Source organism: Pseudarthrobacter sp. CCNWLW217 (assembly GCF_037203985.1).
Lineage (GTDB): Bacteria > Actinomycetota > Actinomycetes > Actinomycetales > Micrococcaceae > Arthrobacter.
This window is the reverse complement of record NZ_JBBCBT010000003.1, coordinates 115,344-343,388: the sequence shown is the minus strand read 5'-3', so window position 1 is coordinate 343,388 and position 228,045 is coordinate 115,344. Positions and strand designations below refer to the sequence as shown.

At 64.4% G+C, this 228,045-nt stretch carries 212 protein-coding genes and 2 pseudogenes (2 of these 214 running past the window's edge); 96 read left to right on the top strand and 118 right to left on the bottom strand.

What is annotated here, in order from left to right; all coding sequences use genetic code 11:
* The 5 genes and pseudogenes from V9L18_RS05925 to V9L18_RS05905 all read right to left on the bottom strand — a co-directional run.
* Window positions 1-66, bottom strand: the 5' portion of a protein-coding gene (locus V9L18_RS05925; RefSeq protein ID WP_337346291.1) for an endonuclease domain-containing protein. The gene continues 369 nt to the left of window position 1, outside the view; only the first 66 of its 435 coding nucleotides appear in the window; the start codon lies at window positions 64-66; its stop codon lies off the left edge, out of view.
* Between the two features lie 315 nt (window positions 67-381).
* Window positions 382-447, bottom strand: a pseudogene (locus tag V9L18_RS05920) (hypothetical protein); the annotation flags it as partial.
* A gap of 502 nt (window positions 448-949) precedes the next feature.
* Window positions 950-2,050, bottom strand: coding sequence for a polyprenyl synthetase family protein (locus V9L18_RS05915; protein WP_337346240.1), 1,101 nt, complete (start codon window positions 2,048-2,050; stop codon window positions 950-952).
* Window positions 2,047-3,378, bottom strand: coding sequence for a geranylgeranyl reductase family protein (locus tag V9L18_RS05910; protein WP_337346239.1), 1,332 nt, complete (start codon window positions 3,376-3,378; stop codon window positions 2,047-2,049). The genes V9L18_RS05915 and V9L18_RS05910 overlap by 4 nt, the downstream gene beginning before the upstream one ends.
* A 4-nt stretch (window positions 3,379-3,382) precedes the next feature.
* The gene (locus tag V9L18_RS05905) at window positions 3,383-4,159 is read right to left on the bottom strand and encodes a demethylmenaquinone methyltransferase (protein ID WP_337346238.1); all 777 of its coding nucleotides are present in this window, start codon (window positions 4,157-4,159) and stop codon (window positions 3,383-3,385) included.
* Between the two features lie 124 nt (window positions 4,160-4,283).
* Here V9L18_RS05905 and V9L18_RS05900 point away from each other — a divergent pair, with 124 nt between their 5' ends.
* The 4 genes from V9L18_RS05900 (at window position 4,284) to V9L18_RS05885 (ending at window position 8,475) form a co-directional block, all read left to right on the top strand.
* Window positions 4,284-5,690, top strand: a complete 1,407-nt coding sequence (locus V9L18_RS05900; protein WP_337346237.1) for an isochorismate synthase — start codon at window positions 4,284-4,286, stop codon at window positions 5,688-5,690.
* Between the two features lie 249 nt (window positions 5,691-5,939).
* Complete coding sequence (locus V9L18_RS05895) at window positions 5,940-6,743, top strand: ABC transporter substrate-binding protein (protein WP_337346236.1); 804 nt, start codon at window positions 5,940-5,942, stop codon at window positions 6,741-6,743.
* Window positions 6,744-6,868: 125 nt separating this feature from the next.
* Complete coding sequence (locus tag V9L18_RS05890) at window positions 6,869-7,660, top strand: amino acid ABC transporter permease (protein ID WP_337346235.1); 792 nt, start codon at window positions 6,869-6,871, stop codon at window positions 7,658-7,660.
* Window positions 7,661-7,671: 11 nt separating this feature from the next.
* Entirely contained in the window at window positions 7,672-8,475 is an 804-nt protein-coding gene (locus V9L18_RS05885; RefSeq protein WP_337346234.1) for an amino acid ABC transporter ATP-binding protein, read from the top strand.
* 40 nt (window positions 8,476-8,515) lie between these two features.
* On the opposite strand, the gene V9L18_RS05880 is transcribed toward V9L18_RS05885, so the two are convergent.
* From V9L18_RS05880 to V9L18_RS05845, 8 genes are all read right to left on the bottom strand, one after another.
* Window positions 8,516-9,514 (bottom strand): hypothetical protein, encoded by a 999-nt coding sequence (locus V9L18_RS05880; RefSeq protein WP_337346233.1) that lies wholly within the window; start codon window positions 9,512-9,514, stop codon window positions 8,516-8,518.
* A 142-nt stretch (window positions 9,515-9,656) separates the two neighbouring features.
* Window positions 9,657-11,345 carry a 2-succinyl-5-enolpyruvyl-6-hydroxy-3-cyclohexene-1-carboxylic-acid synthase gene (menD, locus tag V9L18_RS05875; protein ID WP_337346290.1) on the bottom strand — a complete coding sequence of 563 codons (1,689 nt, stop codon included), beginning with the start codon at window positions 11,343-11,345 and terminating at the stop codon, window positions 9,657-9,659.
* 210 nt (window positions 11,346-11,555) lie between these two features.
* Entirely contained in the window at window positions 11,556-13,625 is a 2,070-nt protein-coding gene (locus V9L18_RS05870) for a PhoX family protein (RefSeq protein WP_337346232.1), read from the bottom strand.
* A gap of 159 nt (window positions 13,626-13,784) precedes the next feature.
* A complete protein-coding gene (locus V9L18_RS05865) occupies window positions 13,785-14,792 on the bottom strand; it encodes an o-succinylbenzoate synthase (RefSeq protein WP_337346231.1) in 1,008 nt (335 codons plus the stop codon).
* 39 nt (window positions 14,793-14,831) lie between these two features.
* The gene (locus V9L18_RS05860) at window positions 14,832-15,848 is read right to left on the bottom strand and encodes a magnesium and cobalt transport protein CorA (RefSeq protein WP_337346230.1); all 1,017 of its coding nucleotides are present in this window, start codon (window positions 15,846-15,848) and stop codon (window positions 14,832-14,834) included.
* Window positions 15,845-16,354 carry a GbsR/MarR family transcriptional regulator gene (locus tag V9L18_RS05855; RefSeq protein WP_337346229.1) on the bottom strand — a complete coding sequence of 170 codons (510 nt, stop codon included), beginning with the start codon at window positions 16,352-16,354 and terminating at the stop codon, window positions 15,845-15,847. The genes V9L18_RS05860 and V9L18_RS05855 overlap by 4 nt, the downstream gene beginning before the upstream one ends.
* Window positions 16,351-17,973, bottom strand: coding sequence for an ABC transporter permease (locus tag V9L18_RS05850; protein ID WP_337346228.1), 1,623 nt, complete (start codon window positions 17,971-17,973; stop codon window positions 16,351-16,353). The genes V9L18_RS05855 and V9L18_RS05850 overlap by 4 nt, the downstream gene beginning before the upstream one ends.
* A gap of 1 nt (window position 17,974) precedes the next feature.
* Window positions 17,975-18,976: an ABC transporter ATP-binding protein gene (locus V9L18_RS05845; RefSeq protein ID WP_337346227.1), complete on the bottom strand. Its 1,002-nt coding sequence runs from the start codon at window positions 18,974-18,976 to the stop codon at window positions 17,975-17,977.
* Between the two features lie 93 nt (window positions 18,977-19,069).
* Between V9L18_RS05845 and V9L18_RS05840 the strand changes: the two genes are divergently transcribed.
* The 3 genes from V9L18_RS05840 to V9L18_RS05830 all read left to right on the top strand — a co-directional run bounded on the left by V9L18_RS05840 (window position 19,070) and on the right by V9L18_RS05830 (window position 21,166).
* Window positions 19,070-19,405, top strand: a complete 336-nt coding sequence (locus tag V9L18_RS05840; protein ID WP_337346226.1) for an ArsR/SmtB family transcription factor — start codon at window positions 19,070-19,072, stop codon at window positions 19,403-19,405.
* A 16-nt stretch (window positions 19,406-19,421) separates the two neighbouring features.
* On the top strand, window positions 19,422-19,928 hold the full coding sequence (locus V9L18_RS05835; RefSeq protein ID WP_337346225.1) for an SRPBCC family protein: 507 nt from the start codon (window positions 19,422-19,424) through the stop codon (window positions 19,926-19,928).
* Between the two features lie 146 nt (window positions 19,929-20,074).
* On the top strand, window positions 20,075-21,166 hold the full coding sequence (locus V9L18_RS05830) for a LacI family DNA-binding transcriptional regulator (protein ID WP_337346224.1): 1,092 nt from the start codon (window positions 20,075-20,077) through the stop codon (window positions 21,164-21,166).
* 29 nt (window positions 21,167-21,195) lie between these two features.
* Here the strand turns inward: V9L18_RS05830 and V9L18_RS05825 are convergent, their stop codons facing one another.
* Genes V9L18_RS05825 through V9L18_RS05810 form a run of 4 tightly spaced genes read right to left on the bottom strand, consistent with a single transcriptional unit; the run spans window position 21,196 to window position 25,944 of the window.
* Complete coding sequence (locus V9L18_RS05825; RefSeq protein ID WP_337346223.1) at window positions 21,196-22,650, bottom strand: glycoside hydrolase family 32 protein; 1,455 nt, start codon at window positions 22,648-22,650, stop codon at window positions 21,196-21,198.
* Between the two features lie 29 nt (window positions 22,651-22,679).
* Entirely contained in the window at window positions 22,680-23,564 is an 885-nt protein-coding gene (locus tag V9L18_RS05820) for a carbohydrate ABC transporter permease (protein WP_337346222.1), read from the bottom strand.
* Between the two features lie 8 nt (window positions 23,565-23,572).
* Entirely contained in the window at window positions 23,573-24,529 is a 957-nt protein-coding gene (locus tag V9L18_RS05815; protein WP_337346221.1) for a carbohydrate ABC transporter permease, read from the bottom strand.
* Window positions 24,526-25,944: an extracellular solute-binding protein gene (locus V9L18_RS05810; RefSeq protein WP_337346220.1), complete on the bottom strand. Its 1,419-nt coding sequence runs from the start codon at window positions 25,942-25,944 to the stop codon at window positions 24,526-24,528. Before V9L18_RS05810 ends, V9L18_RS05815 begins: the two co-directional genes overlap by 4 nt.
* A 232-nt stretch (window positions 25,945-26,176) precedes the next feature.
* Between V9L18_RS05810 and V9L18_RS05805 the strand changes: the two genes are divergently transcribed.
* From V9L18_RS05805 to V9L18_RS05780, 6 genes are all read left to right on the top strand, one after another.
* The gene (locus V9L18_RS05805; protein ID WP_337346219.1) at window positions 26,177-26,719 is read left to right on the top strand and encodes a Chromate resistance protein ChrB; all 543 of its coding nucleotides are present in this window, start codon (window positions 26,177-26,179) and stop codon (window positions 26,717-26,719) included.
* Entirely contained in the window at window positions 26,716-27,903 is a 1,188-nt protein-coding gene (locus V9L18_RS05800; RefSeq protein ID WP_337346218.1) for an MFS transporter, read from the top strand. The genes V9L18_RS05805 and V9L18_RS05800 overlap by 4 nt, the downstream gene beginning before the upstream one ends.
* A 117-nt stretch (window positions 27,904-28,020) precedes the next feature.
* Window positions 28,021-28,929, top strand: coding sequence for a phosphatase PAP2 family protein (locus tag V9L18_RS05795; protein ID WP_337346217.1), 909 nt, complete (start codon window positions 28,021-28,023; stop codon window positions 28,927-28,929).
* A gap of 461 nt (window positions 28,930-29,390) precedes the next feature.
* Window positions 29,391-29,993, top strand: coding sequence for a TasA family protein (locus V9L18_RS05790; RefSeq protein WP_337346216.1), 603 nt, complete (start codon window positions 29,391-29,393; stop codon window positions 29,991-29,993).
* Window positions 29,994-30,077: 84 nt separating this feature from the next.
* Window positions 30,078-30,710, top strand: a complete 633-nt coding sequence (locus tag V9L18_RS05785; RefSeq protein ID WP_337346215.1) for a signal peptidase I — start codon at window positions 30,078-30,080, stop codon at window positions 30,708-30,710.
* 7 nt (window positions 30,711-30,717) lie between these two features.
* On the top strand, window positions 30,718-31,149 hold the full coding sequence (locus V9L18_RS05780; protein WP_337346214.1) for a hypothetical protein: 432 nt from the start codon (window positions 30,718-30,720) through the stop codon (window positions 31,147-31,149).
* 30 nt (window positions 31,150-31,179) lie between these two features.
* Here the strand turns inward: V9L18_RS05780 and V9L18_RS05775 are convergent, their stop codons facing one another.
* The 3 genes from V9L18_RS05775 to V9L18_RS05765 form a co-directional block, all read right to left on the bottom strand.
* Window positions 31,180-31,410, bottom strand: coding sequence for a zinc-ribbon domain-containing protein (locus V9L18_RS05775; RefSeq protein ID WP_337346213.1), 231 nt, complete (start codon window positions 31,408-31,410; stop codon window positions 31,180-31,182).
* A gap of 368 nt (window positions 31,411-31,778) precedes the next feature.
* Window positions 31,779-32,477 carry an esterase/lipase family protein gene (locus V9L18_RS05770; RefSeq protein WP_337346212.1) on the bottom strand — a complete coding sequence of 233 codons (699 nt, stop codon included), beginning with the start codon at window positions 32,475-32,477 and terminating at the stop codon, window positions 31,779-31,781.
* Between the two features lie 35 nt (window positions 32,478-32,512).
* Window positions 32,513-33,730 carry an MFS transporter gene (locus V9L18_RS05765; RefSeq protein ID WP_337346211.1) on the bottom strand — a complete coding sequence of 406 codons (1,218 nt, stop codon included), beginning with the start codon at window positions 33,728-33,730 and terminating at the stop codon, window positions 32,513-32,515.
* 156 nt (window positions 33,731-33,886) lie between these two features.
* Here V9L18_RS05765 and V9L18_RS05760 point away from each other — a divergent pair, with 156 nt between their 5' ends.
* Window positions 33,887-34,240, top strand: coding sequence for a hypothetical protein (locus V9L18_RS05760; protein WP_337346210.1), 354 nt, complete (start codon window positions 33,887-33,889; stop codon window positions 34,238-34,240).
* A gap of 149 nt (window positions 34,241-34,389) precedes the next feature.
* Window positions 34,390-34,713, top strand: coding sequence for a hypothetical protein (locus tag V9L18_RS05755; RefSeq protein ID WP_337346209.1), 324 nt, complete (start codon window positions 34,390-34,392; stop codon window positions 34,711-34,713).
* A 90-nt stretch (window positions 34,714-34,803) separates the two neighbouring features.
* Here V9L18_RS05755 and V9L18_RS05750 read toward each other — a convergent pair whose 3' ends face one another.
* Entirely contained in the window at window positions 34,804-35,022 is a 219-nt protein-coding gene (locus V9L18_RS05750) for a hypothetical protein (protein WP_337346208.1), read from the bottom strand.
* 371 nt (window positions 35,023-35,393) lie between these two features.
* Here V9L18_RS05750 and V9L18_RS05745 point away from each other — a divergent pair, with 371 nt between their 5' ends.
* The gene (locus tag V9L18_RS05745) at window positions 35,394-36,413 is read left to right on the top strand and encodes a LacI family DNA-binding transcriptional regulator (protein WP_337346207.1); all 1,020 of its coding nucleotides are present in this window, start codon (window positions 35,394-35,396) and stop codon (window positions 36,411-36,413) included.
* Here the strand turns inward: V9L18_RS05745 and V9L18_RS05740 are convergent.
* On the bottom strand, window positions 36,410-36,928 hold the full coding sequence (locus V9L18_RS05740; RefSeq protein ID WP_337346206.1) for a hypothetical protein: 519 nt from the start codon (window positions 36,926-36,928) through the stop codon (window positions 36,410-36,412). The two genes, V9L18_RS05745 and V9L18_RS05740, sit on opposite strands and share 4 nt — an antisense overlap.
* A gap of 223 nt (window positions 36,929-37,151) precedes the next feature.
* Between V9L18_RS05740 and V9L18_RS05735 the strand changes: the two genes are divergently transcribed.
* The 7 genes from V9L18_RS05735 (at window position 37,152) to V9L18_RS05705 (ending at window position 44,951) form a co-directional block, all read left to right on the top strand.
* Window positions 37,152-38,156, top strand: a complete 1,005-nt coding sequence (locus V9L18_RS05735; protein WP_337346205.1) for a LacI family DNA-binding transcriptional regulator — start codon at window positions 37,152-37,154, stop codon at window positions 38,154-38,156.
* Window positions 38,157-38,248: 92 nt separating this feature from the next.
* Window positions 38,249-39,553, top strand: a complete 1,305-nt coding sequence (locus V9L18_RS05730; protein WP_337346204.1) for an ABC transporter substrate-binding protein — start codon at window positions 38,249-38,251, stop codon at window positions 39,551-39,553.
* Window positions 39,550-40,506, top strand: coding sequence for a carbohydrate ABC transporter permease (locus V9L18_RS05725; protein ID WP_337346203.1), 957 nt, complete (start codon window positions 39,550-39,552; stop codon window positions 40,504-40,506). The genes V9L18_RS05730 and V9L18_RS05725 overlap by 4 nt, the downstream gene beginning before the upstream one ends.
* Entirely contained in the window at window positions 40,499-41,404 is a 906-nt protein-coding gene (locus V9L18_RS05720) for a carbohydrate ABC transporter permease (protein WP_337346202.1), read from the top strand. The genes V9L18_RS05725 and V9L18_RS05720 overlap by 8 nt, the downstream gene beginning before the upstream one ends.
* A gap of 27 nt (window positions 41,405-41,431) precedes the next feature.
* Window positions 41,432-42,796, top strand: a complete 1,365-nt coding sequence (locus tag V9L18_RS05715; protein ID WP_337346201.1) for a DUF2961 domain-containing protein — start codon at window positions 41,432-41,434, stop codon at window positions 42,794-42,796.
* A 28-nt stretch (window positions 42,797-42,824) separates the two neighbouring features.
* A complete protein-coding gene (locus V9L18_RS05710) occupies window positions 42,825-44,171 on the top strand; it encodes a glycoside hydrolase family 32 protein (RefSeq protein WP_337346200.1) in 1,347 nt (448 codons plus the stop codon).
* 33 nt (window positions 44,172-44,204) lie between these two features.
* Window positions 44,205-44,951, top strand: a complete 747-nt coding sequence (locus V9L18_RS05705) for an SDR family oxidoreductase (RefSeq protein WP_337346199.1) — start codon at window positions 44,205-44,207, stop codon at window positions 44,949-44,951.
* Window positions 44,952-45,201: 250 nt separating this feature from the next.
* On the opposite strand, the gene V9L18_RS05700 is transcribed toward V9L18_RS05705, so the two are convergent.
* Genes V9L18_RS05700 through V9L18_RS05690 form a run of 3 tightly spaced genes read right to left on the bottom strand, consistent with a single transcriptional unit; the run spans window position 45,202 to window position 49,563 of the window.
* Window positions 45,202-46,449 carry a glycosyltransferase gene (locus V9L18_RS05700; protein WP_337346198.1) on the bottom strand — a complete coding sequence of 416 codons (1,248 nt, stop codon included), beginning with the start codon at window positions 46,447-46,449 and terminating at the stop codon, window positions 45,202-45,204.
* Window positions 46,449-47,057: a TetR/AcrR family transcriptional regulator gene (locus tag V9L18_RS05695; RefSeq protein WP_337346197.1), complete on the bottom strand. Its 609-nt coding sequence runs from the start codon at window positions 47,055-47,057 to the stop codon at window positions 46,449-46,451. Before V9L18_RS05695 ends, V9L18_RS05700 begins: the two co-directional genes overlap by 1 nt.
* A gap of 31 nt (window positions 47,058-47,088) precedes the next feature.
* Entirely contained in the window at window positions 47,089-49,563 is a 2,475-nt protein-coding gene (locus V9L18_RS05690; RefSeq protein ID WP_337346196.1) for a sensor domain-containing protein, read from the bottom strand.
* A 483-nt stretch (window positions 49,564-50,046) separates the two neighbouring features.
* Here V9L18_RS05690 and V9L18_RS05685 point away from each other — a divergent pair, with 483 nt between their 5' ends.
* Together V9L18_RS05685 and V9L18_RS05680 are read left to right on the top strand one after the other, a co-directional pair.
* On the top strand, window positions 50,047-50,319 hold the full coding sequence (locus V9L18_RS05685; RefSeq protein ID WP_337346195.1) for a hypothetical protein: 273 nt from the start codon (window positions 50,047-50,049) through the stop codon (window positions 50,317-50,319).
* A 95-nt stretch (window positions 50,320-50,414) separates the two neighbouring features.
* Window positions 50,415-50,876: an Hpt domain-containing protein gene (locus V9L18_RS05680; RefSeq protein ID WP_337346194.1), complete on the top strand. Its 462-nt coding sequence runs from the start codon at window positions 50,415-50,417 to the stop codon at window positions 50,874-50,876.
* A 36-nt stretch (window positions 50,877-50,912) separates the two neighbouring features.
* Here V9L18_RS05680 and V9L18_RS05675 read toward each other — a convergent pair whose 3' ends face one another.
* Window positions 50,913-51,695, bottom strand: a complete 783-nt coding sequence (locus tag V9L18_RS05675) for a response regulator transcription factor (RefSeq protein ID WP_337346193.1) — start codon at window positions 51,693-51,695, stop codon at window positions 50,913-50,915.
* Window positions 51,696-52,164: 469 nt separating this feature from the next.
* Here V9L18_RS05675 and V9L18_RS05670 point away from each other — a divergent pair, with 469 nt between their 5' ends.
* The 3 genes from V9L18_RS05670 (at window position 52,165) to V9L18_RS05660 (ending at window position 53,164) form a co-directional block, all read left to right on the top strand.
* Complete coding sequence (locus tag V9L18_RS05670; RefSeq protein ID WP_337346192.1) at window positions 52,165-52,290, top strand: hypothetical protein; 126 nt, start codon at window positions 52,165-52,167, stop codon at window positions 52,288-52,290.
* The gene (locus tag V9L18_RS05665; protein WP_337346191.1) at window positions 52,283-52,696 is read left to right on the top strand and encodes an Hpt domain-containing protein; all 414 of its coding nucleotides are present in this window, start codon (window positions 52,283-52,285) and stop codon (window positions 52,694-52,696) included. Before V9L18_RS05670 ends, V9L18_RS05665 begins: the two co-directional genes overlap by 8 nt.
* A gap of 156 nt (window positions 52,697-52,852) precedes the next feature.
* Window positions 52,853-53,164, top strand: a complete 312-nt coding sequence (locus V9L18_RS05660) for a hypothetical protein (RefSeq protein WP_337346190.1) — start codon at window positions 52,853-52,855, stop codon at window positions 53,162-53,164.
* 599 nt (window positions 53,165-53,763) lie between these two features.
* Here the strand turns inward: V9L18_RS05660 and V9L18_RS05655 are convergent.
* The 3 genes from V9L18_RS05655 to V9L18_RS05645 form a co-directional block, all read right to left on the bottom strand.
* Window positions 53,764-55,131: a MinD/ParA family ATP-binding protein gene (locus V9L18_RS05655; RefSeq protein ID WP_337346189.1), complete on the bottom strand. Its 1,368-nt coding sequence runs from the start codon at window positions 55,129-55,131 to the stop codon at window positions 53,764-53,766.
* A 214-nt stretch (window positions 55,132-55,345) separates the two neighbouring features.
* Window positions 55,346-55,495, bottom strand: a complete 150-nt coding sequence (locus tag V9L18_RS05650) for a hypothetical protein (protein ID WP_337346188.1) — start codon at window positions 55,493-55,495, stop codon at window positions 55,346-55,348.
* Between the two features lie 110 nt (window positions 55,496-55,605).
* On the bottom strand, window positions 55,606-55,749 hold the full coding sequence (locus tag V9L18_RS05645; protein WP_337346187.1) for a hypothetical protein: 144 nt from the start codon (window positions 55,747-55,749) through the stop codon (window positions 55,606-55,608).
* A gap of 208 nt (window positions 55,750-55,957) precedes the next feature.
* Between V9L18_RS05645 and V9L18_RS05640 the strand changes: the two genes are divergently transcribed.
* Complete coding sequence (locus V9L18_RS05640; RefSeq protein WP_337346186.1) at window positions 55,958-56,572, top strand: hypothetical protein; 615 nt, start codon at window positions 55,958-55,960, stop codon at window positions 56,570-56,572.
* Here the strand turns inward: V9L18_RS05640 and V9L18_RS05635 are convergent.
* Together V9L18_RS05635 and V9L18_RS05630 are read right to left on the bottom strand one after the other, a co-directional pair.
* Window positions 56,569-57,429: a hypothetical protein gene (locus V9L18_RS05635; RefSeq protein ID WP_337346185.1), complete on the bottom strand. Its 861-nt coding sequence runs from the start codon at window positions 57,427-57,429 to the stop codon at window positions 56,569-56,571. The genes V9L18_RS05640 and V9L18_RS05635 overlap by 4 nt on opposite strands.
* Window positions 57,430-57,491: 62 nt before the next feature.
* The gene (locus V9L18_RS05630) at window positions 57,492-58,307 is read right to left on the bottom strand and encodes an MBL fold metallo-hydrolase (protein WP_337346184.1); all 816 of its coding nucleotides are present in this window, start codon (window positions 58,305-58,307) and stop codon (window positions 57,492-57,494) included.
* 168 nt (window positions 58,308-58,475) lie between these two features.
* Here V9L18_RS05630 and V9L18_RS05625 point away from each other — a divergent pair, with 168 nt between their 5' ends.
* From V9L18_RS05625 to V9L18_RS05615, 3 genes are all read left to right on the top strand, one after another.
* Complete coding sequence (locus tag V9L18_RS05625) at window positions 58,476-58,616, top strand: hypothetical protein (RefSeq protein WP_337346183.1); 141 nt, start codon at window positions 58,476-58,478, stop codon at window positions 58,614-58,616.
* A gap of 89 nt (window positions 58,617-58,705) precedes the next feature.
* Window positions 58,706-59,470: a hypothetical protein gene (locus V9L18_RS05620; RefSeq protein ID WP_337346182.1), complete on the top strand. Its 765-nt coding sequence runs from the start codon at window positions 58,706-58,708 to the stop codon at window positions 59,468-59,470.
* Between the two features lie 123 nt (window positions 59,471-59,593).
* Window positions 59,594-60,505 carry a hypothetical protein gene (locus V9L18_RS05615; protein ID WP_337346181.1) on the top strand — a complete coding sequence of 304 codons (912 nt, stop codon included), beginning with the start codon at window positions 59,594-59,596 and terminating at the stop codon, window positions 60,503-60,505.
* Window positions 60,506-60,523: 18 nt separating this feature from the next.
* Here V9L18_RS05615 and V9L18_RS05610 read toward each other — a convergent pair whose 3' ends face one another.
* Genes V9L18_RS05610 through V9L18_RS05590 form a run of 5 tightly spaced genes read right to left on the bottom strand, consistent with a single transcriptional unit; the run spans window position 60,524 to window position 72,931 of the window.
* Window positions 60,524-62,149: a serine/threonine-protein kinase gene (locus V9L18_RS05610; RefSeq protein ID WP_337346180.1), complete on the bottom strand. Its 1,626-nt coding sequence runs from the start codon at window positions 62,147-62,149 to the stop codon at window positions 60,524-60,526.
* Between the two features lies 1 nt (window position 62,150).
* Window positions 62,151-64,565, bottom strand: coding sequence for a transglutaminase-like domain-containing protein (locus tag V9L18_RS05605; RefSeq protein ID WP_337346179.1), 2,415 nt, complete (start codon window positions 64,563-64,565; stop codon window positions 62,151-62,153).
* Window positions 64,562-65,773 carry a DUF58 domain-containing protein gene (locus V9L18_RS05600; RefSeq protein ID WP_337346178.1) on the bottom strand — a complete coding sequence of 404 codons (1,212 nt, stop codon included), beginning with the start codon at window positions 65,771-65,773 and terminating at the stop codon, window positions 64,562-64,564. Before V9L18_RS05600 ends, V9L18_RS05605 begins: the two co-directional genes overlap by 4 nt.
* Window positions 65,774-65,820: 47 nt before the next feature.
* Complete coding sequence (locus tag V9L18_RS05595; protein WP_337346177.1) at window positions 65,821-66,792, bottom strand: AAA family ATPase; 972 nt, start codon at window positions 66,790-66,792, stop codon at window positions 65,821-65,823.
* A 58-nt stretch (window positions 66,793-66,850) separates the two neighbouring features.
* Window positions 66,851-72,931 carry an Ig-like domain-containing protein gene (locus tag V9L18_RS05590; protein ID WP_337346176.1) on the bottom strand — a complete coding sequence of 2,027 codons (6,081 nt, stop codon included), beginning with the start codon at window positions 72,929-72,931 and terminating at the stop codon, window positions 66,851-66,853.
* A gap of 924 nt (window positions 72,932-73,855) precedes the next feature.
* Here V9L18_RS05590 and V9L18_RS05585 point away from each other — a divergent pair.
* Window positions 73,856-75,565: a hypothetical protein gene (locus tag V9L18_RS05585; RefSeq protein WP_337346175.1), complete on the top strand. Its 1,710-nt coding sequence runs from the start codon at window positions 73,856-73,858 to the stop codon at window positions 75,563-75,565.
* A gap of 33 nt (window positions 75,566-75,598) precedes the next feature.
* Here V9L18_RS05585 and V9L18_RS05580 read toward each other — a convergent pair whose 3' ends face one another.
* From V9L18_RS05580 to pdhA, 4 genes are all read right to left on the bottom strand, one after another.
* The gene (locus V9L18_RS05580; RefSeq protein ID WP_337346174.1) at window positions 75,599-75,931 is read right to left on the bottom strand and encodes a DapH/DapD/GlmU-related protein; all 333 of its coding nucleotides are present in this window, start codon (window positions 75,929-75,931) and stop codon (window positions 75,599-75,601) included.
* 257 nt (window positions 75,932-76,188) lie between these two features.
* Complete coding sequence (locus V9L18_RS05575) at window positions 76,189-77,646, bottom strand: dihydrolipoamide acetyltransferase family protein (protein WP_337346173.1); 1,458 nt, start codon at window positions 77,644-77,646, stop codon at window positions 76,189-76,191.
* Between the two features lie 2 nt (window positions 77,647-77,648).
* Window positions 77,649-78,761, bottom strand: coding sequence for an alpha-ketoacid dehydrogenase subunit beta (locus V9L18_RS05570; protein ID WP_337346172.1), 1,113 nt, complete (start codon window positions 78,759-78,761; stop codon window positions 77,649-77,651).
* Window positions 78,758-79,975, bottom strand: coding sequence for a pyruvate dehydrogenase (acetyl-transferring) E1 component subunit alpha (gene pdhA / locus V9L18_RS05565; protein WP_337346171.1), 1,218 nt, complete (start codon window positions 79,973-79,975; stop codon window positions 78,758-78,760). The genes V9L18_RS05570 and pdhA overlap by 4 nt, the downstream gene beginning before the upstream one ends.
* A 160-nt stretch (window positions 79,976-80,135) precedes the next feature.
* Between pdhA and V9L18_RS05560 the strand changes: the two genes are divergently transcribed.
* Complete coding sequence (locus V9L18_RS05560) at window positions 80,136-80,600, top strand: Lrp/AsnC family transcriptional regulator (RefSeq protein WP_337346170.1); 465 nt, start codon at window positions 80,136-80,138, stop codon at window positions 80,598-80,600.
* Window positions 80,601-80,733: 133 nt separating this feature from the next.
* On the opposite strand, the gene V9L18_RS05555 is transcribed toward V9L18_RS05560, so the two are convergent.
* On the bottom strand, window positions 80,734-82,044 hold the full coding sequence (locus V9L18_RS05555; protein WP_337346169.1) for an O-antigen ligase family protein: 1,311 nt from the start codon (window positions 82,042-82,044) through the stop codon (window positions 80,734-80,736).
* Between the two features lie 707 nt (window positions 82,045-82,751).
* Between V9L18_RS05555 and V9L18_RS05550 the strand changes: the two genes are divergently transcribed.
* The 12 genes from V9L18_RS05550 (at window position 82,752) to V9L18_RS05495 (ending at window position 97,864) form a co-directional block, all read left to right on the top strand.
* Window positions 82,752-83,771, top strand: a complete 1,020-nt coding sequence (locus V9L18_RS05550; RefSeq protein ID WP_337346168.1) for a glycosyltransferase — start codon at window positions 82,752-82,754, stop codon at window positions 83,769-83,771.
* 8 nt (window positions 83,772-83,779) lie between these two features.
* Window positions 83,780-84,799 (top strand): glycosyltransferase family 4 protein, encoded by a 1,020-nt coding sequence (locus V9L18_RS05545; protein ID WP_337346289.1) that lies wholly within the window; start codon window positions 83,780-83,782, stop codon window positions 84,797-84,799.
* On the top strand, window positions 84,796-85,851 hold the full coding sequence (locus tag V9L18_RS05540; protein ID WP_337346167.1) for a polysaccharide pyruvyl transferase family protein: 1,056 nt from the start codon (window positions 84,796-84,798) through the stop codon (window positions 85,849-85,851). The genes V9L18_RS05545 and V9L18_RS05540 overlap by 4 nt, the downstream gene beginning before the upstream one ends.
* A gap of 16 nt (window positions 85,852-85,867) precedes the next feature.
* Window positions 85,868-86,749, top strand: coding sequence for a glycosyltransferase family 2 protein (locus tag V9L18_RS05535; protein WP_337346166.1), 882 nt, complete (start codon window positions 85,868-85,870; stop codon window positions 86,747-86,749).
* The gene (locus tag V9L18_RS05530; protein ID WP_337346165.1) at window positions 86,701-88,047 is read left to right on the top strand and encodes a lipopolysaccharide biosynthesis protein; all 1,347 of its coding nucleotides are present in this window, start codon (window positions 86,701-86,703) and stop codon (window positions 88,045-88,047) included. Before V9L18_RS05535 ends, V9L18_RS05530 begins: the two co-directional genes overlap by 49 nt.
* 16 nt (window positions 88,048-88,063) lie before the next feature.
* Window positions 88,064-89,158, top strand: coding sequence for a polysaccharide pyruvyl transferase family protein (locus V9L18_RS05525; RefSeq protein ID WP_337346164.1), 1,095 nt, complete (start codon window positions 88,064-88,066; stop codon window positions 89,156-89,158).
* Window positions 89,155-90,396: a Coenzyme F420 hydrogenase/dehydrogenase, beta subunit C-terminal domain gene (locus V9L18_RS05520; RefSeq protein WP_337346163.1), complete on the top strand. Its 1,242-nt coding sequence runs from the start codon at window positions 89,155-89,157 to the stop codon at window positions 90,394-90,396. The genes V9L18_RS05525 and V9L18_RS05520 overlap by 4 nt, the downstream gene beginning before the upstream one ends.
* 779 nt (window positions 90,397-91,175) lie before the next feature.
* Window positions 91,176-92,801, top strand: a complete 1,626-nt coding sequence (locus V9L18_RS05515; RefSeq protein WP_443197932.1) for a polysaccharide biosynthesis tyrosine autokinase — start codon at window positions 91,176-91,178, stop codon at window positions 92,799-92,801.
* A 146-nt stretch (window positions 92,802-92,947) separates the two neighbouring features.
* On the top strand, window positions 92,948-94,447 hold the full coding sequence (locus V9L18_RS05510) for a sugar transferase (RefSeq protein WP_443197931.1): 1,500 nt from the start codon (window positions 92,948-92,950) through the stop codon (window positions 94,445-94,447).
* 117 nt (window positions 94,448-94,564) lie between these two features.
* Window positions 94,565-96,382 carry a DUF4012 domain-containing protein gene (locus V9L18_RS05505; protein WP_337346162.1) on the top strand — a complete coding sequence of 606 codons (1,818 nt, stop codon included), beginning with the start codon at window positions 94,565-94,567 and terminating at the stop codon, window positions 96,380-96,382.
* Window positions 96,383-96,553: 171 nt separating this feature from the next.
* The gene (locus V9L18_RS05500; protein ID WP_337346161.1) at window positions 96,554-97,141 is read left to right on the top strand and encodes an LPXTG cell wall anchor domain-containing protein; all 588 of its coding nucleotides are present in this window, start codon (window positions 96,554-96,556) and stop codon (window positions 97,139-97,141) included.
* A gap of 324 nt (window positions 97,142-97,465) precedes the next feature.
* Window positions 97,466-97,864 carry a VanZ family protein gene (locus tag V9L18_RS05495; RefSeq protein ID WP_337346160.1) on the top strand — a complete coding sequence of 133 codons (399 nt, stop codon included), beginning with the start codon at window positions 97,466-97,468 and terminating at the stop codon, window positions 97,862-97,864.
* Between the two features lie 19 nt (window positions 97,865-97,883).
* Here V9L18_RS05495 and galU read toward each other — a convergent pair whose 3' ends face one another.
* The 10 genes from galU to V9L18_RS05445 form a co-directional block, all read right to left on the bottom strand.
* Window positions 97,884-98,774: a UTP--glucose-1-phosphate uridylyltransferase GalU gene (gene galU, locus V9L18_RS05490; RefSeq protein WP_337346159.1), complete on the bottom strand. Its 891-nt coding sequence runs from the start codon at window positions 98,772-98,774 to the stop codon at window positions 97,884-97,886.
* Between the two features lie 39 nt (window positions 98,775-98,813).
* Window positions 98,814-99,593 (bottom strand): enoyl-CoA hydratase/isomerase family protein, encoded by a 780-nt coding sequence (locus tag V9L18_RS05485; protein ID WP_337346158.1) that lies wholly within the window; start codon window positions 99,591-99,593, stop codon window positions 98,814-98,816.
* A gap of 98 nt (window positions 99,594-99,691) precedes the next feature.
* Complete coding sequence (gene paaE / locus V9L18_RS05480; RefSeq protein ID WP_337346157.1) at window positions 99,692-100,933, bottom strand: 1,2-phenylacetyl-CoA epoxidase subunit PaaE; 1,242 nt, start codon at window positions 100,931-100,933, stop codon at window positions 99,692-99,694.
* A gap of 9 nt (window positions 100,934-100,942) precedes the next feature.
* The gene (paaD, locus tag V9L18_RS05475; RefSeq protein ID WP_337346286.1) at window positions 100,943-101,485 is read right to left on the bottom strand and encodes a 1,2-phenylacetyl-CoA epoxidase subunit PaaD; all 543 of its coding nucleotides are present in this window, start codon (window positions 101,483-101,485) and stop codon (window positions 100,943-100,945) included.
* A 5-nt stretch (window positions 101,486-101,490) separates the two neighbouring features.
* Window positions 101,491-102,399 (bottom strand): 1,2-phenylacetyl-CoA epoxidase subunit PaaC, encoded by a 909-nt coding sequence (paaC, locus tag V9L18_RS05470; protein ID WP_337346285.1) that lies wholly within the window; start codon window positions 102,397-102,399, stop codon window positions 101,491-101,493.
* 50 nt (window positions 102,400-102,449) lie between these two features.
* Window positions 102,450-102,899, bottom strand: a complete 450-nt coding sequence (gene paaB / locus V9L18_RS05465; protein ID WP_337346156.1) for a 1,2-phenylacetyl-CoA epoxidase subunit PaaB — start codon at window positions 102,897-102,899, stop codon at window positions 102,450-102,452.
* Window positions 102,896-103,939, bottom strand: coding sequence for a 1,2-phenylacetyl-CoA epoxidase subunit PaaA (gene paaA, locus V9L18_RS05460; RefSeq protein WP_337346155.1), 1,044 nt, complete (start codon window positions 103,937-103,939; stop codon window positions 102,896-102,898). Before paaA ends, paaB begins: the two co-directional genes overlap by 4 nt.
* Before the next feature lie 1,126 nt (window positions 103,940-105,065).
* Window positions 105,066-106,046 carry a hypothetical protein gene (locus V9L18_RS05455; protein WP_337346154.1) on the bottom strand — a complete coding sequence of 327 codons (981 nt, stop codon included), beginning with the start codon at window positions 106,044-106,046 and terminating at the stop codon, window positions 105,066-105,068.
* Between the two features lie 188 nt (window positions 106,047-106,234).
* Window positions 106,235-106,672 carry a VOC family protein gene (locus V9L18_RS05450; protein WP_337346153.1) on the bottom strand — a complete coding sequence of 146 codons (438 nt, stop codon included), beginning with the start codon at window positions 106,670-106,672 and terminating at the stop codon, window positions 106,235-106,237.
* Between the two features lie 123 nt (window positions 106,673-106,795).
* Entirely contained in the window at window positions 106,796-107,227 is a 432-nt protein-coding gene (locus V9L18_RS05445) for a DUF309 domain-containing protein (protein WP_337346152.1), read from the bottom strand.
* Window positions 107,228-107,606: 379 nt separating this feature from the next.
* On the opposite strand from V9L18_RS05445, the gene V9L18_RS05440 reads away from it, so the two are divergent.
* The 4 genes from V9L18_RS05440 (at window position 107,607) to V9L18_RS05425 (ending at window position 110,650) form a co-directional block, all read left to right on the top strand.
* Entirely contained in the window at window positions 107,607-108,185 is a 579-nt protein-coding gene (locus tag V9L18_RS05440; RefSeq protein ID WP_337346151.1) for a hypothetical protein, read from the top strand.
* A 104-nt stretch (window positions 108,186-108,289) separates the two neighbouring features.
* Window positions 108,290-109,303 carry a WxL protein peptidoglycan domain-containing protein gene (locus tag V9L18_RS05435; RefSeq protein WP_337346150.1) on the top strand — a complete coding sequence of 338 codons (1,014 nt, stop codon included), beginning with the start codon at window positions 108,290-108,292 and terminating at the stop codon, window positions 109,301-109,303.
* A 170-nt stretch (window positions 109,304-109,473) separates the two neighbouring features.
* Entirely contained in the window at window positions 109,474-109,800 is a 327-nt protein-coding gene (locus V9L18_RS05430) for a hypothetical protein (RefSeq protein WP_337346149.1), read from the top strand.
* A gap of 76 nt (window positions 109,801-109,876) precedes the next feature.
* Complete coding sequence (locus tag V9L18_RS05425) at window positions 109,877-110,650, top strand: GAF and ANTAR domain-containing protein (protein WP_337346148.1); 774 nt, start codon at window positions 109,877-109,879, stop codon at window positions 110,648-110,650.
* Between the two features lie 43 nt (window positions 110,651-110,693).
* Here the strand turns inward: V9L18_RS05425 and V9L18_RS05420 are convergent, their stop codons facing one another.
* The 5 genes from V9L18_RS05420 to V9L18_RS05400 all read right to left on the bottom strand — a co-directional run bounded on the left by V9L18_RS05420 (window position 110,694) and on the right by V9L18_RS05400 (window position 114,006).
* A complete protein-coding gene (locus tag V9L18_RS05420; protein WP_337346147.1) occupies window positions 110,694-111,530 on the bottom strand; it encodes an alpha/beta fold hydrolase in 837 nt (278 codons plus the stop codon).
* Window positions 111,531-111,712: 182 nt separating this feature from the next.
* Window positions 111,713-112,477: an ABC transporter permease gene (locus V9L18_RS05415; protein WP_337346146.1), complete on the bottom strand. Its 765-nt coding sequence runs from the start codon at window positions 112,475-112,477 to the stop codon at window positions 111,713-111,715.
* Entirely contained in the window at window positions 112,474-113,313 is an 840-nt protein-coding gene (locus V9L18_RS05410) for an ABC transporter ATP-binding protein (protein ID WP_337346145.1), read from the bottom strand. The genes V9L18_RS05415 and V9L18_RS05410 overlap by 4 nt, the downstream gene beginning before the upstream one ends.
* Entirely contained in the window at window positions 113,310-113,675 is a 366-nt protein-coding gene (locus V9L18_RS05405) for a DUF1048 domain-containing protein (protein ID WP_337346144.1), read from the bottom strand. The genes V9L18_RS05410 and V9L18_RS05405 overlap by 4 nt, the downstream gene beginning before the upstream one ends.
* 1 nt (window position 113,676) lies before the next feature.
* Window positions 113,677-114,006, bottom strand: coding sequence for a PadR family transcriptional regulator (locus tag V9L18_RS05400; protein ID WP_337346143.1), 330 nt, complete (start codon window positions 114,004-114,006; stop codon window positions 113,677-113,679).
* A 225-nt stretch (window positions 114,007-114,231) separates the two neighbouring features.
* Here V9L18_RS05400 and V9L18_RS05395 point away from each other — a divergent pair, with 225 nt between their 5' ends.
* The 9 genes and pseudogenes from V9L18_RS05395 (at window position 114,232) to efeB (ending at window position 123,392) form a co-directional block, all read left to right on the top strand.
* Complete coding sequence (locus tag V9L18_RS05395) at window positions 114,232-116,214, top strand: amino acid transporter (protein WP_337346142.1); 1,983 nt, start codon at window positions 114,232-114,234, stop codon at window positions 116,212-116,214.
* A gap of 60 nt (window positions 116,215-116,274) precedes the next feature.
* A complete protein-coding gene (locus tag V9L18_RS05390; RefSeq protein WP_443197934.1) occupies window positions 116,275-117,663 on the top strand; it encodes a TrkH family potassium uptake protein in 1,389 nt (462 codons plus the stop codon).
* A gap of 52 nt (window positions 117,664-117,715) precedes the next feature.
* Entirely contained in the window at window positions 117,716-118,450 is a 735-nt protein-coding gene (locus tag V9L18_RS05385) for a GAF and ANTAR domain-containing protein (protein WP_337346140.1), read from the top strand.
* A gap of 9 nt (window positions 118,451-118,459) precedes the next feature.
* Entirely contained in the window at window positions 118,460-118,945 is a 486-nt protein-coding gene (locus tag V9L18_RS05380) for a helix-turn-helix transcriptional regulator (RefSeq protein WP_337346139.1), read from the top strand.
* A gap of 10 nt (window positions 118,946-118,955) precedes the next feature.
* Window positions 118,956-119,357 (top strand): VOC family protein, encoded by a 402-nt coding sequence (locus V9L18_RS05375; protein WP_337346138.1) that lies wholly within the window; start codon window positions 118,956-118,958, stop codon window positions 119,355-119,357.
* A gap of 165 nt (window positions 119,358-119,522) precedes the next feature.
* On the top strand, window positions 119,523-120,296 hold the full coding sequence (locus V9L18_RS05370; protein WP_337346137.1) for an ANTAR domain-containing protein: 774 nt from the start codon (window positions 119,523-119,525) through the stop codon (window positions 120,294-120,296).
* A 122-nt stretch (window positions 120,297-120,418) separates the two neighbouring features.
* Window positions 120,419-120,637, top strand: a pseudogene (locus V9L18_RS05365) (high-affinity Fe2+/Pb2+ permease); the annotation flags it as partial.
* 215 nt (window positions 120,638-120,852) lie between these two features.
* Window positions 120,853-122,013 carry an iron uptake system protein EfeO gene (gene efeO, locus V9L18_RS05360; protein WP_337346135.1) on the top strand — a complete coding sequence of 387 codons (1,161 nt, stop codon included), beginning with the start codon at window positions 120,853-120,855 and terminating at the stop codon, window positions 122,011-122,013.
* A complete protein-coding gene (gene efeB, locus V9L18_RS05355) occupies window positions 122,010-123,392 on the top strand; it encodes an iron uptake transporter deferrochelatase/peroxidase subunit (protein ID WP_337346134.1) in 1,383 nt (460 codons plus the stop codon). Before efeO ends, efeB begins: the two co-directional genes overlap by 4 nt.
* A gap of 266 nt (window positions 123,393-123,658) precedes the next feature.
* On the opposite strand, the gene V9L18_RS05350 is transcribed toward efeB, so the two are convergent.
* The 4 genes from V9L18_RS05350 to V9L18_RS05335 all read right to left on the bottom strand — a co-directional run bounded on the left by V9L18_RS05350 (window position 123,659) and on the right by V9L18_RS05335 (window position 126,650).
* Window positions 123,659-124,126, bottom strand: a complete 468-nt coding sequence (locus tag V9L18_RS05350) for an SRPBCC family protein (protein ID WP_337346133.1) — start codon at window positions 124,124-124,126, stop codon at window positions 123,659-123,661.
* A 77-nt stretch (window positions 124,127-124,203) separates the two neighbouring features.
* Window positions 124,204-125,409, bottom strand: coding sequence for an RNA polymerase sigma factor (locus tag V9L18_RS05345; protein ID WP_337346132.1), 1,206 nt, complete (start codon window positions 125,407-125,409; stop codon window positions 124,204-124,206).
* Window positions 125,410-125,457: 48 nt separating this feature from the next.
* Complete coding sequence (locus tag V9L18_RS05340; RefSeq protein ID WP_337346131.1) at window positions 125,458-125,877, bottom strand: YciI family protein; 420 nt, start codon at window positions 125,875-125,877, stop codon at window positions 125,458-125,460.
* Between the two features lie 101 nt (window positions 125,878-125,978).
* Complete coding sequence (locus V9L18_RS05335) at window positions 125,979-126,650, bottom strand: PAS and ANTAR domain-containing protein (protein ID WP_337346130.1); 672 nt, start codon at window positions 126,648-126,650, stop codon at window positions 125,979-125,981.
* Window positions 126,651-127,042: 392 nt separating this feature from the next.
* Here V9L18_RS05335 and V9L18_RS05330 point away from each other — a divergent pair, with 392 nt between their 5' ends.
* From V9L18_RS05330 to V9L18_RS05300, 7 genes are all read left to right on the top strand, one after another.
* Window positions 127,043-127,351 (top strand): heavy-metal-associated domain-containing protein, encoded by a 309-nt coding sequence (locus V9L18_RS05330; RefSeq protein ID WP_337346129.1) that lies wholly within the window; start codon window positions 127,043-127,045, stop codon window positions 127,349-127,351.
* A gap of 33 nt (window positions 127,352-127,384) precedes the next feature.
* Window positions 127,385-129,466: a heavy metal translocating P-type ATPase gene (locus V9L18_RS05325; protein WP_337346128.1), complete on the top strand. Its 2,082-nt coding sequence runs from the start codon at window positions 127,385-127,387 to the stop codon at window positions 129,464-129,466.
* A 25-nt stretch (window positions 129,467-129,491) separates the two neighbouring features.
* Complete coding sequence (locus V9L18_RS05320; protein ID WP_337346127.1) at window positions 129,492-129,980, top strand: hypothetical protein; 489 nt, start codon at window positions 129,492-129,494, stop codon at window positions 129,978-129,980.
* Between the two features lie 138 nt (window positions 129,981-130,118).
* Complete coding sequence (locus V9L18_RS05315; RefSeq protein WP_337346126.1) at window positions 130,119-130,742, top strand: DUF305 domain-containing protein; 624 nt, start codon at window positions 130,119-130,121, stop codon at window positions 130,740-130,742.
* Window positions 130,743-130,946: 204 nt separating this feature from the next.
* The gene (locus V9L18_RS05310; protein ID WP_337346125.1) at window positions 130,947-131,600 is read left to right on the top strand and encodes an arsenate reductase/protein-tyrosine-phosphatase family protein; all 654 of its coding nucleotides are present in this window, start codon (window positions 130,947-130,949) and stop codon (window positions 131,598-131,600) included.
* Between the two features lie 78 nt (window positions 131,601-131,678).
* Entirely contained in the window at window positions 131,679-132,791 is a 1,113-nt protein-coding gene (locus V9L18_RS05305; protein ID WP_337346124.1) for an LCP family protein, read from the top strand.
* 18 nt (window positions 132,792-132,809) lie between these two features.
* Window positions 132,810-133,940 carry an LCP family protein gene (locus tag V9L18_RS05300; protein ID WP_337346123.1) on the top strand — a complete coding sequence of 377 codons (1,131 nt, stop codon included), beginning with the start codon at window positions 132,810-132,812 and terminating at the stop codon, window positions 133,938-133,940.
* Window positions 133,941-133,946: 6 nt separating this feature from the next.
* On the opposite strand, the gene V9L18_RS05295 is transcribed toward V9L18_RS05300, so the two are convergent.
* Both V9L18_RS05295 and V9L18_RS05290 read right to left on the bottom strand, forming a co-directional pair.
* Window positions 133,947-134,756: an SDR family oxidoreductase gene (locus V9L18_RS05295; protein ID WP_337346122.1), complete on the bottom strand. Its 810-nt coding sequence runs from the start codon at window positions 134,754-134,756 to the stop codon at window positions 133,947-133,949.
* Window positions 134,757-134,773: 17 nt separating this feature from the next.
* Window positions 134,774-135,157 carry a hypothetical protein gene (locus tag V9L18_RS05290; RefSeq protein WP_337346121.1) on the bottom strand — a complete coding sequence of 128 codons (384 nt, stop codon included), beginning with the start codon at window positions 135,155-135,157 and terminating at the stop codon, window positions 134,774-134,776.
* Window positions 135,158-135,354: 197 nt separating this feature from the next.
* On the opposite strand from V9L18_RS05290, the gene V9L18_RS05285 reads away from it, so the two are divergent.
* From V9L18_RS05285 to V9L18_RS05275, 3 genes are all read left to right on the top strand, one after another.
* Window positions 135,355-137,031 (top strand): alkaline phosphatase D family protein, encoded by a 1,677-nt coding sequence (locus V9L18_RS05285; RefSeq protein WP_337346120.1) that lies wholly within the window; start codon window positions 135,355-135,357, stop codon window positions 137,029-137,031.
* 146 nt (window positions 137,032-137,177) lie between these two features.
* Entirely contained in the window at window positions 137,178-137,942 is a 765-nt protein-coding gene (locus V9L18_RS05280) for a histidine phosphatase family protein (RefSeq protein ID WP_337346284.1), read from the top strand.
* Window positions 137,917-138,951, top strand: a complete 1,035-nt coding sequence (locus V9L18_RS05275; protein WP_337346119.1) for an NAD(P)H-hydrate dehydratase — start codon at window positions 137,917-137,919, stop codon at window positions 138,949-138,951. Before V9L18_RS05280 ends, V9L18_RS05275 begins: the two co-directional genes overlap by 26 nt.
* Before the next feature lie 170 nt (window positions 138,952-139,121).
* Here the strand turns inward: V9L18_RS05275 and V9L18_RS05270 are convergent, their stop codons facing one another.
* Entirely contained in the window at window positions 139,122-139,544 is a 423-nt protein-coding gene (locus V9L18_RS05270; protein WP_337346118.1) for an Hsp20/alpha crystallin family protein, read from the bottom strand.
* A gap of 766 nt (window positions 139,545-140,310) precedes the next feature.
* Between V9L18_RS05270 and V9L18_RS05265 the strand changes: the two genes are divergently transcribed.
* Window positions 140,311-142,545, top strand: coding sequence for a S9 family peptidase (locus V9L18_RS05265; RefSeq protein WP_337346117.1), 2,235 nt, complete (start codon window positions 140,311-140,313; stop codon window positions 142,543-142,545).
* A 9-nt stretch (window positions 142,546-142,554) separates the two neighbouring features.
* Here the strand turns inward: V9L18_RS05265 and V9L18_RS05260 are convergent, their stop codons facing one another.
* Window positions 142,555-143,022, bottom strand: coding sequence for an SRPBCC family protein (locus tag V9L18_RS05260; RefSeq protein ID WP_337346116.1), 468 nt, complete (start codon window positions 143,020-143,022; stop codon window positions 142,555-142,557).
* A 211-nt stretch (window positions 143,023-143,233) separates the two neighbouring features.
* On the opposite strand from V9L18_RS05260, the gene V9L18_RS05255 reads away from it, so the two are divergent.
* Complete coding sequence (locus tag V9L18_RS05255) at window positions 143,234-144,433, top strand: NAD(P)/FAD-dependent oxidoreductase (RefSeq protein WP_337346115.1); 1,200 nt, start codon at window positions 143,234-143,236, stop codon at window positions 144,431-144,433.
* A gap of 83 nt (window positions 144,434-144,516) precedes the next feature.
* On the opposite strand, the gene V9L18_RS05250 is transcribed toward V9L18_RS05255, so the two are convergent.
* From V9L18_RS05250 to V9L18_RS05240, 3 genes are all read right to left on the bottom strand, one after another.
* A complete protein-coding gene (locus V9L18_RS05250) occupies window positions 144,517-145,701 on the bottom strand; it encodes a metallophosphoesterase family protein (protein WP_337346114.1) in 1,185 nt (394 codons plus the stop codon).
* A gap of 121 nt (window positions 145,702-145,822) precedes the next feature.
* The gene (locus V9L18_RS05245; protein WP_337346113.1) at window positions 145,823-146,383 is read right to left on the bottom strand and encodes a GNAT family N-acetyltransferase; all 561 of its coding nucleotides are present in this window, start codon (window positions 146,381-146,383) and stop codon (window positions 145,823-145,825) included.
* A 7-nt stretch (window positions 146,384-146,390) separates the two neighbouring features.
* The gene (locus tag V9L18_RS05240; RefSeq protein WP_337346112.1) at window positions 146,391-147,551 is read right to left on the bottom strand and encodes an acetate kinase; all 1,161 of its coding nucleotides are present in this window, start codon (window positions 147,549-147,551) and stop codon (window positions 146,391-146,393) included.
* 147 nt (window positions 147,552-147,698) lie between these two features.
* On the opposite strand from V9L18_RS05240, the gene V9L18_RS05235 reads away from it, so the two are divergent.
* The 3 genes from V9L18_RS05235 to V9L18_RS05225 all read left to right on the top strand — a co-directional run bounded on the left by V9L18_RS05235 (window position 147,699) and on the right by V9L18_RS05225 (window position 149,361).
* Window positions 147,699-148,832 (top strand): GTP-binding protein, encoded by a 1,134-nt coding sequence (locus tag V9L18_RS05235; RefSeq protein ID WP_337346111.1) that lies wholly within the window; start codon window positions 147,699-147,701, stop codon window positions 148,830-148,832.
* A gap of 49 nt (window positions 148,833-148,881) precedes the next feature.
* Window positions 148,882-149,004, top strand: coding sequence for a type B 50S ribosomal protein L36 (gene ykgO, locus V9L18_RS05230; protein WP_133409460.1), 123 nt, complete (start codon window positions 148,882-148,884; stop codon window positions 149,002-149,004).
* Window positions 149,005-149,100: 96 nt separating this feature from the next.
* The gene (locus tag V9L18_RS05225; RefSeq protein WP_337346110.1) at window positions 149,101-149,361 is read left to right on the top strand and encodes a hypothetical protein; all 261 of its coding nucleotides are present in this window, start codon (window positions 149,101-149,103) and stop codon (window positions 149,359-149,361) included.
* A gap of 67 nt (window positions 149,362-149,428) precedes the next feature.
* On the opposite strand, the gene pta is transcribed toward V9L18_RS05225, so the two are convergent.
* The gene (gene pta / locus V9L18_RS05220) at window positions 149,429-151,516 is read right to left on the bottom strand and encodes a phosphate acetyltransferase (RefSeq protein ID WP_337346109.1); all 2,088 of its coding nucleotides are present in this window, start codon (window positions 151,514-151,516) and stop codon (window positions 149,429-149,431) included.
* 252 nt (window positions 151,517-151,768) lie between these two features.
* On the opposite strand from pta, the gene V9L18_RS05215 reads away from it, so the two are divergent.
* The 5 genes from V9L18_RS05215 to V9L18_RS05195 all read left to right on the top strand — a co-directional run bounded on the left by V9L18_RS05215 (window position 151,769) and on the right by V9L18_RS05195 (window position 156,384).
* Complete coding sequence (locus V9L18_RS05215) at window positions 151,769-152,230, top strand: hotdog fold thioesterase (protein WP_337346108.1); 462 nt, start codon at window positions 151,769-151,771, stop codon at window positions 152,228-152,230.
* A gap of 7 nt (window positions 152,231-152,237) precedes the next feature.
* On the top strand, window positions 152,238-153,599 hold the full coding sequence (gene paaK / locus V9L18_RS05210) for a phenylacetate--CoA ligase PaaK (protein ID WP_337346107.1): 1,362 nt from the start codon (window positions 152,238-152,240) through the stop codon (window positions 153,597-153,599).
* Window positions 153,600-153,681: 82 nt separating this feature from the next.
* The gene (locus V9L18_RS05205) at window positions 153,682-154,305 is read left to right on the top strand and encodes a TetR/AcrR family transcriptional regulator (RefSeq protein WP_337346106.1); all 624 of its coding nucleotides are present in this window, start codon (window positions 153,682-153,684) and stop codon (window positions 154,303-154,305) included.
* Window positions 154,306-154,313: 8 nt separating this feature from the next.
* Window positions 154,314-155,198 (top strand): DUF427 domain-containing protein, encoded by an 885-nt coding sequence (locus tag V9L18_RS05200; RefSeq protein ID WP_337346105.1) that lies wholly within the window; start codon window positions 154,314-154,316, stop codon window positions 155,196-155,198.
* A gap of 82 nt (window positions 155,199-155,280) precedes the next feature.
* Window positions 155,281-156,384, top strand: coding sequence for a S1C family serine protease (locus V9L18_RS05195; RefSeq protein WP_337346104.1), 1,104 nt, complete (start codon window positions 155,281-155,283; stop codon window positions 156,382-156,384).
* Between the two features lie 102 nt (window positions 156,385-156,486).
* Here the strand turns inward: V9L18_RS05195 and V9L18_RS05190 are convergent, their stop codons facing one another.
* Together V9L18_RS05190 and paaZ are read right to left on the bottom strand one after the other, a co-directional pair.
* Window positions 156,487-156,894: a VOC family protein gene (locus V9L18_RS05190; RefSeq protein ID WP_337346103.1), complete on the bottom strand. Its 408-nt coding sequence runs from the start codon at window positions 156,892-156,894 to the stop codon at window positions 156,487-156,489.
* Window positions 156,895-157,050: 156 nt separating this feature from the next.
* Window positions 157,051-159,159, bottom strand: coding sequence for a phenylacetic acid degradation bifunctional protein PaaZ (gene paaZ, locus V9L18_RS05185; protein WP_337346102.1), 2,109 nt, complete (start codon window positions 159,157-159,159; stop codon window positions 157,051-157,053).
* Between the two features lie 138 nt (window positions 159,160-159,297).
* Between paaZ and V9L18_RS05180 the strand changes: the two genes are divergently transcribed.
* Window positions 159,298-159,744, top strand: coding sequence for a PaaI family thioesterase (locus V9L18_RS05180; protein ID WP_337346101.1), 447 nt, complete (start codon window positions 159,298-159,300; stop codon window positions 159,742-159,744).
* Window positions 159,745-159,807: 63 nt separating this feature from the next.
* Here the strand turns inward: V9L18_RS05180 and V9L18_RS05175 are convergent, their stop codons facing one another.
* Both V9L18_RS05175 and V9L18_RS05170 read right to left on the bottom strand, forming a co-directional pair.
* Entirely contained in the window at window positions 159,808-161,673 is a 1,866-nt protein-coding gene (locus tag V9L18_RS05175) for a S1 family peptidase (RefSeq protein WP_337346100.1), read from the bottom strand.
* 26 nt (window positions 161,674-161,699) lie between these two features.
* Window positions 161,700-162,419, bottom strand: coding sequence for a tyrosine-protein phosphatase (locus V9L18_RS05170; protein ID WP_337346099.1), 720 nt, complete (start codon window positions 162,417-162,419; stop codon window positions 161,700-161,702).
* Window positions 162,420-162,574: 155 nt separating this feature from the next.
* On the opposite strand from V9L18_RS05170, the gene V9L18_RS05165 reads away from it, so the two are divergent.
* Complete coding sequence (locus tag V9L18_RS05165; RefSeq protein WP_337346098.1) at window positions 162,575-163,477, top strand: SGNH/GDSL hydrolase family protein; 903 nt, start codon at window positions 162,575-162,577, stop codon at window positions 163,475-163,477.
* A 21-nt stretch (window positions 163,478-163,498) separates the two neighbouring features.
* Here V9L18_RS05165 and V9L18_RS05160 read toward each other — a convergent pair whose 3' ends face one another.
* From V9L18_RS05160 to V9L18_RS05135, 6 genes are all read right to left on the bottom strand, one after another.
* Window positions 163,499-164,107 carry a GNAT family N-acetyltransferase gene (locus tag V9L18_RS05160; RefSeq protein ID WP_337346097.1) on the bottom strand — a complete coding sequence of 203 codons (609 nt, stop codon included), beginning with the start codon at window positions 164,105-164,107 and terminating at the stop codon, window positions 163,499-163,501.
* Between the two features lie 36 nt (window positions 164,108-164,143).
* On the bottom strand, window positions 164,144-165,004 hold the full coding sequence (locus V9L18_RS05155) for a 3-hydroxyacyl-CoA dehydrogenase family protein (RefSeq protein WP_337346096.1): 861 nt from the start codon (window positions 165,002-165,004) through the stop codon (window positions 164,144-164,146).
* Window positions 165,005-165,006: 2 nt separating this feature from the next.
* On the bottom strand, window positions 165,007-165,801 hold the full coding sequence (locus V9L18_RS05150; RefSeq protein WP_337346095.1) for an enoyl-CoA hydratase/isomerase family protein: 795 nt from the start codon (window positions 165,799-165,801) through the stop codon (window positions 165,007-165,009).
* Complete coding sequence (locus V9L18_RS05145; RefSeq protein WP_337346094.1) at window positions 165,801-167,030, bottom strand: thiolase family protein; 1,230 nt, start codon at window positions 167,028-167,030, stop codon at window positions 165,801-165,803. Before V9L18_RS05145 ends, V9L18_RS05150 begins: the two co-directional genes overlap by 1 nt.
* Before the next feature lie 133 nt (window positions 167,031-167,163).
* Window positions 167,164-167,826: a pentapeptide repeat-containing protein gene (locus tag V9L18_RS05140; protein ID WP_337346093.1), complete on the bottom strand. Its 663-nt coding sequence runs from the start codon at window positions 167,824-167,826 to the stop codon at window positions 167,164-167,166.
* Window positions 167,826-168,284 carry an SRPBCC family protein gene (locus tag V9L18_RS05135; RefSeq protein ID WP_337346092.1) on the bottom strand — a complete coding sequence of 153 codons (459 nt, stop codon included), beginning with the start codon at window positions 168,282-168,284 and terminating at the stop codon, window positions 167,826-167,828. The genes V9L18_RS05140 and V9L18_RS05135 overlap by 1 nt, the downstream gene beginning before the upstream one ends.
* 133 nt (window positions 168,285-168,417) lie before the next feature.
* Between V9L18_RS05135 and V9L18_RS05130 the strand changes: the two genes are divergently transcribed.
* Window positions 168,418-168,594 carry a CsbD family protein gene (locus tag V9L18_RS05130; protein ID WP_337346091.1) on the top strand — a complete coding sequence of 59 codons (177 nt, stop codon included), beginning with the start codon at window positions 168,418-168,420 and terminating at the stop codon, window positions 168,592-168,594.
* 117 nt (window positions 168,595-168,711) lie between these two features.
* Here the strand turns inward: V9L18_RS05130 and V9L18_RS05125 are convergent, their stop codons facing one another.
* The 9 genes from V9L18_RS05125 to V9L18_RS05085 all read right to left on the bottom strand — a co-directional run bounded on the left by V9L18_RS05125 (window position 168,712) and on the right by V9L18_RS05085 (window position 179,766).
* Window positions 168,712-169,782, bottom strand: a complete 1,071-nt coding sequence (locus V9L18_RS05125; protein ID WP_337346090.1) for a DNA polymerase IV — start codon at window positions 169,780-169,782, stop codon at window positions 168,712-168,714.
* 217 nt (window positions 169,783-169,999) lie between these two features.
* Window positions 170,000-171,460 (bottom strand): amino acid permease, encoded by a 1,461-nt coding sequence (locus V9L18_RS05120; RefSeq protein ID WP_337346089.1) that lies wholly within the window; start codon window positions 171,458-171,460, stop codon window positions 170,000-170,002.
* 186 nt (window positions 171,461-171,646) lie between these two features.
* On the bottom strand, window positions 171,647-171,982 hold the full coding sequence (locus V9L18_RS05115) for a Rieske (2Fe-2S) protein (RefSeq protein WP_337346088.1): 336 nt from the start codon (window positions 171,980-171,982) through the stop codon (window positions 171,647-171,649).
* Window positions 171,979-174,495 carry a nitrite reductase large subunit NirB gene (nirB, locus tag V9L18_RS05110; RefSeq protein ID WP_337346087.1) on the bottom strand — a complete coding sequence of 839 codons (2,517 nt, stop codon included), beginning with the start codon at window positions 174,493-174,495 and terminating at the stop codon, window positions 171,979-171,981. Before nirB ends, V9L18_RS05115 begins: the two co-directional genes overlap by 4 nt.
* A complete protein-coding gene (locus V9L18_RS05105; RefSeq protein WP_337346086.1) occupies window positions 174,495-174,842 on the bottom strand; it encodes a molybdopterin oxidoreductase in 348 nt (115 codons plus the stop codon). Before V9L18_RS05105 ends, nirB begins: the two co-directional genes overlap by 1 nt.
* Window positions 174,843-175,081: 239 nt before the next feature.
* The gene (locus tag V9L18_RS05100) at window positions 175,082-176,761 is read right to left on the bottom strand and encodes an ABC-F family ATP-binding cassette domain-containing protein (protein WP_337346085.1); all 1,680 of its coding nucleotides are present in this window, start codon (window positions 176,759-176,761) and stop codon (window positions 175,082-175,084) included.
* Between the two features lie 267 nt (window positions 176,762-177,028).
* Entirely contained in the window at window positions 177,029-177,904 is an 876-nt protein-coding gene (locus V9L18_RS05095; RefSeq protein ID WP_337346084.1) for a metal ABC transporter permease, read from the bottom strand.
* 3 nt (window positions 177,905-177,907) lie between these two features.
* The gene (locus V9L18_RS05090; RefSeq protein WP_337346083.1) at window positions 177,908-178,756 is read right to left on the bottom strand and encodes a metal ABC transporter ATP-binding protein; all 849 of its coding nucleotides are present in this window, start codon (window positions 178,754-178,756) and stop codon (window positions 177,908-177,910) included.
* Window positions 178,753-179,766: a metal ABC transporter substrate-binding protein gene (locus tag V9L18_RS05085; protein WP_337346082.1), complete on the bottom strand. Its 1,014-nt coding sequence runs from the start codon at window positions 179,764-179,766 to the stop codon at window positions 178,753-178,755. The genes V9L18_RS05090 and V9L18_RS05085 overlap by 4 nt, the downstream gene beginning before the upstream one ends.
* A 151-nt stretch (window positions 179,767-179,917) precedes the next feature.
* Here V9L18_RS05085 and V9L18_RS05080 point away from each other — a divergent pair, with 151 nt between their 5' ends.
* A complete protein-coding gene (locus tag V9L18_RS05080) occupies window positions 179,918-180,679 on the top strand; it encodes a CPBP family intramembrane glutamic endopeptidase (protein ID WP_337346081.1) in 762 nt (253 codons plus the stop codon).
* On the opposite strand, the gene V9L18_RS05075 is transcribed toward V9L18_RS05080, so the two are convergent.
* From V9L18_RS05075 to V9L18_RS05060, 4 genes are read right to left on the bottom strand one after another with little or no spacing between them, the layout of a single operon-like run.
* Complete coding sequence (locus V9L18_RS05075; protein ID WP_337346080.1) at window positions 180,676-182,493, bottom strand: hypothetical protein; 1,818 nt, start codon at window positions 182,491-182,493, stop codon at window positions 180,676-180,678. The two genes, V9L18_RS05080 and V9L18_RS05075, sit on opposite strands and share 4 nt — an antisense overlap.
* 12 nt (window positions 182,494-182,505) lie before the next feature.
* A complete protein-coding gene (locus V9L18_RS05070) occupies window positions 182,506-183,423 on the bottom strand; it encodes a carbohydrate ABC transporter permease (protein ID WP_337346079.1) in 918 nt (305 codons plus the stop codon).
* A gap of 3 nt (window positions 183,424-183,426) precedes the next feature.
* The gene (locus V9L18_RS05065) at window positions 183,427-184,371 is read right to left on the bottom strand and encodes a carbohydrate ABC transporter permease (RefSeq protein WP_337346078.1); all 945 of its coding nucleotides are present in this window, start codon (window positions 184,369-184,371) and stop codon (window positions 183,427-183,429) included.
* 3 nt (window positions 184,372-184,374) lie between these two features.
* Complete coding sequence (locus V9L18_RS05060; protein ID WP_337346077.1) at window positions 184,375-185,649, bottom strand: ABC transporter substrate-binding protein; 1,275 nt, start codon at window positions 185,647-185,649, stop codon at window positions 184,375-184,377.
* Between the two features lie 238 nt (window positions 185,650-185,887).
* Here V9L18_RS05060 and V9L18_RS05055 point away from each other — a divergent pair, with 238 nt between their 5' ends.
* The 4 genes from V9L18_RS05055 to V9L18_RS05040 all read left to right on the top strand — a co-directional run bounded on the left by V9L18_RS05055 (window position 185,888) and on the right by V9L18_RS05040 (window position 189,486).
* Window positions 185,888-186,328, top strand: a complete 441-nt coding sequence (locus V9L18_RS05055; protein WP_337346076.1) for a VOC family protein — start codon at window positions 185,888-185,890, stop codon at window positions 186,326-186,328.
* A 21-nt stretch (window positions 186,329-186,349) separates the two neighbouring features.
* Window positions 186,350-187,303 (top strand): 1,4-dihydroxy-2-naphthoyl-CoA synthase, encoded by a 954-nt coding sequence (locus V9L18_RS05050; protein ID WP_337346075.1) that lies wholly within the window; start codon window positions 186,350-186,352, stop codon window positions 187,301-187,303.
* A 12-nt stretch (window positions 187,304-187,315) separates the two neighbouring features.
* A complete protein-coding gene (locus tag V9L18_RS05045; RefSeq protein WP_337346074.1) occupies window positions 187,316-188,524 on the top strand; it encodes an AMP-binding protein in 1,209 nt (402 codons plus the stop codon).
* A gap of 80 nt (window positions 188,525-188,604) precedes the next feature.
* A complete protein-coding gene (locus tag V9L18_RS05040) occupies window positions 188,605-189,486 on the top strand; it encodes a 1,4-dihydroxy-2-naphthoate polyprenyltransferase (protein WP_337346073.1) in 882 nt (293 codons plus the stop codon).
* On the opposite strand, the gene V9L18_RS05035 is transcribed toward V9L18_RS05040, so the two are convergent.
* Window positions 189,483-189,836 (bottom strand): DUF4229 domain-containing protein, encoded by a 354-nt coding sequence (locus V9L18_RS05035; RefSeq protein WP_337346072.1) that lies wholly within the window; start codon window positions 189,834-189,836, stop codon window positions 189,483-189,485. The two genes, V9L18_RS05040 and V9L18_RS05035, sit on opposite strands and share 4 nt — an antisense overlap.
* 60 nt (window positions 189,837-189,896) lie before the next feature.
* Between V9L18_RS05035 and V9L18_RS05030 the strand changes: the two genes are divergently transcribed.
* Both V9L18_RS05030 and V9L18_RS05025 read left to right on the top strand, forming a co-directional pair.
* Window positions 189,897-190,361, top strand: a complete 465-nt coding sequence (locus tag V9L18_RS05030) for a PLD nuclease N-terminal domain-containing protein (protein ID WP_337346071.1) — start codon at window positions 189,897-189,899, stop codon at window positions 190,359-190,361.
* A 218-nt stretch (window positions 190,362-190,579) separates the two neighbouring features.
* The gene (locus V9L18_RS05025; protein ID WP_337346070.1) at window positions 190,580-191,056 is read left to right on the top strand and encodes a hypothetical protein; all 477 of its coding nucleotides are present in this window, start codon (window positions 190,580-190,582) and stop codon (window positions 191,054-191,056) included.
* Between the two features lie 16 nt (window positions 191,057-191,072).
* On the opposite strand, the gene V9L18_RS05020 is transcribed toward V9L18_RS05025, so the two are convergent.
* The 10 genes from V9L18_RS05020 to V9L18_RS04975 all read right to left on the bottom strand — a co-directional run bounded on the left by V9L18_RS05020 (window position 191,073) and on the right by V9L18_RS04975 (window position 205,479).
* Window positions 191,073-192,551, bottom strand: a complete 1,479-nt coding sequence (locus tag V9L18_RS05020; RefSeq protein ID WP_337346069.1) for a dynamin family protein — start codon at window positions 192,549-192,551, stop codon at window positions 191,073-191,075.
* Window positions 192,551-194,581: a dynamin family protein gene (locus tag V9L18_RS05015; RefSeq protein WP_337346283.1), complete on the bottom strand. Its 2,031-nt coding sequence runs from the start codon at window positions 194,579-194,581 to the stop codon at window positions 192,551-192,553. Before V9L18_RS05015 ends, V9L18_RS05020 begins: the two co-directional genes overlap by 1 nt.
* Before the next feature lie 141 nt (window positions 194,582-194,722).
* A complete protein-coding gene (locus V9L18_RS05010) occupies window positions 194,723-195,889 on the bottom strand; it encodes an IniB N-terminal domain-containing protein (RefSeq protein WP_337346068.1) in 1,167 nt (388 codons plus the stop codon).
* A 164-nt stretch (window positions 195,890-196,053) separates the two neighbouring features.
* Entirely contained in the window at window positions 196,054-198,039 is a 1,986-nt protein-coding gene (locus tag V9L18_RS05005) for a LuxR C-terminal-related transcriptional regulator (RefSeq protein WP_337346067.1), read from the bottom strand.
* Between the two features lie 174 nt (window positions 198,040-198,213).
* Window positions 198,214-200,328, bottom strand: a complete 2,115-nt coding sequence (locus V9L18_RS05000; protein ID WP_337346066.1) for an Hsp70 family protein — start codon at window positions 200,326-200,328, stop codon at window positions 198,214-198,216.
* 156 nt (window positions 200,329-200,484) lie between these two features.
* Window positions 200,485-201,600: a c-type cytochrome biogenesis protein CcsB gene (gene ccsB, locus V9L18_RS04995; protein WP_337346065.1), complete on the bottom strand. Its 1,116-nt coding sequence runs from the start codon at window positions 201,598-201,600 to the stop codon at window positions 200,485-200,487.
* Window positions 201,600-203,369, bottom strand: coding sequence for a cytochrome c biogenesis protein ResB (gene resB, locus V9L18_RS04990; protein WP_337346064.1), 1,770 nt, complete (start codon window positions 203,367-203,369; stop codon window positions 201,600-201,602). The genes ccsB and resB overlap by 1 nt, the downstream gene beginning before the upstream one ends.
* Window positions 203,369-204,124, bottom strand: a complete 756-nt coding sequence (locus tag V9L18_RS04985; protein WP_337346063.1) for a cytochrome c biogenesis CcdA family protein — start codon at window positions 204,122-204,124, stop codon at window positions 203,369-203,371. Before V9L18_RS04985 ends, resB begins: the two co-directional genes overlap by 1 nt.
* A gap of 15 nt (window positions 204,125-204,139) precedes the next feature.
* Entirely contained in the window at window positions 204,140-204,718 is a 579-nt protein-coding gene (locus tag V9L18_RS04980) for a TlpA family protein disulfide reductase (RefSeq protein ID WP_337346282.1), read from the bottom strand.
* A gap of 80 nt (window positions 204,719-204,798) precedes the next feature.
* Complete coding sequence (locus tag V9L18_RS04975; protein ID WP_337346062.1) at window positions 204,799-205,479, bottom strand: histidine phosphatase family protein; 681 nt, start codon at window positions 205,477-205,479, stop codon at window positions 204,799-204,801.
* A 200-nt stretch (window positions 205,480-205,679) separates the two neighbouring features.
* On the opposite strand from V9L18_RS04975, the gene V9L18_RS04970 reads away from it, so the two are divergent.
* From V9L18_RS04970 to V9L18_RS04960, 3 genes are all read left to right on the top strand, one after another.
* Window positions 205,680-206,228, top strand: coding sequence for a YceI family protein (locus V9L18_RS04970; protein WP_337346061.1), 549 nt, complete (start codon window positions 205,680-205,682; stop codon window positions 206,226-206,228).
* Between the two features lie 217 nt (window positions 206,229-206,445).
* Window positions 206,446-207,123: a hypothetical protein gene (locus V9L18_RS04965; RefSeq protein ID WP_337346060.1), complete on the top strand. Its 678-nt coding sequence runs from the start codon at window positions 206,446-206,448 to the stop codon at window positions 207,121-207,123.
* Window positions 207,124-207,354: 231 nt separating this feature from the next.
* Complete coding sequence (locus V9L18_RS04960; RefSeq protein WP_337346059.1) at window positions 207,355-208,200, top strand: Yip1 family protein; 846 nt, start codon at window positions 207,355-207,357, stop codon at window positions 208,198-208,200.
* A gap of 86 nt (window positions 208,201-208,286) precedes the next feature.
* Here V9L18_RS04960 and V9L18_RS04955 read toward each other — a convergent pair whose 3' ends face one another.
* Both V9L18_RS04955 and V9L18_RS04950 read right to left on the bottom strand, forming a co-directional pair.
* Window positions 208,287-209,006, bottom strand: coding sequence for a redox-sensing transcriptional repressor Rex (locus V9L18_RS04955; RefSeq protein ID WP_337346058.1), 720 nt, complete (start codon window positions 209,004-209,006; stop codon window positions 208,287-208,289).
* A gap of 87 nt (window positions 209,007-209,093) precedes the next feature.
* The gene (locus V9L18_RS04950) at window positions 209,094-209,348 is read right to left on the bottom strand and encodes a glutaredoxin family protein (RefSeq protein WP_337346057.1); all 255 of its coding nucleotides are present in this window, start codon (window positions 209,346-209,348) and stop codon (window positions 209,094-209,096) included.
* Between the two features lie 89 nt (window positions 209,349-209,437).
* Between V9L18_RS04950 and V9L18_RS04945 the strand changes: the two genes are divergently transcribed.
* Window positions 209,438-210,256, top strand: coding sequence for an HAD family hydrolase (locus V9L18_RS04945; RefSeq protein WP_337346056.1), 819 nt, complete (start codon window positions 209,438-209,440; stop codon window positions 210,254-210,256).
* Window positions 210,257-210,378: 122 nt separating this feature from the next.
* Here V9L18_RS04945 and V9L18_RS04940 read toward each other — a convergent pair whose 3' ends face one another.
* The 9 genes from V9L18_RS04940 to V9L18_RS04900 all read right to left on the bottom strand — a co-directional run bounded on the left by V9L18_RS04940 (window position 210,379) and on the right by V9L18_RS04900 (window position 221,393).
* Window positions 210,379-210,477 (bottom strand): 30S ribosomal protein bS22, encoded by a 99-nt coding sequence (locus V9L18_RS04940; RefSeq protein ID WP_003792170.1) that lies wholly within the window; start codon window positions 210,475-210,477, stop codon window positions 210,379-210,381.
* A 151-nt stretch (window positions 210,478-210,628) separates the two neighbouring features.
* A complete protein-coding gene (locus tag V9L18_RS04935; protein WP_058931377.1) occupies window positions 210,629-210,841 on the bottom strand; it encodes a helix-turn-helix domain-containing protein in 213 nt (70 codons plus the stop codon).
* A gap of 142 nt (window positions 210,842-210,983) precedes the next feature.
* On the bottom strand, window positions 210,984-212,141 hold the full coding sequence (locus V9L18_RS04930; RefSeq protein ID WP_337346055.1) for a 3-deoxy-7-phosphoheptulonate synthase: 1,158 nt from the start codon (window positions 212,139-212,141) through the stop codon (window positions 210,984-210,986).
* A gap of 308 nt (window positions 212,142-212,449) precedes the next feature.
* On the bottom strand, window positions 212,450-213,469 hold the full coding sequence (locus V9L18_RS04925; protein WP_337346054.1) for an acetylxylan esterase: 1,020 nt from the start codon (window positions 213,467-213,469) through the stop codon (window positions 212,450-212,452).
* Between the two features lie 51 nt (window positions 213,470-213,520).
* Complete coding sequence (locus tag V9L18_RS04920) at window positions 213,521-216,070, bottom strand: glycoside hydrolase family 95 protein (RefSeq protein WP_337346053.1); 2,550 nt, start codon at window positions 216,068-216,070, stop codon at window positions 213,521-213,523.
* A gap of 183 nt (window positions 216,071-216,253) precedes the next feature.
* Window positions 216,254-217,750, bottom strand: a complete 1,497-nt coding sequence (locus V9L18_RS04915; RefSeq protein WP_337346052.1) for a rhamnulokinase — start codon at window positions 217,748-217,750, stop codon at window positions 216,254-216,256.
* The gene (locus tag V9L18_RS04910) at window positions 217,747-219,798 is read right to left on the bottom strand and encodes a bifunctional aldolase/short-chain dehydrogenase (RefSeq protein ID WP_337346051.1); all 2,052 of its coding nucleotides are present in this window, start codon (window positions 219,796-219,798) and stop codon (window positions 217,747-217,749) included. Before V9L18_RS04910 ends, V9L18_RS04915 begins: the two co-directional genes overlap by 4 nt.
* Window positions 219,799-219,800: 2 nt before the next feature.
* Entirely contained in the window at window positions 219,801-220,967 is a 1,167-nt protein-coding gene (gene rhaI, locus V9L18_RS04905) for an L-rhamnose isomerase (protein ID WP_337346050.1), read from the bottom strand.
* A gap of 78 nt (window positions 220,968-221,045) precedes the next feature.
* A complete protein-coding gene (locus V9L18_RS04900; protein ID WP_337346049.1) occupies window positions 221,046-221,393 on the bottom strand; it encodes an L-rhamnose mutarotase in 348 nt (115 codons plus the stop codon).
* 151 nt (window positions 221,394-221,544) lie between these two features.
* Here V9L18_RS04900 and V9L18_RS04895 point away from each other — a divergent pair, with 151 nt between their 5' ends.
* The 3 genes from V9L18_RS04895 to V9L18_RS04885 all read left to right on the top strand — a co-directional run bounded on the left by V9L18_RS04895 (window position 221,545) and on the right by V9L18_RS04885 (window position 224,622).
* A complete protein-coding gene (locus V9L18_RS04895) occupies window positions 221,545-222,570 on the top strand; it encodes a LacI family DNA-binding transcriptional regulator (RefSeq protein WP_337346281.1) in 1,026 nt (341 codons plus the stop codon).
* A gap of 91 nt (window positions 222,571-222,661) precedes the next feature.
* Window positions 222,662-223,117, top strand: coding sequence for an iron chaperone (locus V9L18_RS04890; RefSeq protein WP_443197930.1), 456 nt, complete (start codon window positions 222,662-222,664; stop codon window positions 223,115-223,117).
* Window positions 223,118-223,227: 110 nt separating this feature from the next.
* The gene (locus V9L18_RS04885) at window positions 223,228-224,622 is read left to right on the top strand and encodes an FAD-binding oxidoreductase (protein ID WP_337346048.1); all 1,395 of its coding nucleotides are present in this window, start codon (window positions 223,228-223,230) and stop codon (window positions 224,620-224,622) included.
* 24 nt (window positions 224,623-224,646) lie between these two features.
* Here the strand turns inward: V9L18_RS04885 and V9L18_RS04880 are convergent, their stop codons facing one another.
* The 5 genes from V9L18_RS04880 to trxB form a co-directional block, all read right to left on the bottom strand.
* Window positions 224,647-225,150, bottom strand: a complete 504-nt coding sequence (locus V9L18_RS04880; protein ID WP_337346047.1) for a universal stress protein — start codon at window positions 225,148-225,150, stop codon at window positions 224,647-224,649.
* A gap of 42 nt (window positions 225,151-225,192) precedes the next feature.
* Window positions 225,193-225,627, bottom strand: coding sequence for an arsenate-mycothiol transferase ArsC (locus V9L18_RS04875; RefSeq protein WP_337346046.1), 435 nt, complete (start codon window positions 225,625-225,627; stop codon window positions 225,193-225,195).
* Entirely contained in the window at window positions 225,624-226,283 is a 660-nt protein-coding gene (locus tag V9L18_RS04870) for an arsenate reductase ArsC (protein WP_337346045.1), read from the bottom strand. The genes V9L18_RS04875 and V9L18_RS04870 overlap by 4 nt, the downstream gene beginning before the upstream one ends.
* Window positions 226,284-226,321: 38 nt before the next feature.
* Window positions 226,322-227,704, bottom strand: coding sequence for an FAD-dependent oxidoreductase (locus tag V9L18_RS04865; protein ID WP_337346044.1), 1,383 nt, complete (start codon window positions 227,702-227,704; stop codon window positions 226,322-226,324).
* Between the two features lie 206 nt (window positions 227,705-227,910).
* On the bottom strand, window positions 227,911-228,045 hold the 3' end of the coding sequence (gene trxB / locus V9L18_RS04860) for a thioredoxin-disulfide reductase (RefSeq protein ID WP_337346043.1). It continues 855 nt past the right edge of the window; 135 of the gene's 990 nt are visible here — the last part of the coding sequence; its start codon lies beyond the right edge, outside the window — the gene reads right to left on this strand; the stop codon is at window positions 227,911-227,913.

Genomic DNA, 228,045 nt, shown 5'->3' with positions numbered 1-228,045 from the left:
CCCCTGCAACCTGGCATAAAGGAATTCCAGCTCAATATCGCGCCTGCCCACGGCCGACTGAACCATCACCAGTGATTCCAGTTCGGGGAGGCAGCGGAGGCTATGCAGCAACACATCCGCCAGCCCTGCGACAGGCAGCCACCGATGCCGGGGGTGTTTGGGCCTGCCATGCTCCACAATTCTGGACGTGGCAACTGGATGGCTGCGGCAGAGGTGCAGAACGCAAGTTTCCGTCAGCACCCATAAGTTGTATACCGGTGCCGCAGACACGCACGTCAGCAGGCCTCCGTGAGTGAGAGCATCGCGCAGACTGCTGCCTGCCGGAAGGCTATAGACTCCGCGGCTCGCCCGCACCACCTGGCCTCCGGCTACCGCTCGGTCGAGTGCGGCCCTGCCAAATCCAGCCTTCGTCAATTGCCCGGTTCGCGCAGCGCCTCCCTGCCTCATCAGGAAGTCAATAATGTCCATCAGCCCAGAGTGTCGCTGTGGGCGTGCGGGCGGGAGGGAGCATCACACCTATGTGGACAACACGCCAGCACAATGAGCGGACTCCGCGACCAAGATGCGTAACTATTGACGCCCTTCGCCGCCGCAAACCCCGCCATGACGCGGGCCACGCTCAGCAGAGCGCCCATAAGTGACGCAATCCGGTCAGAAACGCCGGAAAAGCCTGTGACACGCTCAGTAACAAGAGACTTGCATCTTGTGACAAGGCTGTCATAGACTGTTCACGGATCCGCTAAACGCCTCCGGCGGGTCTGATGCGAACGGAGAAATGGCCCCGGTTCGACGCAACGAATGACTCGTATCGTTGCTGAGAATCGGGGCTATTCCGTTTAAGAAGCACCCCCATCCCCCCATCGACTGCTCCATAACTGCCGTTTTGAGGTGTCGAAAGGGCGGTTACGGAGCAATCGATGAAAAGAGAGGACCCGGGCCCCTCAAAGGACTAGCTGGCGCGGTCCACCACAGCCAGGGCGAAATTAGACAGCGACGTCTTAACAACGCCCTCCGGCAAGGGAGCCAGCGCTGCAATGGCTTCATCCGCCCAGCGGCGTGCAACAACCCAGGACTCGGCAGTCACGGGATGCTCGCGCAGCCCGGCAACCGCAGCGGCCAAAGCCTCATCCGACGTCAGGTCGCCGTCAATCAACTTCAAAAGTTCGACGGCGGCGTGGTCGCCATCCTCGGCAGCCTTGCGCAGGAGCAGGACAGGGAGCGTGGGGACACCTTCGCGGAGGTCGGTCCCGGGGGACTTGCCGGACTTGACCTTGATGCCGGTGACGTCGATGACGTCGTCAGCAAGCTGGAAGGCTACGCCCACCTTCTCGCCGTATTCCACCAGGACCGACTCGTACGTGGGGTCAGCGCCGGCGAAGATGGCGCCAAGTTGGCCGGAAGCAGCCACCAATGACCCTGTCTTGTCCGCGATGACCGAGAGGTAATGCTCCACCGGGTCCTCGTCCGGGCGCGGACCAACGGTTTCATGCAGCTGGCCCAGGCACAGCCGCTCGAAGGTACGGGCCTGGATGCCCAGGGCTCGGGAGCCCAGCTCGGACACCAGGATGGACGCACGGGCAAAGATGAGGTCGCCGGTGAGGACGGCCACGGAGTTTCCCCAGACCTCATGGGCAGTGGGGGCGCCGCGGCGGAACGGGGCGGAGTCCATCACGTCGTCGTGGTACAGCGTGGCCAGGTGGGTCAGTTCCACCACTACGGCCGCCTGCACCACGGCAGGCAGGGATGCGTCGCCGAGGTGGGCGCACAGCAGCGTCAGCAGCGGCCTGATGCGCTTGCCGCCGGCTTCCACCAGGTGACGCGACGTTGCGTCAGCCAGGGGGTCCGAGTTGGCAATGGCTTCGCGCAGCTTCTTTTCTACCCGCGCGAGGTTGTTGGTGATGGCGGGGCCCAGTTCGGCGTCCTCCGCGATCGCCGCAAAGCCCGCGGGCAGCTGAAGTCCCGTGGCAATGGCGGTGGTATTGAGGCTGGGTTCGGAGTCCGGCAGGCCGTGCCCGGCATGCGTCCAGCTGTGGTCTGCGGAGTTGGTCACGGGTTAACCCTAACTTTTTGTTGCGGATACCGCTGATTCGAGGCCGACGGTGTATTGGACGTGGCCGGAACCAGCGACTCCAGGACGCGGATGGCCCGGTCCTCGAAGCCCTTGGCGGACGGATCGGTGAGGTTGGCCAGCAGCCGCACCACAAAGCGCATCAGGACTGGAATAGGCATCCCGGTCCGGAGCGCAAGCTTCATGACGGCGGGCTTGCCGATCAGCGCGGCAAATGCGCGGCCAAGCGTGAAGTGCGATCCCCACTGGTCCCGCACATAGTCCGCGTACCGCGAAAGGTGAGCATCGGCGTCGTACGTTCCGCCCGCCGCCAAAGAGCGTGCGGAGGCGTCGATAATGAACTCGGCCGCGAACCGCGCGGACTCCATCGCGTAGGAGATGCCCTCGCCGTTGAACGGGGAGACCATGCCGCCGGCGTCGCCCAGGAGCAGGAGGCCGGGCGAGTAGTGCGGCGTCCGGTTGAAGCCCATGGGGAGGGCCGCGCCACGGATTTCGCCCACTTGGTTTTCCGGGGTGAAGCCCCAGTCGGCGGGCAAGCCGGCGGTCCATTCACGCAGAACCTGCTTATAGTCCAGCTTGCCGAATTCCTTGGAGGAGTTGAGGATACCCAGGCCGACGTTGGAGGTGCCGTCGCCGACGCCGAAGACCCAGCCGTAGCCGGGGAGCAGACTTCCGTCCCGCCCGGGGAGTTCCAGCCAGCCTTCCATCCAGTCGTCGTCGTGGCGAGGGCTCTGGAAGTAGGTGCGGACGGCGACGCCGAGTGGCCGGTCGTCGCGCTTCTGGAGGCCTGCTGACACGGCGGTGCGCGTGGAATTTCCGTCGGCGGCGAGTACGACGTCGGCGCTGAAGTCGAGCGACTGTCCCGTCTTGCGTCCGGACTCGTCCAGGAGCGCTGCGCGGACACCGGTCACGCGGCCGTCCTCCGAGCGCAGGACCTCGGTGACGCTGTGCCGTTCCAGGACCTCGGCGCCGGCCGCCCGGGCGTGACGCGCCAGTTCCTCATCGAAACCAAGGCGCGTGCGGATCAGGCCATACTGCGGAAAGTCGGAAACCTCGGGCCAGGGCAGCTCAATGGTGCGCCCGCCGGCGATCAGGCGAAGGCCCTGGTTGCGGCGCCACCCATCGGCTTCGGGATGCGGCAGGCCGAGTTTCTGGATTTCGCGGACTGCCCGCGGTGTTAGGCCGTCGCCGCAGACCTTCTCCCGAGGGAAGCTGGTCTTTTCCAGGACGGTCACGCTGATGCCGGACTTGGCAAGGTAATACGCGGCGGTAGAGCCAGCCGGCCCCGCGCCGACGATCAGTACTTTCACGCGGTCAGCGGACGATGTTGCGGCGGAGCTTGGCCACGGGGCCCTTATTCGCTGCGATGGCGGCGGCAGCTCCGTCAGGGCCGGTTTCAACCGGTTTGGTGGCACGGTGGACCGCCACGATTCCGCCGGTGAGGTTCCGGTACGTGACCTTTTCCCACCCGGATTCCTGCAGCCACGCGGCCAGGTGGTCCTGGTCCGGCCAGGCGCGGATGGACTCGGCGAGGTAAACGTAGGCGTCCGGATTGGAGGCAACCTTCATGGCGATAGCTGGCAGGGCACGCATGAGGTATTCGGTATACATGGTGCGCCAGAGCGGAACCACCGGCTGGGAGAACTCGGCGATGACCAGCTTGCCGCCCGGCTTGGTCACCCGAAGCATCTCGGCCAGGGCCTTCTTCGGCTCATTGACGTTCCGCAGCCCGAACGAGATGGTGCTGGCGTCAAAGGAGTTATCCGCGAAGGGCAGGTTGGTGGCGTCACCGGCAACAAAATTGATGTCGGGGCGGCGGCGCTTGCCAACTTTGAGCATTCCGAGGGAGAAATCGCACGCGACTACGTCTATGCCTGCATCGGCATATGGCTCGCTTGAGGTACCGGTTCCTGCGGCAAGATCCAGGACTCTCTGGCCCTTCGTGACTTCCATGGCTTCCACCACAACCTTGCGCCAGCGGCGGGTCTGCCCCATGGAGAGGACATCGTTGACGACATCGTATTTAGGTGCGACGTCGTCAAACATCGTGGCTACTTCGTCCGGACGCTTATCCAAGGATGCTCGGTTCACCCAGTCATTGTCTCAAATGTTCTGCGGGCCCCCTAACCACGGCCGGTTTCCGGGGCTGAGTGCGCAATTGCGATACTTAGAAGTACTTAGGGGCCCAAGTACTTTCAAGTACTGTGGACCCATCATGACGAGAACGTTCCGCACTCTGACAGTCCCCCTGGATGAAAAAGCATCTCCCGGGGGGCTGCCTCAGTTTCTGGTCCGGGACGACGTCCTCTGCTGGACCCGCCGCGAAGCCGGACTGGTGGGCTTCGGCGAAATCGCCCGGTTTACCGCCACAGGTCCCGAGCGCTTCCTTGAGGCAGACATCTGGTGGCGCCACCTGGTCCTGGAAGCGGAGATCGCAGACTCCGTGGAACTGCCGGGCACGGGCCCGGTGGCTTTCGGCTCGTTCGCGTTCTCCAAAAAGTCCGCCCACGAGTCCCGGCTGATCGTGCCGGAAATCGTGGTGGGCGTCCGGGACGGCCGCTTCTGGGTCACCCAGTTAACGTTCGACGACGTCGCGCTCACCGAGGCGGGCGCCCTCGCTGCCCTGGAGCGCTGGCTCAGTAGCGGCAACCCTGGCGCCCCCCTCACCTTTACGGACAGCCCGACTCCGGCAACTCCGGCGGCCGGGGACGGCACCTCCCCTGCCGTTCCCGCCAAGGCGGGTCACGCCGTCGTCCGCCCTTTGCCACTGGCTGCCGGTGCGACGCTGCACACGGGGTCGCTGAGTGAAGAGGACTGGATGGCCGCCGTCGCCGCAGGCGTCGAGGAGATCCGGACCGGGGCGCTGGAGAAGCTGGTCCTGGCGCGTGACATCGTGGCCACCGTGCCTACCGGCGTGAACGCAGCCAAGGTGCTGCGCGAACTCGCTGCCCGGTACCGCGAGTGCTGGACGTACGGTGTGGACGGGCTGGTGGGCGCCACCCCGGAGATGCTGATCCAGGTGGAGGGCCGGACTGCCCAAGCCCGGGTGCTGGCCGGAACGCTGGACCGCCGCGACGCGCACGGCGAGGCCGGCATCCCCATGGACTACGCCGAACGCGTGCTGGCCGGATCCGAGAAACAGAGGCACGAACACGAGATCGCGATCCAGTCGCTGACCTCACAGCTGGCGCCGTTCTCCGAGGCCATGAACGCGCACGACGAGCCCTTTATCCTCGAACTGCCCAATGTATGGCACCTGGCGTCGGACGTGAAGGCCGAACTGACCGAGGTGGAAGGCCACGTGCCCACCTGCCTGGCACTCATCAACGCCCTGCACCCAACCGCCGCCGTTTGCGGTACGCCAACACTGGTGGCCGGTGCACTGATCCGCAAGCTCGAACACCTGGACCGAGGCCCGTATGCCGGGCCCGTGGGGTGGCTGGATGCGGCCGGCAACGGCGAGTGGGGCATCGCGCTGCGTGGGGCTGTCATTGAGTCGCCGACCACCGTGCGCCTGTATGCCGGCTGCGGCATAGTGGACGGTTCCCAGCCCGAAGCTGAGCTGGCAGAGACCTGGGCCAAGTTCCGCCCGATGCTGGAGTCGCTGGGCATCAGGAGCTAGGTTCCCTCCCCGCTCCCCAACTAAGTAGCAGCAGATGTCGTTTTGACGCCTCAGAACGACATCTGCTGCTACTTAGTTGGGCGGGGTGTCCGGAATCCGAGACACCTTCCCCTCGTCTAGGCTTGAAATTAGCGGTAACTTAGTTATCCAATAGTGAAACTAAGTTTCCTGTGATGCAAATCTCTTTTTCGGCGCTACACTATGAACCGATTTAGTACGGCATTCCCCCTGCAACAAAAGGTAAGAAATATGCAGCTCAAGTCCCTGGCCACGGCCAAAATGACCGCCAAGGCAGCAGCAATCTTCGCCGCCGGCGCCCTCACCCTCACGGCCTGCGGCGGCGGAGGCTCCACCCCGGCAGCCTCCGATGGCAGCATCCAGCTCGTCAACGCCGGTAAGCTCACCGTCTGCTCGGACGTCCCCTACGAGCCCTTCGAATTCCAGAAGGACGGCAAAATCGTCGGGTTTGACATGGACATCGCCGCTGAGGTGGCCAAGGACCTCAACGCCGAATTGAACGTAGTGGACAGCTCCTTCGAAGCTATCGAGACCGGCACGGCTCTCACACAGTGCGACGTCTCCATCTCCTCCATCTCCATCACGGACACCCGCAAGGCCGTCATGGACTTCTCCACCCCATACCTCGACGACGACCTGGCCCTGGTGGCCAGCGAGGACTCCGGCATCAAGAGCCTGGACGACGCCAAGGGTAAGAAGGTGGGCGTGCAGCAGGCCACCACCGGCGCCGACTACGCCACCGAGAAGGGCCTCGACGCACAGCAGTTCGAGGACACCGGCCTCCTGGTCCAGGCCCTGAAGGCCGGAACCATCGACGCCGCGCTGGGCAACCAGTCCGTCCTGGGCTACGCCATCAAGGACGACTCCTCCTTCAAGGCGGTGGAGAAGTTCGCCACGGGTGAGCAGCTGGGCATCTCCATCAAGAAAGGCAACACTGCCATGGCCGAAAAGGTCAACGCGACGCTCAAGCGCCTGACCGACGACGGCACCCTCGAGAAGTTCGAGACCACCTGGTTCGGCGAAGTCGCCAAGTAGCCAGCGCTTCGGCCCCGTTCAACTGAGGCCAACGCCGCCCTGAGAACCACGCCGCCGGGGCCCCGGACACGCTGAACCGCAGTACGTCCGGGGCCTCAGCCACGCACTACGAATGTGAGCACCCCATGGCAATGACCGCACGTCAACGGGCCAGAGTTAGCCTGTATGTCCAGATTGGCATCTTCATTGTGGCCATGGCCGCACTGGTCCTCGCCACGGACTGGAAGACCACCGGCAACAGCGTCTTCAACTTCGGCAAAATCGGCCCGATGTTCCCGGACATCTTCCTTGTGGGCCTGAAAAACACCCTGATCTACACCTTCCTCGGCTTCGTCGTCGGCCTGTCCGGCGGCCTGCTGCTGGCCCTGATGAAGCTCTCCAGCTTCCCGCTGTACCGCTGGATTGCCACAGGCTACATCGAATTCTTCCGCGGCATCCCGGCCCTGCTGGTGTTCATCGCCTTCGGCTACGGCGTGCCCCTGGCCTTCGGCGTTTCCTGGAATGTGACTATCGTGGTCATGGTTTCGCTGGGTATGGTCGCCTCGGCATATATCGCTGAAACCCTGCGAGCCGGCCTGCAGGCTGTGCCCAAGGGTCAGCTGGAGGCTGCACGCTCGCTGGGCATGCCCCAGTGGCGGGCCATGGTCTCCATCGTCATCCCGCAGGCATTCAAGATCGTCCTGCCGCCGCTGACCAACGAGGTCATCCTGCTGACCAAGGATTCGTCGCTGATCTACGTCCTGGGCCTCACGGCATCGCAGTACGAGCTGACTAAGTTCGGCCGCGACGGCATCTCCAGCCTGGGTGCCGGCCTCACGCCGCTACTGGTCGCAGGTGCCTTCTACCTGGTCATCACCATCCCGCTGAGCCTCCTGGCCCGGAAGTTCGAAAGCCGCTCCGCGCGGACCAAGCGATAGGCAGGGAAGCCATGAACGACGTCGTAAATTCCTCCGCCGGCAACCCCGGCACCGTCAACGCGGCAGGTGTCTCCATCAAAGACCTGCGCAAGTCCTACGGCACCAACGAGGTGCTCAAGGGCATCAGCTTGGAAGTAAAGCCCGGTGAAGTGGTGTGCCTGATCGGCCCGTCCGGCTCGGGCAAGTCCACTCTCCTGCGGTGCGTCAACCTCCTGGAGCAGCCCAACGAGGGCGCCATCCACGTGGGCGGCTTCGAAGCCACGGACCCTGAAGTGGACATCGACAGGATGCGCCGCAAGGTGGGCATGGTGTTCCAGCAGTTCAACCTGTTCCCGCACCTGGATGCCAAGCGGAACTGCACCATCGCCCAGACCAAGGTGCTCAAGCGCTCCCAGGCCGAGGCGGACAAGGTGGCGCAGCACAACCTGGAGCGCGTTGGGCTGGGGCACCTGTCCGACCGTTTCCCGGACCAGCTCTCCGGCGGCCAGCAGCAGCGCGTGGCCATTGCCAGGGCGCTGAGCATGAACCCCGAGCTGATGCTCTTCGACGAGCCCACCTCTGCGCTGGACCCCGAGACCGTTGGCGATGTCCTCTCCGTTATGCGGAACCTGGCCAAGGAAGGCATGACCATGCTGGTGGTGACCCACGAGATGGGCTTCGCCCGCGAAGTGGCCGACCGCGTGGTCTTCATGGACGGCGGCGTCGTGGTGGAGGAGGGCGTGGCCGAACGGGTCATCTCCGCCCCCACCCAGGCCCGCACCAAGGAATTCCTGCGCCGCGTCCTGGATCCAACGCACATCGAGATCGAGGAATAGGCCCGCCTGAACGTAGGACACGGAATCGGCCCGAGGACTCTCATTTTTGGGTGTCCCCGGGCCGATTCTGCGTCCCGGGTCGCTTACCGCGTCCTGATGAGGACCGTGGACGTCGGGGTACGCCTGCGCGGGACAGCATGCCTTCCAGTCCTCCCCTCCACAGGTCATTCCACACCCACCGCACTACATTCCGTCCGGTTGCCCGGATCCGGTCCTCCCGCAGCTTTTCGTCCACCACAACCTGCCCGGGCGTCCGCCCTTTGAGGTACTCCGGCTTGAGGTACTTTTCGATGCCATCGAACTCCCCCACGGTCCTGCTGCCTTCCCAGTAGAAGTCAGTGAAAGCCACACGGCCAACGGAAGTCCGAACCTCATATTGCAGGATGGGTGCCTCGAAGCCAGCCATATGAATGAGCCCGCGGCTATACGATTCGCCCGCAGACCCGGAGCGGAAATCAGCAAACTCCACCGCCGACCTGACACGCCGCTCAGCTGCAGCGGAATATCGCCCGGCCATGGCTGCGAGGAGTTCAGTCTTTGTGAGCGCCGGAAGGCCCCGGGCCGGGTCCGGCCGTAACACGTAATCCAGTGGAACCGCAGCCTCGGCAAACGGAACGGTTGCCGCAATATCAAGCACCGTGGTTTGACGCGAGGTAACGGACAGACCGTCCACGATTTCGGCGTCGAGCATTCCCGGTTCAACTAGATGCCTCCGAATACCCGCGCGGGACCTGCCGCCTCCCCGGAAGAGCGTAAGGGCGTGGATGGGCTGGCCCCGCTGGATAGTGGGAATACCCCAGACTGAGGCGGCGGAATGAAGCGAGAAGGTTACCGGGAGGATGGCAGTTTCAGCTACCGCTTCGATCCGTAGCCGGTAGCGCTGCCATACGGCGAGCCCAGCCCAGGCAGACGCCTCGACGTAGACACCCTGCCGAATCCGCACCAACGAACCTGCCTTTACTGCGGCAGGCAGCGGGCGGGTACTCGCTTCGACCTCGGCCAAGTGTCGCGTCAGGATAAGACGGGGAAGAGGATTCATACCCAAACGGTCGCACCACCGCGAAGGGCCGGGTAAGGCACCGAGCCCCGTATGTGGACAACCCGCCATCGCTGCCGGATGCAGGTTCGGTCCGAAGACACTCGTTAATCCGCGTCCGTGGACCGAAACCGCGTCGCGGAAACTACCCTGCGAGGACTCCCCTGACCGCGGCGGACACAGCCGCCTTGATGCGGGCGTGCAGGGCGCGGAGGCTGTGGCGGTCAGTCCGCACCTCGATGATGCTGCGGCCCTCGATCGGTGGGACGAGCGCCTCGGCGAGTGCCGCCGTCGTGCTTACCGAGCAATGCCCGACGCCGTACGCTGCGGCGAGTGCCGCGAGGTCCACTGTGTGCGGGGTGCCGAAAAGGCGTTCGACGGCGTCCCCGTACGTCCCTGCTTCGCGCACTGAACCGTGCTCCAGCAGGTCGAAGATGGCGCCGCCGGAGTCGTTAAGCACCACGATCCGGAGCGGCGGCTGGGCCTCCCCGGAACCGAGAAGGAGGCCGCCGGCGTCGTGCAGGAAGGTGACGTCGCCCAGCAGTAGGGTGGTTTGCTGCCGGCCGCCGAGGGCTATTCCGGTTGCAGTGGAGATGGTGCCGTCGATCCCGGAGAGGCCGCGGCTGGCGTACACGGTTGCGGCAGGTTCGGCTGCGGGCAGGCCTGCGAGGTCCACGTCGCGGATGCCGTTGGAGGAACCGAGCACCAGCTGACCATGCGACTGCTGCCACACGAGTGCGCCCACGGATGGCCCCGTGGCGGCGGCCTCCCCCGCCAGGACCTGGTCGAGGGCATGCTGCGCGGCCGACCCTGCCAGGAGCCAGGCATCCAGCCAGGACGAAGGCCCACGGCCAGCGAAATCGGCGAGCTCGGCCAGGCTTTCCAGCGGCAGTTCCGTGCGACGCCCGGGCTCGTACCAGGCCACCGGAACCGGCTGGTACAGCGCGGACGGCACCTCCGCCCGGGCCAACAGCGAAGCAACAGGCCGGGACAGCGTCGGCCGGCCGAAGAGCACCACGCGTTCGACCGGCTGCGAAGAATCCGGCCCGAAATGCTCCAACAACAGCCTGTACGGGCCCACAGCGTTCGGGCCAAAACGGGCGTTCGACGACGGCTCCGCCAGCAGCGGCAGGCCGTGGGCGCGCGCGAAGGCTTCTGCGACGGGACCGGCGTCGTGCCCTGCCAGCACCACGGTACGCCGTTCCTCCAGGCCACCGGGGACTGGCGGAAGGTCCATGGTGAGGGGGTCTGTGCCGATGCGGAACTTAGGCCGGGCGGTCGCCGCGGGAAGCTTCTCCCCCGGCGCGGGGACCAGCGGGTCGCGGAACGCTAGGTTGAGCTGGACAGGGCCCGGAGCGAGGTCGGAGAACGCGCCGGTGGCGGCGGAGATCGCGGTCTCGACGGCGCGCAGCGGGCTGGTGCCGGCCTCGATGTCGGCGGCGAAGCGCACGTGCTCGCCGAACAGGTCCAGTTGGATGGTGGTCTGGTTGGCGCCGGTGCCGCGCAGTTCCTCCGGGCGGTCGGCGGACAAGACCACAAGCGGGACGGCGGCGTGGTTGGCCTCCATCACGGCGGGCATCAGGTTCCCGACGGCGGTGCCGGACGTGGTGAGGACGGCTGCCGGGGAGCCGGTGGACAGGGCAAGGCCCAGGGCCGTGAAGCCGGCGGAACGTTCATCGATCCGGACCAGCAGTTCCACTTTCCCCGCCGCCGACGCTTCGGCCAGAGCGTACGCCATGGGAGCTGAGCGGGAACCAGGCGAGACCACCACGTACTCGACGCCGCCGTCAATCAGCGCGCTGACTGCGATCCGCGCCGCCTCAACGGAGCCCAGGGAGGGCGTTTCGGACGGCGTGGAGGCCTCGTCGTCGGATGCTGGATGGAGGGTGGAGTCGTTCGGCGAAGTCACCGGTCCAGTCTGCCACCCCACCGACGCTCTCTCACTTCCTGTCGGTTAAAACCAAACGCTCTCCCACTCGCCGCCCAGCCCGGGACGAAAAGTGAGAGAGCGTCGGCCAAAACCTGCAGGAGCGCAGCGAGGCACTTAGCCGCGGAACACCTGGACCACTGACGGACGCGGGGCCCGCGCCTGGCCGGGTGCCGGCGTCGTGCCTGCCGGGACGTAATCCGGGAAGTACGAGTTCGGGGCTTCGAAAGTGCCGTCTTCGCCCGGGTGCTGGACCGAGACGAAAACGGTGCGCTCGTCGTCGTGGATGATGGGGCCGCAGGTCTCGGCGTCGCGCGGGACGGCGAGGAACTGCTCCACCTTGCCGCGCTCGGCGCCCTCGAGGGTGACCTTGAAGAGTCCGTCCGCCCGGCCGATGCCGGAGGGAGCCCCGTCGGTGGAGATCCAAAGGTTGCCCACGGAGTCGAACGCCAGGTTGTCCGGGCAGGAGATGGGCGAAACCTTGTCCACCGGGAAGCCGGAGAAATAGGTGACGTCACCCTGGGCCGGATCGCCGCAGACCATCAGCAGGTTCCAGGTGAAGGCGGTGGAGGTCTGGTCGCCGGTTTCGGTGATTTCCACAATGTGGCCGTCACGGTTCTGGTTGCGCGGGTTGACCTCGTTGGCGCCCTCGTTCGTACCGGTGCCGCGGTTGGAGTTGTTGGTGCAGGCCACGTAGACCTTGCCCGTGTGCAGGCTCGGCTCCACGTCCTCGGCCCGGTCCATCTTGGTGGGCCCGACCTTGTCGGCGGCCAGGCGGGTGTACACCAGGACCTCTTCCACGGACATGCCCGGCACGGCGGACTTGCCATCCAGCACCAGCGGCAGCCACTCGCCCGTGCCGTCGAAGGCCCCGTCGGAGGGGACTGAGCCGGTGCCGGTGATCTCGGCGGCGGGTGAGTTTCCGGTGAACCTGGCCACGTAGAGGCTGCCGGCGGACAGCAGGGTCATGTTGTGTTTGCGGTCACCCTCGCGGTACGTGTCCTTCGACACGAACTTGTACAGATAGTCGAAGCGCTCGTCATCGCCGGAGTACGCCACCACGTGGCCGGACTTGGCGATGATGACGTTGGCGCCCTCGTGCTTGAAGCGGCCCAGCATCGAGTGCTTCTTCGGCGTGGACGTGGGGTCGAACGGATCAACTTCCACGATCCAGCCGAAGCGGTTGGCCTCGTTCTCGAAGCCAGCGTTGCGGGTGTCGAAGCGGGGATCGTCCAGTTCCCACTGGCGGGCGGTGGGCTTGGACGTGATGCCGTAGCGCTTGTCGCCGGCGGAAGTGCCGTTGCCCACGAAGTAGCCCTGGAAGTTTTCTTCGCCGGACAGGATGGTGCCCCACGGGGTGGTGCCGCCCGCGCAGTTGCCCAGGGTTCCCTTGATAAAGCGGCCTGCGGGGTCTTCCACGGTCTTGACCAGGGCGGAGCCAGCGGCCGGACCGGTCAGTTCGTAGACGGTGCTGTTGAGGTAGCGGCGGTTCAGTTCCGCTCCCTTGACGTAGGTCCACGGCTTGGTCTTGTTCTTGCGCTCCAGCTCCACCACGGACAGGCCGTGCGCGGCTGCCCCCACAGCGCGCACCTGGTCTGCCGGCATGGTGGGCGGGAACATGATGGCGTCGTTGGTGTACTCGTGGTTGGAGAACAGCACCGCGCGGCGGCCCTTGCTGCCGGGAACCTCGAGGATGTCGGTGTAGTCGTTGTTGTAACCGAACTGCTTTTCCTGTGCGGCGGCGGTCTGGTTGTTCAGGTCGAATGCCGGAGCGTCGTTGAAGATCGGGTCGCCCCAGCGGATGACCGGCTGCCACGTGAAGCCTTCCGGCACGGTGACGGCGTCGACGGCGGCATCCACCGAGGGGATGGCCGTGAACTGAAGCTTGGACTTGCCGAAGCCCTCTTTGGCCGCCTTGGACAGGCCGGCAGCGGCTGCGGGCTCAGCGGACGTGACGGCAGAACCGAGGACGACGGCGAGCGCACCGGCGGCGCCGAAGCCCAGGGCGGCGCGGCGGGACATGGTCGCGGAGGCGATGTCGCGGAAGTAGCTGTTGGAACTGGTGTTGCAGACGTCGCCGGCGCAGGCGTTGTCGCACTTCAGAGCGCAAGTGACGGCGCTGCGCTTGCCCTTGGTATGGCCGAGCATCGGCAGCAGGGCGAATTTGCGGGCAGTCGTTTCAGACATGGGGGGCCTTCCAGGGAATCGATGCGGTTTTCCCACCCTGTCAGCCGGTTCCAACGCCCAGCCATCCGTCAGGTGAAGCTCCGGTGAACCGCCGGTGACCTGCAGGGATACCCCCTTCGATTGCTCCGTAAGCGCCGTTGTGGGCGCTGAAAACGGCGCTTACGGAGCAATCGATGCAGCCACGAGCGCGTGGACGCGGCGGAGCCGGGCCAGCCACCAGTCCCGGCGTTCCGCGGGGGCGGCGTACCGCTCCAGCAGCCCGGCGTCAGCGGACACATCGCGGAGGCGGATGGCGCCGTCGTCGGCCACCAGCGGATCCGTCGTGACGTCAGAGGCAAATAGGGACACCGTCCCCAGCCCGCACGCATACGGAAGCTCCGGCAGGGAGGCCGCCAAGGCCAGCCCGGCGCGGATCCCCACGGAGGTATCCAGTGCGGAACTCACGACGGCGGGAAGCCCTGCCTGGGCCACGATGTCCAGCGCGCGCCGCACTCCACCGAGCGGTGCAACCTTCACCACGATCAGATCCGCAGCGCCGGCCCGGGCCACCCGGAGGGGGTCGGATTCCTTGCGCACGCTTTCGTCGGCGGCGATCAGCACGGGGATACCGGCGGCCCGCAAAAGCGATCGAACTTCGGCGAGGCCCTCAATCGTTGGCACTGGCTGCTCGGCATACTCGAGCCCGACGGCGGCGAGCCGGGTCAGTGCCTGCACGGCGGCCGGCACGTCCCACGCGCCATTGGCGTCCACGCGGATGGCCACCCTAGGCAGAAGGGAACGGACGGCATCGAGGCGGGCGGCGTCGTCGTCGAGCGTCTGTCCGCGCTCCGCCACCTTGACCTTGACGGCGTCCACCCGGCCGAACCGGGCCAGCAGTTCCGGGACGCGGTCCGCGGAAATGGCTGGAACCGTGGCGTTCACCGGAATCGTTGACCGAAGGGGCGCCGGGAAGCCGTCCCAGCCGGCCTCGATGGCGGCTGCGAGCCAGCGGGACGCCTCGGCGTCCCCGTATTCGGGGAACGGGCAGAACTCGCCCCACCCGGCCGGACCTCGAAGCAGCAGGGCCTCGCGCTCCATGATGCCGCGGAATTTCACCCGCATGGGCAAGCTGACTACATACGCAGACGCGAGCAGTTCGTCCAAGGAGGGAAGGGCGGCAGGCGGCATGCCTTCACTGTACCGGCGACCGGTGAGCGCCCCCGGCCGCTAGATCCACTTGTTGTGCTTGAACGTGAAGTACAGCCCCAGCCCCATCGCCAGCATCAGGCCCAGCGCGAACGGGTAGCCGAAAACCCAGTCCAGCTCCGGCATTGAGCTGAAGTTCATGCCGTAGATCGTGCCCACCAGCGTCGGCGCGAACAGGATGGCGGCCCAGGACGAGATCCGTTTGACCTGCTCACTCTGCGCGAAGCTGGATTCGGTGAGCTTGCGCATCTCGTCGTTCTGCCGCTGGGCCACGAGGGCGGCGTTGACGGCCAGCGCGTTCTGCAGCAGGGCCCGGAAGGACGCCACCCGCTCGTTGAGCCGCAGCACGTGGTCAAGCACGTCACGGAAGTGGTCCTGCAGCTCGGGTCCCTGCGTCCGTTCCGGTGTCCCGGTCATCAGGACCTGCAGGATCCCCACCAGCGGGCTCGTGGCGCGCTGGAACGTGATGACCTGCCGGGACAGTTCGTAGATCCGGCGGGAGACGTCCGGGTCGGCGCCAAAGAGGTCGTCCTCGATCTCGTCGACGTCGTTTTCCAGGCCCGCGGCCACAGGCTCGTATTCGTCCACTACCTGGTCAAGGATGCCGTACAGGACCGCATCCGGGCCGAGGGCGAGGAACTCCGGCATGGACTCCATCCGCCGTCGGACCCTGGCCAGATCCGGGGATTCGGCGTGCCGGACCGTGATGACATAGTCGGCGCCGACGAACACGTGGATCTCGCCGAAGTCCACCTTCTCCACGTCGTCCAGGTAGCGGGCGGGGCGCAGCACCAGGAAAACGCATTCGCCGTAGTGCTCCAGCTTGGCGCGCTGATGCCCGGCGAGCGCGTCCTCCACGGCTAGGGAGTTGAGGTCGAACTCCTCTGCCACGGAGCGGAGTTCGACGGCGTCCGGCCTGTACATCCCGATCCACGCCATGCCCTCCCGTTGGCGAAGGACGAAGTACGTCTCCTCCAGGCCGTAGGGGTCCGCGGTCCGAACCCCGTCCACATACACCGCGTTGTCGATGATGGTCACGGCAGGCCTCCTTTGAGCATTGAGTCGTCCTGTTCGCGTTCCCAGCCTTCCCGTTCCCGCTCCCATTCGTCCAGGATCGCGGGCATCCTGGCGGCGAGGAAGCGATAGAAGCGGCCCATCTCCGTTACGCGGGACCGGGCAGCGGACCCTTCCGGCAGGGCCTCGGCAGTCGCGTCCGTCAGTGCCGCGAGGCTTTGGTAGATAGGGCTCTTCCGCATGGAGACGATGTACCACTCGTCGTCGTAGAGGGCGTACAGGTCGCGGCGGCTGCCGGGCTGGGAGACCCGGTGGACAAAGCCCACGGTCTGCAGGTACCTGACGGCGCCGGACACCGCTGCAGCGCTCACGCCCAGCCGCTCCGCAAGCTCGGCTGCAGTGAGGCTACCGTCCTCGGACGAGACCAAGGCCATCAGCGCCCGGGCAGGCATCTTAGGGAAGCCGGCCGCAGCGAATCCTGCCGCAGCCTTTTCCGCCGCAGCCTTTGCCTCAGCGGCCTCCTCGCTCATGCCGTCCCCGTTTCCCTCCGCCGCATGCCAATGACGGCCACGACGGCGGCGAGGACAGCGGTGGCCAGCATCCACCACGCCCCGCTCCAGTCCGTCGTCGTACCGTTGGGAACGGGGGTGTGGGTGAACGGTGAGAGGTCCCGAAGGCTCTGGTCCAGGCCGATCATGCCGCCGAAAATGCCCAGCACCACCCCGGCCCCGAGGAGCGCCCAGCCCACGGTGATGGTCGCCGCTGGCCACAGGACGAACACCACCGCAGGAACGGCAAGGTAGAGCAGGGCCGCGGGAAGCTGGGCGACGGCGGTTTCCCACACGGCCCGCGCTTCCACGGAGGTGTCACCGGCACCGGCCAGCGAGGCCCAGGTCCCGAACCCGGCGAGGAACATCACCAGCAACACCGACGCGGTGCCCAGCAACAGGTAGCTGGCCAGCCAGTGCAACCGGCTGATGGGAGCAGCGAGCAGGAGCTCCGCGGTGCCGGCCGCCTCTTCCTGGCGCAGCCGGATGACGGCCTGCAGCCCGCACGCGGCGGCCAGCACTCCCGCAATCGAGAACATTGCGGAAATCAGCAGCTGGGTCAGTGATACACCCTGGGACTGGATCATGGCACGCAGCGCCGCGGTGATGTTGCTGTTGGATAAGTCGGCCGCGGCGATCGCGCTGCCCAGTGAGCCTGCCAGGATTCCCATGGCCAGCCCGCCGATGCCCCAGCCGATGATCGAACCCGCCTGCAGCCGCAGGGCCAGCGCGGTAGGGCTGTTCAGCGAAGGACGTGCGGCCATCCGCCCGGGACGTGCCCCCCAGACGCTCGCGCCACTGTCCCGCCGTCTCAGGAGCAGCCAGGCAACGGCCCCACAGACGGCGGCGAGGGCCAGCGGCAGGAGCAGCGGCCACCATCGGTCACCCGTGAAAGCGAACGTTTGCTGTCCCCACCCGATCGGGGAGAACCAGCTGGCAGTTCCCGCGGTCATCACCGTCCCGTCGGCGCTCGGCTTGCCTGTGGCGTCCCCGATGCCCCGCAGGATGTACGCCAGAACAACCAGAGCCGAGGCGAATCCGTTAGCTCCGCGGGAGGTACCCATCAGCTGGGCCACAAGCAGGCCCACGCCCAGGAACGCCAACCCGACCGCGCCCACGGCGGCGCCCGCCACCATGGCACCGGCGGGATCCAGCCCCGCAGCCATGTAGCCGGTGAACACCGACAGCATCACCAGGACGTTGGCTGACGTGCCGTGCAGGATCGTGGCGACGGCGGGTGTGAGGCGGCCGGCCGGGGTGGCGGCGACCAGTTCGGCGCTGCCGCTTTCCTCGTCAGCCCGGGTGTGGCGAACTGCAAGGAAAGTACTCATCAGGCCGGCCAGCAGGGCAAGGAAGGCGTAGATCTGGAAGAACGTGAAAGCGCCCAGGCTGGCCCCGCGCGCCAGGCCGCGAAGCATCAGGATGGCAGGAGTGGCAATGGCCAGCTGCAGGATTTCGGCGCGGCTGGACTCATCACCGAAAGTCTCCTGGATGGCTGTGGCCGAGAACAGCGCGAGGGCGCCGATGCCCAGCACCCAGATGACCAGCTGCCAGCGGTCCCGCCGCAGGCGCTGGCCCCAGAGGATCCTCAGCTCGCGCACCCTAATCACGGCCCCTCGCGCCCAGCAGGTGCCGCCGACGGGCGTGCTTGGTATGCCCGTTTTCTCTTCCCGCCCCGATGACCTGCACCGACGTGTCACCGTAATGCCGCAGGAACAGCTCCTCCAAGGAAGGCGGCGTGATCGTCAGTCCCTTGACGCCCAAGGCGCCGAGCGCCGGAAGCACCTCCGCAATCCGGTCCGAGTCGGCACCAAACCTGACCCTGCCGCCGTCGGCCGTCAGGTCATGCACGGCGCCCAGCTCCACCAAGGTGCGGGTATTCACGCCATCAGCGGCGAACGAGACATCGGAACGGGTGAGGTGTCGCAGCGAGTCCAGCGTCCCGCCGTCAACCACCCGGCCCGCGCGAATGATGCTCACGCGGTGGCACAGTACCTCCACCTCGGAGAGGATGTGGCTGGAGAGGAGCACAGTGGCACCGCGTTCGACGGCGGCGAGGACCTCGCGGCGGAACACCGCCTCCATGAGCGGGTCAAGGCCGCTCGTGGGCTCGTCGAGGAGGTACAGCTCGGCGTCCGTGGCCAGGGCGGCGATCAGCGCCACCTTCTGCCTGTTGCCCTTGGAATAGGCGCGGCCCTTCTTGCCCGGGTCGAAGTCGAAGGCCTCGCAGAGATCCGCTTTGCGCTGCCGGTAGGCCGTGCCCCTGGAGGCGCCGCCTGAAGTGCCGCCGCGCAGCCGCGAGAGAAGATCGATGGTCTCGCCGCCGGACAGGTTGGGCCAGAGCCGCACATCGCCGGGGACGTAGGCCAGGCGGCGGTGCAGTTCCACGGACTGCGTCCAGGGGTCCAGGCCCAGGACGCTGGCTGTTCCGGACGTGGCCTTCGCCAGGCCCAGCAGGATACGCAGGGTAGTGGACTTGCCGGCGCCGTTGGGTCCGAGGAATCCGTGGATCTCGCCCCGCTGGACCTCAAGGTTGAGTCCGTCAAGGGCCCGGACCCTGCCGAAGTGCTTATGCAAATCAACGGTCTGGATGATGGTTTCCATACTTCGAACATTACTCAGATTCACAATTTTGTGAATGCTGCAAATACCTCCAGATCCTTCCAACGCATATCCATATGGGTATACAATTTCGGTATGGCACGGGCAGCAACAACGGCAGATGCATTCAACGCGGTGGCTGAGCCCCGCCGTCGGGAGATCCTGGACGCCCTCGCCCAGGGCGAGCGTCCCGTTAACGAACTTGTGGACCTGCTTGGCCTGGCCCAGCCGCACGTATCACGGCACCTGCGCGTCCTGCGCGAGGTAGGGGCCGTGGACGTGCGCGACGAAGGCCGGCAACGGGTCTACCGGCTCAATCCGCAGGCCCTGAAGCCCATCCACGACTGGGTTGCCAGCTACCAGCACCTCTGGGAAGAGCGGTTCGACCTCCTGGAGGACGTGCTGGAGGACCTCAAAGACCAAGAAAACTAGGCAAAGGAGCAGGGCAATGGCACAGGCAAGCAGCGGGACCATGGACGTCACCTTCCCCAGCGATGACGAAATCCTCATTACCCGCACGCTCAACGCACCCCGGAATCTGGTCTACAGGGCCTGGACCACCCCCGAACTTGTCAGGAAGTGGTGGCCTGGCCGGCGGGGCGAGATGACGGTGATGGAAATGGACTTCCGGGTGGGCGGCGCCTGGCGTTACGTCATGGTGGCGCACGGCGAATTCGAGGTGGCCTTCCACGGGACGTACCGGGAGATAGTGCCGAACGAACGGATCGTGAACACGGAGGTCATGGAGATGCCTGGCACAGCACGGGACAGCGAAGACGGAGCCGTGGTGAACACGGTCACCTTCGAAGAGGCCGACGGCGGCGCCACCACGGTCAGGATCCGCACCGACGCGGGCAGCAAGGAAGTCCGGGACATGATTGCGCAGTCCGGCATGGAAGGCGGGGTGCGCGAGCAGTTCGAAATCATCGAGGAGCTGGCGGCGTCCCTCACCTGACGCCCTCCGCACCCCAACTAAGTAGCAGCAGATGTCGTTATGGGGTCCCATAACGACATCTGCTGCTACCCAGTTGGGCGGTCCGGGCATCCCTCACACGCGTTAGGTAGACTGCGAGAAACACAGCAGTCCGGAGGGTCCCCACCATGAATCGCAAAGCCACAGCCTTGGACGTCGCCAAACTCGCTGGTGTGTCCCGCAGCGCTGTGTCGCTGGTACTCAACGGCCGCGGCGACGGGAACGTGGCGAAGGAGAGCCAGGACCGGATCCGCGAAGCTGCCGCCGCCCTGAACTACACGCCCAACACCATCGCCGTGAGCCTCCGGAACCGCCGGTCGCGCATCATCGGGATCGTCTCGGACCAGGTGGTCACCAGCCCCTTCGACGGCAACATCATCGCAGGCGCCGACGCCGTGGCCAGAACCCAGGGTTTTGTCACCGTGGTGATGGACACGGAGCTGGACGAGGCCCGCGACGAGGGGGCCGTCGCCACGCTGCTGGACCGCCAGGTGGACGGGCTGATGTATGTCACGGTGGGCTTGCGCCCCCTGCACGTCCCGCCCAACATGCTGAGCGTGCCGTCGGTGCTGGCAAACTGCTTCGATGACCGCCCGGACGCCGGTGTTCCCGCCGTCATTCCCGACGAGGTCCGCGGCGGCCGGGAGGCGGCCAAGCACCTGCTGGAGTTGGGCCACAGGGACATCGCGTTCCTGGCGGGCGACAACCTCACGCCCGCTGCCCCACGCCGCATCCAAGGCCACCGCGCCGCGTTTGAGGCCGCCGGCCTGCCGGTTCCTCCGGGCCGGATCCTCCAGGTGGGCTGGGACATCGACGCCGGTTTCCACGGGGCCATGAAACTCCTGGACGGGGTGGCCGCTGCGGAACGCCCCACCGCGATCGTCTGCGCCAACGACCGGCTGGCCATCGGCGTGGTGCTCGCTGCCAACCGGCTGGGCCTTTCCATCCCGCAGGATCTCTCAGTCATGGGCTACGACGACGAATTCCGCATTGCCTCAACCATGGTCCCGGCGCTCACCACCATGGCCCTGCCGCTGCGTGAGATGGGGGAGGCTGCGATGACCGGGCTGCTCCAGGAGCTTGCAGCTGAGCCCCAGCCCAACGATGGCACCCCAGGCGAGGACGTGAAGCCTGCCTGGCGCCAACCGATCGAGACCCTGGTACCGGGCCGGCTGGTGGTCCGCGAATCCACGGGACCGGTCCCCGACGGCCGGGGCTGACGCCGACCGGCAGGGACCACCAACGGCCCCTACTTTGGCTGTTCCAGCTGCCACACAGTGGCGGCAGCACCCGCCGGCAACTGCAGGACCCACCGTTCGCCGGGCGCCGGGTACGCCCGCAGCGTGGTGGCCACGGCACCGGTCCGGTAAACCTCCACCAGCGACGCGTCCACAAACACCCGTAGCTCCTCCCCTGCGGCCAGTGCACCGCTGAACACCACCTGGCGGGAGGCATCCGTGCCGTCCCCGGCCACCAGGGAAAGTTCGACGACGGCGTCCGCGGCCAGCGCGGCCGGCCCGCCGGAGTGGGCGGTCACCACAGCCTCGGCAAACGGCGGCAGCACAACATTCCCGTCCGCCTGGACAGCCACCTGGGAGCCCCGGTAGGCATCCACTTCCGGTGCCGGTGCCACGGCCAGCGCCCCGTCCACGACCGACAGCAGCCGCGGGTGGGTCAGCACGCCTGCCCAGCCTGCAGCGTCGATCTCACCTTGGCTCCGGCCGCGCCGGCCATCCCGACCCGGTCCTTCGTTGGCCCACCCCCACAGCATCGCCTTCGGTTCGGCAGCAGCACCGGCAGCAGGGCCATCCTGCAACTGCAGGATCTGGGGCGCGTAGAAGTCCCGGCCCAGGTCCGACTTCCCGCCGGACCGCGGGGAAAACACGGGCAGCCCCGTGGCGGGGTCCTCGGCCAGCGAGCCGATCAAGTGGCCCACCCCGTTGGCGTGCTCGTGCTGGTCACCGGCCAGCCACAGGGAGAACATCATCACCCACGCATCCTGGGAAGAATCGTCGCCCCGGGAACTGGCCGGCACGTGCACCAGCTGCGGGCATTCCCAGATCTCGGCCGGAGTGTGGGCAGCAGCGACCGGGTTTTCGGAGGTCAGACAGATGCCCTGGTATTTCCAGTCGGACAGATCCTCCACCGTGTACAGCAGCAGGGCCGCGTGGCCGGAAGCGAGGCCGGCACCCTGCATGGCGTAGCGCTTGCCGTTGAAGCGGAAGATGAACGGGTCCCGGACTGCCGTCACCTGCGGGTCGGCCGGCATGGACGCGGCGACGTGCCCGTCCTGTGTCCAGTGCACCAGGTCCGCGGAACCACGGGAGATGACCACCTGGGAGTGGCCACCGTCGCCGCGCACGCCCGAGTACGCAGCGGTGGGGACACCGCCGTCGTCCGTAACCACACCCGTCCAGCAGCCGTACTCGTCCGGCCCGCCGTCCTGCGGCCTCAAAGCAACCGGGTGTTCGTCCCAGCGCACCAGGTCGGCGGAGCTGACGTGGCCCCACGCGATCCGGTGGTGCCGGGCGGACTCGGGGTTGTACTGGAAAAAGACGTGGTACCGGCCGTTGATGTGGCTGACGCCGTTTGGGTCGTTGATCCAGCCTTGGGCGGGGCGGGGGTGGAATTGCGGGAACGCTGGGTCCGGGTGGGCCGCGGCCAGGCTGGCGAAGTTGGTGGCGGCAAGGTCCGGGGATGACATGGAAGTTAGCCTTTCAGAAGGTGGAGAAGTTACTTGCCGCTGCCGGCGGTGAGACCGTCCTGCAGCGCGCGCTGGCCGAAGATGAAGACCACCAGGGCCGGAATCATGGAAAGGACTACGCCTGCCAGGACCACCGAGATGCTGCCCGTACCCAGGTTTCCCTGGAGTGAGACGAGGCCCAGCGGAAGGGTGAAGTTCCGCTCCGAGATGGTCATGATGAGGGGGCGGAAGAACTCGTTCCAGTGGAAGTTGAAGGCCAGGATGCCCACAATTGCCATGCCCGGGACGGCCAGGGGCGCGTAGACGGAGCGGAAGGTGCGCCACGGTGTGGCGCCGTCGATCGCCGCAGCTTCCGCGAGGTCGGTGGGCAGCCCCAGGAAGTACTGGCGCATCAGGAAGGTGCCGAACGCCGTCGGAATGGCGGGCAGGATCAGGGCCAGGAGGGTGTCCGAGAGGCCCATGCCGCGGATCAGCATAAACACCGGCACGATGGTCACCTGGACCGGCACCATCATGGTGGCCAGCACGATCGAGAACAGAGCCCCCCGGCCGCGGAACTTGAGGTTGGCGAAGGCGTAGCCGGCCATCGCGGCGGTAACCATCTGGCCGACCGCGATGAGTCCGGTGACCAGGGCACTGTTCAGCACCAGGATAAAGATGTCCAACTGCTGGAAGACCTGCGCGTAGGACGTGAAGTCCGGGTTCAGGGGGAAGAACGACGGCGGCAGCTTGAACGATTCCGACGGCGTCCGAAGCGACGTGGACAGGGTCCACAGAACCGGGCCCAGGGTCAGGGATGCCGCGAAGGTCAGCAGGACAACCCGGACGGCCAGGTTCCAGTTCGGCTTGCGGCGTGGCCGGGCGGGATTACCGGGGGCCGTGCGGGCCGGTACCCGCTCTGTAGTGGTAGACATGGCTGGCCTTACTGGTAGAAGACGAATCGTTTGCTGAGCCGGAACTGCGCGGCTGTGATGGCCATGATGATCAGCGTGAGGATCACGCCGATGGCCGAGGCCTGGCCGAATTCCAGACGCTGGAACGCGGACTCGAAGATCACCATCACGGCGGTGCGGGTGGAATCTCCGGGGCCGCCGCGGGTCAGCACGTACGGCTGGTCGAACACCTGGAGCGCGCTGATGATGGCCATGACCGAGGCCAGCAGGGTGGTGGGGCTCAGCAGCGGCAGGGTGACGTAGACGTGCTTGCGCCACCCGGTGGCGCCATCCAGGGACGCCGCCTCGTAGGTTTCGGCGGGAATGGAGGCCAGCCCGCCGATGAACAGCAGGAACGAGAACCCGAAGTTCTGCCACACATAGACCAGGATGACGACGGCGGCGGACCCGCCGGGGGTGGTCAGCCACGGCACCGCGGGGATGCCTGCGAGGGACAGGAACCAGTTGACCACACCGAACTGCTCGTTGAAGAGGTACCGCATGAAGATGGACACCGAGGCGGCGGAGAGGATCAGCGGGAAGAAGAAGGCCGAGCGGAAGACGGTCCGCAGCCACGACGGCATCTTCTCCTGCACCATGACCGCGAGCGCCAGCGCCAGGCCCAGTTGGAGGGCCACGGCCACCACCACAAAGGCGATCGTGTTCAGGAAGGACACCCGGACCGTGGGGTCCTGGACCACTTCGGCGAAGTTGTCGAAGCCCACGAACGTCGGGGCGGAAATGATGTCCCAGCGGAAGAACGCCAGGACCACCGACGCAATGATGGGCACCAGGGTGAACAGGCCCATGCCCACGATGGTGGGGGCAAGGAAGATCCAGGCCAGCCAGCGTTGGCTGTGCCGTCCGGATGCAGCGGCCGCCGCCCCGGGGGAAGCCGGGCTGGCGGCCTGCTTTGGCCGCTCCCGACGAGGGATGGTGGTGCTCATGACTGCCTCCTCAGGGCAATTTCAAGATCGCGCTGCATGGACTCGAGGGCCTGTTTGAGCTGGCGTTCGTCCCCGCTGACGGCCAGCGAGACGTTCTTCATCAGGGCCGTTTCGACGGCGGCCTGCTGGGGCGGTGCCGGAATGGGCCCGGTAGTGGGGAACTTGTCCAGCGTGTCGTAGAAGACCTTCCAGTGGGCCGGGCCCTTGCCCGCGTACAGGGCTTCGTCGACCATGGAACGGCGGGCCGGCGTGGTCGCGGGATTGGGAAAGATCAGCTCCATGGCCTCGCGGGAGGCACTGAACTTGATCCATTCCCAGGCGGCGTCCTTGTCCTTGGCCGTCTTCATGATGGCGTATCCGGCCGTGCCGAACTGGTGCCGCTGGGTCCGCCATTTGGGGAAGAAGGCCACGTCGAAGTCGTTCTCCTTCATGCCTGCCTCGTGCAGGCCCTGGACCCAGTAGCCCCCGGCCGGGGTGGTGCCGATCCGGTTGGACGCGAATAATCCCACCAGGGAACCGCCGCCGCCCTCCTCCGGGCGGACGCCCAGCCCGTCCTTGACCAGGCCCCGCAGGTAGTCGAATGTCTCGAACACGCGTGGGTCATCGGCGTTGGGCTCGAGCCACTGGTAGCCGCCGGAGCGCAGGCTGCGGGAGGGATCGTTGGCGTAGAAGCTGTCCCAAAGCCAGTCACCCCCGGCGGACCGGGTTTCCTTCAGGAAGCTGGTGTCGTTGGCGTAGAGCCAGGGCACCACGCCGCCGAAGAGCCTGTTGGTCCAGTAATAAGGGGTGAAATCTGACGGCCGGGCTTTACGCATGGCGGCGAGGCCGTTGCGGAAGTCCACGTTGGTCCAGTCATCCGCCGGGCGCTGCAGCCCCGCCTGGGCGAAGGCGGCGGTGTTGTAGTACATGTTGGCGGCGTTCCAGTCCATGGGGAGCTGGAACAGGCTGCCCTTGTACATGAAGGCCTCCACGAGGCTCGGGTGTACGTCGGCGAAGAACTCTGTCATATCCGCGGCGTCGCGGCGCAGGTATTCGTCCAGTGGATGGGCCAGCTTGTCGGCGAAGAGCTGCGCGCCTTCGGTGGCGACGTAGACAACGTCCGGCGGTGTGCCGGCGGCCACCATGGTGAGGATCTTGGTAAAGAAGTCTTTCCAGTCCACGGCCTGGATGGCCTGGACTTTGACCCGGATATCCGGGTGGAGGCGGGTGAACGCGTCGATGGCCCGCTGGCGGGCGGCGGCATCGGCGGCGGTTCCCAAGATGGCAATGCTGAGGCTGTTGTCCCCTCGCCCGGGAATGTCGGTTCCGGAAAGCCGTGGCCACGACGCCACGGTTGCTCCCACAATTCCTACTCCCAGGGCGCCAAGGGCGGTCCGGCGTGAGATTTCACGCAGGCCAGTGGTGGCACCGGTCATAACAAATTCCTTCCTAACACGTGTTAGGTAGCTTAGATCCTCGGCCTAACACGTGTCAAGCATCACGTTAAGTGACCTTCCGATGCCCGCCTCCCCAGAACCCCAGCACCCCCACCCAACTAGGTAGCAGCTGATGCTGTTTTGAGCCTCCAAAACAGCATCTGCTGCTACTTAGTTGGGATGGAAGGCAGACCGCACTCCAATTGTTGTAACAGTTGTTACACTCCAAGGTGTGACTTCACTTGAACAGGTTTCCTGGCTCGTAATGCTCGTGCAGGTTCCGTCGGAGCCGTCGCGGCATCGCGTTGCAGTGTGGCGCGAGCTCAGGCGATTCGGCGCAGTCCCCGTCGGCCAGGGCGCTTGGACCGCTCCAGACGTTCCCGCCTGCCGCGAGGGTGCAATGAAGGCCAAGGAGCTGGCTCAGGCGGGCAAAGGCGAACTGCTGCTGCTCACTACCGGACCGGCCGACGACGACGCGGGCCGCCTGCGCCAACTGTTCCATGCCGCGCGTGCGGACGAGTGGGCCGAGTTCACCGCCGACTGCGGCAAGTTCACCGACGAAATCGCCAAGGAGATCGCCAAGCAGAAATTCACGCTTGCCGAGCTCGAAGAGGAAGAGCAGAGCCTGGACCGGCTCCGGCGCTGGTTCCGGGCGATCCGAAGTAAGGACGTATTCGGCAGCCCCGCGGCGGCGAGCGCCGACCAAAGCCTCGCTGCCTGCATTGACGCCCTGGACACCTTCGCCGCCCTCGTTTACGGCGAGGTGCATTCATGACCCCTGCCGGTACCGCCCAGACCCGCGCCACGAGCGCTTCATCCGGCCCTTTGTACGCTGCCGGATTCGTCACTGCGTTCGGCGCGCACAGCATCGCCGCGGGCCTGGGCGCCCAGAGCGACAACATCGGCCTGACGCTGCTCAACCTGGGCATCCTCCTGGCCCTGTACGACATCTCCGAGGTCTTCCTCAAGCCAGTTTTCGGCGCCCTCAGCGACCGGATCGGCGCCAAACCGGTCATCGTCGGCGGGCTCATGGCCTTTGCAGCATTGTCGCTGATCGGCCTCTGGGCGGCAGACCCGCTGATGTTGGCGCTGGCCCGGCTCGGGCAGGGCGCCGCCGCGTCCGCATTCTCCCCAGCGTCGTCGGCGATGGTTGCCCGGATGGCCCGCGGCGGGAAGGCGGGCACGTACTTCGGCAGGTACGGATCGTGGAAGAGCCTTGGCTACATCATCGGGCCGCTGCTGGGTGCCGGCCTGATCTGGGCCGGCGGCTTCGCCCTGCTGTTCGGCACCCTCTCGGCACTCGCGGCAGCCACCGGAGTGTGGGTCCTACTGGCCGTTCCGCACCTGGGACCACTCCCCCGCCAGCGCTACACAGTGCTGGACCTCGCGCGGCAGGTGGGGGAACGGAGGTTCCTCGTCCCCACACTGGTGCTGGCGGCGTCGACGGCGGCACTCGGGGCCGCCGTCGGCTTCCTTCCGGCACTGGCCACCCGACACGGCATGGACGCCGTGGCCGGTACGGCGGCCGTCAGCCTCCTCGCGCTCGGCTCCGTGCTGACCCAGCCGCGGATCGGCAGGATGCGGGACCGGAACGGCATCAGCGACAACAAGGGCACGACGGCGGGACTCCTCCTCATCGCGGCAGGCGTCACACTGTTGGCCGTCGCCCCGGGACCGGTCACCATTTTCATCGCCGCCGCAGCGATCGGAGTGGGCGTCGGCGCGGCCACGCCCCTGGGTTTCGCGCATCTGGCGGACACCACGCCGCCGGAGCGCATGGGCCGCACCATGGGCTCGGCCGAACTCGGGCGGGAACTGGGCGACGCCGGCGGGCCGCTGCTGGTAGGCGGGGTGGCCACCCTCACCGCGCTGCCGTTCGGTCTCGGTGCCCTGGCGCTGCTGATAGCAGTGGCCAGCATCCCCCGGCTCGCCCCGGCGAACGCACCCCCATCCACCTAATGCCCACCCCCCACCCAACTAGGTAGCAGCAGATGTCGTTTTGAGCCTTCATAACGACATCTGCTGCTACCTAGTTGGGTGAAGCGGGCTCCCAGATTTCTGTGACACCCTTAACTGATGACCTTTTCACGACAGGCCCAGGCCCGGACCCAGCTGCGCCCCGCCCCGGGCTCCGGCTTTATGTTCGCTTTCGCCACGTTGGCCTGCATCGTGGGACTGATCGCCACGTACTACTACTTCGTCCAGACCACCACGGGCCAGTTCATCGATGAGTCCGCCCTGGTTGAAGCCGTTGACATCCACGGCCCTGCCGGCAAGGCAGCCACCGAGTTCCTCGATTGGCTCCCCACCATCTCCCTGCTGATGGCCGCCGTCGTCGTCCTGTTTGTCACGGTGATCCGGCGCCGCTGGACGGCCGCGGGGATCGCCATCGCCGCGTGTATCGGCGCGAACGTGGCCACCCAGGTGCTCAAGGACGTGCTGCCGGCCCGCCCGGATAAGGGCGTGGTGACGCTGGAGCTGAATTCGCTGCCGTCCGGGCACACCACGCTGGCGGCGTCCGCGGCCGCTGCAGTGTTCCTGATGGCTTCCCCGCGCTGGCGCCCGATGGCCGGTTTCGTGGGCGGCACGTTTGCGATCGCGTCAGGCGTATCCACGCTGATCAACCAGTGGCACCGGCCTGCCGACGTAGTGGCCGCGTTCCTGCTGGTGGGGGCGTTTATGATCCCGGCCGGCTGGCTGATCGTGCGCCACGACGGGTCCTGGAATGTGTGGGACGGCTTCGGCAGGCATGTGGGTTCAGCCAAGATCTGGCTGGCGCTGCCGGTGCTGATCGGCCTGGTGTCGGCTGCCGTGGCTGTGTACTCGCTGGCGAGGATCGCCCCCGGCCCGGCACAGGAATCCAGCACAACGAATTACTTCTGGGCGGGCATCGCGCTCATTGTGATCGCCGGGTATCTGGCGACCGTGGCCACGACGTCGCTGTTCGCGTATGCCGCACGACGGCGGGACTCACCGGAGCGCTGACGGTCACCCATTCGAGACCTGGACTTGGACGTGCTGGCTAGGCTTCAACGCCCTCGTCCCTCCTAAAGTCCGCTTCGACACGCCCCATCCGTCCGGAGCACTCATCGCAGCGGCCAACGAACTGATGGGGGCAATCCACTGAGTCCCGGTCTTCCCCGGCGGGCACTGTAACGCGCATGGCTCATGTATAGCACCGTCAAACAGGACAAAGCCGCTCCCCTTTGCGCTGATGTGGGAACCCACACCATCGGCTGCTCCTGCAAGCCCGCCGCGAAAGCGTGGAAAGCACAAACGGCACAAGTATTTCTTGAGTCAAGCTTGAGGAATTACCCCGGTGTTCTTTGATCGAGTACGTGAAGAGTGGTTGTTGCCAGCCCGGAAGGGCTAGGCAGAACGGCTGGCCCACTGGGGGGCGGCCGGCCCGCTTGGGGGTGGGCCCTCTTCACGTAAAGGAAAATCTCATGGGTCTCAGCATCAAAACCACGTCAGGCAAGATTCTCGCTTCGGTGGCCCTGGTGGGCACTGCAGCCGCCGTTGCGGGCATGGGGACATACGGTGCATTTACCGGCAGCACCACCACTGTGGACCAGGCCGTCACGGCCGGCACCGTGGTCATCGACCTCACCGATCCCGGCACACTGAGCGTGCCCGTCACGAACCTTCTCCCCGGCGACTCGGTGGAAAAGTTTGCCACCCTGAGCAACACCGGCGACTCCAACCTCAATGCCGTCAAGCTCACCGTCAGCACCGCGACTCCCTCGCTCCTGACCAGCGACGCAACCAACGGCCTGCAGCTCACCATCGCAGCGTGCAGCGTGGCCTGGACCGCCGTGGCAAACGCCGTTGACACCTGCTCCGGAACGGAGACGTCTGTCCTCGCCAGTGGTTCAGTCATCGGCGCGGACAAGGCCCTGAGCGGCCTTTCCTCCCTCACCGCAGCCTCGGCAGACCACTTGAAGATCACCACCTCGCTGCCCACCACTGCGGGCAACTCCTTCCAGGGCGCCAGCAGCACCATCGACTTCACGTTCAACGCCACGCAGCGTACCGGCACCGTCAACTAGCACGGCCACCTGACGGTGCTGTGAACCCGGCACCGTCAGGCAACCTTCCCGAATCACGCAATCCAACCTAGGGGCTGCATAGCGATGAGCACAGTAACCGACCTTGCCTCGGCAAACGGCACAGCAGCAGCTCCTCACTCGTCCCGGCGCCCCCACACCCCCCAACGGGGCGTCGGGGCCTCCAGGGCCAAAGCCATCGCGAGCAGGACCATCAGCATCCTGAGCACTGTGATGGTCGCCGTCGCTATGGCCGCGTTCCTGTTTTTGGCCTTGGGGCCCCGGGTTTTCGGCTACCAGACGTCCACCATGCTCACCGGCTCCATGTCCCCGCTGATCAACCCCGGGGACGTGGTGGTCACTGTTCCCACGCCCATCAGCGAGATCCGCGTGGGAGACATCATCACGTACCACATTCCCGTTGAGGACCACCGGGTGGAGACCCACAGGGTCGCCGAGATCCTTACCAATGCGGACGGTTCGATGGCGGTACGCACCAAGGGGGACGCCAACAGGCGCGCAGACCCTTGGACCGCAACCCTGCAAGGAACAACCGTCGACCAGCACATCCTCACCGTGCCCTACGTGGGCCAAGCCATCCGGTACCTGCGCCAGCCACTTGTCCTCAACACGCTCATGTACGGGGCGCCCGCCGTCCTGCTGATCGGGTTGTTGGGATCGATCTGGCGCAAGGACCCGGAACCCTCCGCCAGTGAGTAGGCCGGCAATGGGTACCGTCGCAAGGGCCGTGGGCGTGGTGACGGCCCTGACCTTGGGCGTGACGCTTGCCCCAGGCTCCGCATTCGCCGCTTTCTCGGGCATGAACCGCGTAGCGACGCCATTCAGCGCTGCGACCCTCCCCGCGCCGGCCGCTCAACATACGACGGTGACGATTGAGTGCGCCATCGTCCTGTCAACCATCACCGTGACTCGCTACGACCGTGTGCTCAACGCCAACTACCACGAGCTGAAAATTTACAGCGGGTCCAGCACGACTCCTGTCTATACCGGCGACCTCAGCAAGCCTGCGCAGCGGAAGTTCTCCTCGGCAATGCTCTTCGCAGGTTCGTGGCGGGTGGAAATCACGGGCCAGTACAAGGTTCCCGGTTCGACGAATGTGTGGACCGGTCCGCCCTACATTAAGTATCTGCAGTGCTAAGGCGTTCGCTCGGCGACTCAGCCTGCTTCCCTACCCCACCAATGCCTTCTTCTCCCGCGAATTGATGCTCGAAACCATGCCGCAGTTCGAGCAGGTGATGCGGTAGGCCTTGGAGGTAGTGAAGACCGGGATGAAGAACAGGGTGAATTTCCGGGCCTCCTCATCGAGGTAGTGCTGGGAAAAGCGTCCGCAGTTCCGGCAGGTGGCTGACCTGCCAGGCAGTGCGCGAAGGACGGTCTTGAGTCCAAAAATCAGCAGCATTGCGCCTTCCAATCGGTGATAGTAAGCATGCTTGTTATTAGCCACTCTACGGGAAGTCAGCGAGAAGACTACTTCGATCCCCGTCGCGGAACAGAACGCCGTAAGGCGGGTACCCCGGCAAACAAAAGTCGAGTACCGGCTACTCGTGCCCGGCCAGGGCAATTCGGCTTGAATGATGCTGGCTGGTACGGAAGGTCGGGCCGACACTACAACGCAGCGGTGTCGGCACCGGCCTTCCGCACCGGTCATGCCCACGTTTCCCGGCGGCGTCTCCGCCGGGTTCATACGGGGGCCGGCGGTGGGATGGCCTCTGAGACCGGGCTGTCCTCCCCCAGCACCGCCGGTCCCACCACCCCCGTGCACCCTCTTCAGGTAGTGGGCGCCCTCAGTTGCTCCACAATGATCCGCGATGTCTCAGGCTCGCCCAGGATCCGGAAATGCCCGGCGCTGGGGAGCTGGATGTTCGTGGCCCCGGGCAGGACGCTGCCCTCGGGGATGTGCGGATCGAACACGCCGTAGATGGAGCTGATCCGGCTGTTCACGGCTTCCTCGCGCGCCATCTGCCGGGTCAGGGCGTTCCGGGGCGAGAAGATCCGCAGGCTGCGGAGCAGCATGTAGCGCGCGTAGCGCGACCCGGAGAACGGCGTGCACACGGTGACCATGCGCCGGACACGCTGCTGGGGGTCCAGGGACAGCATGAGGTATTTGCCGATCAGCCCGCCCTTGCTATGGGCCACGATGGACGCGTCGGTCAGGCCGGCTTCTTCGAGGTGCTGCGCCACCAGCCGCGCGGCGACGGGTACTTCCAGTTTGTTCCGCTGCAGCATGGTCACCACATGGACGGGATGCCCGGCGTCGTGGACGGCGTGGATGACAGGCAGCATAAACTGCCAGTTTTCGTAAACGCCCGGGATGATCACAACGGGACTGAGGTGTCCTTGGTGGAAAGACCCCGGCTGGATGCGCGAGACTATCCCGCGGAGCTGCCACCCTGCGGCGTAGGCGTAGTCCCCGGCCCACCACAGGGCCTTCTGCAGCGGTCCGCTGACACCGGCGTCGTCACCCATCTGTTGAGGATAGCCGCTTTGGGTGCGCTGCCGTGTCAACAGTTCCGGCGGTGCTTGAGGCGGGGAATCACGACGGCGAACACGGCCGCCGCTGCGAAGCCCAGCACGCCGGTGGCTGAGACCCCCGCGCCCAACGTCGCGAGCGCTGTCACCCCGGAGAGGAGCAGTGGACCGCCGGTGGAGCCGGCGTCTGCCATGAACCGCCACAGGCCAAGGAACTGGCCGCGGCCGCGGTCCGGCGAGAAGTCGGCACCGAGGGTCATCACCAGGCCGGAGCTGATTCCGTTGCCGAACCCGATGAGGATCCCGGCCAGCAGCAGGCCGATGAATCCGCCCGCCAGGGGTATCAGCAGCAAAGCCGTTCCCATGATCGCGGTGGACGGGATGGCCACCCATTGCCGGCCGCGGCGGTCCATTAGCTTGCCGGCGGGGTAGAACACCAGCATGTCGATCGCGCCGGAGATACCGTAGATGAGGGACGCTTGCGTGGCATCCATGCCCAGGTGGTCGGCCCAGAGCGGAATGACCACCTGACGGGAGGAACGCAGTGCACTCAGGAGCAGGATGCCCAGGCCCAGGCTGAGGAAGATCCCCGCGTGGGACACAGCAACGCTGCGGAGCGTGGGCTGGGGGCCTTGGTCGGTGCCCGCAGCGGAAGCGGCAACCTCGAGGTCGGGGATGGTGATGGACAGCAGGGCGGCGCCCAGCATGGCCACCACGCCCACCCAGTACGCGCCGCTGAGGCCGGCGAACTGGATGACGGCGGCACCAGCGAAGGGTCCGATGAAGACGCCGATGCGGTTCACCCCGCCCAAGGTGGACAGCGCCCGGGCCCTGTAGTTGAGCGGCACGGCTTCGGTCAGGTATTTCTGCCGGGCCAACCCGAACACACTGGAGGACATGCCCACTACTACCATTGCCGCCGCCAGCAGCCAGATGCCTTCAGGAAGCTGAGGGGCCAGCGCGGCGGCGGCGAGGGCCAGGGCGGCGGCAGCGGCGGCACCAACGATGGACCCGCGTTCGCCGAACTTGAGCGTCACGAGGGACGCGGGCAGGTTGAAGAACCAGGATCCCAGCCCGATCAGCGTGACTATCAGTGCGGCAACTGCCACCGACGCACCCAGGTCACGGGCGGACAGGGCGACTATTGGCATGACCGCGCCGGTGCCGATCCCGAACAGCAGGGTAGGCCCAAAGGCGGGGACGGCGATGCTGCGGAGGCTGAACGGCTGGGGATCATCGGGCGAAGTCATCAGATTTATCCTATGACCCGGGCCGGACAGCCGCTCCGCCGGCCCGGCAATGTAATTCAAAGCACATTTAGGGGGTCACAAGAGGCTCTTTGAGGACTACCGTTTGCCTTGGGGGGACGCTGCTACCCGTTCTCCGCAACCAATAGGGAGGGTTTCATGGGGGACGTATGGCTCCGCACCATCAGCAACAGCCTGGTTCGTGCGGAAAGTGTCACTGAAATAGCATCAACCCGCGGTTCACTGCACGAGGAGCAGGGATTTTCGCTGAAGGTCATCGTGCATGGCAAGGGCCACGTCCTCATCGATGACAGTGACCTTCAGGGCACACTGTCTGAGCGGCTTGAGTATGCGCGGCATTTGGAGGACGCCCTTTTGCTCGCCATCGACGGAGCCCGGATCGCCGTGGCCTCCGTGGTGGTCAGCTTCGAGCCGGAAAGCCAGCGCTGGTCCATGGCGGCCGCGCCCGAACTGGCCGGCGGCCTGGACACCAAGCTGGAGGCATCTTTGTAACAACTTCGGCAAAGTGTTGCCTAGGTCACATGCATTGCCTACGCTTGACGAGGCTGCAACGGCGCAGCCACCCGGGGTTCGACTGCAGCGTCGCAGGAGCCCAGGGTAATGGTTGCAGCGTCGCAGCCTCAAGGGGAAGGCAGTACATCTTGACCGAAAAGCTCAACGTTCTTGTCCGGGTTGACCTCGATCACGCCAAGGCCCAAGTCTTGGCGAAGGGCCACGTCACCGTCCGCAACGTCCAGGCCCTCTATGTCGTGGTGAAACGCGCCAACGCACTGAAGGAAGGCCTCGACCTGGAGCTGGACATGCGGGCTGCCCATGTGGATCCAGAGGCCCTGAAGCAGCTGGAGGCGTGCTCCAAAACGCACCACTTACCGGCAAAAATTGATCCACACCAGTCCCACTGCACACTCAGCGTCCTGCCTCCCAGGCCCGCGGCCCCCCACAGGAGCCAACTGCTCGCTGCCTGAGGCGTTCCAGGATTCAAGAAAGACGACAGGCCCGACACACCGCCACTGCGGAATGCCGGGCCTGTCCCTGTGAACCAGAATCTTCCCGGACTACGGAGTGGGAACTTTGACGTAGTCAGTAGTGAACGACTGGATTCGTGAGTCTTCCGCGGAGTAGATCACCTTGGTTTTGGCAGTGCTCGCGTCAAGCACCACCCGGGCCGGTACGTTGCTGACGATGTTGTTCGAAGCCAGGTAGTTCCGCGTTCCGCCGCGCACCAGCACAATCGTTGGCACCGCGCCGGCAGGCCGGATGTACTGGGTGGCCACCCCGTACGAAAATGCAGAAGTCCCTGAATTCGATGGAGTTGAGGCGGCCAACGGTGACAGGGCTGCCGCTGCGTGCCACGAGGAACGCTTCGTTGTGCCCGTCGGTGTTCTTGACCCGAATATGGCTGGCGCCCGGCAGGGTTTCCACCCAGGCCGAGCCGGCCGGCCATCTAGCAAAGCCCCGTCCTTCCTGGAGCGGCCGCCCAAATCTAAGTAGCAGCAGGTGTCGTTTTGAGCGCTGAAAACGACATCTGCTGCTACCTAGTTGGAGTGGAAGGACGAGGCCTTGCCCTCTCCGCACGGCGCCCGTCTGTAAACTGGCGGAGGTTATGCGAAACGTTCGCGTAAACGATTCCCCGAGGGCGGCGCCGATGACGACGATGGTAAAAGTGGCCAAGCTTGCCGGCGTGTCCATTTCCACCGTTTCCCACGTTCTCAACGGGACCAGGCATGTGAACGATGAGACACGCCAGCGCGTCTTGAAAGCCATCGAAGAAACCTCCTACCGGCAGGACGCCCTGGCCCGCGCCATGCGTCGCTCGAGAACGGACAGCATAGGCCTCATTGTTTCCGACGGCGGGGAACCGGCTTTCGCCGAAATGATCCGGGGCGTGGAACAAACGGCCGCCAGCCAGGGCATCACCTTGCTCCTGGCCAATTCCGCCGAAGACCCACAACGCGAGGCCCGGGCAGTCCAAGCACTCCTCGAGCGCCGGGTGGACGGCCTGATTCTTGCCCGCGCGGCTGGTTCCGGCTCGGAGGCCCTGGCGGAGTTCACCAACCAGGACACCCCGCTGGTGTTGATGGACCGGCTGTCCGCTGACCCCTTTGACCAGGTTGGAGTCGAGAACCGCGCGCCGATCATGGAACTGGTTGAACACCTCGTATCGCAGGGCCATGAGCGCATCCTCCTCATTGCCGGGGATACCAGGGTCGCAACCCTGCGCGAACGGCACGAGGCCTTCCAGGAAGCCATGGCGACGGCGGGAATACAGGAAGCCGATCGGCTGACAGTCATCGCCGGCGAACCTGAAGAAACCGACGCCGGGATTGCAGCAGCGCTGTCACGTGCCAAACCGCCGTCGGCCGTTATCGCCTGCAGCACCGTCCTGGCCGCCGCAGCGCTCCGCCAGATCCAGAAGCGGGGCCTGCGCATGCCGGAGGACATCGCCTTCGCGACGTTTGACGGCTTCGCCTACGCTGACCTGTTCGAGCCGCAGCTCACCACCGTCCGGCAACCGGCCTTCCAGGTGGGCGCCACGGCAGCCGAACTGCTGGCCAAGAGGATCGCGGACAAGTCCGCGGAACCCTCGGTTGTCCGCCTGGCACCCACCATTGAGTACCGCGCTTCCACAGGAGCAGCGCCCTCGGGCGCGGCTCCGGCCTCCTAGGGCGTCTCTTCGGCTGGACGCATCATCGGCTGGACCAGCAGGTTCCGGTGCACCGAGACCCACCCTTCAGCTTCCAGCTCTCCGTGGTCGAATTGGTCAGGAACAAGGATTGCCCATCTGCCTTCGGTGTCGGAAATACTGGTCAGCACGCCCCTGCCGTCGATCAGCCTGTTGCAGGTTGCTTCCCACACGCCGTCGTCCGCAACCGGTTCAGTGATGAGGCAAAAGCTGTTCTCGTCGTAAGTGCTTGGAGCCGCGAAGTAGTTGCTGTTGCTGTAGGTGCCCAGGAAACGGGCACCTTCCATCCGCGCGTCCGTGAGGGAAGCGTAGTCTCCGGCCGGCACGTCCTGATCGGCTGGGGCTGTGTCCAGCATTTGAAGGCTGCCTGGCTGAACGACGAATAGCGCCGCCCAGAGAAAGCCCAAGGCAACACAGGTGCCAACGCCCACGACAGCTGCGAAGGCGATGATCAGTTTCCACATCCCCGTCACGCGGTAAGGCCGGTGATTGTCCATGCGCTGCCCCCTCAGGCTGGTTGGTCTGCCTGTAGGTTACGCCGGGCCGCGCCCGCCCCGGTTGCCCTGCCATTTATGGCTGTCATTCGCGGGTTTTGGCGACCAGGAGTGATAGGGCAACCGCGGGGTGCCAAAAGAATCTTTCCTGTGACCCATTGCACATCGAAACGTTTGTCTCTACTATCGAAACGTTCGCGCAATCGTTTCGCTAGAAGGAGTCGCAGTGGCAACCATCGTCGATGTCGCATCACTTGCAGGCGTTTCGACGTCCACTGTGTCGCACGTCCTCAACGACACCAGGCACGTCGAACCGGAGACCAAGGAGCGCGTCATGAGCGCTGTGAAGGCCACCGGATACCGGCGGGACGTCCTCGCCCGCTCCATGCGCCGCGCCAGGACCGACTCCATCGGCCTGGTGGTCTCGGATGCCGGGGAACCGGCCTTCGCAGACATGGTGCACGGGGTGGAGGAAGCCGCGGCACAACACGGCTTGTCCCTGCTGCTGGCCAACTCGGCGGAAGATCCCGCCCGGGAACGCGCAGCCGTGGAGGCCCTTCTGGACCGCCGCGTGGATGGCCTGATCCTCGCGCGGGCAGCCGGCTCAAGCTCCGTGCTGCTCGAGCGGATCCGGGAGGAGAAGAAGCCCCTGGTCCTCCTTGACCGCCTCGCGGACCTGGACGTGGACCAGGTGGGCGTCAATAACCAGGCCGCCATGGCAGCCCTGGTTGATCACCTCACCACCCGCGGACACGAACGGATCATGCTGGTTTCCGGTGACCTGCGGGTTTCCTCGCTCCGCGAGCGCTATGACGGCTTCCGTGCCGCCATGCGGGAGCGGGGCCTCCAGGTGCCGGCGGCGCTGCTGTGCGAAGGCACGGTGACGGCCGCGGCCACCTTTGACGCTGTGCAGGCGCTGCTCCGCGCTTCCTCCCGGAACGGGGAACGCCCGACGGCGATCCTCGCCTGCAGCACGCTGCTGGCGGCGGGTGCGCTGCGGGCTGTGCAGCATGAAGGGTTGCGCGTGCCGGGAAGCATGGCCTTCGCCACGTTCGACGGCTTCACCTACTCGGACCTGTTCCAACCCCAGATCACCACCGTCCGCCAACCGGCTTTCCAACTGGGCGAGAGCGCCGTGAGCCTGCTCCTGCGGCGCCTCGAAACCCCGGACGCTCCGGCCAAGGTCCTTCGGCTCGACTCCCAGATCGAATTCCGCCGCTCCACAGAATGACCGCACCACACCCCGATAAACACACATTCAATCCGCGTTTCGCATCCCACCAGCGCACCTTCTCCCGGTCGCACCATGCAAAGGAGCATCACATGAGAAAAACAGTCCGCACGTCCCTCGCCACGGTGGCAGCCGTAGCACTTCTGGCCCTCACCGCCTGCGGGAGCGCCCCGGAAACCGCAGCACCGGCGGCCGACGGGCCCTACACAGCCCCGGCCAAGGACATCACCGCCACCATCTCCGTCTCCAACTGGGGCGACCCCGGCGACAAGGCCGTGTACGACGGCGTGGCCGAACGCTTCAAGGAGAAGTACCCGAACGTCACGGTGAACAACAACTTCACCCCCATCACCACGTGGACCGAGTACGTCAACAAGTTGGTCACCCAGGCCGCGGCCGGGCAGGCTCCGGACGTCATCAATATCGCCACCGAGGGTGTGGAACTGGGCCTGGCCAACGAGCTGTTCACGCCCCTGGACGGCTTCCTGGAGAACGACCCCGAAGCCAAGTCCCTGCGCGAAGACATCGATCCGAAACTGCTGGCGGGATTCAGCAAGGACGGCTCCACCTACCTGATGCCGAACACGTTCAACACGATGGTCATCTTCTACAACACCAAGATGTTCAAGGCAGCCGGCATCGAGCGGCCCAGCGACGACTGGACCTGGGACGAGTTCCTGGAAATCTCCAAGAAGCTGACCACTGGGGACGGCGCGGACAAGGTCTACGGGTTCGCCATGCCTTACTACTCCTTCGGCATCACACCGTGGCTGTACTCCAACGGCACGTCGATGATGAGCGATGACCTGGAGAAGGCCCAGCTCACGGACGGGAAGGTCGAGGAGACCGTGGGCTGGGTCCGCGACCTGGTCACCAAGCATGGAGTATCACCGCAACCGAAGGGATCGGACCCCTACCAGCTGTTCCCCGCTGGCAAGGCAGCCATGACCGGTGCCGGACACTTCGTCACCGGCGGCTTCGAAAAGGCCGGCTTCGAAGACTACGACATCCTGCCCTGGCCGAAGGGGACCACCAAGTCCACCGTTTTCGGCGCCGGAGCGTTCGCCGTCTCCAAGGCCTCCAAGAATCAGGAGCTGTCCTGGGAGTTCATCAAGATGTTGACCGACCAGCAGACGCAGAAGAAGTGGGCCGACGCCGGTGCCGCCGTTCCGTCCACCAAGACCGCAGCTTCCTCACCGGAATTCCTGGCCTCCCCGGAGCACGCTGAAGAGTTCTACAACTCCCTGTCCTACGCCAAGCCGGTAGCCGCCCCTGGCGTCTACAACGTGCTGGACCCGGCGTTCATGCGGGCCATGGACGAGATCATGTCCGGCCAGGACATCGGCTCTTCGCTGGAGAAGGCCCAGAAGGATGTTGAGGAGGCGTTGCAGCAGTGACCTTGACTGCCCCCAAAACCGCGCTGCCGCCCGCGCCCGCTACCGGGCGCGGGGGGCGCCCCGGGCACCAAAGCGCCGCCCGGCGTCGGGAAGCCCTCACCGGCTACCTCTTCACCGCCCCCACGGTCATCGGCTTCCTGGTTTTCATCCTTGGCCCGCTGGTTGCCGCCCTCTACCTGAGCCTGACGAAGTACAACATCCTCACTGCCCCCAAGTTTGTGGGGCTGGACAACTACGCCCGCATGTTCCGGGACGAGCGGCTGGCCACGACGTACGGCAACACTGTCCTCTACGTGGGTGCCGCCGTCGTACTGATCAACGGGTTCGCGCTCCTGTTCGCCGTACTGATCAACCAACGCCTCCCCCGCGCCCTGACCTATGTGTTCCGCTCTGCGTACTTCTTTCCGTACCTGGTGGCGCTGGTGTACGTGTCCATCATCTGGCAGGCACTGTTCCAGAAGGACACCGGCATCCTGAACTACTACCTCACGGCCATGGGCGGGGAGCGGATCGACTGGCTCAACAGCTCCGAGTTCTCCAAAGTCTCGGTGATTATCGTGGATACCTGGCGGAACGTGGGGTTCGCCATGCTGATCTTCGTGGCAGCCCTGCAGGAAGTCCCCAAGGACATGGTGGAGGCCGCCCGGATGGACGGCGCCAACGAGTGGCAGGTCTTCCGCCGGATCACGCTGCCAATGATCAGCCAGGCCACGTTCTTCAACATCACCATCACCATCATCGGTGCGTTCCAGATCTACGAATCGATCATCGTCCTCACCAGGGGCGGCCCGGGCGATGCCAGCCGCAGCGTGGTGATGTACATCGCCGAAGTTGCCTTCAATAAGTTCGATATGGGCTACGCCTCAGCCATCGCGGTCACACTGTTCGTCATCATCATGCTGGTGACCATGGTGCAGTTCCGCCTCCGGAAGTCATGGGTGAACAATGAGTAACGCCACAGCCCTCTCGTCCCGGCCAGGTGCCGGAAGCCAAGGTTCCACAAAAGACGTACGACGGCGGCGGCCCCGCCCCGGCGTCGGCAAGACTATTTCGGTGGTGCTGCTGGTCCTGGGCGCCATCGGGATGATCGCACCGTTCCTGTGGATGTTCACCACCTCGCTCCGGGACGCCAGCCAGGCGTACGACCTGCCGCCACAGTGGCTTCCCACCGAATGGGACTGGTCCAACTACGCGGCGGCGGTCAGCGGACCCGTGCCGATCCTGAGGAACATGTTCAACAGCGCGGTCATCGCCATCGCGGTCAGCATCGGCATGATCATCACCGCTCCCATGGCCGGCTACGCGTTTGCCAAGCTGAACTTCCCCGGCCGCAACTCCATCTTCGTGGGCCTGCTGTCCTCGCTGATGGTGCCGGCGCAGGTGACCATCATTCCGCTGTTCCTCCTGATGCGAACGTTCGGCCTGCTGGACAACCCGCTTAGCCTTATCCTGCCCGGCATCACCGGAGCCCTGGGCGTGTTCCTGCTGCGGCAGTTCTTCCTGGGCCTGCCGCAGGAGATCATCGACGCCGCCCGGATGGACGGTGCAACGGCCTGGCAGACCTACCGGCTGATCGCGCTGCCGCTGGCCAAGAACGCCGTCAGCACCCTGGGTGTCATCACGTTCCTGGGCAGCTGGAACGCCTACTTTGCCCCGTCGATCTTCCTCAACAGCACGGACACCGCCACCCTCCCGCTGGGCCTGGTCCTGATGCTGGGCCCGTACGGCGCCGGCAACGTGGCCCAGGTCATGGCAGCTACCACCATCGCCATCGCACCGGCACTCATCGTCTTCCTGATGGCCCAGCGGTGGATCATCGCCAGCCTCACCCAATCAGCCGTCAAGGGCTAACCAACTTCCCGAAAGGTACAAACCACCATGGCTACATCTCCCCGCTCAGGCCTGCTCTCCAGCCTGACCAAGCTCTCCACAGCCCGCACGGCCCGCGCCTCCAGCTGGGACCAGACCGGCCGGAACCGCGACAACTGGATTGTTATGCCCGGCGAGGAACGCGTCCTGGCAGACATCGAGGGCCCCGGCTCCATCACGCACATCTGGATGACCCAGTCCTGCCGCATCCAGCCCGGCCCTGGCCAGATCTCCCCGGAGCTGGTGGGCGTGCCGATGCTGGAAATCCACAACGCCTTGGGCGTCAGCTGGGAAGTGGTGGACCCGGACTACTACCGCAAGATCGTGATCAGGATGTACTGGGACGACCAGGAGACCCCCAGCGTGATCGCGCCCCTGGGTGATTTCTTCGGCCTGCTGAACTCGCTGTCCGGCTCCTATGATTCACTGCCGCTCTCCGTTTCCGCCAAAGAGGGGGAACTGAACACCTTCGGCGGCAGCGCTGCGTTCAACAGCTACTTCGAGATGCCCTTCAACTCCCGGGCCCGCATCACGGTCGAAAACCAGAACGATATCCCCTACCTGCAGTACTTCTACATCGACTACGAGCTCTACACCGAGCCCCTGCCGGAGGACACCGCGTACTTCCACGCCCACTGGCGCCGGCAGAAGCCCAATGCAGGCTGGGGCCCGGACCTGCAGACCAACAGCATCGAGGTGGCCATCCCCAACCTGTCCGGCGAGGACAACTACGTGGTCCTGGAGACTGAGGGCCAGGGCCACTACGTGGGTTGCAACCTGGCTGTGCGCCACTTCCAGGGCTCCTGGTGGGGCGAGGGCGATGACATGATCTTCATCGACGACGACACCTGGCCGCCCAGCCTGCACGGCACCGGCATGGAAGACTACTTCGGCCATGCCTGGGGCATGCAGCACAACGCGTTCCTGATGAACGGCACCATGGTCCACGAGGAAAACGTGCCTGGCTTCCACCACAGCTACCGCTTCCACATGACCGATCCCATCAGGTTCCAGAAGCGCATCAAGGTCACGTTCGAACACGGACACGCCAACCACCTCTCCGATGACTGGTCCTCCACCGCCTACTGGTACCAGAGCCTCCCCTCCCCCGTGCTAGATATCGACGCCGTCGAGGAGCGCCTGCCGCTGCGGCCCCGCGACCAGGTGGAAGAGCGCCCGCTGCCGGAACTGAGCCCGGCCCAGCAGGCCGCACGCGAGGCCTCCGCTGAACGGATGAAGCAGTTCACTGAAACGCGGGACGCAGTCCGGAATGCCCGCCGGGCAGAAATTGACCAGTGGGAGAAGGCCAACGCGGAGCAGGCCCGGGAGGTCCGGCAGCGGTTCCTGGCCGCCAACAGCGTCCCGGTGAATTAACCCACTCCAGCTAAATCAAAGGATCAGCATGAACGCGCAGGAACTCCGCCCGGCTTTCCACTTCACCGCCGCCGAAGGATGGATCAACGATCCCCTCGGCGTTACCTGGAAGGACGGCCAGTACCACCTCTTCTACCAGTACGTCCCCGGCAGCACCACGTGGGCGTCCAACTGCCACTGGGGCCATGCCACCTCCCCGGACATGATCGCCTGGACGGAGCAGGGCGTCGCAGTCGCGCCGGGTGAAGGGGACGACGGCGTTTGGTCGGGTTCCATCGTCACCGGCGCCGGCGGTGCCGCCACCATGTTCTACACCTCGGTCACCGAACCGGACCTCGGCATCGGCACCGTCCGGACCGCCACCCCCGATGACGCTTCCTGGAACTCATGGACCAAGGGCCCGAAACTGATGACTGCACCGGACCTTGGCGTCGTGGCCTACCGGGATCCGTTCGTCTTCCGCGACGGCGGACAGTGGCGAATGTTCGTCGGGGCCGGGCTGGAGGGCGGCACTGCCGCGGCGGTTTCGTACAGTTCCCCGGACTTGTCGCAGTGGACCCTGGACGGTATTGCCGCGCAGCGCTCCGGCACTGAAACGGAACCGGTGTGGACCGGCACCATGTGGGAATGCCCGCAGCTGTTCGAGATCGGCGGTTCCCACGTACTGGTGACCTCCATCTGGGAGGACGATGTGCTGCACTACGTAGCGTACGGAGTGGGCAGCTACTCCGACGGCAGATTCACCGCACGTTCCTGGGGGCAGCTCAGCTACGGCAAGAGCTACTACGCCCCTTCGTTCTTCCGGGACAAGGACGGCGCGCCGTCGCTGATTTTCTGGGTCAGGGGCGTCATCAGCCCGGAGGGGCAGTGGGCCAGCGCCCTGAGCATTCCGCACACACTGACGCTCGACGGCGACACCCTGGTGGCTGCCCCGCATGCCGACCTCGCCGGGTACTCCGGGCCTGGCCACCTGGAGCTGGCGGGCCCTGATGTTTTTGAGGCAATGCTCGACGGCGGCGCGGACCTTGAGTGCTCCGTCACCGCCGGGACAGTCATCAGCCTGGCCACCCCACAGGGGTCGCTGGCCACCCTCCGCCACGACGGGGACGGCATCGAGGTGACGGTGCCAGGGGACGCTGATTTCACTGATGTGTTCTTCCCTGCCGATGAGGGATCCGGGCTGCGGGTCATCATTGACGCCGGCGTGCTGGAGCTTTCCGGCCGCCAGGGAATCATGGCTGTTCCGCTGCCGGTTGTGGACGTTTCGGTGACGCTGACGGTGGCCGGTGCCACCGGGAAACCCCGGCTCCGCACGGTCACAAACCCGGCAACCACTGGAGCAGGGTCACAGCGCTTCCTCTTGAGCGGCTCTTGAGTTCGTCTTGAGCGGTGCGCCATAGAATAAGACATGGAGATTGCCGTTGCTGGGGGAACCGGAATTGTTGGCCGCCATGTGGTCCGCATCGCTAAGGAACGCGGTCATCAGGTCAGGAGCCTGAGTCGGCGCGAGGGTGTGGACCTGGTCAAAGCCGAGGGCGTGGGCTCAGCCTTGAAGGGCGTGGGCACGGTGATCGATGTGTCCGGCCTCCGGTCCATGCATACCAAGAAGTCGGTGGACTTCTTCATGGCCACCACCGAAAGCCTTCAGCAGTATGGCAAGGCCGCAGGCGTCCAGCACCATGTTGTGCTCTCCATCGTGGGGGTGGATAAGGCGCCTGCCGGACTCTATGCGGGGAAGCAGGCACAGGAAGAAGCCGTCCGCCACGGCGACCTGCCCTGGACCATCCTGCGCGCTACCCAGTTCCACGAATTCGTGGAGCAGGTGTTGGACCGGGCGTCACTCGGACCCACGGTCCTTGTGCCCAGGTTCAAGACCCAGCCCATCGCCGCGTCCGAGGTGGCCGAGGCACTGGTGGACGCCGCAGAGGCGGGCCCACAGGGGTTCCTCCCGGACCTGGGCGGACCCAGGCCCGAGCGGCTCCGGGACATGGTGGACAAGTATCTCCGCAAGAGCGGGAAGAAAAGACTGGTCCTGGAGGTCAGCGCCCCCGGGGTCCTGTGGAAAGCCATGCGCAGCGGTGCCCTGCTCCCGGCGGCGGGTGCCGCCGTCGGACGCCAGAGCTTTGACGAGTGGCTGGAGTCCCGGGAATCTTGATGGATTCTTGAGTTTTCCTGCGGCAGGCCTTGATCCAGGCCATGCACAGTAGTTGGCATAAGGCTTCGCGCGCTGAGGCCATGGGTTGCGAAACTGGGTCAGCCACCCATGGTGCGAGGGCCTTTCGTCGGGGAAACCCGACGGGTCTCGAGCCCTTGGCGGTGCCATTACGGTGGCACCGCCAAGCAGGCCCCTCCCGGCAATCAGCAACAGCATGACCCCGCCAAGGATGCAGGGCAGCTGCACGCCGTCAGCTTTCCCGCCGATGCTGTGGAAGGCTGAGCAAGCGGGCTTCGATGGCATCAGCGGCGGCGGGCGCTCCCCCGGCGGCCTTGTACCCGGCCGCAACGCGGTTGGCCCCTTCCTTCATAGCCATTGCGGCCTTCACGGCTCTCTTGAGCCGTGCCGCCGAGAGCCGGCGGGCTGGCAGTCGCGTGCCCGCCCCGCTCACTTCCACCCGACGGGCCACCTCCAGCTGGTCACGGCCGAACGGGACAACGCACACCGGCACGCCATTGGCGAGTGCCTTCTGGGTGGCGCCCATTCCGCCGTGGGTCACCGCCACCGCTGCCCGTCCCAGCACCGCGCTGTGGGGAACGAACTCCTTGACGGTGGCATTTGCCGGGACCTGCAGCCCGTCGGGGATTCCCGCCGGAATAGTGGCGACGACGTGCACCGGCTCATCCCGGAACGCCTCCAGTGCAGTGCGGACCAGGATGCCATCGTCCTGGAACTCGGAGGACGTGGTGACCAGGATAATGGGCCGTTCGATCGCACTGAGCCAGGCCGCCCCGTCCACCGGCGGATCCCAGATGGAGGCCCCCGTCATGAGAACATCCGGGCCCCATTCGGTGGCCGCATATTCGAATGGCCGGGCAGTGGCCACCAGCATCAGCGGGGCTTTCCGGAGAAATTCGTCGGCCGACGCCACGGGCGGAAGCCCCAGGTCGCTGCGCAACGCATTGAGCTTGGGCAGCATCGCCTGCTCCACAGCCCCCAGGACGGCCTTGCGGGCCAGCGCGTCCCGGGCCGTTCCCAGAAATCCACGCATCGGGGGCAGTCCCGGGCCGAACGGCGGGGTACCAGGTGAATCAAGGGCAGGAGTGTAGGGCGAGAACGATGCCCACGGCCCGCCCCAGGCTTCAGCGGCGAAGCCGGCGCCCCAGCTGTTGATGTCAACAATGCAGGCATGGGGCCGCACTTCGGCGATCGCGGCCGACAAGTCCGGGGCGTCATAGCCGCCGCGGGCGGCGAACACCTCCGCAGCGGCCGCCAAAGCGCGTTTCGGGCCGCGGGCCGCGTAATCGTTCATGGGCATGGCTTCGATGCGGGGGTCGATGGCCTCAGCCGCCAGGCCGAGGCTCCGCATGAGATCCGTTTCGCTGCCCAGGGTGCGGACATGCACCCTGTGGCCGCGGTCCCGCAGCTCAAGCAGAAGTGGTGTCATGGGAAACAGGTGTCCGCGGGCGGGCGACGTGTAGGCAAGTATCGTGGACATCAGGGCACATCCTTGGTGAAGGGAACGAGCATCTCCACGAGCGCCCGCTCGGTTTGTTGTCTGCTGAGCCCGCTGTCGCGGCGCAGCAGCTTCCAGGTGTAGACGTCGCAGATGGCCACCAGCTGGGCAAGCCGCCGCCTGCGGGCCGCCGCATGTTGGCCTGCCAAGAACGGTGCAAACACACTTTCGCACCATTCCCGGTGCAACCGCCGGCCGCCGTCGGCCAGCACTTTGAGCGCCGGCAGGCGCCCTTCTTCGGCAAGCATCCGCAGCACGCGCTCACCCATCAGCTCGTAGTGCTCCACCAGGTTGGCCACCGCCCCGCGGACATCGCCGGGCACTACGTGTGACCGGGCCTCCATGACCTGCTCCGACTGGCGTTCGGCAGCCGCGGCGAAGAGCTTGTCCTTGTTGCCGAAGCGGCGGATCACGGTCTGCACTGTCACACCCGAGCGCGCCGCCACTTGCTCCAGCCGGACCTGGTCCGATGGGTGCTCCCAAAAGAGTTCCGTCACGGCGTCGAGAATTGCCTCACCCGTGGCGGCGGCAGCGCGTGCCCTTGCATCCATCCGATAAGGACGGCGGGCCTCGTCGTCGGCCACTTTCATGTTAACTACGTTAACCCTAAATTTGACGCGGTCAAGAGGGTGCCCGAACTGCCGGCTCGTGGTGCGGAGCCGGGCCGGAGCGGCTTTCCAGCCAGGCCGGGATGCCGTCCGGGGGCAGGGGTTGGCTCCACAGGAATCCTTGGGCGTAGCGTACGCCGAGGCGGCGAAGTTCGGTGAGTTGGTCCACGGATTCGACGCCCTCAGCTATCACGTCCAGATGGAGGGTGTCCGCCATCCCGAGTACGAGTTCGATGATGGTCGCTCCGTGTGGCCCCCGTCCCAGTTCTTCGACAAAGGTCCGGTCGATTTTCAGGGTTCGGGCTGAGAGCCATTTAAGGTAACTCAAAGACGAGTACCCTGTGCCGAAGTCGTCGATCGAGAGCCCTACGCCCAAGGTATGGAGTCGCTGCAGCGTCTCCTTGGGCAGGTCAGGCTGATCCATCAGGACCGTCTCGGTGATTTCCAGGTGGACGGCACCTGGGTCTATGCCGGCGGCTTGGATGGCTGCCTCCACGATTTCCGGGAAGTCTGCGGCCACGAACTGGCGACCGGAAATATTCACTGCTGCTGAAATTCCTTTGGCCCGATTCAGCTGACTGCGCCAGCTCTGCACCTGCCGGAGTGCTTCTTGGAGCACCCACGTGCCGATGGGAACAATCAGGCCTGTCTCCTCGGCGATGGGAATGAACGTGTCGGGCGTTATCAGGCCGTGTTCGCGGTGGTGCCAACGTAGCAACGCTTCGAAACCGACCGTGGCCCCGGTGCCCAATTCGACGATGGGCTGGTAGTCCAGGGAGAATTCTCCTCGTTTCAAGGCAAGCCGCAGGTCGGATTCCAGATCCAGCCGCCCGGCAGCCCTTCCGGTCATCCGGACGTCGTACACGGCGGAGGAGTCCCCGCCGGCTGACTTTGCCCGGTACATGGCGGTATCCGCTCCCCGGAGCATCGACTCAGCAGTATCGTCCGGTCCGGCCAAAGCGATGCCGACGCTGACGTTGAGGTAGATCTTCCGTCCGTCCACTTCAAAGGGGCGCCGGGTGGATTGCCTGATCCGTTCGGCCAGCGTCCTGGCTCCGCGCAGCATCAGGTTCTCGCACACAATGATGAATTCATCGCCTCCGAAACGGCCCACTGTGTCACCGCTCCGGAGAAAGGTCTTCAGCCGCTCGCCCAGGAGCATCAGAATGGTGTCGCCGGCTCCATGGCCTATGCCGTCGTTGATCAATTTGAACCGGTCGACGTCAACGAACATCACCACAGCGCGGGAATCCCGGTCCAGCAGGTCCTGAAGGACCTCCGTGATCACATACCTGTTGGGCAAGCCGGTCAGGGCATCGTGGCGGGCCCGCCACTCCAGGATCTGCTCGGCGTTCTTTCGTTCGGTAATGTCCAGAACTGTGTCGAGGAACCGGGAAGGCTTTCCGCCCTCGTTGTCCACGCTTCGGATCCGCGAATGCAACCAGCGTTGCTGACCATCGGCCCTGACAATCCGGTACTCAAAATCCGCGAACTCAACGCCCTCATCCAGGGTCTTCCATACCTGCTGGACCAGGTCCCGGTCTTCCGCGTGCGTTAGCTCGAGCATCAGCTTCCGGGAAACCTCCTGCCCTGCGTCCAGGCCGAAGATCCGGGAGAATTCCTCCGAATGCCAGGTCTCACCCGTCTCCAGCGTGTGCTCCACGCTTCCAACGTGGGCCATCTCCTGAGCCGCCAGGAGCTTCTCCCGTTCCACCGCAGCAGCCGCCCTCAACCGCTGGATTTCAGTGATGTCGCGCGCAATGGCGGACGCGCCCACCTGGTCACCGTCAGGGCCGAAAACAGGCGATACGGTCAACTCGACATCAATCAACGAACCGTCCTTGCACGCCCACCGTGCTTCCAGGCCAGTGACAAATTTCCCACTGCCAATGCTCGCCGCGACCTCAGCATCGAAGCCCGCCGCCTCACTAACGGTCAGAAGCCGATAGTCCTGTCCAACAGCTTCCCGCGCGCTCCAGCCGAGCATCCTCGCCGCCCCAGCGTTCCAGCTGGTAATCGTTCCTGCCAGGTCCGCACTGATAATCGCGTCTCCTGAGGATTCCACCATCGCCGAGAATCTGCGCAGAATGGCCTCACTGTGCTTCCTGTCCGTAATGTCCTTGGAAATCGCCACCACCGCCACCGGTACTGTGTGCCTTCCGCGGATAGGACTGACCGTCGCATGAACCGGGAATTCCGTCCCGGACCGGTGGCGCATCCAGAGTTCCCCCGCCCAGTCGCCACCACTGGCGAGCCTTCGCGTGATCTCACGGCCAGCGCTTTCCCTCTGTGCGTCATCGCCGCCGACAATACCCACATCCGCGATCCGCGCACCCAGCACCTCCGAAGCACTGAGGCCGTATAGCCGCTCTGAAGCCCGGTTCCAGTACGTAACCCGCCACGCGGTGTCCATGCCGATCACCGACTGCCCGATCTCGTCCAGCAGCAGCGACTGCATGACCAGATCATCGTCAAGCTCTTCAGCCATCAGCCCCTCCCCCCTCCACGCCACGGCACGGCATGTAGTGATCTGGATGCTTCATCTTGGTGTACCCCAAGATTGCACGGCCCAAACCTGTGAGAAGACTACAACCGGGAACGCCCGCTGCGACCGTTACTGAGGCGCTGAATCTCGGCCTTTCAGCACCTGTGTCGTGGCCATTTCTGTCCCTCCACGCAGCATTGACCACATTTTCCTTGGATTTTCCTATGGATAGCCTTCGCGAATACCGCCGGGAAACCTGTCGGATCCGCGACCACGCGACGCGGTGCAGCCGCACCAGGAACAACATTTCGCGGGAAGCCGCACTTCGCCGTCGCTCTTGGGTTCTGCCTGACGGTACTGATGGGCGGGAGGGGGCTACGCCCTGGCGCTGTGGAACCAGCGCGCCACCCTGACCATGCAGGTGAAGGCAAGACGTTGCCCTCCCCGACGATTCACTGTGCGGAAGTAGCCAATAAGCCCTCGGTTGTGGTCACCTGGACCCCTCAACGGTCCGGGGTCACCAGCTACGACGTCACTGTCGCCCGGAACGGAAGCACACAGAAGTCAACTACCTACCTGCCCAATGTGACGTCTGAGACGATCACAGCCCCGGGCGGCCTGGCGAACCTCGTCTATTCGTACACGTATGCCGTCACGGTCACCGCAAACTACGGCACCTGGCAAGCCGGACCAGCAGTCCAGAACAGCATCGTTGCCACGAGAGTGGTCCTGGCAGAAGGCGACATCTCCTGTCCGTAGGGGCTTCGCGTGCCTCCGCTCAAGGAAGTCTTTAGGTTTGCGCAGGATCAGCAAAGAAAGTCCTTTTCAAGGGTTCAGTAGCCTAGCCTTAACAGATGTCGAGAATCTTCCCCCGCCCCAACGGCTCACGCCGAAGCCATGCAGGCGCACAGGTTCGTTCCAGAGAAAACTCGGGGACGGTTCTGGGCCTCGACGGGCTGGAACTGCCGGTTTTGGATGCGACAGTCCTCGACGACCTCGAAACAGAACTCGCTCAGACCGACCTCGCCCGCAATTTCGCTGTGGATTACGCCTCGATGTGGGAGCAGCGCCTTGATCGACTCTCTGCCGCAGTGGGATATCAGGACCGGGCAGCGGCTCTTGATGCGGCAATCAGCCTGAAAGTTTCATCCGCGATGGTAGGCGGCCTGCGCCTGGCACGGCTCGCAGAGACACTGGAAGCCGCCATCCGGGCTGGCGTCCTTCATGACAGGGAGCGGGTCATGGCCTCGGTGGCAGAGACCTGCCGTGCAACTGTGGGAGAGCTTCGCTTCCGATACGCGGGAGTCGACGAGTAGGCCTGCGGCGCCCAGTTCCTGCGCCGCCGTGCGTCGTCAATCGGATCGTTTTTGGCTCTCCTTGGCCAAGCAGTAGCCCACACCACGGACCGTCTGCAGCCAGCGTGGACGTACAGGATCGTCCCTGAGCTTACGGCGGAGATTGCCGATGTGGACCTCTACAGCGCGTTCGTCGGATTCGCTTACATAGGTGCCTCCGCCCGAGTATTCGCCGCGGAGGGTCCAAACCAGCTGAGTCCTCGAAAGGACCGCCCCGCCGCCGCGAAGCAACTCGTGCAGAAGGTCGAATTCGCTTCGTGTCAGCTCCAGCCCCACACCACTCACTGCGACGGTCCGCATCCGATAGTCGAGGGCCAACCCGTTGTGCCGAAGGATACTGTCTTGGCGTGGAACTTCAGGCGAAACTGGCTTCGGCCGGGGTGCCGGTGGCAATCCGCCGGTTGGCTGTTGGCGGGGCCTTCGCAGCATCGCCAAGATCCTCGCCCTCATCTCCCGCGGCCTGAAGGGTTTGGTGATGTAGTCATCCGCTCCGGAGTGAAGCGCCGTCAGCAGATCGGGCTCCTCGGTCCGGCCGGTCAGCATCACCACGTAGGTGTCACTGAATCCACGTATGCGCCTCAGAACCTCGAAGCCGTCGATGTCCGGTAACCCCACATCCAGGGTGACAACCTCCGGCGCCTTGTCGCGGACGAGCTCCACACCCTCGCGCCCGCTGCTGGCAACGTGGACGTGAAAACCCGATTGAACAAGCACCCCCTCAAGGAGGTTCCGCATGTCCGTGTCATCTTCAATAACTACGGCTACGCCCAAATCGCTCATAGTTCCCCCTGTGCCGCCTAACTCGCCGCACCCGCCCAGCGCCGGTGCGGAAATCCGGCATAGTTCCAACCTACCCAAGACGAGGGCACTTTAATCAAGTCATTGGCCGCATAGCGGCGGGCCCACCCTATAGGCGAGCCCCACGGCGTCAATCACCAAGGGCGCGGACGTCGCATCCCGCGGCCCCCGGCCGCCGAACGGGGACACCTGACCGAAATTTCTAGTCTTCGGGAACTCTTTCGTGATTCTTGACCGTTACCTACGGCGGTCCTTGATCCCGGCCGGGCATAGTAGTTTTCGTGAGGCCCGGAGCGCTGTATCAACGGGGTAAGACCGGGGTCGGCCCGGTGATGCAAGGGGCTTTCGTCGGGGAAGTACCGACGGTCTCAAGCGCTTGGCGGTGTTATGAAGCCAGCACGGCCAAGCAGACCTCCTGACGTACTTCCGGACGCTTCGCAGGGCAGGAGATATGAGCGCACCAACTGAAACTTCCGCGGCGGCAGAGACCGCCGCCGCGGTCATTCCGTCCCGGCGCCGAGGCACCCCCCGCCGCGGCGCCGGGGCTTCCACCATCCTGGCGGATCTCCTTGCCTGAGTGCGGCCCGGCCCGGCTGGAACGCAAGCGGATCCGGCACCTGGCCGAGGACATTGAGAACCCCACTGCCGCGTTGAACTTCCTCGGAGACTTCCTGTCCATGCTGCCAGGGCGGATCACCCGCATCCTCGACACCCTCGCCGAACGTGATGCCAAGCGCGCCATGGACGCAACCCTCAGCCTGAAAATCACCTCGGCCATGACCGGCGCAGCGGAAGCAGAGTCCTGTTGCCGGCACATCGAGTCCCTGATCCGCTGCGAAAAGTTCGAGGAAGCAGCCGAAACCGCGCAGATCCTCCGCGGCATTGTTACGGCACTGATGGCGGCGGGTCCTGAGCTGCTGCTCGAGGCGCGGTCAGACCTGGATAATCCGGACGTTCAGCCGGTTGGAAGTTCTCGGCAGTAGGTTCCAGATACCCGAAAATCGACAAACGGACAATGACGTAATCTCCGCCTCTTAGTGGACTGTTGCGAATGCCGGCGCTATTGCATGCCGTCAGCCACGAGAGCTTAATGATGCTTGGAGCGGCAGGCCGTCGCTCCTGCTAATAAGGAGAGAACCATGACCCTGACCAGGAAATCACTAGCGATTTCCATTATCGTTTTTGCCGGAACTCTGGGATTCGCGCCCGCAGCGTCAGCAACGATCCACCCCATCGTGGAATCCTTTGACTGCGCCAGCGCCACCGCTTTTGCCAATCATCCACTGGGAGACGTCGCCGAACCGCCCGGTGTGACACCAGGTCACGGCAACCACTCGACGAACAGTGACCTAGCATCGCTCGCTGCCACAACAGAGAACTTCACGGACTTCACGAGCCCGGCCTGGTCTGACTTCAAGCTCAACGGTGTATGCGGGCAGGTTGGACAATAGGCAAACAGAATGCACGGCCCCTTTCTGGGAGGGGCTCGCGCATAGCTCATCGACAGACGCCGGCGCGCTCAGGACGAGCGCCCCTTTTTGTGGAAGGACTTGTTGAGCGTCCCACTAGGCGACCCGGCCTCAGTCGAGGAAGACGGCAGGATCGGCAGTGACGTGCCTGGTGAGGCTGTCAACGCCAGGGCCCCGCCCGGCTTTGACGGTGCAGCGGCTGGTTCCAAGGCCCTTGATCGTTTGATGAAACTGGACGATGACACCGCCGAGCTGCGTTGTTCCTACCTTCTGGCCGCTTGTGGCGTTCGGAGTGCGCGAGTCTCATCACGGCGCCATGCCCGTCACTAGCTTGATTGCGAAGGAAGACTAGTGGCCCCGCCGGAACCGCAGGACGACCGCTGAGAGTGCCATAGCTCCTACGAGGGACCCGAGGATGATTGCAACGCCTGAGAAGTATTCAAGAATGGTCATCGTGGACGCACCTTCCATATGGCTGATGCACTGATGCTATTGCTCGCGGCTCAGGATCTCTGAAGGAATACCGGCGTGTTTGATCAAGATTCAGGAGCCAGCCGGTCGGGCTGGATAGCGAAGACCCTTTACTGGTACCCGTCCACGATCGCGGCAGCGATTTCCTTGTAGGCACGGCGGGTCTCAGGCTTCAGCACATCCAAGGTGACCAGGTCGCCGTCGGCCACACCGCGGTCGTGCGGGACGGCGATCAGCTGGCGGCAGATGCCGGAAAGGTGTTCCTCGATGGCGTCCTTGTCCACGCGGGAAGAAACTTCGTCCTTGTCCGTGATCACCACAATGGCGTTCCTCGCAAGGTCCTCGTAGCCGTGGCTGGCCAGCCAGTGCAGGGTGCTCCGGGCGCGTTTGGCGCCGCTCACCGCATAGCCGGCGGCGATGACCAGGTTATCCGCTGACTGCAGTATCCCGCTCATGGCGTTGTGGGTAACACCCGTGCCGCAATCGGTCAGCGCAACGGAGTAGTAGTTGGAGATGAGCTTGCGGATCTGCAGGTACTCGGCGGCTGTGAGCGAGTCCGAGACCTCCGGGTCCTGCTCACCGGCGATCAGGTGCAGCCGGCCGGCGTGGTGCATGTACCGGGCCAGAGCAGTCAGGGAGTCGACTGTGTCAATGTTCCGGAGCAGGTCGGTGATGGTTCGGGGGCTGGCCTGCTGGTAGATACCCTCCCCCAGCGCGCGTTCCACGAGGTCACCGGAGTCCGGGTTGGCGTCGATGGCGCAAGGCGCGTCGCCACGGAATTCGGCGAGGGTCAGGCCAACACCGACGGTGGTGGAGGTCTTGCCGATACCGCCCTTCAGGCTGAGGATGGCGGTGTTGTAGCTGCCCTGCAGCTGGCGGGAGATGCGCCGGCCCAGCTCGTCTTCCTGACGCTGCTTCGGACCCGGGCCCATGTTCAAGGCTCCGCCGGTCAGGGAGTAGATGGCGCCGCGAAATCCGCCCACCGGGCGGGGCTTCTGCTCTTTGACGAACAGCCCCGGGGAGCTGATGAAGTCCGGCATAGGAGTGTCGGCGATGACGTCTGCAGTGGTGGGGCGGACCCGGCGGAAGGCCGGGGCCGCTTCGGGGGCCGGGGGCAGGGAAGGTTCGACGCCGGGACTCGCCTGGGTAGCGGCGCCGGACTCCGGAACATCCTGCTGGCCGGTCTCGGGCTGAGGCGTCGCAGGCGGCTTGGCGGGGCGGCGCGTGGGTGCCGGAACGTGCGTGATGGGGCTGGCTGCATCTGCCGCGGCTGCCGCCTCAGCCCATGAGGTACGGCGGGCGGCCGGCTGGCCGGCGTCGGCCGGGCTGGAAGGGTTCGGTGTTACGGCTGGCATGGTTCCTGTCCGGGCATCCGTCAGTTTGCCGTCGGCGCGACGGAGGTCACGGCGTCGGCGTGGCTGCGGCTGCCCTGCATCCTGTGCATTGGCGCGTTCGTTCTTATCCGCCGGATCGGGCATGTCTGTCCCCCCAGGACGTTCGGCAAAAAGTTCTGCGGCACTTTACTGTTCGGTTCAAACAGCAAGTCTAGGTGCTGGCACAGAATCCGGGTGTCAGACGCGCGTCAGGGCGGCGGCCACCACGCTGGCGGTGAGGATCAACAGGATGGCAAGGACGGTGTAGCCCTGCCACTTGGGACGGCCTTTGTGGGGGTTGATGTCGACGTACGGCATGCTAGCGGTGACTACCTCGGGGTGCGGTGGGGCGTGCGGTGACCCGGATGGCGCGGCGCTTCATCCGCAGCATCTGGAGCAGGACAAGAAAGGGGATCAACAGCGTGCCCAGCAGCGCACAGAGCGCCAGGGCATAGTCGGCCAGGGCCATACAAACCTCCATTGGTTAGCAGCATTTCCCCATGTCAGATCAGGCAGGACGCTACCTGTATGTGCCCGGCAATACAAATCACATCAGAGCCATCCTCTGAGTCCCTGCAATTAGCGCGTGAGCGCCAGCATCACCACGCCCGCAGTGACCACGGCCAACGCGCCAAACAGAACATAGGAAATCCGCTGGAACCGGCGCCGTCGAAGCTCCCGTTGTGAGTCGCGTGCGTGCTGTGTGCCCCCGAAATTACCCATGCCGCGACGGTACACGCACAATGTTTCCGGCGGATCAAGTCAAGCTGTATGTGACCTGTGCCTTTGAGGTGTGTCCGCCGTAAACTCAACCATCAGTTCACTGCGGTGCGGGTAACCTACGGCGGAGGTTCCGATGAAAAACTCCAGCAGGGAAAACTCAGCCTCTCACGCCCGCATGATCAGGCCTCGGCCGGGTCTACTGTGGGGCATGGTTGCCGGCGGCCTTCTCTGGATAGTCCACGGCTACTTCCGGTTCGTCATGCCCTACGGGCCCGACGCCGTATGGCGGGAGGATCTCAATTACTCACCGATCATCAGCACTGAACTGTTTCTGCTGTACAACGCACCGGGCGTGCTCGCTCTGCTGCTCAGCGCCTGGACAGCACTTTCGTATCTGCGAGGCCTTCCCCGCACGCGCCCCGGCTTCCAACGTGCAGCGCAAATCCTGGCAACGCTGGCAATTCTCTTTGGTCTGGTCGCTGCGATTGGCGTTGCCGTTCTCTTCGTTCCCCCGACGACCGGCGGCATCAGCTTTGGAGTACCGAGCCTCGGTTTGGCCCTGGCCATGGCAGGGCTTGCTGTCGGCAGCGACGGCAACCGCAAGGGACAATCCCGGCTCCTTGTGTTCACAGGGCTTCTCGGGATGTTCACACTGCCCGTGCAGCCGTTGATGTATGCCTTGGCACTGCTGCCCATGGCAGTCGGGACGGCCGTTTTTGCGGTGTTCGGTGCGGGATGGGTTGCGCTTGCATTCATACTCAGCAGCGAACCTCGCGGTCGAGGACGGGAGGCGAATGTGCCTGCGTCTGAGGGAGCCCCCTAGGTAGAAGAAATGTCGCGCTGCGGAACGGGCAAAGCCGCCACCGTTCCCCACAGGACCATGGCCACGCCCCACATGGGACCGTCCATGGCACCGGCCCGGTCAGGAAAGGCGAGCATGGCCGCACCGATATAGGTGGCGGACAGGCTCGTGGCCACCCGCATCAGCGGGCGGCCTGGAGGCCAGAAGGCCATGGCCAGCGCAGTCAGGCACAGGACTATCCCGACGGAACCCTGCACGGGCCAGTGCTCAATGTCCCAGGTCAGATGGCCGGTGTCCTGGCGAAGCCGGGAAACTTCGAACGCATGCGCGGCGTACAGCGTCCAGAGCGGCAGGCCAGTCGCCGCTATCAGCAGATATTGCCGGCTCAGATCCCAGACAAAAGATAGCGGCGCAGCCTCAGGCCGGACCAGCCAGACGAGCAGGGCCGCCACCGCAGCGAGAAGCAAGGCAACTGGCGTCGGCCCCGCGTCCAGCCCGAGCCCTGTTCCGAGGAGCAGGGCTCCTATGGCGATGGAAAGCAACACCAACCCGGGCCAGGGCTGCCCCGGATTCCGGGCGACGCTGACAAATGATCCGCCGACGACGAAGGTGAACAGGCTGCCCCAGCTCGCCTCGAGCGGCACCGACCATTCATACTGCTGGTCCACCCAGCCAGGCAGCGTCATCAGGTCCGCGAGTCCGAACAATCCGAAGAGGGCCACCGGGACCATCACCCAGGCCACGATTCGGGCGGCCCGGAGGCGCGATGGCAAGTGGATTTTGGTCTTTGCTGCTGCAGCGTCGGCCATGAGAACAGCCTCCCTCATCCATGCCCGGCCGTACGGTAACAGGATGCCGGACAGCTCCATGGTGGCCATGAACGCCACCTTGGTCAATGGGAGGAGGCAGCGCGCAGCGAGTCGGCCGCAGCCCCGCGACGCTAGTGCTGCGGGCGGGTCTCCTGCAGGCGCTTGATGAACCAGCGCGACTGTTCCGGCCCGTACGGGAGGACGGGGATGGCCTTGGTGGCGTCAGAGGGGGTATCGCGGATGGACTGGCGAGCCTGGCGGACGGCGGTGGTCATGGTGTTGGCCATCGTCTTGACGAATTGGTCGCTGCAGGGCTGGCCGTGGCCGGGGATCAGGAATTCGTAGCGGTGGCGCAGCGCGGAGATGTGCCGCAGCGAATCGGCCCATTCCTCCGGGAAGGAGTCTTCGAAGGACGGGTGCGCGCCCTGCTCCACGAGGTCCCCCACGTACAGGGTGGTGGGCGTGCCCACCAGGAGGTCGCCGTCGGTGTGGCCGCGGCCCAGGTAGAAGAGGGTGGCGGTCAGCCCGCCGAGGTCCACCAGCACGGGCTGGTCCTTGACGATGGCGTTCGGCACCACCAGTTCGACGTTCTCGCCTTCGCCAGTGGACATCTCAGGTTCCAGCGTGCCAACGAAGCGGCGCTGCAGATCTCCGCGCTCCTCAATTTCAGCGGCGCAGTTTTCGTGCGCCCAGAACTCGGTGGCACCCTCCTCGGCGAACACGGCGTTGCCGAAGAAGTGGTCGTAGTGGGCGTGGGTGTTGACCACGACGAGCGGCAGTTGGGTCTTCTCCCGCACGGCGGCCAGGATCTCGCGCCCTTGCCGCGGGCCGCAGCCGGTGTCGATCACCATGGCCCGCTCGGATCCAACAATCAGGCCGGTGTTCAGCAGCGAACCTTCGGTGACCAGCACATAGTTGTCCGCGCCGACTTCGAGCCATTCTGACATTGTTTCTCCATACCTCCGGCAAGCAGTTACGTTCGTCTTGGCCTCGATTCTACCCACGGGGCCTTGGAGTTTCCGGGACGCGGAACGGGCTTGGGGTGCCGTCGCAGCCACAGTGCTGATCAGCAATGTTTACCGTGCTGAAACCTGATACTGGGTATCATCTCCCTCATGGGGACTAAACAGCATAAGACTTTCTGCGCCGCGTGCGGCAAGACCACCAACCACGTCACCGTCTATCAGAAAGCCGACGACGGCGGCTCTCTGGTTGCCACTGTCCAGTGCTTTGAGCACTCGGATGTACGCCGCTGACCTAACGGAAACGGCTCCTCATCGCGGCAGGCGCCGCGGATACGACATGATGGTGCTTGCACTTTTCGCGTCAAATTGTGGGGGAAGCCGTGAACAACAACGAGCTGCGCGGATGGCCGCAGGAGCCGGACAACCAACAACCTGCTGGCGGCTCGTCGTACCCGCCCGTTTCGAAGAGCATGCCGGCCTGGGGATGGGTCGCCGCCGGTGCGGGTGCAGGGGCGGTCATCGCCGTGGCCGGCATGATGGTATTCAACGGCCTCTCCGGCGGCAGCAAGGAGCCGGACGCCATTCCGGACCCGGGCATCACCGAAACTGCAGGGCCGGAGGAGTCAATGGAGGTGGATTCGAACCGGGCAAACATTTTCATTTTCGAAAACGCCGACTTCACCAGCCCGCCCGTGTGGTCCGTCAAGGAGCCTGAGGGCTGGCGCGTGGATCAGGTCGATGAGGGCACAGTGAATTACAGCAACGCCAAACTGCAGTGCACGTTCACGGTGCATCAGGGCACGGCCACAGGAGGAACCGCCGACGAGGCAGCCACCGAAGCTGCCTTGGCCGCCGAGATCGACACCGTCAAGAAGTCGGTGGGCAAGCCCGTTGAGGTCATGGATCAGACCGGATCCGTTTACGTCGCCCTCCGCGACGGTACCGGGGACATCGAAATGCGCGAGGCAGAGCTCCAGTTCAAGAACGACTACAACGCGGACGTCACCTACCGTATGGCCGTACGTGCCACCAGCAGCAGCAGCGGCCTGTTGGAACTGTCCCTGGCCTGCCCCACAGGGCTGCAAACCGAAGAGATCCTGTGGTGGGACCTGACCGACCGGGTGACAGTAGTCGACGCGCCCTAAACCAGTGCTTTGAGCACCGATCGTGCGCTGCTGACCTGATGGGCAGTGCTCCCCATCGCGGCATGCTCCGCGGACCCGACATGATGGTGCTTGCACTTTTCGCGTCAAGTATTGGGGGAACCAGTGAACAACAACGAGCAGCCCGGGTGGCCACAGCAACCCGACAACCAGCACCCTGAAAACCGTCCCCTACATCCGCCCGTTCCGCCTGCCCCGGCCCACGGAGGGCAGCCGCCATTCCCTCCCTACGCACCGCAGCAGGACCAGCCGCCGTTCGGCGAGGCCGGCCAGCAGTACGGCCAGCCGGCAATGTTCACGCAGCCACCGCCCAAGACCGGTATGCCCGTCTGGGGCTGGATCGCGGGTGGCGTGGGCGCGGTGGCCGTCATCGCCGTGGCCGGCATAATGGTCTTCAACGGCCTGGCCAGCGGCAGCAAACAGCCCGACGCCATCCCGGACCCGAAACCCAGCGTCAGCGAATCGGCAGACCCGGAAAAGTCAGAGGACGCGGCCGCCTCGGACGAAGCCGGCGGCGCTGTTTACCTTTTTGACGACTCCGATTTCACCAGCGCGCCGGTGTGGTCCATCCGGGATCCGGAAGGCTGGACCAGGGAACCGGTGAAAGATGGCGAGGTTAACTACCGCAACGCCAGCCTTCAGTGCACGTTTACCATCTACCAGGCCGTCCTTCCAGGTACCGGTGGGGACGGAGACGAAGCAGCGACGGCCGCGGCCATGGCCTCCGAGATCGGCGGCGTCAAGCAGGCTGTGGGCAAACCCGTCGAGGTCGTGGATGATGCCGGCTCCGTGTACGTCAACCTGCGCGACGGAAGCAAGGAGATTGAACTGCAGGAAGCAGAACTCCGGTTCAAGAACGACAGCAACGCGGATGTGGTCTACCGGATGGCTGTCCGTGCCACCACCAGCAGCGACGGCCTCATGGAACTGGCACTGGCCTGCCCCGGCGCCATGGAGGACGAATGGGCGCTGTGGCAGGACCTGACCGACCGCGTGAGCATGGCGGACGCGGCGTAGCCGAGCTTCAACACACGGTCAGGGAACGCAGGCCTTCGCGGGTTCCGGCGTCGCCTGGCCGTTGCTGCGCCGGATAACCACCTCCAGGCAGGTCTGGGAGTCGGGGCTGGCCGCCACCACTGCCCGGGGCTCCTGTGACGTGGTGTAGTCACCCGTCTGCATGACTGACACTGGCCGCCACATAAACACGTCCCCCTCCACCGGGGCCGGGTTCTCCCAGGTGAACGCCACGTTGGCGCCGTCCCTGCTGCCCGCCAGGTTGGCGGGGGCCGGCACCGCGGAGCCCGGCGCAACCGCGTCCAGCGGTCCGTCCGCCGCAGGCGTCGTCTTGGGCGCACTCGGCGTTCCGGCGCCGTTCACCACCAAGAGCCCGCCCACCGCCGCAGCCACGAGCACTCCTCCGGCCGCCAGCAGCAGCCACCCGGGACGACGCCGGGACTCGGGTTCCGCCGCGGCCTCGGGCTCAGGCGCTGGTTCAGCCGGCCGGAGCTGGGTCTCCTCCATCGGCAGTGGCGTGAACGGGGCCGGGCGTTCCCAGGCTGTCCGCGCCCCCGACACAGAGGATTCGGAGGCGGCGGGCGGTGCCGAAGCCCTGATCACTGTGGCGTCGGGGGCAGGCCTGGGAATAGTGGGCTTTTGCGCCCACGTGGCCACAGAGGCCCGGACGGCGGTGGGCGCATCCGAAGTGTTGGCGCGCGGGTCGATGGACACCACCCCGCGGATCCGGGTCGCGTCCTCGCCGCCGTCGTTGGGGTCCTCGGCGTCATGGCCGTCGTCGAGCACTTCAAAGCTGGTGACCGCGAGGCTCAGCTCCACCTGGACACGCTGCAGCGCCAGCGCAAACGAGTGGGCCGAGGGATAGCGTGAGCCGGGCTGCTTGGCCATGGCCGTAGCGAGGACCTGCTGCAGTGACTGCGGAACGTCGATGCGGCCCAGGCCGGGCAGCGGCATGGACGCGATCCGGGACATCAGCTCCCGCGGCGAATTGTTGCCCCCAGGAATGGCGAAGGGCGAGTGTCCGGCCAGCAGTGTGTAGACGGTGGCGCCGAGGGCCCACACGTCCACCATCACGCCGTTGGCCTCGGAGTTTCGGAGTGATTCCGGCGGCGACCAGGGGATGGACATCCCGCCGTCGTCGTCTCCGGCAGAGTCCGTGGTTCCGGAAATCCCGAAGTCGGTCAGCGCCGGGCGGTTGTAGTCCGTCACCAGGATATTGGCCGGTTTGATGTCCCGGTGCGCAATGCCTGCACGGTGTGCGGTTTCGACGGCGGATGCCACCTGGATGCCGATGGCAAGGGCATCGTCCACGCTGAACCGCTGCCGCCGGAGCCGCGCGTCCAGATTGGGCTTGGAGCAGTATTCCATGGCCAGGTAGGAGTGGCCGGAGGCGGTGACGTTGGCCTCGTAGATGGTCACGATGAACGGGTGCGTGGAAAGCTGCGCCATGAGGTTCGCCTCGGACTCGAAGCGGCGGCGGGCCCCGTCCGTCTTCAGGTCCGAGAGCAGCACCTTGACCGCCACCTTGCGGCGGGGCCTGTCCTGTTCGTAGAGGTAGACGTCTGCGAAGCCGCCCGATCCGAGGGGCTGTACGTACTGGTAACCGTCGATGGCCGGCGGTGCAGCGGTTCCACGTTTTGCGCTCATGTCAGTTCTTCCTCGTGAGTCGGGTCAAGGGGTTCAACCGGATCAGGCCGCCCCACACCGTAGCGGCCAGCGAAGCCGCGGAGCGCCGGGCCAGCGGCAAGACTCCGTCTGCAGCCAGGGAGCGCAGCGAGAACCTGGCGCGCTGTCGCCGCCAGAACCCCACGGAGCCGGTCAACTGGTTCAGCGAGGACTCGACATCCGCCCAGTACGCCCGGATGTCATCGTCGCTGGGGTTCCCGGCCGCGAAGACGGCCTCATCCGCCCGGTGTGCCAGGGCCACGGTGGTGGTGCCGCTGGTAGGGAAAGCCTCCGCGAGGTTGGCGGCGTTCTCCCGCCGGGTGGCGCCTGCCGGGATGGTGGTACCCAGATCGGTGGCGGCGCTCATGACTTCACTCCAGCCACCGCTGAAACGGTCCGTCGGCGAGCCACTGGTGGCCCGGCGCTTGCGCCGGCGCAGCTTCAGCCAGGCAATGAGCACCAGCGGCAGCAGCAGGACGGCCACCGGAACCAGGCCGATGCCTATCGCCATCAGGATGGGTCCCAGCACACCCCAGAAGCTCTGCTGGTTCTGTTCGGCATCCTGGGCGTCCGGAGCAGAATCCGGCGGAAGCTCAGCCGGGGTCTGCGGTGGGGGCGGCGGCTGCAGGACCTGCGGCTGGGGCTTGGACTTGGGCTGCGGATCCGGAGGGATGGGCACGTTGTCCTCGGACGGCGTCGGGTTAAACGGGACCCAGCCGGCACCGGCAAAGGCCACCTCAACCCACGCGTGCACGTCGTTGCCGGTCAGCTCCACGGTCCCGGATTCCTGGGGTTTCTTGGGGTCAGGATAGAAACCCATCACCACGCGCGCAGGAATGCCCAGCTCGCGGGCCATCAGGGCCATGGCCACCGCGTACTGTTCGTCATCGCCCACCATCTGCTTGGCGCCCAGCAGGGACGTGATCCGCGCTGCGCCGTGGCCGGACATGCTCCTGGCTTCGCCATCCAGCCCGTTGCTGAAGGCGCCCTGCTTGGACAGCGCCGCTTCCAGCTTGCGGACCCGTTCGATGGGCAGTGACGAGTCACCCACAAACTCGTTGGCCTTGGCCGCCACGATCTGCGGCACGCTTTCCGCGGGCGGGAGCTGCACCGCTGCGAAGTCCGATTGTGCCAGCTCCGCGTCCGTCGGCAGGGACGGGTAGGCCGCACTGAGGCTGTACGTATCGCCGGCCTGGAGCCGGGCGGTGGCGATGGCCGTGTCCGTTGAAGCGTTGAAGAACAGCGAACCGTCCAACACGGACGCCCGCGGGCCGCCGAAGTCGACGCCCCGCAGGCTTCCGGTGGACGGCAGCCAGACCCCCTTGTACGCATCCACCGTCACCGCGACATCTGCGGTCGCCGCCGGTTCGGCAGCAGGGGCAGCGGAGGTGCCCGAAGCCCTCATCGCTGCGGTGTTGCTGATCGGTGAGAAGTTGCTGGAGCCGCTGCCGTAGACGTCGAACACCACGCCGTCGTAAGAGTCCAGCGTGGCCAGCCGGATCCTGGCCCCGGCCGGAAGGCCGGTGACGGCAAGCAGCTTGCTGTCCTTCTGGTTCTTGACGTAGTCCCGGAAGCTGGCCAGGGGGCTGGCGTAGTCCCGCAGGTCCAGGGGCGGGACCACCACGTCGCGCAGGATCTGCCGGCTTGCCCCTGCGGTGAGCGCCGGGGAAGCGGCCACTGCCACTCCGCCGGCCAGGGCCAGAACAAGGGCAGCGAAAGCGATCCGCCGCCAGCGCGCTGCGGGATGACCCGCCGTCGAGCCCTGCCCGGAAATCACCGCTGCCGGGGCCGCAGCAGCCCGGCGGCGGTACGCCAGCCAGGCTACAGCCGCGGCCACAAAGACGGCGCCGCGGAGTGCTGCCTGGGATGTCTCGTGGGTTCCCATGGCGGTGGCCAGCAGGAGCAGGCCGGCGGCGGGCAAGACTGCCCAGGCCGGGCTCTTCAGGCGCCAGGCCATGGTTCCGGCGAGGAGGGCTGCCACGTAGGCGCCGAGGAACGGGACCACCAGCATTCCGTTTCCGGTGCCCACCGGGGCGGCGCTGGTGAGGAGCTGCTTCCAGCTCAGCACCACGCCGGCGACGACGGTCCGCAGCGAGTCGAGCGACGGCACCACCCCGGCGATGGCCTGGTCCGGGGCGGCAAGGGCGCTGCCGAACACCACATAGACAAGGACAGCCGTGGCCATGGTCAGCAGGACACCCAGTTTGTGCCGTGCCGCGAAGTAGGCCAGTCCCAGGCCGAGCGCAATGCCGCCGCACCCTGCAAGGACGAAGCGCCAGTCCCCCGCGAACGTCGAGTAGAAGCCGAGAATTCCTGCGGCCAACAGCGCTGCCAGGGCAGCGACGTCGGGCCAGAGATGAGTGAAGGAGCGCACTTCCCGCGCTGCTGCCCGGCTCATGCCGCGGCCTTGACCAGCAGGCGGGGCAGTTCGGTAAGTTCGCCGAGCGTCAGGACCGTGAGGTCCCCGATGGCCCGGCGGTCCAGCGGTGCGCCGGCCTGGCATCGGATGGCCAGGCAGCGGACGCCCGGAGGGGCCGACGCCGCCGCGGTCCTGAGCTGCGCGGGTGTGACGGCTGTGCCAACCACCAAGAACATGATGGACGCGTTGGGGACGGCGTCACCGGTGAGCCTGGCGACGTCGGTTGCCGTTACCCGGGACTCCTCCCCCGCCAGCCGGGTCATGCCGTCCAGCAGGACGCGGGCTGTGTCGGTGCGGAGCCGGCCGTCCTGGGTCAGGACGCTGACTTCGCGCTGCTCGCGGATGGCCTGCTTGCCGATGGACGCCGCGGCGGAGATGGCCAGTTCCAGGTCTTCGTCGGCGGCGTATTCGGCCAGGTTGGTGGAAAGGGCCATGGCCAGGTGCGAGCGCCGGGTCTCTTCGAACTGGCGGACCATGAGCTTGCCGGTCCGGGCCGTGGTCTTCCAGTGGATGTGACGACGGTCGTCACCCGCGACGTAGTCCCGCAGGGCGTGAAAGGACACGTCGGCGCTGGACAGGTCCTTGGTGGGCAGTCCCTCAAGGTCGCGGATGAGGCCCTCGGCGGATCCGGCCAGGGATACGGTGCGGGGATGGACGTACAGGTCCACGGCGTCCGTGAGGACCACCTGGCGGCTCAGCAGCCGGAGCGGGTCTGCCCGCACGGACCGGACCGGCCCCACCTTGATGACGGAGCGGACGGCGGTGGGAATGGTGAACAGGTCCTCGTGCACGTCATCGGCCCCGAGCCGCGGGACGGCGAAGAAGGCGGTGCCCGCACCCACCGGGAGCTCGATTGACGCCGGCAGCAGCGGGCGGTCCGAGGTGTTGGACACGGTGAGGCTGCCCACGGCCAGGTCCCCCACTTCCACCCGGGTCTTCGCGAGGTCCATTTCCACCCCGTAGGAGGTCCGGCCGATAACGAACCCCGCGGCGGCCAGCAGCAGCGCCAAAGCTGCGGCCGCGGCGGTGATGGTCTCCTCCCAGCCGAGGAGCGCGCCGATGATCCAGAACCCCAGGCCAGCCGCGAGGACCTGCCAGCCCAGGGCGGTGACCACTTCAAGGGCAGCAGGCCGGGCGGGCAGCAGCGTCCGGGCTCGTCCGACGACGGCGGGAGGGGTTGTGGGCATGGGGGTCATCTTTCAGACGGGCCGGGAAAGGGCGGGCCGGGCGAGTTCTAGGCGGTGGCGCGCTGCTGGGGGGCTGCGACGTCGGACAGGACCCGGGCCAGGACCGCCTCGGGCGTGGCCCCGGAGAACTCAGCCTCAGGATCCATCACGAACCGGTGGGTCCACACCACGGCAGCGAGTTCCTTGACATCGTCGGGCAGCACGAAGTTCCGCCCCTGTCCCGCAGCCCACACCTTGGCGGCACGGACCATCGCGATCGCTCCCCGGACGGAGACACCCAGCCGGGACTCGGGCGCGTTGCGCGTCTCCTCGCAGAGCCGGGAAATGTATTCGAGCACGGCAGTGTCCACGTGCACCGTCGCGGCCAGGTCAGCCATGTCCGCCACGGCCTGGGTGGTGATCACCGCGGAGAGCTCCTTGGAGCGGTCCTTCAGGTTCGTGCCGCCCAGCAGCCTGACCGTGGAGGCGTGGTCCGGATAGCCGATCGAGGTCTTGATCAGGAAGCGGTCCAGCTGCGCCTCAGGCAGCCGGTAGGTACCCGCCTGCTCGATCGGGTTCTGCGTGGCCATCACCATAAACGGCCGTCCCGCCTCATAGGTGACGCCGTCCACGGTGACCCTGGATTCCTCCATGACCTCCAGCAGCGCCGACTGCGTCTTCGGCGAGGCACGGTTGATCTCATCGGCCAGGACGATGTTGTTGAAGATCGGCCCCTTGTGGAACTCGAACTTCTGCGTCTTCTGGTCATAGATGGTCACACCCGTCACGTCCGACGGCAGCAGGTCAGGAGTGAACTGGATGCGGTTATTGGAACCCTGCACGGTGGCCGCCATGGCCCGCGCCAGCATGGTCTTGCCCGTCCCCGGAGCATCCTCAAACAGCACGTGCCCTTCCGCCAGCATCGCCGTGAAGGTCAGCCGGATGACATGTTCCTTGCCCAGCACCGCCTGCCCCACATTGGCAACGAGCTTCTCGAAGGTGCCTGCAAACCATTCGGCCTGCTCAGTGGTCATGGTCATGGAGTAAGTCCTTTTCGACGTCGGTTCTTTGCAGGAAAATTCTTTGAAGGGAGATGGCTCACTTGGTCCGCAGCTCGTTGGTCCAATAGCCCGAGACCAGGTCAAGTGAGAAGTAGTTCCTGCCCGGGTTGGGGTTCGTAATACCACCGGGGCAACGCACAGTGAAGCTGCCGGTGCCGCTGGACGGCCAGGTGTACTCCCCGTTACCGAGGTTCTCGCCGTGCGTGTTGCCGGCCCAACCACCGCGGTGCGGATCGGAGCCGCCCACGTTGGTGGCACCCCAGCAGTGGATTACTGACGGCCGCCAGGAACCGAAGTTGGCCACGTGGAGGGTCACGGTCCGGCCATTCACGTCGGGGTTGGAGATGGAGTACGTCGGCGAAGGCCTGTTCGCCGTCCGACCGGAGGCCCTGGGCGCAGCCGTGGTCTGGTCAAGGCTGTCCACAGTGACCACGTCCAGCCACACGTCCTGCTCGTAGTCGTTGCCCACGGGGATCTGCCCGCCGCCCGCAGGCATTGTGCCGTTCCGGCCGTCCGAGGCGGTGTAACGAAGCCCCGTCACCGGACGGCCGTTGGGTGGAACGGATCCCACGTTGAAGACCACCTGCTGGCCGTTCTGCGAGGCACTGACGCTGGCGGCGAAGGGCCTGCCGTAGGGTGCCACCTGGTTGGAATTGGTGACCGGCCCCTCGTACGTGGCGCCGTCGAGGCTGTTCACCGCCCGCACGCCGATCGTGTAGTTGCCGTTGTTGGGCACACCGTTGCGCACCACCTTGTCAGCGGCGAGGGCGATAAACGCCCCGCCGTTGACCTGGTACTGGTAGCTCGGCGTGGCCCCGTTCCCGGCCGCCGGCTGGAAGGCTAGCTGCACCGCGTTGTCCAAAGGATCCGCCTGGACGGCCGGCACCGCCCCCGGAGCGCCGAAGGCACGCTTGGGGTCCGAGGCCGGGCTGGCCGCGGAGTCCCCTGCCTTGTTCCTGGCCACCACCGAGAAGGTGTAGTCGGTGGCGGAGTTGCCCACCGTCATGGGCACGCTCAGCTGGCTGCCGGAGACGGTGCTGCTGGCAACGGCGGCGCCGCCCTGCTGGGCCGTCACCGTGTACGTGTCAATGGCGGCACCGTTCTCGGGTGCTGCCGCCCAGCTGACGGTCATGATGGATTCGGACCCGCCGGACGTTGACCGTGTGGTGCTGGGCTTGCCCGGCGCTCCGGGAAGGCCTGCCGGGATTTCGCTGGGCGAGTACGCGCTCCAGTCGGACGGTTCGGGCGCCTTGTTCGATGCCTGGACCCTCACCTGGTACGGGGTGCCATTGGCCAGTCCGGTCCACTGGAACGACGTGCCGGCCACGTTGCTGGTCCGCACGTTGCCGCCGGGCGGTGCCGGGGAGATCTCCAGGTTGTAGCTCTCCACGGGCGAGCCCGGGCTGTTGGGCACGGCCCAGGTGACGCTGAGCTCTTTGTCCCCGAAGACCAGGGTGGGCGGCGCCGGGGCGTCCGGCTTGGCGTCCGGGCGTGCCGGGGCGGAGGCGGGTGACGCCGCGGAGTCCCCCACCTCGTTCGTGGCCACCACGGTGAAGGTGTACTCCACGTTGTTGGTCAGGCCGTTGAGGGTGCACGTGGTGGCGGGGCACTGCTGGGAGAAGCCGCTGCTGCCGGTCACCTTGTAGCCGGTGATGGCGGCACCGTTGTTCGCTGGCGGGGCCCAGTTCAACACCACGGTCCGATCGCGCACTTCGCTGACCGTCGGGGTGGTGGGGGCGTCCGGCTTGTCCCTGACCGTGAGCCGGACGCGGCCGTCCACTTCGCGTTCAGTGTCCGTGGTCTTGTCCTGGACCCGGTACCGGACCACCAGGGTGCCCACGAAGTTCTCCGCCGGCGTCACAGTGACGGCGTCGCCCTCCACCGTGGCCGTGCCGGTCCCGGTTTCCACGATGGCGCTGAGGACCTTCAGCGGTGAGTCCGGGAACGGGTTGCTGTCGTTCTCGAGGACGCTGACGCGCTCGGGCTGGCCCGCCCGGGCGTTGGCCACTACGTCGTCGTTCACGCCGGCGAGCGGCCGCTTGGAGGCCACTACCTGGACGGTGACTGTACTGCCTACGGGGGCGCTGCGGCCGTCGGTGACCGTCACCCCAACGGGGAGGGTGGCACCCTTGGGGGCGCCGCCGTCGGCCGTGGCTTTCAGCGTGCCGCCGTCCAGGGTGACCTTGATCCCGGAAGGAACAGCTCCGGAGAGGGCGAACGCCAGTTTGTCCCGGTCCGCCTCGTCCACGTCTGTGGCCACCTGGCGCAGGTCCAGGGCGGCTTCCTCCCCCACGGCCGTCTCGAGGCTGCTGCCGGGGAAAACGGGCGGGTGGTTGCGGGCGGGGTCCGGAAGCACGCGGATGCTGACGGTCAGCACGGCCATCCGTCCGTCCGGATCGTCAACGCTGGCACCGTCCGTCACTTCGAAGGTCACGGCTGCGGGTCCCGAGTAGTCATCGGCCGAGGTGAATACCATGGTTGTGGCGTCCTTCACCAGCGGCGCTCCGTTGGACGCCACAGCCTGGACTTTGGTGTCCTGGGTGATGCGTGCGGCCTTGCCGGCCCGCACCACCACGAGCTCCGCCAGGTTCAGGGTCAGCTGCTGTCCGCTGACCACCTCCAGCGGCGCGCTGTTCTTCAGGGCGGGGCTCTGGTCCTTCAGCCCGGGGAGCATGATGAATGCGGTGGAGGACAGGTTGTCCACGTCGGTGACCGTGTACGGGATCAGCTGCGGGCCGTCAGTCAGCGTGACGCTGACCGTCCCGCTGCCGGAAACGCGGGCGGTGGGTGCCGACTGCGGGAAGCTGATGGCCAGTTCGCTGGCCACGCCGTCGGCGTCTTCGTCGTTCTTGAGGACGGGCACGTCCACGGCGGTCTTGCCGAGGGTTTCGGCGAACGTCACCCTGTCATCCCGGGCAACGGGCGGCAGCTGGGGCGCGTCACTGCGGACCACCACTTTGAGGGTCCCGACGGCGGTGCCTCCGCGGCCGTCCGTCACGCCGTAGTAGACAATCACCGTGCCGGGGGCTGAGGGTGCGGTCAGCTGGACGCGGCCGTCCTTCACTTCGGCGGCCAGTTCTGCGGCGGCTTCGAGGCCGTCGCCGGTGAGGCTGACGGTGTCGCCGTCGGGGTCGGAGTCGTTGGAGAGCACGTCGGCGGCAACGTGGCGGCCGGGCAGCACGGTGATGGTGTCCTCCACGGCCACCGGGGTCTGGTTGCTGCCGGGGGCGGGGGCGATGCCCACCACCACGGACGCGGTGGAACGGGCCCCGAAGCCGTCCTCCACCACGTAGGAGAACAGGTCCTGGCCGGAGGCGTTCTGGGAGGCCGTGTACTCGATGTAGGTGGCCCCCACTGTTGCGGTGCCCTTGCCGGGCGCCTGTTCCAGGCCGATCAGGCTGACGGAGTCGCCGTCGGGGTCGATGCCGTCCAGCGGGATGCTGATGCGTGAGGTCTTGCCGGCGATGACCCGTGCGGTGACCTTCTGCGGCAGCGGGCGGGAGTTCTGTTCAGCGCCGCCGCCGCGGATGTGGATGGTCACCTGGGCGGAGTCCTCCTGTCCGTCAGGGCCGGTCACGGCGTAGATTGCGTGCACTGTGGCGGCGGTGGGCCCGGCCTTGAACCGCAGCACGTCGCCGGAGACGGCCAGGAGTCCCTTGCCGGGGTCCACGTCCTGGATGAGGACGGGGTTGAGCTGCAGCTTGGCGCCGTTAGGGTGGCTGTCGTTGGCCAGGACGCTGATGGTCGCGACGTCGTTGGCGCGGACGGTGATCTCATCCGCCACGGCCACCGGGGGCAGCAGCTTGCTGGGGGCCGGAACCGGGACAACCGTCACTTCGCCGGTGGCGCTGGCCACGCCGTTGGACGCGGTGTAGGTGAAGCTCGTGGGGGCCGTGAGGCCGCGGATATCCGTGATGCGCAGGATGTGGTGGTCCAGCACGGCCACGCCGATAGCGGAGTTCTTGGGCTGGCTGACGGACTGGATCACCAGGACACCGCCGGCCGGGTCCGAGTCGTTGCCCAGTGCGTCGATGAGGACTTCGCCGCCCACGGGCAGCAGGGCCAGGTCAGCGACCGCCACCGGGGGCTCGGCGGTGCCGCCGGCCGGGCTGATCTCGATCCGGATCAGGCCCTCGGAGCTTTCCGGCCCGTTGGTGACCAGGTACGTGAGGTAGTACGTGCCGGGATTCGGGGCGCGGAAGCGGAAGGTGCCGGACTGGTAGTCCGCGGTGACGGTGAGGTCCGGCGGTGTGTCCACGCGGGTGAGGCGCAGCGTGCCGCCGGTGGGGTCAACGTCGTTGCCCAGCGGGGACACCACCAGGTCCTGCCCGGCGATCCCGGCCGCGTGGTCCGCGTTGGCCTTGGGCGGGAGGCTGCCCTTGGCGCGGACGTCCACGATGAGCTTGCCTTCGGTCTGCAGCTGGCCGTCGGAGACCACCAGCTGCACTTCCTTGCGGCCCAGGCTGGTGCCGACGTCCTGGAAGGTGAGCTGGCCATCCGGGCGGATCCGGACCTGGTCCCCTTCGCTGGACGTGCTGGCTGCCATCAGGAGGAGGTCGTCGCCGTCGGGATCTGTCCAGTCGGTGAGGACGTTCTGGCTGATGCTCTTGCCCTGCTCCAGCAGGATGGTGGGGACGCGCTTCTGGGCGGGTCCATGGTTGGTGGACCGGTCCTTGACGGTGAGGGTGACCTTCGCGGTGGCGGTTCCGCCGCGGCCGTCGTTGGCCTGGTACTGGAACGACGCCGTTCCGCTGGCGTCAGCGGGGACGGTCACCTGCATGCCGGTGCCGTTGTAGACGTTCTGCAGGGTTCCGACGGCGGGCGCCTCGCCCTGGAGGCGGGCGGTAAGGACGTCGCCGTCGGGGTCGGAGTCGTTGTCCAGCAGCGGCAGCAGGGTGGTGCGGCCGGGCCGGACGCCGAACTGGTCATCCACGGCGGCCGGGGGCCGGTTTTCCTTGGTGCGGTCCGGCAGCGTGTTGACGGGGTTGTTGTCCGCGGCGTCCTCGTCCTGATCATCGGATTTGTCCGGCGGCGGAATGACGTCGTCCCAGTTGGAGACCAGGCGCATGTTTTCGGTGACCAGCCAGACGTCGCCGGAGTAGATGTCGTTCAGGACCACCACGTTGCGGTTGACGCGGAAGACGAAGTCGGCCCGGGACCCGGTGGTGGGGATGTCCTGGCGGGTGTTGTCGTTGGGGTTGTCGCAGTCGCGGAGGTATTTGCCCGAGCCGGCCCAGGCCGCGTAGAGGCAGGAGCCGAGGCGTACGGGGGCGGCAGCGTTTCCGGCGCCACCAAGGTCTGTGACAGTGGCGGCCGAGCCGTCCAGCGGCTGCTTGATCAGTGCCTTGGACGTGGCGATGGACACGGAGGACGCAGCGGGGCCGCTCTGCTGGAGCTTGGCTCCGGCGGGGTCCGGCAGGGCCACCTTCTTGCCGCCTGGCAGGAACAGCGATCCGGTGGCCGGATCCAGCACCACAGGCTTGTCCCCCACGGCGGTGATCTGGGCGTTTTCGATGTTGCGGAGGGGCTCGACCGGCGCCGACTCTTGGGAGGCGACCGTGCCGGCGGAATCCAGTTTGAGGGTGGTCAGTTCCCCCTTGGCGGGGTTGGCTGCGTACACAACGTCATCCGTGCCTACCGTGGCCACAACGCCTTTCGCATCAGTAAGGGCGGGCTCGGCGGAGGCGGCATTGAACGAGCCCAGGGCGCTGCTGCTGGTGACCCACAGGGTGCCTTTGTCCTGGCTGGCCAGGGCAACGGACTTCTGGCCGAAGCTCACAGCCGCCGGGGAGGGCACCGCCGTGGCCTGGCCCAGGACCACGTCCGTGACGCTGACCGGGCTGAGCGAGGATTTGCTCCGGTCCGAGAGGAAGACGGTGCCGGCGTTCTGCAGCACGTCGAAGTCCGGGCTGGCGGCCAAGAGGCCGCCATCCAGGAGTTTCGACTGGTAGTTCAGATGGCCCACCAAGTTCTTGCTGGTGTTGGTGACCCAGACGCCGCCGTCATTCAGGTCCACCTGCGTGACCGTGAATCCGGGATAAATGACGGCTGCCGCGGCGACGACTGCCAGTGATGAAAACGTGGCTGCCGAGGCAAGGACACGCCTTTTTCGTTCCACCCAAGAACGACCCCCCATTTGGGTCCCCCATCTCATAAGTAGCTGAATGCTATAGGGAGATGGAATTCACAACCTAGCGGTGGGGGAAAAATTCATCCAAGGCTTGTAATAAATGGTCCAACTACTGATGTTTCCGCGCCATCGCTGGGAGCCAAGCTGCGACGAATCGGCGGTTGGAACATTCACTAATCCGGCTCGCAATAACTTAACAAATGCATGACATATCTTGTCACACGCAAACAACTGCGATAACTTCTTTGACCGCTGCCGAATACATATAACTATTTATGTTCTGTTACTTTTGTGGAGCGATGAGTGACGCTCGCGATCCGAACACGGCGCTGCTCAGCTTGAATCGGTATTTCGACCCATCCCACAGGACAGCCTCGCATCAGGGGGTGCTTATCAGGCACTGCCAGAAACATCGGTGACGCTTGCTTGGGCGCATTTCGCGTTGAGGGAACCGACGGCGGCGATGACGGCGTCAGCAAGAAGCGAGCCTGAGTCCAACGTCGACAACAGCTTCCCCTATTTCTCACAGGCCGGGCATCCAAGGGCAGTCAAGCCCGCGGAATCCGGAGACCGTCCTCCGTGGCCAACTTCACTGCGTTAAGTATGCACTTACGGCCACAGGGTCACCCACGACCAGTTGGGGTTGTTCTCGGGACAGCATGACGGCGGTTGTGCGAGTACCATATTCCACCGAAGTGAGCACTAAAAAGGATTTCAGAGATGTAAAGCGAGTATGCCTGGGCCGCCCACCAGTACGAGCCAGTGTCAAACAAAGGTAGAGAGTACGGTGGCTTAGGCAGGAAGTAAATCTTAGCGTTTGTGCATGCTGAACTATCAGAACACCTTCTGCCTCTATCCACCCGTAGACGCACACGACTTCGTCATGCAGCCACGAGAGAGCCTCTCAAAGTCATGAAAAGCCGCCGGGGCGCTGTTCGGTCAGTTCGGGAATCCCTTATCTCCGAAACTTCCAGTGCAAATGATGCCCTGAATCGACGCCATGCAATAAAGCTGGGCAGCATTGCGTCAGCGACCACCGGCGTCTCGCTTTTTTTGGGTACTAACCCAACATCAGCTGCTGCGGAACCTCTGCCGACGATCGAATCTGAGGCTCTTGAGGCCGCATTTGCGGCTCTAATTTACGATTCGTCAACGGGCAGCGGTGCCACAGCCGAGGACAGGCTAAAGTCGATTATCAACAAGGCTGTAACCGAAAAGAAGGAAATACGCGTTCGGATCACTGAGAAGATAGTATTAACAACCACGCTTGTGATTGATGTTGGTTACATATCAATAGATAATCTTTCCGGAGCCATTGACGCCACACAGGTCGGCGGAAGGGCCGCAGTTACTGTTCTCAACAGCCGTAGCTTTTCCGAGGAATTAGCCGGCGGTATTGCCAATAATCGCCGCTCGATCAGGGGTCTATCGCTGTCAGGACCTGGCAGGTCAGCCCTTGGGAGCATCGGCATTTTGTTTGACTCAGCAGTCGGTAACAATCGTGGCATTGCCTTCTACGACATCGAAATAAAAAACTTTGAGACTGGGATCTCTTTTCGAAACAATTCGTATCTACTTTCGTTCTTCAACTATCACATCCATAATTATGACGTTGGCATTCACATGCCAGCGAAATGCAAGAATTATGGCGAGAACCTGCGCTTCTTCGGTGGCGGAATAGGGACGGGACGAAGAGCAATTTGGAATCAGAACTCAAGCGGAAATTTTCATTTGTTCTCTCCTTCGATCGACTTCGCAACCGAGGTAGCTGTCGCCGATGCAGGTGGCATCCTGCTCACACAACCACATATCGAACTAAACTCAACCGAAAGCAGAGTGGTCGGGCCGGTTATCACCACAGGTTCGAATCGGGGTCGTGTAGTGATAAACGGTGGTCTTCTCATGTTCCATCAGGAACCGGCAGTGGACTTTCTTTTCAGCACAAGCAACACGTTTTGGGGCGGGGGGGTCTACCTGTCGAATGTTGAACTCTTCAAGGCCCAAACCCAAACGGGCTTTCTATGTGGTGGCACGGGGAATCTGGTAACCAGAGACTTGGTTTACTATGATGGGAACGGTTCAGGCGCGGGAGGGGGAAGCATTCTCACCTCCAAAGCAAAGAATAGGCTTATAGACGGAAATTTCAATCTTCCGTCGATTGTAGATGCCTACCTCACTAGGCCAGAGGCTACCACCCGAACATCGTCGCCCGCTGCGGAGCTGACGATCGGTACCGGCTACCTACACATTTCAAAGAAAACAACCGGCTTCGCCGAGTTTGTCCTAGACGTTCCCATCCGCGAGCCAGGACGAGAATACGCAGCATCGTTTACCATCTCAGAAATCCTGGGGCTTAAAGGAAATTTGTTCGTCAATGAACAGTTCGTGGCTCTAGGCGATAGGGATTCCCGCAATATTCCATCGGTCATGCGCTTCACGGAACGCCCGGCAAGCACATACAACCTTTCATCTGCCGAACTTCCCTTATCCAAGGCGTACGGTTCCGGGTCTTGGAATAGAGTCGCCCCTGGGTGGGCGACTCATTTTAGGATAAAGTTCAACATAAGTTCAGTGGGGTTGGGCAGCCTCAAAGTATCAGAAGTAATCATTACAGACCGCTAGAACCTCACACTTCCATGAGTTGTCGCAGAAAAGTTAGCCCTCAATCAGCCCGTGGTCTAGCAGCGACTTAATAGCTTTCGCGGGAACGCCGGCATAAAGCATATTGGGCTGACAATCGCTAACGACGATAGACCCTGCCGCAATGATTGATCCCGCACCAATGGTCACACCGGGTAGAATCACAGCACGCGCCCCAACCCAAACCCCATCGCCGATGTGAATAGGGGCCGAAAACGAGACACCCGCTCGCCGCTTTGCGTTGCCAACGTCATGACTGCTAGTGATGAACGATACGTCCATAGCAATATCGACATTTCGGCCAATGACAATTCCTCCGGCTGTATTGAAAATGCAGCGGTAGTTCACAAATGTCCCCTCGCCGATACTTATATTTCGGCTGCCGAACCATACATTGGGGCATATTCTCGAACGACTCACGTTCATGCCAATTGTCCGGTAGAACTTCCACCGGAGCGGTATTGGGATTAGAACGGAGCTCAGAACATGATTGAGAAGTATGTCTCGGCCAAGAGTAGGCCATAGTTTCTTTAGGATCCCCACCTCTCCATCATAGGGGCCTACCGGTCACGGTCGTTGTACATCGGCTGCTTCGAGGCTCGAACTCAAAGCTCCGCCAGCATTGATCCGGGACTCTCGAGGGCATCCGCCACAAATCGCAAGAACCCGGCAGCAGTGCCACCGTCACACACACGGTGATCAAACGTCAACGTCAGCTCTGTGACTTTCCGAACCGCCAACCCACCGCTAATAACCCAAGGCTTGTCCATGATTCTTCCCACCCCAAGAATGCCCACCTCGGGATGGTTGATGATGGCCGCGGACCCGTCGACTCCGAACACGCCATAATTGTTCAGCGTGAAGGTGCCGCTTCCGAGTTCGTTCGGAGTGGCCTTGCCTTCGCGGACTACGCCTGTGAGCCGGCGGATCTCTGCGTCCAGGTCACGTGCTGTCAGCTTTTCTGCCGCCCGGATCGACGGCACCATTAGTCCGCGTTCCGTCTGCGCGGCAAAGCCCAGATTGATCCCATCGAAGGCAATGATCTCTTGAGACCCGTCTGCAGCCGTTTCGATGCGTGAGTTCAGCTCCGGATACTTCTTCAAGCCAGCCGTGACGAAGCGGGCGATGAAGGCCAAAAGGCCAGGGGCACCTGCCCCGCCCTTCTTGAGCCCAGCGCGAAGCTCCACAAGGGCGGTCGCATCAACATCCACCCACACAGTAGCTTCCGGGATCTCCGACCGGCTGCGCGTCATGTTCGCGGCTACCGCCTTGCGTACTCCCCTGACCGGCGTCCGGGAAGAAATGCCCAATCCGGTCCGGACGTCCTGGGCGTCGGAAGGTTCCGGTGCAGCCTCCTCTAGTGAAGGTTTCGATGGCACCGGCTCTTCCGTCCGGATGGCAGCTTCAACATCCTTGCGCATAATCAGTCCGCTGTCCCCCGAGCCCTGGAGCTCGCCGAGATCAACACCGTGCTCGCGGGCCATGCGCCGGACCAGCGGGGAAATCACCGCCCCGAGTTTGCCCGGAACGCGGGTCCGCAGTAGGGACAGGTCCTCGGGAGGACTGATTTCGGCAGGCTCAGTCACCGCGACCGGTGCCTTCCGGGGACGCGTCCGCCGCGCAACGCCATGCCCGCCCGGCGTGCCATACCCGATCAGCACATTTCCGGACCCGGCCTTCTCCTCCTCGCGGTAGGCCTCTGCCTCCGCGTGCACCGGTTCAGTGACCTCGACAGCGGCGGCGTCCCCAAGTTCGGTTTCGATAGGTTTCACCACCGGCCCTGCTGGAGTGTCACCAGGCTCCCCCACCGGAGCCGCGCCGATAGGCGTAACCGAAATCAGCGGTTTACCGACATCCAGCGTCTGCCCTGGTTCCCCGTGGAGTTGGGCGACGGTGCCGGCGTACGGAGAAGGAACCTCCACCATCGACTTTGCTGTCTCTACCTCGGCGATTGGCTGGTCCACGCGGATCTCGTCCCCTACCGAAACGAGCCAATTAACCAGTTCGGCTTCGGTCAGACCTTCGCCCAGGTCCGGAAGCAGGAATACTTTCGTTTCACTCATAGTCAGTTCTCCCATTGGAGGTCATCGACGGCGTCGAGGATGCGGTCCACGCCGGGCAGGTAATACTTCTCAAGCTTCGGTGCCGGATAGGGAATGTCGAATCCGGTGACGCGGCGGATGGGGGCTGCCAGGTGGTGGAAGCAGCGTTCCTGTACCCGCGCCACGATTTCGGAAGACACCGAGGCGAAACCGTGGGCCTCCGCGATCACCACGGCCCGGCCGGTCTTGCGGACAGATGCGGATACGGTCTCGTCGTCGAACGGGACGATGGTGCGCACGTCGATGACTTCCAGCGAGCGTCCCTCCAAGGCGGCTGCCTCGGCGGCGGCGAGCGCCGTTGGGACTGAGGGCCCGTAGGCGATCAGCGTCGCGTCGGTCCCCGGACGGGCAACGGCGGCGCGGCCTTCCGAGGACCGGCCCGCCTTCGCATTGGCGGAGTGCTGTTCCCGGAGGTCTTCCAGGTCCACCATGTCCTTTGACCAGTACAACTTCTTCGGCTCCATGAACATGACGGGGTCGTTGGAGTCGATGGCCTCGCGGAGCATCCGGTACGCGTCCGGAACCGTGGCCGGGGTGAAGACCTTGAGCCCAGCCGTGTGGGCATAGTAGGACTCGGAGGAATCGCAATGGTGCTCCACTCCCCCAATGCCGCCGGCGTAGGGAACCCGGATCACCAGTGGCAACTTCAGGGCGCCCTTGGTGCGGTTATGCATCTTCGCGACGTGGCTGACGATCTGCTCGAACGCCGGGTAGGCGAACGCGTCGAACTGCATTTCGATCACGGGACGCATACCGTTCATTGCCATCCCCACCGCCATTCCCACGATGCCGGACTCCGCCAGCGGCGTGTCAAAGCAGCGCTGTTCACCAAAAGTCTTGGTGAGGCCGTCGGTGATGCGGAAGACCCCGCCGAGCATGCCCACATCCTCGCCGAAGACCAAGACGGACGGATCGGCCTGCATGGCATCGGCCATGGCCGTATTAAGCGCCTTGGCCATGGTGATGGGCTGGGGACCGGCGGCTTCGGCTGTGGCAGCGGCCGACGCAGCCGCCCGGGCGGTGGCGGCGCTGACGTTGCCGTTCGCTTCGGATGAGGTGGTGACGGTGGGGCTCATATGCCGGCCTCCTGGGATGCTGCGTCGCGGGCGAGTTCGTCAGCGAGCAGGGCGGACTGTTCCTTTAACTGTGGCGTCGGGGAGGAGAAGACGTGGCGGAAGAGTTCCTGCGGGTCCACGGGCACGTCCTCGCTGAGGCCATCCCGCAACTGTGCGGCAACCGCCTCCGCCTTCTCGCGGATCCGTGCCTCGCCGTCGTCGTCCAGCAGGCGGCGGTCCGTCAGGTAGGTCCGCATCCGGTTCACAGGGTCCTTGGCCCGCCATTCGGCAACTTCGGTGCTCTCGCGGTAGCGCGTGTCGTCGTCGGCGTTGGTATGCGCCTGCATCCGATAGGTATGGGCTTCCACAAGGAGCGGGCCGGAACCTTCCCGGGCAAGCTTCACGGCACGGTCAAGTACCGCGAGGAGCGCCACGACGTCGTTGCCGTCCACGCGTTCGCCGGCCATGCCGTAGCCCACGGCCTTGTGCGCGAGCGACGGCGCCACGGACTGGTGTGCCAGCGGCACCGAGATGGCGTACTTGTTGTTCTGGACGAAGAAGATGACCGGCAGGTGGAAGACGGCTGCGAAGTTCAGGGCCTCGTGGAAGTCGCCTTCGCTGGTGGCACCGTCCCCGCACATCGCCAAGACTACGGTGTCCTCTCCGCGGAGCTTGGCCGCGTGGGCAACACCGACCGCATGCAGCAGTTGCGTGGTCAGCGGCGTGCACTGGATGCCGACCTTATGTTTTGCAGGGTCGTAGCCGCTGTGCCAGTCGCCACGGAAAATCGTCATCGCCTGTACGGGATCAACGCCACGTGCCATGACGGCTACGGCATCGCGGTAGGTGGGGAACATCCAGTCACCCTCGGACAGGCACAGGGCCGCGGCTACCTGGCAGGCTTCCTGGCCGTGGCTGGAGGGGTAAACGGCCATGCGGCCCTGCCGGACCAGTGCCGAGTTCTGGTCATTGACGCGGCGTCCGACAACGAGCTGCTCATAGGCGGCCAACAGTTCCTCATCGCCGGGCAAGGGGTACTCGTGGCCGGGTTCGGTGCCCTGCTCACCTTCTGGTTTAAGTCGCCCGTCCGGGTCCACCATCTGGATCTGGTGCCGGGCGGGGAGCATGTAATCCTCAGCCGTGATCCCGAATTTTTTGGCAGCTTCGGTGAGGGCGTCCGCTGCAGGCGCCGTGCCAGCCTGCTCCGGTGCAGTGTGGTCTGCGGAGATCGTCATTGGTCCGTCCTTCTGTAGCCACTATTCACTCCCAGTATCGTCCTGCAACAGGTTTCGTATCCAGCTTCTTTGGGAATTCTGGAGAACTACGGCCCATAGGCATACTCTGGAAGACGAATTGTAATTGTGATGCAGAATACGGGCAGGGGCGGTGGACGGAATGGCAGCAACCGATGCGGGCGCGGAGCCGGCGCCGCTGGACGACATTGACCGCAGGATCATCGCGGAGCTGACCAGGGACGGCCGCATGTCTGTCACCCAGGTGGCGGAGAACGCCCACATCTCAAGGGCGCACGCTTACACGAGGATCGCCAGGCTTACCGGAGACGGTGTCCTGACGAAGTTCACGGCGCTGGTGGACCCGATCAAGGCCGGGCTGAGGTCATCCGCGTACGTGACCCTGAAGGTGAGCCAGCATTCCTGGCGTGAACTGCGTGAACAACTGCGCGCCATCCCGGAAGTGCACCACATTGCTTTAGTAGGAGGCGACTTTGATGTGATTCTTCTTGTGCGAGCTATAGACAACATCGACCTGCGCCGTGTGATCTTCGATGAACTGCAGTCCATGCCCGGAGTGGTGGATACGCAGACGTTTCTTGTTTTTGAAGACCTGGATACGCGGTAGTTGGGGCGTGCTCCGTTCGAGGCGCGCAGCCCATCGCCGCCCACTGACGGACTGCCCTTCCGCGAAATTACGGTCGACGCCGCCTGTCCGGGCCCCTGCTCAGCGAGCTGTCAGCCCTAAACCTATTAAGAGGCTAATACTTCGACAACTTCATATCTTTATGGGCCGCATCCAGGTCCCCGGTCGAATTCACGCGCGGCTTCATTCTGACGGATGCTAGGTAGGCAATAGCCACCCAAATCGGCAAACCCGTCCAAGCCGGCGTTGCATTAAGACCAATAGCTACGAACGCCGCCAGCGCTAGATCCATTCCGTGGCCTTGGCGCCATAGCCGCCACAATAGACCTGCTATTAGGAGAAAGAAAGCAAGAGCCGCAAGCAGGCCAACTTCGGCGAAAATCTGAACATAAGCGTTTCCGACGATGGGCCGGATTCCCGCTCGATAACCAGGCGGCAGGCCAGTAAAATCGGCATAAAAAGGTTGCCACAGTCCGAAACGGCCGGGGCCAACCCCAAGGAGGGGATTGTCGATACCCATCGCAAGTCCCGCTTCGGTATTAAAGGTTCGTGCACGGAGGGAGAAGCTCACGCTGCCGCCGGACTCAGCCACGTCAACCAAGCCAAGTTTGGCAAGCTGATGAGCTACGAGTCCATTGACTACCGGTACGAAAGTAACTGCCAACGCGGCGACCAAGCCAACAAAAGAGAGTGCAGTTGTTGCTTTTCCTGAAGGGCGCAGGGTCATGGTAAGGAAAAGGCCAGCAATTACGCCAAGAATGCCTATTGTAGATTGGGAGTAGAGCAAACAAAAAATTCCCGCCGCAACCCCGATCTTGTCCCTCCGCCTGAGCGCGATCAATAAGCCTACGCCTGCGAAAAAGCCAAGATAGTTTCCTTCCAGGAAGGGTCCATTGCGGGGCAGGACTGCTCCGAAGGCCGTGCCACCTTGAAATGTTCCATTCACTACTTGCAGCGCGGTGCTGGTGCCTAAGATCCAAAGTCCCAGCTGCACTACGCAATATGAGGCGGCGAGGCGAAGGGCGACACCCATTCCCTTGCCTATAACTTCCGGGCCAAGACGGCTCGCCATGTACCACCCAACCACCAGCACCAGGAAGCCATAACCCGCATATTGAAGGATGTCCCTGAGGAACCCATTTGCGTATCCCGGGGCCGCTTGAACAGGAAGATCGACCAAGAGACTTACGAGCGTCGAAATCGCCACCCCCACTCCAAGGAGGATCAGTTTCCCTCTACCGTAGAACGGGTGCGGGCTTCTATGAGGCTCCATGATTAGGAGGAATACGCTAGCGACCCCTAACACCTCGCTAATCTTGAGTGGAAACCCAATGTTGAGGGATAGCGCCTGTTGAAATGGCAGGAAGACAACAGCTAGGTACAGGAGCTTTTCAGCGAGGGGATTCTGGCCTTGGTCGATTTTCATCCATAACTCCAGGGATCGGCGTCAACAGGTATCTATCGCCTGGACCCCCAGGCGGCGGGCATCGATTCGATTTACCCCTGCGAGACGCGACCGTATCATCGTAGCTTCGACAAGGCGCCTCTGGTCCAGGCCGCCCCTCCATTACATCGCGCTCTCCGTCGTGCCGGTGCGAAAATTACAAACGAGCGGAACTGGCTGTCACCAAGCATCAGTCTCGTATCGACAATGAGGTTGTGACTGCGTCGTCGGATCTGGCGGAACAGGTGCTCAAGAGTCGCAACCAGCCAAGTCGGGCGGAGGGGCCAACGAGGCGCATAAGCCAGAGTCCATATACTCAACGAGACACAGACAGTCTATGAGAGCTAAGGCGCGACCGTCACAACGCTATGCATGTGAACCCTAGCTTCCACAGCCACGGCCCCTTCCCGTGCGAGGTCTTGTCACGCACATGCGACAATTCCGGGTGAGCTCTGACATCCCATCCAACGACACGAAGGTTGTCACAAAGCGGGTGGGTAACGGTTAAGTCAGGAATGCCAAAAGATCCCGTATAGAATCACATTGACCCGCTGGTGGGGGGAGCCGATCGGTAACTTTTGTGTCCGGACCGCGCGCCGTGGCGGACATCCACGAGCCGTGCACTGTCCTGACTCAGGGGCTTCTTACGCCGTAATCAGAATTAGATCGAATCCGCGTAGGAGTGCCAGATGCGAATACTTCATGTCACGGAATGCTACGAAGGCGGCGTAAGCCGTGCCTTAGATACAATCGCCAGGCTCGCTCCAGATCACGAACATTTTCTACTATGGGAAGGTCTTGCGGACCCAGTCCCGACGGGTTTGTTCGAAGAGACGTTCAAACTGCCAAAAAGTGTTCTGGCCAGAATTTCATCTGTGAATCGTGTGGCCGTGCGTACAGATGCGGACATTATCCATGCCCACTCCAGCTGGGCCGGCGTTTACGCCCGCGCTTTGAAACCCGTGGTGCCCGTGGTATACGAACCCCACTGCTTTGCTTTTGATGATCCGGATCGTTCATCACTTTCACGGGCCGCTTACCGGTTGGCTGAATCAGTTCTAAGCCGAAGGACGAACTCCATCATTGCGCTGACCCCACACGAGGAGGCCCTTGCACAAGGACTTACCACGCGAGCAGAAATTCTCAGGTTACCCAACGTGCCCACAATCGACGTGGAGCTAAAGGCTGAAACGAACTTCGCCGATTTTGAAGTCGTCATGGTTGGTCGACTGGTCCGCCAAAAGGATCCTGAGTTCTTCGCGAATGTTGCATCACTCGTTCACTCTGTAAGTGCGGCGACAAGGTTTACCTGGATTGGCGATGGCGACACTACCTATCGAGGCATTCTCGAACGTGCCGGCGTCACCGTCACGGGATGGGTTGAGAAGAAGGAGTTGGAAGATCGTCTCCGTAAGGCATCCATATACCTTCATTCTGCAAAATATGAAGGGTTTCCACTCAGCGTTCTCGATGCTGCAGCAGCCGACCTCCCAATCATTGTTAGAGATTTGCCGTGCTTTGAAGGCTACGAGCTCTTGAAGGTTGAAACAGCAGAGGTCGCTGCAATGAACGTAATCGAACTCGTGAACAACCACGGACGCTACACGGCATTGCACACGAACAGTAGGAAATTACTTGAGCATATGAATGACGATTCCCAAACAATAGCTTTGGCACAAATCTATGATCGATTGAGGGTTCTTGCGTGAAGATACTAATGCCGTCCAGAATCCTCGACCGTCATGTTGGGGGTAACACTACGTACGCTCGGCGTATCGCCCAAGGCCTAGCAGAGCTCGGCCATGAAGTGGGTCGAATACCGGCTATGGGCAATGCTCCGATGACAATGGTTCGCGAAACTCTCGAAGGCCTTCGAAAAGGGCTACCGAATGAGGTCCTCCACAATGTGGCCGACACCGGCCTGCTTGTTCCTGGTCGGCGCCCAACGGTCGTAACTGTGCATGGCGTGGCCAGTCGGTGGATTCAGGGAGTTCGTTCCCCAGCCAACGAGGCAGTGTGGAGATTTCGTGTTGGCCGAGCGATAAGGTCTGCAAATCACGTAATTACAGTGTCAAATTCTAGTGCATTGGACATTCAGGAGGTCTTCGACGTTTCGCCGGAGAAAATAACTGTTATTCCCCATGGAATTGATATTGCAAAGTTCTCGACGCCTACTGAAATCTCGCCAGAGCTCCAAGCTTCTATTCCCGAACGGTTTGCCTTGTATTTAGGAAATATCGAACCGCGAAAGAATCTAGATGCTTTAGTTCAAGCCTTCAACGACCCAGAAATTGCAGGCCTGAATGTTCCGCTAATAATTGCCGGCAAACCCGCATGGGACTTCAAGAAGACGATGGAGACCATAGAAGCCAGTATCAACGTGCGTCACATCGGCTTTGTCTCCGACAACGACCGAACTGCCCTCATGCAGCGGTGTTCTCTTTTCCTTTTCCCGAGCCTTTATGAGGGATTTGGCTTCCCCGTTCTAGAGGCTTTGGCAGCAGGTGCGGTCGTCGCTTCGTCCCGCAGAGGATCTCTTAAGGAAGTGGGTGGACCAGCTCTTGTTCTGAACGAACTGGATACAGAGGGATTGATCGAAGGGATAAGAGAGGCGTTGACCGACGAAAACAAGAGGAGTGAGTGCTTGGAGCGCGGCAGGGATTGGGCAACAGGGTTCTCCTGGAAAGAGAGCGTGCAAGCACACGTGGACGTCTACGAATCCCTTCTGGCAGCATGAAGGTTCTAGTTCTGCATGCGTACAGCGCCGATAATTTGGGTGACGGCCTCTTGGTGCGGGAATCCTTAGACCTGATACGGCTGGCATGCGGTGAGACGGCCGAAGTCACTGTAGCCGCTTCCCATCCGCAGACCTTCAAGAATATCTCGGCACACGTTGTCGACTCGCAACCGCGACGCCGTGGTTACGATGCGGCGTATATACGGACACTCCTAAACGTAAAGGAATTCGATCTGGTTGTTGGCGTCGGTGGCGGCTACATGCGAGCCGGAACCCCGGTAGAGGCAGCCAAGTCCCTGCTGGTGCATGGCCCGCAACTCTGGGCTGCCGCCAGACATGCAGCGAAATCCGTCTACCTTCCGCAGAGCATAGGACCCGTGAAGTACGGACTAAAGGGACTGGTGGCCTCCAGGCTAAGAAAGCTCGGCGTTGTGATGCTACGTGACGATCGAAGCATGGAAGAGTTCCGGTCGATCAGTCCCACCAGAATGCCGGACCTTGCAGCAGGCGAGATCGAGGGACCCCCCTCGCAGAAGACCCCATCCGAGATTCCGGTGCTTTCAGTTCGGGAAGTTCGGGGTAGCGTTCCTCCACGGCTCTATAATTTAGCGGCCCGCTTAGAAACGTTTGATGGGTACATCCAGAGCACATCCGGAGGAAATAACGACAGGCCTGCAACAGCAACATTCAACACACGCAGAATCATCGACCGCAACGAACTACTCATGGACGCTGACCGAAACGTGCGCGTTGTTGTAGCCGTTCGCCTCCATGCGGCCCTAATGGCCTTGCGAGCAGGCCACTATGTCGTTCATTTGGCTTATGAGCGCAAAGGATTCGGCGCCTTTGACGATCTGGGTCTCTCGGAATTTGTGCACAACGTGAACACCTTCTCGGTGGATACCGTCGTAGGACAGACCGAGTCCCTGCTTACCGATGAGCGTGTGCGCCGCGACTATCGCCAACGTTTGCTGTCGTCCTCAGACCGGCGGACTGAAGCGAGAAATGAATGTATTTCGACTCTTCGAACTACGGCTGGTATCAATGATTGATCTAACAGTAATTTTTGTGGCTTATCAAACCCCTATAGAACTTCTGGATAAAAGTATCGAATCTGTCGTGGCTGCAGCGACTTATGCAGATGCAAGTCTTGAGGTTATAGTTGCGAACAACGGCTTCTTCTCGAAGCCTCTCTTGAGTCATCAAAACGTTATCGTTACGGGTGATGGCACCAACCTCGGATTTGGCCGAGCCGTAAACCAGGCGATAGATGTTGCTCAAGGCAATGATGTCCTTCTGATGAACCCGGACTCAGTTATTGAACTGAGCGCCATCGCTGAAATTTTGGCAGCGCGTAGAATCTGGCCCGCACGCGCGTTCTACGGAGCTCTCCTAATCAATAACGGGGTCCCTCAAGTGCACGCCTACAACGTTTGGTGGTCGTCGGCTCAGCTACTTCTTTTCAAACGCGCTTGGCGGCGGAAGTTAGATCAGGATATTCACATCGGTGCTCCAGTCTCAGTGAAAAGGCTCTGCGGGGCTGGCCTCTTCGGAAACAGAAGCGACTTTTCACAACTGGGACCCTTCGACGATGACTTCTTTCTTTACGGTGAAGATGTCGATTTTTCTCTTCGTGCTCAGAAAGCGGACCTAGCCACAGTACTGGTACCGAAAGCCATCATCCAGCACGACGCTGGCACTTCCTCTGGGGACGCCTCCTCAATCGTGGAACGGGCCAGAACAGATGCTTACTTCCGGTATTCCATCCGTCATTCCAGTACTTTTCTCGCCTATGCTGGCAGGCTGGAGAGTGTGGTTGTGGCGTTGGTGGGTAGTATTCGTCCTGGACAAAGTAAACAGGTCCGACTCAACAGGCTCAGTCGACTGCGCGAAATCAAGAGATGGGGATTCCGCAGCCACGTTGGCCGTTTCGACCCCAGCCGGCACTAGAAGAAGCTCAGCTAGTGAGTTTCCGTAAGTTCACGAGACTATTCCAGCACAACTCGCCTTCCCTGCTGGTTGTAGGGCAGATACTTGTATCCGCTATGGGGCTCCTGACGGCACCAATCATCGCGCAGTCTCTTGGACCCTCTGGCCGAGGAGAGACTGCCGCAGTAATAACCGCGTTCAACTTGGTTCCAATCCTTCTGGCTATTGGCATCCCAACCGTTGTTCGAAGAGACTCGGCGCTTTCGAGCGTTTCGGCGAGCCTTAGAACCGCGCGTATTTTGTGCCTAGTCGCCTTCCTGCCGGCCCTGGGAATGGCATTCCTGTTGCACCACACCGCTTTTGCTACGGTAGTCGGCAATGCTTCAGTGCCGGTTATTATCGGTCTGACGCTAACCCCGCTTACTATTAGCTGGTTGTGTGACATAGGCGTACTAATGGCACGCGAACGTTACCGGGCCGTATTTCTGATAAAGGTTCTTTTCCCATTCCTTAATTTATCCTTGCTTGTTGCTCTGTGGGTCGCATCATCGGCGACAACAGCAACAGTTCTATGGGCAGCCATAATAGCCAAGGTAGTGACATCATTGGCATCGTTCGTAATCGTAAGGGTTCCCCTTCAGGGCGAGTACACGCCTGTAGGTCCGCTCCTCCGCTCGTCGTGGCGTTTCGCAGGAAGTTCGATTGGCGAGGCCGCAACAAATCGCCTAGACCAGATCCTTCTTCTTCCCCTGCTCGGCGCGTATCAAACAGGTATCTATGCTGTCGGTGTCACGATTGGAACTCTTCCTTTGGCTCTAGCGCAAGGGATGGGCGGCGCATTTTACGGTCCGGTTGCAAGGAGCGAAGGACGAAAAAGGCAACGATATAAGGGGATGGGCATACGCAGTGGAATTCTCTCGGCGGTGCTTTCGGGAGCAGCCTTGGCTGTGGCGTCGCCTCTAATTGTTCCACTAGTATTCGGCCAAGAGTTCATTGCGGCCTTGCCGGTCATTTTCGTGTGTCTCGTAGGATCGGTCTTCATGTGCGCGGCGTTCGTCGCTTCGTCAATGCTGGCTGCGGAAGGAAAAGGCTGGCATCTGACAATCGGCCAGTTCGCCTCGCTTGGCGTTTCTGTGGGCCTCCTCTACTGGTGGGGCCCTGCCCTAATGGCCCCTGGTGCCGCTTGGTCGTCAACCGTCGGCTACCTCGTTTTAGCTGTGGTCGTCTGCGTCTCGCTCCAGATTCCCCTCAAGGGTTTCACACCTCGAAAGTCAGACTTTGCAAACACATTCAATGCCCTCTTTAGGAGAATTAAGTGAAAGAAGGACTCACCGTATGAAGGTTCTTATTCTTCGCGCCGATTCGTCATCGCCGAATCTCGGAGTCCGTGTCTTGGCCCACGGTACCGAAGCTCTTGCTCGACAGGCTTGGGGTGAGCAGATCGAAGTCGATTTTCAAAACTTCGACGGAGGGACGTCAGGACAACGATTCGATAAAAAGGCTGTAACTAGCGACATCTTTCGGAAACATGGTCCGATTAAGACGGTGTTACGTCGCTATGACGTGATTATTGATGCCTGCGGTGGCGATAGTTTTACAGATATCTATGGCATTAGGCGTCTGGCGCTGATCTTGTACACTCAGCGAACAGGCCAGAGGCTTGGTATCCCGGTCGTGCTGGGTCCGCAAACAATAGGACCCTTCCAAAACAAGTTCGCGAAGTTCGCAGCATCCAGGGTGTTGAAGGCGATGTCGGCCGTCGTGTCCCGAGATGGTGCCAGTGCCCGGTATGCGGAGGACATGGGCCGAACGTCTGATGCAGCAGCCACCGACGTCGTTTTCGCACTGCCAGTACCTGAGAGCTCTGAGAAACGCGACATTATCTTGAATGTCTCGGGCCTCTTGTGGAATTCAAATAAACATGTCTCTTCGGAAGAGTACCGATCATCTATTCGTTCACTTATAAAGGAACTCCTGGCGGCCGGTCGTCGTGTTTCCTTGCTCGCACACGTCCTTGACAATCCCCGCGAAGACAACGATGTTCCCGTCGCCCTTCTCTTGGAACAGGAATTTCAAGACCACGTGGAGTGCATTATTCCCACGTCGCTGGAAGCGGCCCGAATCATACTTGCGGGAGCCAATGTTGTAATCGGCTCACGCATGCATGCATGTTTGAACGCATTATCAACCGGTACGCCGGTGATCCCTTGGGCATACTCACGCAAATTTGCCCCGCTCATGAACGATATTGGATGGCAAATTGGAATCGATCTTCGCGAAACGCCTGCTCCCGTGACTGCCACCATGAAGTATCTCAAAGAGCATTCACAAGCTGACCTCGACTCTCTTGCGGTGACTGTCGGTGAACGGGCCAGAGCCCGCTTGAGTGGGGCTTCTGATCTGCTTCGTGAGAGGATCATATTGCCGTGAACAGGACATCATCCCTGCTGAAAGAGGCCGCCAAGGTGGTTTCTAACGGAAACTGCACCGGATGCGGCGCGTGCGCCTTGATCTCATCCAGGGTAAACATGGTTCTGGACGCACACGGCTACATGAGACCGTCGATCGAAGAATCAACAAATCCCGCGTATGACCGTCAAGAAGCCGAAACTTTTAGAGCATCCTGTCCAGGTGTCTCAGTTCGTGCCAGAAGACGTCAGGGCGCTAGCTACCACGAGACGTTCGGAACTTATATTTCCGCATGGCAAGGCGCAGCCCGTGATGAGAAAACGCGACTTAATGGCAGCAGCGGGGGCGTCCTAACCGCCTTGGCAGGGTGGCTTCTTGAATCTGGTCAGATTTCGTACGCCATCGGCAGCAACGCAGAACCCGATGCGCCACGCCGCACCATTCCAGTTCGTATTACAACCAAGGCGGAGGCACTCGCGGCGGCAGGGTCAAGGTACGCCCCAGTTTCTAACCTGACTGAGCTTTCCGACGAGCCGGATACTCGCACAGCAGCAATCCTGAAACCTTGCGAAGCAACAGCCTTGGCTCAGTACCAGGACGCCTGCGCCGTCCCCGATGCGAACCGTCCCATTTCGTTGTCGTTTTTTTGTGCGGGTACTCCAAGCCAGCTGGCCACCGATCGACTTATCGACGAAATGGGGATCGACCCGTTGCAGCTTCAGTCTTTGCGCTACCGAGGGAACGGATGGCCAGGTGAATTTACAGCCGTAGGCACCTCTGGCGAGGCACGAAGCATTTCCTATGACGAGTCATGGGGGAAGCATCTTGGTAGGGAGCTCCAATGGCGATGCAAGATCTGCCCGGATGGAACAGGTGAACACTCTGACATCTCGGTTGGGGACTACTGGCATTCTGACGAACGTGGCTATCCGATATTCGAGAACGCTTCCGGAAATTCAGCGGTCATTGCCCGTACTGCTCGCGGACATCAACTCTTGATCGAAGCCGTTGAGGCTGGCGTTCTTGATTTGAGCCCTGTGGACTTGGATTCAGTTTCAGAGATCCAGCCGCTTCAACGAAACCGGCGACGAACGATAGTTGTCCGACAGTGGGCACGCCTGTTATCAGGCAGCCGCGTGCCTTCCTACCGGGGTTACAGCTTCTTAGTCACTGCGATCAAATACCCACGGTTGTCCTTGAAGACTTTCCTTGGTACTTTCCTGCGTTCAGTCCGTTCCAAAAAGATCAATGGAGCCTGAGAATGTTCTCGACATACGCGACGCAGCAGCCACGGAAATTCTAGAGATGTGCCTAGATATGAACGCAGGGAGACATTGAGATAATATGAATTTTGGAAAGAAATTTGCAATGAGAAAGTCCTTCGTGGGGGGCCTCACAAAGATTTTCTATCGAAAGAACAGCTTTGGTCGGGCATTGCTGTCTGTCGCCATTTCGGCTGAGGGTGGAGACATGACGTCGCAAACACTGCGCTGGGTATTGCGTACGCACTATGGTGTTGCGGTAGGCAACTACTCGTACGGCTCCCTGCTCATACCTGGTCATAGTGATACAGGTACTGACATTGGATCGTACGTTTCTGTGGGGCCGAATGTGAGGCGATTCGGCGCAGCTCATCCGCTCGAGGCCGGCAGTCTCCACCCGTATTTTTACAACCCTAGGCTCGGCTTCGTTGACTCGTCACGTGACGTTAAACGAACCGTCTGCATTATCGGCCACGATTCTTGGATTGGAGCGAATACGATCATCCTTCCTGGCTGCAGCAGAATTGGGATTGGCGCTGTAGTGGGTGCGGGTTCAGTCGTAACAAAGGATGTTCCCGACTTCGCCGTCGTGGTTGGTTCGCCTGCCAGGATCATAAAATATAGGTTCTCGGATGCGGATCGCGAGGAATTACTCACCTCCAAGTTCTGGGAACTCTCACCGCACGAATTGTCATCCCAGTTGATGCAAAACGACCAAACTACTTCCGACTATGCGACAACTGTGTCCTCCGCCCGAGGCAATGGACCAACAAATAATGACGGCGATTCGCGAAAAGATGAGTCTGGCAGTAAGCCACTACAAAACCCTCAGCCCAGTTAGGTCACACAGTCACAGAGTCGTTCAGGTCGAGGATAGAATCGAGGCACCTGCCTCCGTAGCTGGCACTGGAATAATGTTTGGAAAGGTCTCAACTTTGGAGTTACGCGACTACCTGCGCCTCGTTCGCCGCAACTGGATCGCCATGGTCGCATGTGCCATGCTTGGTCTACTTATCGCCGCCGCAGCGTCACTCGCTGTAAAGCCGATATATACAGCTCAGACTCAACTCTTTGTTGCGATTCAAAGCTCGGGTACAGTCTCCGAGCTTCAGCAAGGCAACACCTTCAGCCAAGCGCGAGTGCAATCTTATGTCCAGGCTGCCGGAACGCCGGCAGTCCTACAACCCGCCATAGACAGCCTCGGCTTGAACATGACGCCAGCGGCCCTAGGCAACAACATCAAAGCCAGCGCAGATTCCAACACAGTTATCATCACTATCGCTGCCTCGGATACGTCCCCAGTCCAAGCAGCCGCAATCGCCCAAGCTGTAGGTAACAGCCTTATCGCCGCAATTGACGAGATCGAAAGGCCGAAAGCTGGTGGGACATCCCCTGTCAGGCTTTCAGTTGTGACTCCTGCGATCGCTCCGGCCGCTCCCGCGGCTCCAAATACCCGGCTGAACCTGGTTATCGGAGTTCTGGCCGGCCTCGGGGTAGGTTTGGCCTTTGCCGTTGTCAGAACAACGATGGACACCAAGGTGCGCGGTGAAGCAGACGTCCGACGCGCTACGGAAGCGCCCATTTTGGGCGGAATTTCATATGATGGAGATGCGACAAAAAGACCGTTACTCACGCAGTCTCCGCCACAAAGCCGACGGGCCGAGTCCTTTCGTCAAATTCGCACTAATATACAGTTCGCTCATGTCAGCCACCGTTCCAAGACAGTTCTCGTAACCTCTTCGCTGCCCGGCGAGGGCAAGAGCACAACTGCCACGAACCTCGCCATAGCAATGGCCCAAGCTGGTCAATCTGTCGTATTAGTTGACGCCGATCTTCGCCGGCCAAGTGTCAACGAGTATCTTGGACTTGAGAGGAATGCTGGCCTGACCACAGCGTTGATCGGACAGGGGGATCTTGATGACCTCTTACAGCCTTGGGGCGACGAGAATCTTTTCGTCTTGACCTCCGGTCAGATACCTCCTAATCCCAGCGAATTACTCGGGTCGATCGCGATGAAGAACCTCATAGCCAGACTTGAGGCCACTTTCGATGCGGTGGTTATCGATGCTCCTCCACTCCTTCCTGTCACGGACGCAGCAGTGCTGGCTCACCAAGTGGGCGGAGTTGTGCTAGTCATCGGCTCCTCAAAGGTCAAGCTTCCGGACCTGAAGAAGTCCATTGGCGCATTGAACCTCGTCGAAGCTGACCTCCTTGGCGTGGTCCTCAACTTGCTCCCAGCCAAAGGTCCCGACGCGTACACATACAGCTATTCAAGCTACGACGCAAAAGCGGACGCGGAGCCTGAGTACGCGAGGGAGCACACAGCAGAAAGTGGACTGGACAGGAACGCAAGCGGCGGGTTCGAATCATCGTTACTGCGAAGTCGATCGCAGAATCGATAGATAATCTAGTTCACCGCCCGCGCTCTCCACTGAAATGTTTCAGGCAAACATTTTGGACCACGCCACTGAATCAAAGAGTTTTGTAAAGGCCTTATATCCGTTGGACTCGTCAGGGTCCACGTATTGGTCAGTACGTTTCCTAGATTATGCGCAAGCCATTGAATGGAAATATTCCATTTTTGCCAAACCACTGGAAAGGGGTAACCGGATTGGGGGCTAGAGATGATTGGCGTGTACGCGCATCCCGCACTCTTGGCATTGTTGATGCATTTGTGGTTATTTGGGCCGTTGCTGGCGCCTACATCGTGCGCTTCGGTTTTGAGCCGAACTTTGCGACTCTCGGTGGCGAAACAGCCTACGGCTTATTTTCTGTCGCCCTAATTATCGCTTGGTGGCTTATGCTCGGCGCTTGGAATAGTCGACAAAGCCGCATCCTAGGGGCCGGTTCAGATGAATACAAACGAGTGGCCGCCGCATCGCTGTGGCTGTTCGGTCTTGTGGCGATCTTCTCTTATGTTCTACGGATAGATACGGCACGCGGGTATGTCGGAGTCGCATTACCAGTCGGACTTGCCGGACTCATTCTAGCTCGCTGGCTGCTCAGGCAGCACCTTAGTGTCAACAGGCTAAATGGCGATAGCATGTCACGCTTGATGCTGCTGGGAGGGCCCGGCGCGGTTGCACACTTAGCCACGTCACTGGCGAAGGCCAGTCATGCCGGGTACCAACCGGTCGCTGCGTACACGCCAGGAGTAAAGGATCACCCCGAGCACGAGACAGAATCTGGCTTGCCAATTCTGGGTTCGGCAACTGACACACTAGCGATCCTTGAAGCCATAGATGAGTGCTCCGCAGATGCTGTAGCGGTTTCGGCTGGAGTGCAACTACATCCTCAGACTCTTCGGCATCTTGGCTGGGAGCTCGCCGCTAGGAATATCGGACTCATTATGGCGCCCGCGTTGACGGACATCGCTGGTCCACGAATTCATACTCAACAAGTTGCGGGGCTGCCTCTCATCCACGTTACGACTCCAACGTTGGAAGGAGGCCAGAGGGTTGCTAAAAGGTTGTTCGACGTATTCGTGTCTGGTGCCATGATTGTTGTAGCTGCCCCTATTATGGGCATCGTTGCCGTCCTGGTGCGTATCGACAGCCCCGGGCCGATCTTTTTTCGACAAATTCGTGTGGGCATTGAGGGAAACGAATTTGAGATGCTGAAGTTTCGCTCCATGGTGGTCGATGCTGAAGCCAGGCTTTCGCAACTCAAACACCAGAACGAAGGTAGCGGGGTTCTATTTAAGATGAAGAATGACCCGCGAGTGACCAAAGTTGGGTCAGTTCTCAGGAAATTTAGTTTGGATGAACTGCCGCAGCTTTTCAACATTTTTGCTGGTTCTATGAGCTTGGTGGGGCCGAGACCCCCATTGCCACGCGAAGTGGAAGCATACGAACTCGACGTTCGCCGTCGACTTCTCGTCAAGCCTGGACTGACTGGGCTGTGGCAGGTCAGTGGACGCTCAAACTTGTCTTGGCAAGATTCCGTCCGCCTTGACCTGTACTACGTTGAGAACTGGTCACTCGCTGGTGATCTCGTAATACTCCTTCGTACAGTTCGCGCCGTTTTCCGCAGCACTGGTGCGTACTGATTTCTCCCATGAAAATGCGTTGCACTACCAATCTGAAAGGCACCTCAACACATGACGGACAGCCATATCGAGACTTCCCGAAATGGCCGTAGCTCCCGGCAGATACGCTCCAAATCGGTGAGCAACCGCGTAAAGAGACGTCGACGTGGCATTGCGATTGGTGCCAGCGTTCTGGTCGGCATCGCCGTTCTCGGGGGATCCGCGGCATGGCTAGGCATAACAGCAACACGCGTCAGCCAAGAACTGCAAGCCGCGAACGGATTGGTTCCTGCTCTGAGGTCTGCCCTTCTCGACAACGACGTCGATGCAGCCAAAGCAACCGTGGATAAATTGATGCAGCACACTAAAGCCGCACGCGAGGATACGACGGACCCGCTATGGGTGATCGCAGGTGAGTTGCCTTGGATAGGTGCAAACTTTAAAGCAGCCAGCGAAGTGGCTTTGTCGGCGGATGATGTCTCGCGCCTAGGCGCTGGACCACTGGTGAGTGTTTTTCAGTCCCTTGACTGGAAAACACTGGCACCCGACGAAGACGGAATAGACTTGGCCCCCTTGGCTGCGGCAGAGCCGAAACTTGTCTCTGCCTCGCATGCCGTGCGGCAATCTTCGGATCGCCTAAGTTCCATTGATGCCGATGAATTGCTTCCTCAAATTTCTGGCCCGCTGGTCCAAGCACGGGACCAACTCTCTGCCCTGCGTGATGGTCTCGATGCCGCCGCGAACACCGCCAGCCTCGCACCAGATATGCTGGGAGGGACGTCGCCTCGGCGATACCTCGTGCTAATTCAGAACAACGCCGAACTACGGGCGTCTGGCGGAATACCTGGCGCACTCGCCATATTAAGCGTTGATAACGGCAAGCTCACCCTTAATAACCAAACAAGCGCCAGCAAATTCGGAACGACGAGCCCCGCCATCCCGGTCACTCAAGAACAGCAGAACATATACAGTTCGAGACTTGGGAAGTACATGCAGGATGTCAACCTGACCCCAGACTTCCCCAGTGCTGCGGGTACCGCCCGAGCAATGTGGGAGCAAAAGACTGGTGAGCACCTTGATGGGGTCATTTCAGTGGACCCCGTCGCCTTGAGTTACGTCCTGGCTGCTACGGGACCAGTTCAGGTCACTGCTCCGGAATTGCTGGGACTGACAGGTGGATTGCCCTCAGAACTTACCTCTTCCAACGTGGTGCAAACGTTGCTATCAGACGTTTACAAGGAAATCGACAGGCCGACGGTTCAGGATGCCTACTTCGCCAGCGCCGCACAACAGATATTTGGGGCAATTTCGGGCGGTAACACCGACGCTACGAATCTGATCGAGAGCCTCACGCGGGGAGCGCAGGAGGGCCGGGTTCTTCTCTGGTCCAGCACATCCGACGAACAGGCAATCCTTGATCGATACACGATTAGCGGTGCCGTAGACGGCCCCAGCATAGCTCCTGCCCAGTTCGGCGTGTATTTCAACGACGGTACAGGCGCGAAGATGGATTACTACGTCAAGCGCACTGTCCAACTCGTCAAGGAATGTCCCAAAGATGGCTACGAACAAACAACGGTTCGCATTACAAGTACCAACGTGGCGCCGGAAGATGCTGCCAGTGCATTGCCTGCGTACGTGACCGGGGATGGAATTTTTGGAGTTCCCCCTGGATCGGTGCAAACAAACATTGTTACCTACGGTCCTGCACTCGCAAATATCGAAAGTGCCAGGCTAGGTGGGCAGCGCATCGAATTTGCACCCTACCTGCATGGCAACCGTCCAGTAGGAGTGATTTCAGTACGGCTTGCTCCCGGCGAAACCCAAACTGTGGACTTCACATTCGGCAAGATCGTTCAGCATGCCGAACCTAACATCTTTGTCACACCAACAGTGGAGGACATAAAAGATGTGATACTCGTCACGGAGAATTCTCCGTGCACGCCTAGCCCATAGACAGCGCGTTAACACTATGTAAACCGACTGGATTGACGTTGCTCGGACTGCTCGCAGAATGGTACCGTCTTTTTGGGATATCTATCCGGCATTTCCGCACAGGTCTCTTGCGGTGAGGAACCCTCCTCAATTCGGGTACATCTAAAACTTAACGTCTCCGGGGGGACACACATGAAAAAGACACTCGCAGCAATCGCTCTGGCTGGATCCATTGCACTTCTCGGCTCTGCGCCGGTAATGGCAGCCACCTACCCGCCTCTTCCGCCTCAGGCTGCCGTTTCCGACGGCACCGTTGGTCCGGGCGAGCAGTTCGTCTTCCGTGGCCAGGGGTTCCTGGCTGGCGAATCACTGACCATCAACGTTACGCCCGGCAATCCGCCGGCAGCCTCCGGCGCCAACATCGCCGGTGGAACCTCATTCTCCGCCAAGATCCCTGTTTTCTTCGAAGCACAGACTCATAAAGCCACAGCAAACGCACAGGGTGCTTTCGCTGTGACGCTGGCGATTGCCGAGCCGGGCACTTATCTCTTGACGGCTACTGGCGACACGTCCGGCATCACTGTTGGACCCGTCACGGTTGTTGTAGCCGCCCCACTTGCCAACACCGGCAGCACCACGACCACCGGCGCTGGCCTTGCCAACACCGGTGCTGACTCCGGCCTGGTTCTCTGGACCATCGTCGGCGCTGGCGCACTTGCCGCCGGTGCAGCTTCCGTAGTTGTCGTTCGCCGCCGCGCCAAGACCGAGGCAGCTGCGTAACCGCAACACCCACAAGCACCAAAGAGGGTGGGTGGTCTCCGGGAAACCGGGGACCACCCACCCTCTGCTTTAAGCTCGGAATCCCGTAAGAACGGGCTCCATCCGTGGTATTTATTAGAGCTATGGGGAGACATTGGCGCAGAACACGGTGGCAGTTCGACTTCTCCATACCCCAGCCGGGCCCCCAGGCCCTCCCCTACCTCCTCCTGTGCCTGCTCGCAGCCGCTGCCCTAGGCACAGCATTTCTAGCCATTCTGAAGACGTCCTGAGGCCTTTTTGAAATACCTGGAAGCCCAGCGGTTATGGCGATGGATCCTCATTGCCATGCTGGTCCCGCTTGCCTTCGTCGCATTCTGGCCAAGTCCCATAGACCAGCCCGTCCAGGGCGACCTCGCCAGGCTCTTGAGGTTCCTTCACGCCCACGGGATCCCGAGGTGGTTCGATTACAAATTCGTCGAAGCCGCTGCAAATGTTTTGCTGTTTGTTCCTGTGGGCTTCGTGGCTACTCTGGCTTTCACGAGGAAATCCTGGTGGCAGGTCGGTGCATTCGGGCTCACCGTTTCCGGTTGCATGGAGGTGGGCCAACTATTGTTTCTTGACCACCGTTTCGCGAGTCCCGTGGACCTTGTCACAAACACTGGAGGGGCTGTAATTGGCGCCCTCGTTGCGAAGGCAGTCATTAAACGCCTACGGGCCACCACTTTGTCAGCGGCGGGCCCGTAAGGAGCAGAAAGAGCAGCAGCTAGCTGACGAAGCCCTTCATCCAGGTTTTCAGGTCCTCGCCGAACTCCACACGCTCTGAGGCGAGGGTGATGACTGCCTTGAGGTAGCTGAGCTTGTCGCCGGTGTCGTAGCGGCGGCCCTTGAACACTACGCCGTACACGCCGGAGCCTTCGCCCTCGCCGGCGGCCAGGGTCTGCAGGGCGTCGGTCAGCTGGATCTCTCCGCCGCGGCCCGGCGCTGTGTTCTCGAGGACGCCAAACACCGACGGGTGGAGCACGTACCGGCCGATGACGGCCAGGTTGGACGGTGCTTCGCCCGCGGCCGGCTTCTCCACCAGGCTCTTAACGCGGACAAACTCCTCGCCTTCAACGGGCGAGATGTCAGCGCAGCCGTAGGCGCTGATCTGGGTGGGGTCCACCTCGATCAGGGCGATGACCGAACCGCCGGTCTTCTGCTGCACCTCCATCATGGTGGTGAGCAGGCACTCGGCCTCGTCGATGAGGTCGTCACCCAGCAGGACTGCGAAGGGCTCGTTGCCCACATGCTGGCTGGCACAAAGCACAGCATGCCCCAGGCCTTTTGCTTCACCCTGGCGGACGTAGTGGATGGGGCCCAGCTGGGAGGCGTACTGAACGGACGCCAGGCGCTCTTTGTCACCCTTTTTCTCCAGTGCGGCTTCCAGGCCGGGTTCCCGGTCAAAGTGGTCCTCCAGGGCCCGCTTGTTCCGGCCCGTGATCATCAGCAGATCGGTCAGGCCTGCGTTGACGGCTTCCTCCACCACGTACTGGATGGCCGGTCTGTCTACCACCGGCAGCATTTCCTTCGGCATTGCCTTGGTGGCGGGCAGGAAACGAGTTCCCAATCCGGCAGCAGGAATGACGGCTTTGGTCACAGATTTCCCCATAGTCATAGGTGAACCTTACAAATCAAGGCCTAGGGATAGCAATTGCTAGCCCGTAAACTCTGGGTTTCGTTTCTCCTGAAATGCCCTGAAACCTTCAGCATAATCGTCGGTTTTACAGAGCCGTGCCTGCTCGGCATTTTCCTCTTCCATGGCGTCCCACAGGCCCAGCCGCTGGTCCCTGATGTGCGCCACCAGTTCCTTGCTTGCTTTGAAGGCGCCAGTGGCGCCAACTGCCACCTTCGCCACAATTGCCCGCGTGTTGTCCAAGAGTTCATCTGCCGGCATGGCCCGGCTGAAGAGACCCTGGGCCACGGCGTCCGAGCCGCTCATCAGCTCCGCAGTGTAAATCAGGTCCAGCGTCCGGTGCATGCCCAGCCGCTCGGTGAAGTACCAATGACCGCCGGAATCCAGCGTGGCGCCGAGTTTGGCGAACGGCGATCCGAATTTCGCGTTCTCCGCCACGTACACCACGTCGGTGGCCAGCAGCAGGCCCAACCCCACCCCCAGGCACGCTCCCTGCGCCGCAGCGAACGTCGGCGCCGGGAAGCCGGCCATCTTCTTGAGGAGTGGCTGCACCAGCCCCGCCAGGTACGCGGCCGCGTCGTCCCTCTCCGGCGATACGCCCGATATATCCCGGCCCGCACAGAAGGCCCGGCCCTCTCCCCTGAGGAGCAGCGCCCGGACCTCACCGCGTGAGGCGGCGGCAGCGGCGTCGTCGTACGCCTTGCCCAGCTCTTTGAGCGCCTGCTCGTCCAGCGAGTTCAGCTTGTTCGGCGCATCCAGCACTACCTCGGCGACGCCGTTGCTGATGGAAAGGGAAATCATGGGGCTCCTTGGTTCGTCCGGGTCCCCACCCGCACCCTATCCTCGCAAGCTCGGCCAGGGAACCCTGCGGGCGTGGCCCCGGACTCAATCGTTAGTGTTTAGACGTCGAAGTCGACCGTGACTTCCTTGGTGGTGGGATGGGACTGACAGGTCAGCACGTACCCCTTGTCCAGTTCATCCTGCTCCAGCGCGTAGTTCTCGTCCATGGTGACGCTGCCGGTGACCACCTTGGCCCGGCACGTGCCGCACACTCCCCCGGCGCACGCGAACGGCACATCGGGGCGGACCCGCAGGGCGGCGTTCAGGATGGACTCCCGGGCGTGCGTGGGGCTGGCCACCTCGCCCTGCAGCCCGTCAAGCTTGAACGTGATCTTGTACGTTTCCTTGGACTCGTCCACCACCACGGGACGGCCGGCGTGGCCCTCCGGCCGGTCCGGCTTCCCGGACGTGAACAGCTCGAACCGGACATGCTCGGGCTTCACGCCGCGCTCGGCCAGGGTATCCCGGCACAGCTGCACCAGTTCGAACGGCCCGCACAGGAACCACTCGTCAACGTCGTCCGCGTGGATGGCGGTGCCGAGGAGCTGCTGGAGCTTCTCGGCGTCGATCCTGCCGGACAGCAGCGGGGCGATGCGCTGCTCGCGGGACAGCACGTGGTGGATGGCCAGCCGCTGCGGGTACTTGTCCTTCAGGTCCGCGAGCTCCTCCAAGAACATCACGTCCATGGCGGCCTTGTTGGCGTAGATCAGGTCAAAGCGGGTCTCCGGGTTGGCGGCCAGCAGCGTGCGGGCGATGGCGATCACCGGGGTGATACCGGACCCCGCGGCGATGGCCACGAAGCTGCCTCCCCCAATGGAGGCAGTTTCCCCCGCCAGGTCTTCCGGATGGTTCATGGAATTCATGACGTTCTGGTCCACCGGTTTGCCATCCCGCCCGTGCTTGGACACAAACGCACCCATGGGGCTCATGACCTCCAGGGTGTCGCCGGCCTTCAGTTCCGCGTTGGCCCACGTGGAAAACAGGCCGCCCAGGTCCTTCTTGACGGCCACGCGGATCTCGCTGCTGCCGTCCTCGAAGCTGCGCGGCTCGGCGCAGATGGAGTAGCTGCGGCGCACCTCATGCGGCTCGCCGTTCTCATCCGGGAGCGTAGTGCGCAGGGCCACGTACTGGCCGGGCAGGTAGTCGAACTGGCCGGCGAGCTCTTGGGGTACTCCGAAGGTGACCTCGATGGCGTCTTCGGTGAGCCGGCGCACCTCCGCCACGGTGAGGGTGTGGAAGGACGGACGACGGCGGCCGGTGGCCTGCGCCGATTCGGCGGCGGTCTGGCGGACAACAGGCATGGGGCTTCCTTACAGGACTTTGAAGTAGTCGAACGGTTCCTTGCAGTCCTGGCAGACGTACAGCGCCTTGCAGGAGGTGGAACCGAAACGGGTGAGTTCCTTGGTGTTCAGCGACGAGCACTGCGGGCATTTGACGGTCATTTGCAGGCGGATGGGGCCCGCGTGCCTGGCGGCGGCGGCCCTGCCGGAGGGCGGGGCGATGCCGTACTCGCGCAGCTTGGCCTTGCCGGCGTCCGTCATCCAGTCAGTGGTCCACGCGGGCGCAAGCACCAGGTCCACATGGACACTGGGGTAGCCTTCCTTGGCGAACGCAGTCATCAGGTCGTCGCGGATGGCGTCCATCGCCGGGCAGCCCGAGTACGTGGGCGTGATGGTGACCTGGACAGCGGGAACTATCCCGCCGTCGTCGACCATTTTCACGTCCCTGAGGATGCCCAGGTCCGCGATGGTGAGCACGGGGATTTCGGGGTCACACACCGTGGCGGCGATGTCCCACGCCTTTTGCTCGGCGCTCTTGGTTTTGGCCTCGAAGCCGGCGACGTACATTTCCATCACCGTCACCAGCTTGCTCCGGGATACTCGCGGGCCAGCACCTGCATCTCCGCGAGGACATAGCCCAGGTGCTCGGAGTGCTTGCCGGACCGGCCGCCCCCAGGTGCTGCCGGAACGTCCGGCACCTCCAACCCGGCCTCCTGGAGGACTCCGCCGATAAGCCGGTCAAAGTCTTCCCTGATGGAGGAAGGAACGACGGCGGCACCGGCCTCCGCCAGGCGGGTCACCAGGGCGTCATCCTCGAAAAGTTCGCCGACGTAGGGCCATACGAGCTTGAGGCCGTGGATGATCCGCTTGCGGGATTCGTCTGTGCCGCCGGCCAAACGAAGGATCCACTGGGCACTGTGGTCCCGGTGGTAGTCCACTTCCTTCACGGCTTTGGCGGCGATGGCGGCCAGCGTTGCGTCGGTGGACTCCGTGAGCCGGCGGTAGAGCTCGAACTGGTAGTAACTCACCACGAACTGCCGGGCGATGGTCACCGCGAAGTCGCCGTTGGGCTGCTCAAAGAGGTGGGCGGAGCGGAACTCGTGCTCGCGCCGGAAGTAGGCGAGGTCATCCTCACTCTTCTCCCAGGCGCCGCCGGCGTAGGTGAGGAAACTCCGGGCATGGCCCAGCTGGTCCAGGGCGATGTTGCCCAGGGCCACGTCTTCCTCCAGTTCGGGGGCGCGGGAGATCCAGTGGCCCAGGCGCTGGGCCAGGATCAGGGCGTCGTCGCCGAGGCGGAGCGCGTACTCGGCCACGTCCTCGGTGGGTTTGACCAGGCCGGTGCGGACCTCAAGGGCAATATCCTCCGGGCGCAGGGCGTTGCCGGGCGTGATGCGGGTGGCGCTGGCGTTGCTGTCGCCGCCGGCCACTCCGGCTGCATTGGGGACGCCGGTGGAGATGTCGCCGTGGCCTTCCGTGGTTGGGGCCACGCCGGCGAGGGACCCGCTGCGAGCTTGCGAGCTGTGGGAGCCGGTGGGGATCACAGGTGCTTCACCCCTTCGCTCTTGGTGTAGTACGTGGCGTGCCGGTAATCCTTGCCCTGCGGGGACTCAAAGAACGAGCCCTTGGAGTCCGGATCGCTGGCGGCAATGGCATCGGCCGGGACAACCCAGATGGACACGCCTTCGTTGCGGCGGGTGTAGAGGTCGCGGGCGTTGCGCAGGGCCATGGCGGCATCCGGCGCGTGCAGGGACCCGGCGTGGACATGGCTCAGCCCGCGGCTTGACCGGACGAAGACCTCCCACAGGCCCCAAGCGCTGCCCGTCGTTGCGGTTTGGGATTCGACAAGCTCTGCCACCGGGTGTCCGCTGGTTTGGGTGGTTGAGCCTGTCGAAACTGTCGACTCCGGACCGGCCGGGACCTTCGCTGACTCACGGTTGATTTCCGTGGCGGAGCTGGCCGGGGCTTCCGGGTTGCCGTGGGGACTCATGCTGCGTATTCCTTCGTCTTCATTGACTGTTTTGCGTGCTGTTTTGCTGCATAGGCGGCTGCTGCCTCGCGGACCCAGGCGCCGTCGTCGTGCGCTTCCCTGCGGCGTTCCAGCCGCTGCGCGTTGCAAGGGCCGCGGCCGGCGAGGACTTCCTTGAACTCGTTCCAGTCCAGCGGGCCGTGCTCCCACTTTTTGGTTTCCTCGTTGAAGCGGATCTCGCTGTCCGGGAGGGTGAGGCCCAGGACGCGGACCTGTTCCACCATCATTCCCACGAAACGGCTGCGGAGTTCATCGTTGCTGAAGCGCTTGATGTTCCAGGCCATGGACTGGCGGGAGTTGGGCGAATCGTCGTCGGGCGGGCCGAACATCATTAGCGCCGGGGCGTACCAGCGGTTCACGGCGTCCTGGGCCATCTGCTTCTGCTCCGGGGTGCCGTTGGAGAGTTCCAGCAGGATTTCGAAGCCCTGGCGCTGATGGAAGGACTCTTCCTTGCAGATGCGGACCATGGCACGGCCGTAGGGGCCGTAGGACGCGCGGCACAACGGCACCTGGTTGCAGATGGCGGCGCCGTCCACCAGCCAGCCGATAGCACCCATGTCCGCCCAGGTCAGGGCAGGGTAGTTGAAGATTGAGGAGTAACGGGCCTTGCCGGCGATGAGGTCCGCCGTCATCTTGTCCCGGGGCTGGCCCAGGGTCTCGGCGGCGGAGTAGAGGTAGAGCCCGTGGCCGGCCTCGTCCTGGACCTTGGCCATGAGGATGGCCTTGCGCTTCAGGCTGGGGGCTCGCGAAATCCAGTTAGCTTCGGGCTGCATGCCGATGATTTCAGAATGGGCGTGCTGGGAGATCTGGCGCAGGAGGGTCTTACGGTAAGCGTCCGGCATCCAATCTTTGGGTTCAATGCGGGAATCCTCCGCCATGACGCGGTCAAAGTTCGCCTGACCGTCCGCCTCACGCTGGGCGAGTGCTGCTTCTGCGGATGACGCCGCCGTTCCTTCCGGGGACTGTTCAGCGGGCACTGACTGCAGATTATGCGCTGCCATGGTTGCTCCTATGCAAAGGCCTTCATTGGACTAATTTATTTACCGACCGTTCGTTCAGGATATGCGGAAGCGTTGGGGGGCGTCAAGCAGCGGGGCGTGGTGGATGCTGCTCCTGCGAGCCGGCGACACCCTGACCGGGAACGCGGCCCACTGCCTGCCGGGCCACCGTCGTACGTCCCCGCCCAGTTACTCTTCCTGCCTTCACGAAGGCGCGCCACGACGTCGGCGCGTCCCGGCATCAGGATGGCGACCCCCTGGGAGCAACTGGGCAGGAGCGCGCGCGACAGCGGCGGACTGAGCCGTCACTGCACAATAAGTCTCAATTTCGGGTTGGTTGCCACTTACCTGACCTCGCCCAAACCGGGCTCTCCCTGGGAGAGAACGGCCTCGAGCGGTTCCTCCATGCCCACGCCTGACCAGCTGCTCGAATTTTCCCGCTGTCCAGGCACCAGGGTCACCAACGCTATAGACCACCCAGCGTTGCGCTTGGAGACGGCGTCTGACCCAGCGGAGCCGAACCCGTTGACGTCCCCGTTGGTGAACTCGAAGGTGTTGACGTCCCCGAGGTCGAGGTCGATGGTGTGGGAGTGCCCGTTGTCGAAGTCTCTGAAGGCGACGGCGACGCAGTGGTAGAAGCCGGGGTGGGTGAGACGGTTTTTCCTGTCGGCACCTCCGAACGTGAAGTCGCCTCAAGCGGAATGGAGATTTTTTCCTTCGTAGCGCCGGGCGTACTCTGCTTGGTGACCGCTACGTCCAGGGTTGCTTTTCTGACACCCCCTTGCACCCACTCTCCAAGAACCCGGCAGGACTGACCAGGTTTGAGAACAGTGTTTGTGCATCCGTTCGATATCTCCCTGAACAGGACATTTCCAAATCCAACTTCAGGTGAAATGTCCTCATCGGTCTCATTGACAATTTCAAAAGATTCAACCGCGCCGACCCTGACAACTTCAGCATTAGCCCCAGGTTCATATATCCAGTTGTTTCCGCCCACTTTGACGCGGTTATCCACCGCGGCCGGCTCAGATGTTTCGCCGTTTGTCGGCTGTTCCGCGACGCAGGCGCTGAGCGCGGCAACGGCTATCAGACAACTGGTTCCTAGGGCTATTATTTTCCGCTGCACTGCTTATCCCCTTCCCGGCTCGAACTCAACCCTGTATTCGGAGCTTTCATCCAAAACGATCGCCACGCCGGCGCTCCGTGACCAGTCCGCTGGCAGCAGGAAGTATTTGCCGGAGCTGAGTGTCACGAATCTGAGCCCGGTGTACTTGAAGCCGTACTTCGAGCCGGGGGTTGAGATTTTTTCCTCTGTCACGGAGGATCCCAGCGCGAGCGACTGCATGCTGTAGACAGTCACCGCTGGACGCCGCTCCAGATCCTGGGCGTACTCCCGGGACCTGCCGGTGCCAAGGGCTCCCGCATAGGAAGAGCAGGCCCAGAAGAGTGCCACCACCACGAGGAGAACTACGGCAACGTAGCCGAGCTTTTCCCACATTGGCAGGCGCCTTACCGTGTTCGCGCCGAGGGCCGTTCGCCGGAGCACCCAGAAAGCGTAGGCGCTGACTGCGATTCCACCTCCCAGCGCGGAAGGTTCGAAAAGGAAGGGAGTGGCAAAGGGAAGGTCCTCGAACATCGTCCAGACTCCAAGCGAAGTGACGAATGTCCCGGCCAACAACACGAATACGGCCCCGATTTGGACGTACCCAAGACCAACTTCCCGCCTGATAATTGCAGCGGTCACCGCATGAATTCCAACACATACAACCGTGATGAGCAGAATAAAAATGGCAGGAACAATCAGCGCATCTGCACTGCGCAGGAGATAATCGACCGTGGAATACTCAAGGATACTTTGATCAATGCCAAAATAGGCTGTCCGAGTAGCCGTCATGGTCCAGCCGAACCAAAATGCCAAAGCGGTGGCAACGGTGGTGAGGGGCGCAATAATGGCAAACCATTGTAAAACCGAGTGACTGAGATCGGCTCCGCTCGCGGTTTTTACATCACGCTTCCCCGAAGACGAGCGACGCCGCCCAGTGGCAGAAGTGCGAAACCCATGACTGAGCTTCGAGGTTTGCCTTCGTCCCACAGTGTTGCGCGAACTCACCGGCGTTCACCTGGATCCTCTGCTCATTCCCTTGCTGCAGCGCGGACTTCCGTCATCTTCAATTCTCTGACCGGCGTTGTTCACAAGAAAGTGCGAAGGTCGCTTTAGTTATTGGCTCACGCTGGCCGTTACTACGGCGTTATTGCGCGGTTGGGGCGCAGGCCTCCCTCATCGGCCAGACCCCGGCGTCAGTCCTTTGTCAGTTTCTCAGCGAGCATGACGAGGATTCCGCTGGGTCCGCGGAGATACGTGAGCTTGTAGACGTCACCGTAGGTCGCCACGCCGCGCAGCGGAGTACATCCGTGCTTCGCAGCTATTTCAAGGGCTTGGTCGATGTCGTCAACCGAGAAGGCAACGCGGTGCATTCCGATGTCGTTCGGACGAGTTGGGTTCGTCTCGATCGCTTCAGGGTGGATGTATTCGAAGAGTTCCAGTTGACCCTGGCCATCGGGGGTTTGGAGCATCGCAATTTTCGCGTGGTTGCCATCAAGTCCGACCGCAGTGTCGGCCCACTCGCCGCTGACCGTGTCACGGCCGACAACCTTAAGACCGAGATCTGTGAAAAAAGCGATGGTTGCTTCGAGGTCCCGAACTGCAATGCCGACGTTCTCAAATTTGATGGCCATGCGTTGAAGCTACCAAGGCCGACCGCGTAGCTCCAGCGTCACGTCCGTTCTGGGTGTGGGGCGAGAAGCGCTGAACCGGTGGCTTGCCTCCAAGGAAAATGCCGGCTGACCGCGGCTGTCAGTTCAGGGGGCAGTGCGCATCCGGTCACGTGCGCAATTGACAACAGCCTGCAAGTCGAGCCCGTAGGTCGGGCCGCTGCCGGAACCGTACTCGGCGAGTCGGGCCGCGCCGCGCTCGATGAGCCGGAGCGCGCCAACATTGTTGCCCCGGGCGGCGTGCGTGAGACCGACGCAGATTTGGGCGAGTCCTTGCCAAAGGTTGCGTTCTTCGGTTGGCCCGGCTTTCCAGCGGGCCTCGAGTACCTCATGGGCGGCGAAGGGCCGGCCGGCCTCCACCAGGCTCCGAGCCGTGACCAATGTTTGTGCCGGCGGCAGCGGCTCCTCCGAGACCGGTTCGACGCCGACGCTTCCGTACGGCAGCGGCCGCCCAAGGGCGTCACGCGGCCGCGCCTGCCGGGGGCGCTGTGAAGCATCCCTGTCCCTGTCGGCGGTCATGTCAGTTTCCGCCCTGAGTGTCCCCGGATCATCCCAAATTTCATACCCCCATGCTATGACCCGCCTGTGAACATCTGTTCCGCCGTCCCTGTCCGGAGTGCCGGCCGGCGACTAGCGTACAGTGACACATACACACCACATCGTTTGGTGATGTTCGTTCATGGTGGGGGCTACAGAACGAATTCCTTATTGCTCTCACGCAAGACCAGTGCCTATCTGCGGGCCGGATGTGGGAAGCTGCGGGTTGTTCAACCCGCCCTCGGATCCTCGTTATCCCGTTGGACCTTCACCCTGCACGGTCTTGCGTATCTCAATCACTTCGTCGTGCCACATCGCGGCCGTGCTCTTGGCGTGCCCACAACCTTTGGAGAGAAATCCCATGCGCAAATTCATCAAGGCCGCAGGCGTCCTTGCCGCCGCCGGAATCCTGCTCACTACGGTCCTGCCGGCGGCAACGGCGGACACGGTCGATTCCACCATTTCCGGTGGATCCCTGACCTCCACAACGTCCGGGGCGAACCTGAGCGGTGTGACACTCGACGGAACAGACAAAGCCGCCACCGGAACATCTTCGTCCCCGTGGAGCATTTCAGACTCCCGCGGCACAGGCCAAGCATGGACGTTGTCAGTTACCGCCACGGTCCCCACCAGCGCGGCCGGAACCGTTGAAACAACGGCTCGCACCATCCCCGTTTCCAACCTGACCATCACCCCGGGCACAGTCACCGCCGGGTCGGGCGCCGATCCTGTCGCCGGCATCACTGCACCGGCCCTGGCAATGTCGGGGTCGGCCCAGGCCCTCGTTACGTCCGGGGGAGCCAACAGGGGAACCTACGCGCTAACACCCACCTACAACCTGGCCGTCCCGGCAAACACCTACCGGTCGAATTATTTTGGCGCCGTTGGGTCCACTGCTCTCCTGCCCTACGTCTCCACGCTCACGTACACCATCTCCTAGAGCCCTTGCGCACCCGCCGGATGTTCTCTCCCGGGGAGAACATCCGGCGGGTTGCGCCCCTACCCGAACAACGGGCAATGCGGCTGCTGATCTAAGGACCCTCCATGACCATTCCCTTTTCCCGGCCCCACCGGGCCCTGAGCACTGCACTGATCACGGCGGCGTTGGCCCTTTGCCTGCTTGCCGGTTCCGGACCGGTAGCTGCGGTCGACAACGGGGCGCTGGGAATTCGGCCTGCGAACGAATCTGATTTCTTCCACATCTCCCTCTACCCCGGGGCAGCGCTAGAGGCTACCGCGATCGTCACCAACCACACTGAAACAGCCGTGACGCTGCTGAACTATCCCGTAGACGCCACCAGCACACCGCAAGGCGCCTTCGCGCTGGCCAACCAGGACGAGCCGCGTCCCGGCGTGGGCGGCTGGGTGCAACTGGCCAACGACCACATCACTCTTGCGGCGAACTCAGAACTAAGAGTCCCCTTCAGGATCAGCGTCCCCGCCGAAACCCCACCGGGAGACTACGCCGGCGGGCTGATCATCCAAAGCCCCCCGGTCCAAGGCAAGACCTCCACCGTGGAAGGAAACACAGCCGTCCGCCTAGACGTCATCCAGCGCCAGGGAGTCCGCATTTACCTCAACGTCGCAGGCACCGCTGTCAGCACACTCAAACACGGCGGCCTGAGCTGGGAGAAGACCGGGGACACAGTCACGTTCGCCCTGCCCCTGGACAACACCGGCAATACCATCCTGCACCCGTCCGGCACGCTCGATGTCAGCAGCTGGGTCGGAGCGAACACCCAGCTTAAGTTCGACACACCAGAAGGCATGTTGCCCGGCTCCACGCTCGAACTTCACGCCAGCCTGCCACAGGCACCCGCAATTCAGTCCGGCACCGCGGCGGCCACCGTCACCTCCGAAGCGGGCACAGAGCATTCCGAGACGAGCATCGCCTACGCACCCTGGCCACTCCTCATCGCCGGGCTTTTCCTCGTACTAGGCGCCACCTACGGCGCATGGCGGACGGCCCGATTTGTCCGCCGCGCCCGGCACGCCATCGCCCAGGTCACCGCAAAAGAACGCGAAACCCGAGATCCGGAAACTGTCCCCGGACTTTAACCCCTTTTCGCAGCGAAGTTCTGATGTGCCTGTTTCCCGCCCCGGGTTACAGCCGGCCACGCACGCCCCCGGGTCGACGACACAGGAAAATCATCCCCGCGAAACACTCCGGCAACGTCGCCACGGCAAGCTTGGCCGTACGGGGACACAACGAGTTGGAGGCGGCTCACATGGGAACTCAACGTATTAGCACTGGCCGGATCCACACCGAACCGGTCCAGACCGAACGAGTCAACACCGACCGGCTGCAAGCCGGCGACTACATCGAGGCGTGGCACAACGGCAAGCTCTTCCACGAGGGCCGGGTGACCGACGTCGTTCCCAAACTGGATTTGTTCTGGATCCTGGACGCCCGGACCGGCACCCGCAGGCTGCTGGATCCGGAGGCCCTGGAGATCATCCGGCGCGAGGACACGGCAGCCGGCAGCGGCACACCCCGTAACTACCCAGCGGGAGGGCCGAACAGAACCCCTAACGCGGAGCCGTTATCCGCATGAATTAGGGATGTCCACCACCTTCCGACGGGGGTAACGTCGGAAGGGGACTTGGTTTCGGCGAAGGAGGCGGAACATTTTGGACCACAATCAGCTGGGGGCTACCAAAGGCGAGGGCAGAACAGCGGGCCATGTGGCAGCGGCCGAGGATGAACACAGACTTTTGGGGCTTGTCCTGGACAGCCCAGAGATCACTTCTTTCCTCACCGAACTGGCCATCATGACGGCGTCGTGCCTTTCGACGCAGGACAACATTATTGATTGCGGCGTGACCGTACTGCGGGAGAAAAAGCCCGCGGTGGCAGCCAGCAGCGATGCGCGGGCGGCGTCCCTGGATGAGCTGCAGAACGGCTTCGGCGAGGGGCCATGCCTCACGGCCTTGCAGGGGAACACCACCGTCCTGATCCCCGACCTTCTTGTCGAGGAACGGTGGCACCGCTACACGGAGGCCGCACTGGACAACGGCGTTCGCTCCGTCCTTGCCGTCCCCTTGAACCTGGCGGGCGAGGCGCACGGGGTGACAAACCTCTATTCCAGACAACCCAACGGATTCTCGGACCTGGACGTCCTGACCGCTGAAAATTTCGTGGCCAACGCGTCACGATCCATACAGCTCGCGCTCAGCATGGCGCACCTTAAGGGCGTACACGAGGACCTCCTGGCAGCGATGCAGTCACGGACCATCATCGACATGGCGGTGGGCGTGGTCATGGCGCAGAACGGCAGCTCCCAGGACGAGGCCATCAGCATCCTCACCCGGGCGTCCAACAGCCGCAATGTGAAACTCCGCGAGGTGGCCTCCACCGTGGTGGACTCCGTGGGTGGCAAAGGTACGGCGAGCAAGGCGTCCTAAAGCGGACTTGCTGGGGTGATACGGGGGTTGTTGGCCGGCGCCCTTACCGGTCGGCCCAGCCGGTGGGCGCGGGGGCGTCGAGGAACGTGGTCACTACCTCGCGCACGAGGTCGGTCCGCGCGAGCCCGAAAAAGTGCGTCGTTCCGGGGAACACCGCGAGCTGCGACGCGGGCACGCCCTCGAAGTCGCCGTTCACGTCTCCCCCTCGCAGTTGGAGGAACTTCACCGCGTGCTCAAGCTTGACCATGTCGCAGTCACCCACCGTGAAGAGCGTCGGGGCAGCGATTCCGCGGATCTCATCATCGCTCCATCCGGTTTCGCCCGAGCCGTAGTGTGAGAGCTTATCGAGCAGGCCTTGCAAGTGCTCGCGATCGGGATGCGGGGACACTGTGAGGTAACGTTCCTCCATTGGGGTTCCCGCGATCATGTCCACCGTCATCTCCGCGACAGCTTCCCCGTTGCCGCCGCGATCCCCCTCTGGCCGGAACGACACCGACGAAACGATGAGCTTGCGCACAAGTTCCGGGTGGTGGATCGCCAGGTCCAGCGCGACCGCACCGCCGACGCTGAACCCGAACACATCCACGCTGCCGACACCGAGGTGCTCAAGAAGCCCGATGACATCAGACGCCAGGGCGTGAGTGCCCAGCGGCCGGTCGATGTCGTTAGTGCGTCCGTGCCCTTGGAAGTCCGCGGCGATCACCCGGCGCCCGCCCGACAAACTCGGGATCAGCGCACCGAACTGCTGCTCGATGTCGAAGAGCCCGCCGTGCAGGAGCAACAGCGGAGTGCCGCCCTCCCCGTGCAACTCGTAATACATCTGGAGCCCATTGACCGACGCGTATCCGGTCTCGCGGGCGGCTGTCGTCCCATCGGTCATCCGTGAGCCTCCTCTGGCCTCTGCGTGCCTGCCTTCAATCCTGACATTGCACCCGCTGCACAGCCAGTGCAGGGCCGGCACAAATTCCTCCGCGGACTGACTGATGCATACGCCACACTGCAACCTGGGGCACGACGGCGGCACCGCCGTCGTGCCTGACAGGGAGCTTGCCCGACAAAACCCTAGGAGATCTTGCGACGGTAAATGGCGGTCGCGAAGGCATAGGCGAGAACCAGGATACCGACGAGCCAGGCGAGGGAGATCCAGATGTCACTGCCCACCGGTTCCTCGGCGAATAAGGCCCGGATGGTGTTCACGATGGAGGTGGCGGGCTGGTTCGAAGCGAACCATGCGACCGGGCCCGGCATCGAATCGGTGGGCGCGAATGCCGAGCTGATGAACGGCAGGAAGATCAGTGGATAGCTGAACGCACTCGCGCCGTCAACAGTCTTCGCCGAGAGCCCGGCGATCACGGCGATCCAGGTCAGCGCCAGGGTGAACAGGACCAGGATGCCGGCGACTGCAAGCCAGGATGCCACGGATGCCCCGGTGCGGAACCCCATGACGAGGGCGACGCCGATCACGAGCCCTACCGAGACCAGGTTCGCGGCCAGGGAGGTGAGGACATGGGCCCAGAGCACGCTCGACCTCGCGATCGGCATGGACTGGAAGCGTTCGAAAATGCCGCCCTGCATGTCCAGGAACAACCGGTACGCGGTATACGCGACTCCGGACGCGATCGTGATGAGCAGGATGCCAGGGAGCATGTAGTTGATGTACGACGTGTCGGATCGGGTGTTGATCGCACCGCCGAAGACGTACACGAACAGCAGCATCAGCGCGATCGGGGTGACAGCGGTGGTGATGATCGTGTCGGGGCTGCGGAGGATATGGCGCAGCGAGCGGCTGGTCAGGACGCGTGTGTCGCCGAGAACGTGAGCAGTCATCGGACTTCCTTTCGTGCTGGGACCGAGCCGGCGGCGTGACCGCCGTCGGTGGTCGGGCCGTCGTCGGCGGTGGTCGGGCGCTCGCTGGTGTTACCGACGAGGGAGAGGAAGACGTCCTCGAGGGAGGGCTGCTTCTCCACGTACTCGACTTTGGCGGGCGGGAGGAGTTGCTTGAGTTCGGCGAGCGTCCCGTTCTGGATGATCGTGCCCTTGTGCAGGATCGCGATGCGGTCAGCGAGCTGTTCTGCCTCGTCGAGATACTGCGTGGTCAGTAGCACCGTGGTGCCCTGACCGGCGAGTCGCTTAATGGTCTGCCACACCTCGATGCGAGCCTGGGGGTCGAGCCCCGTTGTTGGTTCGTCGAGGAAGATGACCGGCGGGTTCCCGATCAGGCTCATCGCGATGTCGAGCCGGCGTCGCATGCCCCCCGAGTACGTCGACGCCTTGCGGGAACCCGCATCCGCGAGGTTGAACTGCGCAAGCAGCCCATCGGCGACCGCCCCCGGGTCCTTTAGATGACGCAATTTGGCTACGAGCACGAGGTTTTCCCGGCCGGTTAGTACTTCATCGACCGCGGCGAACTGGCCGGTCAGGCTGATCGACTCGCGCACGTCGCCGGGCTCCGCGGTGACGTCGAAGCCGTGCACCATGGCGGTGCCGGCGTCGGCCTTCAGCAGCGTGGACAGGATCCGCACCAGCGTGGTCTTGCCCGCGCCGTTCGAACCGAGCAGCGCGAAGATGCTCCCCGCGGCCACGTCAAAGTCCACACCGCGCAGGACGTGCACTTCCTTGAAGGACTTCTCGATGCCCTGCACCCGGATAGCGGCGGTTGTCACGATCCTGCCTCTTTCGCCTTATCGACCGCCTCGATGAGACGGGCCCGTTCCTTGTCGATCCATCGCTTTCCGCCGTAGGCCTGAGCAAAGCTCTCGGCGAACTCGATGGGATCCTCGCCGACGATCTCCACCACTGGCGTGCCGTCGATGGCAGCGCGTTCCCACAGGTCCGCCAGGTCCGAGAACATCTGCACGATGGTGTCCCCCTCCGTGACCCCGCCGTAGTACATGAAGTACCGGTTGAAGGCGGTCGCCACGGCGCGGTAGGGCTCGGGCAGGGCTTCCAGCCGCGCCTTGGACTGCTTGTACTGCTTCTTCTGCTCGAGCGAGCCGGTCACCAGCTCGATCCACTTGGCTGCCATATCACTTTCCTCCCGTGCGGAGCTGTTCAAGCCGTTCGGACAAGAAGCTCCATGTTTTCCAGAATTCGTCCAGTTCTTTTTCGCCCTGCGGGTTGAGCGTGTACACCTTGCGCGGCGGCCCTTTCTCGGAGGGCCGCTTCTCGACGTCCACCAGGCCCTTTTGCTCGATCCTGACCAGCAGCGCGTACACGGTCCCCTCGGCGATTTCGGTGAAACCCTGCGCCCGGAGCAGCGTGGTGATTTCGTACCCGTAGGCCGGGCTCCCGGTCAGGAGGGCGAGAACAATGCCCTCCAGTGTCCCCTTGAGCATTTCCGTCATTTGCTTACCCACCGGACACCTCCTCATCCACTACTCAGTGTTACTAGCTACTAGTACATAGTAGCGCTAAGTAGCCGAAGTGCAAGGCCTCAAAATGATCCGTCTGGAGGTGCTGTGGGGCCGGCGTTAAGAACGCGTTAAGATCCCGGGTTCCGCCGTTGGGCGCCCTTGGCCCGGTGCTACGCTCCGTTGGTTATTCACGCCGATCCCGCCTGCGCGGGTAGAGAAAGTAACCCGTTGACTGCACCCACCCGCTTCTCCATCCCCGCCAGTGTTCCGAATCCGGAGCGGGACGGCGACCCTGGAAACCGGCTGACCAGGTGGCTGCTGGAACATACAGTCCACCAGCCGGTAGGCCCCGAAGCCGCGGAGGACCACGCACCGGCCCACAGTTGGTGGAAGGTCATGTGCCTCACAGGAGTGGATTACTTTTCGACCCTCTCCTACTTGCCTGGCATCGCCGCCCTCGCCGCCGGGGCGCTATCCCCACTGGCCACCCTGCTCATTGTTGGCCTGACACTGCTGGGCATGCTGCCGATGTACCGGCGGGTCGCGCATGAAAGCCCTCACGGTCAGGGATCGGTGGCGATGCTGGAGAAGTTGCTGCCGTTCTGGCGGGGAAAGATTTTTGTCCTCGTCCTGCTCGGCTTCGTTGCAACGTCCTGGATCATCACCATCACCCTCTCCGCCGCCGACGCCACCGTCCACATGCTGGAGAACCCCTACTTGCCGCCTTTTTTGGACGGCCAGGCCGTCCTGATCACCGTGGCGCTCCTGCTGATCCTGGGCGGAGTGTTCCTTCTTGGCTTCTCTGAAGCGGTTGCAGTCGCCATCCCCTTGGTGGCCATCTTCCTGCTGCTCAACGCCGTGATTATCGGCGTGGGAATGTTCGACGCCGTCACGCAGCCAGGTGCGCTGTCCGCCTGGACCGCCGCGCTCACCTCCTCCGGTATGGGCTTCGGGGACATCGCCGGTCCCGCCCTACTCGCCTTCCCGCTGCTGGTCCTGGGCCTCTCCGGCTTCGAGACCGGCGTCAGCATGATGCCCTTGGTCGCGGCCGATGGCGCCACCGCGGAGGAACGCCTTGCCGCCCGCGTCCGGAACACGCGCAAGCTCCTCACCACGGCCGCCCTGATCATGAGCGTCTACCTCCTGGGCAGCAGCTTCGTGACCACGGTGCTGATCCCCGCCGACGCCTTCGAGGCCGGCGGTGAAGCCAACGGCCGTGCCCTTGCCTATCTGGCCCACGAGCTGCTGGGCAACGGTTTCGGTTCCGTCTACGACGTCAGCAGCATCCTGATCCTGTGGTTCGCCGGCGCCTCCGCCATGGCCGGTCTGATCAACATCGTTCCCCGCTACCTGCCGTCCTACGGCATGGCCCCAGACTGGTCGCGGGCCGTGCGGCCGGTGGTCCTGGTCTACACCGCCATCAGCATCCTGATCACCATAGGGTTCAAGGCCGACGTGAACGCCCAGGCCGGCGCGTATGCCACCGGGATCCTGGCCATGATGGTTTCCGGGGCGGTAGCCGTCAGCATCTCCGCGGCGCGCAGCAAAAGGCGGAGCGCCGCCGTCGGGTTCTCTGTCCTGACCCTGATACTGCTGTACGCACTGGCCGCCAACGTGATCGCCAAACCGGACGGCCTGGCGATCTCCGGGCTGTTCATCGTGGGAATCATTGTGGTCTCGCTGGTGTCCCGGGTCAGCCGCACCACCGAACTCAGGGTTCATAAAATCGAGTTCGACGACGACGCCCGCCGCTTTATCACCGACACGATTGACTACGACGGGCGGATCAACCTGATCGCCAACCGCCCGCAGGCCCGCGATGCAGCGGAATACAGCGCGAAGGAAGCTCAACAGCGCGAGAACAATCCCGTGCCTGGAACGGCTGATGTGATCTTCCTGGAAATCGACGTCACCGATCCCTCGGGCTTCAGTGACGTGCTGGAGGTGCGCGGAATCGAGGTGGACGGACACCGCGTCCTTCGCGCCGAGAGCCCTGCCGCTCCCAACGCCATCGCCGCCATCCTGCTGGCCCTCCGCGACGCCACGGGAGTCCGGCCACACGCTTATTTTGAGTGGGCGGAAGGCAACCCCCTGGCACACCTGATGCGCTACCTGCTGCTGGGCCGCGGTGACACGGCCCCCGTGGTCCGGGAGATCATCAGGGAAAATGAACCCGACCCGAGTCGCCGTCCTGGCATCCATGTGGGCTAGGACATGTCCCTGAGCAGGTTCCGGAACGGCGCGCCGGCGCCACCCCGGAACGGCGCTGCAATGCCGGGCCTGAGGGGCGGACGAATCCCCGAACCGCGGAGCGATAACCCCATACGCCGAGCCCTCCTGCACCCGGTGCGTTCGGTCCCGCTGGCGTTCCTGGCCGTCATCGGACTGGGTGCGGCCCTGCTGATGCTTCCGATGGCCCGGACCGGCAGCGACCTGGTAAGCGACCCCGTGATGGCCGCCCTGTTCACGTCTGTGTCGGCTGTCTGCGTAACAGGGCTTATCACTGTGGACACGGCAACGTACTGGACGCCGTTCGGGCAGGCTGTGATCATGTTCCTGATCCAGGTGGGCGGCTTCGGCATCATGACCCTGGCGACGCTGCTGGCACTGTTGGTCCGTAAGAGCATAGGCCTGCGCGGGCAACTGGTGGCGCAGTCCGAAACGCACACCCTGAACCTGGGCGATGTCAGGCACGTGCTGCTGCGGGTGGCCAGGCTCATGGTCAGCATCGAGGCGGTCACAGCCGTTATTCTGACGGTCCGATTTTGGCTGGCCTATGACCAGAATCCCCTGACGGCACTGTGGCACGGTTCCTTCCATGCGGTGTCGGCCTTCAACAATGCCGGCTTCGCGCTCTACAGCGACAACCTCGTTGGCTTCGCCGAAGACCCCCTGATCATCGTCCCCATCTGCCTGGCCATCATTGCCGGCGGCCTGGGGTTTCCGGTGATCATCCAACTGCTCCGGGGCGACCTGAAACCCAGGAATTGGAGCATTCACCTGCGCCTGACCATCTACGGCACCCTAGTGCTACTCGCCGGCGGCATCGCCTTGTTCGGAGCCTTCGAATGGAATCGAAACGAGACCCTGGGCGGCCTGTCACTGACGGGCAAGCTGTTGGGTTCACTGGCCGGCGGCGTCTTCCCCCGCACTGCCGGCTTCAACAGCATCGACTACGGTGCCGCTGCTCCTGAGACACTGATGGTTACCAACATCCTGATGTTCATCGGTGGCGGCAGCGCCGGTACCGCCGGCGGCATCAAGATCACCACGTTCCTGGTGCTGGCGTTCTCCATCTGGAACGAGGTGCGCGGCAGGGATGAGGTGACCATCGCCCACCGTTCCATCAGCGCCTCGTCGCAGCGCCAAGCTCTGTCCGTGGCGCTGCTGGGGGTCGCCGCGGTGGTGGGCGGCACCCTGGCGCTGCTGATGCTGACGGACTACAGCCTGGAGAAGGTACTGTTCGAATCCATCTCCGCGTTCGCCACCGTGGGGATGAGCACCGGTATCACGTACAACCTCCCGCCGTCGGCCGAGTGGGTCCTCATGGCGCTGATGTTCCTCGGCAGGATCGGCACCGTGACAGTAGCGTCCGCGCTGGCCCTCTCCTCCCGGCCGAGGCTCTATAGCCTGCCGGAAGAGCGCCCCGTCATCGGTTAGTCCCCAGCCCTTTCCAGTTGCGGGCGCTAACCGATGGGAATAGGTTGTGGAGATGTCCACAACGCCGGAGCGCGACCTCCTCCTTGAACTCCAGGACCTGATTATCGGCACAGACTCAATAGCCGAGTTCCTGGGAGGCTTCGCTGCTATCGCCGCCGACGTGATCAGCCGTAACGCCGGTGAAACCGTGGAATGCGGCGTGACTCTGAAACGCGTCAAGCACACCAGGACCGTTGGCGGAAGCAGCCCCAAGGCCATCCACCTGGACAAAATCGAGCAGCAGGTAGGTGAGGGACCCTGCATTACAGCCCTCCAGACCCAAAGGCCCACCCTCCTGGGCGATGTCCGCACCGACCCGCGCTGGCCGCGCTACCAGAAAGCGCTGTATGACGAGGGCATCCTCAGCGCCCTGGGCGTGCCGCTGGAGATCGGCGAAGACTCTTCCGCCGCCCTGAATTTTTTCGCTACGTCCACCAGCGTGTTCTCTGACGACATCATCAAGGAAGCCGCCGGCTTCGCCGACCTTGCCGGGAGCGCCGTCCGCCTCGCCTTGAAAGTGGGCACCGCCCAGGGCGCCGCCGATGACCTCAGCGCAGCGATGCAGAAGCGGACAGCCATCAACCTGGCCTGCGGGATCATCATGGGCCAGAACCGCTGCACCCAGGCCGAAGCCATGACCATCCTGACCAACGTCTCCAGCCACCGAAACCAGAAGCTCCGGGACGTGGCCGAGGAAATGGTCATCAAGATCTCCGGCGACAAGCCCAGCACCCACTTCGACGCGTAAAATGACCGCATGACACCGCAGGAGCTGGCCAACCTGGCCCACCTGCGCCGCGCCCGCGACCTGATCGATCGCGAATATGCGCGGCCCCTCGACGTGCCAACCATGGCTGCCGGCGCCCTGATGTCGCCGGCGCACTTCTCGCGCCAGTTCAAGGCTGCCTATGGCGAGACGCCCTACAACTACCTCATGACACGGCGGATCGAACGCGCCATGGCCCTGCTGCGGGCCGGCATCAGCGTGACGGACGCCTGTATGGAGGTGGGCTGTACATCGCTGGGTTCGTTCAGCTCCCGCTTCACAGAGGTCGTGGGCATCACCCCCAGCGAGTACCGCTCCAGGGAACACCACGCAGTTAACGCCATGCCCAACTGCATCGCCAAACAACACACGCGGCCGGACCGCAAGGCGTCGGCAGCAAGCAAGAAAGCGGGCAGTGGAGTGGCACGGGAAACACTGAGCAGGATTGAAGAAGCGCCCGCGCCACAGCTGCAATAGCGTGTGAAACATGAACATTTCATTGAAGTACGCACACGTAACCGTCAACGATCTCGACGAGTCCCTCGCGTTCTACCGCGACGCGCTTGGCTTTGAAGTGCGGAACGACGTCGGCTCGGATGGACAGCGCTGGGTCACCCTTGGAAGTGCCGCCCAGCCCGACCTTGAGCTCGTTCTTTCGCCTCCCCACGCAGGCCGCTCCCAGGCAGACGGAGACGCCATCCAGGAGCTCCTCACCAAGGGCGTCATGCCCATGCTGGTGTTCAACACGGACGATCTCGATGCGACGTTCGAAAGGCTCCGCGCGTCAGGGGCCGAGGTCCTGCAGGAACCCAAGGCCCAGCCGTGGGGCCCGCGTGACTGCGCGTTCCGGGACCCCTCCGGCAATATGATCCGCATCAACCAAGGCTGACACTGCCGAAACGCCGGCCCGGATCCCGTTGCGGGACCCGGGCCGCTCCGTGCCGGGGTTAATCAAATATGAGTACTAACTACTCGTGTGCCCCGGTTGTGAGCCCCCTAGGCTCGGGATTGGCTGCAGTAGCGACGGCCCTTCTCACTTGATGGGGGCGATCACGTGAACGATGGTCAAACACATACCGGCAGGGACTCGGACGAACTTGAGCTGCCGACCCACTGGCGCTGGGACGGCACGGATCTCCTTTACGATCTGGTGGCACCCACGGAGGCCGCGTCACTGGACGTGCTCGCTGGCCTAGGGGCCGCGGCCCTGACCAGGGCCGCCGACGCGGTCCTTGACTGTGCGGTGACCCTCCGGGCACCGAAGCGGAAACCGGTCACGGCCGGCGCGCCTGACGCAGCCGTGGCGCTCACCAGGTGGGACCAGGAACATTCGCACGGCCCGGCGTCGGAATCGCTGGACGGCAGCGTTGCCATCCTCCTCAACGCCGAATCCCGGGACCCGCGGTGGCCTCACTACCGCCAACGGCTGCAGGCGGCTGGCTACTTGAGCGCTATGAGCCTTCCTTTGAAGGTGAATCACGGCTATTCCGGCGCTCTGTCTTTCTTCGCGGCCGAGCCCAACATCTTCACCACTGAGCTCATGTCGCAGGCTTTTGCTTTCCGGGATGTTGGATCGAGGAGCCTGCGCCTGGCGACGCAGGTGCGGCGGGCGTCCGAATTCACAGACCAGCTGCGCTCGGCCCTGATCAGCCGCACGACGATAGACATCGCCTGCGGCGTGATCATGGGGCAGAACAGATGCTCCTACGACGAAGCCTTCGACATCCTAGCCAGGGCCTCAAGCCACCGGAACGTGAAGCTGCGCCTCCTCGCGGAATCAATCCTGGAAGGCTACGGCGGCGCCCCCGAACCCCACTTCGACAGCTGATGCTTGACGCCTATTGCAGTAGGAAATAGCTCACAAAAACTTTGCTAAATTGGCACAGCTGGGTACTCTTCCTTCTTAGGTAAGCCTAACCTTGGCTTCCACGAGGCGAGGTGCACTGGCGAATGACCGCGAACTATCTGTTTGGCCTGTGCGAAGGCCTTGAGGCGACCCTCGTCATCGTCCTGCTGATGGCCTACCTGTCCAAGAGTGGCCGGTCGCATCTGCTCCCCAAGCTGTGGGCCGGCGTGGGAGTTGCCGAGGGCTTCGAGGCCCTCCTCAGTTTCGGCCCCCGCGGACTGACGTTCGAAACGCAGGAGGCCATCGGCGGTAGCCTGTCCATCCGCCGTCATCCTGGTACGGAACGCTGCTCAAGGGCACCTTGAACTTCTCCCCCGCCACTACCTGGCTGCTGTACGTCCCGCCGGTGATGTTTTTCATCCTCCGCACCGATCACCGCGCGCATGACCCGGTGGATGAGCCCCAGAGCCCGCCGACTTTCGCGTCAAAATCCTAGCCTTCCCCCTCCACACCACCACATCCCCAAAGGAATATCCCCATGCCTCAGTTCGCCAACCGGCATTTCCGTTACATGCTGGCCGCAGCTATCCTTCCGCTGGCACTGGCCGCTTGCACGAGCAACAGCGCTCCGGCCGCCACCGGCCCCATCAAGGTTTCCAGCACCAATGACGTTTGCTCGCTGTCCACCGCGAGCGCCAAGAGCGGCAACATCACGTTCGCCATCCAGAACGATGGCGACCAGGTCACCGAGTTCTACCTCCTCGCCGAAGACGGCCTGCGCATCATCGGCGAGGTGGAGAACATCGGACCGGGTCTGACCCGCAACCTGGTGGCCACTGCACCCGCCGGCAAGTACATAACTGCGTGCAAGCCGGGCATGCAGGGCGAGGGCATCCGCTCCGCCTTCGAGATCACCGAATCCGGGGACACGCCCGCAGTGGACACCAACATCAAGGCCCTCACGGACACTGGCACGGCCCAGTACATGGCGTACGTCAAGGACCAGGCCGAGCAGCTCCTGGCCGGCACCAAGGAGTTCGCCGCAGCCTACGCCGCCGGCGATGCCGCCAAGGCCCGGGACCTCTACGCCGCCACCCGGATGCATTGGGAGCGGATCGAACCCATTGCGGAATCCTTCGGCGACCTCGACCCGAAGCTGGATGCCCGAGAGGCAGACCTTGCGCCGGGCGAGGAATGGACTGGCTGGCACCGCGCCGAAAAGGACCTCTTCCCGCCTGCCGGATTCGCTGCGCTGAGTGCAACCGAACGCGAAAGGCTCTCCGCCCAACTGGTCGCCGACACCGAGGACCTGGTCAGCCGTACCCGCAACGTTGAACTCACCCCCGACAAGTTGGGCAACGGCGCCAAGGAACTGCTGGACGAAGTTGCTACCGGCAAGGTCACCGGTGAAGAGGAAATTTGGTCGCACACGGACCTCTGGGACTTCCAGGCCAACGTGGACGGCGCCCGGATCGCCTTTGAGAACCTCAAACCCGTCCTGGAGCAGAAAGACCCGGCACTCGCCACGTCGCTGGAGGCGAAGTTCGCCGCTCTCCAGGCCCAACTCACCCAGCACGACCGCGGCGAAGGCTTCATGTACTACGACGAGCTAACCCCGGAGCAGGTACAAAAGCTCGCCGCCCTGGTGGACGCCCTCGGTGAGCCGCTGTCCAACCTGACCGCCGCCGTCGTTCTGTGAGCGGCTGCCCGTACGGCGGGGGCCAGGCGGGAAGAGACGCTGCCGGACCGGACGCACTCGGTGCAGACACTTCCGCCGCCGAATCGGCCAAAAGTGAGGCGCCGGCGACGCGCATGTCGCGCAGGGGCCTCCTGGCACTGGCCGGCGTAGGCGGTGCAGGAGCCATTGCAGGCGTGGCCGCAGGCCTGCTCAGCCATGACGCTTTGGCTCCCGCTACAGCTCCGACCCCGGCCGAAGCAGACGTTGTGCCGTTCCACGGAAGCATCCAGGCCGGCATCACCACACCGGCTCAGGACCGCCTGCATATGGCTGCCTTCGACGTCACCACGGACGACCGCGGCGCCTTGATCCGGCTCTTGAGAGACTGGACGGCGGCCGCCGAGGCCATGAGCCAAGGCCGCCAAACTGGCACCACCGGCGCGGCGGACGGCCCCTACGACGCGCCGCCGGAGGACACTGGCGAAGCCTTAGGCCTCAGCGCTGCAAAGCTCACTGTGACCTTCGGGTTCGGCGCTGGCCTGTTCGAAAAGGACGGCAAAGTCCGCTTCGGGTTGGAAGGCCGCCGCCCCGAAGCCCTGATCGACCTGCCACATTTCCCCGGCGATGACCTGCAACCGAACCGCAGCGGCGGCGATATCGTCGTTCAGGCCTGCGCGGACGATCCGCAGGTGGCCGTCCACGCCATCCGCAACCTCGCCCGCATCGGCTTCGGCACGGTCCGGGTGCGCTGGTCCCAGCTCGGCTTTGGCCGCACCTCCTCGACGTCCCGGAGCCAGCAGACCCCACGCAACCTTTTCGGATTCAAGGACGGCACCAACAACATCAAAGCCGAAGATACAGCCCTGCTGAACGAACACGTGTGGGCGGGTGCAGGCTCCCGTCCAGAGGAAGCATGGATGCAGGGCGGCAGCTACCTGGTGGCCCGCCGGATCCGTATGCACATCGAGATCTGGGACCGCACCTCGCTCCGCGAACAGGAGGGCTTGATCGGGCGGACCAAGTCCGAAGGGTCCCCGCTATCCGGAGGCAAGGAATTCAGCGCCCCTGATTTTGCCCTTAAAGGCAAGGACGGCGAACCCTTGATTGGTATGGACGCTCACGTCCGAATGGCCCACGCCGACCAGAACGACGGAGTCCGGATGCTCCGCCGAGGCTACAACTACACCGACGGCTCCGACGGGCTGGGGCACCTCGACGCCGGTTTGTTCTTCGTTGCCTTCGTCAGGGATCCCCGCACGCACTACGTCCCGATGCAGATGGCCATGGCCAAGCAGGACACCATGGCCGTGGAATACCTCAAACACACCGGCTCGGCCCTGGCAGCGGTCCCTCCCGGCGTCCAGCCGGGAGGATACATCGGCGAAGGGCTTTTTACGTAGGCGCCCTGCATTCCGGGGACCTGCTGGTCCTGGTGGACCACGATTCGGCTGCCCGGCAGGTTCAGATCCTGGTGCTGCTTGGCGAGTTCCAGGGCTGCCTCAGCGTTCCCGGTCCATCCATACGAGGACTGAACGCGGACTTCGAACTGCCCCGCATCCTCACAGCCCGAACACCGTTGCCGGCTTCCGCGGCCCGGGCCCGCATGAACGGTGCCGCCCAACACCGCTCGTGCGGCCCACGGCAGCTCATGCGGGACAAGGCGGCCCTAGTGAGTACGCGCGGACGCCGCTGCCGAGAGTGCCTGCAGGCCCTTTTCGAAGTCTCCGCCCACCATCTTGTCCATGTTCATGAACAGGGCGAAGACCTTGGCCAATCCCTTGTTCTCGCCCGTCATGGTCCACTTCACGTTGGTGCCGCCGTCGACCGGGGTCAGCGTGAAGGTGGTGGGGTTCACGGCCTTGAACGGCTTGGTGAACTCGAGCCGGACCCTGACCAATCGGGGCTCCGTGGACTCCACGATTTCCATGTTTCCGCTGCCGGCCTTGCGGTTGCCGCTCCAGGAGTATTTCGCGCCGACGCCGGCAGCGTTGCCGGAATAGTGGCGTTCCAGGGCGGGGTCCACCTTCTCCCAGGGAGACCACTGGGTCCATTCGTGGAAGTTGTTGATGAGCGGGAAGATTGCCTCGGCCGGAGCCGGAATGAATGCGCTGCGGGTCACTTCATAGGTAGACATGCTGCCAGCATAGTGCGGGGCCGTCCTGCCCGGGAGTGCCCGGCCCCGGCGCCCCCGACCCGGTGGCACTTCCGGCGTCAGGACGGGCTAAGGGCGCTGATTTTGCGCTCCAGCGCGGCCCTTTCCGCCGCGTTCCCGCACAGCTCCAGGGCCTGCAGCAGGGCGTGTCGGGCTTCGTCGACGCGGCGCAGCCGGGTGAGGAGCTCGCCACGGACGGACGGAAGAAGGTGCGAACCGTTGAGTTCGCCCCGCCCGGCGATCTCCTCCACCAGGGCCAGCCCGTCGGCCGGGCCGGACGCCATGGCTACCGCCACCGCCCGGTTGAGTTCAATGATGGGCGACGGCGTGAGCTGGCCGAGTGCCTCATACAGTCCAACGATCCGGGGCCAGTTAGTCTCCGCCACCGAGTGCGCAACCGCATGGCATTCGGCGATGGACGCCTGCAGGCCATAGGCACCCAGCCCGCGGCCGCCGTCGGCCTTTGCCAGCGCCGCACGTCCGCGCCGGATCGCCGACTGGTCCCATAGCCGCCGGTCCTGGTCCTCGAGGAGGACCGGCTGGCCGGACTTGTCCAGGCGGGCGGGAAAGCGGGCGGCGGTCAACTCCATCAGGGCGAGCAGCCCGAAGACCTCCGGCTGCGGATCGAGCCGCACCAGCGTGCGGGCCAGCCGCTGCGCCTCGCCGGCGAGGTCCCGCCGGATCCACGAGTCCCCGCCGGAGGCAAACGACCCCTCCGTGAAGATGAGGTAGACCACCTGCAGCACCGAACCCAGCCGTTCGGCCCGCTCCCGGGGCTCGGGCACGGCAAAGGGCACGTTGGCGGCGGCCAGGGTTTTCTTGGCGCGCGTGATGCGGGCCTGGATCGTTGCCACCGGCACCAGGAACGCTTTCGCGATGGCCTCGCTCCCCAGCCCGCCCACCACGCGCAGGGTCAACGCGATGCGCGCCTCCTTGGACAGCACCGGGTGGCAGGAGATGAACATCAGCGCCAGGACGTCGTCGTCGATGGCTTCAGGGTCGAACAAGGCATCCGGACCGGGTTCCTCCGGGGACAGGTCCCGGGCCAGCATTGCGTATCGCTCGTCCGCTGCGGAGCGGCGCCGGAAGGCATCTATGGCACGACGGCGGCCGGTGGTCAGGAGCCAGCCCGTCGGTTCGTGGGGGACGCCGTTAACGGACCAGGAGACGAGCGCCTCGGCCAGCGCCTCCTGCGCCAGGTCTTCGGCGAGGGCGAAATCGCCAGTGAAGCGGGCGAGGGCGCCGACGATTCGTGCGGCTTCCATCCGCCACACAGCCTCGACGGCGCCCCTCGCCGCGGTGGATCCCACCGGTCAGAGCTGCCCGGTCTGCTCGCGCCAGGCGCGTTCCTTCTGGATCCATTCGTTATCCTGCGGGAATTCGTCGATGGTGGGCACGCGCCGGATCTCGGTCTTGCTGCCTTCCGTCATCGGCGCCCGCTTGGCCCACTCAACCGCTTCCTCCTTGGAGGCGACGTCCAGGAGGTAGAAGCCGTTGAACAGCTCCTTCGTCTCGCCATAGGGCCCGTCGGTGACTACCGGCTGCTCGCCGGTGAAGTCCACCACGACGCCTTCCTTGGGATCATCGAGGCCTTCGGCTGCCAGCAGGACGCCGGCGCGGATCAGTTCGTCGTTGAACTTGCCCATGGCAGTCAGGGCCTCGGTGAAGTCGACGTCCGTGAACCTGGCGAGGGACTCGTCGGTTGCCCGCATGATCAGCATGTACTTGGCCATTTCAATCTTCTCCTTGAGTGTGGAAGGTCGCCCTTCGACCTTCTCACCCATAGGTCGAACGGCACCACCGCAGATCGACACAACTGAAGAAAAACTTTTGGCTAGCTTCGGGTGTCCCGCCGCTGACGCTTGGGTTTCCCGTTCACGATCGTCCGGACAGCCGCATCCAGCTGGTCCAGGGTGCCTTTGGCGTCTGCCAGGGCCATAAGCTCCGCCGCTACGACCGCCAGCTTGAGGTTGCTGCGGCTGCTGTGGCCGATCAGCAGCTTGAACGCCTCCTCCGCGCCGATCCCCAGCCTGCCCATCAGCAGTCCCCGGGCCTGGTCAATGACGCTGCGGGTGGCGGTGGCACGCTCCACGGCTTCGCGGGCGGCCACTTCGGTCTCCCGCTGGAGGGTGGCGGTCAGGTCCACCATCATCCCGTCGATCGCGGTGACCGTTCCTGCCGGGTCAACAGTCCCCTCGCCGGAAGTCAGGACCTGGTGAAGGCGGCCGTGGGCGTCGATGATCCGGTGATAGATGGAGAAATGGCCGCCATGGCAGCAGATCTCAGCGATGATTTCCTGGGCCCGCGGCCTGTCGTCAGGATGCTTGTGGGCGAAGATCAGCTCGATAGAGGGCACCACCTCGCCCCGCTTGTAGCCGTGCAGCTCAAACAGGCCGTCGGAAAACTTCACGGTCCCGCTGACCAGGTCAATGTGGTAGGTCCCGGCTGGGCAATTCCGCGTCCCCAAAGCACTCGAATACGTGTAGGGGCTGCTCAAATCCGACAATTGGGCACCTCCAGGCGTTCCGTAGGCCGCCTCCCCTGGGCGGGTCAACCCATTATGGCAAGGAATCCCGCATTTGAGACGTTTGTATCCCCACGGTGACGTCCCGCCGTCGAACCCTCTCTCACTTCGCTGGTCCGTTGCTCTATCACTTGTGGTCCCCAAAAGGCCCCCAGAAGGACCCTAAGTGATAGAGCAACACATCCTCCTGCTGGACGCGGCACCCGGCGTCCGCCGCCTCCTAAGTGCGGGCAGGGTTGACGCAGATACCCCCTGGGGGTATATTTTCAGTGTTGTCAGTGAAGTGGTATGTCCAGGCCCGGTGCCCCGCACCCGCCATCACAGCCGTTCAACCCCAGCGCCCATTGGACCTTCGTCAACGAATGGAAACTGACATGCCTGGTATTGGAAACCGCACCGAATTGCCTCAGGCCACCTCCGCCGTCGGCTGCAGCTGCTGCTCGACCGGCGCCTCGGCTCACCCCCAGCGGAACTCGGCCGACGCCGAATACTCCGTTGAGGGCCTGACCTGCGGACACTGCGTTGAGACTGTGCAGAGGGCCGCGACCGCCGTCGAAGGCGTCACCGCCGCCACCGTTGAACTGGTAGCAGGCGGGACGTCGCGCCTCCTGATTTCCGGATCGGCCGATCCCGTCGCGATCCGTGAGGCAGTTTCCACTGCCGGGTACACCATTAGCCGCTGAACCGGCCCACCGCGTCCTCACCAGGGAGGAATCATGCAACACCACAGCGCCACCGCCGAACATCACCACCACGAAAACCACGCGTCCACCGGGCACAGCACCCAGGACGCCCACACCGTCCACACCTCCGGTCAGCACGCCGGCCACAGCACCGCCATGTTCAAAAACAGGTTCTGGACGGCCCTCGCCCTCTCCATCCCCGTGGTGTACTTCAGCCCCATGGTGGGCCACCTTCTGGGTTACATGCCGCCCGTGTTTCCCGGATCCGCCTGGATTCCACCAGTCCTGGGAACGGTGATCTTCCTTTACGGGGGTCAGCCGTTCCTGAAGGGCGGGCTGCGGGAACTGAAAGACCGGCGCCCTGGCATGATGCTGCTGATCGGCATGGCCATCAGCGTTGCTTTTGTTGCCTCATGGGTCACCACGCTGGGCATCGGCGGCTTCGACCTGGACTTCTGGTGGGAACTGGCCCTGCTGGTGGCCATCATGCTTCTGGGCCACTGGATTGAAATGCGTGCCCTCGGCTCCGCGCAGGGCGCACTGGATGCCCTTGCCGCGCTGCTCCCGGACGAGGCTGAACGCGTAACCCCCACCGGCACCGAGACCGTTCCCGTCTCCGAACTGAGCGAAGGCGACATCGTCCTGGTCCGCTCCGGCGCCCGGTTACCTGCTGACGGCAGGGTCGTTGAGGGGCAGGCCGAGTTCGATGAGTCCATGATCACAGGTGAGTCCAAGACAGTGCCCCGCTCGCCAGGCGACGCTGTCGTGGCCGGAACGGTGGCCACCGACAACTCCGTGCGCGTCCGCGTGACCGCCGTCGGCGACAACACCGCCCTGGCTGGCATCCAGCGGCTGGTTGCGGAGGCCCAGGCATCCTCTTCGCGCGCCCAGGCGCTCGCCGACCGGGCAGCAGCGTTCCTGTTCTACTTTGCCGCTGGAGCGGGTGTGCTCACCTTCGTTGCCTGGACCTTGCTTGGCAGCGTCCCGGAAGCCGTGGCCCGCACCGTCACGGTGCTGGTGATTGCCTGCCCGCACGCCCTCGGCCTGGCGATCCCACTGGTCATCGCGATCTCCACCGAGCAGGCGGCACGGGCAGGTGTGCTGATCAAGAACCGGATGGCCCTCGAACGGATGCGCACCATCGACGTCGTCCTCTTCGACAAAACCGGAACGCTCACCACGGGTGAGCCGGAGCTCAAGGACATCGCAACGTCCGACGGCGGAAGCCGGGACGGGCTGCTTGCGCTCGCCGCCGCCGTGGAGGCGGACAGCGAACACCCGGTTGCCCGTGCCATCGTCAGGGCGGCGCGGCAGCGGAACCTGAACATCCCGCACGCCACCGGCTTCACTTCCCTGACCGGACGAGGAGTCCGCGCCAGCGTGGACGGCCGCACCATCCAGGTGGGCGGCCCGGCCCTACTGCGCGAACTGGGCCTTTCGGAACCTGAATCTGTGGCTTCCTCGACCGCGGAGTGGATGGAACGCGGGGCTGCGGTCCTGCACGTTGTCGACGGTGACCGGATCCTGGGGGCCGTCAGCCTGGAGGATGCGGTCCGAACCGAATCGCGCCAGGCCGTAGCGGCGCTGCAGGACCGGGGCATCAAGGTTGCCATGGTTACCGGCGATGCCCGGCAGGTTGCGGAGGCCGTGGCGGCCGAGCTGCACATCGACGAGGTCTTCGCCGAAGTCCTGCCGGCGGACAAGGACAAGAAAGTGGCCGAGCTGCAGGCCCGAGGGCTGAAGGTGGCCATGGTGGGCGACGGCGTCAACGACTCCCCTGCGCTGGCCCGGGCAGAAGTGGGTATCGCGATCGGGGCGGGCACCGACGTCGCCATGGAATCGGCAGGCGTTGTGCTGGCCGGCAACGATCCCCGGGCCGTGCTGTCCATGGTGGACCTCTCCCGCGCCAGCTACCGGAAGATGTGGCAGAACCTGGTCTGGGCCACCGGCTACAACGTCATTTCCGTTCCGCTGGCCGCCGGTGTACTCGCGTTCGCCGGAGTGGTGCTCTCCCCCGCGGCGGCCGCTGTCCTGATGTCCGCCTCGACTATTGTGGTGGCACTGAACGCCCAACTGCTTCGTCGGATTAGGCTGAACCCGGAGCAGGTCCGTTGACGCTGAGGCAGGGAGGATCGTCGGCATGAACGTTGCAGCCCGACGCCGGCTGGCAACCCTGATGGGGCGTGCCGTGCTGCTCGCCGGGATCCTGGCCATCGTGGCGGGAATCCTGGGGATGCACACCCTGACCGGCAACCACGCCGCGCACACGCTGGGAGCCGGGGCGCCGCCGTCGTACGCCACAGCGGCTCCCACCGGGCACGGTCCTAGCGCGCACAACGGGCACGGTTCTGGCGCGCACAGCCACAGCGCACCCAGCAGCGTGGTGCGGGGCGAGCCCGCCGCCTACGGCGCATCCGCCGTGGCGTGCAGCGACACTCTGGGCAGCACGGAGTCCCCGGCCGTGGCCTGCACTCCCCTGGCCAAGGCCGGTTCCCTTAGTGCCCCCGAACCGGGCAGCGCGGGGCAGCTTGCGGACGCACGGGTCCGTTCCGGTGTGGGAACCATGCGGTTCTACCCTTACCTGCCCGATGGCCCGTCCCCGGGAGATCTCTCCATCAGCCGGACGTAAAGGGCACGACGCCGGGCCCACAGTCCCGCGATCTGCCTGCCCGATGTGCACCATCGGGCCGTCCGCCGCGCCAACTGCGCGGCATGCCAAGACTCCGGCGCCCCCTGCGCCGAACACAACCTGAAGGACGGATTTCCCATGAACACCCAGAAACTTGGCGTGGCAGCCGCACTCGCCGCTGCCCTTTCACTCACCGGATGCGCCGCCGGCGCTGGCACCGGCACTACGCCGTCGCACGGCATGAACCATGGCAGTTCCAGCCCGATGTCCAGCATGATGCCGGACGCCTCGGCGGACCACAACGCCGCGGACATCATGTTCGCTCAGATGATGATCCCCCACCACGCACAGGCCGTGGAAATGAGCGAGATCATGCTGGCGAAAACTGGCATTCCGGCCTCAGTAGCCTCCCTGGCCACCCGGATCAAGGCGGCGCAGGCTCCCGAAATCGAGCAGATGACGGACTGGCTCGAGGATTGGAACCAGCCCACCGGCATGATGACCGGGCACGCCATGCATGGCGGGGACATGGCCGGCATGGTCAGCGCCGAGGACCTGGACAAACTCAAGGCCGCCCAGGGCACAGAAGCTGCGAAGCTGTTCCTGACGCAGATGATCGCCCATCACGAGGGCGCCATCGCCATGGCCCAAACCGAGGTCGAGTCCGGCGAGTTCACCAAAACCATCGAGCTGGCCAACGCGATCATCACCTCGCAGCAGGCGGAAATCGAGGAGATGAAGGAGTTGCTCGCCGCAGTGTGACAACCGCCTGACCGCTTTCCCTCGCGATGCTCTATCACTTCCGGTTCCTAACAGCCACGTTTAGCAACCAAGAGTGATAGAGCATCGTTGGAAGTGTCGCGAAAGGTGAGAAAGCGTTTCGACGGCGGCGGCGGCGCCTTCCCGTGTTAAGTTGAAATGTGCGGACCGACCGGTCCGGCGCACCGGCTGGAAAGAGTACCCCTGTTGCAACTGCCCGACCCTGCCTCCGCGCAAGTGAGAATACTGACCGTCTGTACGGGCAACATCTGCCGTTCCCCCGTCGCCGAGCGGCTCCTGCAGGCAGGCTTGGACCAGGCGGTTCCGGGCGGTTTTGTGGTCACCAGCGCCGGCACGCATGCCATGGTGGGCGATCCCATCCAGCCGCCGTCCGCGGACATCGTGCGCACATTTGGCGGCAACGCAGAAGGCTTCGCCGCCCGTCAGCTGACCAGCAGGATCCTGCGCGGCGTGGATCTGGTACTCACCATGACGTCGGGCCACCGCGGTGAGGTCCTGAAGCTGGACGCGTCCGTCCTGAAGCGCACCTTCACCATCCGCGAGTTCGCCCGGATGCTCGACGTCCTGGATGACCGCGCCACCGCCCCTGGAACAGCGGAAACACCAACAGAAGCAACGCACGACGCCGGCAAGCGGCTGGCAGCGAACGCCGAGGCCTGGCGCGGCCTCCCCGCCAGGGCCGCAGCGGTCCGGCACCTGTCCCTGCCGTCGGACTCGTCAGAGAACGACGTCATCGACCCCTACCGCCGTGGCCTGGACATCTACCGCCAAATGGAGGACGAACTGGCCCCGGCCATCGTCTCCATCCTGCGCCATGCACGGCTGAACGCCCCCGCCTGACCTGACTGCGGCTGATTGTGCGGGTTTTCTGCGGATTTCCCCGATGTAACGCCGGAACACCGGTGCTAATTTTCGGAAATGGGCACCCATGCCGCGGATCCAAGGTCGACCAACCGCGCCAATGCCGCACGCCTTCATCGTCCCGTCATCGTTGCTCTCCAGGTGCTGATGGTGCTCGCAGTCCTCGTTCCTATGCTCAAGGACGCGTATCTATTCAATCTCGGCAGGATCTTCGACTCAGAAACCACCAAGATCGAACAAGCCTTCCCGGCAGAATCCACCCGACCGCAGCCGTCCGTCCCTGGGGCGGCCGTAGGCGGTACCGCAGCCAATCCAGCAGCGGCGGGGGCCCCGCCGTCGAACACCCGCAGCTCCCTGAACATCCTGGTGATGGGCAGTGACAGGCGCGCGTCCTCCAGTGAGAAGGCTGCCGCCGGCGCCGCCTCCAACCAGCGCGCTGACGCCCTCATGCTGGTCCACATTCCCGCGGACCGCACCAAGGTCTACTCCATCTCCCTGATGCGTGACCTCTGGGTGGGAATCAAGGACCACGGCCACGCCAAGATCAATGCTGCGCTGGCATTCGGCGGCGTCCCGCTGATGGTCCACACCGTGGAGTCCATCTTTGGCCAGCGCGTAGACCATGTCGCCATGATCGACTTCGAAGGCTTCGTGGGGATGACTGATGCCGTGGGCGGGGTCGAAGTGGACATCCCGGCGCCATTTGTGTCCCGCCACGACCGGATATCCTTCCCCGCGGGCCCGAACACCCTGGACGGTGTACACGCCTTGGAGTTTGTCCGTGAGCGGTACGCCTTTGCTGACGGCGACTACCAGCGCGTGCGTAACCAGCAGGCATTCGTCAAGGCCCTCCTGGCAAAGAACCTCAGCCAGGACACGGTCCTGAATCCCCTCACTGTCCACAACGTGGTGAGCGCCATGTCACCGTTCGTCAGCGTCGACAGTGGACTCGATGCGGCCACCGTGATCAGGCTCGCGAGGGAGCTGAAGGATGTCCAGCCCGAGGACATGGTGATGTTCACGCTACCGACACGGGGCACGGGGACCACCACCGACGGCCAGTCGATTGTGCTCCCGGACCTCGCGGCCATCGACGCTATCTCCGCGGCCATGGCCACCGACACGCTGGGAGACTATGTAGCGCACAACGGCCTAGAGGGCGGAAACTGATGCCATGGAGGCACAACGATGAGCACCCCATCCGGTTCCGGCCCCAGCAGCCCCGAACCTTCGGTTCCTGGCGGGACCAACCCTGCAGCCCACCCGGCACAGCTGCCGTGGACCGAACGACGGCGGCTGGTGATAGCCGCTGTCCTGGCACTGGTGCTGGTGGCGGGGGTCGTCGTCGCCGTCTTCAGTTTCAACCGCAGCGGTTCCGAATCCCAGGCGCCCGTGGTGACGCAGACGGCCACCCCCAGCGAGACCGCCACGCCGACGCCCACTCAGACCACCCCTCCGCCGGCGCCGGCAGCTCCCCCACCCCCGGAGCCGATCGCCGACCTGCCGCCGGTGCCCATGAACATCCTGCTCATCGGCAGTGACAGCCGCGGCAACGCCCGGGAACAGGCCGCCCACACTATGGCTACAGGCGCCTCGTCAGACCACCGGGCGGACACGCTGATGCTGGTCCACGTCCCGGCAGACCGCCGAACTTTCTACGTTATCTCGCTGATGCGGGACCTGTGGGTCGACATCCCAGGTTACGGCGGGGCAAAGATCAACACCAGCCTTGAGGTGGGCGGGATCGACCTGGCGACGCGGACGGTCGAATCCGTGCTGGGCACCCACATCGACCACACTGTGATGCTGGACTTCCACGGCTTCAAGCTCCTGACGGACGGGCTGGGCGGGATCGACGTCAACGTCACCACACCTTTCCAGTCGACGCACGAAACCCAGCATGTCTTCACCGCCGGCGTGAACCATCTCGACGGCCAGGCTGCCCTGGAGTTCGTCCGCGAGCGCTACGCCTTTGTGGACGGCGACTACCAGCGGGTCCGCAACCAGCAGACCTTCCTCCGGGCCGTCCTTGCGAAGCTGACCAGCGGCGGGGCACTCAACGATGTCAACGCGGTGCGGGCCTTGGTGAACTTTGCCGGGGGATACCTCACGGTGGACCACGGCTTCGATCCGGTGTCCGTGGCCATCCTGGCCTACGCGCTGCGCAACACCGACCCCAATGCCGCGGGGTTCGTCACGCTTCCCACCGCGGGCGTGGGCACCATCGGCGGCGCTTCGGTGGTCCTGCCCGACTACGGCGGGATTAATGCCCTGGCGACGGCCCTGCGGGATGGCCGGATCGCCGAGTACGCGCGCTAGGCACAGTCAGGGCTTGCGCCAGTCGTGGCCGGTGATGTGTGAGCCGGCCTGTGGCCCCATCTGCAGCATGCCGCCGTCAACCGCCCAGGATGCACCGGTCACGTAGCTTGAAGCCGGCGAGGCCAGGAACGCAATGACAGCCGCCACCTCGCGGGCGTCCCCCGGCCTGCCGAGCGGAACGCCGGGACGGTCCTTCGTCGTAGGATCCTCGTCCGTCTGGCCCGTCATGGGCGTTGCGATCTCCCCTGGTGCCACGCTGTTGGCAGTGATACCGAACTCCGCGAGCTCCAGGGCCATGGTCTTGATGAGTCCGCCCAGGCCGTGCTTGGAGGCGTCATAGGCAGCGGCGCCCACGCGCGGCTGGAATTCATGGACACTGGTGACCGCCACGATGCGGCCGCCCCTGCCGGCTTTGACCATGCGCCGGGCGGCGGCCTGCAGGCAGGCGAAAGCCCCCGTGAGGTTCGTATCCACCGTGGTTTTCCACGTCTCCAGGTCAAGGTCCAGGAACGGAGTGCCGTCACCTGTCCCGGCGTTGTTCACAAAGACGTCCACGCCGCCCAGTTCCTCGGCGAGCGAGTCAAGGACCGCTGCCGCTTCTGCCGGACGAGTGGTGTCCAGCCGGCGGACGACGGCGTTGCGCCCGGCGCGCCGGACCTCGTCGGCGGTCTCTTCAGCACCCTTTTCGTCCGTGTGCCATGTGATGCCAATGTCCATCCCGGACGCGGCAAGGGCCACCGCAGTGGCCCTTCCGATGCCCGAGTCGGATCCTGTGACGATCGCCGTCGCCGGTTCGAAGCGCGTGGTGTCTTCCATGCCTTCCTTTCAGCCCGCTATGCCGGCCGCTGCAAACGGGATGCCCTTGAAACAGCTTCCTCTGCCTGGCCCGTTTCGTCCTCCTCCAGCATCAGCGGGACGGCGAAAGTCACCACCAGGCGGGCGTCGGCATCGTCCACCGACCTAATGGTCAGGCTCCTGGTGCCGTACGGGACTGAGGGGGTGAAGACCTGCAGGTTCCGGGAACCGAGGCTGGCGGAGTCGCGGAACCTGTACGGAGTGCCCCAATGGTCTTCGATGGTGATGCGGGGAACCGGCCTGCCGATGGCCGACTTTACGTGGATATTGACCACCAGGCACCTGCTCCAGACCTCCACGGAGAGCACCGTGAACTCCGCGTTCCCGGCCATGTGCAGGCCAAAAGTGGGCGGCAGAAGCATTTGCCGGAGGGTGCCTTTCGGAATTATATTGCGCATCTCAGACCCCAATTTGATAAGTGTGCTTACAATTACCGCGCGTTAGTGACGCCCTGTCAAGTGGTTTGCGGATGACAGATTGGCATCAGTTAACCCAGCCCATGCCCGGCGTTAATCCAGGCTCCACGGAGCGTGTTCGAGCCCCGTGCACAGTGGATGCCATGACTGAAATTTCACGCCGCACCATTGTCAAAGGTTCCGTCCTCGCCGCAGCGCTGGCTGCAGTCCCGGCGGCCGCCAACGCTGCCAGCGGCCCGGTCCCCGGAAGCCCCCTCCGCACCGGGATCCCCCTTGTCAGGAACCGCCTCACCCTGCCCAGCGGCATCGCCACCGGGGACGTCACCTCGGACTCCGCCGTGCTCTGGTCCCGCTCCTCCGCCGCAGGCCGGATGATCGCCACCCTGAGGGCAGTTGACGACGGCGGCACTGTGCTGAGCGGCCGCGGAGCCTTCGCACGAACCCTCCGTGGACCGCGCGCCACCCAGGGGTCCGACTTCACCGCCAAGATCCACGCCGGCCACCTCCCCGCCAACACACGCTTCGCCCTGGAAATCAGCTTCGAGGACGACGGCGGCGCGGCGGGCGAGGCGATCACCGGAACCTTCCGGACGGCGCCCGATGCCGGAAGCACCAACGGTAAGGGACGCAGCGGCGGCGACCTCCCGCCGTCGTCCGCCCAAAGCTTTGTGTGGACTGGCGACACCGCCGGGCAGGGCTGGGGCATCAACGAGGAAATCGGCGGGATGCGCGGCTACCGGGCCATGCACAGCACCCGGCCCGACTTCTTCATCCACTCCGGCGACACTGTCTACGCCGACGGCCCCATCGCAGAATCCGTGGTGGAGAAAGACGGGCAGGTTTGGCGGAACCTGGTCACAGAGGAAGTCTCCAAGGTGGCCGAAACCCTCACCGAATTCCGCGGGCGGCACCGCTACAACTCCCTCGACACCAATATCCGCGCCATGCTCGCCGACGTCCCGCTGATCGCCAACTGGGACGACCACGAAACCACCAACAACTGGTATCCCGGCGAGATCCTGGACGACCCCCGCTACACCGTCCGCGACGTCAACACGCTCGCTGCCCGGGGCCGGCAGGCCTGGCAGGAAAACATGCCGATTGCTGACGGTGCCGCGCTGTGGCGGCCGGGAACGTTCGACGACGGCGGGCAGTACCAGCCCGCGCGCATCTACCGGAAGATCACCCGCGGCCCTCAACTGGATGTTTTCTGCCTGGACATGCGCACCTTCAAGTCGCCCAACACGGACGGCAAGGAGCCGTATGCCACCTCCATCCTGGGCCAGGAACAGGTGGACTGGCTGATCCGGGAGGTATCCAGTTCCAAGGCGACCTGGAAGGTGATCGCCGCGGACCTGCCGCTGGGCATCATCGTTCCCGACGGCGCAGTCAACCAGGAAAGCCTGGCCAACCGGGAGCCCGGCGCGCCGCTTGGCCGCGAACTTGAGATCGCCGGGGTCCTCAGTGCCTTCAAGCGGAACCGGGTCCGGAACGTCGTGTGGCTGACGGCCGATGTGCACTATTGCGCAGCCCACCACTACTCCCCCGAGCGGGCAGCCTTTACCGATTTCGACCCGTTCTGGGAGTTCGTGGCAGGACCAATCGCCGCCGGGTCCTTCGGGCCCAACGCCATGGACGGGACCTTCGGCCCGGAGGTGGTGTTCGCCAAGGCGGGCCGCTTCCCGGGCGAATCGCCGCGCGACGGCGAGAACCAGTTCTTTGGCCATGTCCAGCTCGGCGAGGACGGCACGTTCACCGCCAGCCTCCGCAACGCCAACGGCGCCGTGGTGTTCTCCAAGGTGCTAACCCCGGAACGTTAGGGCATGCACCCTACCTAACTGCCGCCGTCGGGCGTTATCCGACCGCGAATTTGGGTACGCCGCAAGTAATGTCCCTGTTTTCCGCATCCGGCGGTCAGCAGGCATTACGAGTACTGGACGGGGTGTTGGTCGTGGAGAACAGCGGAATGACGCAGGCGGTGCGGGAGGCCGGTGCCGTGGAGCTCGTCCTGATCCGGCACGGCGAAAGCGAAGGCAACGTTGCCGCGACGAAGGCGGGCCTGGCCGGCGCCGACATCATTGAGGTTCCGGCCCGGGACGCCGACGTCGGACTCTCCTCCACCGGCCAGGACCAGGCACTCGCCCTAGGCAGGGCGCTGGGCACAACTCCCGAGGACCGCCGGGCCGACGCCGTAGTGGCCTCCCCCTATGTCCGGGCCAGGCAGACGGCGGAGATCGCGGTGGAAACCGCTGGCTGGCCGGTCAAGGTCCGCACCGACGAGAGGCTCCGGGACCGTGAACTGGGCATCCTGGACATGCTCACCCGGCAGGGCGTGGACCGGTGGCATCCGGATGAGGCCGAGCGCCGGCTGTGGCTGGGCAAGTTCTACTACCGTCCGCCGGGCGGCGAGTCCTGGGCCGATGTGGCCCTTCGGCTGCGCTCCGTGCTCAGCGAACTGAACAACCTGGGCAGCGGGCACCGGGTGATCCTGGTGTGCCACGACGCCGTGGTCCTGCTCTTCCGCTACATCCTCGAAGGCATGAGCGAAGCAGAAATCCTGGATCTCGCCGCAAGCACCTCGGTCCTGAACGCGTCCATTACGCGCTACGTCCGCCCCGAGGGACAGGGTCCGTGGACGCTGGAAAGCTTCAATGTGGCGGACCACCTCACCGCCCAGGGCGTCGAAGTCACCGAACATGCCGGGGATGCCAGTGTCCACCCGCGGCGGTAAGGGGCAGGGCGGCCAGGGGCCGGCTTCGGAAGCCAACGGGTCCCGGGCGAACCGTTCGCGGGCTGATGGTCCGGGCTCCAACGGTTCGCGGGCCACGCCGGTCACGCCTTCGCTGCTGCGCGCCTGGCCGCTGCCGTCCGCCGGTGAGGACAAGTATTCGCGCGGCGCCGTCATGGTGATCGGCGGCGCCCGGGCCACCCCCGGCGCCGCGCTGCTGGCCGGCACTGCCGCGCTCCGGGCCGGCGCCGGAAGGCTGACCATGGCAGTGGCCGAATCCGTGGCCATGCAGCTGGCGGTGGCCCTTCCCGAAGCAGGCGTCACGGGACTTCCCGAGACGGCACGGGGGTCCGTGTTGGGATCCGGGTTGGAGCCCATCCTTTCCGAGCTTGGCGGCGCCGATGCCGTCCTGATCGGCCCCGGGCTGGACGACATCGACCTCACCGAGGAGCTCCTCCGGACACTGCTGGACCAGGATGCCGACGGCGTCGCAGGCCGCGGCCTGGTCAGCGGCGACGCGACCATCATCCTGGACGCCTATGCGCTGGGATGCCTGCCCCGGCTGGAAGATTCCCTGGATCCGTGGCGGGGCCGGCTGATCCTGACCCCGAACCCTCACGAGGCCGAAATCCTGCTGGGCCGGGACCTGGACGAACTGGAACCTGCCGTGGCATCCATCGCGGCACGATACCAGGCGGTGGTCAGCTGCCAGGGATTTGTGGCCCGGCCTGTGGGCAGGCAAGGGGAAGCCGATACGCCGGAGGGTCCCGACCTGTGGGAGATCACCACCGGTTACGGCGGGCTGGGGACATCCGGCAGCGGAGACGTCCTGGCCGGTGCCATCGCCGGGCTGCGCGCCCGCGGAACCAGCGATGCCCAAGCAGCCTGCTGGGGCAGCCACCTCCATGCTGCTGCCGCGGACCGCCTTGCCAGCAGGCTGGGACCGCTGGGCTTCCTGGCCCGCGAACTCGCCGACGAACTGCCCGCACTGATGGTCGAACTCGCCACGTAGCACAGGCACATGGGATGGCCCCCGGCGCAATGCCGGGGGCCATCGTTGCGGGAGATGCGGCCGCTCGCTGCCGGTGCGCTGTCTGGCGCTGTGGCGTGCACAGAATGGCTAATCGCCCCAAAAAGGCAGTCAACATTAAGCGGGCCGGACCTCCCGGGCCATCGGTGAACCTAGGCGGCTATCTCGTGCTTGGCCTCCTTGGTTTCAATCGCAATCTTGCGCGGCTTGGCCTTTTCGGTGACCGGAATCCGCAGCGTCAGGACACCGGCGTCGTACGATGCCTTGACGTTATCCGCGTCCAAGGTATCTCCGAGGATCAGCTGGCGGCTGAAGACACCGCGCGGGCGCTCGGCGGCGATCAGTTCGGTGTCTTTGCCGGTCGGGTCGGGCCGCTCTGCCTTCACTGTCAGGACATTCCGCTCCACGTCCAGGTCTACCGAGTCCAGGTCGACTCCGGGCAGGTCAAAGGCCACCACGAATTCCTGGTCCTCCCGCCACGCATCCATGGGCATTGCCGCCGGGCGTGCTGCCGTACCGAGGACTTGCTGGGCCAGCCTGTCCAGCTCGCGGAATGGATCGGTTCGCATCAACATGGCTACCTCCTCTTGAGAGATGGTCCAACATATCCATACCAGCGAGATCTATATTCGCTGATATAGATTTTTTATAGCACCAGCCGGAAGCAGTCGCAAGCACTTGGGGCAAGAATTTTTCCTAAATTTCCCGGCTTCGAGGAGTGGGCGTCCGGGCATAGGGATGGCCCCCGGCGCAATGCCGGGGGCCATCATTATCGGAGGGGATCACCCGCAACTGCCGATGCGCTATCTGGCGCTGTGGCGTTCCTTAGTGGCAAATCGCCCAGAAGAGGCAGATATACAACGCGTTCGGATCCTCCCGGTACTGCCGTTTTAGCACTGGGTTGCGACCCAATACAAGGGGTTCCGACGGGTAACTTAGCTCCGGGTGGGATCCGGGCGCAGCGGTGCGGGTCCCGGATCCGGCACCGGCAGCGGGCCAGGAGGCTCCGGCGACGGCACAGGACTGGGCCTGGCGGGACCGGGATGGCCCGGCGAAGTGGGGTCAGGGTTCATGGGGTCCGGGCCGGGTTCCGGCGGGAATGGCTCAGGTTCGTGCACTGGCGGGATGGTCATTTGATTCCCCTCTCACGCGTGGCGGGTGTGCCTTTGCCGTTTCAGGATACGCCCGCCACCCTGTCCCCTCCAGAAGCCAGTTGCTCTATCACTTTTGGTCCCCATTTGGGGCCCAGAGCGACCAAAGGTGATAGGGCAACTGGGCGGGGCGCTCCCCCGGTAGCGAACGGGCCGCCCCATTGCCCGGAGGGGTCTATATATTGAAGGAATGACCCAGACTCCGCTGCAGGATTCCGCTACCACTTCGCTTACGCCGCCAGTTGCCAAGAAGGTGCCGATTGAGCGGACGCACCACGGCCACACGTTCGTGGACAACTACGAGTGGCTGCGTGAGAAGGAATCCCCCGAGGTCATTGAGCACCTAAAGGCAGAGAACGCCTACCAGGAAGCCATCACTGCGCACCAGGAGCCGCTGCGCGAGGCCATCTTCCAGGAAATCAAGGGCCGCACGCAGGAGACAGACTTGTCTGTCCCGAACCGGAAGGACGGCTGGTGGTATTTCAGCCGCTCGGTTGAAGGCAAGGAATACGGCATCCAGTGCCGCGTCCGCGCCCAGGACACCGGTAACCCCGTGGCGGACTGGACTCCCCCCGCAGTGGAGGCCGGCGTCGAAATTCCCGGCGAAGAGGTGCTGCTGGACTGCAACATTGAAGCCGAAGGCAAGCCATTCTTCTCCGTGGGCGGCTCGGCCGTCACCGTCGATGGGAACCTCTACGCCTACGCTGTGGATAACGCGGGCGACGAGCGCTTCACCCTCCGGATCAAGGATCTCCGCACCGGAGAACTCCTGCCCGACGTCATCGAGAACATCTTCTACGGCGTCAGCTTCTCGCCCGACGGCACCCGCATCTTCTACACCGTGGTGGACGATGCGTGGCGCCCGTACCAGGTCAAATCCCATGTCCTCGGCACGCCCGTCGCCGACGATGAGGTGATTTACCAGGAGGACGACGTCGCCATGTGGCTGGGCTTTGAGCTCTCCTCTGACAGGCGTCACCTCGTGCTGGGAATCGGCTGCTCCGAATACAGCGAAACGCGGCTGCTGCGCTTTGATGACCCGACGGCGACACTCACCACCGTGATCTCCCGCGACGAACACGTGCTCTACGAGGCAGAGCCGTTCCTGCTCACCGGCCCTGACGGCGAAAAGCAAGAGCGCATCGTCATCACCCACAACCGGAACGCCGTCAACTCCATGGTTTCGCTGGTTGACCCCGCCGAGCTCGCCAAGCCGCTGGCCGAGCAGCACTGGAGCACCGTCGTCGAGCATTCCGACGACGTCCGCGTCAATGGCGCGGGCGTCACCTCGACCCACCTCATCGTCTCCATCCGCAAAGACACCATCGAACGCGTCCAGGTGATGGGGCTGGCGGGCCTGGGGACACCGGCGCAGGAAGACCCTGTGGAGCCCGCGTTCGACGAAGAGCTGTACACGGCCGGCGTCGGCGGTTCGGACTACGAGGCCCCGGTCATCCGTCTGGGGTACACGTCCTACTTCACGCCCTCGCGCGTGTACGACTTTGTACTGCCCACCCCGGCGCAGCCCGCGGGCGAACTGCTGCTGCGCAAGGAAAGCCCGGTGCTGGGCGGCTACGACGGCAACGACTACGTCGCCACCCGCGAATGGGCCACCGCCACCGACGGCACCAGGATCCCGCTGTCCCTGCTGCGGCACAAGGACATCAAGCAGGATTCGACGGCGGCTGGCTTGGTCTACGGGTACGGGTCCTATGAGTTGAGCATGGATCCGGGCTTTGGCATCGCACGGCTGTCGCTGCTGGACCGCGGCATCGTGTTTGTGATTGCGCACGTCCGCGGCGGCGGCGAACTGGGCAGGCACTGGTACGAGGACGGCAAGAAACTCACGAAGATGAACACCTTCACTGACTTCGTGGACGCTACCGACTGGCTGGCCGGCTCTGGCTGGGTGGACCCGTCCCGCATCGCGGCGCTGGGCGGTTCGGCGGGCGGCTTGCTGGTGGGAGCTGTGGCCAACCTGGCGCCGGAAAAATATGCCGCTGTGGTGGCGCAGGTGCCCTTTGTGGACGCCCTCAACACCATCCTGGACCCCGAACTTCCGCTGTCGGCCCTGGAGTGGGAGGAGTGGGGCAACCCCATCACGGACCCTGAAGTGTACGCCTACATGAGGTCGTACTCCCCTTACGAGAACGTGCGCGACGTGGCCTACCCCAAGGTGGCCGCGGTGACGTCCTTCAACGACACCCGCGTCCTGTACGTGGAGCCGGCCAAGTGGGTCCAGGAACTGCGCAACAAGACCACCGGCACTGAGCCCATCGTGATGAAGATCGAGATGGACGGCGGCCATGGCGGCGCCTCCGGCCGGTACGTCCAGTGGCGTGAACGAGCGTGGGACTACGCGTTCATCGCCGATTCCCTGGGCGCCACGGAACTGCTGCCGGGGGCCGGCCTGAAGTATTCCTAGCGGCCCCGGTCAGGCGTCGCTGCGGCCCAGTTCGGGATGCTCGGCCAGCAGTTCCGCCAACGTCTCAAGGTTGGCGCGGACCGTCCTGGCCTGGGCTTTTTCCACCAGGCGGTCGGCAAGTTTCCCGAAAATGCCGCCCAGGCCGGAAGCCGCGTCGATCCGGTAATTGAGCCGGGTCCCGTCGCCTTCGGGTTCCAGGGTGGTGGTGATGGTGAACTCGAGCTGCCCATCCACCGACCGGGACACAATGCGGCTGGGCGGCTGGTACTCCGTAATCTCAGCGGTCCAGTCGAATTTCCTGCCCACAACCTTGCTGGTGCCCTGGGCGCGGGTGCCCAGGCCTTCGGGAACACCGCCGATGGTTTCCGCGTGCAGGACCGACGAATCCCATACCGGAATGTTTTCGTTCTTCGACACAAAATTGAAGACGTCCTGCGGCGGACGGGAGATGTATACGCTGTCTTCGACGACGGGCATGGCGAGCGCTCCTTGGACACACCTGTTGCCAGCCCGGCTTGGCCGGCAGCTAGGCACAGCGCCAGTGTGGCCCGGCGGCCGGAGCGCGTCAAGGGCCAGGGGCCCGAAGGGTTCCCGCCCCGGAATCGTCCCGGTAGGGTCGAAGCCTAACCGGCTGCAACGGCGGGTGGCCACGTGGTGGCGCCCGCCTTTCCAGGAAAGGAATCGTCCTGTGAACACCAGGCACCACGACGTCCTCATCATTGGCGGCGGCAACGCCGGCATTTCCCTGGCGGCACGACTGCACCGTTACGGCGTCACTGACATCGCCGTCGTCGAACCCAAAGACCACCACCTTTACCAACCTTTGTTCTCCCACATCGCGGGCGGACGGGCGAAGGCGAGTGAGGCGATCCGGGCGCAGTCTTCAGTCATCCCGCCGGGCGTCGAATGGATTCGGGACGGGGCCACAGGCATCAACGCGGCGGACACCACCGTGGCGTTGGCTTCGGGCGACGAGATCACCTACGGCCACCTGGTGGTGTGCCCCGGGCTGCAGCTGGACTGGGACAGGGTGCCCGGACTCGCGGCCGCGGTCCACTCCCCGCACGGCGCCTCGCACTACGAGTTCGAGCTGGCGCCCAAAGCCTGGACACTGCTCAGCAGCCTCAAGTCAGGGACTGCCGTGTTCACCATGCCGTCTGGACCGGCCAAATGCGCGGGCGCAGCCCAGAAACCCATGTACCTGGCATGCGACTACTGGAAAGAACACGGAGTCCTCGGTGACATCCGCGTAGTCATGGTCCAGCCGTACCCCACCGTGTTTGGCGTTGAAGGCGTAGATGAGGAACTGAACCGAAAGATCGCCGAATATGGCATCGAGCTGCGCCTGAACAGCGAGTTGGCTTCGGTTGATCCGGCGGGACAGGTGGCGCTGATCAGGGACAACGCCGCCGGCACCACGGAGGAACTCCGCTATGACGTGCTGAACGCGGTCCCGCCGCAGTCGGCGCCGGACTGGCTCAAGGCCACGGACTTGCCAGCCCCGGGCGATGAGGGCGGCTTCGTGCAGGTGGATCCGGAAACCCTCCGGCATGTGCGCTATCCCAACGTCTGGTCGCTCGGCGACGCTGCGGGCACCACCAATTCCAAGTGCGGCGGCGCGCTGCGCAAGCAGACCAGGGTCCTTGCGAAGAATCTGGTGGCGGCACGCAGAGGAGCGCCGCTGACGGAAAAATACAACGGCTACGCGGTCTGCCCGTTCACGGTGTCCCGCTCCACGGTGGTGTTCGCCGAGTTCGACGCCGACTACCGGCCGATGCCCTCCGTCCCCAGGGTGCCCACGTGGAAGGAAAGCCGTGCCTCCTGGGTGGTGGACCGCGATGTTTTCCCTCGCGTCTACTGGAACCTGATCCTCAAGGGCCGGGCCTAAGCACAGATCTGCAGTTGAGCTTGTCGAACCCGGCTTGCCCAGCCCGGAGCCCGACAAGCCCAACCACTAGCGACGCGTCGGCGTTAGCTTTGCGCCGGATCGAGCGGGAGCGGGACAATCGGTTGGTCGTTGGCCGTCAGGTCGATGCCAAAATCGCTCGCGAAGACAAGTCGAGTGTCCTTGTAGATTCCGGGGTGGTTTTCGTCCAGTTCGAAGACGCGCGCACCGCGGAGGCGGTTCCGCTCCGCGCCCGGCAGTCCGTAGGCGCCGAATCCCGTTCCCGGTGCGTAGCCGAGCTGAACCCCGTAGTAGTTGCCGACGTATGTGTTGACGTGGTCGTGCCCCACAAAGTAGCCGAGCACGTCCCCGCGTTCAAGGAAGGCGTTGAACAAGCCAGAGTTGATGGGTCCGGGGCACTCATCCTCGTTCCGCTCGCCGACAATGTTGTGCTTCGCCACGGCCCGGGCGTGGTCCGCCTCCGTCCGGGAGTCCAGGCTGGCAAACCACATGTTGCGGTGCTCGTGCAGGGCGATGTGGCCCCACATGAGGGATGGAATTTTCGCACCGTATTTCTGCTCTGTGGCGATGGACTGGTTCCGGTACCAGTTGACCTGGTCCATGCGCACCCAGTCCCAGTCCGGGTAGCCCTCAAAGTCCTGGCCGTTGATGGCGTCCGGGGCGTACCGGCCGGTGTCGATGAGCCACAGTCCGAAAGCCGGAGCATTTGAGCGGGAGGATTGAATCAGGAGCTGCGAGTTGGACGTACCGGTCAGGCCCGGAGTGGAGTCGGCATTGACGTTGTACTGGTAGCTCTGGAGGAACTGAAGCATCTTGGCTTCAGTCATTCCTGTCTGCTGGGCGGAATCTTCGTCATGGTTGCCGAAGGTGACTGCCCACGGAATCTGCCGGCTCTCCATGGGCCTGACCACGTGGTTGAGTGCCTGTTTGACGTCCAGTTCGGTGTCGCAGCCACCGTTGATGACATCGCCGTTGATCACCACAAAGTCCGGCTTTTCCGCGTCCAGGGTCCGGTCCATGAGTTCGATGGTGCGACGGTCCGTCTGTTCATCGTCCTGGGTGTCGTTGAACTGAACAACCTTGAACTTGCCTTCCGGGCGGAAGGCAAGGGTGGGCTTCGGCGCCTTCGTGCCAGGTGCCGCCACGCTTGCCGCAGCAGCGGATATGGTGATTCCCAGTGCCCCCAGTGTTCCGGCAGCCGCCAGGGCCGCCCGACGGCTGAGTTTGGGCTGGTTAATGCTTGAAGTCATCGCTACCTCTCGTCAGGGTGGCGGCCTCAGGATCGCGCCGCCTTACTGCCGAGAGAGTAGGGGAAGGAGGCATCCGGCCCTGAAACAGGCAGTGAACACAAAGTGCCCGGCCCGGAAGGACTCACCGGGACCGGGTGGCGCGCCACTCGATGGCCAGGACGGCGTAGACCACTTCGGTGGCCCACTGGCCCTTGTAATGCCACTTGTCCACGAAGCGGGCTTCAAGCCGCATGCCAAGCCGTTCGCACAGGCTGGCCGACGCCGTATTGAGTTCATCCAGGCGCGCCTCGATCCGGTGGAATCCCAGCTCCTCGAACCCCAGCTCCATCACGGCCGCGGCCGCTTCGGTGCCATAGCCCTTGCCCCGCGCTGCCGGCGCAAGCGTCCAGCCCACCTCTGCCTGTCCTCGGCCTGGCAGCCATTTGAGCACCACTTCACCCATCAGGCCGGGCTGGCCCTTGGCCTCGATGGCCAGGCACACCCAGTCCCCTTCCTTTTCAAAGACGAAGTTGGCGTACCTGCCCACCCGCTCCATGGACTGGGTGTACGTTTTGGCCGGCCCCGGGAGGAACCGGGCCGTCTCCGGCAGGGAATGGTAGGCGTGGAAGGCGTCCAGGTCGGAACCGTCGAAGCGGCGCAGGACCAGCCTCTCGGTCCGAAGGGGCAGGGTGATGTCCAGCATGCTGCGCTCAGCCGGCAGGGCGTACGACGGCGGCAGTCGCCTCCGCGATGGCGCGCTCCTCGTCAGTGGGAACCACCAGCACCGGAATCGCGGACTCCGCCGTGGAAATCACCCGTGGTTCCTTGGACCGCTGGCTGTTCAGGCCGGCGTCGAGCTCTACGCCCAGCGCACCCAGCTTCTCCGCCACCAGGGCCCGGAACTGATGTGAGTTCTCGCCGATTCCGGCCGTGAACACGAGCGCCTTGGCGCCTCCGACGGCCACGTGGTACCCGCCGATGTACTTTGCCAGCCGGTAGGACGTGACCGCGAGCGCCGTCTCAGCCCTGGCGTCGCCGGCCTCGGAAGCTTCCACCACCGAGCGCATGTCGTTGTTGCCAGCGAGGCCCTTCAGGCCCGATTCGCGGTTGAGCATGGTGTCGATGTCCTCCGGGTTCCAGCCTGCCCTGCCGAGGAACACCAGGATGGAGGGGTCGAGGTCTCCCGAGCGGGTGCCCATCACGAGGCCCTCCAGCGGGGTGAAGCCCATGGATGTATCCACGGACTTGCCGCCCCGGATCGCAGTGACGGAAGCGCCGTTCCCCAGGTGGGCGATGACGCCGTCGAACTCTTCCAAGGGGAGGCCAAGGAGCGCGGCAGCCTGGTGCGTCACGTATTCGTGCGAGGTGCCGTGAAAGCCGTAGCGGCGGATGCCATGGTTGGTGTAGAGCTCGTCCGGAACGGCGTAGCGCCAGGCGTGCTCGGGCAAGGTGCGGTGGAAGGCGGTGTCGAACACGGCAACCTGCGGCAGGTCCGGCCACTTCTTGGTGATGGCGCGGATGCCCAGGACGTTGGCCGGATTGTGCAACGGCGCCAGCGGGTTGAGCCGCTCAATGGCACGGGTGATCTCGTTGTCGATCAGCACGGGCTCGGCGAAGCGCTCCCCGCCATGCACCACGCGGTGTCCGACCGCCGCAAGTTCGAGGTCGCCGAGTTCCTGGTGGATGGCGGCGTCCACCTGCTCCAGCGCCTCGGCGTGGTCGCGCGGGCCCTCGATCTCGCCGTCTCCATCGCCGCCGTTGCCCATGCCGATCTTTTCAATCAGCCCCTCCGCCAGAACGCTGCCGGCCGCGACATCGCGGACCTGGTACTTGAGCGAGGACGAGCCGGAATTGATGACGAGCACGAGCATAGGGGCCTCCTGAGCCTTGCTGTGGCGGTTGCACCTGACGGTTCAACTACCTTAGCTTCCCGAACACCCCCTCCTTCGAGTTTTTGTCCAGGTACAGAGCTGCTCGCGCGGTTTGTATTTGAGAATGATTCTCATTAGACTGATCGCATGCATCTCACTGTGATCAGCTCCCTCGACGCCCTGTGCCGCCAGCAGGCCTGCGAAGCCGCCGCGGCCGCAAATCCCCGGGCCGTGGTGGTCCTCCACGACCTTCTGGAAAACGGCCTGGTCATCCGCCGGGTGTTCAGCCCGGCAGGGCTTCTGGAACGCGACGAGACGCATTTGGAGCACGGCTGCCTGAGCTGCACTGTCCGGCTGGACGTGGTTCCCACGGTGGAAAGGCTGCTGGAGCGCGGCGAAGAGTGCGTGATCATCGGGCTCCCACCGGCGGTGTCATCCGAAGCGGCCATCGGAGCGCTACGGCGCGGGCTGCCCGAAAGCGTCACCATCGATTCCGCTGTCCTGGCCTGCGCGCCGGACACGCTGGAGGACCATCTTTGGGACCGCCACACACTGTTCGAGTCCGGATTCACCCCGGTCCCCGAGGACCACCGGACGCCCGGTGAGTTCCTGGTGGGCGAGCTGAGCTTCAACGACACCGTCCTGCTGGCCGAACCCGCCCTTGTTCCGGTGGACCCTGCTGTTCGCCGCCGCGGCGTCCAACTGATCCAGGAGTTGGCACCGCATGCGGACGTGGTTGCGGACCCCGGCGAAATCCGCCCCGGCCGCCACGACTACCAGGAGGCACTGTGCAGGACACTTCCAGGTTCCGTGCGGATCCCGGCCGCCGTCTCGGCGTCGCCCTTCACCACCGTCACGCACCGGGCCGAGCGGCCGCTGCACCCGGAACGGTTCCGGGACGCCCTGACATCCCTGGCGGAAGGCTGCTGCTGGCTGCGCGGCCGCTTGTGGATCGCCGCCGCGCCCCGCTGCAGGATCGCCATCCAAGGCATCGGCCCCCGCGTCTGGCTGGAGAACACCGGCCCGTGGCTGGCAGACCAGAATGCAGGGGCAAAGCCCGATCCCATGAACTATGTGGACGCCCACTTGGACTGGCACCCGGAGCACGGTGACCGCTGCAGCGTAATCGCAGCGACCGGCGACGGAATCAATGCGGCCGAAATCGCCGGGCTGCTCTCGGGCTGCGAACTCACGGACGCCGAAATGGACGCCGGTTTCGCAGGGTTGCCCGACCCGTTCCAGCTTGATCCGTCAGGGAACCTGGCACCGCACTCGAACTGACTTCCAATCCCTCGACTTACCAGCCCCACCCAATCAGAAGGAGCCCACCATGAAGGTCAGAAACTCACTCCGCGCGCTGAAGAAGATCCCCGGCGCCCAGGTCGTCCGGCGGCGGGGCCGCACCTTTGTGATCAACAAAAAGAACCCGCGCATGAAGGCCCGTCAGGGCTGAGTCCACAGCCCGACTCACCCCGCGCCTGCCGTTGCGTTCGTGGCGGCAGGCGCCTAGAGTCGGCGGACAGGCAGCACCACGCAGAGAGGGACTTCCATGACGAACGGCACCACTCAGCCCGACAACGACGAGCCTGATGCCACCAGCACTACGGGTGCAGGCACGAAGGATCCCACCGGCGTCGAAGGCGCGAATCCGGCGCTGGACGACACCGGGAAGGTCAAGGCGGAAGAGGTGGGGGAAGCACCCGAGCCCCCCAAGGATCTGGAGGACCTGGACCTCACGCCCTCAGGGCTGTCCGACGAGCCCGCCAAGCAGGAGGACCCAGAAAGCTTCGCCAAGCCCGAAAACAGTTAGCCAATAACGCTCGACGGCGGCACTCACGTGAGTGCCGCCGTCGTGCGTTAACCCAGGAAGCGGGCGCCTAAACCGTGGCTGGAACCGGAGCCTGCGCCTGGATGGCCGTGATGGCGACGGTGTTGACGATGTCCTCCACCGTGCAGCCGCGGGAGAGGTCGTTAACCGGCTTCCGCAGCCCCTGCAAGACTGGCCCCACAGCCACCGCTCCGGAGCTTTGCTGCACAGCCTTATATGTGTTGTTGCCGGTGTTGAGGTCCGGGAAAATGAACACGGTGGCCTGCCCGGCCACCGAGGAACCGGGCATCTTGGACTCCGCAATCGAGGCGTCCACGGCTGCGTCGTACTGGATGGGGCCTTCGACGGCGAGGTCCGGGCGGCGCTCCCGCACCAGTTCTGTGGCCTGCCGGACTTCGTCTACGGCCTCCCCGGACCCGGATCCGCCGGTGGAGTAGGACAGCATCGCCACCCGCGGCTCCACCCCGAATTGCGCGGCTGTTTCAGCCGAAGCGAGGGCGATGTCCGCCAACTGCTCCACGTTAGGGTCAGGGTTTACCGCACAATCGCCGTACACCAGTACCCGGTCCGGCATGAGCATCAGGAACACGGAGGACACAATCTTGACGCCCTCGCGCGTCTTCACGAACTCCAGGGCAGGCCGGATGGTGTGGGCCGTGGTGTGGGCTGCACCGGACACCATGCCGTCCACCACTCCGAGTTGGACCATCATGGTGCCGAAGTAGCTGACGTCCTGCATGATTTCCAGCGCCTTCGCCAGGTCCACGCCCTTGTGCGCGCGCAGTTCCGCGTACTTTTCGGCGAACTTCTGGCGCAGGTCCGAGGTGGCCGGGTCAACGATGTTGATGCCGGACAGGTCGATGCCGCGGGCGGCGGCCAGTTCGCGGACCTCCGGTTCGGGGCCGAGCACTGTGAGGTCGCAAACGTCGCGGCGGTGCAGGATCTCGGCGGCACGGAGGATCCGCACGTCGGTTCCCTCCGGCAGCACCACATGCCGGCGCTGTGACCGGGCGCGTTCGATGAGGTCGTGCAGGAAGCGCAGTGGGGTCATCCGCTCGGCCCGGGGCAGGTGGAGGCGCTCCACCAGTTCGGCCTCATCTACGCGGCGGGACCAGAGTCCCAGGGCGGAAGCGACCTTGCGGCTGTGCCCGGACCAGATTTCGCTGCGGACCTCGGAGACCCGCCGGGCCGTGGTGTAGGTGTCCTCCACCGAGGCAAAGACGGGGAACGGAGCCTGCGCCAGCAGCGGATAGATGTTGGCGTCCGGCGCGAGCCCGCCCGTGAGAATGAGCGCGGAGGGCACTGGGAACTCGGGAGAGAAGGACGAGGCGAGGCATGCCACCATCACATCCGCCCGGTCGCCCGGCACAATCACCAGCGCGCCTTCGTCCAGCACATTCAGGAAGTTGCCCACGTTCATGGCCGCCACCTTGATGTCCTTCACGTCGCGCTCCATGTCGGCGCGGCCGGCGATCTGCCGGACACCGAGGGCCGTGGCCACCTCGCCCGTGGTGGGCCGGGCGATTTCCTCGAGCTCCGGAAGGACGTACACCGGACGGCCGGATGCCCCCAGCTTCACCTCGGCTGCGATCGAGTCCACCAGGTCCGGGTCCGCACGGTTCACCATGATGGCCAGCAGCACGCACCTTTCCGCGGACAATTCCTTGCGGGCCACCTCGACGGCGGCCGCCGCCTCGGCGACGCTCAGGCCCTTCGCGCCCACCACAGCCACCACGGGGGCAGCCAGGTTGTTGGCCAGGCGCGCATTGAGGTCAAATTCGACGGCGGCATCCTGGCCGGTGAGGTCGGTGCCTTCCACTATCACCACATCGCAGTGACGGGACATTTCGGCGAAGATTTCCACGCAGCGCGCATCGATGTCGGCTCGCTTCCCTTCGGCCAGGAGGGCCCGGACTTCGGCGCCGGTGAGGCCGGCGCGGCACCGGTCGTCATCGAGCTGGAAGCGGGACTTCATCAAGGCCACCATCGGATCGTCTGCCGCGTCCGGGCCATGGACCACGGGTTTGAAGAAGCCGATCCTGTCCGCGTGCCGGTGCAGCGTGTCCGCCAAGCCCAGGGCCACGAGCGACTTGCCCGACCCCGGAGTGGTTGCGCTGACGTAGATGCCTTTGGCCATGGTCCGCCCTTTGCTTTGGCTGGTGCAGGTCTTCCCATCCTGTCACCTCCCGGCGCCGCACCGGGCACCCCGTCCGGCACCGATTGCTCCGTGCCCGCCCAACTGGGTAGCAGCAGATGTCGTTTTGACGCCCCAAAACGACATCTGCTGCTACCCAGTTGGGACGACCGCAACCGCCCCACTCTTGACACCGACCCCCTCCATGGGATTACCTAATGAACATTCGGTAAATAAAGCTGGAGGCAATGACGCATGGCTGAAGCAACACTCTCCGGGGCAACCCACCCCATCCTGGAAAACGACTACGCCTCCGAATGGATGGGCATCAAGGTCCTCGCCCTCAGCGACGGCCACGCCACCATCCGCATGACGCTCCGGCAGGAAATGCTCAACGGGTTCGGCATGGCCCACGGCGGAATGATCTTCGCCTTCGCCGACACCGCCTTCGCCCTCGCCTGCAACCCCGTGAACCCCGGCCCCGGCGACGCGGACAGCATCACCGTTGCTGCCGGCGTCGACATCAACTTCCTCAAGCCGGCCTACCGCGGCCAAGTGATCACCGCCGTCGCCGACCGCCGCTCGAGCGCGGGCCGCAGCGGGCTCTACGACATCCAGATCTTCGCAGCCGACGCCGCCACGCAGCCCGATCCCCAGCCGTTTGGTGAACTCATCGCCGAGTTCCGCGGACGCAGCCGCACCATCCCCAAGAAGTAGGAAACCCATGACCCTCCACGCTCCGGAAACCCCCATGCCACAGGCAACCACAACCACCGACGCCGTCCTGGACCGCGAGGAAACCATCTCCCGCGACGAACTCGAGGCGCTCCAGCTCAGCCGCCTGAAGCACACCGTGGCCTACGCCTACGACCGCGTACCGCTGTACAAGCGCAAGTTCGACGACGCGGGCATCCACCCCACTGACCTGCGCGAGCTGGCCGACCTCGGCAACTTCCCCTTCACCACCAAGGAAGACCTGCGCGCCGAGTACCCCTTCGGCATGTTCGCGGTGCCGCAGACTGAAGTGGCCCGCGTGCACGCCAGCTCCGGCACCACCGGCCGGCCCACCGTCGTCGGCTACACCAAGCAGGACCTGGCCGACTGGGCCAAACTCGTGGCCCGCTCGCTGCGCGCCTCCGGCGTCCGCCCCGGCATGAAGGTCCACAACGCGTACGGCTATGGCCTGTTCACCGGCGGCCTGGGCGCCCACGCCGGCGCCGAAGCGCTCGGCTGCACGGTGATCCCCATGTCCGGCGGCCAGACCGAACGCCAGATCCAGCTCATCCAGGATTTCCAGCCCGATGCCATCCTGGCCACGCCCACGTACCTGCTGACCATCGCCGACGCCATGGCACACATGGGCATCGACCCCGCCTCCACGTCGCTCAAGTACGCAGTCCTCGGCGCTGAGCCGTGGACGGAAGAGATGCGGCACGAGCTCGAAGTCACCATGAACATCAAGGCCTGCGACATCTACGGGTTGTCCGAAGTGATGGGCCCGGGCGTCGCCGGCGAGGCCGTGGAGACGCAGGACGGCAGCCACATCTGGGAGGACCACTTCCGCCCCGAAATCATCGACGCCTTCAACCCCGCGGTGGGCAAGGAAAACGTGCTGGGCGACGGTGAACATGGCGAACTCGTGTTCACCTCGCTGACCAAGGAAGCACTGCCGATCATCCGGTACCGCACTAAGGACCTCACACGGCTTCTGCCCGGCACCGCCCGCCCCGCGCACCGCAGGATGGGCCGCATCACTGGCCGCAGCGACGACATGATCATCCTCCGCGGCGTGAACCTGTTTCCGTCCCAGATTGAGGAAATCGCGCTGCGGATCCCGGAACTCAGCCCGCACTTCCAGCTCGAACTCACCCGTCCAGAGGGCCAGCGGATGGACCAGCTGACGGTCCGGATCGAGCGCCGTGACGCCGTGACACTCGAACAAAGTGCGACGGCGGCACGCGCCTTGAAGGAGCAGATCAAGATCCACGTGGGTTCTTCGTGCGCCGTGGACGTGGTGGAGCCGGGATCGCTGGAGCGTTCCAACGGCAAGCTGCGCCGGATCTACGACCTGCGGCCGAAGGGCTAGGGCCCAGATGGGCGGCGCAGCTCCTGGCCGCGCCGCCTCCACCTCACGAGACTGACCGACCGTTCATGAGAAACTAGCCACTATGCCCAGCACCAGCGAAGTATCCAGCCCCGAAGCCCCCGCCAAACGCGGCCGGCCCGGCTACGACCAGCAGTCGGTCCTGCTCATCGCCGTCGACGTTTTCAACCGGCACGGCTATGACGCCACGTCCATGGGCATCCTCGCCGAGAACCTGGGCATCTCCAAATCAGCGATCTACCACCACGTGCCGTCCAAAGGCGATCTCCTCAAGCTCGCCCTGGACCACGCTTTGGGTGGGCTGGAGGCCATCCTGGAGCGGCCCGAGGCGAAGTCCGGCGCCGCCGACGCACGGCTTGAATTCGTGCTCCGCCAGACGGTGGCCGTACTGGTGGAACGGTTGCCGTTTGTCACGCTGCTACTGCGCCTCCGGGGCAACACGGAGATCGAACGGGACGCCCTGGAGCGGCGGCGCGCCTTCGACCACAAGGTGGCCGCGCTCATCTCCGCCGCCCGCGATGAGGGCTCGCTGCGCCAGGACATCGACCCCCGCACGGTGACCCGGCTGCTGTTTGGCACCATCAACTCGATCGTCGAATGGTACAAACCGGGCGGCTCGCTCTCCCCCGAAAAGCTGGCCGACGACGTCATCACCATCGCGTTCGACGGGCTCCACGCGCAGCCCTAGCATGAGTTATGGCCATCAAACTGTCCGAAGTACTCTTCGGCACGTTCGGTAAGCTCCGCTACCAGCCCACCGCCAAACGGGTGCGGGCCCTGACAGGCGGGAACGCCGTCGTCGACACGTTCCACGCGCTCCTGGTCTGGGAACCCCAACGCATCACCCCCGTCTTCGCAGTCCCCGCCGCGGACCTTCGCGCCGAGCTTGCGCCGCCCGAGCATCAGGCCGGCGACGTTCCCGAATTTGGCGTGAAGATCATGCTGGACGCGCCGCCCTCGCTGGATCCGCGCACCGGTTTCGGCAGGCATACCGCACCAGGCGAGGAGCTCGACGTCGTCACCTCCGCCGCGAGGCTCCCCCGGGCGGCTTTCCGGCCGGCTGATCCGGATCTCGCCGGCTATGTGGTGCTGGACTTCAAGGCCTTCGACTGGCTGGAAGACGATGAGGAGATCATCGGCCATCCCCGCGACCCCTTCCACCGAGTGGATATCCGGGCGTCCTCACTCACGGTGGAGGTCAAAGCCGACGGCGTTACGCTGGCCGCCACCAAGGGCGCCCAGCTGCTGTATGAAACGATGCTCCCGGTGCGCTATTACCTTCCTCCGGCCGACGTTCGGCTGGACCTGATGGAAGCCAGCACCAAACGGACCGTGTGCCCGTACAAAGGGACCGCCAGCTACTGGTCCTACCCGCCGGCCGAGAACGGGAAGAACCTCGCGTGGGCGTACAACCGGACCTTCCGCGACGCCGGCCAGATCCACGGGCTGGTGAGTTTCTATAACGAGAGGGTGGACATCACGGTGGACGGCGTCCTCCAGGAACGGCCGGTGACGCCGTGGTCCACGCCGCCGACAGGCGCGGGCGGAGGGGGTTCTCACGCTCCCTCCCGGGCGCACTGAACGGGGCTGATACTACTGGCCTGCCAGTCCTGTGTACGGTTACCTTAGGAGGTAAGAGCCAGCGTCCGCGGGGAGGTTGCCCATGAAGCCGTCAGCCAGTCCAACACGCCCTTCAGCCGGTTTCCGGACAGCGCTCTGGTGCATCCTGACGGCCGTCATCCTGGCAGTTGCCGCATGCACAGGCTCACCCGTTCCGCCGGGTCCCAGCGAATCCACAGCCGGGGCCACTTCTGCCGCCGCAACCCCTGGCGGTACCAGCACCGAGGCCCCGGCAGCTCCCGACGTAGCGGGCGGCATTACCGAAATTGTGGAAAACCTGTCCCCCTCCGTCGTTACGATCTTCACCGACGGCGGCCTGGGCAGCGGGGTGGTCTACTCCGAGGACGGCCTGATCCTCACCAATGAGCACGTCATCCGCGGCCAAACCGAGGTGGAGGTGGCCTTCGCGGATGGCCAGCGCGTTTCCGGCACCGTCAAGGCAACCGACCCCGTGACTGACCTTGCGCTCGTCCAGGCGGACCGGACCGGCCTGCCGAAGCCCACCTATCAGACCTCGCTGCCCAAGGTGGGCGAAGGGGCCGTGGTGCTGGGTTCGCCGCTTGGCTTCGAAAACACGGCCACCGCAGGGATCATCTCCGGCCTTCACCGCTCCATCCCCGGCTCCGCACAGAACAGCCTGTCGTTGGTGGACCTGATCCAGACTGATGCGCCCATCAGCCCCGGCAATTCCGGCGGTGCCCTGATTAACATGCGCGGCGAGGTGGTGGGCATCAGCGAGGCCTACATTCCTCCGTCGTCCGGTGCTGTGGCGCTGGGCTTCGCCATTCCGGCGGCCACCGCCGTCGAGGTGGCCGAGGAGTTGCTGGCAGATGGCTCGGCGGAGCACGCCTACGTGGGGCTCACCCCGGGCGAACTGACCCGGCAGATCGCCGAGCAGCTGGGCATCGACGCGAGCACCGGCGTCGTGGTTTTGTCCGTTGACGACGACGGCCCGGCCGGCACTGCGGGGATCCGGCCAGGCGATGTGCTGGAGTCGATGGAAGGCGTGGACCTTGCCGCGCCGGAGAAGCTGCTGGCCGAGCTCAGGAACCGCAACCCGGGCGATACGGTGGGATTCAAAGTCAAGCGGGGCGACGAGAGCCTGGACATCAAGGTGGAACTCACCGAACGGCCGGTGGCCCCTTAAAGCCCGTCCAAGGCGGGTTTTAACGAGGCAGAAGGGGAGCCCCCGTTCGCTGGGACGCCCCTCCTGCGGTCTGGCAAGCGGCTGGCAGTTGCCGCCTTCAGGTCAGAGCTGGTACTCCATCTGCGTGCCCAAGGTCTCGTGGACGCAGAGGATGTTGTGTTCGGTGTCCATGAACCACGCGCACTTTTCGGAATCCGTGGTGCAGATGTGGTTCTCTGTCTTCAGGTTCGGAAGGTCGTAATCCTGGAACCGGACGCCCTTGGCCTCCATGTCCTGGACGATCCGCTCAATGTCGCGCACCTCGAAGCTGAGGGCGGTGTGCTCGGAGTGCTTTCCGTCCGAGACAGGCATCAACTGCAGCATCGGGCCGCCGTCGGTACCGAGTAATTCGCTTCCATCGTCTGTCATTCCGTGGTGCGGTAGTCCCAGTTTTTCGGTGTAGAAACTGTGGGCCCGCGCTGCATCATCGACTGGCAGGATGGTTGTGGCTGTGCTCAGGGCTAGGTTCATTTGGCCACCTCCTACGGAGGAAATTTTACGCCTTGATGGCTCGGAAAGAGCCGAAACCCTCTCTCACATCCGGTCGGTAAACCCCCAACCCTCTCTCGCATGTGAGAGAGGGTTGGGCGAAAACCTGCAACAAGTGAGAGAGCGTCCGCGGGTGGGTTACTTTTCCACGAGGGTGAGGACGTCGTAGGTGGCCACGATCTCGTCATCCTGGTTGGTCAGGACGGCGTCCCAGGCCATCTCGCCGTACTCGTCGGTCTCACGCGGGGTGATTTTCTTGGCGGTGAGGGTCACGCGGATGGAATCTCCGGCGGCAACAGGGGTGATGAAGCGCAGGTTCTCCAGCCCGTAGTTGGCCAGGACCGGTCCCGGAGCGGGTTCCACGAACAGTCCCGCGCCCCAGGCCAGCAGCAGGTAGCCGTGCGCCACGATGCCGGGGAAGAACGGATTGGCTTCCGCGGCTTCCTGGTTGGTGTGCGCGTAGAAGGTGTCGCCGGTGGAGTTGGCGAACGCTGTGATGTCCTCAAGGGTGACCTGGCGCAGGTCGGAGCGGACGGCGTCGCCAATGTGCAGCGTTTCCAGGGACTTCCGGAACGGGTGCGTCCCCTCAGTCTCAAGGGTGAAGTTCCGGTCAGCGCCGGCGTGCCAGACGCCCGTGACGGCGGTGAGCATGTTGGGCGAGCCCTGGATGGCGGTGCGCTGCATGTGGTGCATGACCGAGCGGATGCCGCCCAGTTCCTCGCCACCCCCGGCCCGGCCGGGACCGCCGTGGACCAGGTGCGGGACCGGGGATCCGTGGCCGGTGGAGCTGCGGGCGTCCTCACGGTTGAGCATCAGGACACGGCCGTGGTGGGCCGCGATCCCCATCACAAGTTCCTGCGCCACGGACGGATCGTTGGTGCAGACCGAAGCCACCAGGGAGCCGCCGCCGCGGGCGGCGAGGCGGACGGCGTCGGCCAGATCCTTGTACCCAATCACGGAGGATACCGGGCCAAAGGCCTCCAGCGAGTGGATTGCCTCCGCTTCCGGATTTTCCCAGCTCAGCAGGATTGGCGACATAAACGCGCCGCCGTCCACCACGCCGGTGGTCCCGTCCGCGGACATGACCGACGGCGAATCGAGCGTTCCGTACGCCAGCTCGCCGCCGGCGTCGAGCATGGACTGCACCGCGGCCCGGACATCGGCGAGCTGTTCAACCGAGGCCAGGGCGCCCATGGTGACGCCGTCTGCCCGCGGGTCCCCAAGAACGACACGTTCGGAGATGCGTTTGCCGATTGCGGCGGTGACAGCGGGCACCAGCTCCTGCGGGACGATGGTCCGGCGGATCGAGGTGCACTTCTGCCCGGCCTTGACGGTCATTTCGGTGACTACGGACTTGATGAAGGCATCGAACTCCGGCGTACCTTCCACAGCATCGGGGCCGAGGATGGCCGCGTTGAGGGAGTCGGTCTCGGAGGTGAAGCGGACCCCGCCCTGGACCACGTTGGGGTGCGATTTCAGCGAGAGCGCCGTGGACGCTGAGCCTGTGAAGGCCACGAGGTCGCGGTAGTCCAGCACGTCCATCAGGCCACGGACTGAGCCGGAAATCAGCTGCAGCGAGCCCTTGGGCAGGATGTTGGACTCGATGATCGCCTTCACCACGGCCGCGGCCACGTACCCGGTCGGTGTGGCGGGCTTGACGATGGTGGGGACGCCGGCGATGAAGGCGGGGGCGAGTTTCTCCAGCATGCCCCAGACGGGGAAGTTGAACGCGTTGATCTGCACGGCCACGCCGGGAATGCGTGTGTAGATGTGCTCGCCCACAAACGAACCGTCCTTGGACAGCACCTCCATGGGACCGTCCACCACCACCTGGGAGTTGGGCAACTCTCGCCGGCCCTTGGACCCGAAGGTAAACAGCACGCCGATGCCGCCGTCGATATCGATCATCGAGTCGATCTTCGTGGCGCCTGTCTGGGCGGAGAACATGTAGAAGTGTTCGCGGCGGGCGTTCAGGTACTGCGCCAGTTCCTTGAGCTTGAGCGCGCGCTGGTGGAAGGTGAGTTTGCCCAGTTCCGCCTGGCCGGTGGTACGGCCATAATCAACGACGGCGGCAAGGTCCAGGCCGTCCGTGCTCACCTTGGCCAGGACTTCGCCGGTGCTCGCGTCCCGGACGGGAACGGCGGATGCCGTGGAACCGGCGTCGGGAGTCCACCAGGAGTCCTGCACAAAACTGGGGACGGTCTCTACAGTGTCGACTGTGGCTTCAGCTGTTGCGGTGGTGGTCATCGTTGACGGGTCCTTCCAACACGGGGACAAACAATAACGGCCAGATCATTACTGACCGTACGTTCGGTAATATACCTACAGTACATGAATGTTCCGTGCTGCACACTAGAACTTCCAGCATTGCCACAAAGGAGAGCCATGACCGCCCCATCCCAGGACAGCACCGACCCGGCCCCTGAGGTCACCGACGCCACCCTTTGGAAAATCACCCTGGGCGAACTCGACGAGAAGATGGGCGTCAAGATCGTGGAGGAATCCGTCCAGCGCGTGGTGGCCACAATGCCGGTGGAAGGCAACAGGCAGTCCTTCGGCCTGCTCCACGGCGGCGCGTCCCTGGCCGTGGGCGAGGCCGTGGGATCCTGGGCGGCGGTCATCCACGCCAGCACCCTGGGTAAGACGGCCGTAGGTGTGGACGTCTCCGCCACCCATCACCGCTCCGCCCGCGAGGGCCAGATCACCATCACGGCCACGCCCATCCATCTGGGCGGTACGCTCACCACGCACGAAGTGCTGATCACCAACGGCTCCGGCCAGCGGCTCTGCACCATGCGCATCACCAACCTGCTGATGGACCGGAAGAACTAGCCCCATCCCAACTAGGTAGCAGCAAATGTCGTTATGAGGGCTCAAAACAGCATCTGCTGCTACCTAGTTGGGATGCCAGTTCCGGCGCCGGGCCAGCAGCACCAGGACACCGCCGACGGCGATCGCTGCCAACGCCGCGCCGGCTGCGGTCAGCACGCCGTCGGCTCCGGTGTCCGCGAGGTTGGTGACCGACTGGTTTCTGTCCGGCGGGCTGACGGCCGGGGGTTCGACGACGGGTGCCGCCTCGCTGGAATCCTCCTGCGCCGGCGGCGCAAATTCGAAGGCACCGGGACCGGAAGCGCTGAAGCCGTTGACAGTCTCGGCCGTAAAGCTGAGCGCTGCGGGAGCCGCACCGGGCACGGCTTCGGGGGCCGTGAATTGCCAGTTCCCCTCATTATCCAGAGGCACCTCGACGGGCTCGTGCCCGGCAACGGTGATCCTGACAGAGGACCCTGCGGCCACGGCAGAGGCAGGGACGGCAGGCACGTTCCCGGTGATGGTTTGTCCTGGTTCGTAGGTACTGCCGGGCGCGGGTGACGTCACCGCCGGCTTGTTGAGGAAGAGTTCCAGCTGGTAGCCGGGCAGGACCGCCAGGGCGTCCTGCAGCGTGGCGGCCACTGCGAAGTTCACCGGCGCGCCGGCGCCCTCGCCGGCGGCGTGGATGCCCACGGCGTAATTGCCGCTGAGCCAGGGGCCGCCGGAGTCGCCCCCGCTGGACTGGACCGCGAAGGACAGGAACCCGCTGAACGCCCTCAGGTCCGCGGGGTTGCCCGAACGCCCTTGGACCACGTAGATGCCCACCTCATCGATGATCCCGCAGGACCACGCGGAGGTCCGCCCTGAGCGGCAGACCGGCTGCCCCTCCACGGGTGCGGCGACGCCGATGACCTTGACGTCGGGGCCCGTCTGGGAGGGGTTCTTCCAGGTACTCGCGGCAGGCTGCGGTTCAAGTCCGGGGGCTATGGAGCCGATCACGGCCACGTCAGTCCCCACATTGCCGGGGTTGTCCTCGTTGCCGACGATGCCCGTGTTGCCGGGGCCGCCGAACTGGCTGAACCCGAAGGTCCCTAGGGGTCCGGCCGGCGTCCAGGCCGGAAACTCCAGGCTGGCCTGCTGCGCGGCACCGTCGTTCGAACAGTGCCCCGCAGTGAGGACCGACGGCAGGCCGGCGGGATCGAACGCCGAGAACCCGGTGGAGCAGACTTCCCAGGTGTCGGCGATGTAGCCTTGGCCGCCCACTACGTCCGCTTCCGGCGCAAGGTCCGTGCCGGCGTCGAGCTCCACATTGGCAAACCGGGCCACAAAGTCCTCGGCCGACACTTTCCCGGGCGCCGCGGTCGGGGCATCCGGAGCTGGAGCCGAAGGACCTTCGGGAGTCGATTCGGGTGCGTTGGTTCCGCCTGTACGGATGACAAACCGACCGTCGGAGTAGGCCACGGCCTGGAGCCCCTGAGGGCCCACCTCCCGGACGTAGGCCTGGAAAAGCTGATGCGCACTGACCGCCAACTCGGTCCCGGGGGCACTAACAGCGTTCTCCGGGGCGGGTTCCTCAAGGGTCAGTGCGGGAATGGTGGCAGTGAGCTCCGAAACCCTGGCCTCCAGTTCAGGTCCGGAGCCACTGACCAGGATGCGGCCGTTGTGCAGCCGGGTCCCGGTGTAGCCGGGTGTTCCGCGGAGGGCCTCAGCGGCTGCTGCGGCCTGCCTGCCGAGCTCACCCGCGGCGTTGAACTCCCCAGGCGTGAGGCCCAAGTCGCGGGAAACGGCGTCCGCCAGGCCAGCGTCGCTCACAGCCGGCGTGGAAGGCGTTGCGGTGTGGAGTCCATCGCCGATCGCGGGCGGTTCCGTGGATTCTGCCGAAGCAGGGTCTGCCAGCATCACAGAACCCAGCAACAGCCCTGCCGCCGCACCAAGCGTAAGAATCCGCTTCATCCCAGCCCCCTGGCTTGGTCCAGATTTCATCGAGCCACCGTGGCGCCGAGCACGGACCGCACAGCGGTCAGCTCAGCGTCGGTGAGACCGTGCCGCAGCAGGAAGTCCTCTGTGTCCAGGTCCCGGACAAAGGCCACCACGATGTGGCCCCGCTCTTCCAGCAGCGGCGCCAATTCGGTTTCCCCAACGTAGCGTTCGCGGTCGTGCGGCGGCCCGTGCGTGCGGTAGCGCTCATTGATGGCGCGGGCAGCCCGGGCGTAGCCGGCGGCGATCTGCTCGTCCGTGTCGCCGGCCAGGTCCTGCAGCATTGCAGCCACCATGCCGCTGCGGTCCCGGCCCGCTGCACAGTGGACCACCACCCCGCCGGCGGGCGAGGCTTCGGCAATGGTGCGAAAGACTTCCACCAATTTCGCCGGGAACAGCCGGACATTGTGGACGTAGTGGGCAGGATCGTTCAGGTACGGTCCACAGACTGCAGTGAACCGCGGATCGTCCGGGTCTTCGGTGGGGGCGGACACCATCCGTATGCCGGACCATGCCGTTTCCGTTACGGCTGGGTCTGTGTCCCGGCGCCGGGCCTCATGGGAGTTACGGAGGTCCACCACGGTGCGGACGCCGTCGTCGTAAGCGGTACGCCAGCCGGCCGCTGTAAGCCATTCGCGGCGGCCCATCCGGTAGACGGCGCCGGCCACGTGCCAGGCGTTCACAGCCCCGTCCCAGTCCAGGGGTCCGCCAGGTTTCTTCATCCGGACAGCTAACCACACGCCGGCGAGCGCCGCACATCCCCTAATAGGTAGCCGGGCCAGCAAAATAGGGTACTCCGGGCCAGTGACCGCCGCCGCGTCCAGGCGTACCGTGTCACATACCTCACCCGTGCATTCGATCAGCTAAGGGGAAACCAATGACACTTCCAACAGGACGACGGCGGCGCCCGGCTTTTGCAGCAGGCCTCGCCACCCTGGCCATGGCACTGGGCTTCACGGCCGTTCCGGCGGACGCAGCGCCGCCGGTTCCGGATGTCGATCTCGTGGCGGTCGGCGACTCCTACACAGCCGGGACGGGGGCAACGGACTTCATCCCGAACTTCCCCTGCGACCAGACCCCGGGCGGATATGTCGACATTCTGAAGAACCTGGCCATCGTTGACGACGTCGTCAGTAACGGGGCATGCCATGGTGCACTCCTGGACGCCAGGGCATCCAACATCGTACCCAGCGTTATGGAGCAGATCGCGGCCCTCGCCGCTTCCGAAGCACTCTCCGGCCGCACCGAACTGGTCACGTTGACTGCCGGAGCGAATGATCTTGGTTTCAACACGGTGCTCTTCACCTGTGCCTTCTCTACGTTTGAAGCCTGCCAGCTGGCGGTTGCCAATGCCAGCGCTACGTTGCCCGCAATACAGGCTGACCTGGTCGAAGCCCTGAGCGCCATTCACCGGGCGGCACCGCGAGCCAAGATTGCCGTTTTTGGTTACCCGCTGCTGTTTGATCCAGTACGTGGCCTTCCGGTGCTATCTCCGGAGAGCCAGGCCTTGGTCAACGCGGGGACGGAAGCCTTGAACGACACCATCTTTGCAGCTGTGGCAGAGGCCAACGCGGTTTCAAAAGCCAACGCCGTTTACATCGATGTCACGACTCCGTTCGCCGGGCACGAAGCCAATACCCTGCAGCAATGGATCGTTCTTGACCTTGTGCCGCCCATTGAGTTGACCGATGATACTTTCCACCCGAATGCGGCCGGACATGATGCTTATGCCGATGCCCTCACTGCTACTGTGAACCTCCAAGCGCTGGCTAGGCGCTGATAGCCGGCCCGCCGAGCGCCCCTACTGGCGCTTGGCGAGCCGGTGCTCCAGACCGTTCCGGACCATGGGCCACTCGTGCTCAAGGATCGAGAACACCACAGTGTCCCGGAGCACGCCGTCCTTGGTCCGCGAGTGGTTGCGCAGAACTCCGTCCTGCTTGGCGCCCAGGCGGGCAATCGCCTCCCGGGACTGGTGGTTGAGCCAGTGTGTCCGGAACTCGACCGCGGGGCAGCCCAGCACGTCGAACGCATGGCTCAAGAGCAGGAGCTTGGAGTCAGCGTTGGTGCCCGTACCCTGCACTGACGCCGCGTTCCACGTGGAGCCGATCTCCACCCGGGGTGTGCCGGGATCGATATTCATGTAGGTGGTCATGCCAATGATCCGGCCCGGTCCGCCGGTGGCCGGATCGATCAGGCGCGTGGTGAACGGCAGCATGGACCCCTGCTCCTGAAGGCCCAGGCGTCGGCGGATCTCAGCGGCCATCTCCTCCGGCGTCGGCACGGACGTGTACCAAAGGTTCCACAACTGGCCATCGCGTGCAGCCTCCACCAGGCCGTCGTGGTGTGCCGGACGCAAGGGCTCCAGGATGACGTGCCGGCCGGTCAGGGTGATGGGTTCAAGAAAGCTCACTGCACCAGCCTAGGCCCACGCCGTGCTAGAGCAGCCTTAACTGGGCCAGTCGAAAAAGCCCTTGCCCGATTTGCGGCCCAGCTCGCCCCGTGCCACCTTGTCCCGGAGGATCTGCGGCGGCGCGAAACGCTCCCCCAGCGTGGAGTGCAGGTACTCGGCGATCCCCAGCCGCACGTCCAGGCCCACGATATCGGTGGTCTTGAGCGGGCCGGTGGGGTGTTTGTAGCCAAGCACCATGGCGGCGTCGATGTCCTCCGCGGAGGCCACGCCCTCCTCCACCATGCGCATCGCTTCCAGCGCGATAGCCACGCCAAGTCGTGACGAGGCAAAGCCGGGCGCATCATTGACGACGACGGCGGTCTTGCCGAGTGCCTCGACCCACCTTTTCGCGGCCGCGGCCAAGTCCGGGGACGTCTGCTCGCCGAGCACCACCTCGATGAGCGTGGAGGCGGGGACGGGGTTGAAGAAGTGCAGTCCGAGGAAATTCTGCGGCCGCTTCAGTTCACGGGCCAGACCGTTGACCGAGAGCGATGAGGTGTTGGAGGCCAGGAATGCGTCCTCGGCCAGCCGCTCCTCGATGCCGCGAAGCGAGGTAACCTTCAGGTCCCAGTCCTCGGGCACGGCCTCGACCACTAGCTGCCGGTCGGCGAAGTCGTCGTAGTCCACCGTGACCGCGAGCCGGGAGACGATCTCGTCCAGGTTGCCGTCGGTGGCGCCGCGTTCGATGCTCTTCGCAGCGGCGGATTCCACACGCTCGCGGGCGGCTTCTGCGGAGGCTTCATCCCGCTCCACCACCAGGACGTTGGCCCCCTTGATAAGGAAGGCGTGGGCTATTCCTGCGCCCATGCGGCCGCCACCGAGGACGCCCACGGTGGAAGGAAGGTTCGAAGTGGCCATGGCTATTTCTTCTCTGTCTTCTTGTCGAGGTTCTTGTCCAGCTTCTTGTCCAGGAACGCCTGCATGCGGTCAAATTTGGCCTGGGACTCAAAGAGGATCCCTTGGGCAAGCTGGTCGATCAGCGGATGGGCCTCGGCAGGGGCGTGGAACACGGACTTGGTGATCCGCACGGCCAGCGGATCCTGGCGCGCGATCCTGTCCGCGAGCTTGTGCGCGGCGGCCATCAGTTCCGGTGCCTCATGGATTTCCGTGATGAGGCCCGCCGCCAAGGCGTCCTCGGCCCGGAGCACCAGGCCTGCGAGCAGGATCTGCTTGGCCAAGGGTTCGCCTACGAGTTCCTTCAGCCGCCAGCTGGCTCCGGCCGCGGCCAGGATGCCGAGCCCTGTCTCGGGGTTGCCGATCTGTACACTCGGCGTTCCAATCCGGAAATCAGCCGCGTAGGCGAGCTCGGCACCGCCGCCCAGGCAGTAGCCATCCAGGGCGGCAATGACGGGCATGGGCAGCTTGGCAATGCGGACAAAAATCGTGGAGTTGATACCCTGCAGCGCGTCATCCCGGCGCCGCTCGCGCAACTGGGCAATGTCCGCCCCGGAGGCAAAGACTCCGTCCACGCCGGCGATGACCAGGACCTTGGGATTCTGCTCCAGCGCCGCGCAGATAACGTGCAGCTCGTCCACCATCTGCTGGTCGATGGCGTTTCTCACCTCGGGGCGGTTGAGGAGGACAACCACGCGGTCCTCCCGCTCCTCGACCAGCAGGGTACTGAAGTGTTCGTTCGCTAGGTCCTGGGCCGCCATTACACGCGCTCCAGCAACATCGCAGTGCCCTGGCCCACGCCGATGCACATGGTGGCCAGGCCGATCCTGGCGTCCTCGCGCTCCATCCGCCCCAGCAGGGTGATGGCGAGCCGGGAACCGCTGGAACCCAGCGGGTGCCCCAAACTGATGGCGCCGCCGTCGTTATTCACAATCTCCGGGTCCAGGCCGAGCCGGCGCATGCTGGCCAGCGACTGCGTGGCGAACGCTTCATTAAGTTCGACGGCGCCCAGGTCACCGACGCTGAGGCCGCTCCGCTTGAGGACCTTTTGCGTGGCTGGCACCGGGCCGATGCCCATGATTTCGGGCTCGCAGCCGGCAGAGGCGCCGTCGATGATGCGGGCGCGGGGTACCAGGCCCAGCCGCTCGATGGCGGCCTCGGACGCGACGATGATGGCCGAGGCGCCGTCGTTGAGGGTGGAGGAGTTTCCCGCGGTGACCACGGAGCCGCCCGGGACAACCGGGCGCAGGCCGGCCAGGACGTCCATGGTGGTGCCGGCGCGGGGGCCTTCATCGGTGTCCACAACGGTTTCGGACTTGCGGGACTTGACCGTCACCGGGACGATCTCGTCCCTGAACCGCCCTGCGGCGATGGCGGCCAGGGAACGTTCGTGGGACCGGACGGCAAAGGCGTCGGCGTCGTCCCGCGTGATGCCGTCAACCCTGGCGACTTCCTCGGCGGTTTCCGGCATGGAGTAGGTCATCTTGCCCTCGCGCGCCAGCTCGCCCTTCTGGAACAGGGGATTTACGAACCGCCAGCCAATGGAGGTGTCGAAGATCTGGCCGGGCTTCGCAAAGGCGGTGGCCGGCTTCTCCTGGACCCACGGCGCACGGCTCATGGACTCCACGCCGCCGGCGATCACGATGTCCGCTGCGCCGGACTTGATCATCTGGCTGGCCTGGATGATGGCGCTCAGGCCTGATGCACACAGCCTGTTGACCGTGATCCCGGGGATGTGGAGGGGAAGCCCTGCCAGCAAAGTGGCCATCCTGGCTACGTTGCGGTTTTCCTCCCCGGCCCCGTTGGCGTTGCCCAGGATGACCTCATCGATGGTGTCAGGATCCAGGCCGGACCGGGTAACCGCCTCCCGGATGACCAGTGCGGCGAGGTCGTCCGGGCGGACCGAGGACAGCGCCCCGCCGTATCGTCCCACCGGGGTGCGGACACCGCCAACGAGAAAAGCCTGCGGTCCTGCGGTAGCTGACGCCATGGAAACACCCTTCACGCGATTAACAGCACTGTCATCGTCGGCGGCTAAGGAGATGCTATCCACTTACCGACCGTTCGTTCTGTAAAAGACTACACTGCACGCGCAAGGGGCACCAAGACCTCCCCCGGAGGGGTCAGAGAACCACTACGCCGAGATGGGCTGCCAGGAGCGGGGCCAGGAGGCTGAGCTGGTAGTCGTCGATGATGGCTCCGGAGAGGCTGCCCAGGCCGCTGATGGTACGAAAGTCAGTGCTGCGGAGGTCGAAGTCCTTCAACTTGGCGCCGGTGAGGTCCAGGGTGCCGATGGTGCAGTTCTTCAGCGTTACCCGGGTGACCGCCGCAGAACCGAGGTCCAGTTCATTGATGATGCAGTCGGTGATCAGGACATCCATCAGCTTGGCGCCACGGAGGTTCAGGAAGTCCAGCTTTCCGCCGTCGATCCGGACGGACTGCCACCCGCTTTCGTACACTTCAGCGGACCCGAGCCGTGGATTTTCGATGCGCACGTCCCGCCAAGTGGTGCGGGCCGCAGTGAAGACGGGCGCGTACAGCTCAGCCAGGATGCAGTCGCGGAACGTGGCGCCGCGCAGCTGCGTGTCATTGAACGAGACGCCCTGGAATTCGCACTCGGCGAAGTCAGTGCCGCTGAGCTCGAGACCGTCTGCCGCCGCGCGACTGTACCGCACGCCGTCGTACCGAACTCCGCGCTGGAAGTCCGGCGCGGGATCGTCCGTAAGTTCTTCAAGGAGAATCGGCGAGAGCCGGGGGCCGGTAACCTTGGGCGGCCTGGCCGCCACTAGAGCGATTCCGCTTTGGCCGCGATCTCCGCCAGGTCCTTGGCCAGCGCCTTGCGCGTCATGCTCATGCCGATTTTCCCGAACAGGGCCATTGTTATCTTGCTGAACACCGTGGGCCTAACGACGTCGGCGCCGAAGGTCAGCGTCAGGTCCGTGCCGCCGTCGCGCTCCGCCAGGCTGAACCGGGAGGTGTAGTCAGCGCCGCCTTGCAGGGCCTTGACCGTGGTGCTGCGCGGCGGATCAGCCTGGGCCACCCACATTTCCACCGTTTCGGACCTGCCCATCATGGTGCGGGTTTCTTTCCAGCGCGTGCCCTCGCCATACGGGCCTTCACTCAGCATTTGGATGGAATCAATGCCGGACAGGGTGGCCGCCGAACCCGGAATGTCCGAAATGACGGACCAGACCTTTTCCGGCGAAGCGTGGATGTGCTGTGTAAGGCTGGTGCTGTGATCCATGGTTCGAGCCTAGTCGGGGGCAATGACAATCAACAGATATCGGGGCATCTCAACGACTTGAAATAGTAAGCATGCTTCGTGTTATGGTGAAAAGGCATTGTTTGATCCATCGGAAACGAAAGGCGGCACTACCATGGGCCTCGGAGACAAGATCAGTAACGCAGCAGAAGACATGGGCGGCAAGGCCAAGGAAGCAGCCGGAAACGCCACCGACAACGACCGCCTCAAGGCCGAAGGCCAGAAGGACCAGGTCAAGGCCGACGCGAAGAAGGTCGGCGAAGACATCAAGGACGAGTTCAAGCGCGACTAGTCAGCCATAGGCGCGCGGCGGCGGATTCCCATGGGGGATTCGCCGCCGCTTTTTTGTGCCTTCCCCCATAGATCGCTCCCCACCACTCCCCGCGCCTCGCAAGCTCGGCAGGACCCGTCACCAGCCGCTGCGCGTCGGCGTGTGTCCCTGCCGGGAATCTTCGGGCATCGCCATTTCGGCACGCAGCCCGAGCAATCGGATGGGACGGCCCGGTTCGATCTTGGCCACGAGGTCGAGGGCGCGGGCGAGCAGTTCTGCCGGATCCGAGGTCTCGGGGATCTTCCGGGCGTACGTCTTGGTCAGGAACGGGGCGTATCGGACCTTAAGCGTCAGCCCGATCACCGGCCGCCCCTCAGCAGCGACATCCTCCAGTACGTGCGCAGCCAACTCCCTGACGGCGTCGTCAACCTGGCCTTGCTCAGTCAGATCGCGCTGGAAGGTGGTTTCCCGGCTATGCCCGCGTGCCACCCAAGGCGTGTCATCGACGGTCCGCGAACCGTCACCCCGCCCGAGCTGGGCATACCAAGGGCCCATCTTCGGGCCGAACTCGGGGACCAAATCATCGTCTTTGGACGCCGCGAGTTCGGCTACTGTCCGGATGCCAAGGGTGGCAAGGCGGCGCGAGACTTTCGTTCCCACGCCCCACAGCTCGATCGTGGGCCGGCTCCCCATGACTTCGAGCCAGTTCTCTTCCGTGAGCCGGAAGACGCCGGCCGGCTTGCCAAACGACGTCGCTACTTTGGCCCGGACCAGGGTGTCACCGATGCCGACACTGCAGTGCAGCCGGGTCTCCTCGAGGACGTCTCGTTGCAGTTGCCGCGCATACGCCTCCGGATCGTCGGTCTGCACGCCAATAAAGGCTTCATCCCAGCCGAGCACCTGAACAGTTGCCCCCGGTTGCGAGCGCAGCACGGCCATGACTTCTTCGGACGCAGCGAGGTAGGCTTCCTGGTCAACGGGCAGGATGACGGCGTCAGGTACTTTCCGTGCGGCGATGCGCAGCGGCATACCGGAGCCGACGCCGTACACCCTGGCCTCGTAGGAGGCCGTGGAAACCACCGCCCGCTCTGTCGGGTCACCGCGGCCGCCAACGATCACCGCCTTGCCGGCGAGCTCGGGCCGGCGGAGCACTTCGACAGCTGCGATGAACTGGTCAAGGTCCACATGCAGTACCCACGGTTCGCTCACACGCCCCAGTGTGCCCCCAATCGGCTGCTCCGCACCACCGTTTCTGGGCGCTCCTGCCCAGTTACTCCCCCGGATTCCCGTCCACCACCCACGACGCGCCGGGTTCCTGGGCGCGTCGAACAAAGTAAGTGGGCGGGAACGCACGGGGAATAACGACGACGGCGGGACCCCCTCCGTGGGGATCCCGCCGTCGCAGGTACTGCTTGCGTGCAAAGCCCTAGCTGAAGAGGGCGTTCTTGGGCTCGTTGTTCCGAACCTTCTGCCAGCCCAGCCACAGGACCAGCGCGAAGAATGGAATGGTGGCCAGGGTCCAGAGGCCGAGATGGAAGACCTCACCGGATTTGCTGGTCATGGTATCGAAACCGATCAGGATAGTGATGGCCAGCAGGGCCACCAGGCCGGCCCAGCTGCTCCAGGTTCCGCCCGGGGCGGGCAGGGAGGAAACCTTGCCCTTCTGCTTGCGCAGCGCGATCTGGCTGGCGAAGATGGCGCCCCACGTGAAGATCACGCCAATCGACGCCGAGTTGAGCGCGAGGTCGAAGGCGTGCGAGCCGCCCAGCCAGATGTTCAGCAGGATGCCCACGAGGTAGACGGCGCCGATGGCCAGGATGGCGGCATATGGCACATGGTTTTTGGACATCCGGGTCAGCCACTCCGGAGCATGTCCGTTGTTGGCCATGGTGCGGAAGATCCGGCCGATCGAGTACAGGCCAGAGTTGCAGGAGGACAGTGCGGCGGTGATGACGATCATGTTCATGACATCGCCCATCCAGCCAAGGCCCATCTGGCCGAATACGGTAACGAACGGCGAGGTGCCGGCCACGTACTGGTCCGAGGGCAACAGCATGGCGAGGAGGGTCACCGAGCCGACGTAGAACACCACGATGCGGAAGACGACGGCGCGGATTGCCTTGGGCACTTCCTTGGCGGGATCCTGCATTTCACCGGCTGTGATGCCGACCAGCTCGATGCCGTTGTACGCGAAGATCACGGCATTGAGGACCAGGATCATCACCAGCGCACCCTTGGGGAACATGCCGCCCTCCGCTGCGAAAAGGTTGTTCACGGAGGCGTTGCCGTCGCCCACCTGCGCGTTGGTAACCACCATGAAGGTGCCCACGGCCAGGAAGATCACGATGGCACCGACCTTGAGGCAGGAGGCCCAGAATTCGAACTCGCCGAACGCCTTGACGCTCATCAGGTTGACGCCCACGAGCAGCAGGAGCGCCGCGATGGCGGACAGTTCAACAGGCACGTTGGGGAAGAAGAACTGGAAATACAGTCCGATCGCGATGAGCTCCGCAATGCCGGTCATGGCCCAGTTGATGAAGTACATCCAGCCGGAGAGGTACGCGCCCTTCTTGCCGAACATCTCGCCGGCATAGCTGACGAAGGAACCCGACGTCTGGCGGTACATGATCAGTTCCCCCAGGGCGCGCATCAGCAGGTAGGCGATGACGCCGGCAATGGCGTACGAGAAGATCAGTGCCGGGCCTGTCGAGGCCAGGCGTCCGCCGGCACCCATAAAGAGGCCGACGCCGATGGCGCCGCCCATGGCAATCATGGTCACCTGGCGGCCGCTCAGGGATTTTTTGTAGCCCTCGGCGCTGAGGGTGGAGTCGACGACGGCGGATTGCGCCGAGGGGCTCACGAGTTCTGTGGGGGTACTTTGAGGCACAACAATTCCTTGTGGGTAGGGGATTGGCCGGCACCTTGGCAGCGGACTCTCATACTGAAAATTCGGCTTCGTGATGTTTGAAGGAATTTTCTGTATGGAAAGTCACAGTACGTCGAAGTTCGCGCGGCCTTTCTATCCTACAAGACACAAACCGGAGCAAGTGACGAGCGATACACCGTCCTCCGGTTAAGCCGAACTATTGCCACCCGAAGGGGAATCCTGCAGAAGAATATTTTGCTCCGCATCCTCCTGGACGTGGTAGGTGCGCAGAGGTTCGGCGCCGGTGCTGGAACATCCGGTATCCAGGCTGAACGCGTGCTGGTGCAGCGGGCAAAGGACCACCTGACGGTCGATGGTTCCGTCCGCGATGGGGCCGCCCCGGTGGGGGCAGACAGCGGACAGGGCACGGAGGGTTCCGTCCCTCAACCGGAAAACCGCCACCTGCTCGCCATCGATGCCGAACGCCCGCCCCTCGCCGAAGGGGATTTGGTCCACGGGGCCCAGGTTGTGGCCGGCGCTCATCGGACCGGCACCTGGGGCAGGACCGTGAGCGGCAGGGAGGTCCGGAACTGGCCCGGCGTGAGGGGGTCCGCGCGCTCGCTCCACGGGTCCACGTAGCTGTCCACCGATGCCTGCATGGCCTCGTCCAAGGCCGCCGCTATGCCTTCCGAATCCTCCACGATCACTGCGCGGAGGTGTTCGATGCCCACCCGTGGCACAAAGGAGTAGGTCCGTTCCAGCCAGTTGGCGTTTTCACGGTAGTACTGCATGAACCTGCCCGTCAGCAGCTTGACATCCTCCGGGTCATCAACGGTGGCCAGCAGGTCGCCCTTGCGGATGTGCGCCCCGGCCGCGCCGCCGACGTAGAGTTCCCAGCGGCCGCCTTCGACAGCCACCACACCCACATCCTTGACCAGGGACTCCGCACAGTTCCGCGGACAACCGGACACCGCCAGCTTCAGCTTCGCCGGCGACTCGATGCCCTGGAACCGGGACTCGATCTCGATGCCCAGTTTCGTTGAATCACCTGTCCCATATCTGCAGAAGTCCTTGCCCACGCACGTTTTTACCGTGCGGAAGCTCTTGCCGTACGCGTAGCCGGAGGGCATGTCCAGGTCGGCCCAGACCTGCGGGAGGTCCTCCTTGGGGATGCCCAGCAGGTCGATCCGCTGCCCGCCGGTCAGCTTGATAAGCGGGACCTTGTGTTTCTCGGCGACGTCAGCAATCCGGCGCAGCTGCTGCACGGAAGTCACGCCGCCCTTCATCTGCGGGACCACGGAAAAGGTCCCGTCCCGCTGGATATTGGCGTGCACGCGGTCATTGATGAAGCGGGCGTCGCGCTCGTCGATGTACTGGTCCGCGAGCATCATTTTCAACAGTGAGGCCAGGCCCATTTTGGATTTGGCGTCCTCCGCGCTGCCGGGGGCCAGAGCTGCGAATACTTGCGAGACGGAGCGTAGGCCCTGCTTCCGGATGGCGGCCATCAGTGATGCTTTGTCCAGCGGGATCCCGGGCACGTAGTAGCTGGCGGCCGGGTCCTCCTCCACAGCACCATCGGCGGCCCACTCCACCACCTGTTTGACCAGGAGCTTGCATGAACCGCAGCCCTTGCCGGCCCGTGTGGCGTCCATCGCACCGGAAACCGTAGTGCAGCCGTCCTTCACGGCAGCCACGAGCGCTCCCTTCGAAACGCCGTTGCAGTTGCAGACCTGGGCCCCGTCGTCGAGCTCTGCCACACCCGCGTCCCCACCCGGCCCGCCGACGTCGAACATCAGGGAGATCCGTTCCTCCGGCAGGGGCAGCCCGCGGTCATAGGCCTGCGTCAGGTAGGCCACCTTCCGGCTGTCGCCCAGGAGCGTGGCGCCCACCATCTTGTTGTCGCGGACCACGATGGACTTGAAGACACCACGGCTGGGCTCAGAGAACACAATGTGCTCATCCGTGTCGAGCTCGGGGCCGTGCAGCCCCATGGATGCGACTTCCACACCGGCCACCTTGAGCTTGGTGGCGGTCCGTGAGCCGAGGTAGGCCGACGACGTATCGGCGCCGGTCACGTGGTTGGCGAGTACCACGGCCTGTTCCCATAACGGAGCTACCAGGCCGTAGACCTCGCCGCGGTGCTGGACGCACTCCCCCACGGCGTAGATGTCGTCTTCGTCCTGGACCCTCAGCCGGTCATCCACCACGATCGCCCGTTCCACCGGCAGGCCGCTCAGGACGGCCAGGTCCACATTGGGCCTGATCCCGGCGGCCACCACCACCATGTCGCACTCGATGTCGTCCCTGTCCCTAAGGCTGACGCCGCTGACCCGGTCCGTGCCGAGGACAGCTGTGGTGCGGCTGGACGTATGCACCCGGATACCGAGCGCTTCAACACTGCGACGGAGGATGGCACCGCCGTCGGGCCCCATCTGCGCATTCATGAGGTGCCCGCCCGAGTGCACCACCTCCACCTCGATCCCGTGGCTTTTCAAGCCGTAGGCCGCCTCGAGTCCCAGCAGGCCGCCGCCGATCACCACGGCCCGGCGGTGGTGATCCTGCTGGGCGTGCTGGACCATCTTTCGCGTGTCGTCAATGGTGCGGAATCCGAAAACGCCGTGTTTGACGGACCCGCCCGGGGTATAGAGCCCGTCCATCGGCGGCATGTGGGAGCGGCTTCCCGTGGCGATGATGAGTGTGTCGTAGGGGGTCACCCGGCCGTCGTTGGAGAAGACGTGCTTGGTGAACTTGTCGATCCGGTCCACGCGGACGCCTGCGTGCAGCGTGATGCTGTTCTCGCGGTACCAGGACAGGGCGTTCAGGAAGATGTCGGCGTCGCTTTCCTCTCCGGAGAGGACGTGGCTGAGCATGATCCTGTTGTAGTTGCCGTACGGCTCGTCGCCAAACATGGTGATCGTGAACAGCTCAGCGCCGCCCCTGGCCAGGATTTCCTCCACTGCCCGGGCGCCGGCCATACCGTTGCCAACAACCACCAGCCGACGGCGCGGCGCGGTGCCTGCGCGCCTCCCCTGCGGCCGGTCCAGCACGCTGGTCATCAGTGCTCCACCATGCCCAGGTCCACCACCACGGATCCCCCAACACCATCCGGGGCGGCGAGGTACAGCTCCACCACCGAGCCGCCTTCGATGTCCTCCACCACCCGCAGCGGCACATGGACATCGCTCTTGGCGCCAATGGGGAAATAGCGCATGGGCACGCCGTTCCGCATCAGGACCACGGTGATCAGTTCACTGCTGGAATTGCCGCCCCTAAAATAGAGCGTCTGGTTGATGACGCCGTCGGGAACGTAATGGGAGAGTTCGCTGTGGATCGGGACAGGTTTTTCCAGCCCCGTGCCCTCAAACGGGAAGATGCCCTGCAGGAAAAGGTTCTTGGTGATCACGGACAGATCCTTTCGACCGGCGGGAAGACTGGCATGGGCCTATCTTCCGCCGCCGATGTTTCCGCCTGCCGGTCCCTGCGTAACTTTCCTTTAACGCAAACCTCACCGTTTCCCGTGCCTTAGGCCGGCCAAAATGCGTGACTTATGCCGGCTTCGACGGTGGAGTAGCCCGGAAATCCAGGGAAACTTCCTTCGCGGCCCGGCTGAAAGTTACGCATTTTGGTCAGGAAGCCCGCCCTTCAGGCCGGGGCAAGCACGCCCTTGTCCATCGAATACCTGATCCAGCGGCCAGATTCGTCCGTCCGCGACTTTTCGCTCTTCCGCGCGCACCCGGCAAACCATTCCCGGAGGGCGCGGTCGTGGCTGACCATCACCAGGGTCCCGGCGAAGTCCGCGAGCGCCGCCTCAAGCTGTTCCACCAGCACAGGCGCCAGGTGGTTGGTCGGTTCGTCCACGATCAGGGTGCCGTAGCCGCCCAGCAGCAGCCGTGCCAGGGCGAGCCTGCGCTGCTGGCCCGCGGAAAGGCTGCCCACTGGCACGTGGAACTCGCTGGTGCGGAACAGGCCCAGGCGAAGGAGGGCCTCGGCATGCTCGTCGATGTTGCCGCCCAGGCCAGCAGCGAAGGCCGGCAACAGCCGGAGGGTGGGCCGCTGGGGTAGTTCGAGCTCCTGTTGCAGGTAGCCGATGCGTTCGGGCCGCATGACAGTGCCTGCGGCGGGTTCCAGGGTTCCTGCCAGTACGGAGAGCAGGGTGGACTTGCCGGCGCCGTTCGGTCCGGTGATGAGGATCTTCTCGCCGGCGGCAGCCCGGAAGTCAGTGGTTCCCAGCCGGCCGGGCACGCTCACGCCACGGGCCGCGAGCACTGGTTCGCCGTCCTCGGAAGCCCCGGACGGGACAGCGGAGTCGACAGCCAGCTCGGCGTTGAGCCGCAGCGGCACGGGCGGACGGTCCACTGGGCTGGCTTCGAGCCGGCGCAGCCGTTCCTGGGCGTTCCGTACCTGGCTGCTGGCTGCTTTCTGCCAGGTGCCGGCCTTGAAGTCGAAGCCCATCTTGTCGCCGTCGCGCTTGCGGCCGTACCCCATGGTCCCCGCCACCGTCTCGGCCTGGCGCTTTTCGGACTCCATGGCATCGATCCAGGAGTGGTACTGCTGAACCCAGCGCTGGCGCTCGGCTGCCTTCTCGCGGAGGTAGCCGTCGTAGCCGTTTCCGTAGCGGGTCACGGCCTGGCGCTCGGCATCCACTTCGATGATGGTGGCGGCTACCTTGCGGAGCAGGACGCGGTCGTGGGACACCACCACTACGGTGCCCCGATGGGCCGCCAGCCGATCCTCCAGCCAGGCCGTTCCGCGCGCGTCGAGGTGGTTGGTGGGTTCGTCCAGGAGCAGGATGTCCGCCGGGTCGGCCAGGACGCAGGCCAGCGCCACGCGTTCCTGCTCCCCGCCGGACAGCGACCCCAGCACCCGGCTCCTATCGAGCCCGCCCAGCCCCAGCCGGTCCAGAGCGGCCTCAACCCGGGATTCGGCGGCGTAGCCTTCGCGCAGCTGGTATTCGGTCTGCAGCCTGCCATAAGTTTCCAGCTCGTCGTCGCCGGCGTCGGCCAGGCCCGCTTCCAGACGGTCGAGTTCCGCTTCGAGGGCGCGCAGCGATGCCAGCGAGGCGTCAATGGCGGCCCCTACGGTGAAATCTTCAGGCAGGCCGTGGGTCTGGGCTAGGTAGCCCACCCGGCCCTGGATCACCGTTGCACCCTCATCGGGAGCTTCGAGGCCGGCGAGGATACGGAGCAGCGTGGATTTGCCGGCGCCGTTTTCGCCAACGATCGCGACGTGCTCGCCGGCGTTGATGACCAGGCTGATGTTGTCCAGGAGTTGTCGGTCGCCGTAGCCATGGGAGACGCCCGAAAGGTTCAGGTGTTCAGTCAAGAGAAGTCCTCGCAAAGTTCCGCAGTGTGGCCGCCGGGGCTGAACCGGCCGATTCAGGCAGCTCGATTCATCCAGCGCTCGACGGCGGCCGTGGTTTTCGGGGAACAGCCCGGGCGCGGCCGGGCTGCTGGTTAGGACTTCATCGCTCCAGCCTGCCCCGGCCGACGCCGCGGCGTCAAGCAGGCCCTCCATGGCGGACAGGGACAACAGCGCCCGACGGCGGCACCCAGGCCGAGTGCCGCCGTCGGGCATTACAAAAGGGGACAGCTACACCGCGAGGGCCACGGCCTTCCTGCGCCTCGCCTTCGCCAGCCGGGTGCCAATCAGTCCTTGGCGGGGGCTGAAGAGGTAGACGGCGGCGAACACCACGCCCTGGGTCAGCACCACCATGGCGCCCGAGGCCGTGTCCAGGTAGTAGCTCAAGTAGATTCCAGCGATGGAGCACACGGCCGAGACCACTGGCGCGATGACGAGCATGCGGTTGAACCGGTCTGTCAGGAGGTAGGCGGTGGCTCCGGGAATGATGAGCATGGCCACGACCAGCACGACGCCCACGGTCTGCAGCGCCACCACGGAGGTGAGTGCCAGCAGCCCCAGGAGCAGCGCGCCAAGTCGCTTCGGGGACAGCCCGATGGCATGGGCGTGGGTGGGGTCAAAGGCGTAAAGGGTCAGGTCGCGGCGCTTCAGGATCAGGATGGCGAACGCCACCACGCCGAGCACGAGCACCTGGATGAGGTCCGGGACGCTGACGCCCAGCAGGTTGCCGAAGATGATGTGGTTCAGGTCCGTCTGGCTGGGTGTGACGGAGATGAGCACCAGGCCCAGGGCGAACAAAGAGGTGAACACGATACCGATGGCGGCGTCCTCCTTCACCCGGCTGGTGCTGCGGACGACGCCGATCAGGGTGACCGCGATCAGGGCGAAGACGAGGGCACCGAGGGCAAACGGTGCCCCTACGATGTAGGCCAGTACGACGCCGGGCAGCACCGCGTGGGAGACTGCGTCGCCCATGAGGGACCAGCCGATCAGCACCAGCCAGCAGCTGAGCACGGCACAGACGACGGCGGCAAGCGCGGTGGTGACGATGGCGCGGACCATGAAGTCGTAGCTGAGCGGTTCGAGCAGGAGTTCCAGAAGGTCCATGGGTCAGCCCCTGTTCTCGGCGCGAGCGGCATCGGCGGGGTCGGCAACGGCGGGGTCGGCATCGGCGGCGTCGGCATCGGCGGCGTCGGCATCTGCACTGGCGGGATCGGATTCCGGGAGGTCACGGTTCAGCACGTCCAGTCCGAAGGCCATGGCCAGGTTTTCGGGCTGCAGCACCAACTCGGGGGCGCCGTGCATCAGGACCCTGCGCATGAGGAGTACGGCTTCGTCGCAGAGGGCCGGCATGGCGTGGAGGTCGTGGGTGGAGATCAGGATCGTGCAGCCGTCCGAGGCAAGTTCGCGCAGGAGGCGGCTGATGGTGGCTTCGGACCGCTTGTCCACCCCGGCGAAGGGTTCATCCAGGAGCATCATCGTGGCACCCTGGGCGATGCCGCGGGCCACGAAGGCCCGCTTCTTCTGCCCGCCGGACAGCTGGCCGATCTGGCGGCCGGCGTACTCGCCCAGTTCCACCCGGTCCAGGGCTTCGTCGACGGCGGCGCGGTCCGCCTTGGATGGGCGCCGGGTGAATCCCTGATGCCCATAGCGCCCCATCATCACCACGTCGCGGACGGACAGCGGGAACTGCCAGTCAACATCCTCGCTCTGCGGCACGTACCCGATCCCGCCTTCCTTGCGCGCCTTGGACGGTGACTGTCCGCCGATCAGTACGCTGCCGGCGTCGGGCTTTACCATTCCCATGATCACTTTGAACAGCGTGGATTTCCCTGAGCCGTTCATGCCGATCAGGCCGCAGATCCTGGCGGCATCCAGGCTGAGCGAGGCAGAATCGAGCGCCAGGACCTCGCCGTAGTGGACGGTGACGTTGTCAACCAGGATGGCTGGAGTACTCACGGCTTTGACCCTGCAGAAGCTCCAGCTGAGGCGCCGGCCAGCGCTTTGGTGATGACGTCGGCGTCGTGCCTGATCAGGTCCAGGTACGTGGGCACCGGTCCATCGGCCTCAGACAACGAGTCCACGTACAGGGTGCCGCCGAACTTGGATCCGGTGGCGCCCACGACCTGCTGCATGGGGGCGTCGGAGACCGTGGATTCACAGAAGACAGCGGGAACCTGGTTGGCCTTGACGTACTCGATGGCCCGGGTGATCTGCTGCGGTGTGGCCTGTTGCTCGGCATTGACGGCCCAGATGTAGACCTCTTTGAGTCCGGCGTCGCGGGCAAGGTAGGAGAAGGCGCCTTCGCAGGTGACCAGTGCGCGCTGGTTCTCCGGGAGGCCGGCGAGGCTGGTTTTCATCTCGTCCTGCACAGCCTGCAGTTCGGTCTTGTAGGCGTCACCGTTTGCTTTGAAGGCTTCGGCGTTGTCCGGGTCCAGCTCGCTGAAGGCCTTCACCATGTTGTCGACATAGATCTGCACGTTCACCGGCGACATCCAGGCATGCGGGTTTGGCTTGCCCTGGTACGAGTCCTCGCTGATGGACATGACCTCCACACCCTCGCTCACCACTGCGTGGGGCACGTCCAGGCCCTCCACGAACTGGGCGAACCAGGCCTCGAGATTCAGCCCGTTGTCGAGGATGAGGTCCGCCTTGGCTGCCTTGCGGATATCGCCGGGGGTGGGTTCGTAGCCGTGGATCTCAGCGCCCGCTTTGGTAATGGACTCCACGGTGAGCTTGTCCCCCGCAACGTTCCGGGCGATGTCGGCCAGCACGGTGAAGGTAGTCAGGACCACCGGCTTGTCGCCGTCGCTGTTGCCGGCGGCGCCACCGCCGGCATCACCGCCACAGGCAGCGAGGGAAAGGGACAAAAGGACGACGGCGGAGGCGCCGGCAGCTCGAAACGCCGCCGATTTCCGGGCGAAAGTTCGGGCGGCTACTTTGGCGCGCCGAAACAGAAAGTTAGGCATGCCGAACATTCTACGGGACGGCGCGCCGGGCCCGCAATGTGACGCCCGCCCCACTATCCCCGTCCCACCCAACTAGGTAGCAGCAGATGTCGTTTTGAGGCGCCAAAACGACATCTGCTGCTACCTAGTTGGGTGGAGTTAGGCTGAACGTATGACCACAACGCACCGGCGACCACCTGCTCCGCAGCCCGAGCTGTACCGGTTCACCGGCCTCGATTTCGGCACCGTGGGCCTTTATGTGGCGGTGGCGGCTTTCTTCGCCCTGGCTGGAGACCTGCTCCTGCCATTCCTGCGGCAGCTGGCCCCCAGCCCTGCAGCGGCATCTTACGGCGTCAACCTCATGTACTACGGCAGCATCGGCGTACTGGCGCTGTTCGCCGCGCGCCGGGTGGTGGCCCGCGATCTCCGCGTCCTTGCCACCCGTCCGTGGTTCACGCTGATGATGGTACCGGCCGCGGTGGTGGCCATGATGATCCTGACTGCCCTGGTAGTGGCGGCCAGCGGGACGGTCCAAACGTCCGCGAACCAGGCCGGGCTGCAGGCTCTGATGCAACAGGTTCCCGCCTGGCTGATGATTCCGGTGCTGGTGGTGATCGGCCCCTTTGTGGAGGAGTACATCTTCCGGCACCTGCTGATCGGCAAGCTCAGCCGCCGCCTCAACATCTGGCTGTGCTGCGCGCTCTCCGTGCTCCTGTTCGCCGCCATCCACATCGCAGGTCAGGAAGCGATCACGCTCACCGCCCTGCTTCCCTACCTGGCCATGGGCGCCACGCTGGTGTTCGTCTACGTGTGGACCGGGAAGAACCTGATGTTCTCCTACTTTGTGCACGCCACCAAGAACCTGTTGGCTGCCGTGTTCATCTACGCCATCCCGCCTGAGCTGTTCGAGCAGCTCCAGCAGGTCCAGCCCTAAACCACGCTCCGGCCCCGCAGCGTGAAGCGATGGGTGCCTTGGGTCCGGCCCGTGATGTAGACCTTGACGCCGTCCGCGGCATTGGTCCCGGCAAGGTAGCGGTAGGCCTCGCCCGGGTTGTAAACCGGCGGGTTGTCGGGGTCCGCAGCAAGGCCCGGACCGAACTCGATCACATCGTTCTCCACCCGGTAGGTTCCCGTGCCCGAGGTCAGCTGGAACGCCCCCTGGCCCGTGTTTGAGCCAGGGAGCTGGCTGGCCAGGGGCTCCACTCCGGCCAGCTCGCCGCCAGGGCGGAAAGTCAGCTCCAGCGCGAACGATGTGTCCGCGCCGTCGAACTCCAATTCCAGCTCCGCGGCATCGCCCTCGGCGCCAACGCCGGGACGAATGGTGAGGGCCGTCGCCAGCCGATGCTCCACCGTGGGGCGGCTTCCGAAGTCCATGCTGGCGCTGAACCGGCCCTCATGGACCAGGGCGTAGATGCCGTCCTTGCGGTGCTTTTCGGGAGGCAGCGGGAGGTAGAAATTCGCCCTCAGTTCCTCAGCGAGGCGGACCGCTCCGGCGTCAGTGCTGACCGACTGGCTGCGGAACGGCCCAAGGTCAAAGAAGCTGCGTGAGAGCCTCATGTCAGTGAGTACCGCGTCACCGTGGGCGAGGCGCAGGAATGTGGGGTTGGTGGCGAGCCCGGACACCACGCCGGGCTCCAAGGGGTCGCAGCCGCCGAAGACGGTCACCACGTTTCCGGCTCGGCGGAACCGGTGGATCCCGCAGCTGTCCAGCGCGGCGTGGCCCGGCGCCATCACTGGCGGGAGGCCGCCGTCGAACACGGTGGAAGCCGAATCCCCGGACAGGTCAGTGACGGAGGCAGCAGGAAGCTCCAGCCCCAGCCACGGGTCAAGCCGTGTCCGGGCCAGCGCCTTGGCCGGTTCCAGCAGCGGGAACTGCTGCAACCAGGCCGCCGCGGAGGCGAAATCGGACCGGCCGTCCTGGTTGGCCAGCCGGCGGTACAGCAACTGGAATGCCTCTGCATCGAACGTCTTCCACTGGTCCTGGCGCCGCGAAAACAGCGACTCGATGCTGCCGTCAGGATTGAACCAGGGCAGGAACGCCGCCAGGTTGCCGCGGACGTGCTCCAGCAGCCCGGGCCGCCCCGCGTAGTCGGCGATGGCCAGCAGCGAGGGGTTGGTGACAGCCGTGGCGTACAGCGGGCTCCGCTCGGAGTACATGCCGTCCGGCAGTTGGTCAATGCCCTCAGCCAGCCATTCCCCGATGCGCGCCACAATCTCCGGCCGGGGTGCGCCCTCGCGTTCGTGCAGGGCATGGATGCGCGCCAGCGCCGCGCACAGCTCCCACCGGTGGTTGGGCGTGTGCACTCCCCCGGCAACCAGCGCATCGGTAATGCGTCCGACGACGGCGCGCAGCCGCCGTCGGACGCCCGCCAGTGCGGCGTGGCCGGCGCCAATGATCTCCAGCGCCATGCAGGCGTCGTTGATGGTGAACGCTGAGTCCGGCGGTGAGCTGAGGTTGGTGCCGTCGAACAGGCCGGTAGGGCCCTGCAGGTGCTCCAGCCGCGCAACGCAGGCTTCCATGGCGTCCGGAAACGCCGGTGAACCGCGGTGGGCGGAGCCCGGCTCCGCGTACACCGTTGCCAACGCCAGCAGCCGGCTCATGGCGGCCCGGTGCGGAAGAGCCGCCACGTCGCCGTCAGTCGCCTTCAGCAGCGTGCCAACGTACGCGTCCGCAGCCTGCACCAGGCCGTCAAGGAACACGGCATCTGTGGAAGCTGCCGGCGGCTGGCTCTCAATCCCATCCCTCACAAAGGCCTCCATCTAGTCCTTCAGCCCGGCCGAGACGTCGGCGTTGAGTACGTACTTCTGGAACACGGCAAACACGAGGACCAGCGGCAGGATGGAGATCACCGACGCGCCCAGCAGGACCGGCCAGTCGATGTTTTCGGCGCCAACGATGCTCCGGAGCGCCACCTGGAGGGTGTACCACTTGGGATCGTTGAGCACGATCAGCGGCCAGATGTAGTCGTTCCAGCGCCATTGGAACGAGAAAATGGCCAGAGTGAACAGGATGGGCCTGGACAGCGGCAGCATGATCCGGAAGAAGATGGCCAGCTCGCTGGCGCCGTCGATTCGGGCCGAATGCAGCAGGTCATCCGGAACGGTCAGGAAGAACTGACGGAACATAAACACACCCGTTGCCGTCAGCACGGACGGCACAATGATTCCGGCGAGCGAGTTGTACAGGCCGAGGTCACGGATCACCGAGAAGGTCGGGTTCAGGATCACTTCGGTGGGCAGCATTGTGGTGGCCAGGATGCAGACGAAGAAGAGCCGGGTGCCCTTGTTGTTGTACTTGGCCAGCGCGTAGCCAGTGCACGCACTGAAGAACACGGTGAGCACCGTGGTCACCAGCGCCACGGTGGCGGTATTCAGGAAGTACCGGGCAAAGTCCACCCGCTCCCACGCGTCGACGAAACCCTGGAACGTCCATTCCCGGGGAATCATGGACAACGGGTAGCTGAACAGTTCACTGCCCGGTTTGAACGAGCTGAGGATGAACCACAGCAGCGGCAGCGCATAGATGGCCACAATCAGCCATAGCACCCCGGTCAGGGGCGCGGACAGCTTGGTCCGGCCTTCGCGGCCGTTCCGTTTGATTGCGCCTGCGGCTGCCTTCTCGGCACCGAGGGCGGATTCTTCCGCCACGGCGGGGGGCAGGTTGGCAGCGGTTGCCATGGGTCAGCCCTTCTTCTTGTTGAAGCGCAACTGGATGAGCGCAATGGCCAGCAGGACCACCATCAGCACCATCGACGCGGCACTGGCGTAGCCCACCTTGGACTGCTCAAAGCCGGTCTTGTAGATGTACTGGACGATCAGGGTGTTCTCCGTGCCCGGCCCGCCGTTGGTCAGCGCCTGGATCATTGCGAATTCCTTCATGGCATGGATGGTGGACAGCAGGATGACCATGAACGACGTCGGCGCGATGCCTGGCAGCGTGACATGCCGGAACCTTTGCCATGCATTGGCCCCGTCCAGTTCGGCTGCCTCCAGCAGCGCTTCTGGAATATTCTTCAGCGCCGCGATGAACAACAGCATGTTGAAGGCTGTGCCGCCCCAGGCGGAAGCGAAGATCACCACCGTCAGGGCCAGGTTGCCGTTACTGGACCACTGCACCGGGGCTCCGCCCAGCGTCGAGATCACAAAGTTCACGAAGCCGAAGTCCTGGCCGAACATCCACTTCCAGATGACACCCACCACGATCGGGGAGATCAGCCAGGGAAGGAAGATGATCACCTTCGCGGCAGTCCGTCCCCTGGTTGCCTTACTGACCAGCAGCGCCGCAATGCCCAGCGATGATACGTAGACCAGCGGCACCGAAAACAGTGTGTACAGGAAGGTACGGCTCAGGGCGGCATAGAACGTGCTGTCCGCAAAGAGCTTCTGGAAGTTGGCCAGGCCGATGAAGTTCAGCCTGCCCACGCCGCGGTAATCCGTGAAGGAGTAGATCAGCCCGAGGGCACCGGGCCAGACGAAGAACACCAGGAACAGCACCACGTTGACGCCGATCAGCACCAGGGGTGCGATGACATAGCGGTTGTGGCGCCTCAGCTGGGACTTGCTCCGCACGGCGCCCGTGCCGGGCGTCCCCGGCGTCACCGTGGAGCTCAATGTTGGATTAGCCACCGATCAGGCACCGTTGTAGAGCTTCACGATGTTCTCCACCGTGGTCTTGGCATCCTGGCTGCCGCCGAGCATCTTGACGGTTTCCTCACGCAGCGGATCGCCTGAGAACGGGGTCTCGGCATAGGCCTCGGCCACGACGCGCTTGATGGCGTTGTCCCCCTTGGCCTCGTTGCCGGCGATCTGCTTCTGGTACAGCTCGAACGAGGCCTGCTGGAACGGGTATTCGACCTTGAGGTCCGACTTGACGGGCAGGTAACCGCCGAGCTTGGCGAACTCGGTGTAGTTGGCGTCGTCATAGAACCACTCGATGAACTTCTTGGCTTCCTCGTCCGCGCCGGTGTCCTTGAACGCGATCATGAAGCCGCCGCCGAGGTTGGTGGCATTGGCTTCCTTCTTGGGCAGGGGCACGGACATCCACTCGAAGTCCTTGATGTTCTTGTTGAAGTCGGCAACCTGCCAGCTGCCGGAGTAGTACGCAGCAACCTGGCCGCTCTTGAACATGGCGTTGCCGTCTTCGCCGCTGAGCCACACGGACTTGGGCATGGTCTTGTCGTCGTTGATCTTCTGGAAATACTCGAGTGTCTCCACGGCTTGGTCGTCCCAGGCGTACTTGTCGCCTTCCTTGGCGAAGGCAGTGCTGCCGAACTCGTACATCATGGCGCGCAGGCGGTGGCCGGAGCGGTCCATGACCACGCCGTACTTGGCGCCGGCCTTCTCGCGGACCTCGTTGACGGCTGCAACGAACTCATCCCAGGTCCAGGCTTCCTCGATGGCAGTGGGGAACGCCACGCCGGCCTTTTCGAAGAGGCTCTTGTTCACGAACAGACCCACGGCCGTGAGGTCGGACGGGATGGCCGGGATGGTGCCGTCCGGGGCTTCTTGCAGGAACTTTTCGTCGATGTTCCGCGACTTCGCGATGTCCGCGAGGTCCTGGAGCTGGTTGACCCACAACGGATCGAGGCCTGTGACGCGCGCCAGGGCCGGCAGGTCGTTCGCGGTGGCGGCGTTTTTGAGCTTGGTGGTGATGTCCGCTGTGGGAACGTCCACCACCTCGATGGTGATGCCGGTGGCTTCCTTGTACTTGGCGGCGGCGGCGGCAAACGCCCCGCCTTGGTTGGTGTCACCGGAAAGGACCAGCTGAAGGGTTTTGGCTCCGCCTTCAGTTGAACCGCCGCCGCCCCCACAAGCGGAAAGGCCGACGGCGAGGGCTGAGAGGCCGAAGGCCGTCAATCCGAACTGCCTGCGGCTGATGCTGGAGATTCTTGTCTGCTCTGACAATGCTCTGTCCTGTCTCTGACGATGCGTTCCGTGCCTGCGGGGCATGGCTGGAAGGTGTTGGCTGCGGACTCGATGGCCGCCTTGCCCACGTTTCGGAAAAGCCTTTCCTAACCCAACTGTGATCCATGTCATGACAATCTGTCAAGATAACGTGCGCACATTTTCCAACGATGCAGAAGCGATGCAGAGGGTGTGCCTCCCCCTACCAGCCCGCCTGCCGCCGTCGTAGGTTGGAGGCATGGGACTGAACATTCAGATTGTCACGGATTGCAAGAACCCTCACGCCCTTGCGGACTGGTGGGCCGAGACCCTTGACTGGGCAGTGGAGCCGCAGGACGAAGGCTTCATCCGCTCCATGATTGACCAGGGATTCGCCACCGAGGACCAGACCCTGATCCACAAAGGCAAACTCGTCTGGCGGGACGGCTGCGCCATCCGCCCGCCCGAGGAACTCGACGCATCCAAGCCGGAACGGCGCCTCCTGTTCCAGACGGCACCGGAAGAAAAAACGGTCAAGAACCGGGTGCACTGGGACGTGGACCTGGACGGCCGGGATAAGGACGAGGCCCGGAAGGAACTCGAGGCCCGGGGAGCGACGTTCCTCTGGAGCGCCAGCCAGGGTCCCCACTCCTGGCACACCATGGCGGACCCGGAAGGGAACGAGTTCTGCATCAGCTGAGCCGATTACTAGACTTGTTCGGTGAGCAACCAATTCCCCGCCAAGGTGTCCGACGTTTTCGATCCTTCCCGCTGGCGCACCGTGTCCGGCTTTGACGACTTCCAGGACATGACGTACCACCGCCAGGTGGAGCGGGCTGCAGACGGCTCCGTCACCAGGGACTTGCCCACCGTCCGGATCGCCTTCAACAGGCCGGAAGTCCGCAACGCCTTCCGCCCCGGCACCGTGGACGAGCTCTACCGCGCGATGGACCACGCCCGGATGACCCCGGACGTGGCCACAGTCCTGCTCACCGGCAACGGCCCTTCCCCCAAGGACGGCGGGCACTCGTTCTGTTCCGGCGGGGACCAACGGATCAGGGGCCGGGACGGGTACCGCTATGCCGACGGCGAGACGCAGGAAACCATCGATCCCGCCCGCGCCGGACGCCTCCATATCCTGGAAGTCCAGCGCCTGATGCGCACCATGCCCAAAGTGGTCATCGCGGTGGTCAACGGCTGGGCGGCAGGCGGCGGCCACTCCCTCCACGTCGTCTCCGACCTCACCGTCGCCTCCCGCCAGCACGGCAAGTTCAAGCAGACCGATGCCACTGTGGGCAGTTTCGACGCCGGCTACGGCTCGGCGCTGCTGGCCCGCCAGATCGGCCAGAAAACCGCCCGCGAAATCTTCTTCCTGGCCCGCGAATATACCGCCGACGACATGGTCCGGATGGGGGCGGTCAATGAAGCCGTGGACCACGAACGGCTCGAGGAAGTGGCCTTGGAGTACGCCGCGGATATCGCCCGGCAGTCCCCGCAGGCCATCCGCATGCTCAAGTTCGCGTTCAACCTTGCTGATGACGGACTGGCCGGCCAGCAGGTCTTCGCGGGGGAAGCCACGCGCCTGGCGTACATGACGGACGAAGCTGTGGAGGGCAAAGAGGCGTTCCTGGAAAAACGCGACCCCGACTGGTCCCGTTTCCCGCACTACTTCTAAGGCAGGACCTCCATGAACATCGGACCCATGAATATCGGCCCCATAGACATCGACCCAGCCCTCAAGGCGCTGGCCGCAGCCCTCCACGGCGAGGGCCCCGCCGTCGAGCTTTCGGTGAGCGACGACGGCGGCCTGGTGGTGGGCCATGTGGAGACCCCTGGCTGCGACGACGCCGTGGTAGTGGTCCGCACCTCCGGCTCCACCGGGACCCCCAAAGCCACTATCCTCACGGTGGAGGCCCTGGCTGCTTCCTCCATGGCCACCGCCTTCGCGCTCAAGGGCGAGGGCCAGTGGCTCCTCGCCCTGCCCGTGCAGTACGTGGCCGGCGTGCAGGTGCTGGTTCGTTCGCTGTTCGCCGGCACCCGCCCCTGGGTCATGGACATGTCGCATGGATTCACCCCGGAGGCCTTCACCGCGGCAGCCCTGGAGCTGACCGACAAACTCCGGTACACCTCCCTGGTGCCCACCCAGCTCCAGCGGCTCCTGGAGGACCCGTCGCCGGAAACCTTGGCGGCGCTGCGGCGCTTCAACGGCATCCTGCTCGGCGGCGCGCCGGCGTCGGCCAAGCTTCTGGACGCGGCACGCGAGGCCGGCGTCCGGGTGTTCACCACTTACGGCTCCGCGGAAACCTCCGGAGGCTGCATCTACGACGGCTATCCACTGGAAGGTTCTGCGGTCCGGATCGCCGAGGACGGCCACATCCTGCTGGGCGGTGACACCATTGCGGCCGGATACCTGGATGCCCCCGAACAAACCGCGGATGTTTTCTTCGAGGAGGACGGCGTCCGCTGGTACCGCACCAGCGACCTCGGAAGCCTCGATGCCGACGGCCGGCTCACCATCCTGGGCCGTGCCGATGATGTGATCATCACCGGTGGCGTCAAGGTCTCCGCCGCGCATGTGCAGGAAGAACTGGAAAAGTCCGACGGCGTCACGGCGGCTTTTGTGGCCGGCGTACCGTCCGCGGAGTGGGGCCAGGCCGTGGCCGCCTATGTGGCCCTCTCGCCGGGGTTTGCGGCTGGTACCCCGGCAGCAGCGGGTGACGATGCTGCGCCCGGCGGGGATCCCGCCGTCGTGCTTGAACAGGAATGGCACCGGACGCTGGGACTCCTCGCCCCGAAAACCGTGTTCACTGCGCCGGAGCTGCTGATGCTGCCCAACGGCAAACCGGACCGCCTGGCCATGACCGGCCGGCTCAACTCCCTGCACCAGGGAAAGTAAAGTAGACCTGCACCGGCCGGAGCTTTGCGGCAGGTGCGTCACCGTTTTGCCAAACCCCGACCCAACACGAGGTACTTACCGTGGCCACAGCCGCACAATGGATCCAAGGCGCTCGACTCCGCACCCTGCCGGCGGCCATCGCGCCAGTGCTGATCGGTACAGCCGCAGCCTTTGAAATGGATTCGTTCCTCATCTTCAACGCGATCCTTGCCGCGCTGGTGGCGTTACTCCTGCAGATCGGCGTCAACTACGCCAACGACTACTCGGACGGCATCCGTGGCACGGATGAGGACCGTGTGGGCCCGCTGCGCCTGGTGGGGTCGGGTGCTGCACGCCCCGAACACGTCAAGTACGCGGCCTTCGGCGCCTTCGCAGCCGCCATGGTGGTTGGCCTGGTGCTGGTGGTGATCACCCAGAGCTGGTGGCTGATCCTGGTGGGGCTGGGCTGCGTGATGGCCGCCTGGGGCTACACGGGCGGCAAGAACCCTTACGGTTACATGGGCCTGGGCGATGTCTTTGTGTTCGTTTTCTTTGGCCTGGTGGCCACACTGGGAACCACGTACACGCAGGCCGGACAAATCAACCTCGCGTCCATCATCGGCGCCATCGGCACCGGGCTCATCGCCTGTGCCCTGCTGATGGCCAACAACGTCCGGGACATCCCCACCGACATCCAGGCCGGGAAAAAGACGCTGGCGGTCCGCCTGGGTGACAAGCATGCCCGCGAAAGCTATGTCCTGATGCTCGCCGTCGCCATCCTGCTGGTGATCATCCTGGCCCCGGGCCGCCCGTGGATGCTGATCGTCCTGCTGCTCATCCCCGCCTGCCTGATGCCGGCCTGGCTGATGATCAACGGACGCAAGCGCAAGAGCCTCATCCCGGTGCTGAAGCAGACCGGCCTGATCAACCTCGGCTACAGCCTGCTGTTCTCACTGGGACTGGTGCTCAGCCACGGGTTCTAGCTGTTCTGGCCCTTGATTTCTGAGTGCTTGGATTCTGCTGCTGTGCCGCCGGACGGCTTGGCGTCGGTGCGAATGGTGAGGTCCGGATTGGCGTCCACCAGGGTGTCCTCTGCCTGGGCGTCGTCAACCTCGCCGGCGGTGCGCAGGGGCTTGGCCTTGCCCGAGAACCTGCGGCGCATCGCTTCAGTAGCTTGGTCGCGCTGGTCCTGGAAGAACAGGTAGCTGACCGCGAAGGCAATGCCTGCAGCGCAGATGACGGACATCACTGCGCCGAGGCCCAGGAAAAGGAACAGCACAAAGAGCGGCGCGAAGAGCGCCAGCCGGATCAGGGAATATTTCAGGAAAGCCACCTTCCAAGTTTAGCCGCCCTCCCTGAACGCCCGCCCCGTCCGGACGATAGACTTAATGCCATGCTCTTCCGTGTGGTTCTCGCCGTCGCAGTACTTGCCATCTTTGTTTATGGCCTGGTGGACGTGATCCGCACTGACGGACGCCTCACCCGGGGCATCTCCAAACCCGCCTGGATCGTCGTGATGATTGTCCTGCCGGTACTGGGGGCCATTCTGTGGCTCCTGATTGGCCGTCCCCGGGGCAATCCCCCGGTCCGGCAGAGCTACAGTCACCCCACCGCTCCCGACGACGACCCCGACTTCCTCCGCAACCTCGAAGTCCGCCGCCGCAACCAGGCGGAGGCTGCGCGCCTGAAAAAGCTCAAGGATGACCTGGAAGCGAAGGGGCAGGCCGACGGCGGGGCCTCCGCCGCCGGTCCGGACACCGGCGGCCACGGGCCCACTGGCACGGGAACCGTGAACGGCGGGGCCGGCGATGCCAGCAGCGGGGATGCGGACACGCACGATACCGACGACCGGAAGTAATCCCGATGGCTCATGACCCCGACGGAGAACAGCAACTGCGGGCCACCAGGCCCGCACCCCCGTCAGGTGAGCCACCTGCTTCCCCCCTTCCTTCCTGGCCTGCCCCTGCCCCTGCCCCTGCCCAGCCTGAGGCTAGCCGTGCCTCTTCCCGGCCTTCCGGCCCTCCGGCGCCGCCGCCACGGCCAGGCTTGTCCTACGCCTCGCCTGCGCCCATTGTGGTGGCGCCACCGACACCCCGCTCCGTCCGTGCGGCCCGGACGCTCTGGCTGTTTAGCTTCGTTGCCGGCTTCGCCGTCCTCGTCGGTTCATTCCTGACGCGAGATTCACACCTGGAACGGTTGCGGGCGGTAGTGGACGGGATGTCACCCGGCGGCGACGCGGACGCCCTCAGTGCTGCTTCGGCCATTGTCTTCTGGGCCAGCATGGGCGCAATGTTGCTGATAATCCTCCTCGAAGCGGCCGGGCTGGCGATCGTCAATGGCCGGCAGGGCTGGGTCCGTTGGCTGATGATCCCGCTGCTGCTGGTCCATGTGGGCGCAGCGCTGGTGGCGGCGGCGTTCCTGGTTCCCGACGGCGATGGCGGCAGCTACGTCTGGCTGCTGTGGGGAGCCCAGCTACTGATGGCATTCGCGGGCTTGGTTCTGCTCTTTACGCCCGCCAGCAATGCCTGGCTCCGATCCCGGAAGCAGGAATAGGTTCCTGCCAACAGGCCTAGCTCAGCTGCAGGGCCGCGCTTTCGGCAAGGATACCCTCGCAGCTGCGCATCACCACACGGCAGACTTCCTGCCCCGAACGGTCAGTCAACGGGTTCTCCGAGAGCACCCGCCAGCGTCGGAGGCACTCCCGGGCCTCAGTGGTGATCTCCTCAGGAGTGGCATCCGGTTCCAGGCCGAGTCGCAGGGCTGCGGCCGTGCCGGAGCCACCGGTCAGCCTCTCAGCTTCGAGGGCCCAGTCAGGGCCGAGTGAAGATCCGGCGGTCCGCAGGGTGGCGAGCAACCGCAGCTCGCGGAACTCATGGGCATTTACCTGAAGCCGTTCCAGTGCTGCCAACAAATGTCCCGAGCCCTCACGCGGCGACGCACGAAGCAGGGATTCCACACCCACCAGTGCTGTCCGCGCCTTCAGGGCGTCGGCCCGGGCGTGGAACTGGCAGGCCAGCATGGCCAGCAGCGGGTCCAGCCCGCTGCGCCTGGCAAGTTCGTGGGCCAAGGGGGTGGGGTCGGTGAAGCCGGCCCGGATCAGCACCACGCCCAGGCGGATCCCGAAAAGTCCGAACCTCTCCAGCAATGATGCCCTGGCATCAGCAGTGAGGCCCTCAGGCACCCCGGCCCGCAGGAACCTGTCAGCCGAGAGCAACAGTTTCTCCCGGGCCGCGCGGTCCAGGCCTGCTAGCAGGGCCAGGGATTCAAAGTCTGCCTGGCGCATGGTCCGGGCACTCTGTGCCAGGAGCCCCGCCACCGGGACCACCCGCAATGCCAGCTTCCGCAGGCTGTGGTCCCGGCGATACCGCTCCGCGATATCCCCGGCAGAGAGCAATGAGTCGATCCTTCCCGCGCCGATCTCGTCCGCCCGGGACAGGACTGCCACGGCGTTGACGGTGCCGGACCGTCCGGCCTCGGTATCGCGGAATGATTCCAGGAACCGGAGGTCGGAGGCATGCATATGCCGCATAAGGTATATGACGGCGTCAGCTTGGGAGGCTGATTCCGCGGGGGTGAGGAAGCTGGCGGACCTGGCGGAAACGTCCGTGGACAGGGAAGCAATGCCCGGAGTGTCTATCAGCGTCACGTTCCGCAGGCTCTCGGAGGGCCATTCCACTACCAGCTTCTCCACGTCTTCCGCACGCTCCGTGCCGAGGAACACCAGACGCCCGTCCACGCGCTTGAGTGCCAGCGTGCGTGGCTCACCCGCCATCGGGTAGAGCGTGATGCGGGGCGTATGCCCGTACCTGTACCACGTCACAATGCGTGTGCATTCACCGGTATCGGTGGGCGCAATCTCTTCGCCAATGATGGCGTTGAGCAGGGTCGACTTGCCCGCCTTCACCATTCCTGCCACGGCAACCCGGAGAGGCTCGGCAAGCCTCGCGGAGTAGCCTTTCAAAGCTGCCGTCGCAGTGGCGTCATCCCGGTAGACCGTGAGGGCCTCCTGGATCAGCTCTGACACTCCCCTGCTGGTTGCCTCCCTCATCAGCCAGCCGCCAGCGCGTGCGGGCTCTGCCCGCTCCCGAAGCGATGGCCGTCCGCGTCACGGCCGTCGTGGGTTCCGTCCGGATGGTCAGCCCCTGGCCCGGAGCTGGCGGGCTGTGGATTGGCAGCCGGCCCTCTCATGGGCTTCGCGGTTGCCTTCGCCACAGCTTCGGCCCCTGACAACTCCGCCGCCACCGATTCTGCGATACGGTGCAGGGCGTCAACGCGCTTAAGCTCTGCCTGGATGTCCCGGATCCGCATCTCCTTTTCCAGCTTGTAGGTGGTGGCGGCTTTCTGCGCCGCCGCCACGGAGTCGGAGAGCGAACGGTGATGTTCCTCCGCGATTTCGGTGAAGTGGTCGCGGGTAGTGCGCTGTACCAGCCGGAGCCGGTCCTTGAGCTGCTTCCCCACCTGAAACACGACGTCGTCCAACTGCCGGCGAACCAGGGCCTTCGCTTCCGTCTGCCTCCGCTTGAGCCTTGCTTCCTTGTCTTCCCGGTAAGCCTTGCGCCCCAACAGCAGTCCGGCCCCGACAGAGAGCGGATTAATCAGGGCCATCCCGAACAAGCCGGTGAGCAGACCAAACATCAGGACGCCGCCGTACGATCCCCGCATCCCGATCAGCACCTTCTGCATCGGATTGATCTTCCCATCGTCCAGCCCGGGCATGTCATCGACGGGATCCAGGGCGTCGCCCGTATCGGAAACGCGCAGGACGGGAAGAGCCACCTCGTCCTCGGAGAAATGCTCAGCAACCTGCGCAGCCAGCCACTGTGCGCGTTCGCTGGTCCAAACAAAAGTGTCCGAGATCGCGGCCGCGGCGCATTCCTCCAGCCACGTCGAAAACTGCGGCCACGTGGGACCAGGATCGCCCAGGTCAATGGCAGCCTCAGCCTCACGCTGAATCCGCCGCAGCCGGTCCCGGAGGTCGTATTCCATGTCTGCGATGAGGTCGCCGATGCCGTCGTTGAGCGTGATCTGCCACCGGGCGGAACGCTTTCGGAGTTCGTCGGCTTCGAGTTTGGCGGCCTCCAGCCCCGCAATCATCTTTGGGGTCCCTTCCGGGTTCTGCAGCGCGGCCAGTTCCGACTGAAGCGACAGGCGAAGATTTTCGGTCACGGAAAGCAAGTCCTGGCTGACGGCACGGCGCTGGATCCGTTCCGCCTTCCCCACGATTTCGTTCCGGAGGTGGCCGATCAGGCCGGGAAATCCCGATTCGGCGTTCAGTTCGGCGTCCTGCAGCCGGGCGGCTTCCAGGCGGAGATCTGAGGAAATAGGGAAAAGCGGGATGTCCACAGAGACCCGGGAAAGGTGGCCGCGGTCAAGCTCGGCAACCTTCCGCCATTCCGGGTACAGGTCAGTCTTGGACAGCACGCCCACAACGCTTGGCGTGATCCGCATGGCTTGCTTCAGGAACCTGATCTCAGGTTCTGTGTATTCCTGCGATGCGTCCGAAACCAGAAGCATGGCCTCTGCCGAGGGCAGCGCCGTAAGCGTGGTCAGTGTGTGCGTGGACCCCAGGCCGCCGACTCCCGGGGAGTCGACAACGGTGAGGCCCCCAGCCAGCACCTTGCGGGGCAGGAACACTTCGGCGGCCACGAGTTTCTTGGCGTTGCCGGGGTTTCCGCGCTCGGAAACGTAGGTGGCGAGATCAGCGATGTTTATGGGCTGCCGTTCAAGTGCAGTTTCGTCACCGGGCTCCGCATCCGCAGGGGGCAGGAGGATGGAGGCTGAGGCCGGATCACCGTGCCGGACCACCGTGGGTACGGAGGTAGCGATGTCGTCATCGACAGGGCAGACCGGAGCGTTGACCAGGGCGTTGATGAGTTTGCTTTTCCCCTGCTTGAATTCACCCACCACGATCACGCGGACATTCGGATCCTGCAGCCTGCGCAACGTCTGCTCCAGGCGTTTCCGCAGGTCGGCGCGGTCTCCGGCACTGACGAGCTCGATTCCCTGTTCCACGAGTTCTGTCAGTTGCGCCGCCGTAAGGGGCGTTGAGGGCCTTGCCGGTCCTGTCGACTTTGCCAGACCCCCGGGGCGTTGCGTTTCAACCACAGCCAGTCCTTTGCTTCAAGTCTCGAAAATAGGGACGTTGGGGTTGCCGCGAGAAGTGCCCGGCAGGCGTTCTGGGCCGCCTGCCGGGCACTCCCGGTACCCCGGGACCAGCCGTTAGAGGATGACTGTCGAATCGTCCTCGGCGCTGATATCGGCGTCGACCTCCACCTCCGTGTTGATTGAGTTGTCCTCCGTAAACTCAAGCTCATTGTCGGCAACAACAATGTTGTCCTCGACGACGGTGGTCTCTGAGTTGTCGTTGAAGGAATCCTCGAGTTCGACCTCCACCTCGGTGGAGGTCTCGTTGAAGGAGTCGTCAATCTCAACATCCGTTTCGGTCTCGTTGAAGGAATCCTCAATCTCGACTTCAGTGGTTTCGGAGTTGTCGGTGTTGAACGAATCCTCCACCTCAACGTCAACGTCAGTGGAGTTGTCCTGGAAGGAGTCCTCGATCTCCACCGAGTTGTCCGTCGAGTGATCCGAGTTGTCGTTGAAGGAATCCTCAACGTCGATTTCAACGTCGGTCTCTGTCGAGTTGTCAGAGTTGTCGTTGTACGAATCGTTGATGGAGTTGTCCGAGTTGTCGTTGAAGGAATCCTCGACGTCCACGTCCAGGTCGGTGTTGAAGGAGTCCTCGATGTCCGTCTCCTTGTTGCCGATGTTGACGTCGCCGCCAGCCTTGATGGAGTTGTCGGTCGAGTTATCCGTGGAGTTGTCTGTGTTGTAGGAGTCCTCGATGTTGTTGGAGTCCTCAACGTCGGCGTCATCGCCGGCGGCAATGGCGCGGTCGCCGGAAGCCACAACCGAGTCGTTGTCGAACCACTGCTTGACGTCGCCGTCGGCCCAGATGTTCTGGTTGACGGACTGGTCTGTAATGGTGTCGCGGTCATCCACAGTCGACGTGTAGGAGTAGTTGTTGACTACATGATGCAGCTGCTGGACAGCATGTGCATGGTCGTCGTGGTCGTGGTGTCCGCCACCACCGTGTCCGCCGCTGTGGGGAGGCGGAGGAGTGTGGCCGCCACCGCCACCGCCACCATGGCCGGTTGCCGCGCCGTTGCCGCCGGTGTTGTACTCCCGGTCGAACGAGGAATGGTTGAGGGTGATGGGAGCGTAGTCCAAAACAACCGGCATGGCCGCATCAACATCTGCAGAGCAGACGTGGCCCAGGCCGGCATCGTCCAGGGCCCGCTCAGGATCCTCCAGGAAGTCCTGCGCTGCTTGCGGGTTTCCAAAAAGGCTCATCAGGAATTGGACGAGCTCGTTTGCGAGTGTAGGCATTGGATGGTCCTCAAATCTTCTCTGAGTTGTGGCTGGCTCGGCGTCGATACCGGGCTTGAATCAAACGTACGGTCCCACCCAAAGACCGGGCATCGGGTCACTTCCCCGTACCGCCGTACCCCCTGCTAGGGGATCGGCGGCAGTCCCGTTAGGGGTACTAGGGGCTATTCCCGCTGGGGGTTTTCCGGTCCCAGGGCAAGGCGCAGCCGAACCAACAGGTCGGAGCGGTTTTCGGCGCCGAGCCGGCGGCGCATCCGGGCTATGTGGTGCTCCGCGGTCCTCGGGGAGATGTAAATCGCCTCCCCGATTTCGCGGTAGGTCTTGCCTTCAAGGACCAGCCGTGCCACTTCCTTCTCGCGCTCACTCAGTCCTGAGCCGCCGTCAGGGGGCATGCTGTTGTTGTTCTCGGGGGCGGCAGTGCCGCGCGGCTCCGACGGTCCGGAGGCTCCCGTGCCGGCTGAACTGCCCTGCGGATGAAGGTCCCGGGCGCAGGACAACAACCGCACCATGTCCTTACGCTCGTCTGCCCGGGCAGCGGCGTGCCCGGCAAGCCGCGCACCCTCCCAGGGCATTCCGACGGCGTTCAGCCCGCGGGCCGCTGCTTCCACATCGGCGGCTTGGAAATTTGCCGCCAGGACCGAGACCCAGGCCTTTCCGGCTGCAGCCAGCACCCATGCGAGGTGGCTGTGGTCTGCTGCCCGAGCCAGTGCCGTGGCGTGCGGCGCGAGGTCTGCCGGGCTTTCATTCAGCAGCGCGGCCTGGACGCCCGCCCAGTGCAACGGCACCGCCCACAGTGGAGGGTCGCCAAGTTCATGCAGCAGCGTCCATGCCTCGTCAAGGTAATGCGAGACACGCCTGGTCTCCCGCAGCCGTGCAGCCGTGATCATCAGTTCGCCCCAAGGCAGGAGGTTGTAGAGGTCCACGGACGTGTGCAGCATGGCCTCCCGTGCCCGTTCCCACGCCAGGACAAGGTCGTGCACTTCGCCGCTGCGGCGTGCAAGCCCCACTTCCAGGGCGGCGCACAGGAATTCATCCCGCGGGACCAGTGGCCAGTGGTTCGCTTTTGAGGCTTCGTTGATGGCCAGCCGGGCATCCTCCGGGTTGTCCTGCTGCATGGCCGACCATGCCTGGAGCAGGAACAGCCTGGGCTTGGCCGCATCGCCACCCTGGCCTGCGGCGGCCGCGGCGCGAACGATGGTTTCCGCCAGGTGCGGTTCGCCGCTGTGCAGGGCCACCAGGGCTGCAAGTGCACCGGGCGTATCCGGCAGCGGACTTGTCGCACCGGAGGCGTTCAGCATGTCTGAGGCGTGGATCAGCACCGGCAGCCCCTGATGGGGGTCCCCAGCCAGTGACTCCACAATGCCTTTCGCCGTTTGGGCCTGCGCCACAGCTAAAAGAGTGGGCGACGACGGCGAGGAACCGTCGGGGAACATTGATTCGGCTCCGGCGCGGTTGCCGCAGCCGATCATAGCCACGGCGGCGGCTGGGGCGGATGTACCCACGCGCGATGGGCCCAGCCAGGCGTAGACGTCCGCGCTGCGGCCCAGCATCCCCCGCTGCGCCCATACGGCAGCCGAGACGTCTACAGCGAGCAGGAGGTCGGGCGGGTCAGGGCATCCCAGCACGCCGTCGACAATGCGGGCTGCAGTATCCAGGTCCCCGGTGGCCGCTGCGGCGTGAGCCCGGCGGGCGGCGGTGGCCAATTCGTCGGCGCCTGCCAGCAACGCCTCGCCGTAGAGTTCCGCAGCCAGGCCTGGATTGTGATCGAGTGCCTTGTTAGCGGCCTTTTCCAGCTCAGCCGCGACGCGGAGGTCAGCCAGTCCGCCGCGTGCCAGTTCGCGGGCAAAGTCGCCCAGCGGACGGCCTTCGGCAGCGAAGCATCCCACGAGTTCGCGCTGGAGCGCGTGGATCCGGGCAGTGGGTGTCAGGGTCAGGAGCGCGTGCTGAGCCGTTCCTACAACAGTGCCGTCCGGGAGGAGGAGCCCGGAGGCTTCCGCCTTGGCCACGAGGGAATCGAGGCTTTCGACGTCCCCGCCGCCCACCTTCCGCTCCAGCTCCGCCGGCAGCGGACCGGGAAGGGAAAATCCGACGGACAGTGCCAGGAGGAGTTCCCGGACTGCAGCGTTCTCACCGCGAAGCTGCTGTGCCATGTATTGAGGGCTGCCAGGCGCCAGCGCGTGCGGTTCGGTGCCGACGTGAGGCGTACCCGTCCCTTCAGGTCCCGCTCCGTCCGTGCCGTAGGTGTGAGGCGGCGCAACGTTTGTCTCGCTTGCGTGGCCGTGGAGGAGTTCCCTGGCTGACGGCTGATGATGGGCCACCATGCCTCAGACCGCCGGCTCAGTCGGAATCGGATCTTCCGCGGGCGGGTCCGTCGTTGGATCCGGCACCGGCGCAGGCGGATCCGTCGTTGGGTCCGGCACCGGAGCAGGCGGATCTGTCGTTGGGTCCGGCTCCGGAGCAGGCGGATCCGTCGTTGGGTCCGGCACCGGAGCAGGCGGATCCGTCGTTGGATCCGGCTCCGGAGCAGGCGGATCCGTCGTTGGATCAGGCGCCGGCGGGTCGGTGGTCGGGTTAGGAACCGGGTCCGTGGTGGGGTCAGGATTCGTGGTCGGCGTTGTCCCGGCGGCCGCTCCGGAGCCGCTGGTTCCCTGCGTTGGATCGGACGTCGTACCGGTTGTTCCACCCGTCACGGAACCTGCGGCCGCGCCTGCCGTTCCACCACTGTCCAGGTTTGGCGTGGATGCGCTGTTGGACGGCTTGCTGATGGGCGATGCCGCTGCCTCGATCCCCTGCGTGCTTGCGGACTTACCACTGGTCTTCTTGGCGCTGGCCTCAATACCCCTCATCGGAGCCTGTCCGTCGCCCGTGGCATCCGCTGCGCCATCGCCTTGCGCACCGCCGCCAGTGCCGTCAGGCGCTGACGTGCCGGGGTCTGCGGCTGCGGCGCTGGAGTCCTTGGCTGCCTCCTGTGGCGCGAACATCGCCGTCAGGCTTCCCAGTCCCTCGGGGCTTTGCGCAGCAGTGGCGGTCAGGACCGTGAACAGCGCTGCAGCGGCAGCCACGGCAGTGAGCCGCACGGATGGCCGCGGACTATGCGGCCCGGAACTGGCCGCCGGACCATGGACTCCTGTGTGAGTGCCTGCATGTCCCCTGGCACCGACGCCGGCAGCAGCGGCGGCGGTGCCAGCCAAGGAGCCAAAAGCGGAGCCGGACTTCCGGGACCAGCTGGCACGGCTGCTGTCACCGTGCGGCTCAACGTTTGTCAGAGCTGTCAACGTCATGGCCGTCGTCGAGGAAGGAACCGTGCCAACGGCGGTGACTGCCTCGTCGGGTAGAACAGCGGCCGCAGCCGCCGCCTGCCGGGCGCGGACTGCTGCCACCGCGGCCCCCAGGCAAATGGAGGACTTGGGATCGGCGTCCACGGCGATGGGCCGGTCGAGCTGTTCCGAAATCAGCTGTGCCACCAGGGGAATACGCGAGGATCCGCCGATCAGCAGCACCGCGGTGAGGTCATCCGCCTCCAGGCCGAGCTCATCGAGGGAACGTTCCAAGGCGTCCACCGTCTGACGGATGGGTTCCTCGATCATGGCCTCCAACTCGGAGCGGACCAGCCGTACCTGCTGGTGGATGCCGGGCAGGAACACGGAAATGCTGGCCGCGCTGTCGGCCGAGAGCGCTTCCTTGGCTTCCACGCACTCACGGCGGAGCCGGGCCAGTGACGCCAGCGATGCGGGGTCGGCGGGGTCAAGGGCAGCTAAAGCCTCCCCGGTGTGCGCCGCGACGTGGCGCAGGACCGCTGCGTCGAAGTCGGCGCCGCCCAGGCCTTCGATCCCCTCAGGCCGGCCCAGGAACTCAAAGCGGTCGGCGTCGGCCTTCCTGAGGAGGGCCGTGTCAAAGGTGCCACCGCCCAGATCGTAAACGGCGATGGTGCTGCCATCCTCCACCCTGACTTGGGAGGCGTAATGAAGGGCCGCCGCTTCCGGTTCCGTTATCAGCGTGACACCGTGCAGTCCCCGGGCACTGAGGGCTTCCTGGATGATGGCGGTCCGGTGGCCGCCCCAGGCTGCCGGGTGCGACAGGATGATCTGCGACGGAGGCTCGCCCTCGCGTTCCGCGGCCCGGTCAACCACCCAGCCGGCCATGGTGGCGAAGACTTCCTCCGCCGGCAGGGACAGAGCCCCAACGGCGATCGGGACGTCGTCTCCGATCCGGCGTTTGAATTCCCTGACCACCCGGTCGGGGGAATCCAGCCCACGCCGCTCGGCGGCCTCCCCCACCAGGATGGGGCCTTCCTCGGGATAGTAGACCACCGATGGCACCGACGTTCCGCGGAGCCCCAACGGGAGGCTCTCCGGAACAGACGGAGCAATCAGGTCGATACGGGCAATGGCGGCGGCGGTGAAACTGGTCCCGACATCGATGGCGAGAACGTAGCTCATAAGTACCTCGGAAAAAACGCAGCAGGCCGTCCGCGAGCTTCATCACAGACGAGCTTCCACCAAGGTAGCACCACCAATTCAATGGCAAAACCCTTATTGTTACACCGAATTTACTATCAACAGGCCAGCGTGGGAGCGGTTGGAAGAAACCCCTGTTCAGAGGCCTGAGTAGGAATGCAGCCCATTAAAGAATTGGTTCACGATGGTGAAGTTAAAGATCACGCACAGGTAGCCGACGATCGAGAGCCAGGCTGCGCGGGTCCCAGTCCAGCCGCGGGTGGCCCGGGCATGCAGGTAGCCGGCGTAGACCACCCAGATCACGAACGTCCATACTTCCTTGGTGTCCCAGCCCCAGAACCGGCCCCAGGCCTTCTCCGCCCAGATGGCCCCGAACATCAGCGTGAACGTCCAGCCGATGAAGGCGATGGCGTTGATCCGGTAGGAGAGGTTTTCCAGGCTCAGGGCCGAAGGCACCAGCCGCATGAAGCCCAGCTTGTCCGCGCCACCGGCAGCTACGGTCTTCTGCCGGTGCGCCTGCACCAACTGGAGGGCTGACATGGCGAACGTGAGGGTAAAAAGGGCCGAGGACAGCACTGCGATGGAGACGTGGATGATCAGCCAGTAGCTCTGCAGCGCCGGAACCAGGTGGCCCACGGGGGTGAAGTATGCCACGGTGGCGGCCGTGAGCATGATGACGGCCAGGCCCACCACGAAGGTGCCCAGGAACCGCAGGTCGCGGCGGATCAGGACCAGCAGGAACACAGCCACGGCCACAAACGCACCGGTGGTCAGGAACTCGTACATATTGCCCCACGGCACGCGTCCCGCGCCCATGGCACGGGTGATGACTGCGGCGCCGTGGATCAGCACTCCCAGGATGGTCAGGGCGACGGCGACCCGCGCCGGGGCGCGCCGTTCCGCGGCGTAGCGCATGTCGGCGTCGGCGGTCTGTCCCGCGCCGGAGGCACCCGCTGCCTGCCGGGCGGAGGCCGACGTCGGCCGCTCAGCCCTGCCCGCCGGCCCGGCGAGGTGCGACTCGGTCCTGTCAGCGCCCCTGTCAGCCCCGGCGCCGGCAGTGCCTACTCCTGCGCCAACAGGGACCTTCGGTGCCTGCTCCGCCTGGGCCGCCTTGAGGTCAACGGCGTGCAGCGCCTTGCTGCTCTTCGCCAGGTCCCAGGCGAAGGCGATGAAGGCAACGGTGTACGTGCCTGCAGCGAGCAGCATAAACAGCTCGCTGTACTGGCCCATGGTTTCGTTGATGGCGAAGGGCATTACTGGTCCTTTTTCGGCCCGACGGGGCCAGCTGGGGAGGTGATCGAATCTGCGCCATTATGGTCCTGGCGGCTGGGAGTTTGCTGGGTGCGGGCGGAGTCAGCCGTGGCGTCATCCGTAGCCCCAGCGGATGGTGGAAGCTTCCACTCCTCGGCGAGGAGCTTCCGGATGGCCGCGGCTTCAGCGGCCAGCCGGTGGTCTTCGCCGCGGGCAAGGAGGCCATACTCCACCATGGTCCGGCCGTCCTCGTGGGTCCCCGTGCGGACCCAGACCCGGCGGCGGTTGACATAGAGGGAAATGATGAGGCCTGCCACGGCAAGCAGCGCGAAGATGAGGGCGTAGAGCTGGCCGGGATTGTGGTGGATGTCCACGCCCACGTAGCGCTTCACGCCGTCGAAACTGATGCTTCCCTTGCCGTCCGGCAGGGTGTAGCTCATGCCCGGCGCCAGGGTGATGCCGCCGGCGTCCAGGTTGCGGGCGTTCAGCGGCGTCAGGTCCTTGACGTCCAGTTCGAAAACGTTTTGCGGCGCGCCGTCGTCCAGGCCCAGGTCCCCGTAGAACGAGTTCAGGGTCAACTGCGGGTTAATCAGTTCAGGGTCCCCGCTGAACGAGACGCCTTCCTCGGTTTTGAACGCCGTGGGCAGGAAGAAGCCGGCGAAGCCAAGCTGGTCCGGTTTGGCGTCAGGAACCTTGATCACGACCGACGAGTAGTAGTTCTCACCCTGCAGCCTGCCCACCACTGGCCCTTGGAAGGCCACGTTGCCCGCACCGTCACGCACCGTGACCAACGGCGCGTAGCCGTTGCCTGTGAGGTAGATACTGGTACCGCCCAGGGTCACAGGGTCGTTGACTTTCAGGACCTCCTGCTTGGCCGGCGCATCCGGTGTTTCCTTGGTGGTGACATCCGCCGTGAAATCGATGGGCTGGCCGAACTTGCCCCTGGATTCGCGGTCGAACGTGACGGCGAACTTGTCCAGTTGGATGGAGTACGGCTGCAGTTGGCTGGACTGGAAGTTGGTGCCCGGGGTGAATTGGTCGTAACCCACCAGGGTGTTTACGAAGGTGTCACCCTCCACCAGGATGCGCTGGCCGCTGTAGCCGAACAGGCCGCCGACGGCCACGGAGACCAGGACGCCTATCAGCGAGGTGTGGAACACCAGGTTCCCCACTTCTTTCAGGAAGCCGCGCTCGGCCCCCAAAGACGGCCGCGCGCCGTCGTCGTCCCTCACCTCAACCCGGTAGCCGCGGTTCCTCAGCAGCCCGGCGGCGCTGCGGATGGCGTCCGACGCCGGGAGGCCGGCGTCGGCGGGAACCACCAGCGTGCCGTACTCGGGCAGGCGGGAGAGACGTTTGGGGGTCCGCGGCGGCTGGGAGCGCATGGCTTTGTAATGGGCGATGGCGCGTGGGACGACACAGCCGATCAGCGAGATGAACAGCAGGATGTAGATGGCTGAGAACCAGGCCGAGGAGTAGACATCGTAAAGCTGCAGGGTGTCCAGCAGCTTGCCGTAATCCGGGTTGTCCTTGATGTACTGCGTCACAATGGACGGGTTGGCAGGACGCTGCGGGAACAGCGAACCGGGCACCGCTGCCACCGCGAGCAGCAGGAGCAGGAACAGCGCCGTCTTCATGCTGGTCAGCTGCGTCCACGCCCAGCGCAGCATCCCCACGGGCCCGAGGACAGGCAGGGCTGCCTCGGCCTTGGCGGCGGCCACGGGGGCCGGGGACTGGGCCGGAGACAACTTGTTTGCTTTCACGCGCTCGCTCATCAGATCGGCAACTTCACATCGGTTTGGAACCAGTACTGGAGTTCGGTGACCCAGGTGCCCCAGACACCGCTGGCCATCAGCAGCCCCAGGACAATCAGGATTCCGCCGCCGGTGCGCTGGATGGCCAGCCGGTGCTTGCGGAAGAAGGACATCACGCCCATGCCGCGGCGAACCGCCAGGGCAATCAGCAGGAAGGGGATGCCCAGGCCCAGGCTGTACACAAAGGCTAGGAGGGCACCCTTGGCGGCGGAAGAACCGCCTGACAGGCTCAGGAGCTGGACGGCGGAGTAGGTAGGCCCGATGCACGGGGCCCAACCCAGCCCGAACGTGATCCCCAGCAAGGGCGCACCCCACAGGCCGGCCGGCGGCTTGGCATGGATTTTCGCATCACGCTGCAGCCAGCCGAAACCGCCCATGAACACCACGCCCATGATGATCACCAGGACGCCCAGGAGCTGGGTGATCCACGCGTTCTGCGAGCCCGTGATCAGCGTGCCCAGCTGGCCAAAGGCGCCGCCCAAAAGCACAAAAATCAGGGAGAACCCGAGAACGAAGAGCCCGATGCCCGCCAGCATCCGGCCGCGCTTCTGCTTTTGCAGGTCCACGCCGCTCAGTCCGGTGACGTAGCCCAGGTACCCCGGCACCAGGGGCAGGACGCAGGGCGAGAGGAAGGAGACCAGGCCGGCCAGCAGCGCCACGGGGATGGCAAGCAGGAGCGAGCCGTTCAGGATGGCTTCGGCGAAGGGGCTGTTCACGGTCCGGAGCCGCCGCTACTCTGCCACAGCAGCGGTAATGAGGGCTTTGAGGGTGCCCTTCTGGATTTCGCCCAGCACGCGCGAGGCCACCCGGCCCTGCTTGTCGAGGACCAGAGTGGTGGGGACTGCGCCGGGCGGGACCAGCCCGGAAACGGCCAGGAGAACGCCGCCGTTCTTGTCGTCGAAGCTGGGGTAGGTCAGGTTGAATGTTTTGTCGAAGGCCTCGGCGGTGGCTTTTTCATCACGGAGGTTGACGCCGAGGAACTGCACGCCCTGCTCCTTGAACTCCTGGTGCAGCTCCTCCAGGATGGGTGCCTCCACGCGGCAGGGTGCGCAGGCCGCAAACCAGAAGTTCAGGACCGTCACCTTGCCCTGGAAGTCGGCGGGGGTTACCGCGGTGCCTGTGAAGAGCGTGCCGTTGATGGCAACGGCGGCCTTGCGGTCGGCTGCGGCGAACTCGGTGACCGAACCGTCCCCTGCAACGTAGTTCTTGTTGTCGCCTGCTTTGGCCTGCTTGGCCAAGGCATCCTCCTGCGCGCACGCCGACAGGCCCAGGGTCAGGGCGGTCAGGGCCGCGCCACCCGCGGCAAGCACAGCGCGGCGGGACGTTGCCGGGCCGGAGGCGGTCTGGCCGGAAGTGGCGCGGGTGTCCTGGGAACGGAAGGGTGCCACGGTCAGGCCCCCGGGGTGCTGGCGGCGCCGGGAAGAAGTGCGGCAGCGGGCTCACTGTACACAACGCGCAGGAGGGAGCCGTCGTCGTCGAACACCAGGGAGGTGATGGACGTCAGCGTGCACTCGCGTTTGCGCGGATCATGCCACAGGGGACGTCCCTCGGCGCTGAGGCGGGTGGCCCAGATGGGAAGCTGGTGGCTGACCATGATGGCCTCGGGCCCGTCAGATCCGTAGTCGTCACCGGCCAGCTCAATGGCGCGGAGCCTGGCGTCCTGGACCGCAGCCCGGACACGGGCCGCCTGCGCCTTGTAGGGCTCTCCCCAGGACGGCCTGAGCGGGTTGACCAAATGCGGCCAGTGCTTGGGCTTGCGGAGCTCGGCCTTGGTGACCTTCATGCCCTCGAAGTAGTTCTCGGCCTCAATGATGCGCTCGTCCGTGTGGATTTCAAGGTGCAGTGCTTCGGCCGTAGGCGCTGCTGTCTCCTGGGCCCTGGTCAGCGGAGACGCCGCGAGATAGACAATCCGTGCGCCAAGGGCCGCACGCTCGCTGAAGTGCGCGGCGAGCGTCTGTGCCATTTCCCGCCCCAGCTCTGAGAGGTGGAATTCGGGCAGCCTGCCGTACAGAACGCCGTCGGGATTATGGACCTCGCCGTGGCGGAGCAGATGGACAGTGGCTTGGGGCATGTTTACCAGTTTCTCAAAGATGGCGTGCTATCCGAAATCTTCTACATCCAGTAGAACTGAAGATTCTCAAAAAATGTTCCGGAAGTGGGAACAAAAGATGCAAATGCATGTTTATACTGGATGCAGCAGTTAGTTGAGACTTCAACAAATGAAGCGTCAACCATTCCCAGTACTACCCGACACTCCCAAGGAGAAACACCATGTCACTTCCCGCAGACGTCACCACCGGCACCTGGACCCTGGACAACTCACACAGCGAAATCGGCTTCACTGTCCGGCACGCAGGCATCAGCAAGGTCCGCGGCCAGTTCAAGGATGCCGCAGCAACCTTGGACCTGGCTGAGAACGTGGCGGACTCCAAGATCAGCGCCACCATCAAGACGGCCAGCTTCGACTCCGGCGACGTAAACCGCGACGGCCACGTCCGCGGCGAGGACTTCTTCGACGTGGAGAAGTTCCCGGAAATCTCCTTCGTTTCCAACGGCCTGGTGGCCAAGGGCAACACCTACGAGCTGACCGGCGACCTGACCATCAAGGGCGTCACCCGCCCGGTGGCCCTGGAAACCGAGTTCAACGGCGTGGCCGTGGACCCGTTCGGTAACACCCGCGCCGGCGTCTCCGCCGAGACCACCATCAGCCGCAAGGACTTCGGCCTGACCTGGAACGCCGTGCTGGAAGCCGGCGGCGTGCTGGTCAGCGACAAGGTTGCCATCAACCTGGAGCTCGCGTTCATCGCGCCCGCTGCCTAATTCTGCCTGCTGCCGCCCGGCCGCCGGATCCACTGAGTGGTCCAGCTGCCGGGCGGTGGCGTTTAAACCGGCATACCGGAGTGCCGCGGCTGTGAGAGATGCCCTGTGTCCGGCGTTCGTGCCCGTAGGTCAATCCTGTGGAAAACCCCTGCCGTTCCCTGCGATTTCGCCGCAAATCTCCTAGATAACAGGGAACCTGCGGTCTACAGTGAGAGCCATGACCAACCCTAGTGAAGTACCGCAGCCTGAGCAGCCGGGCGCCCAGCCGCCTGCCAGCAACGTTCCTCCCGCCGGTTACCAGCCGCCGCAGGGTTACCAGCCACCACCACAGGGATACCAGGCCCCGGGCCAGGCCTACCAGCAGCCCGCTCAACCCGGCCAGCCCCACAGCCAGCCGGGCCAGCAGGGTGGCTTCCACTTCGAGATGCCGACGGACGGCCCCCGAAACTTCAACGATGTGCTGCCCACGGGCGGGTTCTCCGGCATGTTCAACGTCACAGGGCTGCCCACCGAACTCAAGGTGTCCTACTGGATCTGGCTCATCGGCGGCATTTTGGGCGTGTTGGGCGGCCTCCTGGGACTCTTCGGGGCGCTGGCACTGTTCACGGTTGCCCCCGCGGCGGCCATGGTGGTCCTCCTCCTGGTCCTGGTGGCACTGGCCATCGGTGTCGCCCAAATTATCCTCGCCCTGAAGATGAAAGAAGGCCGGGAGTGGGCCCGGCTGGCCCTCACCATCGTGGCCGGTGTCTCGCTGGTCCTCGCCATCATTGGCGGCAGCGTGGGCGATGGGATCGGCAACAACTGGCTCGGCTTCCTGATCAGCGCCGGGGCAACCGTTCTGATGTGGCTGCCCAACTCGCAGGCATGGTTCACCGCAGTCAAGGGCCGCGCCTGACCTGCCGGTTAAGTTGTTTACCGAAGGCCGCAGCCGGCGTACCCGCCAGGCTGCGGCTTTCCCAGCGCTTCGCGCTCTCACCGACTAAGGCGGAATGAAGCCGGAATACCTCTCCGGAATGACCCGCTACGGAGCCGCCCGGGGGTACGGTGGAAGTAAGCCTTGCTGGGGGTAGGGCCAGTGCACCGATCCCGGCAGCCGATCCGCACTTCGACCTGCAAAGGACCGCTCATGAGTACTCCCCCAGTCCAGCCTCCCAACGAGCCCGAATCCGGCGGCCAGCCCCCCACTCCGCGCTACGGCGAGAACGCACCGCAGTTTGGCCAGCCCACGCCCCCTGCCCCGCAGTACGGACAGAACGCTCCGCAGTACGGCCAAAACACCCCACAGTATGGCGAAACGGGCACACCGGCACCCCAGTACGGCCAAAACACCCCACAGTATGGCGAAACGGGCACACCGGCACCCCAGTACGGCCAGAACCCGCCGGCGTATGGTCAGAACCCGCCGCAGGCCCCGGCCTACGGCCAGCAGCCATTTGGCCAGCAGTACGGGCAGTCTCCGTACGCACAGTACCCGTCCGAACAGCCGGCGGCTACGAGCAGCAACGGAGTCCCCCAGCTGGTCAACATTTCCTTCTGGCTCCTGATCGCCTCGGGCGTTATTTACGTCATTAGCATGCTGATCGGCGTTGGCCAGCTGGATGACCCGCTGATGCGAAGCACCTTCGAAGATGCCATGCAAAGTGGCGGCGCCGGCGGCGAGATCCCCTACGAGGACATCAAGGGCGTTATTGCCGGCACACTGGTGGTCTTCGCCATCATCGGAGCCGCGCTCTACGCATTGGTGGCTATCTTCATCCGCAAGGGCAAGAACTGGGCCCGGATCCTCGGAACCGTATTCGCGGCACTGTCCATCTTTGGGCTCTTCCAGGTGCCGAACATCGGAACACTGGGAACGCTGATGGGCATCGCAGCCATCGTCCTGCTGTACCTGCCGGCAGCGGCTCCGTACTTCCGCAAGCAGCAGCCGTTCGCCAACCCCTACGGCCAGCCGGGAAACCCCTACGGCCGCTAGCCTTACGGTCAACCGGAAGACATGCCGGCGCTGACCAACAATAGAAACCACACCCAGCGGGCGTGGATCCCGGAGCCGCAGGATTGCTAGGCGGTCTGGCCCGGGGTCTGCGCCCGCTGCGCGTGGTAGGCCAGGATCTGGAGTTCGGTGGCCATGTCCACCTTGCGGAGGTTTACGGTGTCGGGCACCTGGAGCATCACAGGCGCAAAACTCAGGATGCTATGGACGCCGGCGGCGACGACGCGGTCACACACGTCCTGCGCCACTGCGGCGGGCAAGGCCAGAACCACCATGTTGGCGCCCGTCCGCTGCAGCACGGTTTCGAGGTCTGCAACGTCGCTGACCCGCAGCCAGCCCACCTCATTGCCCACCACCATCTGGTCGGCATCAAAGATGGCTACGACGTCGAAGCCCCGGGACTCAAAGCCGCCGTACCTGGCGAGCGCCTTGCCCAGGTTACCGGCGCCGACGATAGCCACTTTCCAGTCGTGGGTCAGCCCGAGGGCTGCAGCGATGTGGCGGCTGAGGTACTGGACTTCGTAGCCGACGCCCCGCGTGCCATAGGAGCCCACATGCGAGAGGTCCTTGCGCAACGTGGCGGAACTGACGCCGGACAATTCCGCCAGCGACTCCGAGGATACGCGCTCCACGCCTTCGGCCAGCAAGGTATTAAGCGCCCGAAGGTACAGTGTCAGCCTGGCCACGGCCGCCGGCGGAATCTGCTTGGCAGCGGTTTTGTCGTCCTGTACGCCCGGCGCAACCGACTCGTCTTGGACAGACTGGGGAGATGAATCCAGCGAAGTCACTATCCCCTCCCTTGCGTCGCGTTGTGACTCCACTCTAGAGCCCTGCGCTTGCTGCCAACAAAGCCTGAACCATGGCCCGGACCAGCCCTACTCCGCCATGGCGCGCCGCAGGACGCGCTCCAGCCGGGCTTCGTCGATCTTCCAGAAATCACGCTGGATGCCGTCCACCAGCACTACGGGGATTTCCTCGGCATAGCGGTCACGCAACTCGGGCAGTTGGTCCACGGGCTGTTCCGCCCACTCAAGCCCCAAGGAGGCTGTTACCCGCCCGACGGCGTCGCGCGCGTCCGCGCACAGGTGACAGTCGGCTTTGGTGATCAGGACAACCTGCGGTTTTGGCATGGTTTAACCGTATCCCCCTTTAGTGGCGGACAGCGCGGCGCACGGCCACGCGGCAGGAGGGGCCGCACGCATTGACTAGACTCGGGGACATGCCCGAGGAGAAGTACGTCGCAGTTCTCACACAGCCGGCTGCGGTACCGCAGACCGGCGAGGCGGCGTTCTTCGACGTCGATAACACCCTCATGAAGGGCGCCAGCCTTTTTCACGTGGCACGCAAGATGCACCAGCGCGGAGCGTTCACCTTGGTCCAGGCCGCCGGATTCGCGTGGAAGCAGTTCAAGTTTGTGACGCGCGGCGAGAACATGGATGACGTCCATGCGGTCCGCGACTCCGCCCTCAACCTCGCCGCCGGAATCACTGTTGAGGACGTGAAGGCTCTCGGCGAAGAAGTCTATGACGAGATGATCGCCTCCAGGATCTGGCCGGGAGCAAAAGCCTTGGCCCAACAGCACCTGCGGGTTGGCCGGCGGGTTTGGCTGGTCACGGCCACCCCCATCGAGGTGGCAACGGTCATCGCCACACGACTCGGGCTGACCGGTGCGCTGGGCACCGTCGGTGAGGTAGCGGACGGGATGTACACCGGACGCCTTGTGGGCGACATCCTGCACGGCTCTGCGAAGGCTGTGGCCGTCCAGGGCATTGCTGACGCCGAGGGACTGGACCTCAGGCGCTGCTGGGCCTACAGCGACTCCTACAACGACATACCGCTGCTGACCCTCGTGGGACACCCCGTCGCCATCAACCCGGACGCCAGGCTCCGCCGCCATGCCCGGGACAATAACTGGCCGGTGTATGACTTCCGCTCCGGCCGCCGCGCCGCCACCCTGGGCCTTAAAGCCGCCACAGCCGGCGGCGTCGTGTACGGCCTCTGGCGCGGCTTCTCCCGCATCCGCGGCCCCCGCATCTAGGTAGCAGCAGATGTCGTTATGGGCCCTCAAAACGACATCTGCTGCTACCTAGTTGGGTGGGGGCAAAACAAAATGCCCGCTGCCGGGAAGGCAACGGGCATTTCACGCAGTTCGAAGTATCTCTACTTCTTATTGCGGCGCTGGTGGCGCGTCTTGCGAAGCAACTTGCGGTGCTTCTTCTTGGCCATACGCTTGCGACGCTTCTTAATAACTGAACCCACGAAAGTTCCTCACAAACTAGATGCAGTACCTGTCTGATGGAAAGGTCCGTGGACAGAGCTACAGACTGAAACAACCGACAGATTCTTACAATGACGTAAAACGTTCCTTAACAGGGTACCGCTTATCCGGGGCACCCACTGACAGGGCCGCTCAGGCGGTCTCGGAGTGGCCGTCCACAACGGCGCCTTTAAGATACTGTTCAACGGCGCTTTCCGGGACCCGGTAGGAACGGCCGAAGCGCACTGCGGGCATTTCACCTGAGTGGACCAGCCGGTACACGGTCATTTTGGAGACGCGCATGACCTCGGCCACTTCGGCCACGGTCAGGAACTTCGCGTTTGAGAAGTTCTGTTCTGCGGACATTTCCCTTATTCCTTTGCTGACGGATGGACAACAGTGACCCCAGGTTTATGCCATTGCGGTGTGCCGATGCTGAGCCATCCACCAACCATGTGCTAGATACTCTAGAGGTTCATGGGGCTATTGTGAAAGTCACTGGGGGTAATCATTTCCCGGTACGGCGCTTGCGTGCCGACGAGGCGAGCTGGTCCAGCACCGACACGGAGACGTCCCATTCCATGCAGGCGTCCGTGACACTCTGGCCGTACACCAGTTCCGAGCGTCCGGCGGCGTGTTCGGTGACGTCAAGGTTCTGCGCACCGCCCACGAGGAAGCTCTCCAGCATAACGCCGGCGATGGCGTCGGCAGAGGGTCCGCCATCCTCCAGCTGCGCGCCGATCTCCAGTGCAACTTCGGCTTGGCGGTGGTGGCTCTTGCCGCTGTTGGCGTGGCTGGCATCCACGATCAGTCGTGGGTTCAGCCCCTTGCCGGCCAGCTTGTCGGAAGCGCTTTCGACGTCGGCCGCCGAGTAGTTGGGCCCCTTGCGACCGCCTCGGAGGATGACGTGGGTGTCCGGGTTCCCGGCGGTGGCCACCAGTGCTGCCCGGCCGTCGCCGTCGATGCCCAGGAAAGCCTGCGCCGCCGCGGCAGCTCCGCAGGCGTCGATGGCAACCTGCAGATCACCGTCGGTCCCGTTCTTGAAGCCGATCGGCATGGAAAGGCCCGAGGCCAGCTGGCGGTGGATCTGGCTTTCCGTGGTCCGTGCCCCGATCGCGCCCCAGGAGATCAGGTCCGCCATGTACTGCGGACTGATGGGTTCCAGGAACTCCGTGGCCGTGGGGAGTCCAAGGGCGGTGACCTGCTGCAGGAACTGGCGGGCCGTCCGGAGCCCGGTCACCATGTCATGGCTGCCGTCCAGGCGCGGATCGTTGATGAGGCCCTTCCAGCCCACGGTGGTCCGGGGCTTCTCGAAGTAGGTCCGCATAACGATCAGCAGGTCTTCCTTGTGCTTCTCGGCCTGGCTGACCAGCCGGCGGGCGTACTCCAGGCCGGCCTTGGGGTCGTGGATGGAGCAAGGGCCCACGATCACCAGGAGGCGGTCGTCCACGCCGTCCATGATGGCCCGGACTTCATCGCGTCCGCGTTCGACGACGTCAGTCACCCGGGCGTCCAGTGGCAGCTCGGCGATGAGCTCCTGGGGCGTGGGCAGGGCCGTGAACTCGCTGACGCGCAAGTTCGACGTGGTTTTTGCGGCCGGCGTGCCTGCCTGCGCGGCGGCGCGTGGTGAGGGCTCTGTGGATGTGGCGGCTGTTGCGGTGCTCATGGTGGGTCCTGTTCCGGGAAAGGAAGGCGGACCCAGATCAGAGCCCGCCGGGAAATGGCGAAGGGCAGAGAATCATCTCTGCCCTGCTGGCTCTGAAGGAAAGTTGGATGCGTGTCAGTTAGACGCGGGCCCCTCCAGAGCCAACGAAAAATACGCATACCAACGGTTAGTCATAGCCAAGACCATAACCGCACCCGGTGGCCGCCGCAAAATCGTGCCGTAATACAGGGCTCCTCAGCCTGTTCGCGGATCCGAACCGTGAGGGTCAGGATCCGCGAACAAGCTCAGTATTTACCGCTTACATCGGCTCAACCCGCGAGCTTCCGCAGGAACTGCAGCTGCTTAATCCAGTGGTACTCCTGACCGCCTTCGTGGTTGTTGAACCGGTAAACCTCGATGTCCTTGACCGCCCCGGTGCCCGAGGAGTCAGCCGTGCCCGAGCCGTAGGCGTTGAAGCTGGCAAACACTGTCGAGGGCGGGCATATGTCATCCATCTGCGCGGCCGAGTAGAGTGCCGGGGCGGTGGCTGAACGGGCCAGGTTGACGCCGTCGAAGTAGTTCAGCACGGCGAGCATGTGCTCGTACCGGTCCCGGTGCCTGCCCAGGAAAGCAGCGATCTCCGGGTAGGGCCCACGGGGCGTGATGTCGATGGCGCGCGGGAAGTCCTGCAGGAACGGGACGTCGGGCAACGCGGCGATGACGCCGTCGAGTCGTCCTGCCACGAGCCCGGCGACGGCCACCACAATGCCACCGCCCTGGCTGACGCCGGCCAGGACCACCCTCGTGGAGTCCACCTCCGGATGGGACTGGGCAGCTTCCACGGCCCGGAAGGCATCAACGTAGACGCGGCGGTAGTAGTAGTCCTCGCGGCTGCCCGCTCCCCTGGTCATCAGGCCGGCGTGCGCCACCTCGCCCGCGGAGGGGTGCGGATCCGCCGTCTCCCCCAGCGTCCCGCCGTAGCCCTGGCCCCGGGTGTCCATGATGAAGTGCGCGTATCCGGCCTGCGCCCACTTGGTGTCCTGGTTGACCAGGCCGCGGCCGCCCGAGTAACCGATGTACTGCACGACGACGGGAAGCTGGCTTCCGGCCGGACGGTTCGCCGGGAGATGCAGCCAGCCTTTGATGGGAGCGCCAGCGTATCCGGCGAAGGTCACATCAAAGGTGTCGATGACCGTCAGGTAGTTCTCCACTGGCTCGAAGGAGGCGTTGAGCGGGAAGGTCCTGGCATCATCGATGGTGGCGTCCCAGAACTCCTGGAAATCGGACGGCGGCGTGACCTCGGAGGTGTAGCCGCGGAGCTGGGCAAGGGGGAGGTCGAAAAGGGGCATGCTGAAGGTCCTGTCAGATCTGGTTTGGCTGGAACTTTTGGGAATCGTATGTCATGCGGGCTCTCCCGCGGGGATAAAGAACGCGAGGTTCAGAACTGTTGCCTGATGCGGCTCCAGATGAAGCTCGCGGGCAGTCCCACGATGGCGCACCAGGACGTCTCTTGCCGTCGGCGAGGTCAATGCTGCGCCGGTCAGTAGGCCGTCGTGCCACTCCAGGTCCACCTCCACACCCGGGCGTGCGCGGAGGCGGTGCGCGGCGCCGTCGGGCAGTTCCCGGGGCAGCGCCGGCAGCAGCTCGATTTCCGGCATACCGTTCGAGGTGCGGTGGCTCTGGACGAGGCATTCTGCCAGGCCGCCCACAAAGCCGAGGTTGCCGTCGATCTGGAATGGCGGGTGCGCCCCGAACAGGTTGGGGTACAGTCCGCCGCTTTGGTCGCCGCGGTCCGTTGCCATGTCCCGGAAGTACAGCCTGAGGAGGTCACTGACTTTGTCCGGCTGGCGGAGGCGGGCCCGGAGCAGGATTTTCCAGGTAAGCGACCAACCGGTGGATTCGTCGCCGCGGCCGTCCAGGCTGGTACCCACAGCGGCTTCGAGGGCCGGCGTCAGGGGCGTGTCCCCGGGGTAAGCCAGGTACAGGTGACTGACGTGGCGGTGTTCCGGCTCCCACTCTTCCGGGTCGGCCAGCCACTCGCGGAGCCTGCCGCCACGGCCGGGTACAGGCTCCGGAAGGCGCGACAGGGCAGCTTTGGCCTCGGCCAGTACCGGGTCCGCTTCAACTCCCAGGTCCTCGGCGAGGGAGCCCAGCATGAGGAACACGTCACGGATCAGCGTCAGGTCCATGGTGGACGATTCCGCGGCCGCCGCCCGAGCATTGCTACCGTCCGGGCCCGGTGCCGTGAAACTGTTTTCCGGCGAAGTGGAGGGGCTGGTGCCCAAGGTACCGTCCGGGAACTCCAGCAGCAGATCCAGCGCGAATTCGGCTGCGCCCCGGATGGCGGGCCAGGCAGTGTCCCGGGCGAAGCGTTCTCCGGCAGCGGTGTCGGCTTTTGCGGAGTCGAGCCTTGTGCTGTCGGGTGCGCCAAAACGCAGGTGCTCCCACAGGTGTCGGACCAGCCACAGCCCGGCCATCGGCCAGAACGACCATTCCGGCGAGTGCGAGCCATGGCCCACGGGCTTGCTGTAACCCCAGATATCCGAATTGTGGTGCACCGCCCAGCCGCGGGCGCCATAGTACTCCCTGGCGGTGGCCGCGCCGGTCTCCTGCAGCGCCTCGATGAGTGCGAACAGGGGCTCGGCGCACGGAGCGAGACCTGTGGGTTCGGCTCCCCAGTAATTCATCTGCAGGTTGATGTTGGTGGTGAAATTGGAGCTCCACGGGGCCTGCAGCTGGTGGTTCCAGATGCCCTGCAGGTTGGCCGGCGTCCCGCGCCAGGCCGTTCCGCCGCGTGCTCCCGCCGCCCCGGTTCGCGAACTGGAAATCAGCAGGTAGCGCCCGTAGTTGAAGAGCAGCGCCGCCAGCGCGGGGTCCGCGGCGAGGGGCCCTTCAGGGTGGGTGTTGGCTGCGGCCAGGCGTTGGGCGGTGTTGACGCCCGCCCAAGCCGGTCCATTGATGGTGACGCTGCAGGCATCGTAGAGCTCCGCGTGGCTGTTTTCGTGGTGGGCAAGCAGCGCCTCCGGCCCCGCAGCCATGGCAGTGGCGAGGGTCTTGTGGGCAGCGTGCGCCGCCTCTGCCGCTGTACCCTCGGGCTGCCGGCCCAGCCCGCGGAATGTAGTCTCCGTGGTGACATACAGGACGGCGCGGCGTGCCCCCATGGCGGCCAGGCCGCCGTCGTCCGTTGCTGCTTCGGTGCCGTTATGCTCCCAAGCCGCCACTACCGTGCCCTGGAGGCTCAGGGAATCGTCGTCGGAATACTCCACGGCGCCGCCGTCGTGCGAGGGTGGGACATCGCTGGGAAGCTTCAGTTCAAGGCCTGTCGACGACGGCCCCGCCGTGGGTGCCCCGGTCCGCCGGAGGATGCGAAGCTGTGAGTCCAGGCGCAGGGTCAGGTCCAGGCCCTGCGGTGCCTCTGTTTCCACCATAATCACCAGCACGGACGGGTCGTGGGAGGCAAAGGCCTCCACGCTGACGTTGCGGCCATCCACTTCGTAGCGGGTGGAGTTGACGGCGCGGGCCAGGTCAAGGGATCGGCTGTAGCCGGCCTGGTTCGCTGCAGCCGGGCTGCCTTGATCGCCGGAGAGGGCAATGGTGAGGAAAAGGTCCGCGAACGGCAAGTAGGACTGCGCATGGCGGTGCTGCAGTTCTTTCAGTGTTTCGTGGGCAGAGGTGAAATCGCCCTCCTGGATCAGCCGCCGGGTTTCGGCAAGGATACGGTCGGCCCGTTCGCGGCTGAAGTGTGGTTGGAGGTCCTGGCTGTGCGGCGATCCGGACCAGGCGGACCCGTCGTTCAGCTGGAAGAGATGCTCCCGCGCCCCGCCGGCTGCCCCTTCCGGGAGCGCCCTGCCGCCGAACACCATTGCTCCGAGACGCCCGTTTCCCAGTGGCAGGGCCTCGAGCCAGTTCGCAGCCGGGGAATCGTAGGCGAGGGTATGTTCTGTACGCACGGGATTAGATCCTAGGGGAATAAATCACACGAAAACAGGGGTTTGGGCAAGCGATTTCCCGCCGCCGCTCCAGCGTCCTGCGGGAACGCGCAAACGGGCGCCACGCCCTGCGCGCGAACGTACACTTGACGCCCCGGCCCGGAAGGCCCAAGTGTACGTTCGCGTCAGTGTCGCGGACCGGTCCTAAAGCCTCGAGAGTTCCGGGCTGAACGTCTGCAGCGCATGCGAACCACTCACCAAACTGCGCAGTTCCCTCAGCCCACCAGTGACCTGCCCGGCTGCCCTGGCCTGGACCAGGACGTTGCCGAGGGCGGTGGCTTCGACGGGTCCGGCGATCACGGGCTTGCCCGTGGCGTCGGCCGTGAGCTGGCAGAGCAGCCGGTTCTGGGAGCCGCCGCCCACCACGTGGACCACGTCCACGGTGCGGTCGGCGAGGCGCTCGGCGTCTCGGATGGTGCGTGCGTAGCCGATGGCGAGGCTGTCCATGATGCAGCGGGTGATGGCCGCGGGGTCGTCGGGGAGGATGTCCCCGATGCGGCGGACCGCTGCGCGGATGCGTTCGGGCATGTTGTCCGGGGCGATGAAGTAGGAGTCGTCCGGATTGATCTGCGGCCCGCCCGGGGGCAGTGCCGCCGCGGCCGTGAGCAGCGCCGGGAGGTCCGGGGTGAATCCTTCTGCGGCCCAGGTCCGCTGGCATTCGCTGAGCAGCCAGAGCCCGCCCATGTTCCGGAGGTAGCGGATGGTGCCGTCCACGCCGCGTTCGTTCGTGAAGTTCGCTTCCCGGCTGGCCTCAGTGAGGACCGGGTGCTTCAGTTCCAGCCCCACCAGCGACCAGGTGCCGGAGGAGATGTAGGCGAAGTTCTCCTCCTGGGCGGGCACGGCGGCGACGGCGGAGGCGGTGTCGTGCGAGCCGACGGCCACCACCTTGGTGCCGGCCGGCAGGCCGATCTGTGAGGCGATCCCGGGCATCAGTGTGCCGACGGTTTCGCCCGGTTGGACCAGCGGCGGGAACAGCTTCCGGGGCAGGCCCAGGGCGGTGAGGAACTCCGTGGCCCACTCCCCCGCGACGGCGTCGAACAGGCCGGTGGTGGAGGCGTTGGTCGCCTCAGTGCGGCGCTGACCTGTGAGGAAGTAGGCGATCAGGTCCGGGATCAGGAGTGCCTGCAGACCGTCCAGGTTCTTCTCGCTGGCGAGTTGGTAGAGGGTGTTGAACTGCAGGAACTGCAGTCCCGTGGTCCCGTAGAGCCGGGCCGGGTCCAGTTTCCGGTGCACGGGTGCGACGGCGGCCCGGCTGCGGTCATCGCGGTAACTGTACGGCTGGGCGATGAGTTCCCCAGCCTTGTTGACCAGGCCGTAGTCCACCGCCCAGGTGTCGATCCCGATGCTCGTGATCGTTTCGTCCTGCACGGCTGCCACGGTGGCGGCCGCCGAGAGGCCCGCCAGTACCTCAGCGAACAGGGCCTCAAAATCCCAGCGGAGGCCGCCGTCCATCTCCACCACACCGTTGGGGAACCGGTGTACCACTTCCAGCTCAACGCTCCGCGCGCTCCCGGGATGACCGGCGTCGTCCTTGATCCGGCCCAGGATGACCCGGCCGGAGGAAGCGCCAATATCGACGGCGGCGAAGACGCCGCGGGCGGAAGTACCGCCGCCGTCGACATCGCCAAACGATGTGCTCATCGGAGGAAGGCTGCTGCCACTCCGGCGTCCACGGGGATGTGGAGTCCGGTGGTGTGGGACAGCTCGGCGCTGGTGAGGACGGCGGCGGCGTTGGCCACGTGCTCGGGCAGGACTTCGCGCTTGAGCAGGGTGCGCTGGGCGTAGTACTTGCCCAGTTCCTGCTCGTCCACGCCGTAGACCGCGGCGCGCTTGGCGCCCCAGCCGCCGGCGAAGATGCCCGAGCCGCGGACCACGCCGTCGGGGTTGATGCCGTTGACGCGGATGCCGTACTCGCCCAGTTCGGCCGCGAGGAGCCGCACCTGGTGGGCCTGGTCTGCCTTGGTGGCGGAGTAGGCGATGTTGTTCGGGCCTGCGAACACGGAGTTCTTCGAGGAGATGTAGATGACGTCCCCGCCCATGTCCTGGGCGATCATGACCTTCGCCGCGGCCTTGGCCACCAGGAACGAGCCCTTGGCCATGACGTTGTGCTGCAGGTCCCAGTCCTTCTCGGTGGTTTCCAGCAGCGGCTTGGAAATCGACAGGCCGGCGTTGTTGACCACAAGGTCCAACCCGCCGAAGGCCAGCACCGCGGCGTCGATCGCTGCCAAGACCTGGGCCTCGTCGGTCACGTCGGCCTGGACGCCGATGGCGACATCCGGGCCGCCGAGCTCCTCGGCGACAGCCTGGGCGTTCTCCAGGTTCAGGTCTGCGATGACCACGCAGGCGCCTTCCGCGGCGAGGCGGGTGGCGATGGCCTTGCCGATGCCCGACGCCGCACCCGTGACCAGTGCGATGCGGGTGGCGTGGGACTTGGGCTTGGGCAGGCGTGCCAGCTTGGCTTCCTCCAGCGACCAGTACTCGATCCGGAACTTCTCTGATTCCTCGATCGGGGCGTACGTGGAGATCGCTTCGGCACCGCGCATGACGTTGATGGCGTTGATGTAGAACTCACCGGCGACCCGGGCGGTCTGCTTGTTCGCGCCGTACGAGAACATGCCCACGCCCGGGACCAGGACGATGGCCGGGTCCGCACCGCGCAACGCCGGGCTCTCCGGGGTGGCGTGGCGGTCGTAGTAGGCCTGGTAGTCCTCGCGGTAGGCGGTGTGGAGCTCCTGCAGCCGGGCGATGGAATCCTCGACCGAGGCGTCCGCGGGGAGGTCCAGGATCAGCGGCTTGACCTTGGTGCGCAGGAAGTGGTCCGGGCAGGACGTACCCAGCGCACCCAGGCGTGGGTGCTCTTGCGCGGCCAGGAAGTCAAGGACGACGGCGTCATCGCTGAAGTGCCCCAGCTGCGGCTTGTCAGTGGACGCCAGGCCGCGGATCACCGGTGCCAGCGCGGCGGCCTTGGCTTTCCGTTCGGCTTCGGGCAGGGCACCGTAGCCCGGGAGTTTGGGACCGAAGGGTTCAGCCTTGCCGTTGTCCTTGATGTACTTCTCGGCCTGTTCGATGATCCACAGCGAGTTCTGTTCGGCTTCTTCACTCGTGGCGCCCCAGGCGGTGATGCCGTGGCCGCCCAGGATGGTGCCGATGGCCTGCGGGTTGGCGTCCTTGATCGCGGCGATGTCCAGGCCCAGCTGGAACCCGGGACGGCGCCACGGAACCCACACCACCTTGTTGCCGAAGATCTTCGTGGTCAGGGCCTCGCCGTCCACCGCGGTGGCAATGGCGATCCCGGAATCCGGGTGCAGGTGGTCCACGTGCGCGGCGTCCACCAGGCCATGCATCGCGGTATCGATCGACGGGGCGGCGCCGCCCTTGCCGTGCAGGCAGTAATCAAAAGCGGCCACCATCTCATCTTCACGTTCAACGCCCGGGTACACATTCTTCAGGGCGTTCAGCCGGTCCAGGCGCAGCACCGCAAGGTTCCCTGCCTTCAAAGTACCCAGGTCCCCGCCGGATCCCTTGACCCAGAGCAGCTGGACGTCCTCGCCCGTGACCGGGTCCTTCTCCGCGCCCTTGGCAGAAGTGTTGCCGCCGGCGAAGTTGGTGTTCCGCTTATCCGCGCCCAGGCGGTTGGAACGCGAAATCAGGTCTTCAACAGTCTTGTTGCTGGTGTTTTGCATGTTCATGCCTAAGCGCCCCATCCGGCTTGCTGGCCGCCGACGCGGTCCTCGTTGATCTGTTTCTGGTAACCGCTGGCCTTGAACGCGGCCATCGGGTCCGCGGGCAGGCCGCGGGATTCACGCCATTCGGCCAGGATGCGCCGGACGTCGGTGTAGAAGGCGTCGTTGAAAACGGCGTTGGCAGCCAGGACATCCCCGGTGCGCTGGGCCTCGCCCAGGGCGGCAGTGTCCACAAGCAGGGCCCGGGCAGTCATTTCCTGGACGTTCAGGACCGAGCGGATCTGGCCCGGGATCTTCTCTTCCAGGTTGTGGCACTGGTCCAGCATCAGCGCGACGCCGGACTCTTTGCCGAAACCGCCGCCGCGGATGACCTCGTACATGATGCGGAACAGCTGGAACGGATCCGCCGCCCCCACGATCAGGTCATCATCGGCATAAAAGCGGGAGTTGAAGTCAAAGGAACCCAGCTTGCCCAGGCGCAGCAACTGCATCACGATGAACTCGATGTTCGTGCCCGGCGCGTGGTGCCCGGTGTCCAGGCAAACAAAAGCCTTCTCGCCCAGGGCAAGGGTCTGCGCGTAGGACGTACCCCAGTCCGGAACATCGGTGTGGTAAAAAGCCGGCTCAAAGAACTTGTACTCCAGCACCAGGCGCTGTTCATCGCCCAGGCCCGCGTAAATCTCCTGCAGCGACTCAGCCAAACGGTCCTGGCGGCCACGGAGGTCGTCCTGGCCCGGGTAGTTCGTGCCGTCCGCCAGCCAGATCTTCAGGTCCTTGGACCCCGTGGCGTGCATGATCTCTATGCAGTCCAGGTGGTGCGCGATCGCGCGGCGGCGGACGGTCTCGTTGGAAGAGGTCAGGGAGCCGAATTTGTACTCGTCATCCTGGAACGTATTGGAGTTAATCGTGCCCAGACCCACACCCAGGCCCGCCGCGTACTCCTTCAGGGCGGCGTAGTCTTCCACCTTGTCCCACGGAATGTGCAGCGCCACAGTAGGGGCCAGGCCAGTCAGCTCATGCACCTTCGCGGCGTCCGCGATCTTCTCCTGCACCGTCCGCGGCGTGCCCGGCGTACCGAACACCTTGAAACGCGTGCCTGAATTTCCATAAGCCCACGAAGGGACCTCGATGGCAAGCTCCCCGAGCCTGCCCAGCGCCGTTGCTACGTCATTCATGATGAGTTCTTTCCGGTTTTATGTGTTGCTGTGGTCTGGATGGTGTTGCAGCGGCCCCGCTGCTGGGGCCGGTGAGGTTCAGCGGGCGGTGGACTCCGCTGCCGCCAGCTGGTCGTCAAGGTTGAAGACTTCTTCGAGGACCTGGAACCCTTCGTCGGGTGCCTGGTCCGTGTTATTGAACAGAGTGGCCATCTCGGCCTGCCAGCGGGTGTTGACCTCGGTCAGCGCCATCCGAGCCCGGACTGCGTCGAAGTCGTCGCATTCCACGTAGCCCACAAGAAGCCCGTCCTGGCCCAGGAACAGTGAGTAGTTGTTCCAGCCGGCGTCCTTCAGGGCACGGAGCATCTCAGGCCACACGGCACCGTGCCGCCGCCGGTACTCGTCGATCAGTCCCGGCTGGACCGAGGAGCGGAAACACACCCTCATCTGCGACTCTCCTGAACTTTCCGTTGTTTGAATCGTTTCATTGTTACGATTCAAAGTACTCTTGAAGGCAAGTAGGTGTCAAGCAATTTCCAGACCACAATCGGGGACTACGGGAAAAGTGCAGCACGCGGCATACAAGCCATGGAGAATGATGAATCGCTCAGCCAGCATCAAGGACGTCGCAAACCACGCCAGCGTTGCCGTGGGCACGGTCTCAAATGTCCTGAACTATCCGGACAGGGTTTCCCAGCGAACCAAGGAGCGTGTGCTCCGCGCCATCGACGAGCTCGGCTTCGTGCGCAATGACGCCGCCCGCCAGTTGCGTGCCGGCCAGAGCCGCACCATCGGACTGATCGTCCTCGATGTTGGCAACCCCTTCTTCACGTCCGTAGTGCGCGCCGCCGAAGACGCCGCGGCGCTCCTTGGCAGTGCCGTGCTGCTCGGCGACAGTGGCCACAACGCCAGCCGCGAATCCAACTACATCGACCTCTTCCAGGAACAGCGCGTCCAGGGCCTCCTCATCTCCCCCGTCGGCGACGTTACCGACCGGCTGGACCTGCTCCGTGAACGCGGTGTGCCCACCGTCCTGGTGGACCGCCTGGCCGACGAGAGCAAGTACAGTTCAGTCTCCGTGGACGACGACGCCGGCGGTTACCTGGCTGCGCGGCACCTGTTGGACACCGGCCGCCGTCGGCTCGCCTTTGTGGGAGGCCCCACCTCCATCCGCCAGGTAGCCGACCGCCTGCAGGGCGCCCAGCGGGCGGTCAAGGAGGAACCCGATGCCACCCTTGAGGTCCTTGATTCCGACGGGCAGACGGTGTTGGCCGGCCGGAGCGTTGGCAACATGCTCGTGGAGCGCGGAGACCTGCCGGATGGCATCTTCTGCGCCAACGACCTGCTCGCCCTGGGCGTGATGCAGTCGCTGACCATGACGCACACGCTGAGGATTCCCGAGGACATCGCCCTGATCGGCTACGACGACATCGACTTTGCCGTCTCCGCCGTGGTGCCGCTTTCCTCTATCCGCCAGCCCACCGAGGCGCTGGGACGAACCGCCATTGAACTACTGGCCGAAGAAGTGGAATCCGAGAATCCCAGGCACCGCGCCGTGGTATTTACTCCGGAACTGGTGGTCCGTCAAAGCACCGGACCGGCGGAGCGGTCCACCGCCGGCTGAGGAGCGGGCACTTCGAGCAGTTCTGGAGAAGCGACTGCGGCGTACGGACACTAGCGTGGGTCCCACCAGACCATGACGGAAGGAACCCGAAGTGACGGAAAAACCAGCCACCACCAAGTCCTACGAAGGCTTCGATGCGGAAGAACGCGCCGCAATGAAGGAACGCGCCCAAGAGCTCAAGACCGAGTCGCGAAAGGGTGCGCGCAGCGCCAAGGCAGACGGAGAGGGCGAAGTTCTCGCGAAGATCGCCGAAATGTCGGAACCGGATCGGGCCATCGCGGAGCGCCTCCACGCCATCATCAAGGAACACGCACCGGAACTCGCGCCGAAAACCTGGTACGGGATGCCTGCTTACGCCAAGGACGGCAAGGTGATCTGCTTCTTCCAGCCCGCCGACAAATTCAAGGCCCGCTACGCAACGCTGGGATTTAGCGACCCCGCGAACCTGGACGATGGCAACATGTGGCCCACTTCCTACGCACTGACCGAACTCACCGCCGCCGATGAAGCGATGATCGTCAGACTCATGAAGAAGGCGATCAGCTAGAAAGGTAGGGGCGGTCCTTCGCGCGGCTTGCATGGGCTGCTTCAGTTCTCTCTTGCCAGTTCGTCCCAACGGTGGGATTCTGCTCGAAGGAGAGAGAGGTCCGTGAGTCCATGGCACAGGGCACGAAGATCGACGACGGCGCTGTCGGCGAGCTGCAGGCATCCTTTCAGGGCGAACTCGTCCGTCCGGATGATGCTGGTTACAACGAGCATCGCAAGGTGTGGAACGGATCGATTGATCGCCATCCCGCCTTGATTGCCCGCTGCACCGGCGTTGCAGATATCCGGGCCGCGCTCCGGCTCGCCCGCTCACAGGATCTTCTCGTCGCCGTGCGGGGAGGGGGTCACAGCTTCCCTGGCCTGTCAGTGTGCGACGACGGCATGCTCATCGATCTCGGGCCGATGAAGGGGATTCGAGTAGATCCTGAGGCACGAACGGCACGTGTCCAGGCCGGTGTGCTGCTTGGTGAACTCGACAGCGAGACGCAGGAGTACGGTCTCGCGGTTCCTTCCGGGATCGTCACTCATACGGGAGTGGCTGGCCTTACCCTGGGCGGCGGCATCGGGTGGGTCATGCGCAAGTACGGACTCACCATCGACCAGCTGTTGTCCGTAGACATGGTCACCGCTGACGGCGAGGCGGTCAGGGCCAGCGCGGACCAGAACTCCGATCTCTTCTGGGGGGTGCGGGGCGGTGGCGGGAACTTCGGCATCGTCACTGAGTTCGAGTTCCGCCTTAATCCTGTGGGCCCCTACGTCATGGCGGGCCCGGTCTTCTGGGCGATGGAAGATGCCCCGGAAGTGCTGCGGTTTTATCGCGACTGGATCGCGGACTGCCCCGATGAACTCATGACGATTGCCGTGCAGCGCAGGGCGCCGGCGCTTCCGATTGTGCCGCCCGAACTGGTGGGCCAGCTCGTCCTGGCGGTCACTGCATGCTATGCGGGACCGGTCGAGGAGGGCGAACGGGTCCTGCGGCCGCTCAAGGAATTTGGTTCACCGGTTCTCGATCTTTGCCGGCCAAAGCCGTTTCTGGAGCATCAGAAAACATTCGATCCGTCCTACCCCCACGGCTGGCACTACTACGTCAGGTCCTGCGACGTCGCAGCGCTCAGCGACGACGTCATTGACATCGTTGTCGAGCACGGCAGCCGCATCACTTCGCCGGTTACCAGCATCGCCCTCTGGCAGATGGGCGGCGCGGTGGGGCGCATCGACGAGGGTGCCACCGCGTTCAATGGCCGCCAGGCCGGATTCACCTTCAACATCAACGGCAACAGCAAGACCGCCGAGGGCTTCGACGCTGAGCGCCAGTGGGCCCGGGACTATTGGTCGGCCCTCGCCCCCCACCACACCAGCGTCTACGTGAACTTCCTGATGGAAGAGGGCGAGGAGCGGGTCAGGCAAGCTTATGGCGCAGCGAAGTACGACCGGCTCAAAGCACTCAAGCGCAAGTACGACCCCACGAACTTCTTCACCTTGAACCAGAACATCAAGCCGGACTGACGCCTTTCTCCTGACGGAAGCCGCCTAGGAAGCGCTTGGGATCGGACGTGCGGGGCGGCTGTCGGGGACAATGAGGACTGGCCGCTGCTGGTGGCGGGCAAGGAACGCGGACACTGATCCTTCGAGGAGGCGGTCCACCCAGGCCAAGGACCCTGGCCTATCGGCGCCCACGATGATCAAAGATGCTCCTGTGTTCTCGGCCAAGCGGCTTAGTGCCTTGGGAACGTCGCCGTTCAGCACTCGGAAGGACCAGGTCTCCCCCGGCTGCCCGAGTAGCATTTCGAGTTTCCCTTGCAGCTGGTTGGCGGGATAGTCGGTTTCCTCGTTGACGTTCGGGTCCAGCGACAGGGCTGTCAGTTGGCCTTCAGGCTCCCATTCTGTGAGGTAACTGGCTGGGTCCACGAAGGCGCAGACAAGATGCAACCCCAGGGCGCCCGCGAGCTCAGCGGCGGAACGGACCAGGTGCTTCGGAAAATTCCAGCCGACACCAAGCACGAGCGGCCCCTCCGGCCATCCATCATCGGGCACGGGTGGTTCCTGGGCTCGGGGTCAGCGCCGCGCCGGCCATCGCTAGTTCCCGGAGAGCTCCGCATAGAGCTTCTGGACCCTGGCTTTGATGTCGTCCCGGACCAGGCGCATGCGTTCCATGCCTTCTATGCCGCGCTCGGAGGGTTCATCGGTCTCCCAGACCTCAAAGCGCGTCCCTTCGCGGGGTTCGAGCTTGGCTTCGGTTCCCAGGACGATGACGGCATCCACGGCGTCCAGGACGTCATCGGTGACTGGCTTGGGGTGTTCGCCGGTGATGTCGACGCCGAGCTCGGTCAGGGACTCAACGGCCTGGGGATTCAGGGCCTTGCCGGGTTTGGTGCCGGCGGAGTACACAATGATGGACCCGCCGGCCAATTGACTCATAAGGCCCGCGGCCAACTGGGATTTTCCGCCGTTCTTGCTGCAGACAAAGAGCACGGATGGGGTCTTCGTCGCGCCGGACGTTTCCTGGGTCATGAGTGGGTGGTTTCCTTTGTGAGTGAGGCGACCAGGGCTTTGACCCGGTCGTGGATCTGGTCCCGGATCTCCCTGACCACCTGGAGGGGCTGGCCGGCCGGGTCGGGAAGGTCCCAGTCCTCGTACCGCTTTCCGGGATAGATCGGGCAGGAGTCTCCGCAGCCCATCGTAATCACCACGTCGGAGGCGCGCACGACGTCGTCGGTGAGCGGTTTGGGGTAGTTCTGAGAGAGGTCAAGGCCCATCTCGGACATCACGGTTACCACAGCGGGATCAAGTTCCGCTGCAGGCAGGGAGCCGGCGGAGCGGACGTGGATCCTGCCCTTTGCTTCAACCGTGAGCAAAGCGGCGGCCATCTGCGACCGTCCGGCGTTCTGCACGCAGACGAACAGGGCCTCCGGAACCTCGGCGGTGATGGCGCCCTTGGATTTTGCCAGGGCGTTGAGCCGGTCGCTGGCGAAATGCTCGGTCGTGGCGGGCAGGTACGTGGTGATCTTCGCGGTGCGGGCCAGTGCGGTGTAGGACTCGAAAACGTAGCGTTCGACGGTTTCGACGGCGAAGACTCCGGCGAACCTCTCCCCAAGGCGGCTGCTGATCCGCTGCAGGAGCTCAGTGTTGTCCTGCAGGCCCAGGCTGGTTTCGCGGTGTTCGGTCATGACATCACTCCAAAATGGTGGTTTCCGACGGACGATGTTCAGTTATTGCCAGAGCGTCCATGGGACAACCCGGTAGGGAAGCCAACCAGCACCGGTTCGGGGGCGGAACAACAGCCTGCCTCTGAACCGACACTGCCTGCGGAGGAGACAGCCGGGACGTCGCAGCTGGTGCCGCCGTCGGTGGAGCAGACGCCCGTCTCGGGGAGTTCGAGCTGGACTGTATCGGCCGCTTCGCGGTCTCCGGCGAGGGCTGCGACGACGGACCGCACCTGTTCATAGCCGGTGGCCAGCAGGAACGTGGGCGCCCGGCCGTACGACTTCATTCCCACAATGTAAAAGTCCTGGTCAGGGTGGGCCAGCAGCTTGGCTCCATGCGGAGGGACGGTGCCGCAGGAGTGGAATTCAGGGTCGATCAGCGGGCCCAGCGCCTTGGGAGCCTCGACGGCCGGATCCAGGTCGAGGCGGAGTTCGCGCAGGATCTCCAGATCGGGGCGGAATCCGGTGCAAGGGACCACGACGTCGGCGTCCAGGGTCCGGCCGTCGACGGCTTCGACGGTGACGGCGGAATCAAGTGCTTTGAAGGAAGCTATGCCGAAGCCGGTGTGGAGTTCGATGGTTCCTGCCTCGACGAGGCGGCGCAGTCGCGATCCGAGCTGGCCGCGGGCTGGCAGGCCGTCGGCGTCACCGCCGCCGTAGACCTTCTCGGCAGACGCGCCGCGGACCGCCCATAAAATGCGGGTTTCCGGGTCTTCCTTAGCCAGGTCGGCGAGGCTGATGAGGGTGTTGGCCGCGGAGTGCCCCGCGCCGACGACCAGGACGCGGCGTCCAGCGAACGCTGAACGGTCACGTCCGGTCACGTCCGGTAGCGGAGAGGAAATCCGATCTGCGGCGGTAACTTCCCCGACGGCAGGCAGCCCGGATGTGCCCAACGGGTTACGGCGGGACCAGGTGCCCGAGGCGTCAATGACCGCTGCTACGGTGTGCTCGCGGGTCTCGCCGTCCTCATGTTCCACCCGGACGACGAACGGCGTGGCCTCCCGGTTGCGCGTGTGGGTCTTGTCCATCCCGGCACGGGTCACGGCGGTGACCCTGCTGCCGGTCTGCAGCCGGGAGGAAATCGCCGGCAAAGCTGCCAGCGGCGCCAGGTAATTGTCGATGAGTTCACCACCGTAGGGAAGGGCCGTCAGCCGGGGCGATGCCCAGCCTGCGGCTTCGAGCAGGCGGACGGCGGCGGCGTCGAGGTTGAACCGCCATGGTGAGAACAACCGGATGTGGCGCCATTGCGCGATGGCGGCACCCGCCGTCGGGCCTGCTTCGAAGATCAGCGGCTCGAGGCCGCGCTCGAGCAGGTGCGCCGCGGCGGCCAGTCCCACGGGGCCGGCGCCAATCACTGCAACGGGAAGGTTCTTCGCTAAATCCATGGTGTCCTCTGTTCCATCTGTGGGTGTGACGGTTCTTCTCCCAACTAGGTAGCAGCAGATGTCGTTTTGAGCGCCCATAACGACACTTGCTGCTACCTAGTTGGGTGGAGGGAGGGGAGGTCAGCAGCAGTCCTGATCTTCGTCGCAGCAATCATCGCCGCAGCATCCGGTGTTCATTCAGCTCACCTCCTCCCCCGGGTTGGGGCCTAAGCGTGGGTGGGTTCCTCCACCAGCGCAGTGGCAATGCTGTCCGCGTCATCCAGCGCGGCGAGGTAGCGTTCGGCGTCGAGAGCTGCGGCGCAGCCGGTTCCGGCTGCGGTGATGGCCTGACGGTAACGGTG

What these genes read in the sequence shown, in the direction of transcription:
- V9L18_RS05900 (WP_337346237.1), top strand. Translation starts at nt 4,284, where the DNA reads ATGACGAGAACGTTCCGCACTCTGACAGTCCCCCTGGATGAAAAAGCA.
- V9L18_RS05895 (WP_337346236.1), top strand. Translation starts at nt 5,940, where the DNA reads ATGCAGCTCAAGTCCCTGGCCACGGCCAAAATGACCGCCAAGGCAGCA.
- V9L18_RS05890 (WP_337346235.1), top strand. Translation starts at nt 6,869, where the DNA reads ATGGCAATGACCGCACGTCAACGGGCCAGAGTTAGCCTGTATGTCCAG.
- V9L18_RS05885 (WP_337346234.1), top strand. Translation starts at nt 7,672, where the DNA reads ATGAACGACGTCGTAAATTCCTCCGCCGGCAACCCCGGCACCGTCAAC.
- V9L18_RS05880 (WP_337346233.1), bottom strand. Translation starts at nt 9,514, where the DNA reads ATGAATCCTCTTCCCCGTCTTATCCTGACGCGACACTTGGCCGAGGTC.
- V9L18_RS05870 (WP_337346232.1), bottom strand. Translation starts at nt 13,625, where the DNA reads ATGTCTGAAACGACTGCCCGCAAATTCGCCCTGCTGCCGATGCTCGGC.
- V9L18_RS05865 (WP_337346231.1), bottom strand. Translation starts at nt 14,792, where the DNA reads ATGCCGCCTGCCGCCCTTCCCTCCTTGGACGAACTGCTCGCGTCTGCG.
- V9L18_RS05855 (WP_337346229.1), bottom strand. Translation starts at nt 16,354, where the DNA reads ATGAGCGAGGAGGCCGCTGAGGCAAAGGCTGCGGCGGAAAAGGCTGCG.
- V9L18_RS05845 (WP_337346227.1), bottom strand. Translation starts at nt 18,976, where the DNA reads ATGGAAACCATCATCCAGACCGTTGATTTGCATAAGCACTTCGGCAGG.
- V9L18_RS05840 (WP_337346226.1), top strand. Translation starts at nt 19,070, where the DNA reads ATGGCACGGGCAGCAACAACGGCAGATGCATTCAACGCGGTGGCTGAG.
- V9L18_RS05835 (WP_337346225.1), top strand. Translation starts at nt 19,422, where the DNA reads ATGGCACAGGCAAGCAGCGGGACCATGGACGTCACCTTCCCCAGCGAT.
- V9L18_RS05830 (WP_337346224.1), top strand. Translation starts at nt 20,075, where the DNA reads ATGAATCGCAAAGCCACAGCCTTGGACGTCGCCAAACTCGCTGGTGTG.
- V9L18_RS05825 (WP_337346223.1), bottom strand. Translation starts at nt 22,650, where the DNA reads ATGTCATCCCCGGACCTTGCCGCCACCAACTTCGCCAGCCTGGCCGCG.
- V9L18_RS05820 (WP_337346222.1), bottom strand. Translation starts at nt 23,564, where the DNA reads ATGTCTACCACTACAGAGCGGGTACCGGCCCGCACGGCCCCCGGTAAT.
- V9L18_RS05815 (WP_337346221.1), bottom strand. Translation starts at nt 24,529, where the DNA reads ATGAGCACCACCATCCCTCGTCGGGAGCGGCCAAAGCAGGCCGCCAGC.
- V9L18_RS05810 (WP_337346220.1), bottom strand. Translation starts at nt 25,944, where the DNA reads ATGACCGGTGCCACCACTGGCCTGCGTGAAATCTCACGCCGGACCGCC.
- V9L18_RS05800 (WP_337346218.1), top strand. Translation starts at nt 26,716, where the DNA reads ATGACCCCTGCCGGTACCGCCCAGACCCGCGCCACGAGCGCTTCATCC.
- V9L18_RS05795 (WP_337346217.1), top strand. Translation starts at nt 28,021, where the DNA reads ATGACCTTTTCACGACAGGCCCAGGCCCGGACCCAGCTGCGCCCCGCC.
- V9L18_RS05790 (WP_337346216.1), top strand. Translation starts at nt 29,391, where the DNA reads ATGGGTCTCAGCATCAAAACCACGTCAGGCAAGATTCTCGCTTCGGTG.
- V9L18_RS05785 (WP_337346215.1), top strand. Translation starts at nt 30,078, where the DNA reads ATGAGCACAGTAACCGACCTTGCCTCGGCAAACGGCACAGCAGCAGCT.
- V9L18_RS05780 (WP_337346214.1), top strand. Translation starts at nt 30,718, where the DNA reads ATGGGTACCGTCGCAAGGGCCGTGGGCGTGGTGACGGCCCTGACCTTG.
- V9L18_RS05775 (WP_337346213.1), bottom strand. Translation starts at nt 31,410, where the DNA reads ATGCTGCTGATTTTTGGACTCAAGACCGTCCTTCGCGCACTGCCTGGC.
- V9L18_RS05770 (WP_337346212.1), bottom strand. Translation starts at nt 32,477, where the DNA reads ATGGGTGACGACGCCGGTGTCAGCGGACCGCTGCAGAAGGCCCTGTGG.
- V9L18_RS05765 (WP_337346211.1), bottom strand. Translation starts at nt 33,730, where the DNA reads ATGACTTCGCCCGATGATCCCCAGCCGTTCAGCCTCCGCAGCATCGCC.
- V9L18_RS05760 (WP_337346210.1), top strand. Translation starts at nt 33,887, where the DNA reads ATGGGGGACGTATGGCTCCGCACCATCAGCAACAGCCTGGTTCGTGCG.
- V9L18_RS05745 (WP_337346207.1), top strand. Translation starts at nt 35,394, where the DNA reads ATGACGACGATGGTAAAAGTGGCCAAGCTTGCCGGCGTGTCCATTTCC.
- V9L18_RS05740 (WP_337346206.1), bottom strand. Translation starts at nt 36,928, where the DNA reads ATGGACAATCACCGGCCTTACCGCGTGACGGGGATGTGGAAACTGATC.
- V9L18_RS05730 (WP_337346204.1), top strand. Translation starts at nt 38,249, where the DNA reads ATGAGAAAAACAGTCCGCACGTCCCTCGCCACGGTGGCAGCCGTAGCA.
- V9L18_RS05720 (WP_337346202.1), top strand. Translation starts at nt 40,499, where the DNA reads ATGAGTAACGCCACAGCCCTCTCGTCCCGGCCAGGTGCCGGAAGCCAA.
- V9L18_RS05715 (WP_337346201.1), top strand. Translation starts at nt 41,432, where the DNA reads ATGGCTACATCTCCCCGCTCAGGCCTGCTCTCCAGCCTGACCAAGCTC.
- V9L18_RS05710 (WP_337346200.1), top strand. Translation starts at nt 42,825, where the DNA reads ATGAACGCGCAGGAACTCCGCCCGGCTTTCCACTTCACCGCCGCCGAA.
- V9L18_RS05705 (WP_337346199.1), top strand. Translation starts at nt 44,205, where the DNA reads ATGGAGATTGCCGTTGCTGGGGGAACCGGAATTGTTGGCCGCCATGTG.
- V9L18_RS05700 (WP_337346198.1), bottom strand. Translation starts at nt 46,449, where the DNA reads ATGTCCACGATACTTGCCTACACGTCGCCCGCCCGCGGACACCTGTTT.
- V9L18_RS05695 (WP_337346197.1), bottom strand. Translation starts at nt 47,057, where the DNA reads ATGAAAGTGGCCGACGACGAGGCCCGCCGTCCTTATCGGATGGATGCA.
- V9L18_RS05690 (WP_337346196.1), bottom strand. Translation starts at nt 49,563, where the DNA reads ATGGCTGAAGAGCTTGACGATGATCTGGTCATGCAGTCGCTGCTGCTG.
- V9L18_RS05680 (WP_337346194.1), top strand. Translation starts at nt 50,415, where the DNA reads ATGTCGAGAATCTTCCCCCGCCCCAACGGCTCACGCCGAAGCCATGCA.
- V9L18_RS05675 (WP_337346193.1), bottom strand. Translation starts at nt 51,695, where the DNA reads ATGAGCGATTTGGGCGTAGCCGTAGTTATTGAAGATGACACGGACATG.
- V9L18_RS05670 (WP_337346192.1), top strand. Translation starts at nt 52,165, where the DNA reads ATGAGCGCACCAACTGAAACTTCCGCGGCGGCAGAGACCGCCGCCGCG.
- V9L18_RS05660 (WP_337346190.1), top strand. Translation starts at nt 52,853, where the DNA reads ATGACCCTGACCAGGAAATCACTAGCGATTTCCATTATCGTTTTTGCC.
- V9L18_RS05655 (WP_337346189.1), bottom strand. Translation starts at nt 55,131, where the DNA reads ATGCCCGATCCGGCGGATAAGAACGAACGCGCCAATGCACAGGATGCA.
- V9L18_RS05650 (WP_337346188.1), bottom strand. Translation starts at nt 55,495, where the DNA reads ATGGCCCTGGCCGACTATGCCCTGGCGCTCTGTGCGCTGCTGGGCACG.
- V9L18_RS05645 (WP_337346187.1), bottom strand. Translation starts at nt 55,749, where the DNA reads ATGGGTAATTTCGGGGGCACACAGCACGCACGCGACTCACAACGGGAG.
- V9L18_RS05640 (WP_337346186.1), top strand. Translation starts at nt 55,958, where the DNA reads ATGGTTGCCGGCGGCCTTCTCTGGATAGTCCACGGCTACTTCCGGTTC.
- V9L18_RS05635 (WP_337346185.1), bottom strand. Translation starts at nt 57,429, where the DNA reads ATGGCCACCATGGAGCTGTCCGGCATCCTGTTACCGTACGGCCGGGCA.
- V9L18_RS05630 (WP_337346184.1), bottom strand. Translation starts at nt 58,307, where the DNA reads ATGTCAGAATGGCTCGAAGTCGGCGCGGACAACTATGTGCTGGTCACC.
- V9L18_RS05625 (WP_337346183.1), top strand. Translation starts at nt 58,476, where the DNA reads ATGGGGACTAAACAGCATAAGACTTTCTGCGCCGCGTGCGGCAAGACC.
- V9L18_RS05610 (WP_337346180.1), bottom strand. Translation starts at nt 62,149, where the DNA reads ATGAGCGCAAAACGTGGAACCGCTGCACCGCCGGCCATCGACGGTTAC.
- V9L18_RS05605 (WP_337346179.1), bottom strand. Translation starts at nt 64,565, where the DNA reads ATGAGCCGGGCAGCAGCGCGGGAAGTGCGCTCCTTCACTCATCTCTGG.
- V9L18_RS05600 (WP_337346178.1), bottom strand. Translation starts at nt 65,773, where the DNA reads ATGCCCACAACCCCTCCCGCCGTCGTCGGACGAGCCCGGACGCTGCTG.
- V9L18_RS05595 (WP_337346177.1), bottom strand. Translation starts at nt 66,792, where the DNA reads ATGACCATGACCACTGAGCAGGCCGAATGGTTTGCAGGCACCTTCGAG.
- V9L18_RS05585 (WP_337346175.1), top strand. Translation starts at nt 73,856, where the DNA reads ATGAAAAGCCGCCGGGGCGCTGTTCGGTCAGTTCGGGAATCCCTTATC.
- V9L18_RS05575 (WP_337346173.1), bottom strand. Translation starts at nt 77,646, where the DNA reads ATGAGTGAAACGAAAGTATTCCTGCTTCCGGACCTGGGCGAAGGTCTG.
- V9L18_RS05570 (WP_337346172.1), bottom strand. Translation starts at nt 78,761, where the DNA reads ATGAGCCCCACCGTCACCACCTCATCCGAAGCGAACGGCAACGTCAGC.
- pdhA (WP_337346171.1), bottom strand. Translation starts at nt 79,975, where the DNA reads ATGACGATCTCCGCAGACCACACTGCACCGGAGCAGGCTGGCACGGCG.
- V9L18_RS05560 (WP_337346170.1), top strand. Translation starts at nt 80,136, where the DNA reads ATGGCAGCAACCGATGCGGGCGCGGAGCCGGCGCCGCTGGACGACATT.
- V9L18_RS05555 (WP_337346169.1), bottom strand. Translation starts at nt 82,044, where the DNA reads ATGAAAATCGACCAAGGCCAGAATCCCCTCGCTGAAAAGCTCCTGTAC.
- V9L18_RS05550 (WP_337346168.1), top strand. Translation starts at nt 82,752, where the DNA reads ATGCGAATACTTCATGTCACGGAATGCTACGAAGGCGGCGTAAGCCGT.
- V9L18_RS05545 (WP_337346289.1), top strand. Translation starts at nt 83,780, where the DNA reads ATGCCGTCCAGAATCCTCGACCGTCATGTTGGGGGTAACACTACGTAC.
- V9L18_RS05540 (WP_337346167.1), top strand. Translation starts at nt 84,796, where the DNA reads ATGAAGGTTCTAGTTCTGCATGCGTACAGCGCCGATAATTTGGGTGAC.
- V9L18_RS05530 (WP_337346165.1), top strand. Translation starts at nt 86,701, where the DNA reads ATGGGGATTCCGCAGCCACGTTGGCCGTTTCGACCCCAGCCGGCACTA.
- V9L18_RS05525 (WP_337346164.1), top strand. Translation starts at nt 88,064, where the DNA reads ATGAAGGTTCTTATTCTTCGCGCCGATTCGTCATCGCCGAATCTCGGA.
- V9L18_RS05515 (WP_443197932.1), top strand. Translation starts at nt 91,176, where the DNA reads ATGACGGCGATTCGCGAAAAGATGAGTCTGGCAGTAAGCCACTACAAA.
- V9L18_RS05510 (WP_443197931.1), top strand. Translation starts at nt 92,948, where the DNA reads ATGCGCAAGCCATTGAATGGAAATATTCCATTTTTGCCAAACCACTGG.
- V9L18_RS05500 (WP_337346161.1), top strand. Translation starts at nt 96,554, where the DNA reads ATGAAAAAGACACTCGCAGCAATCGCTCTGGCTGGATCCATTGCACTT.
- V9L18_RS05495 (WP_337346160.1), top strand. Translation starts at nt 97,466, where the DNA reads ATGCTGGTCCCGCTTGCCTTCGTCGCATTCTGGCCAAGTCCCATAGAC.
- galU (WP_337346159.1), bottom strand. Translation starts at nt 98,774, where the DNA reads ATGACTATGGGGAAATCTGTGACCAAAGCCGTCATTCCTGCTGCCGGA.
- V9L18_RS05485 (WP_337346158.1), bottom strand. Translation starts at nt 99,593, where the DNA reads ATGATTTCCCTTTCCATCAGCAACGGCGTCGCCGAGGTAGTGCTGGAT.
- paaE (WP_337346157.1), bottom strand. Translation starts at nt 100,933, where the DNA reads ATGCCTGTTGTCCGCCAGACCGCCGCCGAATCGGCGCAGGCCACCGGC.
- paaD (WP_337346286.1), bottom strand. Translation starts at nt 101,485, where the DNA reads ATGGAAATGTACGTCGCCGGCTTCGAGGCCAAAACCAAGAGCGCCGAG.
- paaB (WP_337346156.1), bottom strand. Translation starts at nt 102,899, where the DNA reads ATGAGTCCCCACGGCAACCCGGAAGCCCCGGCCAGCTCCGCCACGGAA.
- paaA (WP_337346155.1), bottom strand. Translation starts at nt 103,939, where the DNA reads ATGGCAGCGCATAATCTGCAGTCAGTGCCCGCTGAACAGTCCCCGGAA.
- V9L18_RS05450 (WP_337346153.1), bottom strand. Translation starts at nt 106,672, where the DNA reads ATGGCCATCAAATTTGAGAACGTCGGCATTGCAGTTCGGGACCTCGAA.
- V9L18_RS05445 (WP_337346152.1), bottom strand. Translation starts at nt 107,227, where the DNA reads ATGACCGCCGACAGGGACAGGGATGCTTCACAGCGCCCCCGGCAGGCG.
- V9L18_RS05440 (WP_337346151.1), top strand. Translation starts at nt 107,607, where the DNA reads ATGCGCAAATTCATCAAGGCCGCAGGCGTCCTTGCCGCCGCCGGAATC.
- V9L18_RS05435 (WP_337346150.1), top strand. Translation starts at nt 108,290, where the DNA reads ATGACCATTCCCTTTTCCCGGCCCCACCGGGCCCTGAGCACTGCACTG.
- V9L18_RS05430 (WP_337346149.1), top strand. Translation starts at nt 109,474, where the DNA reads ATGGGAACTCAACGTATTAGCACTGGCCGGATCCACACCGAACCGGTC.
- V9L18_RS05420 (WP_337346147.1), bottom strand. Translation starts at nt 111,530, where the DNA reads ATGACCGATGGGACGACAGCCGCCCGCGAGACCGGATACGCGTCGGTC.
- V9L18_RS05415 (WP_337346146.1), bottom strand. Translation starts at nt 112,477, where the DNA reads ATGACTGCTCACGTTCTCGGCGACACACGCGTCCTGACCAGCCGCTCG.
- V9L18_RS05405 (WP_337346144.1), bottom strand. Translation starts at nt 113,675, where the DNA reads ATGGCAGCCAAGTGGATCGAGCTGGTGACCGGCTCGCTCGAGCAGAAG.
- V9L18_RS05390 (WP_443197934.1), top strand. Translation starts at nt 116,275, where the DNA reads ATGCCGGGCCTGAGGGGCGGACGAATCCCCGAACCGCGGAGCGATAAC.
- V9L18_RS05385 (WP_337346140.1), top strand. Translation starts at nt 117,716, where the DNA reads ATGTCCACAACGCCGGAGCGCGACCTCCTCCTTGAACTCCAGGACCTG.
- V9L18_RS05380 (WP_337346139.1), top strand. Translation starts at nt 118,460, where the DNA reads ATGACACCGCAGGAGCTGGCCAACCTGGCCCACCTGCGCCGCGCCCGC.
- V9L18_RS05375 (WP_337346138.1), top strand. Translation starts at nt 118,956, where the DNA reads ATGAACATTTCATTGAAGTACGCACACGTAACCGTCAACGATCTCGAC.
- efeO (WP_337346135.1), top strand. Translation starts at nt 120,853, where the DNA reads ATGCCTCAGTTCGCCAACCGGCATTTCCGTTACATGCTGGCCGCAGCT.
- V9L18_RS05350 (WP_337346133.1), bottom strand. Translation starts at nt 124,126, where the DNA reads ATGTCTACCTATGAAGTGACCCGCAGCGCATTCATTCCGGCTCCGGCC.
- V9L18_RS05345 (WP_337346132.1), bottom strand. Translation starts at nt 125,409, where the DNA reads ATGGAAGCCGCACGAATCGTCGGCGCCCTCGCCCGCTTCACTGGCGAT.
- V9L18_RS05340 (WP_337346131.1), bottom strand. Translation starts at nt 125,877, where the DNA reads ATGGCCAAGTACATGCTGATCATGCGGGCAACCGACGAGTCCCTCGCC.
- V9L18_RS05330 (WP_337346129.1), top strand. Translation starts at nt 127,043, where the DNA reads ATGCCTGGTATTGGAAACCGCACCGAATTGCCTCAGGCCACCTCCGCC.
- V9L18_RS05325 (WP_337346128.1), top strand. Translation starts at nt 127,385, where the DNA reads ATGCAACACCACAGCGCCACCGCCGAACATCACCACCACGAAAACCAC.
- V9L18_RS05320 (WP_337346127.1), top strand. Translation starts at nt 129,492, where the DNA reads ATGAACGTTGCAGCCCGACGCCGGCTGGCAACCCTGATGGGGCGTGCC.
- V9L18_RS05315 (WP_337346126.1), top strand. Translation starts at nt 130,119, where the DNA reads ATGAACACCCAGAAACTTGGCGTGGCAGCCGCACTCGCCGCTGCCCTT.
- V9L18_RS05305 (WP_337346124.1), top strand. Translation starts at nt 131,679, where the DNA reads ATGGGCACCCATGCCGCGGATCCAAGGTCGACCAACCGCGCCAATGCC.
- V9L18_RS05300 (WP_337346123.1), top strand. Translation starts at nt 132,810, where the DNA reads ATGAGCACCCCATCCGGTTCCGGCCCCAGCAGCCCCGAACCTTCGGTT.
- V9L18_RS05295 (WP_337346122.1), bottom strand. Translation starts at nt 134,756, where the DNA reads ATGGAAGACACCACGCGCTTCGAACCGGCGACGGCGATCGTCACAGGA.
- V9L18_RS05290 (WP_337346121.1), bottom strand. Translation starts at nt 135,157, where the DNA reads ATGCTTCTGCCGCCCACTTTTGGCCTGCACATGGCCGGGAACGCGGAG.
- V9L18_RS05285 (WP_337346120.1), top strand. Translation starts at nt 135,355, where the DNA reads ATGACTGAAATTTCACGCCGCACCATTGTCAAAGGTTCCGTCCTCGCC.
- V9L18_RS05280 (WP_337346284.1), top strand. Translation starts at nt 137,178, where the DNA reads ATGACGCAGGCGGTGCGGGAGGCCGGTGCCGTGGAGCTCGTCCTGATC.
- V9L18_RS05275 (WP_337346119.1), top strand. Translation starts at nt 137,917, where the DNA reads ATGCCAGTGTCCACCCGCGGCGGTAAGGGGCAGGGCGGCCAGGGGCCG.
- V9L18_RS05270 (WP_337346118.1), bottom strand. Translation starts at nt 139,544, where the DNA reads ATGTTGATGCGAACCGATCCATTCCGCGAGCTGGACAGGCTGGCCCAG.
- V9L18_RS05265 (WP_337346117.1), top strand. Translation starts at nt 140,311, where the DNA reads ATGACCCAGACTCCGCTGCAGGATTCCGCTACCACTTCGCTTACGCCG.
- V9L18_RS05260 (WP_337346116.1), bottom strand. Translation starts at nt 143,022, where the DNA reads ATGCCCGTCGTCGAAGACAGCGTATACATCTCCCGTCCGCCGCAGGAC.
- V9L18_RS05250 (WP_337346114.1), bottom strand. Translation starts at nt 145,701, where the DNA reads ATGACTTCAAGCATTAACCAGCCCAAACTCAGCCGTCGGGCGGCCCTG.
- V9L18_RS05245 (WP_337346113.1), bottom strand. Translation starts at nt 146,383, where the DNA reads ATGCTGGACATCACCCTGCCCCTTCGGACCGAGAGGCTGGTCCTGCGC.
- V9L18_RS05240 (WP_337346112.1), bottom strand. Translation starts at nt 147,551, where the DNA reads ATGCTCGTGCTCGTCATCAATTCCGGCTCGTCCTCGCTCAAGTACCAG.
- V9L18_RS05235 (WP_337346111.1), top strand. Translation starts at nt 147,699, where the DNA reads ATGCATCTCACTGTGATCAGCTCCCTCGACGCCCTGTGCCGCCAGCAG.
- ykgO (WP_133409460.1), top strand. Translation starts at nt 148,882, where the DNA reads ATGAAGGTCAGAAACTCACTCCGCGCGCTGAAGAAGATCCCCGGCGCC.
- V9L18_RS05225 (WP_337346110.1), top strand. Translation starts at nt 149,101, where the DNA reads ATGACGAACGGCACCACTCAGCCCGACAACGACGAGCCTGATGCCACC.
- pta (WP_337346109.1), bottom strand. Translation starts at nt 151,516, where the DNA reads ATGGCCAAAGGCATCTACGTCAGCGCAACCACTCCGGGGTCGGGCAAG.
- V9L18_RS05215 (WP_337346108.1), top strand. Translation starts at nt 151,769, where the DNA reads ATGGCTGAAGCAACACTCTCCGGGGCAACCCACCCCATCCTGGAAAAC.
- paaK (WP_337346107.1), top strand. Translation starts at nt 152,238, where the DNA reads ATGACCCTCCACGCTCCGGAAACCCCCATGCCACAGGCAACCACAACC.
- V9L18_RS05205 (WP_337346106.1), top strand. Translation starts at nt 153,682, where the DNA reads ATGCCCAGCACCAGCGAAGTATCCAGCCCCGAAGCCCCCGCCAAACGC.
- V9L18_RS05200 (WP_337346105.1), top strand. Translation starts at nt 154,314, where the DNA reads ATGGCCATCAAACTGTCCGAAGTACTCTTCGGCACGTTCGGTAAGCTC.
- V9L18_RS05195 (WP_337346104.1), top strand. Translation starts at nt 155,281, where the DNA reads ATGAAGCCGTCAGCCAGTCCAACACGCCCTTCAGCCGGTTTCCGGACA.
- V9L18_RS05190 (WP_337346103.1), bottom strand. Translation starts at nt 156,894, where the DNA reads ATGAACCTAGCCCTGAGCACAGCCACAACCATCCTGCCAGTCGATGAT.
- paaZ (WP_337346102.1), bottom strand. Translation starts at nt 159,159, where the DNA reads ATGACCACCACCGCAACAGCTGAAGCCACAGTCGACACTGTAGAGACC.
- V9L18_RS05180 (WP_337346101.1), top strand. Translation starts at nt 159,298, where the DNA reads ATGACCGCCCCATCCCAGGACAGCACCGACCCGGCCCCTGAGGTCACC.
- V9L18_RS05175 (WP_337346100.1), bottom strand. Translation starts at nt 161,673, where the DNA reads ATGAAGCGGATTCTTACGCTTGGTGCGGCGGCAGGGCTGTTGCTGGGT.
- V9L18_RS05170 (WP_337346099.1), bottom strand. Translation starts at nt 162,419, where the DNA reads ATGAAGAAACCTGGCGGACCCCTGGACTGGGACGGGGCTGTGAACGCC.
- V9L18_RS05165 (WP_337346098.1), top strand. Translation starts at nt 162,575, where the DNA reads ATGACACTTCCAACAGGACGACGGCGGCGCCCGGCTTTTGCAGCAGGC.
- V9L18_RS05155 (WP_337346096.1), bottom strand. Translation starts at nt 165,004, where the DNA reads ATGGCCACTTCGAACCTTCCTTCCACCGTGGGCGTCCTCGGTGGCGGC.
- V9L18_RS05150 (WP_337346095.1), bottom strand. Translation starts at nt 165,801, where the DNA reads ATGGCGGCCCAGGACCTAGCGAACGAACACTTCAGTACCCTGCTGGTC.
- V9L18_RS05145 (WP_337346094.1), bottom strand. Translation starts at nt 167,030, where the DNA reads ATGGCGTCAGCTACCGCAGGACCGCAGGCTTTTCTCGTTGGCGGTGTC.
- V9L18_RS05135 (WP_337346092.1), bottom strand. Translation starts at nt 168,284, where the DNA reads ATGGATCACAGCACCAGCCTTACACAGCACATCCACGCTTCGCCGGAA.
- V9L18_RS05130 (WP_337346091.1), top strand. Translation starts at nt 168,418, where the DNA reads ATGGGCCTCGGAGACAAGATCAGTAACGCAGCAGAAGACATGGGCGGC.
- V9L18_RS05115 (WP_337346088.1), bottom strand. Translation starts at nt 171,982, where the DNA reads ATGAGCGCCGGCCACAACCTGGGCCCCGTGGACCAAATCCCCTTCGGC.
- nirB (WP_337346087.1), bottom strand. Translation starts at nt 174,495, where the DNA reads ATGACCAGCGTGCTGGACCGGCCGCAGGGGAGGCGCGCAGGCACCGCG.
- V9L18_RS05095 (WP_337346084.1), bottom strand. Translation starts at nt 177,904, where the DNA reads ATGGACCTTCTGGAACTCCTGCTCGAACCGCTCAGCTACGACTTCATG.
- V9L18_RS05085 (WP_337346082.1), bottom strand. Translation starts at nt 179,766, where the DNA reads ATGCCTAACTTTCTGTTTCGGCGCGCCAAAGTAGCCGCCCGAACTTTC.
- V9L18_RS05080 (WP_337346081.1), top strand. Translation starts at nt 179,918, where the DNA reads ATGACCACAACGCACCGGCGACCACCTGCTCCGCAGCCCGAGCTGTAC.
- V9L18_RS05070 (WP_337346079.1), bottom strand. Translation starts at nt 183,423, where the DNA reads ATGGCAACCGCTGCCAACCTGCCCCCCGCCGTGGCGGAAGAATCCGCC.
- V9L18_RS05055 (WP_337346076.1), top strand. Translation starts at nt 185,888, where the DNA reads ATGGGACTGAACATTCAGATTGTCACGGATTGCAAGAACCCTCACGCC.
- V9L18_RS05045 (WP_337346074.1), top strand. Translation starts at nt 187,316, where the DNA reads ATGAACATCGGACCCATGAATATCGGCCCCATAGACATCGACCCAGCC.
- V9L18_RS05030 (WP_337346071.1), top strand. Translation starts at nt 189,897, where the DNA reads ATGCTCTTCCGTGTGGTTCTCGCCGTCGCAGTACTTGCCATCTTTGTT.
- V9L18_RS05020 (WP_337346069.1), bottom strand. Translation starts at nt 192,551, where the DNA reads ATGAGGGAGGCAACCAGCAGGGGAGTGTCAGAGCTGATCCAGGAGGCC.
- V9L18_RS05010 (WP_337346068.1), bottom strand. Translation starts at nt 195,889, where the DNA reads ATGCCTACACTCGCAAACGAGCTCGTCCAATTCCTGATGAGCCTTTTT.
- V9L18_RS05005 (WP_337346067.1), bottom strand. Translation starts at nt 198,039, where the DNA reads ATGGCACAGCAGCTTCGCGGTGAGAACGCTGCAGTCCGGGAACTCCTC.
- V9L18_RS05000 (WP_337346066.1), bottom strand. Translation starts at nt 200,328, where the DNA reads ATGAGCTACGTTCTCGCCATCGATGTCGGGACCAGTTTCACCGCCGCC.
- ccsB (WP_337346065.1), bottom strand. Translation starts at nt 201,600, where the DNA reads ATGCCCTTCGCCATCAACGAAACCATGGGCCAGTACAGCGAGCTGTTT.
- resB (WP_337346064.1), bottom strand. Translation starts at nt 203,369, where the DNA reads ATGAGCGAGCGCGTGAAAGCAAACAAGTTGTCTCCGGCCCAGTCCCCG.
- V9L18_RS04975 (WP_337346062.1), bottom strand. Translation starts at nt 205,479, where the DNA reads ATGCCCCAAGCCACTGTCCATCTGCTCCGCCACGGCGAGGTCCATAAT.
- V9L18_RS04970 (WP_337346061.1), top strand. Translation starts at nt 205,680, where the DNA reads ATGTCACTTCCCGCAGACGTCACCACCGGCACCTGGACCCTGGACAAC.
- V9L18_RS04965 (WP_337346060.1), top strand. Translation starts at nt 206,446, where the DNA reads ATGACCAACCCTAGTGAAGTACCGCAGCCTGAGCAGCCGGGCGCCCAG.
- V9L18_RS04960 (WP_337346059.1), top strand. Translation starts at nt 207,355, where the DNA reads ATGAGTACTCCCCCAGTCCAGCCTCCCAACGAGCCCGAATCCGGCGGC.
- V9L18_RS04950 (WP_337346057.1), bottom strand. Translation starts at nt 209,348, where the DNA reads ATGCCAAAACCGCAGGTTGTCCTGATCACCAAAGCCGACTGTCACCTG.
- V9L18_RS04945 (WP_337346056.1), top strand. Translation starts at nt 209,438, where the DNA reads ATGCCCGAGGAGAAGTACGTCGCAGTTCTCACACAGCCGGCTGCGGTA.
- V9L18_RS04935 (WP_058931377.1), bottom strand. Translation starts at nt 210,841, where the DNA reads ATGTCCGCAGAACAGAACTTCTCAAACGCGAAGTTCCTGACCGTGGCC.
- V9L18_RS04930 (WP_337346055.1), bottom strand. Translation starts at nt 212,141, where the DNA reads ATGAGCACCGCAACAGCCGCCACATCCACAGAGCCCTCACCACGCGCC.
- V9L18_RS04925 (WP_337346054.1), bottom strand. Translation starts at nt 213,469, where the DNA reads ATGCCCCTTTTCGACCTCCCCCTTGCCCAGCTCCGCGGCTACACCTCC.
- V9L18_RS04915 (WP_337346052.1), bottom strand. Translation starts at nt 217,750, where the DNA reads ATGAGCACATCGTTTGGCGATGTCGACGGCGGCGGTACTTCCGCCCGC.
- V9L18_RS04910 (WP_337346051.1), bottom strand. Translation starts at nt 219,798, where the DNA reads ATGAACATGCAAAACACCAGCAACAAGACTGTTGAAGACCTGATTTCG.
- rhaI (WP_337346050.1), bottom strand. Translation starts at nt 220,967, where the DNA reads ATGAATGACGTAGCAACGGCGCTGGGCAGGCTCGGGGAGCTTGCCATC.
- V9L18_RS04900 (WP_337346049.1), bottom strand. Translation starts at nt 221,393, where the DNA reads ATGAGGGTGTGTTTCCGCTCCTCGGTCCAGCCGGGACTGATCGACGAG.
- V9L18_RS04895 (WP_337346281.1), top strand. Translation starts at nt 221,545, where the DNA reads ATGAATCGCTCAGCCAGCATCAAGGACGTCGCAAACCACGCCAGCGTT.
- V9L18_RS04885 (WP_337346048.1), top strand. Translation starts at nt 223,228, where the DNA reads ATGGCACAGGGCACGAAGATCGACGACGGCGCTGTCGGCGAGCTGCAG.
- V9L18_RS04875 (WP_337346046.1), bottom strand. Translation starts at nt 225,627, where the DNA reads ATGACCCAGGAAACGTCCGGCGCGACGAAGACCCCATCCGTGCTCTTT.
- V9L18_RS04870 (WP_337346045.1), bottom strand. Translation starts at nt 226,283, where the DNA reads ATGACCGAACACCGCGAAACCAGCCTGGGCCTGCAGGACAACACTGAG.
- V9L18_RS04865 (WP_337346044.1), bottom strand. Translation starts at nt 227,704, where the DNA reads ATGGATTTAGCGAAGAACCTTCCCGTTGCAGTGATTGGCGCCGGCCCC.